At 71.2% G+C, this 227,159-nt stretch carries 196 protein-coding genes and 16 pseudogenes; 97 read left to right on the plus strand and 115 right to left on the minus strand.

Translation table 11 applies throughout. The annotated features are described in order from the left end of the window. Positions 1–1,716, minus strand: a 1,716-nt coding sequence (locus ACFYX4_RS14040; RefSeq protein WP_389331149.1) for an NAD(P)/FAD-dependent oxidoreductase, incomplete at its 3' end; no start/stop codon positions are given. A 185-nt stretch (positions 1,717–1,901) separates the two neighbouring features. Here ACFYX4_RS14040 and ACFYX4_RS14045 point away from each other — a divergent pair. Then, the gene (locus ACFYX4_RS14045) at positions 1,902–2,855 is read left to right on the plus strand and encodes an LLM class F420-dependent oxidoreductase (protein ID WP_389331152.1); all 954 of its coding nucleotides are present in this window, start codon (positions 1,902–1,904) and stop codon (positions 2,853–2,855) included. 45 nt (positions 2,856–2,900) lie between these two features. Here ACFYX4_RS14045 and ACFYX4_RS14050 read toward each other — a convergent pair whose 3' ends face one another. Continuing rightward, a complete protein-coding gene (locus tag ACFYX4_RS14050) occupies positions 2,901–3,353 on the minus strand; it encodes a phage holin family protein (protein ID WP_389331155.1) in 453 nt (150 codons plus the stop codon). Between the two features lie 83 nt (positions 3,354–3,436). Between ACFYX4_RS14050 and ACFYX4_RS14055 the strand changes: the two genes are divergently transcribed. After that, positions 3,437–3,787: a VOC family protein gene (locus tag ACFYX4_RS14055; protein ID WP_389331158.1), complete on the plus strand. Its 351-nt coding sequence runs from the start codon at positions 3,437–3,439 to the stop codon at positions 3,785–3,787. A gap of 46 nt (positions 3,788–3,833) precedes the next feature. Here ACFYX4_RS14055 and ACFYX4_RS14060 read toward each other — a convergent pair whose 3' ends face one another. The 6 genes from ACFYX4_RS14060 to ACFYX4_RS14085 form a co-directional block, all read right to left on the minus strand. After that, positions 3,834–4,739, minus strand: a complete 906-nt coding sequence (locus tag ACFYX4_RS14060; RefSeq protein ID WP_389331161.1) for an arginase family protein — start codon at positions 4,737–4,739, stop codon at positions 3,834–3,836. 33 nt (positions 4,740–4,772) lie between these two features. Further along, a complete protein-coding gene (locus ACFYX4_RS14065) occupies positions 4,773–5,330 on the minus strand; it encodes a GNAT family N-acetyltransferase (protein ID WP_389331164.1) in 558 nt (185 codons plus the stop codon). 72 nt (positions 5,331–5,402) lie between these two features. Beyond that, on the minus strand, positions 5,403–6,344 hold the full coding sequence (locus ACFYX4_RS14070; protein ID WP_389331168.1) for an LD-carboxypeptidase: 942 nt from the start codon (positions 6,342–6,344) through the stop codon (positions 5,403–5,405). After that, positions 6,341–8,293: a S9 family peptidase gene (locus ACFYX4_RS14075; RefSeq protein WP_389331172.1), complete on the minus strand. Its 1,953-nt coding sequence runs from the start codon at positions 8,291–8,293 to the stop codon at positions 6,341–6,343. The genes ACFYX4_RS14070 and ACFYX4_RS14075 overlap by 4 nt, the downstream gene beginning before the upstream one ends. A 16-nt stretch (positions 8,294–8,309) precedes the next feature. Continuing rightward, a complete protein-coding gene (locus ACFYX4_RS14080) occupies positions 8,310–9,614 on the minus strand; it encodes a M20/M25/M40 family metallo-hydrolase (protein WP_389331174.1) in 1,305 nt (434 codons plus the stop codon). Positions 9,615–9,622: 8 nt separating this feature from the next. Further along, positions 9,623–10,456: a M55 family metallopeptidase gene (locus ACFYX4_RS14085; protein ID WP_389331177.1), complete on the minus strand. Its 834-nt coding sequence runs from the start codon at positions 10,454–10,456 to the stop codon at positions 9,623–9,625. Between the two features lie 169 nt (positions 10,457–10,625). On the opposite strand from ACFYX4_RS14085, the gene ACFYX4_RS14090 reads away from it, so the two are divergent. Further along, a complete protein-coding gene (locus ACFYX4_RS14090) occupies positions 10,626–11,513 on the plus strand; it encodes a sigma factor (protein WP_389331180.1) in 888 nt (295 codons plus the stop codon). Between the two features lie 615 nt (positions 11,514–12,128). Here ACFYX4_RS14090 and ACFYX4_RS14095 read toward each other — a convergent pair. The 4 genes from ACFYX4_RS14095 to ACFYX4_RS14110 form a co-directional block, all read right to left on the minus strand. Beyond that, a complete protein-coding gene (locus tag ACFYX4_RS14095) occupies positions 12,129–12,470 on the minus strand; it encodes a DoxX family protein (protein ID WP_389331183.1) in 342 nt (113 codons plus the stop codon). A gap of 102 nt (positions 12,471–12,572) precedes the next feature. Then, positions 12,573–13,298: a methyltransferase domain-containing protein gene (locus ACFYX4_RS14100; protein WP_389331186.1), complete on the minus strand. Its 726-nt coding sequence runs from the start codon at positions 13,296–13,298 to the stop codon at positions 12,573–12,575. Between the two features lie 76 nt (positions 13,299–13,374). Beyond that, positions 13,375–15,966 (minus strand): SpoIIE family protein phosphatase, encoded by a 2,592-nt coding sequence (locus ACFYX4_RS14105; RefSeq protein ID WP_389331189.1) that lies wholly within the window; start codon positions 15,964–15,966, stop codon positions 13,375–13,377. A 293-nt stretch (positions 15,967–16,259) separates the two neighbouring features. Further along, complete coding sequence (locus ACFYX4_RS14110; RefSeq protein WP_389331192.1) at positions 16,260–16,703, minus strand: SRPBCC family protein; 444 nt, start codon at positions 16,701–16,703, stop codon at positions 16,260–16,262. 170 nt (positions 16,704–16,873) lie between these two features. Here ACFYX4_RS14110 and ACFYX4_RS14115 point away from each other — a divergent pair, with 170 nt between their 5' ends. The 4 genes from ACFYX4_RS14115 (at position 16,874) to ACFYX4_RS14130 (ending at position 20,717) form a co-directional block, all read left to right on the plus strand. Continuing rightward, the gene (locus ACFYX4_RS14115; protein WP_389331195.1) at positions 16,874–17,917 is read left to right on the plus strand and encodes an Rv2578c family radical SAM protein; all 1,044 of its coding nucleotides are present in this window, start codon (positions 16,874–16,876) and stop codon (positions 17,915–17,917) included. Positions 17,918–18,050: 133 nt separating this feature from the next. Further along, positions 18,051–19,664, plus strand: a complete 1,614-nt coding sequence (locus ACFYX4_RS14120) for an alpha/beta hydrolase (RefSeq protein WP_389331198.1) — start codon at positions 18,051–18,053, stop codon at positions 19,662–19,664. Between the two features lie 130 nt (positions 19,665–19,794). Then, complete coding sequence (locus tag ACFYX4_RS14125) at positions 19,795–20,193, plus strand: RidA family protein (protein ID WP_389331201.1); 399 nt, start codon at positions 19,795–19,797, stop codon at positions 20,191–20,193. Then, positions 20,190–20,717: a GNAT family N-acetyltransferase gene (locus ACFYX4_RS14130; RefSeq protein WP_389331204.1), complete on the plus strand. Its 528-nt coding sequence runs from the start codon at positions 20,190–20,192 to the stop codon at positions 20,715–20,717. The genes ACFYX4_RS14125 and ACFYX4_RS14130 overlap by 4 nt, the downstream gene beginning before the upstream one ends. Before the next feature lie 19 nt (positions 20,718–20,736). Here ACFYX4_RS14130 and ACFYX4_RS14135 read toward each other — a convergent pair whose 3' ends face one another. Beyond that, positions 20,737–21,360 (minus strand): adenylosuccinate lyase, encoded by a 624-nt coding sequence (locus tag ACFYX4_RS14135; protein ID WP_389331207.1) that lies wholly within the window; start codon positions 21,358–21,360, stop codon positions 20,737–20,739. A gap of 402 nt (positions 21,361–21,762) precedes the next feature. Here ACFYX4_RS14135 and ACFYX4_RS14140 point away from each other — a divergent pair, with 402 nt between their 5' ends. The 9 genes from ACFYX4_RS14140 to pssA all read left to right on the plus strand — a co-directional run bounded on the left by ACFYX4_RS14140 (position 21,763) and on the right by pssA (position 32,699). Next, entirely contained in the window at positions 21,763–23,568 is a 1,806-nt protein-coding gene (locus ACFYX4_RS14140) for a 3-hydroxyacyl-CoA dehydrogenase family protein (RefSeq protein WP_389331210.1), read from the plus strand. A 145-nt stretch (positions 23,569–23,713) separates the two neighbouring features. Further along, positions 23,714–24,529 carry a TetR family transcriptional regulator gene (locus ACFYX4_RS14145; RefSeq protein WP_389331213.1) on the plus strand — a complete coding sequence of 272 codons (816 nt, stop codon included), beginning with the start codon at positions 23,714–23,716 and terminating at the stop codon, positions 24,527–24,529. 427 nt (positions 24,530–24,956) lie between these two features. Then, entirely contained in the window at positions 24,957–26,294 is a 1,338-nt protein-coding gene (gene ccrA, locus ACFYX4_RS14150) for a crotonyl-CoA carboxylase/reductase (RefSeq protein ID WP_389331734.1), read from the plus strand. 17 nt (positions 26,295–26,311) lie between these two features. Then, the gene (locus ACFYX4_RS14155) at positions 26,312–28,339 is read left to right on the plus strand and encodes a protein meaA (RefSeq protein WP_389331216.1); all 2,028 of its coding nucleotides are present in this window, start codon (positions 26,312–26,314) and stop codon (positions 28,337–28,339) included. Further along, on the plus strand, positions 28,336–29,298 hold the full coding sequence (locus tag ACFYX4_RS14160) for an HpcH/HpaI aldolase/citrate lyase family protein (RefSeq protein ID WP_389331219.1): 963 nt from the start codon (positions 28,336–28,338) through the stop codon (positions 29,296–29,298). The genes ACFYX4_RS14155 and ACFYX4_RS14160 overlap by 4 nt, the downstream gene beginning before the upstream one ends. Before the next feature lie 15 nt (positions 29,299–29,313). Next, entirely contained in the window at positions 29,314–29,826 is a 513-nt protein-coding gene (locus tag ACFYX4_RS14165) for a MaoC family dehydratase (RefSeq protein ID WP_389331222.1), read from the plus strand. A gap of 2 nt (positions 29,827–29,828) precedes the next feature. Continuing rightward, a complete protein-coding gene (locus tag ACFYX4_RS14170; protein ID WP_389331225.1) occupies positions 29,829–31,034 on the plus strand; it encodes an acyl-CoA dehydrogenase family protein in 1,206 nt (401 codons plus the stop codon). Between the two features lie 170 nt (positions 31,035–31,204). After that, positions 31,205–31,861 (plus strand): phosphatidylserine decarboxylase, encoded by a 657-nt coding sequence (locus ACFYX4_RS14175; protein WP_389331228.1) that lies wholly within the window; start codon positions 31,205–31,207, stop codon positions 31,859–31,861. After that, positions 31,848–32,699, plus strand: coding sequence for a CDP-diacylglycerol--serine O-phosphatidyltransferase (gene pssA / locus ACFYX4_RS14180; RefSeq protein WP_389331231.1), 852 nt, complete (start codon positions 31,848–31,850; stop codon positions 32,697–32,699). Before ACFYX4_RS14175 ends, pssA begins: the two co-directional genes overlap by 14 nt. A gap of 213 nt (positions 32,700–32,912) precedes the next feature. Here pssA and ACFYX4_RS14185 read toward each other — a convergent pair whose 3' ends face one another. Next, positions 32,913–34,031 (minus strand): glycerate kinase, encoded by a 1,119-nt coding sequence (locus tag ACFYX4_RS14185; protein WP_389331737.1) that lies wholly within the window; start codon positions 34,029–34,031, stop codon positions 32,913–32,915. A 169-nt stretch (positions 34,032–34,200) separates the two neighbouring features. Here ACFYX4_RS14185 and ACFYX4_RS14190 point away from each other — a divergent pair, with 169 nt between their 5' ends. The 3 genes from ACFYX4_RS14190 (at position 34,201) to ACFYX4_RS14200 (ending at position 36,654) form a co-directional block, all read left to right on the plus strand. Continuing rightward, positions 34,201–35,310, plus strand: a complete 1,110-nt coding sequence (locus ACFYX4_RS14190) for an ADP-ribosylglycohydrolase family protein (protein WP_389331234.1) — start codon at positions 34,201–34,203, stop codon at positions 35,308–35,310. A 47-nt stretch (positions 35,311–35,357) separates the two neighbouring features. After that, positions 35,358–35,849, plus strand: a complete 492-nt coding sequence (locus tag ACFYX4_RS14195) for an NUDIX domain-containing protein (RefSeq protein ID WP_389331237.1) — start codon at positions 35,358–35,360, stop codon at positions 35,847–35,849. Between the two features lie 73 nt (positions 35,850–35,922). Next, positions 35,923–36,654 carry an NAD-dependent deacetylase gene (locus tag ACFYX4_RS14200; RefSeq protein WP_389331240.1) on the plus strand — a complete coding sequence of 244 codons (732 nt, stop codon included), beginning with the start codon at positions 35,923–35,925 and terminating at the stop codon, positions 36,652–36,654. Positions 36,655–36,705: 51 nt separating this feature from the next. Here ACFYX4_RS14200 and ACFYX4_RS14205 read toward each other — a convergent pair whose 3' ends face one another. From ACFYX4_RS14205 to ACFYX4_RS14250, 10 genes are all read right to left on the minus strand, one after another. Continuing rightward, on the minus strand, positions 36,706–37,188 hold the full coding sequence (locus ACFYX4_RS14205) for a methylated-DNA--[protein]-cysteine S-methyltransferase (RefSeq protein ID WP_389331740.1): 483 nt from the start codon (positions 37,186–37,188) through the stop codon (positions 36,706–36,708). Between the two features lie 40 nt (positions 37,189–37,228). Beyond that, a complete protein-coding gene (locus ACFYX4_RS14210; RefSeq protein WP_389331743.1) occupies positions 37,229–38,731 on the minus strand; it encodes an AlkA N-terminal domain-containing protein in 1,503 nt (500 codons plus the stop codon). Positions 38,732–38,830: 99 nt separating this feature from the next. Then, complete coding sequence (locus tag ACFYX4_RS14215) at positions 38,831–40,267, minus strand: hypothetical protein (protein WP_389331243.1); 1,437 nt, start codon at positions 40,265–40,267, stop codon at positions 38,831–38,833. Between the two features lie 187 nt (positions 40,268–40,454). Further along, the gene (gene lpdA, locus ACFYX4_RS14220) at positions 40,455–41,867 is read right to left on the minus strand and encodes a dihydrolipoyl dehydrogenase (RefSeq protein WP_389331246.1); all 1,413 of its coding nucleotides are present in this window, start codon (positions 41,865–41,867) and stop codon (positions 40,455–40,457) included. 152 nt (positions 41,868–42,019) lie between these two features. Next, the gene (locus tag ACFYX4_RS14225; protein WP_389331249.1) at positions 42,020–45,949 is read right to left on the minus strand and encodes a glycoside hydrolase family 2 TIM barrel-domain containing protein; all 3,930 of its coding nucleotides are present in this window, start codon (positions 45,947–45,949) and stop codon (positions 42,020–42,022) included. 192 nt (positions 45,950–46,141) lie between these two features. Continuing rightward, complete coding sequence (locus ACFYX4_RS14230; RefSeq protein WP_389331746.1) at positions 46,142–50,281, minus strand: molybdopterin-dependent oxidoreductase; 4,140 nt, start codon at positions 50,279–50,281, stop codon at positions 46,142–46,144. Positions 50,282–50,564: 283 nt separating this feature from the next. After that, complete coding sequence (locus ACFYX4_RS14235) at positions 50,565–51,083, minus strand: O-acetyl-ADP-ribose deacetylase (protein ID WP_389331252.1); 519 nt, start codon at positions 51,081–51,083, stop codon at positions 50,565–50,567. A 35-nt stretch (positions 51,084–51,118) separates the two neighbouring features. Continuing rightward, positions 51,119–52,531, minus strand: coding sequence for a phytoene desaturase family protein (locus ACFYX4_RS14240; protein WP_389331750.1), 1,413 nt, complete (start codon positions 52,529–52,531; stop codon positions 51,119–51,121). Positions 52,532–53,033: 502 nt separating this feature from the next. After that, complete coding sequence (locus tag ACFYX4_RS14245; protein ID WP_389331255.1) at positions 53,034–53,906, minus strand: inositol monophosphatase family protein; 873 nt, start codon at positions 53,904–53,906, stop codon at positions 53,034–53,036. Between the two features lie 111 nt (positions 53,907–54,017). Next, entirely contained in the window at positions 54,018–55,844 is a 1,827-nt protein-coding gene (locus ACFYX4_RS14250; RefSeq protein ID WP_389331258.1) for a gamma-glutamyltransferase family protein, read from the minus strand. A gap of 404 nt (positions 55,845–56,248) precedes the next feature. Between ACFYX4_RS14250 and ACFYX4_RS14255 the strand changes: the two genes are divergently transcribed. Beyond that, complete coding sequence (locus tag ACFYX4_RS14255; protein WP_389331261.1) at positions 56,249–56,917, plus strand: hypothetical protein; 669 nt, start codon at positions 56,249–56,251, stop codon at positions 56,915–56,917. Positions 56,918–56,961: 44 nt separating this feature from the next. Here ACFYX4_RS14255 and ACFYX4_RS14260 read toward each other — a convergent pair whose 3' ends face one another. The 9 genes from ACFYX4_RS14260 to ACFYX4_RS14300 form a co-directional block, all read right to left on the minus strand. After that, the gene (locus ACFYX4_RS14260; protein WP_389331264.1) at positions 56,962–58,506 is read right to left on the minus strand and encodes an NCS1 family nucleobase:cation symporter-1; all 1,545 of its coding nucleotides are present in this window, start codon (positions 58,504–58,506) and stop codon (positions 56,962–56,964) included. 126 nt (positions 58,507–58,632) lie between these two features. Continuing rightward, positions 58,633–59,652: a TIGR03842 family LLM class F420-dependent oxidoreductase gene (locus ACFYX4_RS14265; RefSeq protein WP_389331267.1), complete on the minus strand. Its 1,020-nt coding sequence runs from the start codon at positions 59,650–59,652 to the stop codon at positions 58,633–58,635. Positions 59,653–59,663: 11 nt separating this feature from the next. After that, positions 59,664–61,067, minus strand: coding sequence for a dihydropyrimidinase (gene hydA, locus ACFYX4_RS14270; RefSeq protein WP_389331270.1), 1,404 nt, complete (start codon positions 61,065–61,067; stop codon positions 59,664–59,666). 96 nt (positions 61,068–61,163) lie between these two features. Further along, positions 61,164–62,006 carry a nitrilase-related carbon-nitrogen hydrolase gene (locus tag ACFYX4_RS14275; RefSeq protein WP_389331273.1) on the minus strand — a complete coding sequence of 281 codons (843 nt, stop codon included), beginning with the start codon at positions 62,004–62,006 and terminating at the stop codon, positions 61,164–61,166. 332 nt (positions 62,007–62,338) lie between these two features. Further along, on the minus strand, positions 62,339–63,949 hold the full coding sequence (locus ACFYX4_RS14280) for a PucR family transcriptional regulator (protein ID WP_389331276.1): 1,611 nt from the start codon (positions 63,947–63,949) through the stop codon (positions 62,339–62,341). Positions 63,950–63,985: 36 nt separating this feature from the next. After that, positions 63,986–65,272, minus strand: coding sequence for an aspartate aminotransferase family protein (locus ACFYX4_RS14285; RefSeq protein ID WP_389331279.1), 1,287 nt, complete (start codon positions 65,270–65,272; stop codon positions 63,986–63,988). Continuing rightward, complete coding sequence (locus ACFYX4_RS14290; protein WP_389331282.1) at positions 65,269–66,111, minus strand: nitrilase-related carbon-nitrogen hydrolase; 843 nt, start codon at positions 66,109–66,111, stop codon at positions 65,269–65,271. Before ACFYX4_RS14290 ends, ACFYX4_RS14285 begins: the two co-directional genes overlap by 4 nt. 186 nt (positions 66,112–66,297) lie before the next feature. Further along, positions 66,298–68,202: a hypothetical protein gene (locus ACFYX4_RS14295; RefSeq protein ID WP_389331285.1), complete on the minus strand. Its 1,905-nt coding sequence runs from the start codon at positions 68,200–68,202 to the stop codon at positions 66,298–66,300. Positions 68,203–68,369: 167 nt separating this feature from the next. Then, the gene (locus tag ACFYX4_RS14300) at positions 68,370–68,633 is read right to left on the minus strand and encodes a helix-turn-helix domain-containing protein (protein WP_389331287.1); all 264 of its coding nucleotides are present in this window, start codon (positions 68,631–68,633) and stop codon (positions 68,370–68,372) included. Between the two features lie 32 nt (positions 68,634–68,665). On the opposite strand from ACFYX4_RS14300, the gene map reads away from it, so the two are divergent. Both map and ACFYX4_RS14310 read left to right on the plus strand, forming a co-directional pair. Further along, complete coding sequence (map, locus tag ACFYX4_RS14305; protein WP_389331290.1) at positions 68,666–69,445, plus strand: type I methionyl aminopeptidase; 780 nt, start codon at positions 68,666–68,668, stop codon at positions 69,443–69,445. Positions 69,446–69,753: 308 nt separating this feature from the next. Further along, on the plus strand, positions 69,754–72,312 hold the full coding sequence (locus ACFYX4_RS14310) for an ATP-dependent Clp protease ATP-binding subunit (RefSeq protein ID WP_389331293.1): 2,559 nt from the start codon (positions 69,754–69,756) through the stop codon (positions 72,310–72,312). Positions 72,313–72,353: 41 nt separating this feature from the next. Here the strand turns inward: ACFYX4_RS14310 and ggt are convergent, their stop codons facing one another. Next, complete coding sequence (gene ggt, locus ACFYX4_RS14315; protein ID WP_389331296.1) at positions 72,354–74,153, minus strand: gamma-glutamyltransferase; 1,800 nt, start codon at positions 74,151–74,153, stop codon at positions 72,354–72,356. A 143-nt stretch (positions 74,154–74,296) separates the two neighbouring features. On the opposite strand from ggt, the gene ACFYX4_RS14320 reads away from it, so the two are divergent. Further along, on the plus strand, positions 74,297–75,058 hold the full coding sequence (locus tag ACFYX4_RS14320) for a hypothetical protein (RefSeq protein WP_389331299.1): 762 nt from the start codon (positions 74,297–74,299) through the stop codon (positions 75,056–75,058). Between the two features lie 269 nt (positions 75,059–75,327). Here ACFYX4_RS14320 and ACFYX4_RS14325 read toward each other — a convergent pair whose 3' ends face one another. Further along, positions 75,328–75,747 carry a DUF6278 family protein gene (locus ACFYX4_RS14325; protein WP_389331302.1) on the minus strand — a complete coding sequence of 140 codons (420 nt, stop codon included), beginning with the start codon at positions 75,745–75,747 and terminating at the stop codon, positions 75,328–75,330. A 169-nt stretch (positions 75,748–75,916) separates the two neighbouring features. On the opposite strand from ACFYX4_RS14325, the gene ACFYX4_RS14330 reads away from it, so the two are divergent. Then, the gene (locus ACFYX4_RS14330) at positions 75,917–77,686 is read left to right on the plus strand and encodes an SGNH/GDSL hydrolase family protein (protein WP_389331305.1); all 1,770 of its coding nucleotides are present in this window, start codon (positions 75,917–75,919) and stop codon (positions 77,684–77,686) included. Between the two features lie 10 nt (positions 77,687–77,696). On the opposite strand, the gene ACFYX4_RS14335 is transcribed toward ACFYX4_RS14330, so the two are convergent. The 3 genes from ACFYX4_RS14335 to pcaC are packed head-to-tail and all read right to left on the minus strand — an operon-like array spanning position 77,697 to position 80,488. Continuing rightward, the gene (locus ACFYX4_RS14335) at positions 77,697–78,476 is read right to left on the minus strand and encodes an exodeoxyribonuclease III (protein WP_389331308.1); all 780 of its coding nucleotides are present in this window, start codon (positions 78,474–78,476) and stop codon (positions 77,697–77,699) included. 30 nt (positions 78,477–78,506) lie between these two features. Then, entirely contained in the window at positions 78,507–79,151 is a 645-nt protein-coding gene (locus tag ACFYX4_RS14340) for an MBL fold metallo-hydrolase (protein WP_389331311.1), read from the minus strand. 35 nt (positions 79,152–79,186) lie between these two features. After that, a complete protein-coding gene (gene pcaC / locus ACFYX4_RS14345; RefSeq protein ID WP_389331314.1) occupies positions 79,187–80,488 on the minus strand; it encodes a 4-carboxymuconolactone decarboxylase in 1,302 nt (433 codons plus the stop codon). Positions 80,489–80,546: 58 nt separating this feature from the next. On the opposite strand from pcaC, the gene ACFYX4_RS14350 reads away from it, so the two are divergent. Then, positions 80,547–80,774 (plus strand): hypothetical protein, encoded by a 228-nt coding sequence (locus ACFYX4_RS14350; protein WP_389331317.1) that lies wholly within the window; start codon positions 80,547–80,549, stop codon positions 80,772–80,774. Between the two features lie 233 nt (positions 80,775–81,007). Here the strand turns inward: ACFYX4_RS14350 and ACFYX4_RS14355 are convergent, their stop codons facing one another. From ACFYX4_RS14355 to ACFYX4_RS14390, 8 genes are all read right to left on the minus strand, one after another. Further along, entirely contained in the window at positions 81,008–81,823 is an 816-nt protein-coding gene (locus ACFYX4_RS14355; RefSeq protein WP_389331320.1) for an ABC transporter ATP-binding protein, read from the minus strand. After that, entirely contained in the window at positions 81,823–82,851 is a 1,029-nt protein-coding gene (locus tag ACFYX4_RS14360) for a FecCD family ABC transporter permease (RefSeq protein ID WP_389331323.1), read from the minus strand. The genes ACFYX4_RS14355 and ACFYX4_RS14360 overlap by 1 nt, the downstream gene beginning before the upstream one ends. An 82-nt stretch (positions 82,852–82,933) precedes the next feature. Further along, the gene (locus ACFYX4_RS14365) at positions 82,934–83,947 is read right to left on the minus strand and encodes an ABC transporter substrate-binding protein (RefSeq protein WP_389331326.1); all 1,014 of its coding nucleotides are present in this window, start codon (positions 83,945–83,947) and stop codon (positions 82,934–82,936) included. A gap of 84 nt (positions 83,948–84,031) precedes the next feature. Further along, entirely contained in the window at positions 84,032–85,015 is a 984-nt protein-coding gene (locus tag ACFYX4_RS14370) for a PLP-dependent cysteine synthase family protein (RefSeq protein WP_389331329.1), read from the minus strand. Continuing rightward, positions 85,012–86,154 carry a histidinol-phosphate transaminase gene (gene hisC, locus ACFYX4_RS14375; RefSeq protein ID WP_389331332.1) on the minus strand — a complete coding sequence of 381 codons (1,143 nt, stop codon included), beginning with the start codon at positions 86,152–86,154 and terminating at the stop codon, positions 85,012–85,014. Before hisC ends, ACFYX4_RS14370 begins: the two co-directional genes overlap by 4 nt. Further along, the gene (locus ACFYX4_RS14380; protein ID WP_389331335.1) at positions 86,151–87,587 is read right to left on the minus strand and encodes an MATE family efflux transporter; all 1,437 of its coding nucleotides are present in this window, start codon (positions 87,585–87,587) and stop codon (positions 86,151–86,153) included. Before ACFYX4_RS14380 ends, hisC begins: the two co-directional genes overlap by 4 nt. Continuing rightward, entirely contained in the window at positions 87,584–88,564 is a 981-nt protein-coding gene (locus ACFYX4_RS14385) for an ornithine cyclodeaminase (protein ID WP_389331338.1), read from the minus strand. Before ACFYX4_RS14385 ends, ACFYX4_RS14380 begins: the two co-directional genes overlap by 4 nt. Before the next feature lie 59 nt (positions 88,565–88,623). Further along, complete coding sequence (locus ACFYX4_RS14390) at positions 88,624–89,985, minus strand: alanine racemase (RefSeq protein WP_389331341.1); 1,362 nt, start codon at positions 89,983–89,985, stop codon at positions 88,624–88,626. Positions 89,986–90,746: 761 nt separating this feature from the next. Here ACFYX4_RS14390 and ACFYX4_RS14395 point away from each other — a divergent pair. Together ACFYX4_RS14395 and ACFYX4_RS14400 are read left to right on the plus strand one after the other, a co-directional pair. Further along, positions 90,747–91,763 carry a DNA-directed RNA polymerase subunit alpha gene (locus tag ACFYX4_RS14395; protein ID WP_389331344.1) on the plus strand — a complete coding sequence of 339 codons (1,017 nt, stop codon included), beginning with the start codon at positions 90,747–90,749 and terminating at the stop codon, positions 91,761–91,763. A 207-nt stretch (positions 91,764–91,970) separates the two neighbouring features. Further along, positions 91,971–92,822, plus strand: coding sequence for a YihY/virulence factor BrkB family protein (locus ACFYX4_RS14400; protein ID WP_389331347.1), 852 nt, complete (start codon positions 91,971–91,973; stop codon positions 92,820–92,822). A gap of 404 nt (positions 92,823–93,226) precedes the next feature. Here ACFYX4_RS14400 and ACFYX4_RS14405 read toward each other — a convergent pair whose 3' ends face one another. From ACFYX4_RS14405 to ACFYX4_RS14415, 3 genes and pseudogenes are all read right to left on the minus strand, one after another. After that, a complete protein-coding gene (locus ACFYX4_RS14405) occupies positions 93,227–94,012 on the minus strand; it encodes a hemolysin III family protein (RefSeq protein ID WP_389331753.1) in 786 nt (261 codons plus the stop codon). 461 nt (positions 94,013–94,473) lie between these two features. Further along, positions 94,474–94,677 (minus strand): cold-shock protein, encoded by a 204-nt coding sequence (locus ACFYX4_RS14410; protein ID WP_031104458.1) that lies wholly within the window; start codon positions 94,675–94,677, stop codon positions 94,474–94,476. A 245-nt stretch (positions 94,678–94,922) separates the two neighbouring features. Then, a pseudogene (locus ACFYX4_RS14415) lies at positions 94,923–95,009 on the minus strand (MerR family transcriptional regulator); the annotation flags it as partial. A gap of 209 nt (positions 95,010–95,218) precedes the next feature. On the opposite strand from ACFYX4_RS14415, the pseudogene ACFYX4_RS14420 reads away from it, so the two are divergent. Both ACFYX4_RS14420 and ACFYX4_RS14425 read left to right on the plus strand, forming a co-directional pair. Further along, positions 95,219–95,589 (plus strand): annotated as a pseudogene (locus ACFYX4_RS14420) (ATP-binding protein). 34 nt (positions 95,590–95,623) lie between these two features. Further along, a pseudogene (locus ACFYX4_RS14425) lies at positions 95,624–95,981 on the plus strand (hypothetical protein); the annotation flags it as partial. A 96-nt stretch (positions 95,982–96,077) separates the two neighbouring features. Here the strand turns inward: ACFYX4_RS14425 and ACFYX4_RS14430 are convergent. From ACFYX4_RS14430 to ACFYX4_RS14485, 12 genes are all read right to left on the minus strand, one after another. Continuing rightward, positions 96,078–96,395, minus strand: coding sequence for an SCO5918 family protein (locus tag ACFYX4_RS14430; RefSeq protein WP_389331351.1), 318 nt, complete (start codon positions 96,393–96,395; stop codon positions 96,078–96,080). Between the two features lie 51 nt (positions 96,396–96,446). Further along, positions 96,447–96,848: a CBS domain-containing protein gene (locus tag ACFYX4_RS14435; RefSeq protein ID WP_389331354.1), complete on the minus strand. Its 402-nt coding sequence runs from the start codon at positions 96,846–96,848 to the stop codon at positions 96,447–96,449. Positions 96,849–96,894: 46 nt separating this feature from the next. Then, entirely contained in the window at positions 96,895–98,388 is a 1,494-nt protein-coding gene (locus tag ACFYX4_RS14440) for a DEAD/DEAH box helicase (RefSeq protein WP_389331357.1), read from the minus strand. 344 nt (positions 98,389–98,732) lie between these two features. Beyond that, on the minus strand, positions 98,733–98,936 hold the full coding sequence (locus tag ACFYX4_RS14445) for a cold-shock protein (RefSeq protein WP_023586116.1): 204 nt from the start codon (positions 98,934–98,936) through the stop codon (positions 98,733–98,735). 584 nt (positions 98,937–99,520) lie between these two features. Then, positions 99,521–99,784, minus strand: coding sequence for a hypothetical protein (locus ACFYX4_RS14450; RefSeq protein ID WP_389331360.1), 264 nt, complete (start codon positions 99,782–99,784; stop codon positions 99,521–99,523). Between the two features lie 401 nt (positions 99,785–100,185). Beyond that, on the minus strand, positions 100,186–100,680 hold the full coding sequence (locus ACFYX4_RS14455) for an ATP-binding protein (protein WP_389331363.1): 495 nt from the start codon (positions 100,678–100,680) through the stop codon (positions 100,186–100,188). A gap of 20 nt (positions 100,681–100,700) precedes the next feature. After that, on the minus strand, positions 100,701–100,994 hold the full coding sequence (locus tag ACFYX4_RS14460) for an STAS domain-containing protein (RefSeq protein WP_389331366.1): 294 nt from the start codon (positions 100,992–100,994) through the stop codon (positions 100,701–100,703). 135 nt (positions 100,995–101,129) lie between these two features. Next, entirely contained in the window at positions 101,130–101,267 is a 138-nt protein-coding gene (locus ACFYX4_RS14465; RefSeq protein ID WP_389331369.1) for a hypothetical protein, read from the minus strand. A 230-nt stretch (positions 101,268–101,497) separates the two neighbouring features. Further along, a complete protein-coding gene (locus ACFYX4_RS14470) occupies positions 101,498–101,866 on the minus strand; it encodes an STAS domain-containing protein (RefSeq protein WP_389331372.1) in 369 nt (122 codons plus the stop codon). Next, positions 101,863–103,431 (minus strand): PP2C family protein-serine/threonine phosphatase, encoded by a 1,569-nt coding sequence (locus ACFYX4_RS14475; protein WP_389331374.1) that lies wholly within the window; start codon positions 103,429–103,431, stop codon positions 101,863–101,865. The genes ACFYX4_RS14470 and ACFYX4_RS14475 overlap by 4 nt, the downstream gene beginning before the upstream one ends. A 108-nt stretch (positions 103,432–103,539) precedes the next feature. Next, entirely contained in the window at positions 103,540–104,169 is a 630-nt protein-coding gene (locus tag ACFYX4_RS14480; protein WP_389331377.1) for a transposase, read from the minus strand. A 161-nt stretch (positions 104,170–104,330) separates the two neighbouring features. Continuing rightward, entirely contained in the window at positions 104,331–104,486 is a 156-nt protein-coding gene (locus ACFYX4_RS14485; protein WP_010059700.1) for a hypothetical protein, read from the minus strand. Positions 104,487–104,629: 143 nt separating this feature from the next. Between ACFYX4_RS14485 and ACFYX4_RS14490 the strand changes: the two genes are divergently transcribed. The 3 genes and pseudogenes from ACFYX4_RS14490 to ACFYX4_RS14500 all read left to right on the plus strand — a co-directional run. Further along, a complete protein-coding gene (locus tag ACFYX4_RS14490) occupies positions 104,630–104,950 on the plus strand; it encodes a hypothetical protein (RefSeq protein ID WP_389331756.1) in 321 nt (106 codons plus the stop codon). Next, positions 104,845–105,115 (plus strand): annotated as a pseudogene (locus ACFYX4_RS14495) (NADPH:quinone reductase); the annotation flags it as partial. The gene ACFYX4_RS14490 and the pseudogene ACFYX4_RS14495, both read left to right, overlap by 106 nt. 94 nt (positions 105,116–105,209) lie before the next feature. Beyond that, a pseudogene (locus ACFYX4_RS14500) lies at positions 105,210–105,521 on the plus strand (MarR family winged helix-turn-helix transcriptional regulator); the annotation flags it as partial. 223 nt (positions 105,522–105,744) lie between these two features. Here the strand turns inward: ACFYX4_RS14500 and ACFYX4_RS14505 are convergent. The 9 genes and pseudogenes from ACFYX4_RS14505 to ACFYX4_RS14545 form a co-directional block, all read right to left on the minus strand. Next, on the minus strand, positions 105,745–108,006 hold the full coding sequence (locus ACFYX4_RS14505) for a GDSL-type esterase/lipase family protein (protein ID WP_389331381.1): 2,262 nt from the start codon (positions 108,004–108,006) through the stop codon (positions 105,745–105,747). A 342-nt stretch (positions 108,007–108,348) separates the two neighbouring features. Next, positions 108,349–108,609, minus strand: a pseudogene (locus tag ACFYX4_RS14510) (helix-turn-helix domain-containing protein); the annotation flags it as partial. Positions 108,610–109,273: 664 nt separating this feature from the next. Beyond that, positions 109,274–109,762: a GNAT family N-acetyltransferase gene (locus ACFYX4_RS14515; RefSeq protein ID WP_389331384.1), complete on the minus strand. Its 489-nt coding sequence runs from the start codon at positions 109,760–109,762 to the stop codon at positions 109,274–109,276. An 83-nt stretch (positions 109,763–109,845) separates the two neighbouring features. Next, a complete protein-coding gene (locus ACFYX4_RS14520; protein ID WP_389331387.1) occupies positions 109,846–110,415 on the minus strand; it encodes a hypothetical protein in 570 nt (189 codons plus the stop codon). A gap of 100 nt (positions 110,416–110,515) precedes the next feature. Continuing rightward, positions 110,516–112,657: an SWIM zinc finger family protein gene (locus ACFYX4_RS14525; RefSeq protein WP_389331759.1), complete on the minus strand. Its 2,142-nt coding sequence runs from the start codon at positions 112,655–112,657 to the stop codon at positions 110,516–110,518. Positions 112,658–112,758: 101 nt separating this feature from the next. Continuing rightward, entirely contained in the window at positions 112,759–115,602 is a 2,844-nt protein-coding gene (locus tag ACFYX4_RS14530; RefSeq protein ID WP_389331390.1) for a DEAD/DEAH box helicase, read from the minus strand. 139 nt (positions 115,603–115,741) lie between these two features. Next, positions 115,742–116,338, minus strand: a complete 597-nt coding sequence (locus ACFYX4_RS14535; protein WP_389331393.1) for a sugar kinase — start codon at positions 116,336–116,338, stop codon at positions 115,742–115,744. Then, a complete protein-coding gene (locus ACFYX4_RS14540; RefSeq protein WP_389331395.1) occupies positions 116,335–117,483 on the minus strand; it encodes an ROK family glucokinase in 1,149 nt (382 codons plus the stop codon). Before ACFYX4_RS14540 ends, ACFYX4_RS14535 begins: the two co-directional genes overlap by 4 nt. A 313-nt stretch (positions 117,484–117,796) precedes the next feature. Further along, the gene (locus tag ACFYX4_RS14545; protein ID WP_389331762.1) at positions 117,797–118,534 is read right to left on the minus strand and encodes a GntR family transcriptional regulator; all 738 of its coding nucleotides are present in this window, start codon (positions 118,532–118,534) and stop codon (positions 117,797–117,799) included. 130 nt (positions 118,535–118,664) lie between these two features. Between ACFYX4_RS14545 and ACFYX4_RS14550 the strand changes: the two are divergent. Further along, positions 118,665–119,663: pseudogene (locus tag ACFYX4_RS14550) on the plus strand (Gfo/Idh/MocA family oxidoreductase); the annotation flags it as partial. 258 nt (positions 119,664–119,921) lie between these two features. Here the strand turns inward: ACFYX4_RS14550 and ACFYX4_RS14555 are convergent. The 3 genes from ACFYX4_RS14555 to ACFYX4_RS14565 form a co-directional block, all read right to left on the minus strand. Then, entirely contained in the window at positions 119,922–121,106 is a 1,185-nt protein-coding gene (locus ACFYX4_RS14555) for a cytochrome P450 (RefSeq protein WP_389331398.1), read from the minus strand. Between the two features lie 102 nt (positions 121,107–121,208). Then, positions 121,209–121,871 carry a response regulator gene (locus ACFYX4_RS14560; RefSeq protein WP_389331401.1) on the minus strand — a complete coding sequence of 221 codons (663 nt, stop codon included), beginning with the start codon at positions 121,869–121,871 and terminating at the stop codon, positions 121,209–121,211. 62 nt (positions 121,872–121,933) lie between these two features. Next, positions 121,934–123,226: a sensor histidine kinase gene (locus tag ACFYX4_RS14565; RefSeq protein ID WP_389331404.1), complete on the minus strand. Its 1,293-nt coding sequence runs from the start codon at positions 123,224–123,226 to the stop codon at positions 121,934–121,936. A 223-nt stretch (positions 123,227–123,449) separates the two neighbouring features. Here ACFYX4_RS14565 and ACFYX4_RS14570 point away from each other — a divergent pair, with 223 nt between their 5' ends. Further along, positions 123,450–123,650, plus strand: coding sequence for a hypothetical protein (locus ACFYX4_RS14570; protein ID WP_389331407.1), 201 nt, complete (start codon positions 123,450–123,452; stop codon positions 123,648–123,650). Between the two features lie 93 nt (positions 123,651–123,743). After that, on the plus strand, positions 123,744–124,490 hold the full coding sequence (locus ACFYX4_RS14575) for an SDR family oxidoreductase (protein WP_389331410.1): 747 nt from the start codon (positions 123,744–123,746) through the stop codon (positions 124,488–124,490). 4 nt (positions 124,491–124,494) lie between these two features. Here the strand turns inward: ACFYX4_RS14575 and alc are convergent, their stop codons facing one another. Both alc and allB read right to left on the minus strand, forming a co-directional pair. Then, positions 124,495–125,685 carry an allantoicase gene (gene alc / locus ACFYX4_RS14580; RefSeq protein ID WP_389331412.1) on the minus strand — a complete coding sequence of 397 codons (1,191 nt, stop codon included), beginning with the start codon at positions 125,683–125,685 and terminating at the stop codon, positions 124,495–124,497. Further along, entirely contained in the window at positions 125,682–127,043 is a 1,362-nt protein-coding gene (allB, locus tag ACFYX4_RS14585) for an allantoinase AllB (protein WP_389331415.1), read from the minus strand. The genes alc and allB overlap by 4 nt, the downstream gene beginning before the upstream one ends. 252 nt (positions 127,044–127,295) lie before the next feature. On the opposite strand from allB, the gene ACFYX4_RS14590 reads away from it, so the two are divergent. Then, a complete protein-coding gene (locus tag ACFYX4_RS14590) occupies positions 127,296–128,090 on the plus strand; it encodes an IclR family transcriptional regulator (RefSeq protein WP_389331418.1) in 795 nt (264 codons plus the stop codon). A gap of 43 nt (positions 128,091–128,133) precedes the next feature. Here ACFYX4_RS14590 and ACFYX4_RS14595 read toward each other — a convergent pair whose 3' ends face one another. Beyond that, positions 128,134–128,427, minus strand: coding sequence for a DUF5955 family protein (locus tag ACFYX4_RS14595; protein WP_389331421.1), 294 nt, complete (start codon positions 128,425–128,427; stop codon positions 128,134–128,136). 187 nt (positions 128,428–128,614) lie between these two features. On the opposite strand from ACFYX4_RS14595, the gene ACFYX4_RS14600 reads away from it, so the two are divergent. Together ACFYX4_RS14600 and aceB are read left to right on the plus strand one after the other, a co-directional pair. Beyond that, the gene (locus ACFYX4_RS14600; protein WP_389331423.1) at positions 128,615–129,220 is read left to right on the plus strand and encodes an NTP transferase domain-containing protein; all 606 of its coding nucleotides are present in this window, start codon (positions 128,615–128,617) and stop codon (positions 129,218–129,220) included. Between the two features lie 90 nt (positions 129,221–129,310). Continuing rightward, the gene (gene aceB, locus ACFYX4_RS14605) at positions 129,311–130,945 is read left to right on the plus strand and encodes a malate synthase A (protein ID WP_389331426.1); all 1,635 of its coding nucleotides are present in this window, start codon (positions 129,311–129,313) and stop codon (positions 130,943–130,945) included. 19 nt (positions 130,946–130,964) lie between these two features. On the opposite strand, the gene ACFYX4_RS14610 is transcribed toward aceB, so the two are convergent. From ACFYX4_RS14610 to ACFYX4_RS14620, 3 genes are all read right to left on the minus strand, one after another. Continuing rightward, a complete protein-coding gene (locus tag ACFYX4_RS14610; protein ID WP_389331429.1) occupies positions 130,965–131,258 on the minus strand; it encodes a SelT/SelW/SelH family protein in 294 nt (97 codons plus the stop codon). Further along, positions 131,255–132,169, minus strand: coding sequence for a HipA family kinase (locus ACFYX4_RS14615; RefSeq protein WP_389331432.1), 915 nt, complete (start codon positions 132,167–132,169; stop codon positions 131,255–131,257). Before ACFYX4_RS14615 ends, ACFYX4_RS14610 begins: the two co-directional genes overlap by 4 nt. Before the next feature lie 75 nt (positions 132,170–132,244). Then, positions 132,245–133,351 carry a tyrosine-type recombinase/integrase gene (locus ACFYX4_RS14620; RefSeq protein WP_389331435.1) on the minus strand — a complete coding sequence of 369 codons (1,107 nt, stop codon included), beginning with the start codon at positions 133,349–133,351 and terminating at the stop codon, positions 132,245–132,247. Here ACFYX4_RS14620 and ACFYX4_RS14625 point away from each other — a divergent pair. Both ACFYX4_RS14625 and ACFYX4_RS14630 read left to right on the plus strand, forming a co-directional pair. After that, the gene (locus ACFYX4_RS14625; RefSeq protein WP_389331765.1) at positions 133,287–133,652 is read left to right on the plus strand and encodes a luciferase family protein; all 366 of its coding nucleotides are present in this window, start codon (positions 133,287–133,289) and stop codon (positions 133,650–133,652) included. The two genes, ACFYX4_RS14620 and ACFYX4_RS14625, sit on opposite strands and share 65 nt — an antisense overlap. Before the next feature lie 27 nt (positions 133,653–133,679). Continuing rightward, on the plus strand, positions 133,680–133,895 hold the full coding sequence (locus ACFYX4_RS14630) for a three-helix bundle dimerization domain-containing protein (protein ID WP_389331438.1): 216 nt from the start codon (positions 133,680–133,682) through the stop codon (positions 133,893–133,895). 51 nt (positions 133,896–133,946) lie between these two features. Here the strand turns inward: ACFYX4_RS14630 and ACFYX4_RS14635 are convergent, their stop codons facing one another. Continuing rightward, positions 133,947–134,879 (minus strand): anti-sigma factor RsbA family regulatory protein, encoded by a 933-nt coding sequence (locus ACFYX4_RS14635; RefSeq protein WP_389331441.1) that lies wholly within the window; start codon positions 134,877–134,879, stop codon positions 133,947–133,949. Further along, on the minus strand, positions 134,879–135,229 hold the full coding sequence (locus tag ACFYX4_RS14640) for an STAS domain-containing protein (RefSeq protein ID WP_389331444.1): 351 nt from the start codon (positions 135,227–135,229) through the stop codon (positions 134,879–134,881). The genes ACFYX4_RS14635 and ACFYX4_RS14640 overlap by 1 nt, the downstream gene beginning before the upstream one ends. 155 nt (positions 135,230–135,384) lie before the next feature. On the opposite strand from ACFYX4_RS14640, the pseudogene ACFYX4_RS14645 reads away from it, so the two are divergent. The 3 genes and pseudogenes from ACFYX4_RS14645 to ACFYX4_RS14655 all read left to right on the plus strand — a co-directional run. Further along, a pseudogene (locus tag ACFYX4_RS14645) lies at positions 135,385–135,966 on the plus strand (transposase); the annotation flags it as partial. Continuing rightward, on the plus strand, positions 135,963–136,355 hold the full coding sequence (locus ACFYX4_RS14650; RefSeq protein WP_389331447.1) for a hypothetical protein: 393 nt from the start codon (positions 135,963–135,965) through the stop codon (positions 136,353–136,355). The pseudogene ACFYX4_RS14645 and the gene ACFYX4_RS14650, both read left to right, overlap by 4 nt. 403 nt (positions 136,356–136,758) lie before the next feature. Continuing rightward, entirely contained in the window at positions 136,759–137,046 is a 288-nt protein-coding gene (locus ACFYX4_RS14655) for an ANTAR domain-containing protein (protein ID WP_389331449.1), read from the plus strand. Between the two features lie 21 nt (positions 137,047–137,067). Here the strand turns inward: ACFYX4_RS14655 and ACFYX4_RS14660 are convergent, their stop codons facing one another. Then, the gene (locus tag ACFYX4_RS14660) at positions 137,068–137,463 is read right to left on the minus strand and encodes an ATP-binding protein (protein WP_389331452.1); all 396 of its coding nucleotides are present in this window, start codon (positions 137,461–137,463) and stop codon (positions 137,068–137,070) included. Positions 137,464–137,807: 344 nt separating this feature from the next. On the opposite strand from ACFYX4_RS14660, the pseudogene ACFYX4_RS14665 reads away from it, so the two are divergent. Next, positions 137,808–138,031: pseudogene (locus ACFYX4_RS14665) on the plus strand (integrase core domain-containing protein); the annotation flags it as partial. Positions 138,032–138,078: 47 nt separating this feature from the next. Here ACFYX4_RS14665 and ACFYX4_RS14670 read toward each other — a convergent pair. Further along, complete coding sequence (locus tag ACFYX4_RS14670; RefSeq protein WP_389331455.1) at positions 138,079–139,323, minus strand: SGNH/GDSL hydrolase family protein; 1,245 nt, start codon at positions 139,321–139,323, stop codon at positions 138,079–138,081. 1,316 nt (positions 139,324–140,639) lie between these two features. Here ACFYX4_RS14670 and ACFYX4_RS14675 point away from each other — a divergent pair. From ACFYX4_RS14675 to ACFYX4_RS14695, 5 genes are all read left to right on the plus strand, one after another. Further along, the gene (locus ACFYX4_RS14675) at positions 140,640–141,599 is read left to right on the plus strand and encodes an alpha/beta hydrolase (RefSeq protein WP_389331768.1); all 960 of its coding nucleotides are present in this window, start codon (positions 140,640–140,642) and stop codon (positions 141,597–141,599) included. Positions 141,600–141,762: 163 nt separating this feature from the next. Next, positions 141,763–142,362 carry a flavodoxin family protein gene (locus tag ACFYX4_RS14680; protein WP_389331458.1) on the plus strand — a complete coding sequence of 200 codons (600 nt, stop codon included), beginning with the start codon at positions 141,763–141,765 and terminating at the stop codon, positions 142,360–142,362. Positions 142,363–142,410: 48 nt separating this feature from the next. Continuing rightward, positions 142,411–142,803, plus strand: coding sequence for a nuclear transport factor 2 family protein (locus ACFYX4_RS14685; RefSeq protein WP_389331461.1), 393 nt, complete (start codon positions 142,411–142,413; stop codon positions 142,801–142,803). 22 nt (positions 142,804–142,825) lie between these two features. Beyond that, the gene (locus ACFYX4_RS14690) at positions 142,826–143,524 is read left to right on the plus strand and encodes a type 1 glutamine amidotransferase domain-containing protein (RefSeq protein ID WP_389331464.1); all 699 of its coding nucleotides are present in this window, start codon (positions 142,826–142,828) and stop codon (positions 143,522–143,524) included. 177 nt (positions 143,525–143,701) lie between these two features. Next, the gene (locus tag ACFYX4_RS14695) at positions 143,702–144,571 is read left to right on the plus strand and encodes a helix-turn-helix domain-containing protein (protein WP_389331467.1); all 870 of its coding nucleotides are present in this window, start codon (positions 143,702–143,704) and stop codon (positions 144,569–144,571) included. 116 nt (positions 144,572–144,687) lie between these two features. Here the strand turns inward: ACFYX4_RS14695 and ACFYX4_RS14700 are convergent, their stop codons facing one another. Further along, the gene (locus ACFYX4_RS14700) at positions 144,688–147,984 is read right to left on the minus strand and encodes a S8 family serine peptidase (RefSeq protein WP_389331470.1); all 3,297 of its coding nucleotides are present in this window, start codon (positions 147,982–147,984) and stop codon (positions 144,688–144,690) included. Positions 147,985–148,214: 230 nt separating this feature from the next. Here ACFYX4_RS14700 and ACFYX4_RS14705 point away from each other — a divergent pair, with 230 nt between their 5' ends. Further along, entirely contained in the window at positions 148,215–149,147 is a 933-nt protein-coding gene (locus ACFYX4_RS14705) for an NADP-dependent oxidoreductase (protein ID WP_389331473.1), read from the plus strand. Positions 149,148–149,364: 217 nt separating this feature from the next. Here the strand turns inward: ACFYX4_RS14705 and ACFYX4_RS14710 are convergent, their stop codons facing one another. The 4 genes from ACFYX4_RS14710 to ACFYX4_RS14725 all read right to left on the minus strand — a co-directional run bounded on the left by ACFYX4_RS14710 (position 149,365) and on the right by ACFYX4_RS14725 (position 154,474). After that, positions 149,365–150,327, minus strand: a complete 963-nt coding sequence (locus ACFYX4_RS14710) for an SDR family NAD(P)-dependent oxidoreductase (RefSeq protein ID WP_389331476.1) — start codon at positions 150,325–150,327, stop codon at positions 149,365–149,367. Positions 150,328–150,411: 84 nt separating this feature from the next. Next, entirely contained in the window at positions 150,412–151,650 is a 1,239-nt protein-coding gene (locus ACFYX4_RS14715; protein WP_389331479.1) for an MFS transporter, read from the minus strand. Positions 151,651–151,766: 116 nt separating this feature from the next. Then, positions 151,767–153,158, minus strand: a complete 1,392-nt coding sequence (gene zwf / locus ACFYX4_RS14720) for a glucose-6-phosphate dehydrogenase (RefSeq protein WP_389331482.1) — start codon at positions 153,156–153,158, stop codon at positions 151,767–151,769. 47 nt (positions 153,159–153,205) lie between these two features. Beyond that, positions 153,206–154,474 carry an MFS transporter gene (locus ACFYX4_RS14725; RefSeq protein WP_389331485.1) on the minus strand — a complete coding sequence of 423 codons (1,269 nt, stop codon included), beginning with the start codon at positions 154,472–154,474 and terminating at the stop codon, positions 153,206–153,208. Between the two features lie 260 nt (positions 154,475–154,734). Between ACFYX4_RS14725 and ACFYX4_RS14730 the strand changes: the two genes are divergently transcribed. Together ACFYX4_RS14730 and ACFYX4_RS14735 are read left to right on the plus strand one after the other, a co-directional pair. After that, complete coding sequence (locus ACFYX4_RS14730; RefSeq protein ID WP_389331488.1) at positions 154,735–156,738, plus strand: DHA2 family efflux MFS transporter permease subunit; 2,004 nt, start codon at positions 154,735–154,737, stop codon at positions 156,736–156,738. A gap of 384 nt (positions 156,739–157,122) precedes the next feature. Further along, on the plus strand, positions 157,123–159,396 hold the full coding sequence (locus ACFYX4_RS14735; protein ID WP_389331491.1) for an ATP-binding protein: 2,274 nt from the start codon (positions 157,123–157,125) through the stop codon (positions 159,394–159,396). A gap of 325 nt (positions 159,397–159,721) precedes the next feature. On the opposite strand, the gene ACFYX4_RS14740 is transcribed toward ACFYX4_RS14735, so the two are convergent. Both ACFYX4_RS14740 and ACFYX4_RS14745 read right to left on the minus strand, forming a co-directional pair. Next, entirely contained in the window at positions 159,722–160,591 is an 870-nt protein-coding gene (locus ACFYX4_RS14740; protein WP_389331494.1) for a helix-turn-helix transcriptional regulator, read from the minus strand. Positions 160,592–160,717: 126 nt separating this feature from the next. Next, positions 160,718–161,557 carry a helix-turn-helix transcriptional regulator gene (locus ACFYX4_RS14745; RefSeq protein ID WP_389331497.1) on the minus strand — a complete coding sequence of 280 codons (840 nt, stop codon included), beginning with the start codon at positions 161,555–161,557 and terminating at the stop codon, positions 160,718–160,720. A 446-nt stretch (positions 161,558–162,003) separates the two neighbouring features. Between ACFYX4_RS14745 and ACFYX4_RS14750 the strand changes: the two genes are divergently transcribed. The 8 genes from ACFYX4_RS14750 to ACFYX4_RS14785 all read left to right on the plus strand — a co-directional run bounded on the left by ACFYX4_RS14750 (position 162,004) and on the right by ACFYX4_RS14785 (position 168,976). Further along, positions 162,004–162,336: a carboxymuconolactone decarboxylase family protein gene (locus ACFYX4_RS14750; protein WP_389331500.1), complete on the plus strand. Its 333-nt coding sequence runs from the start codon at positions 162,004–162,006 to the stop codon at positions 162,334–162,336. Positions 162,337–162,428: 92 nt separating this feature from the next. Continuing rightward, positions 162,429–162,836 carry a cupin domain-containing protein gene (locus ACFYX4_RS14755; RefSeq protein ID WP_389331503.1) on the plus strand — a complete coding sequence of 136 codons (408 nt, stop codon included), beginning with the start codon at positions 162,429–162,431 and terminating at the stop codon, positions 162,834–162,836. A 36-nt stretch (positions 162,837–162,872) separates the two neighbouring features. Continuing rightward, positions 162,873–163,889 (plus strand): zinc-dependent alcohol dehydrogenase family protein, encoded by a 1,017-nt coding sequence (locus tag ACFYX4_RS14760; RefSeq protein ID WP_389331506.1) that lies wholly within the window; start codon positions 162,873–162,875, stop codon positions 163,887–163,889. Positions 163,890–164,002: 113 nt separating this feature from the next. Then, positions 164,003–164,428 carry a nuclear transport factor 2 family protein gene (locus tag ACFYX4_RS14765; RefSeq protein WP_389331509.1) on the plus strand — a complete coding sequence of 142 codons (426 nt, stop codon included), beginning with the start codon at positions 164,003–164,005 and terminating at the stop codon, positions 164,426–164,428. 72 nt (positions 164,429–164,500) lie between these two features. Then, entirely contained in the window at positions 164,501–165,892 is a 1,392-nt protein-coding gene (locus ACFYX4_RS14770) for an MFS transporter (RefSeq protein ID WP_389331512.1), read from the plus strand. A 48-nt stretch (positions 165,893–165,940) separates the two neighbouring features. Then, complete coding sequence (locus ACFYX4_RS14775; RefSeq protein ID WP_389331515.1) at positions 165,941–166,312, plus strand: DUF2255 family protein; 372 nt, start codon at positions 165,941–165,943, stop codon at positions 166,310–166,312. Positions 166,313–166,379: 67 nt separating this feature from the next. After that, positions 166,380–167,966 (plus strand): Na+/H+ antiporter, encoded by a 1,587-nt coding sequence (locus ACFYX4_RS14780; RefSeq protein ID WP_389331518.1) that lies wholly within the window; start codon positions 166,380–166,382, stop codon positions 167,964–167,966. A 56-nt stretch (positions 167,967–168,022) separates the two neighbouring features. Then, a complete protein-coding gene (locus ACFYX4_RS14785; RefSeq protein ID WP_389331521.1) occupies positions 168,023–168,976 on the plus strand; it encodes an amidohydrolase family protein in 954 nt (317 codons plus the stop codon). Positions 168,977–169,015: 39 nt separating this feature from the next. Here ACFYX4_RS14785 and ACFYX4_RS14790 read toward each other — a convergent pair whose 3' ends face one another. The 4 genes from ACFYX4_RS14790 to ACFYX4_RS14805 form a co-directional block, all read right to left on the minus strand. After that, positions 169,016–169,885 (minus strand): helix-turn-helix domain-containing protein, encoded by an 870-nt coding sequence (locus ACFYX4_RS14790; protein WP_389331524.1) that lies wholly within the window; start codon positions 169,883–169,885, stop codon positions 169,016–169,018. A gap of 56 nt (positions 169,886–169,941) precedes the next feature. Beyond that, complete coding sequence (locus ACFYX4_RS14795; protein WP_389331527.1) at positions 169,942–170,943, minus strand: aldo/keto reductase; 1,002 nt, start codon at positions 170,941–170,943, stop codon at positions 169,942–169,944. A 140-nt stretch (positions 170,944–171,083) separates the two neighbouring features. Further along, the gene (locus ACFYX4_RS14800; protein WP_389331771.1) at positions 171,084–172,073 is read right to left on the minus strand and encodes an aldo/keto reductase; all 990 of its coding nucleotides are present in this window, start codon (positions 172,071–172,073) and stop codon (positions 171,084–171,086) included. 55 nt (positions 172,074–172,128) lie between these two features. Beyond that, the gene (locus ACFYX4_RS14805; RefSeq protein ID WP_389331530.1) at positions 172,129–173,172 is read right to left on the minus strand and encodes an NAD(P)-dependent alcohol dehydrogenase; all 1,044 of its coding nucleotides are present in this window, start codon (positions 173,170–173,172) and stop codon (positions 172,129–172,131) included. Positions 173,173–173,694: 522 nt separating this feature from the next. Between ACFYX4_RS14805 and ACFYX4_RS14810 the strand changes: the two genes are divergently transcribed. Further along, positions 173,695–174,681, plus strand: coding sequence for an aldo/keto reductase (locus tag ACFYX4_RS14810; RefSeq protein ID WP_389331533.1), 987 nt, complete (start codon positions 173,695–173,697; stop codon positions 174,679–174,681). A 28-nt stretch (positions 174,682–174,709) separates the two neighbouring features. On the opposite strand, the pseudogene ACFYX4_RS14815 reads toward ACFYX4_RS14810, so the two are convergent. Continuing rightward, positions 174,710–175,425, minus strand: a pseudogene (locus ACFYX4_RS14815) (sensor histidine kinase); the annotation flags it as partial. Here ACFYX4_RS14815 and ACFYX4_RS14820 point away from each other — a divergent pair. From ACFYX4_RS14820 to ACFYX4_RS14835, 4 genes are all read left to right on the plus strand, one after another. Next, positions 175,327–175,674, plus strand: coding sequence for a hypothetical protein (locus tag ACFYX4_RS14820; protein WP_389331777.1), 348 nt, complete (start codon positions 175,327–175,329; stop codon positions 175,672–175,674). The pseudogene ACFYX4_RS14815 and the gene ACFYX4_RS14820 overlap by 99 nt on opposite strands. 148 nt (positions 175,675–175,822) lie before the next feature. Further along, entirely contained in the window at positions 175,823–176,503 is a 681-nt protein-coding gene (locus ACFYX4_RS14825) for a response regulator (RefSeq protein ID WP_389331536.1), read from the plus strand. A gap of 739 nt (positions 176,504–177,242) precedes the next feature. Beyond that, on the plus strand, positions 177,243–179,072 hold the full coding sequence (locus ACFYX4_RS14830; RefSeq protein WP_389331539.1) for a LamG domain-containing protein: 1,830 nt from the start codon (positions 177,243–177,245) through the stop codon (positions 179,070–179,072). A gap of 79 nt (positions 179,073–179,151) precedes the next feature. After that, entirely contained in the window at positions 179,152–181,485 is a 2,334-nt protein-coding gene (locus ACFYX4_RS14835; protein ID WP_389331542.1) for a pectinesterase family protein, read from the plus strand. 212 nt (positions 181,486–181,697) lie between these two features. On the opposite strand, the pseudogene ACFYX4_RS14840 reads toward ACFYX4_RS14835, so the two are convergent. Next, positions 181,698–181,868 (minus strand): annotated as a pseudogene (locus ACFYX4_RS14840) (IS1380 family transposase); the annotation flags it as partial. Positions 181,869–181,991: 123 nt separating this feature from the next. On the opposite strand from ACFYX4_RS14840, the gene ACFYX4_RS14845 reads away from it, so the two are divergent. The 9 genes and pseudogenes from ACFYX4_RS14845 to ACFYX4_RS14885 all read left to right on the plus strand — a co-directional run bounded on the left by ACFYX4_RS14845 (position 181,992) and on the right by ACFYX4_RS14885 (position 189,503). After that, complete coding sequence (locus ACFYX4_RS14845; RefSeq protein ID WP_389331545.1) at positions 181,992–182,975, plus strand: DeoR/GlpR family DNA-binding transcription regulator; 984 nt, start codon at positions 181,992–181,994, stop codon at positions 182,973–182,975. A gap of 53 nt (positions 182,976–183,028) precedes the next feature. Further along, positions 183,029–184,015, plus strand: a complete 987-nt coding sequence (locus ACFYX4_RS14850; RefSeq protein WP_389331548.1) for an aldo/keto reductase — start codon at positions 183,029–183,031, stop codon at positions 184,013–184,015. A gap of 258 nt (positions 184,016–184,273) precedes the next feature. Further along, complete coding sequence (locus ACFYX4_RS14855) at positions 184,274–184,630, plus strand: hypothetical protein (protein WP_389331551.1); 357 nt, start codon at positions 184,274–184,276, stop codon at positions 184,628–184,630. A 123-nt stretch (positions 184,631–184,753) separates the two neighbouring features. Next, positions 184,754–185,134: pseudogene (locus tag ACFYX4_RS14860) on the plus strand (family 43 glycosylhydrolase); the annotation flags it as partial. A gap of 79 nt (positions 185,135–185,213) precedes the next feature. Next, entirely contained in the window at positions 185,214–185,780 is a 567-nt protein-coding gene (locus ACFYX4_RS14865) for a family 43 glycosylhydrolase (RefSeq protein ID WP_389331554.1), read from the plus strand. Positions 185,781–185,987: 207 nt separating this feature from the next. Beyond that, positions 185,988–186,098 (plus strand): annotated as a pseudogene (locus ACFYX4_RS14870) (RICIN domain-containing protein); the annotation flags it as partial. 46 nt (positions 186,099–186,144) lie between these two features. Then, a pseudogene (locus tag ACFYX4_RS14875) lies at positions 186,145–186,750 on the plus strand (glycoside hydrolase family 43 protein); the annotation flags it as partial. A gap of 266 nt (positions 186,751–187,016) precedes the next feature. After that, a complete protein-coding gene (locus tag ACFYX4_RS14880) occupies positions 187,017–188,564 on the plus strand; it encodes an alpha/beta hydrolase (RefSeq protein WP_389331557.1) in 1,548 nt (515 codons plus the stop codon). Between the two features lie 108 nt (positions 188,565–188,672). Continuing rightward, the gene (locus tag ACFYX4_RS14885; RefSeq protein WP_389331560.1) at positions 188,673–189,503 is read left to right on the plus strand and encodes an SDR family NAD(P)-dependent oxidoreductase; all 831 of its coding nucleotides are present in this window, start codon (positions 188,673–188,675) and stop codon (positions 189,501–189,503) included. Positions 189,504–189,651: 148 nt separating this feature from the next. On the opposite strand, the gene ACFYX4_RS14890 is transcribed toward ACFYX4_RS14885, so the two are convergent. Beyond that, positions 189,652–190,257: an ester cyclase gene (locus ACFYX4_RS14890; protein ID WP_389331563.1), complete on the minus strand. Its 606-nt coding sequence runs from the start codon at positions 190,255–190,257 to the stop codon at positions 189,652–189,654. Between the two features lie 117 nt (positions 190,258–190,374). On the opposite strand from ACFYX4_RS14890, the gene ACFYX4_RS14895 reads away from it, so the two are divergent. After that, a complete protein-coding gene (locus ACFYX4_RS14895) occupies positions 190,375–190,839 on the plus strand; it encodes a MarR family winged helix-turn-helix transcriptional regulator (protein WP_389331566.1) in 465 nt (154 codons plus the stop codon). A 59-nt stretch (positions 190,840–190,898) separates the two neighbouring features. Here ACFYX4_RS14895 and ACFYX4_RS14900 read toward each other — a convergent pair whose 3' ends face one another. After that, positions 190,899–191,558, minus strand: a complete 660-nt coding sequence (locus tag ACFYX4_RS14900; RefSeq protein WP_389331570.1) for a hypothetical protein — start codon at positions 191,556–191,558, stop codon at positions 190,899–190,901. Between the two features lie 195 nt (positions 191,559–191,753). On the opposite strand from ACFYX4_RS14900, the gene ribA reads away from it, so the two are divergent. Together ribA and ACFYX4_RS14910 are read left to right on the plus strand one after the other, a co-directional pair. Beyond that, complete coding sequence (ribA, locus tag ACFYX4_RS14905) at positions 191,754–192,398, plus strand: GTP cyclohydrolase II (protein ID WP_389331573.1); 645 nt, start codon at positions 191,754–191,756, stop codon at positions 192,396–192,398. A gap of 359 nt (positions 192,399–192,757) precedes the next feature. Further along, positions 192,758–193,111, plus strand: coding sequence for a transposase (locus ACFYX4_RS14910; protein WP_389331576.1), 354 nt, complete (start codon positions 192,758–192,760; stop codon positions 193,109–193,111). Positions 193,112–193,269: 158 nt separating this feature from the next. Here ACFYX4_RS14910 and ACFYX4_RS14915 read toward each other — a convergent pair whose 3' ends face one another. Beyond that, complete coding sequence (locus tag ACFYX4_RS14915) at positions 193,270–193,737, minus strand: ArsI/CadI family heavy metal resistance metalloenzyme (protein ID WP_389331579.1); 468 nt, start codon at positions 193,735–193,737, stop codon at positions 193,270–193,272. 28 nt (positions 193,738–193,765) lie between these two features. After that, on the minus strand, positions 193,766–195,133 hold the full coding sequence (locus tag ACFYX4_RS14920) for an FAD-dependent oxidoreductase (RefSeq protein ID WP_389331582.1): 1,368 nt from the start codon (positions 195,131–195,133) through the stop codon (positions 193,766–193,768). 128 nt (positions 195,134–195,261) lie between these two features. Here ACFYX4_RS14920 and ACFYX4_RS14925 point away from each other — a divergent pair, with 128 nt between their 5' ends. Both ACFYX4_RS14925 and ACFYX4_RS14930 read left to right on the plus strand, forming a co-directional pair. After that, entirely contained in the window at positions 195,262–196,296 is a 1,035-nt protein-coding gene (locus tag ACFYX4_RS14925; protein WP_389331585.1) for a flavin-containing monooxygenase, read from the plus strand. A gap of 49 nt (positions 196,297–196,345) precedes the next feature. After that, positions 196,346–196,723, plus strand: coding sequence for an ArsR/SmtB family transcription factor (locus ACFYX4_RS14930; RefSeq protein WP_389331588.1), 378 nt, complete (start codon positions 196,346–196,348; stop codon positions 196,721–196,723). A gap of 45 nt (positions 196,724–196,768) precedes the next feature. Here ACFYX4_RS14930 and ACFYX4_RS14935 read toward each other — a convergent pair. From ACFYX4_RS14935 to ACFYX4_RS14945, 3 genes and pseudogenes are all read right to left on the minus strand, one after another. After that, positions 196,769–197,822, minus strand: a pseudogene (locus tag ACFYX4_RS14935) (ArsO family NAD(P)H-dependent flavin-containing monooxygenase). Continuing rightward, positions 197,819–198,598: an aquaporin gene (locus tag ACFYX4_RS14940; protein ID WP_389331591.1), complete on the minus strand. Its 780-nt coding sequence runs from the start codon at positions 198,596–198,598 to the stop codon at positions 197,819–197,821. Before ACFYX4_RS14940 ends, ACFYX4_RS14935 begins: the two are co-directional and overlap by 4 nt. After that, positions 198,595–198,903 (minus strand): helix-turn-helix transcriptional regulator, encoded by a 309-nt coding sequence (locus tag ACFYX4_RS14945; protein WP_200402173.1) that lies wholly within the window; start codon positions 198,901–198,903, stop codon positions 198,595–198,597. Before ACFYX4_RS14945 ends, ACFYX4_RS14940 begins: the two co-directional genes overlap by 4 nt. A 91-nt stretch (positions 198,904–198,994) precedes the next feature. Here ACFYX4_RS14945 and ACFYX4_RS14950 point away from each other — a divergent pair, with 91 nt between their 5' ends. Together ACFYX4_RS14950 and ACFYX4_RS14955 are read left to right on the plus strand one after the other, a co-directional pair. After that, on the plus strand, positions 198,995–199,408 hold the full coding sequence (locus ACFYX4_RS14950) for an arsenate reductase ArsC (RefSeq protein ID WP_389331596.1): 414 nt from the start codon (positions 198,995–198,997) through the stop codon (positions 199,406–199,408). Further along, positions 199,405–199,647 (plus strand): annotated as a pseudogene (locus ACFYX4_RS14955) (NAD(P)/FAD-dependent oxidoreductase); the annotation flags it as partial. The gene ACFYX4_RS14950 and the pseudogene ACFYX4_RS14955, both read left to right, overlap by 4 nt. 396 nt (positions 199,648–200,043) lie before the next feature. Here the strand turns inward: ACFYX4_RS14955 and ACFYX4_RS14960 are convergent. After that, the gene (locus tag ACFYX4_RS14960) at positions 200,044–201,555 is read right to left on the minus strand and encodes an IucA/IucC family protein (protein ID WP_389331774.1); all 1,512 of its coding nucleotides are present in this window, start codon (positions 201,553–201,555) and stop codon (positions 200,044–200,046) included. 133 nt (positions 201,556–201,688) lie between these two features. Between ACFYX4_RS14960 and ACFYX4_RS14965 the strand changes: the two genes are divergently transcribed. Genes ACFYX4_RS14965 through ACFYX4_RS14975 form a run of 3 tightly spaced genes read left to right on the plus strand, consistent with a single transcriptional unit; the run spans position 201,689 to position 205,321 of the window. Continuing rightward, the gene (locus tag ACFYX4_RS14965) at positions 201,689–203,215 is read left to right on the plus strand and encodes an IucA/IucC family protein (RefSeq protein WP_389331599.1); all 1,527 of its coding nucleotides are present in this window, start codon (positions 201,689–201,691) and stop codon (positions 203,213–203,215) included. A gap of 43 nt (positions 203,216–203,258) precedes the next feature. Then, on the plus strand, positions 203,259–204,521 hold the full coding sequence (locus tag ACFYX4_RS14970) for a VWA domain-containing protein (protein WP_389331602.1): 1,263 nt from the start codon (positions 203,259–203,261) through the stop codon (positions 204,519–204,521). Continuing rightward, positions 204,521–205,321 carry a hypothetical protein gene (locus ACFYX4_RS14975; protein ID WP_389331605.1) on the plus strand — a complete coding sequence of 267 codons (801 nt, stop codon included), beginning with the start codon at positions 204,521–204,523 and terminating at the stop codon, positions 205,319–205,321. The genes ACFYX4_RS14970 and ACFYX4_RS14975 overlap by 1 nt, the downstream gene beginning before the upstream one ends. Positions 205,322–205,406: 85 nt before the next feature. Here ACFYX4_RS14975 and ACFYX4_RS14980 read toward each other — a convergent pair whose 3' ends face one another. Next, on the minus strand, positions 205,407–206,057 hold the full coding sequence (locus tag ACFYX4_RS14980; RefSeq protein ID WP_389331608.1) for a winged helix-turn-helix transcriptional regulator: 651 nt from the start codon (positions 206,055–206,057) through the stop codon (positions 205,407–205,409). 87 nt (positions 206,058–206,144) lie between these two features. Between ACFYX4_RS14980 and ACFYX4_RS14985 the strand changes: the two genes are divergently transcribed. Next, positions 206,145–207,353, plus strand: a complete 1,209-nt coding sequence (locus ACFYX4_RS14985) for a pyridoxal phosphate-dependent aminotransferase (RefSeq protein ID WP_389331611.1) — start codon at positions 206,145–206,147, stop codon at positions 207,351–207,353. A gap of 13 nt (positions 207,354–207,366) precedes the next feature. Here the strand turns inward: ACFYX4_RS14985 and ACFYX4_RS14990 are convergent, their stop codons facing one another. Continuing rightward, positions 207,367–207,813, minus strand: coding sequence for an ATP-binding protein (locus ACFYX4_RS14990; protein WP_389331614.1), 447 nt, complete (start codon positions 207,811–207,813; stop codon positions 207,367–207,369). Positions 207,814–207,920: 107 nt separating this feature from the next. On the opposite strand from ACFYX4_RS14990, the gene ACFYX4_RS14995 reads away from it, so the two are divergent. The 5 genes from ACFYX4_RS14995 (at position 207,921) to ACFYX4_RS15015 (ending at position 210,505) form a co-directional block, all read left to right on the plus strand. Next, on the plus strand, positions 207,921–208,376 hold the full coding sequence (locus ACFYX4_RS14995; RefSeq protein WP_389331617.1) for a Scr1 family TA system antitoxin-like transcriptional regulator: 456 nt from the start codon (positions 207,921–207,923) through the stop codon (positions 208,374–208,376). Beyond that, the gene (locus ACFYX4_RS15000) at positions 208,373–208,579 is read left to right on the plus strand and encodes a DUF397 domain-containing protein (RefSeq protein WP_389331620.1); all 207 of its coding nucleotides are present in this window, start codon (positions 208,373–208,375) and stop codon (positions 208,577–208,579) included. The genes ACFYX4_RS14995 and ACFYX4_RS15000 overlap by 4 nt, the downstream gene beginning before the upstream one ends. 51 nt (positions 208,580–208,630) lie before the next feature. Next, positions 208,631–209,236 carry a histidine phosphatase family protein gene (locus tag ACFYX4_RS15005; protein ID WP_389331623.1) on the plus strand — a complete coding sequence of 202 codons (606 nt, stop codon included), beginning with the start codon at positions 208,631–208,633 and terminating at the stop codon, positions 209,234–209,236. Positions 209,237–209,358: 122 nt separating this feature from the next. Next, positions 209,359–210,027, plus strand: coding sequence for a hypothetical protein (locus tag ACFYX4_RS15010; protein WP_389331626.1), 669 nt, complete (start codon positions 209,359–209,361; stop codon positions 210,025–210,027). A 55-nt stretch (positions 210,028–210,082) separates the two neighbouring features. After that, positions 210,083–210,505 carry an acyl-CoA thioesterase gene (locus ACFYX4_RS15015; protein WP_389331629.1) on the plus strand — a complete coding sequence of 141 codons (423 nt, stop codon included), beginning with the start codon at positions 210,083–210,085 and terminating at the stop codon, positions 210,503–210,505. Positions 210,506–210,523: 18 nt separating this feature from the next. Here ACFYX4_RS15015 and ACFYX4_RS15020 read toward each other — a convergent pair whose 3' ends face one another. Continuing rightward, complete coding sequence (locus ACFYX4_RS15020; RefSeq protein WP_389331632.1) at positions 210,524–211,381, minus strand: NAD(P)H-binding protein; 858 nt, start codon at positions 211,379–211,381, stop codon at positions 210,524–210,526. 87 nt (positions 211,382–211,468) lie between these two features. Between ACFYX4_RS15020 and ACFYX4_RS15025 the strand changes: the two genes are divergently transcribed. Both ACFYX4_RS15025 and ACFYX4_RS15030 read left to right on the plus strand, forming a co-directional pair. Next, on the plus strand, positions 211,469–212,260 hold the full coding sequence (locus ACFYX4_RS15025) for a helix-turn-helix domain-containing protein (protein WP_389331635.1): 792 nt from the start codon (positions 211,469–211,471) through the stop codon (positions 212,258–212,260). Positions 212,261–212,322: 62 nt separating this feature from the next. Next, positions 212,323–212,922 carry a 3'-5' exoribonuclease domain-containing protein gene (locus tag ACFYX4_RS15030; RefSeq protein ID WP_389331638.1) on the plus strand — a complete coding sequence of 200 codons (600 nt, stop codon included), beginning with the start codon at positions 212,323–212,325 and terminating at the stop codon, positions 212,920–212,922. Positions 212,923–212,983: 61 nt separating this feature from the next. Here ACFYX4_RS15030 and ACFYX4_RS15035 read toward each other — a convergent pair whose 3' ends face one another. The 6 genes from ACFYX4_RS15035 to ACFYX4_RS15060 form a co-directional block, all read right to left on the minus strand. Further along, the gene (locus ACFYX4_RS15035; protein WP_389331641.1) at positions 212,984–214,357 is read right to left on the minus strand and encodes an 8-oxoguanine deaminase; all 1,374 of its coding nucleotides are present in this window, start codon (positions 214,355–214,357) and stop codon (positions 212,984–212,986) included. Between the two features lie 11 nt (positions 214,358–214,368). Next, positions 214,369–215,286: a factor-independent urate hydroxylase gene (gene pucL, locus ACFYX4_RS15040; RefSeq protein WP_389331644.1), complete on the minus strand. Its 918-nt coding sequence runs from the start codon at positions 215,284–215,286 to the stop codon at positions 214,369–214,371. Positions 215,287–215,288: 2 nt separating this feature from the next. Continuing rightward, a complete protein-coding gene (gene uraH, locus ACFYX4_RS15045) occupies positions 215,289–215,684 on the minus strand; it encodes a hydroxyisourate hydrolase (RefSeq protein WP_389331647.1) in 396 nt (131 codons plus the stop codon). A 7-nt stretch (positions 215,685–215,691) separates the two neighbouring features. Further along, positions 215,692–216,243 (minus strand): 2-oxo-4-hydroxy-4-carboxy-5-ureidoimidazoline decarboxylase, encoded by a 552-nt coding sequence (uraD, locus tag ACFYX4_RS15050; protein ID WP_389331650.1) that lies wholly within the window; start codon positions 216,241–216,243, stop codon positions 215,692–215,694. 166 nt (positions 216,244–216,409) lie between these two features. Next, positions 216,410–216,775 (minus strand): helix-turn-helix domain-containing protein, encoded by a 366-nt coding sequence (locus ACFYX4_RS15055; protein ID WP_389331653.1) that lies wholly within the window; start codon positions 216,773–216,775, stop codon positions 216,410–216,412. After that, positions 216,772–217,023, minus strand: a complete 252-nt coding sequence (locus ACFYX4_RS15060) for a thiamine-binding protein (protein ID WP_389331656.1) — start codon at positions 217,021–217,023, stop codon at positions 216,772–216,774. Before ACFYX4_RS15060 ends, ACFYX4_RS15055 begins: the two co-directional genes overlap by 4 nt. Before the next feature lie 97 nt (positions 217,024–217,120). On the opposite strand from ACFYX4_RS15060, the gene ACFYX4_RS15065 reads away from it, so the two are divergent. Both ACFYX4_RS15065 and ACFYX4_RS15070 read left to right on the plus strand, forming a co-directional pair. After that, entirely contained in the window at positions 217,121–217,393 is a 273-nt protein-coding gene (locus ACFYX4_RS15065; protein WP_389331659.1) for a hypothetical protein, read from the plus strand. A 239-nt stretch (positions 217,394–217,632) separates the two neighbouring features. Then, positions 217,633–218,334 (plus strand): hypothetical protein, encoded by a 702-nt coding sequence (locus ACFYX4_RS15070; RefSeq protein ID WP_389331662.1) that lies wholly within the window; start codon positions 217,633–217,635, stop codon positions 218,332–218,334. Positions 218,335–218,372: 38 nt separating this feature from the next. On the opposite strand, the gene ACFYX4_RS15075 is transcribed toward ACFYX4_RS15070, so the two are convergent. After that, entirely contained in the window at positions 218,373–220,022 is a 1,650-nt protein-coding gene (locus ACFYX4_RS15075) for an AMP-binding protein (protein WP_389331665.1), read from the minus strand. After that, positions 220,019–221,689, minus strand: a complete 1,671-nt coding sequence (locus ACFYX4_RS15080; RefSeq protein ID WP_389331668.1) for an AMP-binding protein — start codon at positions 221,687–221,689, stop codon at positions 220,019–220,021. The genes ACFYX4_RS15075 and ACFYX4_RS15080 overlap by 4 nt, the downstream gene beginning before the upstream one ends. 157 nt (positions 221,690–221,846) lie before the next feature. Here ACFYX4_RS15080 and ACFYX4_RS15085 point away from each other — a divergent pair, with 157 nt between their 5' ends. The 3 genes from ACFYX4_RS15085 (at position 221,847) to ACFYX4_RS15095 (ending at position 227,028) form a co-directional block, all read left to right on the plus strand. Next, the gene (locus tag ACFYX4_RS15085) at positions 221,847–222,680 is read left to right on the plus strand and encodes a LuxR C-terminal-related transcriptional regulator (RefSeq protein WP_389331670.1); all 834 of its coding nucleotides are present in this window, start codon (positions 221,847–221,849) and stop codon (positions 222,678–222,680) included. A 478-nt stretch (positions 222,681–223,158) separates the two neighbouring features. Further along, entirely contained in the window at positions 223,159–225,975 is a 2,817-nt protein-coding gene (locus ACFYX4_RS15090) for an ATP-binding protein (RefSeq protein WP_389331673.1), read from the plus strand. Positions 225,976–226,236: 261 nt separating this feature from the next. Continuing rightward, a complete protein-coding gene (locus tag ACFYX4_RS15095) occupies positions 226,237–227,028 on the plus strand; it encodes a S1 family peptidase (RefSeq protein WP_389331676.1) in 792 nt (263 codons plus the stop codon). The last annotated feature ends 131 nt before the right edge of the window (positions 227,029–227,159 follow it).

Genomic DNA, 227,159 nt, shown 5'->3' on the forward strand with positions numbered 1-227,159 from the left:
CGGCGTCGGAGACGTGATCGTCCGGGACGTGTCCTCGCCCCCGCCGCCGCCCACGGCGCTCTCGACAGCCGACCCGCCAGCCGCGTCAGGCTCCGGATCCACGCCGTGCCGCGCACGCTCACTCCGCACCGGCTCCGGCGTCGGAGACGTGATCGTCCGGGACGTGTCCTCACCGCCGCCCCCGCCCGCGGCGCTCTCGACGGCCGACCCGTCAGCCGGATCCGGCTCCGGATCCACGCGACGCCGCGCGGGCTCGGTCCGCACCGGTTCCGGCGTCGGAGACGTGATCGTCCGGGAGGTGTCCTCGCCCCCGCCGCCGCCCCTGGCCCGTTGGCCGCCGCCGTACGCGGGGTCGCCGGGGGCTGCCGGGCCGTGCTCGGAGCCCGACGTGGCCGCTCGGTGCCGTCCGGTGCCGTCGGGCGCCCGGACCAGTTCCGGCGAAGCCGCGTCCAGGGGCACGGCCCAGGAGCGGACCAGGCCCAACTGGACTCCCTGGCGCGGCAGTACGGCGTCCAGCAGCCAGTCGGCGGCGACCCGGACGCGGTTGCCGGGCATCGCGGCGAGGTGGTAGCCGCGGGTGACCAGGCCGGCCGGCAGCCCGGAGAGATGGACGCCGAGCGGATTGGCGGCGGCCTTGACCCCGCCGAGGTCGACGACGAAGCCCATGTCCTTGTGCCGGTAGGGCCGCAGCTCGCCGCCGGTCAGCGAGGCGGCGATGTTGTGCGCGGCGACCCTGCCCTGCCGCCAGGCGTGCTGCGCGGTCATCGGCGTGTACTGGCCGGGCTTCTCCAGATCGGGCACGGCGGCCGCGTCACCGCACGCGAACACCTCGGGCCGGCCCGGGACTTGGAGACTGGGCTCGACGAGGAGCCGGCCGCGCTCCAGGGGCAGTCCGAGGGACTCGGCGAGCGGGTCGGGCCGTACGCCCACGCACCACACCAGGGTGCGGGTGTCGACGGTCTCGCCGTCGGTCAGCAGGACCCCGTCCCGGGTGGCCTCCTTCACGGAGGCGCCCATCCGGACCTCGACGCCCCGCTGTCGCAGCACGCTGTCGGCGGTGCGCGAGAGCCGCTCGTCCAGTTCGGGCAGGACGCGGTCGGCGATGTCGAGGAGCAGCCAGCGTGGCCGCATGCCCTCGCGCAGAGGGTGGGAGCGCACCAGCGCGTCGGTGAACAGCTGCCCCTGCGCGGCGACTTCGGTGCCGGTGTAGCCGGCGCCGACCACCACGAACGTGCAGCGCGCGGCGCACTCCTCGGGGTCGTCGGCGTTGGCGGCCAGCTCCACCTGGCGGGTGACGTGGTCGCGCAGGTAGAGCGCCTCGGGCAGGCCGCGGAAGCCGTGCGCGTGCTCGGCGACCCCGGGGATGGGCAGCAGCTTGTTGACGCTGCCGGCGGCGAGCACCAGCCGGTCGTAGGAGAGCGTGCCCGGCTCGCCCTCCGGGTCGGTGTAGTGGACGGCGCGTCCGTCGAGGTCGACGCGGCCGGCCTCGCCGAGCACCAGCCGTACGTCCGGCAGGGTGCCGGTCAGGGAGACGGTCACCCGGCGCGGTTCGAGGATGCCGGCGGCCACCTGCGGCAGCAGCGGCAGGTAGAGGAAGTAGTCGGTCGGGTTGAGCAGGGTGATGTCGGCCCGGCCCCGGGCGGCCCGCGCCAGGGTGCGGGCCGTCCGGTATCCGGCGAAACCGGCTCCGACGATCACGATGCGGGGTCGACTCACGGTTCGCCTCCGGCGGTATGTGTCGTGCGAGGGTTTCCGCGTCCCCCTGGGCAGGGCGGTCAAACACCGGCCGGGCGCGGCGCACGCCCGCCGGCCGGTGCGGGCGGGCCGCGGTTTCCCGGTCGGGCGCCGGGTACCCGGACGGGCGACCCACCCGCCCGCGGCACACCAGCGGAGGTACCCCCATGCCCGAGTACGGCTATTTCCTGGCCACCGAGGAGCACAGTCCCGCCGAGCTGATCGAGCAAGCGCGCATGGCCGAGCAGGCCGGATTCCAGGCACTGTGGATCTCCGACCACTACCACCCGTGGAACGACGCGCAGGGCCAGAGCGCGTTCGTCTGGTCGGTGATCGGCGCGCTGTCGGAGGCGGTGTCGCTGCCCATCGAGACGGCTGTCACCTGTCCGACGGTGCGGATGCACCCGGCGGTGGTGGCGCAGGCCGCCGCGACGAGCGCGGTGCTGACGAACGGTCGTTTCCGGCTGGGCGTCGGCTCGGGCGAGGCGCTCAACGAGCACATCCTCGGGGACGCCTGGCCGCCCACGCAGGTGCGTCTGGAGATGCTGGAGGAGGCGATCCAGATCATGCGCCGGCTGTTCACCGGCGAGGAGGTCAGCCACCACGGCACCCACTACACGGTGGAGAACGCCCGCCTCTACACCGTCCCCGACGAGCCGGTGCCGATCGACATCTCCGGCTTCGGCCCGAAGGCGACGGCGCTCGCCTCGCGTGTCGGCGACGGCTACATCACGATGATGCCGGAGGAGCCGATGGTGGAGCAGTTCCGCAAGGGCGGGGGCGGCGGGAAGCTCGTCAGCGGCGGCACGAAGGTCTGCTACGGCACGGACCGCGACGAGGCGGTGCGTACGGCGCACCGGCTATGGGCGAACGAGCTGCTGCCCGGCGAGATGGGCCAGATCCTGCCCACGCCTAGCCACTTCGAGCAGTTGCAGCCGCTGGTCACCGAGGACATGGTGCGCGAGAGCCGGGTGTGCGGCGACGACGTCGACGAACACGTCTCGGCGCTCAAGGAGTTCGCCGACGCCGGCTTCGACCGGGTCTACGTCAACCAGATCGGCCCGGACCAGCGGGGCTTCTTCGACTTCTACCGCACGAAGGTGCTGCCGCAACTGCCGTGAGGGCGCGGGTTCAGCCGCGGGTGCGGCGTCACAACCGGTGTGGCGTCACGCCCGGTGCGGCGAGGCGTCGGGGCTCGCGCCGTCCTGCCGCGGGACCTCGGGCGGGGTGGACGGCATCGGCGGGACGGACATGCCCAGACCGCCGGCGGGCGTGCTCACGGGCGGGGCGGAGAGCCCGGCCCCGGCGTGGTCCGGGTGGCCGGGGCGGTGCGGGCGGGCGGCGCCGCGCAGCACGTACGCCAGCACGCCGAGCACGGCCGCGGTGATCAGCGCGGCGGCCCAGTCGGGCAGCACGATGGCGAGCGCCAGCCCCGCGGCGAGTGCGACGGCCGCGCCCGCGTACAGGGCGAGCGCCCCGGACGCGGCGTACAGCACGGCCGTACGGCGCTGCTTGCGGGTCTGCTCGCGCACCTCCTCGCGGATGGTCTCGCGGGCCACCTGCGCCAGTTCGTCGACGAGGTGCTTGTCCAGATGCTCCAGATGCTCCAAGCGCTCCATCCCGTTCGGGTACCCGGGGTGACGGGGGCGTAACGCCCCGCCCGGACTCCCCCGGTCCGCTCGCCCCAACTAGGCTCGTCCGCATGGAGATTCTCGCTACCACACTGCGTGTCTGCGTCGACGACCTGGAGGCCGCCGTCCCCTTCTACGAGCGGCTCGCGGGCGCCCCGGCGCTGCGTTTCGAGCGCGCCGGGGTGCAGGTCGCGGCGGTCGGCTGCTTCCTGCTGATGAGCGGGCCCGAGGCCGAGTTGGAGGTGCTGCGCAAGGTGGCGGCGACGATCGCCGTCTCGGACGTCGACGAGGCGTACAAGACCCTCACGGAGCTGGGCGCGGACGTCCTGGCGGGCCCGGTGGCGACGCCGGTGGGCCGCAACCTGGTCGCGCGGCACCCGGACGGCGTGGTGTACGAGTACGTCGACCGCCGCCAGGCCTGACGACCGACGCAAGGTTGACGGCCAACGCGGGGGCTGACGACCGCCGTCAGCGTTCACGGTCGCCGCAGGCGGCGACGACGATGTCGGTGAGGAGTGCGCCCGCCGTGCCCTCAGGGTCCAGATCGGGGTCGTAGATGGTGACGTTGAGGCCGGCGCAGCCGGGAGAGGCGACCAACGGCCGCAGCAGCTCGACGAGTTCGTCCGGGAGCAGTCCGTCGGGGTCGGGGCTGTCGACGGCGGGCATCACGCTCGGGTCCAGCACGTCGGCGTCCAAGTGCACCCAGAAGCCGTCCAGTTGGGGGATCTCGAAGGCCTCGGCGGTGGCCCGGCCGAGCGCCTCCGCGCCCCACTCGCGCAGTTCGCCGACGGTGACCACGGGCATCTTCAGCGCGACGAGTTCGGCGCGGTCGTCGGCGAACTCGTCGCGGATGCCGAAGAACCGCACGTCCTCGTCGCGCAGATAGGGGCCGAGGCCCTCCAGGTCGGTCAGGTCGTCCTGGCCACGCCCGGTGGCGAGCGCCACCTCCTCGCCGCCGGCCGCGCCGACCCCGTCGGAGTTCCCCGGGTGCCGGAAGTCGGGCGAGGCGTCGACGGCGGCCAGCCCGTAGCGGCCGATGCGGCGCAGCGCGAGGGAGGAGCCGAGGCCGATCGAGCAGTCGCCGCCGAGGACGACGGGGAAGTCACCTGCGCGCACATGCCGTTCGATCCGGTCGGCGAGGCGGCGGGTGTAGGCGGCGAGGGCGGTCGCGTTGAAGACGCCGTCCCCTTCCCGCCAGTCGCCGCGGTCGTAGCGTGGCGGGACGACGACCCCGCCCTCCAGGGCGCCCAGCCGCTGGACGATCCGGTGTTCACGGAGCGCGCCGGCGAGTTTGTAGCAGCCGGGGACGGTTCCCGGGGCGGGCGGGCGCAGGCCCAGGTTGGAAGGGGCGTCGAGCACGACGAGATTACGCATGCGAGGCATCCTCGCCGACGGCGGGCCGGGGCTTCAACGGCTTTGCGGCGTCCGCATCTCGGCGGTGAGCGCCCAGCGTTGGTGGTCCCGCCAGTCGCCGTCGATGTAGATCATCTTCGGGGAGAAGCCCTCCAGGCGGAAGCCGCAGCTTTGGGCGAGGGCGATCGAGGCGGCGTTGCCGGGCTGCACGTTGATCTCCAGCCGGTGCAGTCGCATCGGCCCGAAGGCGTGCCCCACGACGAGGTCGAGCCCCTCGCGCATCAGCCCGCGCCCGGCCGCGTGCGCGAAGGCGCCGTAGCCCAGCGCCCCGTTCCGGAACGCGCCCTCGACGATGTTGTTGATGTTGATGAACCCGGCGATGGCCCCGTCGTCCTTGGCGCACACGAGGAAGCCGGCCTTCGTCGGGTCCTGGATGAGCAGTCCCGCGTACGCGGTGTACGCCTCGGGGGTGGCCGGCGGGAACAGCCAGGGGTGGTGCAGGTCCTTGCTCTCGCGGACCCGGGCGGTGAACTCGGCCCCGTCCGCGTAGGTGAAGTGGCGTATGCCCACGCGGGGGCCCTCGGCGAGGTAGCGCGATGCGGTGTGCGGCATCCGGCCAGGGTACGCAGACGGCGGGGGCGGTCGACCGCGAGCGGTCAGCGCAGAGCGGTCAGCGCAGGGCGTTCAGCGCAGGGCGGGCTCGTCCAGGGTCAGGGTGCCGGCGTCCGCGTCCAGCTCGGCGCGCACGCCGAACGGCACGGTCAGCGCCCCCTCGCAGTGCCCGAAGCCCAGCTCCTCGACGACGGGCACCCCGAGCCCGCCGAGCCGGTCGGCGAAGACCGGGCGCAGCTCCTCGTACGGCCCGCAGGACTCCCAGGAGCCGAGCGCGACGCCGGCGACGCCGTCGAGCCAGCCGGTGCGCAGCAGCTGGGTGAGGGCGCGGTCCACGCCGTAGGGCCGCTCCCCCACGTCCTCCAGCAGGAGCAGCCCGCCGCGCGCGCCGGCCCGGGTGTGCGGGGTGCCGTAGCCGGTGGCGAGCAGGGTGAGGCAGCCGCCGAGGGTGACGCCGCGGGCCCGGCCGGGGGCGAGGGCGGTGCCGGCGGAGGTGAGGCTGCGGACGGTCTCCGGGGCGAACAGGGTGGCCCTGAGGTGGTCCTGCGCGCGGGCGTTCTTGATGAGGTCGACGCCGGCGGCGACGGGCCCGTACAGGGTGACCAGGCCCAGGCGGACGGCGAACGCCTCGTGCAGGGCGGTGCTGTCGCTGAAGCCGACGAACACCTTCGGCCCGGCCGCCCGCATCGCGTCCCAGTCGAGCAGGTCGACCACACGCTGCGCGCCGTAGCCGCCGCGGGCGCACAGCACGGCGTCGACGGTCGGGTCGCACCAGGCGCGCTGGAGGTCGGCGGCCCGGTCGGCGTCGTCGCCCGCGAGATGGCCGAGCGTGGCATGCCGGTCGAGCACATGGGGTGCGGGGACGGGGTCGAGGTCCCAGCCGCGCAGGACGTCGAGCCCGGCTTGCAGCCGCTCCTCCGCGACGGGTCCGCTGGGGGCGACGACCGCCACCCGGGCGCCGGGGGCGAGCCGGGCGGGCCGTACGAGGTCCGTCGCGGAGGCGGCGTCGTTCACTTCCTGAGCTCCAGTCGCGGAATGCCGGGCGGGCGCAGCCCGAACACCTGAGCGTACAGGGAGAGCTCGGCCTCCAGCGCGCGCACCATCGTCTCCGCCCGCCGGAACCCGTGCCCCTCCCCCTCGAAGGCGAGGTAGGCGTGCGGCACCCGGCGGCCGGCGATGCGCTCCAGGAGGCGTTCGGCCTGGGCGGGCGGGCAGATCACGTCGTCCAGGCCCTGGAGCAGCAGGAACGGCACGGTGATCCGGTCGGCGTGCTCGACGGGCGAGCGTTCGGCGTACCGGGCGGGCACGTCGGCGAGCGGGCCGACGAGGGTGTCGAGGTAGCGGGACTCGAAGTCGTGGGTCTCGCCGGTCGCCCAGGCCGCGAGGTCGAGGACGGGGTAGACGATCGTGCCGCAGGCGTAGACGTCGGTCCCGGTGAGGGAGGCGGCGGCGGTCCAGCCGCCCGCGCTGCCGCCGCGGATCGCCAGCCGGTCCCGGTCGGCGGTGCCCTCGGCGGCGAGGGCGAGGGCGACGGCCGCGCAGTCCTCGACGTCGACCACGCCCCACTGCTCGCGCAGCCGGTCGCGGTACTCCCGCCCGTAGCCGGTCGACCCGCCGTAGTCGACCTCGGCGACGCCGATGCCGCGGGAGGTGAAGTAGGCGATCTCCAGGTCCAGCACGAGCGGGGAGCGGTCGGTGGGCCCGCCGTGCGCACTGATGACGTACGGCGGCAGCTCCGCGCCCGGGGCGACGCACCCGGGGTTGTGGGGCGGGTACACGTGCGCGTGGACGTCGCGGCCGTCGGGGCCGGTGAAGGTGCGGAGCTGCGGTTCGGGGTAGTAGGCGGGGTCCACGGTGTCGTCGTGCGGGGCGCCGATCACCCGGGCCCGGCCGGTCCGGGTGTCGAGCTCCACCACCTCGTAGGCGCTGCGCGGGCTGGCGCCGACGGCGACGACGCGTTCGCCGTGCACGGCGAGGGTGGACGCGAACTCCGTCCACGGGCCGGCCACGTCGACGACCTCCCCGCTCTCCGGGTCGAGGACGCCGAGCGCGGCGGCGCCCCGGCCGTGCACGACGGCGACGAGGCCGCCCTCCAGCGGGGCGAACCAGCGGTGGCCGAGCTTCCACAGGGGCCCGGCGAACTCCTCCTCGCGCGGGCAGACGGGCCGGTGGTCGCGGTGGACGTTCCACCAGCCGGAGCGGTCGCTGGTGTAGAGCAGGGAGCCGTCCGAGGCCCAGTCGACCTGGGCGATCGACTCCTCCGGCCCGCCGGCGACCACCCGGCCGCCGCCGAGCCCGCCGTCCGGCCCGATCTCCGCGACGACGACGTCCGTGCCGTCCCACGGCATCCGCGGGTGGTCCCATGCGAGCCACGCGGCCCGCCGCCCGTCCGGCGAGATACGCGCCCCGGTGACGAACCGCCGCCGGTCGTCGGTGAGTTCGCGTACGGCGGCCCGGTCCTCGGCGGCCGAGCCGTCCAGCGGGACGGCGGCCAGGACGCGGCGCACGTCGGTGGGCCCGTCGCCGGTGAACTCCTCCAGCACGCACCACACTTCACCCCGGTCGCAGAGCAACTTCGGCTCGGCCCAGCGCAGTCCGCCGCCCACCGGCGACAGCGGGGTCAGCGGCCGGGGTTCGCCGCCCGGCTCCCACGCGTACAGCCGCTGGTCGGCGAAGTGCGCGAACACGATCAGGGGCCGGCCCTCGCGGAGCACGCCGGCCCAGGGCTGCCCGCCGTACTCCATCACCCGGCTGCGCACGTTCCACGGCGCGGGCAGCACGGACTCCTCCGTGCCGTCCGCGCGCAGCCGCACCAGGGTGCGCCGGCCGCCCTCGGCGGGGCGGGGCGCGGTCCACCACACCTCGTCGCCGACGAAGCCGACGTACTCGGGCCGCCCGTCGTGCGAGGCGGCGAGCCGCGCGTCGAGCGGCGAGGGCCAGGAACCGTACGGCAGGATCTGCACGTTCTCCCCCGCTCGCCTAGGCCGTGCGCAGGAAGCGGTCGAGGACGTCGACGCCGAAGTGGAGCGCGTCGACGGGCACCCGCTCGTCGACGCCGTGGAAGAGGGCCTGGTAGTCCAGCCCCTCCGGCAGCCGCAGCGGCGCGAAGCCGTAGCCGGTGATCCCGAGCCGCGAGAACTGCTTGGCGTCCGTGCCGCCGGACATGCAGTACGGCACCACATGCCCCTCGGGCGCGAACTCCTCGACGGCGGCCCGCATCCGCGCGTACGTCGGCGAGTCGACCGGCGCCTGGAGGGCGACCTCGCGGTGCTGGAACTCCCAGTCCACGTCGGGGCCGGTCAGTCGGTCGAGGGTGGTGCGGAACTCGTCCTCGCCGCCGGGGAGATACCGTCCGTCGACGTAGGCGACGGCCTCGCCCGGAATCACGTTGATCTTGTAACCGGCGTCCAGCATGGTCGGGTTGGCGCTGTTGCGGACGGTCGCCTCCACGAGCTTGGCGGCCGGGCCGAGCTTTTCCAGCAGGGCGTCCACGTCGTCGAGGCGGGCCTCGACGCCGTACACGGCGGCGAGTTCGGTGAGCGCGGCCCGCACGGTCGGGGTCAGCCGCAGCGGCCACTCGTGCTCGCCGATCCGGGTGATCGCGGCGGCGAGCCGGGTCACCGCGTTCTCCCGGTTGACCTTGGAGCCGTGCCCGGCCCGTCCGCGCGCGGTCAGCTTCAGCCAGCCGGTGCCGCGCTCGCCCGCCGCGATCGGGTAGATCTCCCGGCCGCCGCCGTCGTGGAAGGTGAACGCGCCGGACTCGCCGACGCCCTCCGTACAGCCCTCGAAGAGATGGGGGTGCTCGTCAGCGAGGAAGCCCGAGCCGTCCTCCGCGCTGGCCTCCTCGTCGGCGGTGAAGGCGATCACCACGTCACGCCGGGGCCGTACGCCCTCGCGGGCCCAGGCGCGGACCACGGCGAGGATCATCGCGTCCATGTTCTTCATGTCGACCGCGCCGCGCCCCCACACCACGCCGTCGCGCACCTCCCCGGAGAAGGGGTGCACGCTCCAGTCCGCGGCCTCGGCGGGCACGACGTCGAGATGACCGTGGACCAGCAGCGCGTCCGCGGACGGGTCGGAGCCCTCGATGCGGGCGACGACGTTGGTCCGGCCCGGGGTGCGCTCCAGCAGGGTCGGTTCCAGACCCGTCTCGGCGAGCAGCGCGGCGGCGTACTCGGCGGCGGGCCGCTCCCGGCAGTCCCCTCCCCCCCGGTTGGTGGTGTCGATGCGGATGAGGTCGGACGTGAACCGCACGACCTCGTCCCTCGCCTGCCCGTCAGCCATGCTGCTCCTCAGCCGTATTGTTCCTCGACCGCCGCCGAGACGACCGTCGTGACCGCCTTGAACGTGCGGATGCCCTCGTACATGGTGCCGCTGGTGTACGCGACCTTGCGCTCCCCGATCCGCGCCACGCCCGGCACCACGGTGGCGGCCATCGCCAGGTGCTCGGCGTCGAACTCCACGGCGACGGTGAACGGCCCCGCCTGCGCCGGTTCCTGACGGACCGCCAGCCGCGCCGCCTCCTTCGCGGCGGCCCGGATGTCGGCGGCGGTGCGGGCCGGGGTCCGGCACACGGCCGCGTAGCGCGACACATGGTCCTTGACCGCCACCTTCAGCGCCTCCGGCGCGTATCCGAGCGCGTCCTCGCAGGCGACGTCGTCGCCCGTCACCAGCACGACGGGTACCCCGTACTCGGCGACCACGTGCGCGTTGAGGAGACCTTCGCTGGCGCGTACGTCGTTCAGCCACACCCCGGTGATGGAGTTGGCGAGGTAGGTGTGGGCGAGGACGCCCTCCGCGCCGGCGCCGGCGTGGTAGCCGACGAAGGCGATGCCGTCGACGTCGCCGTGCTGGACGCCCTCCACCATGGACAGCGACTTGTGCCGTCCGGTGAGCATCTCGGCCCGCTCGTCGAGCTGTTCGAGGAGCAGGTTGCGCATGGTCCAGTGGGCCTCGTTGATCAGGACCTCGTCGGCGCCGCCGTCGAAGAAGCCGCGGACGGCCGCGTCGACGTCCGAGGTGAACAGCGCGCGGCAGCGCTCCCACTGCGGGGTCCCCGGCAGCACGTCGGCCGGCCAGGTGACGCCGGTGGCGCCCTCCATGTCGGCGCTGATCAGGATCTTCACGCTCGGTCCCGTCCTCTCCTGAAAGCCCCCTGAGCTTAACGGTCCGCCTCCCCCGCCACCGGGGGCGGCTCGGGGCGGTGGTGATCCGGGCGGGAATCTCTGCTCTGATCTTCACCGCGGCCCGCGTCCCGCAGGCTGCGGGGCACTCACCACGAACGGGGATCCGACCATGACCACGCTCACCCTCCCGCCCGAACGCTTCGAGGCCGACCGGCCGCGTCTGCGGGCCGTCGCCCACCGCATGCTGGGCTCGCTCGCCGAGGCCGACGACGCCGTCCAGGAGACCTGGCTGCGGGCGTCCGGGGCCGACATCGCCGAGGTGCGGAACGTCACCGCCTGGCTGACCACGGTGGTGGGCCGGGTCAGCCTGAACATGCTGCGCTCGCGCCGGACGCGGCGCGAGGAGCCGCTGGACGCGTACGACGCCGGGGCGGGGGCGGGCGGCGACCCCGCGGAGGAGGCGCTGCTGGCCGACTCCGTCGGCGTGGCGCTGCTGGTCGTCCTGGACACGCTGGGGCCGGACGAGCGGCTGGCGTTCGTCCTGCACGACCTGTTCGCGGTGCCGTTCGACGCCATCGCCCCGCTGGTCGAGCGCACCCCGGCCGCGACCCGGCAGCTCGCCGGCCGCGCCCGTCGGCGGGTCAGGGGCACGGCCCCGGCGCCGCCCGGCGACACGGCCCGGCAGCGGCAGGTCGTGGACGCGTTCCTCGCCGCGACGCGCGGCGGCGACTTCGACGCGCTGCTCGCGCTGCTGCATCCGGACGTGGTCCTCACCGCCGACCGTTTCGTCGTCCCGACGCCGCATCCGATCGAGGTCAACGGCGCCCGCCCGGTCGCGGAGGGCGCGATGGCGGCGACCGCCCGCGCCGCCTTCACCGGCCCCGCCCTGCTGGACGGCCACCCCGGCCTGGTGATGGCCCCCCACGGCCGACTCCGCCTGGCCCTCCTCTTCACGATCACGACCGACGGAATCACCCACATCGAGATCATCGCCGACCACGACCGCCTGACCGGGCTCGAGGTGACGGTCCTGGACGGGGCGGTGTCCGACGAGTAGGTGGCTGACGGGGCGGTGCCCGCCGGGGGGTGCCTGACGGGGCGGTGCCCGGCGGGGGGTGCCTGACGGGGCGGTGCCCGGCGGGCAGGTGGCTGACGGGGCAGCGCCCGGCGGGCAGGTGGCTGACGGGGCAGCGCCCGGCGGGCAGGTGGCTGACGGGGCAGCGCCCGGCGGGCAGGTGCTCGACACGGAGGCACCCGGCGGGAGACGCGCGGCTGGAAGGTCCCCGGCACCTGAGGGGCGGCCGGGGAGGGGGCCACGCAGGGCCGCCAGGCCGCCAGGCCGCCAGGCCGCAGGGCCGCAGGGCCGCCAGGCCGCCAGGCCGCCAGGCCGCAGGGCCGCAGGGCCGCCAGGCCGCCAGGCCGCCAGGCCGCAGGGCCGCCAGGCCGCCAGGCCGCCAGGCCGCCAGGCCGCAGGGCCGCCAGGCCGCCAGGCCGCCAGGCCGCAGGGCCGCCAGGCCGCAGGGCCGCCAGGCCGCCAGGCCGCCAGGCCGCCAGGCCGCCAGGCCGCCAGGCCGCCAGGGCCGCAGGGCCGCGAGGCCGCAGTGACCGGGGGCCCGGTCACTGCGGTCTCGTGGGGCCGTGGGGCCGTGGGGCCGGGTCGGGGGCGTGGGGGTCAGGACCACAGGATGAGCGATGCCGCCGCCGGTGCTCCGTAGATCAGCGGGAACGGTACGTGGGAGAACCAGCGGGCCCGCAGTACGGTGATCGCGGCGCCGAGGAAGTACAGGACCAGGCCGGCCGCGGCCAGCACGCCGAGTACGGGCACGAGCAGGCCGGCCAGCAGGCCGACCGCGCCGGCGGCCTTCGCCGCGCCGAGCCACGGCCACCAGGCGCGCGGCACGCCGTAGTCGGCGAGCGGCTTCACGGTCCACTCGGCGGACAGGAGCAGCGATCCGGCCGAGAACCCGGCCATGACGGCTCCCAGGACGGTGACGACGACGTAGGCAGTGGACATGTCGGTGCTCCTCATCGGGGTGGGCCTGCTTGCTTCCACCCCCCTGACACGGCGCGCCACGCGCGTGTGACAGGTCCGGGCCGATCTGCGGTGTGACCGTGCTCACACCGCGCGGCCCGCCAGCAGCCATCTGGACGGCAGCTCGATCCGGGTGCCGTCGGGCGCGAACTCGGTGGTGACGAGCGGGAGTTCGCCCGAGGCGAGGACCGTGAGTCCGGCGACCGCGAGATACACGGGCACGGCGTCGTCGGCGACCTCGCCGGGGGCGATGCCGTGGCTCAGGACGGGCGCGAGCTTCGGGGGCGGCCCCCCGGGACCGCCGGCCAGACCGGCGAGGACGGGCCGGGCGGCCTCCGACAGCTCGACGAGGAAGGCCCGGCCCCGGTCACCGAGGAGAGCGGCGATGCCGTCCACGAGCGGCTGCCGGTCGTCGGGCTCGCACTGGTGCAGCACGCCCCTCATGTACACGTTGGCGTCGCCGAGTTCGGCGTGCAGCGCCTCGGCCTCGCCCGCGGTCGCCGCGTCCAGCCGCCGGTACGCCGCCCGCCCGGCGGGATCGGCGTGCCGGGCGTGGTCGAGGGCGGCGGCGGCCAGGTCGACGCCGATCACCTGCGGGAAGCGGTCGGCGAGGAAACGGGTCTGGGTGCCGTTGCCGCAGCCGAGGTCCACCAACGGCAGCCCCGCGTCGAGGAGTCGGGGCTCGAAGAAGGCGAGGTGATGGGCGGCGGTCACCGCCGGGTCCGCGTCCCAGAACACACCGCCCGGCGTCCGCGGCGCCTCCCGCCAGAAGCCCTCCCAGGCGTCGCGGTACCGACTCGTCACGCTCATCCCCAACTCCCCTTTGTGCGACGGCGTACGGAACGCGCCGCTGATCAACGCCCCGGCGGCTCGAAGGCCCCGCGGCTCAACGCCCCGGCAGCGTCAGCTCGAACCGGACGGACTTCCCGGCGGCCGTACGGCTGGAGCCCCACTCCCGGGCCAGCGCGCTCACCACGCGCAGCCCGCGCCCGAACTCGTCGCCGGGGCCCGCGCTGAGCAGCGTCGGCAGTTCGTGGTCGTCGTCGTCCACCTCGCACAGCAGAGTGTCGCCGCGCACCAGACGAAGCGTGACGGGCCGGCTGTGCGAGTGCCGCAGGGCGTTGGAGACCAGCTCCGAGGCCATCAGCTCGGCGGAGTCGGCCAGTTGGGGCAGACCCCAGGCGTGGAGCCGCTCGCGGACAGCGGCGCGGGCCCGGCCGGCCTCGGCCGGGTCGAGCGCGAGGCGCCACTCGGCGACGTCGGAGGGCGCGATGCCGTTGAGGCGGGCCATGAGCAGCGCCACGTCGTCCTTGCGGCCGCCGCGGCCCGCCGCCGAGAAGCTCGCGGCCAGAGCCCGGATCACGGTGTCGCAGGCGTCGTCCATGGAGGCGGCCGGGTGGGCGGCGGACTCGCACAGCGTGGCCAGCCCCGCACCGATGTCCGCGCCGCGCACCTCGACCAGCCCGTCGGTGCACATCACGAGCCGGTCGCCGGGCTCCACGCGCACGCGTACGGCCTCGAAGGGCACCCCGCCGACGCCGATCGGCGCGCCCGTGGGCAGGTCTAGCAGCTCGCTGCGGCCGTCGGCGGCCCTGACCAGCACCGGCGGGATGTGGCCCGCGTTGGCGAGGTGCAGTTCGTTCGCGATCGGGTCGTAGACGGCGTACAGGCAGGTGGCGAGATAGGTGTCGCCGAGGCGCTGGGCGAGGTCGTCGAGGTTGCGCAGGAGCTGGGCGGGCGGCAGGTCGAGGGCGGCCATGGTCTGCACCGCCGTCCGTAACTGGCCCATCATGGCTGCCGAGTTGAGGCCGTGGCCCATGACGTCGCCGACGACGAGGGCGGTGCGGGCGCCGGGCAGCTTCACCGAGTCGAACCAGTCGCCGCCGACGCGTCCGAGCAGCGTGCCGGGCAGATAGCGGGTGGCGATGTCGCAGCCCGCCATCCGCGGCGGGATCTGCGGCAGCATGCTGTCCTGGAGCGTCTCGGCGACGTTCTCCTGGTACGTGTACATGCGCGCGTTGTCGAGCACGAGCCCGGCGCGCGCGGCGAGTTCGGCCCCGGTGACCCGGTCCATGTCGTTGAACTCGGCGCGCTCGGGATGCCGCAGCAGGATGATGAAGCCGAGGACGACGTCACGGGCCTTGAGCGGGACGACGAGCATCGAGCGGCCGGTGATGAGCGGCCGGATGTCGCGCTTGTCGAACTGGGAGGCGATGGCGTGGCCCGCCTGCTCGCTGATGCGCGGCACGAGGACGGGCTCGCCGGTGGTCATGCACTGGAAGAACGGCGTGTGCGCCGGGAAGGGCATGGCCTCGCCGACGGGCACGACGTCGTCCCAGCGGCCGGGTTCGTCGGTGTGCTCGACGGCCACCCGGTGCCACATGGTCGTCGTGTCGGGCACGCCCTCGGGGAACCCCTCCCCCGCGACGACCTGTTCGCGCAGATAGGTGCCGGCGACGTCGGTGAAGCGGGGCACGACGGCCTTGCTGACCTCGACGACGGTGCGGGAGAGATCGAGGGAGGTGCCGATCCTGCCGCTGACCTCGTTGAGGAATTCGAGCCGTTCGCGGACGGCGGCGTACTCCAGGTCCTCGCCCTCGTCGTCGGGGTCGGCCGGTAAGGAGCGGCCGACGGCGGCGGCGCGGGCGGCCCGCTCCCGGCGCGCCCTGCGCTCCACGCGCCGGGCCACGCCCCAGTCCGGGGTGACCGGAACCCGGTCGTTCTGGCTGAACTCGATGACGGGATAGCCGAGTTCGAGGACCTGGGAGACGATCCGGGCGCTCTCGCCGACGCTCATGCTGGGCAGGATGTCGGGGAGCCGGCGGGCGAGTTCCTCGGCGCCGGGAAAGTCGGTGTGGAGCGCGAAGGCGGGCGCGATGCGCTCGACACCCCGCCGCTCCGACCGCCACCGCCCCTCCAGCGACCCGTCCTCCTCCGGCATTCCCAGCCGGTGCAGGGCCTCCGCGTCGGCGGCCAGTACCAGCAGCCGCTCGCGCCCCGGGCCGACGAGCGGGTACGCCCACCACAGGACGTCGACCCGGTGACTCCCCCACTCCGCGGGCCGCGGGACCCCCGGCTCGCTGCTCACGGGCACGGTCAGCCGGGCCCGTCCGGCGGCCGGGTAGCTCAGACCGGCGTCGAGGGAGGCGTCCAGCCCGGGACCGAGCCCGTCGGCGTCCGTGTAGTCGGCGTAGTCGGCGTAGTCGGCACAGGTTGCGTGGCCCGCGTACGGCAGGTCCTCGTCCACCTCGGGGAGGGCGCCGGAGACGGGGAGCAGGTCGATCGCGGGCCGGCCGATCGCCTCGTCCTTCGCGACGCCGAAGAGCCGGCGGGCGCCGGTGCTCCAGTGGGAGACGAGACCGCCGCGGTCGACGACGACCACGGCGAGCGGGACGCGTCCGGCGTCCGAGGGACCGGCCGGTGGACCGGTGTCGGCTCCGCGGCCGGGAGGTGCGTCCCACTCGGTGCCATGGTCCATGGCCCAGGCCCTCTCTCCCCCGGAGCTGCGCAAGATCTGTTCCGAAGCCACCACCGTACGGCGCACTCCGCTCGGGATGTGCGGCATTTCTGGAATTGGTTTCACTCCGGCGCGGCCAGGGAACGCCCCCGCCCGGCCCGACGCCGGATCCGGTGCGACGCCGCAGGTCACGCGCGCGATGGCGGGGGCGCGGGAAACGACGGCGACGGCCGAGAACCACCGGGTCCTCGGCCGTCGCCGACGTACGTCGCTGCCGTACGGCGCCCTGCCTCGCGGCGCCTACTTCGCCATGTCTACTTCTCGACCTCGGCGGCGAGGTTGGCGAGGATCGCGTCGTAGATCCGGCCGAGGCCCTTGGGCGCGAAGGTCTTCTCGAAGAAGCCGCCGATGCCGCCGGCGCCGGTCCAGGTGGTGGTCACGACGACGCGGGACTTGCCCTCGCCGGCCGGGGTGACGCGCCAGACGGTGACCATCGAGGAGTTGCGGTCCTTCTCGACGAGCTCGCCGTCGGTGGGCTCGGTGACCTCCAGGAGGCAGTCACGGACGCGCTTGCTGGTGGCCTGGAGCTTCCAGTGCACGAGGGTGCCCTCGCCGTCGCCGCCCTCGCGCACCTCGTACTCGCTGAAGTGCTCGGGCAGCAGCTTCCCGCGGCTGCCGCTGTAGTCGGCGATCGTGTCGAACACCGTCTCCGGGTCCGCGGCGACGACCCGCTCCGTGGTGGCTTCGACCTGCGCCATGGGTTCCTCCAGGTCCTTGTTGCTCAGGGCTGAACAGGGGTTCCTCAGCTTCGGGGCAAAGCCAACCACCCCCGTCCCCGGCCGCCAAATCGGGGCCGCGGAGGCGGTCCCGGAGCACGATCATGGGAACACATGTTCTATTGTGGGGGCAGTGCTACCGAGGAGGCGTCATGCGCTGGGAGAACCTCACCGTGGAGTCCCGCCACGACCGCACGGCGGACGCCGCCCTGTTCGGCGCGGACGCGGTCACGACCAGGACGTTCGACACGCCGGAGTTCCGCGGGATCACCTTCCACGAGATCCGCGCCCGTTCGATCCTCAACCGGGTGCCGGGCGCGTCCCGCATGCCGTTCGAATGGACGGTGAACCCCTACCGGGGCTGCACGCACGCGTGCGTGTACTGCTTCGCCCGCAAGACGCACAGCTATCTGGACCTGGACACCGGGATCGGTTTCGACACGCAGATCGTCGTCAAGGTGAACGCGCCGGATCTGCTGCGCCGCCAACTGGCCTCGCCGCGCTGGCACGGCGACCACGTCGCGATGGGCACCAACGTCGACTGCTACCAGCGCGCGGAGGGCCGCTACCGGCTGATGCCGGGCATCCTCTCCGCGCTGCGCGACCACGCGAACCCCTTCTCGATCCTGACCAAGGGCACGCTGATCCTGCGCGACCTCGACCTGCTGCGGCAGGCGGCGGACGTGACCGACGTCGGCGTCTCCGTCTCGGTCGGCTTCGTCGACACCGAGCTGTGGCGCACCGTCGAGCCGGGCACACCGGCCCCGGAACGGCGTCTGGACGTCGTACGGACCCTCGCCGAGCACGGCATCGGCTGCGGGGTGCTGATGGCGCCGGTGATCCCGTTCCTGGGCGACGAACCGGCCCAACTGCGGGCCACCGTACGGGCGATCGCCGAGGCCGGCGCGACCTCCGTCACCCCGCTGGCGCTGCATCTGCGCCCCGGCGCCCGTGAGTGGTTCATGGCCTGGCTCGGCCGGCACCACCCGCACCTGGTGCGCCGCTACGAGCGGCTGTACGCGGACGGGGCGTACGCGCCGAAGTGGTACCAGCGGCGGATCACCCGTCAGGTCCACGATCTGGCGGAGGAGTACGGCATCGGCCCCGCGCGCGCGGGCATGCCGCGCCGGCTCCGCCCGCCGGAGCCCGCGGAGGAGCCGGAGCGGTCAGGACCCACTCAACTCACCCTGATCTGAGCGCGTTCGAGGGCATCCGGCGACCCGATCGGGTCAAGAATCGCCGGAACGGGTTCCCGTGATCTCCCTTTCCGGGACGATGCGCCGAAGGCCGTGACCCACGCGGCCGTCGACCTCCGTCCTGGGAGGACCCATGAGAAAACGCGCAGCCGTGCTGTGCGGCGCCGCCGCCGTGGTGGCCGGGACGATCACCGCCGTGCCCGCCGACGCCAGCCCCTCACCCACCGTGCGGGCCGCCCCGGCCGCGCAGGCCGCCCCCGCCGCGCACGCCGCCCCCACCGCGAGGCTCGGCTGGGAGAAGTGCGGCACCACCGACTACCCGACGCTCCAGTGCGCGTCCCTCAAGGTGCCGCTCGACCACGCGAGACCGCAGGGCGAGCAGATCACGATCGCGCTGTCCCGCGTCCCGCACACCGCGCGGAAGTACCAGGGCCCGCTGCTGGTCAACCCGGGCGGCCCCGGCGGCAGCGGACTGACCCTCGCCGGGTTCGTCGCGTCCTCGCTGCCGAAGGCGGTGGCCGCGCAGTACGACGTCATCGGCTTCGACCCGCGCGGGGTGGGCAAGAGCACGCCCGCGCTGAACTGCCGGCCGGGCCACTTCGGCCCGGTCCGCCCGGACCCGGTGCCCACGACGGCCGCGATCGAGAGCGCCAACCTCAAACGCGCCAAGGACTTCGCCACGGCCTGCGGGAAGAAGTACGCGCGCGTGCTGCCGTACATCAACACGCTCAGCTCCGTACGGGACATGGAGGCGATCCGCCGCGCTCTCGGCGCGCCGAAGCTGAACTACTTCGGGTACTCGTACGGCACCTACCTGGGCGCGGTCTACGGCAAGCTCTACCCGCAGCGGGTGCGGCGCCTCGTACTCGACTCGATCGTCGACCCCACCGGCGTCTGGTACGGGGACAACCTCGCGCAGGACCACGCCTTCGAGGACCGCCACCGCGCCCTGATGGCCTGGATCGCCAAGTACGACGCCACCTACAAGCTCGGCACCGATCCCGCGAGGATCGAGGCCGAGTGGTACGCGATGCGGGCGGAGTTGGCGAAGAAGCCGGCCGGCGGCAAGGTGGGCGCCGCGGAGTTGGAGGACACGTTCCTGCCCGGCGGCTACTACAACGGCTACTGGCCCTATCTCGCCGAGGCGTTCGCCGCGTACGTCAACGGCAAGGACGCCGATCCGCTGGTCGAGGCGTACGAGAACTTCGCCGCGGTCGACGCCTCGGGCGACAACGGGTACAGCGTCTACACCTCGGTGCAGTGCCGTGACGCGTCCTGGCCGCGCCACTGGAGCCGGTGGCGCGCGGACCACTGGGCGGCCTACGGCAAGGCGCCGTTCATGACCTGGAACAACGCCTGGTACAACGCACCGTGCGCGTTCTGGCCGACCCGCTCGCTGGGTCCGGTGAACATCATGAACGGCGAGCTGCCGCCGGTCCTGCTGTTCCAGGCGACGGGCGACGCGGCGACGCCGTACGAGGGCGGCGCGACGGTCCACGCGCTGCTGCGCGGGTCGAGCTTCGTCGTGGAGGAGGGCGGCGGCAACCACGGCGTCACGCTGAGCGGCAACACCTGCCTGGACAAGCACCTCGCGGCCTATCTGACCGACGGCACCGTGCCGCGCGGCACCGGAAGCGTCGACGCGGCGTGCGAGGCGCTGCCCGACCCCGAGCCGCTGAACTCGAAGGCGGCGTCGCGCACGGCCCGCGGCTCGACGCTGCACGGGCTGCTCGGCTTCCGCGGCTGACCGCACCGGGCCGCCCCGGCCGCCCCGGCCGGCGCGGCCGGCGCGGCCGGCGCGGCCGGCGCGGCCCGGTGCGGCCCAATGCGGCGGCCCCGTCGGGGGCGTTGTCAGACCCATGGTCCAGGATGGACGCATGAGTGAGCTGACCAGGATTCCCGCCCCCGACGGCGTCGCCGCCGCCGCGCAGTACTCGCATGTGGTGCTGGGCACCGGCCGGTTCGTGGCCGTCTCCGGTCAGCTGCCCCTCGACGAGGACCGGCGGCTGGTCGGCGAGGGAGACCCGGCGGCCCAGGCCCGGCAGGTCTTCGAGAACCTGCGGCGCTGCCTGGCCGCCGCCGGCGCGGGCTTCGACGACGTCGTCAAACTCACCTATTTCGTCACGGACATGGCGCACATGCCGGCGATCCGCGCGGCCCGCGCCGCGCACATACCCGACGACCGACTGCCGGCCGCGTCCGCCGTGCAGATCGCCGCGCTGGTCCGCCCCGAGTTCCTGATGGAGATCGAGGCCTTCGCGGTGGTGCCCGAGTGACCTCCGCCCGGGTGCGCGTGATGGCGCTCGACGACTGCGAGCGCGTCTCCGAGATCCGGGTGCGCGGCTGGCAGTCCGCCTACCGGGGGCTGATGCCGCAGCCCTTCCTCGACGCGCTCGACGTGGCCGAGGACGCCGAGCGGCGTCGCGGCTGGTTCACGCGCGGCGACGGCAGCGTGCGGAACCTGGTCGCCGAGCGGAACGGCCGGGTCCTCGGCTGGGCCGCCTACGGCCCGTACCGGGACGGTGAAGTGCGCACGGACGACGGCGAGTTGTACGCGATCTACGTGGACGGCGCACACCACGGCGAGGGCCTGGGCCGCACGCTGCTGGAGGCGTCCCTGCGCGGCTGCGCCGCCGCCGGCCACCCGCGCGTGTTCCTGTGGGTGCTGAAGGAGAACGCCCCCGCCCGCCGCTTCTACGAACGTGCGGGCTTCCGCGCGGACGGCGCCGAGGAGCCCTTCGATGTGGACGGCGTGCGGGTGCCGGAGGTGCGGTACGTGAAGGACGCCGCGGGCGGCTGACCCCGGTCCGTCGGCGAGGTCAGCGCTGCTGCGGGATCCGCGCCAGCGCGCCCACCGCCGCCTCCGCGAGGGCCGGGTGCGCGAGGGCGCCGTTCAGGACCGGGCGGGCCCGGACGTCGCCGAGCGCGCCGAGGCCCTCCACGCAGGCGAGGGCGACCCGGCGGTACGGGTCGTGCGGGCGCAGCCGGCGCTCCAGGGTGGTGATCAGCGCCGGCACGGACTCCGGGGCGCGCAACTCCGCCAGCAGCCGCACCGGTTGCAGCGCGTAGGCGACCCGCAGCTCGTTGGTGGCGAGGGCCGCCGCCGCGCGGGCGGTGCGGGGGTCGCCGAGGCGGGCGAGGGCGTGCGCGGCGGAGGCGCAGCGCGGCGGGTCCCGATGGTTGAGCAGGAGGACGAGCGCCTCGAAGGCCCGCCGGTCGCCCGCGAGCCCGAGCCGGAACGCGGCCAGCTCCCTGGCCCACAACGGCTGGCCCGCCGCGGTCAGCACGGCGGCGAGCTCGTCGTGGTCATCGGTCGCGACGAGCCGCTCGAAGGCGACCGGGCCGCCCGCGACCCCGCCCTCGGCACCGGCAGCCGAGCCGCCCGCCGTGCCGTCCGACTCCCGCCGTAAGCGCTCCGTGAGCGTTCGCAACTCCCCGTCCATGAAGGCGAGCTTAGAGCGACTTCGCCCGCGCGTCGGGACCTACGTCACAAACGCGAGGTCTGGCGCGCTCGTTACCCACCGGTTAAGCTCATACGAGCGAGTCACCCACTCGCACCCCGCTCACGGCGGCCTGGTGACGCAGCCTCCGTGAGAGCAGTCGGTTCGGTACTCACGTACCTCTCGTACGACCCGGTCCCGGGACAGGGCCGGTCGGTCATCACCGTTCCTCGGACGTGTGCGCGTCCGCAGCGACGGCACCGGGCGTGTGCGCTCGCAGCCCGGCAACACCCGCACCGAGCACCCCTGTTCACGCACCCGGTGCGCCATGGCCCGGCTTCGGCCGGCTCCCTCGGCGCACCCGGTCGCGCTTCCAGTCGTCACCCTCATTTCTGGAGTCCCGCGATGGCCACTCCCCTGTCCCACACCCCTCAGCCCTCCCTCCGCACGATCGCCGTGGTCGGTCTCGGCACCATGGGCATCGGCATCGCCGAGGTCCTCGCCAAGGCCGGGCGCGAGGTCATCGGCATCGACGTCGGCGAGGCCCAGACGTCGCACGCGGTCGCCGCCCTGGAGTCCGCCACCGCCCGCGCCGTGGAGCGCGGCCGGCTGACCGCGCAGGAGCGCGAGGACGCCCTGGCCCGGGTCCGCACCTCCACCGATCTGCGCGCCGCGGCCGACGCCGACCTGGTCATCGAGGTGGCGCCGGAGTCGTACGAGATCAAGCAGCAGATCTTCCGGGAGCTGGACGGGATCGTGCGGCCGGAGACGATCCTCGCGACCGGCACCAACGCGCTGTCCGTCACCCGGCTCGCCGCCGACTCCGCCCGCCCCGAGCGCGTGCTCGGCCTGCACTTCTTCAACCCGGCGCCGGCGATGAAGCTCGTCGAGATCGTCTCCTCGGTGCTGACCGCGCCGGCCGCCGTCACCGCCGTCACCAACCTCGCCCTCGACCTGGGCAAGGAGCCGGTCGCGGTCGGCGACCGCCCCGGGTTCGTCGCCGACGGGCTGCTGTTCGGCTACCTCAACCAGGCCGCCGCGATGTACGAGGCGCGGTACGCCTCCCGTGAGGACATCGACGCCGCGATGCGGCTGGGCTGCGGCCTGCCGATGGGCCCGCTCGCACTGCTGGACCTGATCGGCGTCGACACCGCGCGCACGGTCCTGGAGGCCATGTACGCCGCCTCCCACGACCGGCTGCACGCCCCCGCGCCCATCCTCAAGCAGCTCAGCGAGGCCGGCCTGACCGGCCGCAAGTCGGGCCGCGGCTTCTACACCTACGACGCTCCCGGCAGCGCGACGGTCCTCCCGGACGCCCTCACGCCCGCCGTCGGCGGGACCGGCACCGCGGGCCGTGAGGTGCGCGCCGTCGGCGTCGCCGGGTCCGGCACGATGGCGTCCGGCATCGCCGAGGTGTTCGCCAAGGCGGGCTACGACGTCGTCCTCGCCGCCCGCACCGAGGAGAAGGCGCAGGTCGCCAAGGCCCGGATCGGCAAGTCCCTCTCCCGTTCCGTCGACAAGGGCCGGCTGACGGCCGAGGCCGCGGCGCAGACCCTGGACCGGATCACCCCGGCCGGCTCCTACGACGCCTTCGCCGACGTCGACCTGGCCGTCGAGGCGATCGCCGAGGACCTGGAGGTCAAGCGCCAGCTGTTCGCGACGCTGGACAAGGTGTGCAAGCCGGGCGCCGTCCTCGCCACGACGACGTCCTCGCTGCCGGTCGTCGCGCTGGCCCGCGCCACCTCGCGTCCGCAGGACGTGATCGGCATGCACTTCTTCAACCCGGCGCCGGCGATGAAGCTCGTCGAGGTCGTCCGCACGGTGCTGACCGGCGAGGACGTCCACGCGACGGTCCACGAGGTCTGCGGCCGGATCCGGAAGCACGCCGTCGACTGCGGCGACCGGGCCGGGTTCATCGTGAACGCCCTGCTGTTCCCGTACCTCAACAACGCGATCAAGATGGTCCAGGAGCACTACGCGACCCTCGACGACATCGACGCCGCGATGAAGCTGGGCGGCGGCTACCCGATGGGTCCCTTCGAACTGCTCGACGTCGTCGGCCTGGACGTCTCCCTGGCCATCGAGAAGGTCCTGCACCGCGAGTTCCGCGACCCGGGGCTGGCCCCGGCGCCGCTCCTGGAGCACCTGGTGGCCGCGGGCTGCCTCGGCCGCAAGACCGGCCGCGGCTTCCGCGAATATGCCCGCCGCTGACGGCGTCGGCGACCGGTTCCGAGCCGGAGAGGACTGGGGCGGGCTGCTGGACCCGGCGGCCCCCCTCCCGCCCGCGTGGGGCGGGGGAACCCGCGAAGACTCTGGACAGGCGCACCGAGCTGCGCACATGCAGTACGTTCGGGGCATGTCCCAGCCCGCCAGGTCCTCTCGTACATCCGCCACGACCGACGCCTCGGAAAGCGCCGCAGGCAGTCGCGCGGCGGCCCAGCGTCTCAAGATGCGCCGGGAACTGGCGGCAGCGGCCATGGAGTTGTTCGCGACCAAGGGGTACGAGGCGACCACGGTCGACGAGATCGCGGCCCAGGCCGGCGTCGCGCGCCGCACCTTCTTCCGTCACTTCCGCTCCAAGGAAGAGGCGATCTTCCCCGATCACGACGACACCCTGATCCGCGCCGAGGCGGTGCTGAACGCGGCGCCCGCGCACGAGCATCCGCTCGACACCGTGTGCCGCGGGATCAAGGAGGTCATGAAGATGTACGCGGCGCGGCCGGAGATCTCGGTCGCCCGCTACAAGCTGACGCGCGAGGTGCCCACCCTGCGCGAGGCCGAGATCGCCTCGGTGGCCCGCTACGAGCGGCTCTTCACCCGTTATCTGCTGGGGCACTTCGACGAGCACGCGCACGACGACGACGCCAACGACGACCCGCTGCTGGCGGAGGTCGCCGCGTCGGCGGTGGTCACCGCGCACAACCATGTGCTGCGGCGCTGGCTCAGAGCCGGCGGCCAGGGCGAGGTCGAGTCGCAGCTCGACCACGCCTTCGCCATCGTCCGCAAGACGTTCGGGACGGGCATCGGGGCCGGGCGCGGCAGTGCCGCGTCGGCCGCCACCGCGCAGACGACGGTCTCCGCGCACGGCGAGGTGCTGGTGACGGTGGCGCGGACCGACGCCCCGCTCGACGAGGTGATGCGGACCATCGAGCAGGCGCTCAAGGAACGCTGAGCCCCCGCTCCCGCCCCCTTCGCGCTGTGATGACGGCCACCCGACCGGGTGGCCGTTTTGACATGTCAGAGGGCGTTTTCACGCGGATTTCAGCGCGCTTTCGATCGATCATCGCTCATTTGTTACGTAAAGATTTCAGCTGAGAGGAAGTTCTGGCACTCAGTGCCTTGCGGGGTGACACGCGGTGTCATACGTTGAAGGAGTCCGGGCGGCCGGCGTGCAGAGACCTTTCGTACGCCGGCTGTCCCCGCAACCGCATGGATTGCGCGCCCGGACGCCTGCGTCACAGGCAACCTCCCGCGCCACAAAGCGCTGCCGAAGCACCACCGAGCCGAACCGACGGCACACCCTCATCCCTCAGCAGCACCGACGTAACCATCGGCGCCCCTCCCTCAGGGCGCTCATCGCCGGAGGCAACACCGTGACCATGAAGGACATCCTGGCCGCGATCCAGTCGCCCGACTCGACATCGGCCGACTTCGCCGCCCTGCCGCTCCCCGAGTCGTACCGCGCGATCACCGTGCACAAGGACGAGACCGAGATCTTCGCGGGCCTCGAGACCCGTGACAAGGACCCGCGCAAGTCGATCCACCTCGACGAGGTGGCCCTGCCCGAGCTCGGCCCGGGCGAGGCCCTGGTGGCCGTCATGGCCTCCTCGGTCAACTACAACTCCGTGTGGACCTCGATCTTCGAGCCGGTGTCGACGTTCTCGTTCCTGGAGCGCTACGGCAGGCTCAGCGAGCTCACCAAGCGGCACGACCTGCCGTACCATGTCATCGGCTCCGACCTCGCGGGCGTCGTGCTGCGCACCGGCCCCGGCGTCAACGCCTGGAAGCCCGGCGACGAGGTCGTCGCGCACTGTCTCTCCGTCGAGCTGGAGTCCTCGGACGGCCACAACGACACGATGCTCGACCCCGAGCAGCGCATCTGGGGCTTCGAGACCAACTTCGGCGGCCTCGCTGAGGTCGCGCTCGTCAAGTCCAACCAGCTGATGCCCAAGCCGGACCACCTCAGCTGGGAGGAGGCCGCCGCCCCGGGCCTGGTCAACTCCACCGCCTACCGCCAGCTGGTCTCCCGCAACGGCGCCGGCATGAAGCAGGGCGACAACGTCCTGATCTGGGGCGCGAGCGGCGGACTCGGCTCGTACGCCACGCAGTTCGCCCTCGCCGGCGGCGCCAACCCGATCTGTGTCGTGTCCTCCCCCGAGAAGGCCGACATCTGCCGGTCCATGGGAGCCGACGCGGTCATCGACCGCAACGCCGAGGGCTACCGGTTCTGGAAGGACGAGCAGACCCAGGACCCGAAGGAGTGGAAGCGCTTCGGCAAGCGCATCCGCGAACTCACCGGCGGCGAGGACATCGACATCGTCTTCGAGCACCCCGGCCGCGAGACCTTCGGCGCGTCCGTCTACGTCACCCGCAAGGGCGGCACCATCACCACCTGCGCCTCGACCTCGGGCTACATGCACGAGTACGACAACCGCTACCTGTGGATGTCGCTGAAGCGGATCATCGGCTCGCACTTCGCGAACTACCGCGAGGCCTGGGAGGCCAACCGGCTCATCGCCAAGGGCAAGATCCACCCGACGCTGTCGAAGGTGTACGCCCTGGAGGAGACCGGCCAGGCCGCCTACGACGTGCACCGCAACCTCCACCAGGGCAAGGTCGGCGTGCTCTGCCTGGCCCCCGAGGAGGGACTCGGCGTGCGCGACGAGGAGAAGCGCGCGCAGCACGTCGACGCGATCAACCGCTTCCGGAACATCTGAGACATCCGAGGTCATAGATGACTGAGCGTCAGAAGGACCGGCCGTGGCTGATGCGCACGTACGCCGGTCACTCCACGGCCGAAGCGTCAAACGAGCTGTACCGGCGCAACCTCGCCAAGGGGCAGACGGGTCTGTCGGTGGCGTTCGACCTGCCGACCCAGACCGGCTACGACTCCGACCACATCCTCGCCCGCGGCGAGGTCGGCCGGGTCGGCGTGCCGATCGCCCACCTCGGTGACATGCGCCGGCTGTTCCAGGACATCCCCCTGGAGCAGATGAACACCTCGATGACGATCAACGCCACCGCCATGTGGCTGCTGGCGCTCTACCAGGTCGTCGCCGAGGAGCAGGGCGCGGACATCACCCAGCTCCAGGGCACGACCCAGAACGACATCGTCAAGGAGTACCTGTCCCGCGGCACCCATGTGTTCCCGCCCGGGCCCTCGCTCCGCCTGACGACGGACATGATCGCGTACACGGTCTCCCACATCCCCAAGTGGAACCCGATCAACATCTGTAGCTACCACCTCCAGGAGGCCGGGGCCACGCCGGTGCAGGAGATCGCGTACGCGATGTCCACCGCCATCGCCGTCCTCGACGCCGTGCGCGACAGCGGCCAGGTGCCGCAGGAGCGCATGGGCGACGTCGTCGGCCGTATCTCCTTCTTCGTCAACGCGGGCGTCCGCTTCGTCGAGGAGATGTGCAAGATGCGCGCATTCGGCCGCATCTGGGAGCGGATCACGCAGGAGCGGTACGGCATCGAGAACCCCAAGCACCGCCGCTTCCGCTACGGCGTCCAGGTCAACTCCCTCGGACTGACCGAGGCGCAGCCGGAGAACAACGTCCAGCGGATCGTGCTGGAGATGCTGGCCGTGACCCTCTCCAAGGACGCACGCGCACGTGCCGTGCAGCTGCCGGCCTGGAACGAGGCGCTGGGCCTGCCCCGGCCCTGGGACCAGCAGTGGTCGCTGCGCATCCAGCAGGTCCTGGCGCACGAGAGCGACCTGCTGGAGTACGAGGACATCTTCGAGGGCTCGCACGTCGTCGAGGCGAAGGTGGCGAAGCTGGTCGAGGAGTCCTTCGCGGAGATCGAGCGGATCCAGGAGATGGGCGGCGCGATGGCCGCCGTCGAGTCGGGCTACCTCAAGTCGCAGCTCGTCTCCTCGCACGCCGAGCGCCGGGGCCGGATCGAGTCCGGTCAGGAGAAGATCGTCGGCGTCAACATCTTCGAGACGACCGAGCCGAACCCCCTGACGGCCGACCTGGACACGGCGATCCAGACGGTCGACCCGGCCGTCGAGGCCCGGGTGATCTCCTCGCTCCGCAACTGGCGCGACACCCGCTACCAGCCGCCCTTCAACCACCCGCGCCCCTGCAAGGCGCTGGAGAAGCTGAAGGAGGCCGCGAAGGGGACCGCCAACCTCATGGAGGCCACCCTGGAGTGCGCCCGCGCCGGGGTCACGACCGGCGAGTGGGCCGGGGCCCTGCGCGAGGTGTTCGGGGAGTTCCGGGCGCCCACCGGGGTCTCCTCGGCCCCCGTGGCGGTCCCCGCGGAGGAGGGCTCGGCGATGGCCGAGGTGCGCCGCAAGGTGGACCTGACGGCGAAGGACCTCGGCGTGGGCAAGCTGCGCTTCCTGGTCGGCAAGCCGGGTCTGGACGGGCACTCCAACGGCGCCGAGCAGATCGCCGTGCGGGCGCGGGACGCCGGCTTCGAGGTGGTCTACCAGGGCATCCGGCTCACCCCCGAGCAGATCGTGGACGCGTCCCTCGCCGAGGACGTGCACGCGGTCGGCCTGTCGATCCTGTCCGGCTCGCACGCCCAACTGGTCCCGGACGTGCTCGAACGGCTGCGTGTGGCCGGTGCCACAGACATCCCGGTGATCGCCGGTGGCATCATCCCGAACGGGGACGCCGAGCAACTCAGGGCAGCCGGAGTGGCCGCGGTGTTCACCCCGAAGGACTTCGACATCACCGGAATCATCGGCCGCATCGTCGACGAGATCCGGAAAGCGAACAAGCTCGACCCACTGGAGGTTCCCGCATGACGACCGTCAACCGCCTTCGCCCCCGGCGTTCCTGTCTGGCCGTACCGGGTTCGAACCCCCGCTTCCTGGAGAAGGCGCAGGGTCTCCCGGCGGACCAGGTCTTCCTCGACCTGGAGGACGCGTGCGCGCCGCTCGCCAAGCCCGAGGCGCGGCACACCATCGTCAAGTTCCTCAACGAGGGCGACTGGACGGGCAAGACGAGGGTCGTGCGCGTCAACGACTGGACCACCGAGTGGACGTACCGCGACGTCGTCACGGTCGTCGAGGGCGCGGGCCCGAACCTGGACTGCATCATGCTGCCGAAGGTGCAGACGGCCCAGCAGGTCGTCGCCCTCGACCTGCTGCTGACGCAGATCGAGAAGACGATGGGCTTCGAGGTCGGCCGGATCGGCATCGAGGCGCAGATCGAGAACGCCCAGGGCCTCAACAACGTCAACGAGATCGCGCAGGCCTCCCCGCGCGTCGAGACGATCATCTTCGGCCCGGCCGACTTCATGGCGTCGATCAACATGAAGTCGCTGGTCGTGGGCGAGCAGCCGCCGGGCTACCCGGCGGACGCCTACCACTACATCCTGATGAAGATCCTGATGGCCGCCCGCGCGAACGACCTCCAGGCGATCGACGGCCCCTACCTCCAGATCCGCAACGTGGACGGCTACCGCGAGGTCGCCGGACGCGCCGCGGCCCTCGGCTTCGACGGCAAGTGGGTGCTGCACCCGGGCCAGGTCGAGGCGTCCAACGAGATCTTCTCGCCGTCGCAGGAGGACTTCGACCACGCCGAGCTGATCCTCGACGCCTACGACTACTACACGTCCGAGGCGGGCGGGAAGAAGGGCTCCGCGATGCTCGGCGACGAGATGATCGACGAGGCCAGCCGCAAGATGGCCCTGGTCATCTCCGGCAAGGGACGCGCCGCCGGCATGCAGCGGACGTCCAAGTTCGAGATCCCCGCCGGTTAAGGAGCCCTGAGCGCGATGCAGTTCGGACGCACCTACGAGGAGTTCGAGGTCGGGGCGACGTACAAGCACTGGCCGGGCAAGACGGTCACCGAGTACGACGACCACCTGTTCTGTCTCCTCACCATGAACCACCACCCGCTCCACATGGACGCCAACTACGCCGAGAACACGACGGACTTCGGCAAGAACGTGGTGGTCGGCAACTACATCTACTCGCTGCTGCTCGGCATGTCCGTCCCGGACGTGTCCGGCAAGGCGATCGCCAACCTGGAGATCGAGTCGCTCAAGCACGTGGCGCCGACCTTCCACGGCGACACGATCTACGGCGAGACGACCGTCCTCGACAAGTGGCCGTCGAAGTCGAAGAACGACCGCGGGATCGTGCACGTCGAGACCAAGGGCTACAAGCAGGACGGCACGCTCGTGTGCGTGTTCCGCCGCAAGGTGATGGTGCCGACCGAGACGTACATCAAGGAGCGCGGCGGCGAACAGCCGGGCCGCCCCCAGCTCAAGGAGCAGGAGAAGTAGCCATGGCGCGACTCGCCCAGACCGCCGGTCTGACGGACATCCAGCAGGAGATCCTCTCCACCGTCCGCGACTTCGTGGACAAGGAGATCATCCCGGTCGCCACCGAGCTGGAGCACCGCGACGAGTACCCGCAGCAGATCGTCGACGGCCTCAAGGAGTTGGGCCTGTTCGGCCTGATGATCCCCGAGGAGTACGGCGGTCTGGGCGAGTCGCTCCTGACGTACGCGCTCTGCGTCGAGGAGATCGCCCGCGGCTGGATGTCGGTCTCCGGCATCATCAACACCCACTTCATCGTGGCGTACATGCTCAAGCAGCACGGGACGCGGGAGCAGAAGGAGCACTTCCTGCCGAGGATGGCGGCCGGCGACATCCGCGGCGCGTTCTCGATGTCGGAGCCGGGCCTCGGCTCGGACGTGTCGGCGATCACCTCGAAGGCGGTGAAGGACGGCGAGGAGTACGTCCTGAACGGCCAGAAGATGTGGCTGACGAACGGCGGAACATCGTCCCTCGTGGCCGTTCTGGTGCGAAGTGACGAAGGACACCCCGAGGGGACCGCGCCGCACAAGTCGATGACGACCTTCCTCGTCGAGAAGGAGCCCGGCTTCGGAGAGGTCCGCCCCGGCCTCACCATCCCGGGCAAGATCGACAAGATGGGCTACAAGGGTGTCGACACCACCGAGCTCATCATGGACGACCTGCGGATTCCCGCCGACCGCGTGCTCGGCGGCGTCACCGGACGCGGCTTCTACCACATGATGGACGGCGTGGAAGTCGGGCGGGTCAACGTCGCGGCGCGTGGCTGCGGCGTCGCCCAGCGTGCGTTCGAGCTCGGCGTCCGGTACGCCCAGCAGCGCCACACCTTCGGCAAGCCGATCGCCCAGCACCAGGCCATCCAGTTCAAGCTGGCCGAGATGGCTACCAAGGTCGAGGCCGCTCATGCCATGATGGTGAACGCGGCACGCAAAAAGGATTCCGGAGAACGAAACGACCTTGAGGCCGGGATGGCGAAGTATCTCGCCTCCGAGTACTGCAAGGAGGTCGTGGAGGACGCCTTCCGGATCCACGGCGGCTACGGCTTCTCCAAGGAGTACGAGATCGAGCGCCTCTACCGTGAGGCTCCGATGCTGCTGATCGGTGAAGGTACCGCCGAGATCCAGAAAATGATCATCGGCCGCAGGTTGCTCGAGGAGTACCGGTTCCAGGGTTAGATGTCAGGGTTGGGGGTGTTTTCTTCGAGAAGAAGATCACACCCCGTCGACCCGTCTCAGCCGCCGACTCGGCTTCTTGGCTTACCCAGTTGCGGCCTCGAACCGCTACCATCGCGGAAAGCCGCCGTCCCCCTGTCGAAGCGCGGCATCATCCGCTACGAAGGTCATCCATGCCCCACAGCCAAACCTCTGCACCTCGCGACAGCCTGGCCGGCGTACGCCTTGCGCGCGGAGCATCGCCGTGGCTTCTCCCGACCGTCGCCACCGCAGCCGTCAGCCTTCTGCGTGCCCGCCGCTCCGGCGCGGCCAAGGCCGTCGCCGTGCCCGCCACCGCTCTGGCGGCGGGCATGCTGTGGTTCTTCCGCGACCCCGAGCGTGAGATCGCTCAGGGCCGGGTCATCTCCCCCGCCGACGGTGTGGTGCAGAGCATCATGCCGTGGAAGGACGGACGGACCCGGGTCGCGATCTTCATGAGCCCGCTCAACGTCCACGTCAACCGCGCGCCGCTCTCCGGCACGGTCACGTCGGTCGAGCACATCCCCGGCGGGTTCGTACCGGCGTTCAACAAGGAGAGCGAGAACAACGAGCGCGTTGTCTGGCACTTCGACACCGAGCTCGGTGACATCGAGATGATCCAGATCGCCGGCGCCGTCGCCCGCCGCATCGTTCCCTACATCCCGGAGGGCACGAAGGTCGAGCAGGGCGAGCGCATCGGTCTGATCCGCTTCGGCTCGCGCGTCGACATCTACCTGCCCGAGGGTGTGGAGGTCGCGGTCGAGGTCGGGCAGAAGACCGTGGCAGGGGTGACTCGCATTGACCGTGATTGACCCGCAGACCCAGGCAGGCTGGGTTCCCGACGCCGACGAGGCGGACGAAGAGGAGGAGATGCCCCTCTCTCTGCGCCTGTCGATAGCGGACACGCTCACGCTCGGCAACGCGACGTGCGGCTTCATGGCGGTGTACTTCACCACCACGGGCATTCTGATCCCGCATCTCACGGGGGACGACTCGGGGATGGCCCGCAACAGCGCGGCCACGGCCGTGATACTGATGCTGTGCGCGGCGGTCTTCGACCTGTTCGACGGCCTCGTCGCCCGCAAGCTGCGGTCGTCGCCGATGGGTGCGGAGCTGGACAACCTCTCCGACCTGATCAGCTTCGGCCTGGCGCCGGCGTACTTCGTGCTCGTGTACGGCATGGTCGCGAGAGACGCGCATGAGCGGGTCGCGGCGGTGGGCGCGATCGTCGTGCTGCTGGCGGTGGTGCTGCGGCTCGCCCGCTTCTCGTGCGTCACCGTGAAGGACGGCACCTTCCAGGGCATGCCCTCGCCGTTCGGCGCGCTCACGGTCGTCTCGATCGTGCTGCTCGAGCTGCCGTTCGAGGCGACGCTGCTGGCGGTCGTCGGCACCGCGTGGCTGATGGTGAGCCGGGTGGAGTACCCGAAGCCGCGGGGCGTCCTCGCGGTGGCGATGCTCGCCTGGATCGTCTCGGCCATGGGCATGCTGGCGGCGTGGGCGTTCGACGCGCCGGGCGGACAGCTGCTCCTCCAGACGGGCTGTGCGCTTCAGCTGGTGATGGGCGCGGTGATCCCCCTGTTCGCCACGGCACGCCGGGTGAACAACTTCCGCGACAACCGACGAGAGGCGCGGGCGGCGCAGCTGCCGTAGCGCTCTGTTGGATGGGCCCCGGACCTGAACAGGTCCGGGGCCCTTCGCATACCCGGCACCCGGTACTGGGCCCTGGGGGCTCCGCCCCCCAGACCCCCGACCTGTGCCCACCCACCACCCGACTCGCTTGGAAGCAAGGGTGAGGGCACCCAGCCCGTCCGGCGTTTGAGGACGAGGTTTGAGGACGAGGCCCGTTCAGGGCCGATACGAGGGTCAGGACAGGAAGTCTCGCCCGATCCGCTCCGCGACCCGCTCAAGGATCGGGCCGGCCTCGGTGATGCAGCGGGCCACGTCCGGCTCGGCCTCGGTCAGTGCGTACACCCGCCGAATACCCGCCCGGCCCAACGCCTCCGGCGCCAACGCGACCCGCCCGCACACGGCGACGACGTCCTTGCCCGCCGAACGAGCCGCCGCGGCCACCCCGGCGGGAGCCTTCCCGTGCAGGGTCTGCTCATCGAGCGACCCCTCCCCCGTGATCACCAGCTCCGCCCACTCCAGTGCCGGCGCGAACCCCAGCACCTCGAGCATCACGTCGATCCCGGCCCGGAACCGCGCACCGAGCAGCAGCGCCGCGTATCCGACACCCCCCGCGGCCCCCGCCCCCGGCGAGGCCGCGTACGCGGCGGCCTGGGCCCCCGCCTCCGCCTCCAGCACCTTCGCGTACCGCACGAGCGCCGCGTCGAGCGCCGCCACGTCGTCCGGGGAGGCCCCCTTCTGCGGCCCGTACACCGCGGGCGCGCCCTTCGGCCCGGTCAGCGGATTGTCGACGTCGCTGGCGAGGATCAGCTCCACGGAGGACAGCCGGGGATCGAGCCCCGAGAGATCCGCGCGCGCGACGTCCGCGAGACCGCCGCCGCCCGGGGCGACCGGCTCACCGTCCGCGTCGAGGAAGCGCGCGCCGAGCGCCGCCAGCAGGCCCGCGCCGCCGTCCGTGCCGGCGCTGCCGCCGACCCCGAACACGATCGTGCGCACACCCGCGTCCAGCGCGGCGCGCAGCAGCTCGCCGGAGCCGTAGGTGGAAGCGGTGAGCGGCGCGAACACCCCGGCCGGAAGGCGCTGGAGTCCGCTGGCCTCGGCCATCTCCACCACCGCGGTCTCGCCGCGCACCGCGAACGCGGCGGTGACCTCGTGGCCGAGGGGCCCGGCGACCCGTACCTCCCGGCGTTCGAAACCGGCCGCGACCGCCGCGTCGACGGTGCCGTCGCCGCCGTCGGCGACCGGCAGGGCCTCGACCTCGACCCCGGGCACGGCCCGGCGCAGCCCGGCCGTCACCCGCTCGGCGACCTCCACGGCCGTCAACGACCCCTTGAACTTGTCCGCGGCCACGAGCACCCGCCGGATGCCGCCCCGCGCCGAAGCGTCCGCCACCTTGCCATCCCCTTGCTCTCCGGGCCCCGAGCAGGTCGAGGCCGGTCGCGCCGCAGCGACCCTATCCGGCGAACGGCCCCGCCGTCATGCGCCGCCCGCACCATGGACGCCCGCGATCGGGTAGACCGGAACCATGACCCCAGTGGGCATTCAGACAGAACTCGCCGACCGCGTACTCGGGGGCTGGCTGGGCCGGATCGCGGGCAACATGCTCGGGAAGCCGGTCGAGCAGGGCGACCTGTGGACGCGTGACCGCATCGACCGCTACCTGCGCCGGGCCGACGCCCTGCCGCTCACCGACTACCTCCCCGAACCCCCCGCCGGAACCAGTGGGGCCGACGGGGCCGGTGGGACCTCCGGTGACGACGGCCCGCCGCTGCGCCCCGAATGGCGCCAGTGCGTGCGCGGCCGCATCCACGGCAGCTGCCGCGACGACGACGTCGACTACGCCATCCTCGGACTCGACCTGCTGGAGACCCACGGCTTCGGCTTCAGCACCGAGCAGGTCGGCGACCTGTGGCTGCTGCGGCTGCCGTATCTCCAGACGTTCACGGCGGAGCGCGCCGCGTACCGCAACCTCGCCAACGGGCTCAAGCCGCCGCTGACGGCGACGTACGACAATCCGTACCAGGAGTGGATCGGCGCGCTGATCCGCGCCGACGTCTTCGGCTGGACCTGCCCCGGCGCGCCGCGCCGCGCCGCCGCCCTGGCCCGCCGGGACGCGGTGCTCTCCCACACCGGCAACGGCGTGTACGGCGCGATGTGGGCGGCCGCGCTGATCTCGGCGGCGTTCACCGCGCCGACGGTGCGGCACGCCGTGGACGAGGCGCTGGCGGTGATCCCGGCGAGCAGCCGCCTCGCCCGCGCCGTACGCCGGGTCGCCACCCTCCACGAGGCCGGCGTGAGCTGGGAGGACACGCTCACCACGATGGCCGAGGAGACGGCGGGCCTGGGCTGGATCCACACGGTTCCGAACGCCGCCGTCCTGACCGCCGGGCTGCTCCACGGCGACGGCGACTTCACCCGGACCATCGCCCTCACCGTGCGCGGCGGCCTCGACACCGACTCCAACGGAGCGACGGCCGGCTCCGTGGCCGGCGTCCTCACCGGGGCCGACGCCATCCCCGGCCAGTGGACGCGGCCCCTGGAGGACACCGTGCGCAGCGCGGTGTTCGGCTTCGACGGGGCGCGGATCAGCGAGCTGGCGGAGCGGACGGTGCGCCTGGTGGGCACGGACGTGTGACCAGCCGTGACCGGCGCTCACCCCCGCCCGCTGACTACGCTGCTGCCATGACCGCTGCTGACTTCGCCACGTACATCGCCTCCCTGCCCCGTGTCCTTGCCGGTGCGGCCGCCCTCTTCCGCGACGCGGAGGGACGGGTGCTGCTCGTCGAGCCCAACTACCGCGAGGGGTGGGCGCTGCCCGGCGGCACGATCGAGTCCGACGACGGCGAGACCCCGCGCCAGGGCGCGAACCGGGAGACGCTGGAGGAGATCGGCCTCGACCGCGAGCTCGGCCGGCTGCTCGCGGTGGACTGGGTGCACGGCGCGCACCGGCCGCCGCTGGTGGCGTACGTGTACGACGGCGGGGTCCTCTCCGAGGAGGACCTCAAGGCGATCCGTCTCCAGGAGGAGGAGCTGCTGTCCTGGCGCATGGTCCCCCGCGAGGAGATCCCCCAGCACCTGCTCGGCGAGCTGGCCCTGCGCGTGGCGGCGGCCCTCGACGCGCTGGACGCGGGCACGGGGACGGCGGAGCTGGAGAACGGCATCCGCGTGAGCTGACCTTCTCCCGGCCGCGTCGCGCGCGCCGGAAACCGTTCGCGGCCGGCTCGTCGCGCGATCTACCCTCGGTGACATGACCAGGCCCCTCGTCGCCGTCCTCAGTGGCGCTGGCATCTCCACCGACTCCGGGATCCCCGACTACCGCGGGCCGAACGGGCTGTGGCGGCGGGATCCCGAGGCGGAGAAGCTAGTCACCTACAAGTACTACATGGGCGATCCGGAGATCCGGCGGCGGTCCTGGCAGATGCGGCGCAAGAACCGCACCCTCCAGGCCGAGCCGAACGCGGCGCACCGCGCGGTGGCCGAGCTGGAGCGGTCCGGGGCGCCGGTGCGGGTGATCACGCAGAACGTGGACGGGCTGCACCAGCTCGCCGGGATGCCCGCCCGCAAGGTGCTCGAACTGCACGGCACCGCGCGCCGCGTGGTGTGCACGAAGTGCCATGCGCGCGGGCCGATGGAGGACGCGCTCGCCCGCGTCGAGGCCGGTGAGGAGGATCCGCCGTGCCTGGAGTGCGGCGGCATCCTGAAGTCGGCGACGGTGATGTTCGGCGAGCGGCTCGATCCGGTGGTGCTCGGTGAGGCGGTCGCCATCACCAAGGCCTGCCAGGTGTTCCTGGCCGTGGGCACCAGTCTCAAGGTCCAGCCGGCCGCGGGCCTCGCTGGTGTCGCCGCCGACCACGGGGCCCGCCTGGTCATCGTCAACGCCGAGCCGACGCCGTACGACGAGATCGCCGACGAGGTGGTGCGGGAACCGATCGGCACGGCGCTGCCGCGGCTGCTGCGGGAGTTGGCCGCGCAGGGGTAGCGGGCTCCGGGGCCGGAGGGCGCGGGGCCGGAGGATGCAGGGGGCGTGGGACTAGAAGAGGGCGGGTGCGCTTTCGAAGTGCAGCAGCCGCCGCTTGCGGTCCAGGCCGCCGCCGTAGCCGGTGAGGCTGCCGTCGGCGCCGACGACGCGGTGGCAGGGGACGATGATCCCGATGGGGTTCCTGCCGTTGGCGAGGCCCACCGCGCGGGAGGCGGCCGGGGCGCCGAGGGCCTGGGCGAGTTCGCCGTAGGTGCGGGTCTCGCCGTAGGGGATCTTCCGCAGTTCGGCCCAGACGGTGCGCTGGAACGGGGTGCCGTGCAGGTGCAGCGGGAGGGTGAACTCCTTCAACTCGGCCGCGAAATAGGCCTTGAGCTGCTCCTCGGTCTCGGCGAAGAGGGTGTCGTCGCGGGGGCCGAAGGTCAGCTCCGCGGGGCGGTGGCGCTGCTCGTGCATGTAGAGGCCGCAGAGGACGCCGTCGTCGGCGACGAGGGTGAGCGGGCCGTAGGGGCTGTCGATGACGGTGTGCTGCTTCATGGCGCGTCCGTTCTCGGAGTGCTTCGGCACGTGAACGTGCCTAGACCGGGAGGAAGTTGATCGGGTGGCTGTCCGTCGCCCACAGGTACTGGACCGCGTACGCCCGCCAGGGCCGCCAGGCCGCCGCGCGGGCGGTGAGCGCCGCCGGGGTGGAGGGCAGGCCCAACTCCTGTGCGGCGCGCCGGATTCCGAGGTCGGTGGGGAGGAACGCGTCGGGGTCGCCGAGGGCGCGCATCCCGATGACGTCCACGGTCCACGGTCCGAAGCCGGGCAGCTCGAGGAGGCGGGCCCGTGCCTGCGCCCAGTCGCTGTCCACGCCCAAGCGCAGGGAGCCGTCGGCGAGTTGGCCGACGAGGGTGGTGAAGGTGGTGCGGCGGGTGCGGGGCATCGCCAGGGACTCGGGGTCGAGGGCGGCGAGCGCCTCCGGGGTGGGGAAGAGGTGGGTGAGTCCGCCCTCCGGGTCCTCGACCGGGTCGCCGTGGGCGGTGACCAGGCGGGCCGCGTGCGTGCGGGCGGCGGCCGTGGACACCTGCTGGCCGAGCACCGCGCGCACGGCGAACTCCGCCTCGTCGACCGTGCGCGGGACCCGGCGGCCGGGGGCCTTGTCCACCAGCGGCGCGAGCTGCGGATCGGTGCGCAGCTGGTCGTCGACGGCGACGGGGTCGGCGTCCAGGTCGAGCATGCGCCGGCAGCGGCTGATCGCGACGGTGAGGTCGCGCAGGTCGCTGAGGGTGAGGCGGCAGCCGATGTGGTCGGGGTTCGGGGTGAGCGCCACGATGCCGTGCCCGTAGGGCAGACGGAGCGTGCGTCGCAGGGCACCGTCGCGCCACTCCTCGACCCCGGGCACGCCGGTCGCCGCGAGGTGGCCGAACAGGTTGTCCGGGTTGAGCGGGGCACGGAACGGCAGCCGCAGCTGGAGGGTGCCGGGGGTGACGGCGGCCGTTCCGTTCTTCCTGGACGGCGGGGACAGCGGGGACGGACGGGGCAGCCGGGCGCGCAGTTCGCTCGGGGAGAGGGCGAAGACCTCGCGCACGGTGTCGTTGAAGGTGCGGACGGAGGCGAAGCCGGCGGCGAACGCGACGTCTGCCATGAGGAGTTCGGTGGTCTCGATGAGGAGCCGGGCGGTCTGGGCGCGCTGGGCGCGCGCCAACGCCAGCGGTCCCGCGCCGAGTTCGGCGAGGAGTTGGCGTTCCACCTGGCGGGTGCTGTAGCCGAGGCGGGCGGCGAGGCCGGGCACGCCCTCGCGGTCGACCACGCCGTCGGCGATGAGCCGCATGGCGCGGGCGACGAGGTCGGCGCGCTGGTTCCACTCCGGGGACCCCGGGCTGGTGTCGGGGCGGCAGCGCTTGCAGGCCCGGAACCCGGCCTGCTGGCAGGCGGCGGCGCTCGGGTGGAAAACCATGTTCTCCGGCTTGGGCGCCACCACGGGGCAGCTGGGCCGGCAGTAGATGCCGGTGGTCAGGACCGCCGTGAAGAACCAGCCGTCGAACCGCGCGTCCTTGGACTGCACGGCTCGTACACAGCGCTCCCGGTCGGTGTGCATCGCGTTCCGCATAGGTTCAGCATCGGCTACCCGGGGTCGCGGCGCTGGCGAGAATGCGACATGGACCTCGCACGACCGGCACCACCGCCGATCGCCCCACTAGCCGGGCGGCCTGCCGGGCGGCCTGCCGGGCGGGGCGCGACTCAGGGAGGCGGGGGGCGGATCGGGCGCGCCCGGTGACTTTCGCGGGACCGCCGGCGCGGGCGGCGTCTGCGGGACCGGCGCCAGGAAGTCCACCACGCTCAGCGCGAAGAGCAGGGCCAGGGCCAGGCCGACGACGACCCAGCCGGTCGGGTAGGACCACAGCAGGTAGGTCAGGGCCGCGGCGGCGACCAGGATCCAGGTGATCCAGGTGCGGTAGCGGTCGACGAAGGGGCCGACGGGGCCGGTGCGCAGTCCCGCGTGGTCGGCCGTCGTACGGACGGCGCCGATGCCCGAATGCCACATGCCCCGGACGAGGCCCGCCCGCCGGCCCGGTCCGGTCAGCCAGGCGGCGAGGGCGACCACGATGCCGAGGGCGACCACCACGCGCACGCCGGTGCGCAGGAACCGGGTCAGGGTGTCGTACACGGTTCCGGCGGCGGCCTGGGAGACGTTCGCGGGGAGGGCGTCCAGGTAGACGACGCGGAAGACGGTCAGGGCGACGCCGAGCAGGAGGGTGGCGAAGGCGAAGCAGAGGGCGGAGACGATCAGGGTGCGGCGGCGGTGGGCGGAGAGCAGCACGCCGGCGACGACCAGCAGGAAGGCCACGACGGGCAGCCACACGCCCGCCAGTTGCAGCAGCCGGAAGTAGGTCTGCGCCTCGCCGATCTTCTCCGACCTGAGGACGGTGAAGCTGGTGTGCACCTCGGGGATCTTCTCGGCGACCGTGAGGCCGTCGTCGATCAGGCGCTGTTTGACCTCCTCGACCACGGGGGCGAGGTCGATCGTCACGGTGTCGTTCTCCACCTTGACGGCCCCGCCGCCGCTGCCGGTGAGGGCCTTGTCCACGGCGGCGTGGACGCGCCGGTTGGCGTCGACCCAGATCCGTTGGAAGGCGTCGGAGGCGACGACGGCCTGTGTCTTGTCGTCGACGAAGCTGCGGACGGCGTCCTCCAGGGAGTTGCCGAGCTTCCCCAACGCCTTCTGGAGCAGCGGCCGTTGCTCGGGAGCCACGCCTTCGAGGAGGTCGGTGAGGTCGAGGTGGCCCATGACGGCGTCGGTGACCCGGACCGCGACGGCTTTCTGGATGTCCTGGTCGGCGGCGAGCGGGCGGACGGTCTGCACATAGCGGTCGGTGTCGCCGACGGTGTCCGCGGTCCAGGCGGCGACGACGCCCAGCGGGGCCAGGAGGCAGCCGAGGACGATGAGGACGACGGCGAGGACGGAGCGCACCCGGTGCCGGGGAGGGCGGCTCTCGCGTCGTTCCGCCTCGCGGGCGCTCCGGTCGCTCTCCAAGGCGGCGATGCGGGCCCGCAGCTCCTCCAGCTCGTGCTGCGCGGCGTCCGCGCCGTCGGAGGGCGGACCGCCGGCCGGCTTGTCCGGTGTGTCCGGCATGGCTGGGGCTCCCTCGTCCGTCGGTTCGGTCCGATGGACGTCAGGAGATCGCGAGGGAGCGGCGACCGCGAGCGCGGCGGGTCCGTTCGGGTGAGCGGGCCCGCCGGGGACTCGGCGGGGGTAGGGCGGCGGGTCGGGCGAGGGCTCGGCAGGTCGGGCGGGGGCTCGGCGGGTCAGGCGGCCGGGCTCACATGTTGATCATGTGGCCCGCGAGGCCGTGCACCGCCTCCTTGACGGCCTCGCCGAGGGTGGGGTGGGCGTGCACGTTGCGGGCGACCTCGTGGACGGTGAGGTCCCACTGCTGGGCCAGGGTGAGCTCGGGAAGCAGCTCGGTGACGTCGGGGCCGATGAGGTGGCCGCCGATGAGTTCGCCGTACTTTGCGTCGCTGATCAGCTTCACGAAGCCGGTCGCGTCGCCCAGGCCGTGGGCCTTGGCGTTCGCGGTGAAGGGGAACTTGGCGACCTTGACGTCGTAGCCCTTCTCCCGGGCCTGTTCCTCGGTGTAGCCGAAGCTGGCGATCTGGGGCTGGCAGTAGGTGGCGCGCGGGATCATCGCGTAGTCCAGCTCCATGGTCTCCGCGTCGGCGAGGGTCTCGGCGGCGATGATGCCCATGGCCTCGGCGGCGTGGGCGAGCATGAGCTTCGCGGTGACGTCGCCGATCGCGTAGATGTGCGGGACGGAGGTGCGGCAACGGCCGTCGACGTCGATCGCGCCGCGCTCGGTGACGGTGACGCCGGTGTTCTCCAAGCCGTAGCCGGTGACGTTCGGGGCGAAGCCGATGGCCTGGAGGACCTTGTCGGCCTCCAGGACCTGCTGCGCCCCGTCCTTGCCGGTGACGGTGACACGGACCCGAGGACCGGACTCGTCGATGGACTCCACGCGGGTGGAGGTGAGCACGTCGATGCCCAACTTGCGGTACTGCTTGGCCAGTTCGGCGGAGACCTCGGAATCCTCCAGCGGGGCGAGCCGGTCGAGGAACTCGACGATCGTGACCTTCACGCCGTAGTTGTGCAGGACGTAGGCGAACTCGACGCCGATGGCGCCGGCGCCCGCGATGACGATCGACTCCGGGAGGTCCTCGGCGAGGATCTGCTCCTCGTAGGTCACCACTCGCGCGCTGCGCTTGGTGCCGGGGAGGAGCTTGGGGGTGGCGCCGGTGGCGATGACGCAGTGCTCGAAGCCGAGGGTGCGGGTGGTGCCCTCGTAGTCGGTGACCTGGAGGGTGTGCGGGTCGAGGAAGACGCCACGGCCGTCGAACTCGGTGATCTTGTTCTTCTTCATCAGGTAGTGGACGCCCTTGACGCGCCCGTCGGCGACCTTGCGGCTGCGCCGGAACGCCTCGCCGTAGTCGAAGGAGACCTCGCCCTCGACCTTGATCCCGAAGGTCTTCGCCTCCCGCAGCACGATGTGCGCCAGCTCGGCGTTGCGCAGCAGCGCCTTGGTGGGAATGCACCCCACGTTCAGACACACCCCGCCCCAGTACTTCTCCTCGACGACGGCGACCCGCTGACCCAGCTGAGCGGCCCGCACGGCCGCGACATAGCCACCGGGTCCGGCGCCGAGTACGACGACGTCGAACCGCTCGTCCTGCTCCACCATGGGACGTTCCTCTTCCTCTGTCAGGCGTTTCCCGTTCCGTGGTGGATTGTTCCGCGCCGCCACCCCGCCCGCCACGGAGATCGTCGCGGTGTGGCGGGGATCGCCGGGGCGGTGGGCCCGCCGGGACTGCGTCGGCGGGCCCACCGGTACGGCTACTGCGTCGCCGTCGGCTTCCGCGAGGCCCGCATCGCCTCCCCGGTCCGGCTCAGGGGGCGCAGGCGATAGGTGTACGTGTAGTCGCGGTTCGCGAAGAGCTTGTACTCGTCGTGGGTGTGGGCGCCCCAGCTGTTGTCGCCGCCGACGCCCATCTGGCGGTGGTTCAGGCGCAGGACGATCTCCTTGCGCGGGGTGAGCTGGTAGTCGTGGCGGGCGCCGACGGACAGGTCCTCGGGGGTGAAGTGGGAGGCGTTGGCCTCCAGGAGGGGTTCGCCGGAGACGAGCAGGCCGGCGCCGTCGCGGTCGGTGAGGGCGATCCAGCGGACGTCGGTCTTGTTGCCGTTCTCCTGCGGGCGCAGGTAGGAGGTCCACTGTCCGGAGACGGTACCGGAGTACACCCCCACGTCGGTGGCGTTGTTGCGGTCCCAGTGGTTCTCCTCGGGGCCGCGGCCGTAGTAGTGCAGCCGCTCCAGGCGGGCCGGCAGGAACAGCAGGGTGCCGACCTCGGGGATGTACGGCAGCGAGGCCGCGCCCGGGTGCAGGGTGTTGTCGACCTTGATCTCGCCGTTCCCGAAGACGGTGTAGGTGGTGGTGTACGTCGACCGGGTCGTCGTGGGCAGGGTGCCGGCGACCTTGATCTCGACGGCCCGGTCGCGCAGCGCCCGCACGCTCACCTCGGTCACCTCGCGCCGCGCGCCGGCGTCGCGCCAGGTCTGGTTGCGGATGTGGTGGCCGTTGCCCCGGTCGTTGTCGGTGGGGGCCCGCCAGAAGTTGGGGACGGGCCCGGAGGAGATCAGCCGGTCGCCGCCGGCCCGGTACGACGTGATGAGGCCGCTCTCCTTGTCGACGGTGACCGAGAAGTCCTCGCCTCTGACGGTGACCGACGTCGCGCCGTCCTCGTGGCGGAGCGCCGGGACGCGGTCGAGCGGCACGGGGGTGACGGCGGGGCTGCCGGCGTCGACGGCGAGCTGCTGCCGGGCCACCTCGAAGCCCGACTTCGCCCACTTGGTGGACTCCCGGGTGGTGAAGGACAGTTGCAGGAAGTACTCCGCGCCGGGCGCCGGGTCGGCCGGCGGTTCGAAGGGCACGGTGACGTCCTTGCTCGACAGCGGTGCGACATCCAGCTGGGCACGGCTCAGCTTGCCGCGCTGCACCACCTTCCCGTCGCCGACGAGCTCCCAACGCCCGTCGAACTCGCGGAGGTTGGTGAACAGGTACTCGTTGACGAGGGTGACCGCCGCTCCCGGCGCGAGCCGGTCCCCGGCGGCCGGTGCGGCGTTGACGGCCTGGTAGATCCGTTTCACCTCGGCGGACTTGCCGGTGAGCCCGCGGTCGGCGGTGACGATGCCGTCCCCGGAGAACGCCCCGTCGTTGGGGTTGTCGCCCCAGTCGCCGCCGTAGGCGTAGAACGTCTTGTCGCGGGGCCGCTTCTCGACGAGGCCGACGGTGGCCGCGTCGAACCAGAACCGTACGCCGTCGTCGCCGGGTCCGCGCCCGTCGGAGGCCAGCTCGGCGGCGCTCAGCGGGCGGGCGTAGACGCGGGCGCGGCGGACGGTGCCGCTGAACTCCCGGGTGGGGTTGTCGACATCGGTGGCCAGGGAGAGCGAGGCGGTGTTGTTCTCGGGACGCCGGGTGGTGGTCCGGGTGGCCCGCGCCACGCCGTCGACGTAGAGGGTCAGGCTGCCCGTCGCCGCGTCGAAGACGCCCGCGACATGGTGTTCGCGGCCGGTCCAGTCGTCCGGGAGCGCCCAGCTCGCGGTGACCCACTGGCCGCCGCCGTGGATGAAGAACTCCAGGGTCCGGTTGGTCTGCTTCAGCGCGTACTGGGTGTCGCCCTTGGCGAGGATCGGCTGGTGGTAGCCGGTCACGTGCGGGGTGATCCAGGCCTCCAGGGTGAGGGACCCGGTGAGGTCGAGTCCACTGTCCCGGGCGAAGACGGTGCCGCCGGCGACGCCCTTCTCGCGGCTGAACGAGCCGCCGGGGGCGATGACTTCGCCGCGCAGCGCGGCGGGCCCGGACTCGGTGAGCAACTGGCGCGTCGGAGTGGGCCAGTCGAGGGCCTGGTCGACGAAGTCCCAGATCCAGCCGCCCTGGAGGACGGGGTAACGGCGCACCAGGTCCCAGTACTTCTTGAAGTTGCCGTTGGAGTTCCCCATCCCGTGGGAGTACTCGATCATCACGTACGGCCGGGTGTCGTTCGTGTCCTTGGCCCGTGCCTCGACGCGGGAGGGACTGTCGTACATCTCGGAGCGGATGTCGCTGATCCCCGGGCGGTCGTCGCCCTCGTACTGGATGACGCGGGTGGTGTCGTAGGAGCGGATCCAGTCGTACATGGCGTTGAACGTGGTGCCACCGCCCGCCTCGTTGCCGAGCGACCAGATGACGACCGAGGCGTGGTTCTTGTCGCGGTGGACCATGTTCTGCGCGCGGGCCACGCACGCCGTCGTCCACTCGGGGTGGTTGCCGGGGTACTCGCCGCGGATGCCGTGGGTCTCGAGGTTGGTCTCGTCGACGAGGTACAGGCCGTACTCGTCGGCGAGTTCGTACCACAGCGGGTTGTTGGGGTAGTGCGAGGTGCGGACGGTGTTGATGTTCAGCCGCTTGATGATCTCGATGTCCTGGACCATGTCGGCGCGGGTGAGGGCCGAGCCGTGGACCGGGTGCATCTCGTGCCGGTTGGTGCCCCGCAGGGAGACCGGCTGGCCGTTGATGCGCATCAGCCCGTCCCTGAGCGCGAACTCGCGCAGGCCCACCCGGTGGGAGAGGGTCTCGATCACCTTTCCCGCGGGGTCGCGCAGTTGGAGGACCGCGGTGTAGAGGTTCGGGTGCTCGGCGGACCACAGGCGCGGCCGGGGCACGGCCCTCGCGGCCTGGACGGTCGTCTCCCCGGCGGCGTCGAGCTCGACGGCCTGCTGCAACGGCCGGGACCAGACCGGGTGTCCGCCCTCGTCGTACAGCTGGGTCTCCACGGAGTACCGGCCGGCGCCCCCGCCGCCGTAGTCCCGCACGCTGGCCGTGACCGAGAGCTCGGCGGCCCGGTGATCGTCGCTGAGCGGGGTGTCCAGCCGGAAGTCGCGCAGGTGCACGGCCGGTGTGGAGTAGAGGTAGACCGAGCGGAAGATGCCGCTCAGCCGGATCATGTCCTGGTCCTCCAGCCAGTCGCCGTCGGAGTAGCGGTAGACCTCGACGGCGATCTGGTTGGCGCCCGGCTTGAGGTGCGGGGTGATGTCGTACTCGGCGGGGTCGTAGGAGTCCTCGTGGTAGCCGACCAGCTCCCCGTTGATCCAGACGTAGTGGGCGGACTTGACGCCCTCGAAGTGGAGGAAGGTGCGCCGCCCCGTGGTCCAGTCGCGCGGGACGGTGAAGGTGCGGCGGTACTGGCCGACGGGGTTGAAGCGGGTCGGCGCGACCGGCGGCTGCGCCTCCTCGCCCAGGCCGTTGGGACCCCACCACGGGTAGGTGATGTTGATGTAGATGGGCCGGTCGTAGCCGTGCAGCTGCCAGGCGGAGGGCACGGGGATCGTGTCCCAGTCGCTGTCGTCGAGGTCGGTGCGGAAGAAGTCGGCGTCCCGGTCGTCGGGGCGGTCGGCGTGGGCGAACTTCCACTTGCCGTCGAGGCTCAGCCGGTGGGGGGACCGGGTGCGGTCGGCGGCCAGGGCCTGGGGGACGGTGGCGTACGGCATGAGCGTGGTGTGCGCGGGCTCGGTGCCGAGGCGGAAGACGTCGATGTGACCGTTCCACTCGGGGGTCGCCGCGCTCGTGGCGGTGGCGTCCGCCGCCTCGGCGACCCGGTGGCCGACGGCCGATCCGGACAGGGCGAACGCGCCGAGGACGGCGGCCGACCCTTCGAGGAGACGACGACGGCTGACGACCGGCCGCTGGGGCCGGTCCTGCCGGTCCATGGACGACACGTGCGGGTGCGACATGACCATGACCTTCCTCGGGGCGAACCGTGCGGCTGCACGGAACGGAGGTGCGTCAGATCTTGTCCGCTCCTGTTGAAAAACCGAACAGAGGCACGCCGTGTTGGCCGATTATCAACTTAACTCGGCGCAACAAGCCTTGACACCCGTCACGGCGGGTCCGGCTTGCCCCTCCCGCCCCACACGCAGTCTTTCTCAGTAGACGTCCCGTAGATACCGTTTGTCGGCGGCGAGCTGTTTGACGTACGCCGCCGCCTCGTCCTCCCCCAGACCGCCGTGCACCACGGCGATGTCGTGCAGGGCCCGGTCGACGTCCTTGGCCATGCGGGAGGCGTCGCCGCACACGTAGAAGTGGGCGCCGTCCCGCAGCCAGGACCACAGCTGGGAGCCGTGCTCACGCATCCGGTCCTGGACGTAGACCTTGGCGCGCTGGTCGCGGGAGAAGGCGGTGTCCAGACGGCTGAGGACGCCGTCGGCCCGGAGCGCGGCCAGCTCCTCCTCGTAGTAGAAGTCCGTCGCCCGGTGCTGCTCGCCGAAGAACAGCCAGTTGGGGGCCCGGTGGCCGCGCGCGCGGCGCTCCTCCAGGAAGCCCACGAAGGGTGCGACGCCGGTACCGGGACCGACCATCACCATCGGCGTGGCGGGGTCGGCGGGCGGCCGGAAGTGCGGGGTGCGCTGGACGTGCACCGGCACCTGGGCGCCCGGCGCGGCGTCGGCGAGGAACGGCGAGCAGACGCCCTGCCGGGGGCGGCCGGCCAGGTTCTCGTAGCGCACCACGGAGACCGTGAGGGAGACCAGGTGCGGATCGGCCGACGGGCTGGAGGATATGGAGTACAGGCGCGGCTGGAGACGCCCCAGCACCTCCGCCCACTCCTGCGGACCGGCCCGCACGCCGAACTCGGCGACCACGTCGACGGCCTGCCGGCCCCAGGACCACTTCGCCAACTCCCCCTTGTTGTCCGGGCGCAGCAGCTTGCGCAGCTCGCGCGGGTCCCGGGCGCGGTCGGCGGTGAACCGCAGCAGGGCCGGGGTGACGCGGGTGATGTCGAGATGGCGCAGCAGCGCCTCTTCGAGGGCGGCCTCACCGGCCCCGCCGACCTGGACGGGCGCGTGCGGGTCGAGGCCCGTCACCGCCAGCCACTCCGCCACCAGCTCCGGGGAGTTGAGGGGCCGTACGCCGAGGGCGTCGCCCACCTCGTAGCGGAGCGGGGTCTCGCTGTCGCGGGTGTCGAAGGTGAAGCGGCGCACCTCCTTGCCGGAACCGGGCAGGCTCAGCAGCCGGTTGCCGGTGAGGCGGGCGATGACGGGGGCGGGGCGTTTCGGGCGGGAGGGGGCGACCGCCGTCGGCGCGGTCACCTCCACGGCGGGGGCGGCGGGGGCGGTGGCGGTGGTCGCGGGGGCCGTCCGCGCCGTCGGTGCTGGCGGCGGTTCCGTCGCCTCCTTCAGCGCCGTGAGCACCTGGTCGAGCCAGGCCTCCGCCTCGGCCTCGTAGTCGGGTTCGCAGTCGGTGCGAGGGGCCAGCCGGCTGGCGCCCAGTTCGTCCAGCCGGTCGTCGAGCCGGCGGCCGTGCCCGCAGAAGTCGTCGTACGCGGAGTCCCCGAAGGCGAGGACCGCGTAGCGCCGGCCCTCCAGGCGTCCCGCGTCGGGCGCGGCGAGGCCGTCCCAGAAACCGGTGCCGTTGTCGGGGGCGTCGCCGTCGCCGAACGTGCTGGTGATCAGCAGGAGATCGGCGTCGGTGGGCAGCGCGGCGGGGTCGGCCTCGTCCATGGAGAGGAGGGAGGCCGCGTGGCCGCCGTCGTTGAGCCGCCGGGCGGTGGCGGCGGCGAAGTCCTCGGCGTTGCCGGTCTGCGAGGCCCACAGGATCACGATCTGGCGGCTCGGCTCCGGTGGGGGCTGCGCGCTGGCGCTGCGCGAGTACAGGCCGGCGAGGGTGCCGTTGACCCACAGGGCGTGCTCGGGGCTGAAGGGGGCGTCCGGGGGCAGGACGGGCACGCCGGGGGCTCCGGCCGGGATCCCGGCGAGGAAGCCCACGAGGTACTGCCGTTCACGGACCGACAGGACCGGGGGCGGGCTGGGCTCCAGGCCGAACACGGCGGCGGCCGACGGCTGCACGGCGGTCGGGACGACCAGCGCGCCGTTCGCCGCCGGGGTCCGCGCGGGCGCGGGCGTGCCCGGCGAGAACCCCGAGGCGTGTGTGCTTCCCGAGGCGTCTGTGCCTCCCGAGGCCTGCGCGTCCCCGGGGGTCTGCACGCTCACCGGCGTCGACACCTTCGTCAGCGCCACCGCGCACACCTTCAGCTCGGGCTGGAAGGACAGCGGGTCCACGGCGTCGCTGGTCACCGCGTTGACGCTGAGGTACTCGCCGAACAGGTCGTTCCAGTGGAACGGCGCGAAGCAGGAGCCGGGCAGCACCCGGTCGGTGACGACGGCGGGCAGCACGGCCCGCCCGCGCCGCGAGGCGACCTCGACCGAGTCGCCGTCGGCGACGCCCAGCCCGGCCGCGTCCTCCGGGTGCACCTCGACGAACGGGCCCGGATCGAGCTTGTTGAGCTTGGCGACCTTGGCGGTCTTGGTCAGGGTGTGCCACTGGTGCTGGAGACGGCCGGTGTTCAGCACGAACGGGTAGTCCTCGTCCGGCATCTCGGCCGGCGGGACGTGCGGACGGGCGTGGAAGACGGCACGGCCGCTCGGGGTCGCGAAGGTGAGGGAGCCGTCGTCGCCGACGTACCGGATCGGGTTGCGGTCGGGGCCCTCGGGGGCGGCGGGCCACTGCACGGGGCCGGCGCGCAGCCGGTCGTAGGAGACTCCGCGCAGGTCATAGCCGGTCTGCGGGTTGTGGAACCGCTTGATCTCCTCGAAGACCTCCTCCGCGCTGTCGTGGCGGAAGCCGTCCTCGTACCCCATCGCGCGGGCGACGGCGGCGATGAGACGCCAGTCGGCGGTCGCCTCGCCGGGCGGGTCGACGGCGGGCCGGGCGAGGGTGAGGGTGCGCTCGCTGTTGATGAGGACGCCCTCGGACTCGGTCCACAGCGCGCCCGGCAGGACGACGTCGGCGTAGGCGTTGGTCTCGGTGTCGGCGAAGACGTCCTGGGCGACGACGAACTCGGCGGCCTCCAGGCCCTCGATGACCGTCTTGCGGTGGGCGACGGAGGCGACCGGGTTGGTGCAGATGATCCAGCAGGCCTTGATCTCGCCGTCGGCCATCTTCCGGAACATCTCGACGGTGCCCTTGCCGACACCGTCGGCCCGGATCGCGCCCGGCTCCAGCCCCCACCGCTCCTCGACGAAGGCGCGATCGGCGTCGACGAGGACGGACCGCTGCCCGGGGAGGCCGGGGCCCATGTAGCCCATCTCGCGCCCGCCCATCGCGTTGGGCTGCCCGGTGAGGGAGAAGGGGCCACTGCCGGGACGGCAGATCTTGCCCGTGGCGAGGTGCAGGTTGACCAGGGCGTTGGTGTTCCAGGTGCCGTGCGTGGACTGGTTGAGGCCCATGGTCCAGCAGCTGGTGAACTCCCCCGCCTCACCGATCAGCCGCGCGGCCTCGCGCAGGTCGGCCTCCGGGATGCCGGTGATCTCGGCGACGGCGGCGGGCGGGTAGTCGGCGAGGAACTCCGGCAGGGCGTCCCAGCCCTCGGTGTGGGCGGCGATGAACCCGGGGTCGGTGTGACCGTTCTCGTGCAGCAGGTGCAGCAGGCCGTTCAGGAGGGCGAGGTCGGCGCCCGGCTCGACCTGGAGGAACAGGTCGGCCTTCTCGGCGGTCGCGGTGCGGCGCGGGTCGACGACGATGAGCTTGGCGCCCGCCTTCACCCGGTCCATCAGCCGCAGGAACAGGATGGGGTGGCAGTCGGCCATGTTGGAGCCGATGACGAGGAAGACGTCCGCCTTGTCCAGGTCCTCGTACGAACCGGGCGGCCCGTCGGCGCCGAGGGACAGTTTGTAGCCGGTGCCGGCGCTCGCCATGCACAGCCGGGAGTTCGACTCGATCTGGTTACTGCGCAGATAGCCCTTGACCAGCTTGTTCGCCAGATACTGCGCTTCGAGGCTCATCTGCCCGGAGACATAGAGGGCGACCGCGTCGGGGCCGTGCTCGTCGACGATCGCGCGCAGCCGCCGGGCCGTCTCGGCGACGGCCGCGTCCACCCGGGCGGGCTCGGGCTCCGCCCCGCGGTCGGAGCGGACGAGGGCGGTGGTGAGCCGGCCCGGGGCGGCGAGCATGTCGGCGGTGGTCGCGCCCTTGGTGCACAGACGGCCGCGGTTGGCGGGGTGCTCCTTGTCGCCGGACGCCTTCAGGACCGTACGGCGTCCGTCCGGGCCGCGGCCGATGTCGAGGACCATGCCGCAGCCGACACCGCAGTACGAGCAGACCGTGCGCACCTTCGTCGCGCTGTCGGTCCGCGGGTCCGGCACGGCCACGGGCGCCCCCTTCTGTCTGACGATCGGCCTGGTGAGAGCCGCTGCGAGCCTTCAGCGACCGTACGAACCGCGCATTACGCAGGTGTCTCCCGGACCGGTCACCAGGGGTTAAGCCCGACGCACACCAGGGGGTGGGCGGGTGTGAGCGAGGCGTCCGGCCAGGGTACCGGGCACGCCCGCGGGGCGGAGGGAATCGTTCCGATCGTCAGTCGCCCTGGGCGGAGAACGCGGCGAACGCCGTGTACGCGCGGTCGTCGAAGAGGACGAACCTCGCTTCCTCGACCGACGTCTGCGTGGCCCGGACGGTTTCGACGGCGATGCGGGCGGCGTCGTCCATCGGCCAGCCGTAGATGCCCGCGGACACGGCGGGGAACGCCACCGTGCGCGCGCCCAGCTCGTCGGCGACCCGCAGTGACTCGCGGTAGCAGGAGGCCAGCAGGGCGGAGCGGTCCTCGGTCGGGCTGTACACCGGGCCGACGGTGTGGATCACCCAGCGGGCGTCCAGCGCGCCGGCGGTGGTGGCGACCGCGCGGCCGGTCGGCAGGCCCTTGCCGTACTGGGAGGCGCGGAGCTTGCGGCAGTCTTCGAGGACGGCGGGGCCGCCGCGCCGGTGGATGGCGCCGTCGACGCCTCCGCCGCCGAGCAGCGAGGAGTTGGCCGCGTTGACGACGGCGTCCACGGACTGCTGTGTGATGTCGCCCCGCACGAACGTGATGGTGGTCATGGCTCCCACTCTTCCCCCTCTTCCCCGTCCGCGTGTCACGGTTCCTGTCGCAGCCTCCGCCAGACCGCCTTCGCGGCGTTGTGCCCGGACATGCCGTGGACGCCCGGTCCGGGCGGGGTGGCCGAGGAGCAGATGAAGACGGCCGGGTGCGGCGTGGAGTACGGGTGCAGGGACAGCCGGGGGCGCAGCAGGAGTTGCAGGCCGGAGGCCGCGCCCGAACCGATGTCTCCGCCCACGTAGTTGGCGTTGCGGGCGGCGAGTTCCGCCGGGCCCGCGATCGCGCGGGCGAGGACACGGTCGCGGAACCCCGGGGCGAAGCGCTCCAGTTGACGTTCCATCACGTCCGTGAGGTCGCCCTTCCAGCCGTTGGGCACATGGGCGTACGCCCAGAAGACCTGCTTCCCGGCCGGGGCGCGGGTGGGGTCGACGATGCCGGGCTGGACGGTGATCATGAAGGGTCTCGTGGGCGGGCGGCCCTCGCGGGAGGCGGCGCGCAGGGCTGCGCCGATCTCCGCGCTGTCCGCGCCGATCTGGACCGTCGTCGCGGCCCGGGCCTCCTTCGCGGTCCAGGGGACCGGCCCGTCGAGCGCGTAGTCGATCTTGAAGACGCCGGCGCCGTACCGGTAGCGGTCGTAGAAGCGGCCGAGGCCGGCGATGCGGGCGAGGGCGGTGGGCGAGGTGTCGAAGACGTAGGCGCGGGCCGGGGGCAGGTCGTCGAGGCGCTTGACCTCGTAGTCGGTGTGGATCGCGCCGCCGAGGTCGGTCAGATAGGCGGCGAGGGCGTCGGAGAGGGCCTGGGAGCCGCCGCGGGCCACCGGCCAGCCGCGGGCGTGCGCGGCGAGGGCGAAGACCAGGCCGACCGCGCCGGTGGCGAAGCCGCCCAGCGGGGCCATGATGTGGGCGACCAGACCGGCGAAGAGCGTCTTGGCGGGCTCGTCGCGGAAGCGGCGGGCCAGCCAGGTGGACGGGGGCAGACCGGCCAGCCCGAACCGGGCCAGGGTCACCGGGTCGCGGGGCAGGGCGGTCAGCGGCAGGGACATGAAGTCCCGGGCGAGCGTGTCCCACTGGGGCAGGAACGGCTCGACGAGCCTGCGGTACGCGCCCGCGTCGCGCGGCCCGAACGAGGCGGCGGTCTCGGCGACCGAGCGGGACAGCACGGCGGCCGAGCCGTCCGGGAAGGGGTGCGCCATGGCCAGCTCGGAGTGCAGCCACTCGAGGCCGTAACGCTCCAGGGGCAGGGCGCGGAAGGCGGGCGAGTTGATGGCGAGGGGGTGCGCGGCAGAGCACGGGTCGTGACGGAACCCGGGGAGGGTGAGCTCCTCGGTGCGAGCGCCTCCGCCCACCGTGTCCCGGGCTTCGAAGAGAGCCACGGAGAAGCCGCGTCTGGCCAGCTCCACGGCGGCGGTCAGCCCGTTCGGCCCCGCCCCTACCACGACCACGTCCAGCATCGGCACTTCGGACCCCTTCGTCAGCCGGTGGCCACCGCGTTCAGGATATGCCGGGGGTCCGACACCGCCGACGGGACGGTGCCCTGCGACGCCCCGACACCGACGGCTTCCGGCCTGTAGGTACGCGGCGGAACGGCCGAGGACTCAGCGCCCGCTCACGCGGAGAGCCGCCGGGGGTGGCCGCCGACTGTCACGCGGGAACCGCCGGGGGAATTCGGCGCCGGTCATGCGGGAGGCCCGCCGGGGGTGGTCAGCGACTGCCACGCGGGAGCCGCCGGAGGACCCGGTGCCGGTCATGCGGGAGACCCGCCGGGGGTGGTCAGCGACTGCCACGCGGGAGCCGCCGGAGGACCCGGTGCCGGTGATGCGGGAGGCCCGCCGGGGGTGGTCAGCGACTGCCACGCGGGAGCCGCCGGGAGTGGCCGGCGTCTGTCCCGCGAGAGCCACCGGAGGACTCGGTGCCGGTCATGCGGGAGACCCGCCGGGGGTGGTCGGTGTCTGCTTATGCGGGGGAGTCGCCGGGGGGCTCGGTGGCGCCTCCCGTGAGCAGTCCCGTCACCCGTCGCGCCGTCGCCGCGTCCCGGGCCGCCGTGAACGGCAGGCTGTTGCCGCCGATGACGCGGAACGGCTCGCCGGTGAGCGTGAGATGGGCGCCGCCGGCCTCCTCGACGAGCAGCAGGCCCGCCGCGTGGTCCCAGGCGGCCTCCCAGGAGAAGGCGGTGGCGTCCAACTCGCCCCGGGCGACGGCGAGGTACTCCAGGCCGGCCGACCCGCACGCGCGGGGGGCGACGCCGTCCGTCCACAGCCCCAGCAGGGCGTGCTTCTGCTCGTCGGTGGTGTAGTCGGGGTGGGAGGTGGCGACGACCAGGTCACGGCCGGGCGCGGGCGGCCCCGCGAACAGGCGCTCGCCGTCGAGGAACGCCCCGCCGCCGCGGACGGCGGTGGCCAGCCGGTCCAGGGCGGGGGCGTACGTCCAGGAGGCGAGCACGACGCCGTGGCGGGCGAGGGCGACCAGCGTGCAGAAGCCCTCGTCGCCGTGCACGAACTGCCGTGTCCCGTCGACCGGGTCGACTATCCAGACGGGGGCGTCGCCGCGTATCGCCTCGTACGTCGCAGGATTGGCGTGCACCGCCTCCTCGCCGACGACGACCGAGCCGGGCAGCAGGGCGCCGAGCGCGTCGGTGAGGAACAGCTCGGCGTTGCGGTCGGCGTCCGTGACCAGGTCGTGCGGGCCGCTCTTCTGGTCGACCTCGTGCGCGGCGAGCTGCCGGAAGCGCGGCATGATCTCGGCCGCGGCGGCCTTGCGGACGGCTTCCTCCACGTCGGCCGAGTGACGGGCGAGAAACTCGTCGATGGTTTCCATGTCTTCGATCATGCCTCCATGAGAGCACGCCCCACTGACAATCCCCGCCCGGCCGGTGCACTCCGGGTGGAATCGGGATGAAGAAGGGGATCGGGAGGAAGGAGGCGGGGATCGGGAGGAAGTTCAGCGGCCCACCGCGTAGCCCTGCATCCCGCGCGGGTTAGACGCCGCCGACAGAATTCCGGTTTCCGGGTCGCGGGCGACCGCGCAGAGGCGGCCCTCGGACCAGGCGGGGCCGACGGTCACGTCGTGGCCGCGGCGGCGCAGCTCCTCCACGACCCCGGCGGGCATACGGGACTCGACGGTGACGCTGCCGGGACGCATGCCGCGCGGATAGAAGGAGCCGGGGAAGGCGTCGTTGTGCCAGTTCGGGGCGTCGATCGCGCCCTGGAGGTCGTAGCCGCCCCGCACGCGCGCGCGGAGGGCGACGGCCAGGAAGAAGTGCAGCTGCCACTGGTCCTGCTGGTCGCCGCCGGGCGTGCCGAACGCCAGCACGGGGACGCCGTCGCGCAGGGCGATCGACGGGGTGAGGGTGGTGCGGGGGCGGCGGCCGGGCGTGAGCGTGTTCGGCAGGCCCTCGGTCAGCCACGTCATCTGGAGCCGGGTGCCCAGCGGGAAGCCCAGCTCGGGCACGACCGGGTTGGACTGGAGCCAGCCCCCGCTGGGCGTGGCCGCGACCATGTTGCCCCAGCGGTCGACGACGTCCAGATGGCAGGTGTCGCCGCGGGTGAGCCCCTCGGCGGTGACCTCGGGCTCCCCCGGCACGGGCGATACGGGCGGCTTCGCGACCGTCGGCTCGCCGACGCCCATGGGGTTGAAGCCGGGCTCGTCGGCGACGACCACGCGCGCGTGCTCGCTGAGCCGGGGGGTGCGCCCGCCCGGACTGCCGGGCCGCAGCTCGTACGACGCCTTGTCGCCGATGAGGGCGCGGCGTCCGGCGTTGTAGGGGTCCGAGAGCAGGTCGGCGAGCGGGACCTCGGCGGCGTCGCCGTACCAGGCCTCCCGGTCGGCCATGGCCAGCTTGCAGCCCTCGACGAGCAGGTGGACGTAGTCGGCGGAGCCGTGAACCGGCAGTTCGGGCGGGAGCAGGGCGAGCTGCTGGAGGAGGACGGGGCCCTGGCTCCAGGGGCCGGCCTTGCACAGCGTCCAGCCGTTCCAGTCGTACGTCGCCGGGGCCTCGTACGTCGCGGACCAGCCGGCGAGGTCGGCGGCGGTGAGCGTGCCGGTGTGGTGCTCGCCGCTGGTGTCCAGGGTGGGTCGTCGCGCCTGGCGGACCAGCGCGTCGGCGACGAACCCCGTGCGCCACACCTGCCGCGCGGCCTCGATCCGCGCCTCCCGGTCCCCCGCCCCGGCGGTCTCGGCGAGCAGCCGACGCCAGGTCGCGGCGAGGGCGGGATTGCGGAACAGCCGCCCGGGGCGCGGGGCCTCGCCGCCGGGCAGGTACACCTCGGCGGACGAGGTCCACTCGGTCTCGAACAGCTCCCGTACGGTCTCCACGGTCGCGCCGACGTTCTCCACGGGCGCGTGGCCGTGCTCGGCGTATCCGATGGCGTACTTCAGGACGTCGTCGAGGGACCTGGTGCCGTGGTCGCGCAGGAGGAGCATCCAGGCGTCGAACGCGCCGGGGACGGCGGCGGCGAGGGGGCCGGTGCCGGGGACGAGGTCCAGGCCGAGCGACCGGTAGTGCGCGGCGGTCGCCCCGGCCGGGGCGACGCCCTGCCCGCACAGCACGCGGACCTCGCCGTCGGCCGGCGCGAGCAGGATGGGCGCCTCGCCGGCGGGGCCGTTGAGGTGCGGCTCGACGACGTGCAGCACGAAGGCGGCGGCCACGGCGGCGTCGTAGGCGTTGCCGCCGTCCTCCAGGACGGCCATCGCCGACTGGGAGGCGAGCCAGTGGGTGGAGGACGCCATGCCGAAGGTGCCCTGGAGGGTGGGGCGGGTGGTGAACACGGGGGCTCCTCGCTGTGCGGCGACCGGTTCAGGTGATCGTACGGACCTGGGGCGTGGGTTCGGGGCTGGGGCCGGGGGGACAGTGACCGGCGGTGCCGGGTGCCGCCTGCGCCCACCCGTGCCGCCCCAGCGGCACGACTGCCCGCAGGCTCACGGCGTGGCACGACTGCCTGTGGGCTCACGGCGTGACACGGCTGCCCGCAGGCTCAGGGGGTGGGACGGCTGCCCGCAGGCTCAGCCGGGGCGCAGGCTCAGCCGGGGCACTGCGGTGGCTGGTGTGAGTGGTGTGTTACCGGGTCTGTACGGAGCGAGTTCGGGGTTTCGTCGTCGTGGGAGTCATGTGACACTGGCGTACCCGTCCGCATCGCGGACCCCGTCCGCGTCGTCCCCCACGAAAGAGCGCCGTGCGTTCTCTCCCCCTGCCGCTCGCCCTCACCGCGCGCATCTCCCCCGTGGCCGTACTCGCCTGTGCCGGCTGGGCGTTGACCTCCGGGCCGCTCACCTCGACGCAGAGCACCGAGCCCGTCAGGACGCAGAAGTCCCCGGCCCCTTCGGAGAGCGCGCCGTCCTCGACGGCGGTGTCGAAGACGTACGCCGCCGCGCCCGCGCCCTGCACGAGCGTGGCCGCGAAGACCGTCACCTCGCTGGTGCCGGGGGCGAAGGCGGCGGGCAAGGAGATCCCGTCCACGGACACCACGCTGCGCCGCACCTGCTCGTGGAACGCCCTGAAGGGCTACGACTACCGCTGGCTCGACGTCTCCTACGAGCTGATGGACTCCGACGAGGCGGCGCAGGCCTCGTACAAGGAGCGCGTCAGCGACAAGAGCGGCGGCGGGGCGGTTCCGGGGCTCGGGAACGAGGGCTACTCGATGGTCGACCTCACCACCGAGGACAAGCAACAGACCCGTGAGGGCACGGTGTTCGCGCGCGTGGCCAACGCGTTGGTGGTCGTGACCTACAACGGCAGCGACTTCGAGACGAAGAAGGCGCCCAGCACGGACGAGATCAACAAGGGCGCGATCAAGGCGGCGAAGGAAGCGGTGGCCGCGTTGCAGAACGGCCGGAAGAGCTGAGCTGGCTCCTCCGGCCGTCCGCCCGTCCCCCGGTCCATCAGGTGTCAGTCCGCCGGCTGCCCGACGGCGTCCTCCTCGCGGCGTCCGCGCAGCAGCATCAGGACGACGTACAGCGCCATCGAGGTGCCGAGGCCCACCGCCCAGCCGTAGTCGGCGAGCGGCTCCAGCGCCGGGACGGGCCGGCCGTCGATCAGCGGCTTGAAGCTGGCGCCGCCGACGGCGAGGACACCGCCGACGACGAAGGCGACGACGGCCCGCCAGTTCCAGCCGCCGTCGTACCAGTAGCGGCCGCCCGTGCGGTACAGGTCGGACAGGTGGAGCCTGCCGCGGCGCAGGATCCAGTAGTCGGCGATGAGGATGCCGGCGACCGTGCCGAGCAGACCGCCGACCAGGCCGAGCCAGGTGAAGATGTAGCCCTGCGGGTCGGAGTACAGCTTCCAGGGGAAGATCAGCACGCCGAGGACGCAGGTGGCGAGGGCGCCGGTGCGGAAACTGATCTTGCGGGGCGCGATGTTGGAGAAGTCGAACGCCGGTGAGACCAGGTTGGCGGCGATGTTGACCGACAGGGTCGCCACCAGCACCGTCACCAGGGCGAACAGCAGGCCCACCACGTTGTCCGTCTTGGCGGCGAGCTGTACCGGGTCCCAGATCGTCTCGCCGTAGACGGCCTGCGAACCGGAGGTGACCATCACCGACAGCAGCGCGAAGAGCGTCATGGTGGTGGGCAGGCCGAGGGCCTGGCCCCAGGTCTGCGCCTTCTGGCTCTTGCCGTAGCGGGTGAAGTCGGGGATGTTCAGCGACAGCGTCGACCAGAAGCCGATCATGCCCATGAGGGACGGCCAGAACAGCTTCCAGAAGTCGGCGCCCCAGCCGAGCTGGGAGGGCTGGTCGAGCAGCGGGCCGAAGCCGCCGGCCTTGTCGCTCATCCAGAACAGCATCACGAACGCGCCGACGAGCACGAAGGGCGCCGCCCAGTTCTCGAAGCGCCGGATCGTCTCCATGCCCCGGTAGATGATGGCGACCTGGATCGCCCAGAAGATCGCGAACGACAGCCACATGGTCCAGGCGTAGCCGCCGATCTTCCCGGCGTCGGTCCAGCCGTTCCCGATCAGTTTCCCGGCGAGGAAGTAGATCGCCTCGCCGCCGATCCAGGTCTGGATGCCGAACCAGCCGCACGCCACCAACGCCCGTACGACGGCGGGGAGGTTGGCGCCGCGGACGCCGAAGGAGGCGCGGGCGAAGACCGGGAAGGGGATGCCGTACTTCGGTCCCGCGTGCCCGGTGAGCAGCATCGGGACCAGCACGATCACGTTGGCCAGCGCGATGGTGAGCACCGCCTGCTTCCAGTCCATGCCCACGGCGATCAGACCGGAAGCGAGCGTCCACGACGCCGTGTTGTGGGCCATGCCGACCCACAGCGCGGAGAAGTTGTACGTGGTCCAGGTGCGCTTCTCGACGGGGACCGGCAGCAGGTCCTCGTTGGCGTAGGGGCCGCTGGGCTGCGGCGAACCAGGAGCGATCTCCACCCGGCCGTCGGCGAGGGTGACTTGGGAGGTCGGCGGTATGGCGGTGGGAGCGGTGTCGGTCATGGGCAGGCCAATCAAACGAGAGGTGGGTCCGGAAAGGCCGTGCGGGTCTCCGGCCCCCTCCCCCGGGACGGCGGGAGAGGGGAGAACTGGAGTGGGGGGTTGGGGAGTTGATCCCGGGGGCGCGGGTCAGGCGTTGATCGCGGGGATGACCGTGGCGCCGTACGCGTCGATGACCTTCTCCTGCGCGTCGTGCATGTCGTAGACGGCGAACTGGTCGACGCCGAGCTCGCGCAGGGCGTCGAGCTTCTCGATGTGCTTCTCGACGGGGCCGATGAGGCAGAACCGGTCGACGATCTCGTCGGGGACGAACTGGGTGTCGGGGTTGCCGCTGCGCCCGTGGTGGGAGTAGTCATACCCCTGGCGGGCCTTGATGTAGTCGGTGAGTTCCTCGGGGACCTGGGAGGAGTGCTCGCCGTACTTGGACACCAGGTCGGCGACGTGGTTGCCGACCATGCCGCCGAACCAGCGGCACTGGTCGCGGGCGTGGGCGAGGGCCTCGGGCGAGTCGTCGTCGGTGACGTAGGCCGGGGCGGCGACGCAGATCTTCACCTCGGACGGGTCGCGGCCGACGGCGACGGCGGCGTCCTTGACGGCCTTCACCATGTACTCGGTGAGGTAGAGGTCGGCGAGCTGGAGGATGAAGCCGTCGGCCTCCTCGCCGGTCATCTTCAGCGCCTTGGGGCCGTACGCGGCCATCCAGACGGGGAGTTGGGCGCCTTCCTTGATCCAGGGGAACTTGACGACGGTCCCCCCGAGGTCGGCCTCCTGGCCCGAGCCGAGGGCGCGGATGACCTTCATGGCGTCACTGATCCGGGCGAGGGTGTTCGGGGTGCGGCCGGCGACGCGCATGGCGGAGTCGCCGCGGCCGATGCCGCACACGGTGCGGTTGCCGAACATGTCGTTGAGGGTGGCGAAGGTGGAGGCGGTGACCTCCCAGGTGCGGGTGCCCGGGTTGGTGACCATCGGGCCGACCGTCAACTTGCTGGTGTTGGAGAGGATCTGACTGTAGATCACGAACGGTTCCTGCCAGAGCACGGCTGAGTCGAAGGTCCAGCCATAGGTGAAGCCGTTGTGCTCGGCCCGGCGCATCAGGTCGATGACCTTCGAGGCCGGCGGGTCCGTCTGGAGGACGAGTCCGAAGTCCATTGCGCCGCTCCCTAGTTGAGGTACTGACAGGTGGAGCGCGGGGTGTAGACGCCGTGACCGGCGCGTCCGGTGAACTCGCGCTCGGTGATAACGGGTTCGCCCCGCGACAGGACCGTCTCGACGCGGCCGGTGATCCGCTTGCCCTCGTACGCCGAGTAGTCGACGTTCATGTGGTGCGTCTCGGCGGAGAGGGTCTGCTCGGCGTGCGGGTCGTAGACGACTACGTCGGCGTCCGCGCCCGGGGCGATGGTGCCCTTCTTCGGGTACATGCCGAACATGCGGGCCGGGGTGGCGCAGGCGATCTCGATCCAGCGGCGGCGCGAGATGTGCCCGTCGACGACGGCCTGGTGGAGCAGGTCCATACGGTTCTCGACGCCCGGGAGACCGTTGGGGATCTTGGAGAAGTCGCCGCGGCCGAGCTCTTTCTGGCCCACGAAGCAGAAGGGGCAGTGGTCGGTGGAGACCACCTGGAGGTCGTTCGTCCTGAGGCCCTGCCACAGCTTGGCCTGGTGCTGCCGGGGGCGCAGGGGCGTGGAGCAGACGTACTTGGCGCCCTCGAAGTCGGGTTCGGCGAGGTTGTCCGTCGACAGGAACAGGTACTGCGGGCACGTCTCGCCGAAGACGTTCAGGCCTTCGTCGCGGGCCCTGGCCAGTTCGGCGACGGCCTCCATCGCCGAGACGTGCACGACGTACAGCGGCGCGCCCGCGACCTGGGCGAGTTTGATGGCGCGGTGGGTGGCCTCGGCCTCCAGGAGGGCCTTGCGGACCTCGCCGTGGTAGCGCGGGTCGGTCTCGCCGCGGGCGAGGGCCTGCTCCACCAGGACGTCGATGGCGATGCCGTTCTCGGCGTGCATCATGATCAGACCGCCGTTCTCGGCGGAGCGCTGCATGGCGCGCAGGATCTGGCCGTCGTCGCTGTAGAAGACGCCGGGGTACGCCATGAACTGCTTGAAGGAGGTGACGCCCTCCTCCACCAGCAGGTCCATCTCCTTCAGCGTCTCCTGGTGCACATCGGAGACGATCATGTGGAAGCCGTAGTCGATCGCGCAGTTGCCCTCGGCCTTGGCGTGCCAGGCGTCCAGGCCCTCGCGCAGGGTGTGGCCCACGCTCTGCACGGCGAAGTCGACGATGGTCGTCGTGCCGCCCCAGGCCGCGGCGCGGGTGCCGGTCTCGAAGGTGTCGGAGGCGAAGGTGCCGCCGAAGGGAAGCTCCATGTGCGTGTGGACGTCGACCCCGCCCGGGATCACGTACTTCCCGGTCGCGTCGATGGTCCGTTCGGCGGTCCAGGCCTCGGCGGCCGGGGAGCCGCCGGCGGCGAGGGCGGCGATCCGGCCGTCCTCGATCAGGACGTCGGCGTGGATCTCGTCGGCCGCGGTGATGACGAGTCCGCCGCGGATGAGAGTACGGCTGCTCATGGCTTGACTCCGCTGGGTCGTGGTCGGGTGCGGGTCGTGGGTGGCTGGACGCTGCCCCGCGCCCCTGGGCGGCCAGGGGCGCGGGGTACTACGGGGTCACGGCGCGGTCAGCGGGCCGTAGGCGTCGGGGCGGCGGTCGCGGAAGAACTGCCAGCGGTCGCGGACCTCGCGCAGCTTGGCCATGTCCAGGTCGCGGACGACGAGTTCGGGCTCCTTGTCGCTCGCCACCTCGCCCACGAACTGGGCCTCGGGGTCCACGAAGTAGGAGGTCCCGTAGAAGTCGTTGTCGCCGAGTTCCTCGACGCCGACGCGGTTGATCGCGCCGACGAAGTACTCGTTGGCCACGGCCGACGCCGGCTGCTCCAGCTGCCACAGGTAGGCGGACAGGCCGCGCGAGGTCGCCGACGGGTTGAAGACGATCTCGGCGCCCGCCAGCCCCAGGGCGCGCCAGCCCTCCGGGAAGTGGCGGTCGTAGCAGATGTAGACGCCGATCTTGCCGACGGCGGTGTCGAAGACGGGCCAGCCGACGTTGCCGGGACGGAAGTAGAACTTCTCCCAGAAGCCCTTGACCTGCGGGATGTGGTGCTTGCGGTACTTGCCGAGGTAGGAGCCGTCCGCGTCGATCACGGCGGCCGTGTTGTAGAGGACGCCGGGCTGCTCCTCCTCGTACATGGGCAGCACCAGGACGATGCCGTGCTCGCGGGCGAGCGCCTGGAAACGCTGGACGATCGGGCCGTCCGGGATCCGCTCGGCGTACTCGTAGAACGCCGGGTCCTGGACCTGGCAGAAGTACGGCCCGTAGAACAGCTCCTGGAAGCACAGGACCTGGGCGCCCTGGGCGGCCGCGTCGCGCACCGCCTGCTCGTGCACCTGGATCATCGACTCCTTGTCGCCGGTCCACGCGGTCTGGAAGACGGCGGCGCGGATCACTCTGCTCATCGGGACCTCCGGTCGCTCGGTGTGCTGGGGCGGGCGTCGGAAATGGCGTCGTCCGTCCGGCGGACGGGCCCTGCGGCGTCGGGTGCGTGCTCTCGGCGTGCCGGGCGCAAGTCCTTGTACTGGATGTACTCGGGCTTGTGCCCGGTGCGGCGAGAGTGCGTGCCGGGCGTCGCAGGGCAGACGGCACTTCCGACGCCCGCCCCAGGAGACTATGAAGTGAGCGTCCGGGCTTTGAGTTGCAGCGTGTCACGTCTGCGGGGGTGCGGCGTGCCACCGTGTCACGTCTTCCTCGGCGCATGTTTCACCACCGTTTTCGCAGGTCGTCGCGGGTTTCAGGCTTGTTGCGCGTCGTGCGCGAGGAGCGCGATGTGCACCGACGCCGCCTGTTCGAAGTCGTCGAGGTCCACGCCGAGCCGCGCCTCTATCGCCTCCAGCCGGCGGTACAGCGCGGGCCGGGAGACGTGGTGGAGCTGGGCGGTGCGGGACTTGTTGCGGCCGGTGGCCAGATACGTGCGCAGCACGGCGAGCAGGTCCTCGCCGGCCGCGCACAGCAGCCCGTCCAGCTCGCGTTCGGCGAACGACTGCACATGGGGGTCGTCGCGCAGCAGCCGTATCAGTCCGCGCAGGTGGACGTCCTTGAGCCGGACGACGGCCGGGAGGTCGAGGGCGGCCGAGGAGTCGGCGACGGCGTCCGCGACGTGCTGGGCCTCGCGCAGCCCGGCGGGCACGTCGTCCCAGGCCGCGCGGGGGTCGGCCGCGGCGACGACGGTGCGGGTCTCCCCCGACTCGGTGCGCAGCCGCGCCGCGAAGTGGGCGGCGAGCGCCTCGGCGTCCTGGTCGCGGGCGAGGCTGAGCAGGACGGCGATGGCCCCCTCGGCGAGCTCCGCGACCAGTCCGGACAGGCCCAGCAGGCGCAACAGCCGTTCAAGTGGGGCGGGTTCGGCGTCGCGGACGACGAGCGGGACGAAAGTGCGCCGGTTGACGGGCAGTCCGGCGGCGCGGGCGCGGGGCAGCAGCTGGCGGGCGGGGACGACGCCGGAGACCAGGTCGGTGAGCAGGCCCTGCGCGGACTGCTCCTCCCAGGTGTGGGCGGCGCCGCCGCCGAGCATGCGGTGCAGGACGAGGGCCTCGGCGGCCCGGTCGGCGAGGAGCCGTCCGCCCGCGGTGTCGCCGCGGTAGCCGCACAGCATGATCTGTCCCCAGCGTTCGCCGCGTCCGCCGAGTTCGGCGCGGATCCAGCCGTCGCCCTCGGTGCCGCCGGCCTGGCGGGCGACGCGTTCCCAGTCGCGCAGCACGTCGTCGACCGCGGACCGCTCCCCCGCGGTCGCCAGGACGCGGTGGGCGAGGTTGGTGACGACGACGGGGCAGCCGGTGTGGTGGACGATCTCGTCGAGGAGGCGTTGCAGGGGCGCGCCGGCGGTGATGAGGCCGGTGAGGGCGGTGCGCACCGCCTCCGACAGGCTCACGGCGGCGAACTTGCGCCGGACGAGCCGGGATTGGACCTCCTCGGTGAGTTCGGCGAAGGGGAAGGGCCGGTGCAGAACGACCATCGGCAGCCCGCACCGCTCGGCCGCGCGCCGCATGGCGTCCGGGGTCGTCGGGAAGGCCCGTCCCAGGCCGAGGACGACGGCGGCGGCCTCCGCGCGGTACAGGGACTGCACGTACTCGGCCTGCTTGCCCTCGTCCCCGGCGAGCAGCACGCCGGTGGTGAGCACCATCTCGCCGCCGCTGAGCATCACGCCGACGTCGGCCGCCTCGGCGACGTGCACCCAGCGCACGGGCCGGTCGAGCTGGGCCGCGCCGGCCACCACCTCCGGTTCACCGGCCGACACCCGCTCCAGCGACAGGACCTGACGGACCGACAGGGCCGGCTTCAGGGGTTCCGGGGACTTCGGCGGCTCCAGGGGCTCCATGGGCCCCCAGTACTCCGAGACGGTGGTCATGACGGTGTTCCCTTGCTCGTTGCCTCGTGCGGGCTGCTACTGCGTGCTCCTCAACGCGTTCTCGAGGATCGCGGCGCCCTCCTCGGCCTCCGCGACGGTCAGGGACAGCGGCGGAGCGACGCGCAGGGCGCTGGTGTCGTGCCCGCCGCCCTTGCCGATGAGCAGGCCGTCCGCGCGGGCCGCCGCCAGGACCGCCGCGGCCCGGTCCGGGTCGGCGCGGTCGGTGCCGGGCCTGGTCAGCTCGACGCCGATCATCAGTCCGCGTCCGCGGACCTCCCGCACGCCCGGGTCCTGCGCGGCGACGGCCCGCAGCCGTTCGATGAGCAGCCCGCCGACCCGCCGGGCGTTGCCCTGGAGGTCGTGCTCCAGCAGATGGGCGAGGTTGGCGAGGCCGGCCGCCATGGTGACCTGGGTGCCGCCGAAGGTGGAGATGCTGTTGGCGTCGAGGCAGTTCATGATCTCGGCGCGGGCGACGACCCCGCCGACGGACATGCCGTTGCCGATGCCCTTGGCGAAGGTCACGATGTCCGGCGGGCCGCTGGCGGCGTGTGCCTGCCAGCCCCAGAAGTGGTCGCCGGTGCGGCCCCAGCCGGTCTGCACCTCGTCGGCGATCCACAGGATCCCGTGCGCGTCGAGCACTTCGCGGAACGCCGCGTACAGTCCGTCCGGCGGGGAGGTGAAGCCGCCGACGCCCTGGATCGGCTCGGCGATCAGCGCGGCGGGCGAACGGGTGTGGCCGAGCAGGTCCTTGAGGTCGTCGACGCAGGCCGCGATGAAGTCGGCGTCGCTCAGGGAGGCGTACGGGCCGCGGGTGCGCACGCCACCGTGGACGTACAGCGTCTGGAGCGGGGACAGCGAGGTCGGGGACCAGCCGCGGTTGCCGGTGATGCCGACCGCGCTGAAGGAACGGCCGTGGTAGCTGTTGCGCATCGCCAGGACGGTGTTGCTGCGCCGGTACGTCGTCGCCAGCAGCAGGGCGGTGTCGTTGGCCTCGGTGCCGGAGGTGGTGAAGAAGACGCGGGCGTCCGGGATGCCGCTCAACTGGGCGATGCGCTCGGCGAGTTCGACCATGGGGCGGTTGAGGTAGAGGGTGGAGGAGTGGATGATCCGTCCGGCCTGCTCGCTCACCGCCTTGGTCACCTCGGGCAAGGCGTGCGCGGTCATCGTCGTGAGGATGCCGCCGAAGAAGTCGAGGTACTTGTTCCCTTCGGCGTCCCAGACGTGGCGGCCCTCGCCGTGCGTGATCTCCAGCGGGTCGTCGTAGTAGAGGGCGAGCCAGTCGGGCAGCACCTTGCGGTGGCGGGCGTACAGAGCGTCGCTCATGGCCGCACCAGCCCGTCGTAGGCGTCGGGGCGGCGGTCGCGGTAGAAGGCCCACGTCTGCCGCACCCGCTCGATCAGGTCGAAGTCCAGGTCGCGGACGAGGAGTTCCTCGTCCTTGTCGCCGGCGACCTCGCCGACGAACTGTCCGCGCGGGTCGACGAAGTACGACGTCCCGTAGAAGTCGTTCTCCCCGTACTCCTCGACGCCGACGCGGTTGATCGCGGCGACGAAGTACTCGTTGGCGACGGCCGCGGCGGGCTGCTCCAGCTGCCAGAGGTGGGACGACAGGCCGCGGTGGGTGGCCGACGGGTTGTAGACCAACTGGGCTCCGTTGAGGCCGAGTTGACGCCAGCCTTCCGGGAAGTGGCGGTCGTAGCAGATGTAGACGCCGACCTTGCCGACGGCGGTGTCGAAGACGGGCCAGCCGACGTTGCCCGGTTTGAAGTAGTACTTCTCCCAGAAGCCCTTGACCTGCGGGATGTGGTGCTTGCGGTACTTGCCGAGGTAGGAGCCGTCGGCGTCGATCACGGCCGCGGTGTTGTAGTAGAAACCGGACTGCTCGATCTCGAAGACGGGGACGACGATCACCATGCCCGTCTCGCGCGCGAGCTCCCGCATCCGGCGCACGGTCGGGCCGTCGGGGACGGGCTCGGCCCAGCGGTAGTGCTCCGGTTCCTGGACCTGGCAGAAGTAGGGGGCGTTGAAGACCTCCTGGAAGCCGATGATCTTCGCGCCCTGCCGGGCCGCCTCACGGGCGTGCTCCTCGTGTTTCGCCACCATGGACTCGGTGTCGCCGGTCCAGGTGGCCTGGACCAGAGCGGCACGTACGACGTTGGCCATGAGCTGCTCCTTCGACGGGGAACGTCAGAGCCTCTACACCCGTAGACGATGGCCGTAGAGGGACGAACGTAAGCCTCCGGGACAGGCTTGCCAAGACCATCGTCGTTAACCCGCGGAGTCGATCGCGTTTCACCCCCCTGTGGGTGAGTCGGGGGGCGTTCGGCGTAGGGGGCGGCGGGGATCGGCTCAGGTCGGGTGTCCGGCCACCCGGAGGGCGTGGACGAGGTCGCGGTGGCGGTCCTTCGAGACGCCCCGGGCCGCCTCCAGCAGCAGCGGCACCAGGACGTGCGGCTCCGGCTCCGCGCCGAGGGCCACGTCCTCGGGGGTGCGGACCCTGACGAACGCGTCGAGCAGCGCGCTTACCTCGCGGCGGCGGCCCTGCGCCGTCAGCGCGGCGGCGGCCTTCCCGATCTCCTCGGCCGACCGTACGACGCCCTGCCGCAGGACCTGCTCGCCGTCGGCCGTGCGGCCCGCCTCGGTCAAGGCGTCCGCCACGGCCACCAGCCGGTCGGCGGGCAGTGAGGCCGCCTCCCAGAGGAGGGTCGCCCAGTCGGCGTTCAGCCCGGCGCGCTGGAGGCCCGCCGCGAGCAGCGGGATGCGGGCGGCGGGCCAGTACGCCAGCTCCACGAGCAGCGCGTGCGCCTCGCCGCTGCGGCCCTCGCCGCGCAGCCGCACCAGCCGCTCGACCGCCTCGACGGTCCCGGGCCCGGCGCTCCGCTCGCCGTCCGCCGCCGGCTCGGCGGGCGCCGCCTGCTGCGTCTCCGCGGCGGCCCCGGCGAAGCGGGCTCCTCGCAGCGTGCGACGCGAGGCCGTCACGGGCGCGGGCGCCACCGGCTCGGCGACCGGCGGCACGACGACGGGGCCGGCCCCCTCCGCCTCCCCCATCCCGGCGAACCGAGCCCCACCCCGTCGCCGCTTCCGCTGTTTGGGAAGGGGGGCGCCTTCGGCGGGAACGGGGGTGGGGTCAGGTTCGGGGGCGGGGGCGACCGGGGCGTCGGCGGCGGGGACGGGTGCGGGCTCGGCGTGGGACGACTGAGTACCGTAGCCGCCCTCGGGCGTGTAGCCACGCTGAGGCGCGTGGCCGGCATCGGCGGAGGCCGGCGCACGATGTCCCGAGTCAGCGGAGGCACCGGCCGGGGCGTACCCGGCAGCGCCGTCATACCCGGGCCCCGCGGGAGCCGGCGCACGATGACCCGGATCAGCGGAGGCACCGGCCGGGGCGTACCCGGCAGCGCCGTCGTACCCGGGCCCCGCGGGAGCCGGCGCACGATGACCCGGACCAGCAGAGGCACCGGCCGGGGCGTACCCGGCAGCACGGTCGTAACGACCTGGGTCAGCGGAGGCACCGGCCGGGGCGTACCCGGCAGCGCCGTCGTACCCGGGCCCCGGGTCGGCAGGGCCCCCGGCGTGGTCGTACCCGGAGACGTGGTCGTACCCGGGCTCGGCCGGAGTCGTCGCGCGACCGTAGCGTGGGTCCGTGGCGGCCCCGCCGCCCTGATACGCGGCCCCCGCCGTCCCCCTCCCGCTCCCGCCCGCCCGTGGGCGGATCAGTCGGGCGCCCTGGGGCTGGGGCTCGGTCGGCGGGCGGCGGTCCAGTTCTGCCAGGCGGTGGGTGATCTCGGCGCAGCGGGCGGTGGCTCGTTCGTGGTCGTCGTGGGCCCAGGCGAGGTCGAGACGGAGGGCGTCGGCCTCCGCCTGGGTAGTCGCGGCGGCGAGGAGGCGGCCGAGTTCGGCCTGCCGCTCGACGGCGTGGCGCTGCTCGCGGAGCATGACGTCGAGCCGGTCCCCGAGGGCGTCCCGGCCGCCGGGCCGGGCGTCGTGGGCGGCGAGGGCGGCGGCGTGCAGCGGCCGGGCCCGGTCCGCGTCCCGCGCGGCCACGGGCGTGCCGTACTCCGCCGCGAGATCCTGGAGCAGGGCCTCGACGACGTCCCACGGAGGCACCTCGCGCGCGTCCAGGCAGGCCCGCATACCGTCGGGGTCGCGCTGCCAGAAGACGGCGCACCAGCCCGAGCCCTGGTCGAGGCGCGCCAGCAGCCCGTCCAGATAGTTCGCGAACTCCCGCACCTGGGCCGGGAGATGATCCACAGCCATCGCTCGACTCCCGCCCGACCGGAGAACTCCGGTCCGTAGAAAACACCAGTTGTGTTACGGCGTGGCTACGGTGACTTTTCCATGTGGGCGCGGCGGCCTTATTGCCCGATCTTGACCGAATGGCGTCCGGTCGACGACCGGAATCACACCACCGGCCCACGCCCGAATCACACCACCGGCCCCACACCCGCCAGTACACACCGCACCGCCAGCTCGTCCATGGACAAGCCGAGCGCGTGCGCGATCGCGGCGACCGTGAAGAAGGCCGGCGTCGGGGCGCGGCCGGTCTCGATCTTGCGGAGGGTCTCGGCGGAGATGCCCGCGTTCGCGGCGACGTCGGTCATGCTCCGGCCGCCACGGGCCTCACGGAGCAACTTGCCCAGCCGCTCGCCGCGTTCGCGTTCTTCCGGGGTCAGTGGGGTGCGCACCATACCGGCATTCTAATACCGGTATAGTAATTGGCATGGTGGAACTGAAGACAGACGCGTCGATCGACGCCATGTACGAGGCCGGCCAGGTCGTCGCCCGCGCCCTGACGGCCGTGCGGAAGGCGGCCGGCGTCGGCGTCTCCCTGCTGGAACTGGACGAGCTGGCGCACGGCGTGCTGCGCGAGGCGGGCGCGACCTCGCCCTTCCTCGGCTACCGCCCGTCCTTCGCGCCGACCGCCTTCCCGGCGGTGATCTGCGCGTCCGTCAACGACGCGATCGTGCATGGCATCCCCACCCGCTACCGGCTCCGCGACGGCGACCTGGTCTCGATCGACTTCGGCGCCCAACTGAACGGCTGGGCGGGCGACTCGGCGATCAGTTTCACCGTGGGCGCCGCGCGGCCGGCGGACCTGCGTCTGATCGAGACCGCCGAGCGCGCCCTCGCCGCCGGCATCGAGGCGGCCGTCGTCGGCAACCGAGTCGGCGACATCGCGCACGCGATCGGCAGCGTGTGCCGCGCGGCCGGCTACGGCATCCCGGACGGCTTCGGCGGCCACGGGATCGGCCGTCACATGCACGAGGACCCCGGGGTCCCCAACGAGGGCCGCCCCGGTCGGGGTCTGCGGCTGCGCCGCGGCATGGTCCTGGCGATCGAGCCCATGCTGATCGCCGGCGGCACCGACGGCTACCACGCGGACCCCGACGGCTGGACCCTCAGGACGAACGACGGCTCGCGGGCGGCCCACGCGGAGCACACGGTCGCGATCACGGACAGCGGCCCCCGGATCCTCACCGAGCGGGGCGCTCCGCTGTAGGCGGCGTGACGCGTGTGTGGGCAGCGTGACGCGTCCGTGGGCAGCGTGGTGCGTCGCCGGTCGACCGCGGCGCCGTCGTAACCGTTCGCGCAGTTCCCCGCGCCCCTGACCGGCACTGCCGCACCCCGCGTCACGACAACAGCCAGTCCCACGGCCTACGGCACCCGGCCCCCGACCCTCACGACATGCCGCCCCTCCCCGCCCGTGACAAAGTGGACACGGTGCCCTCACCCGCCCCACAGGTGTAGCGCCGCACGGCATGGGCACCCGTCCGCACCGACAACCGCACGTCGATCGAACGGAACGCCATGACCAGCGGCTTCAACAGCCCGGAGGGCTACGGCGACCCCTTCGGTGAATTCCTGGCCCGCTTCTTCGGCGGGCCCCGCCCCGGCCCCCGCCAGATCAACATCGGCCAGCTCCTCAGTCAGCCGGCCAGGGAGCTGGTCCGCGGCGCGGCCCAGTACGCCGCCGAGCACGGCAGCCGTGACCTGGACACCGAGCACCTCCTGCGCGCGGCTCTCTCGGCGGAGCCGACCCGTACCCTGCTCAGCCGGGCCGGCGCGGACCCCGACTCGCTCGCGACGGAGATCGACGAGCGCTCGGGCCCCGCCCAGCACCCGCCGGGCGAGGTCCCGCCGCCGACCTCGCTGTCGCTCACCCCGGCCGCCAAGCGCGCCCTGCTGGACGCACACGACCTGGCCCGTTCGCGCGGCGCCGGATACATCGGCCCGGAGCACGTGCTCAGCGCCCTCGCGGCGAACCCGGACTCCGCCGCCGGGCACATCCTGAACGCGGCCCGCTTCGCCCCGGCGGCGGGCGGCCCGCCCGAGCCCCCGGACGCCGCGCAGCCGCGTCCGGAGCGGCCGTGGCCCACCTCCACGCCCACCCTCGACAAGTTCGGCCGCGATCTCACCGACCTGGCCCGCCAGGGCCGTGTCGACCCGGTGATCGGCCGGGACGACGAGATCGAGCAGACCATCGAGGTGCTCTCCCGGCGCGGCAAGAACAACCCGGTGCTGATCGGGGACGCGGGCGTCGGCAAGACGGCCATCGTGGAGGGCCTCGCACAGCGCATCGCCGACGGCGACGTGCCGGACGTGCTCTCCGGCCGCCGCGTCGTCGCGCTGGACCTGCCCGGCGTGGTCGCCGGCACCCGCTACCGGGGCGACTTCGAGGAACGCCTCAACAGCATCGTCGGCGAGATCCGCGCCCACTCCGACCAGTTGATCGTCTTCATCGACGAGCTGCACACGGTCGTCGGCGCGGGCGGGGGCGGCGAGGGCGGCTCCATGGACGCCGGCAACATCCTCAAGCCGGCCCTGGCCCGCGGCGAGCTGCACATCGTCGGCGCGACGACGCTGGAGGAGTTCCGGCGGATCGAGAAGGACGCGGCGCTGGCCCGGCGGTTCCAGCCGATCCTGGTGCCGGAGCCGTCCGTCGCCGACGCGATCGAGATCCTGCGCGGGCTGCGGGACCGTTACGAGGCCCACCACCAGGTCCGCTACACCGACCAGGCGCTGCTGGCGGCCGTGGAGCTGTCCGACCGGTATCTCACCGACCGGCGGCTGCCGGACAAGGCGATCGACCTGATCGACCAGGCCGGCGCCCGGGTGCGGCTCGGCGCCCGCACCAAGGGCACGGACGTGCGCGCCATGGAGCGCGAGGCCGAGCAACTGGCCCGGGACAAGGACCAGGCCGTCGCCGACGAACAGTACGAGGAGGCCACCCGGCTGCGGGACCGCATCGTCGAACTGAGGCGGCGGATCACGGAGGAGAGCCACGGCGACGAGGCGGTCGAAGGACAGCATCTGGAGGTCACGGCCGAGGCCGTGGCGGAGGTCGTGTCCCGGCAGACCGGGATCCCGGTGGCGAGCCTCACCCAGGAGGAGAAGGACCGGCTGCTCGCCCTGGAGGAGCACCTGCACGAGCGGGTCATCGGCCAGGACGAGGCGGTACGGGTCGTCGCGGACGCGGTGCTGCGCTCGCGCGCCGGGCTCGCGAGCCCGGACCGGCCGATCGGCAGCTTCCTCTTCCTCGGCCCGACCGGCGTCGGCAAGACGGAGCTGGCCCGCGCGCTCGCCGAGGCGCTGTTCGGCAGCGAGGAGCGGATGGTCCGCCTCGACATGAGCGAGTACCAGGAACGGCACACCGTCAGCCGGCTGGTGGGCGCACCGCCCGGCTACGTGGGCCACGAGGAGGCCGGGCAGCTCACCGAGGTGGTGCGCCGGCACCCGTACTCGCTGCTCCTGCTCGACGAGGTGGAGAAGGCGCACCCGGACGTCTTCAACATCCTGCTCCAGGTCCTCGACGACGGCCGGCTCACCGACTCCCAGGGCCGCACGGTCGACTTCACCAACACGGTCATCGTGATGACGAGCAACCTGGGTTCGGAGGCGATCACCCGGCGCGGCGCGGGGATCGGCTTCGGGCCGGGCGGCGCCGACGCCGACGAGGAGGCCCGGCGGGAGCGCATCCTGCGGCCGCTGCGCGAGCACTTCCGGCCGGAGTTCCTCAACCGCATCGACGAGATCGTCGTCTTCCGTCAGCTGACCGGTGAGCAACTGCGGCGGATCACCGACCTGTTGCTGGAGCGGACCCGCCGACTGCTCAACTCGCAGGACATCACGGTCGAGTTCAGCGGCGCGGCCGTCGACTGGCTCGCCGAACGCGGCTACCAGCCGGAGTACGGCGCCCGCCCGCTGCGCCGCACCATCCAGCGCGAGGTCGACAACCAGTTGTCCCGGCTGCTGCTCGACGGGCGGGTCGAGGAGGGCGACCGGCTGACGGTGGAGGTCGAGGACGGGCGGCTCGCGTTCCGTACGGCCGCGGCGACCGCAGGCGAGCCGCCCGCTCCCGAACTGTGAGCCCGGCCGCGCTGTGAGCTCTGCTTGCCGCGCTGTGAGCCCTACTTCTCCGGGCGCACCACCTGCGCCGAACCGCCCCCCCGCCGTGTCGTCTCGGCGGCTGCCAGCCACTTGCCGTCGGGCAGCCGCTGGACGCCGGTGGCCGCGCCGATCTCCGGGTTGAGCCGGAAGGAGTGCCCGATGGCCTCCAGCCGCTTGGCCGAGTCGGTTCCGTACAGGCCGGGTTCGAGCTCGGTCTGGGCGGCGTTGCGCTGGCTGGCGCGCGGTGCGGCGATGGCGTCGACGAGGGGCAGCCCCCGGTCGAGGAAGCCGGTGAGGGTCTGGAGCACGGTGGTGACGATGGTCGCGCCGCCGGGCGAACCGAGGGCCACCACCGGCTTGTCGTGCCGGTCGAGGACGATCGTCGGCGAGATCGAGGAGCGCGGGCGCTTGCCCGGTCCGGGCAGGTTCGGGTCGTGCACGGCCGGGTTGGCCGGGGCGAAGGAGAAGTCCGTCAGCTCGTTGTTGAGGATGAACCCGCGGCCGGGGACGGTGATGCCGCTGCCGCCGGTCTGCTCGATGGTGAGCGTGTAGGCGACGACGTTGCCCCACTTGTCGGCCACCGTCAGATGCGTGGTGTTCTCGCCCTCGTACGTGGTCGGCGCGGCCGTGCCGCCGGCGGCGCAGTCCGCCGGGCGGCGCGGGTCGCCGGGGGCGAGGGGGCTGGTGAGGACCGCGTCGTCCTTGATGAGGCAGGCGCGCGAGTCGGCGTACCGCTGCGAGAGCAGTTCCTTCGTCGGCACGTCCTCGAAGGCGGGGTCGCCGACCCAGCGTCCGCGGTCGGCGAAGGCGATGCGGCTGGCCTCGATGAAGCGGTGCAGGTACTGGTCCTGGCTCGCCTCGGAGAGGTCGGTCCGCTCCAGGATGTTCAGCGCCTCGCCCACGGTGGTGCCGCCGGAGGAGGAGGGCGCGATGGAGTACACGCCGAGGCCCCGGTACGAAGTCCGCGTCGGTGCCTGGACTTTGGCGCGATAGGAGGAGAGGTCCTTCGCCGTCAGCTTGCCGGGGCGGGCGTTCCACCCCGAAGCCGGGTCCACGGGCGGGTGGTTGACGGTGTCGACGATGTCCTCGGCGATGTCGCCGCGGTAGAGCGCGCGGACGCCCTTCTTGCCCAACTCCTTGTAGGTGCGGGCGAGATCGGGGTTCTTGAAGGTCGAGCCGACGACCGGGAGGCTTCCGCCGGGCAGGAACAGCCCGGCGGTGTCCGGGAAGTAGCGGAAGCGGGTCTCGTTGGCGGCGGTCTGGCTACGGAAGGTGGCGTCGACGGTGAAGCCGTCGCGGGCGAGGCGTTCGGCGGGCTTGAGCAGCGTGCCGAGGTCTTCGCTGCCCCACTTGTCGAGTGCGGTCGCCCAGGTGGCGGGCGTGCCCGGGGTGCCGACGGCGAGGCCGCTGGTGACGGCGTCGGCGAAGGCGAGCGGTTTGCCGTTCTCCTGGAAGAGTCCGGCGTCGGCGGTGAGCGGGGCGGTCTCGCGTCCGTCGATGGTGCGCACGGTACGGGACTTGGCGTCGTAGTAGACGAAGTAGCCGCCTCCGCCGATGCCGGCGGAGTAGGGCTCGGTGACGCCGAGCGCGGCGGCGGTGGCGACGGCCGCGTCGACGGCGTTGCCGCCCTTCCGCAGCACCTCGATGCCGGCGGCGGAGGCGTCGGCGTCGACGCTGGACACCGCGCCGCCGTAGCCGACGGCGACCGGGACCTTCTCGGGGGCCGTTCTCCCGGCGGCGGGTGGGGCCGCGGCTCCCACCGAGACGACGGCGGCAGAGACCGCCAGGACCGACAGTTTCCGCGCGGCAGGGCGACGCATCCGTACCTCCAGTCGGGGACCGTCCGCGCAGCGTAACCACATTGCGGGGGCCTCGACAGACCGCCTCGGCACGGTGTCGCACGACTGACACACATCGAACACGGGTACGTTCCCGCCGTGTCGGCCCGCTAGCATGCGCGCCCATGAACGACGACGTGCGCAACATCGTCCTGGGCGTGGTCGCGGCCGGCATCAGTGCCGCGCTCGGCTGGGTGGCCCGCACCTATCTGTGGAAGCGCCGACTCCGGCGCAAGCAGGCGTTCTTCGGGCTGCCGGACAACTCGGAGTCGCTGCTCGTGGTGAACCGCGGTGCGAGCGGCCCGGAGCTGACCGTGATGCGCTACGACGTGTTCGCGCTGCTCGAACTGGCCGCGCTGATCAAGGACTGCGGGGCGCAGGCGCAGGTCGTCGCGCACGACGCGGCCCGTCAGGGGTTCGGTGAGCGCACCGAGTTCTGCGTCGGCGGGCCGGCCTCCAACCGCCGTATGACGGCCCACCTCGCGTCGCTGCTGCCCGGGGTGCGGGTGAACGTCGACGCCGAACCCACGCCCGACCGCGGGGCGTTCCAGATCGGTTCCGAGCGCTACCGGCTGGAGGGGGGCGTGGCCGAGTACGTGCTCCTCGCGCGGCTCACCGTCGACGCGAGCCCGCACAACCGGCCCGTGTTCCTCTTCTGCGGCCAGACCGCCATCACCAACCAGGCCGCGACGCGCTATCTCGCCCGCCACCACGAGCGGTTGCGGCGCAAGCACGGCAACGGCTCCTTCGTGGTGCTGTTGAAGGTCGTCAACTCGCACGCGTACGGGCCGGATGTCGTCGAGGAGGTGGCGGAGGTGACGCGGGCGGCGCGGGCGCCGCTGCCCGCGCAGGCGACCGCGCCACGCTCCTCCCACCGCGCGACCTGAATTCCACGCGGTCCTGCCTGCCCCGGTCGTCGGCACGATCGGCCCGCTCCCCGGCGAGCACAACCCGTCCGGCGCACGGCTGACCTTCTCCTCGCCGGCGAACGACCCGTCGTACGGGGCGCTCCCGCGCGCGAACAGTGATCTCCGGCCGTGGCCGGGCGGGTGGGGCTCTGTGGGTGGACTGCTGCCTCTGGGTCCTGCGGACCGGATGAACGGCACATCGTAGTCGAGTCGGCGGTCCCTCAGGGCACGGTCGGACCGGTCGGGGGTCAGGCCTCCGCGACCTCGCCGTACACCTGGGACAGTTCGGGAACCCCGTTCGCCGCCCATTCGTGTCCGGACGCCACCACGTCGAACTCCCGCCCGGACGCCAGCCGTACGACGGGCCGGCCGCCCGGCCAGACCTGCCACTGGGCGCCGGGGACGGTGCGCACGATGACCGTGCCGAGGTAGAGCCCGGCGTCGTTGCCGAGCCACGGCAGGATCTCCTCGTCGTCGCGCCAGCCCGGCAGCAGCTGGTCCAGGGCCTCCAAGGAGTGCACCGAGTCGTCGAGTACGACGCCCTCCTGGACCGTCAGGGAGCGCAGCAGATCGCATTCGGAGAGCAGTTCGGCGACCCCTTCGGGGTCCGCCGCCAGCGTCGTCTCACCCTGCTTCTTGCGCCTGATGCCCAGGAAAGGGATGTTCATACGCCCAGCGTGACATTCACACCGGTGTGGGCACCACAGGGCGCGCGGACGGCGTCTTCCCGCCGAATCACCGTCGCTCCGCGCATGGCGGGTTGACCGGTGCGCGACCTCTCCCTAGCGTCGCCCTGCCAAGATCGTCCGGATCCGGATCCGCGGGAGGAGTCGGTACGTGCGCCGACACGTGCGGGGGTACCCCGTGGTGCCCCTCGTCCTGTTCGTCCTGTTCTCGCTGTTCGCGCTGCCGGCCCCGCCCGTGCGGGCCGCCCGGGTGCCGCCGCTCCCCCTGGAGCGGCTCTACGACAACACGGCGGTCTCCGACGACGCCCGCCCGGACTCGGCGGACCTCGACGGCCGCGGCGCCTCGCTGTCGGCGGGCGACCTGGCCGCCGCGGGCTGGACTCCGGGGCGGGCGCTGACCGTCCAGGGCGCGCGGCTGACGTGGCCGCGCCGGGCGGCGGGCGCCCCCGACAACGTGCGCGCCCAGGGGCAGGCCGTACGCCTCACCGGCCGCGGCGACGCCCTGGCCTTCCTGGCCACCGGCACGGGCGGGGACGCGGCGGGCGGCGCGGGGACCGTCGGGTACGCCGACGGCTCCCGCTCGTCCTACCGGCTGGCGGTGCCCGACTGGCGGCAGGGCTCCCTCGCCGCCAAGGCGGTCGCCCTGCCGCATGTGAACACCCGCGACGGTCAACTCGCCGAGAAGGCCCGGCTGTACGTGACGACGGTCCCGCTCGACCGGGGGCGCGAGGTCGCGTGGGTGGAGCTACCGGTCGATCCGGAACTGCATGTGTTCGCGCTGACGGTGCGGGCGGCCCGGCCGGGCTGGACGGGCAGTTGGGCGACGGCGACGTCCGGGCTGCGGACGGTGGGGCCGTGGACGGACCGGACGCTGCGGCTGGTGGTGCACACTTCGGCGGGCGGGCCGCGCGTGCGGCTGCGCTTCGACAACACGTTCGCGTCCCTGCCGGTGCGTCTGGGCGGCGCGACGGTGGCGGTGCGGGCGGAGGGCGCGACGGCGGCCGAGCGGCCGGCGCGGTTGTCGTTCGACGGCGCGCCGGGCGTCGAACTGCCCGCGGGGGCGCAGGCGGTGAGCGATCCGCTGGCCTTCCCGGTGCCCGCGGGCGCCGATCTGCTGGTGAGCGTGCATCTGCCGGGCCCGGTGACCGCGGCGCCCCTGCACGGGTTCGCGCTCCAGCGGTCCTACCTCAGCGGCCCTGGCGACCACACGGCCGACGCGGCCGGCACGGCGTACGCGCCGACGCTGACCACGTGGCCGCTGCTGACCGGGGTGGACGTGGGCGGCGGGCCCGGAACGGTGGTGCTGTTCGGGGACTCGATCACCGACGGCGACGGGTCGACGGTGGACGCCGACCGGCGGTGGCCGGACGCGCTGGCCGACCGGCTGCGCCGCCAGGACGCGGTGCCGCGCTACGGCGTCCTCAACCAGGGCATCGCGGGCAACCGCGTGCTCGTCGACCGCTATCCGGGCGACGGGGCGCTGCCGACGGTCGGGGCCGGGGTGAGCGCGCTGAGCCGGCTCGACCGGGACGTGTTCGCGCAGACCTCGGTGCGGACCGTCGTCGTCCTCGAAGGCATCAACGACCTGCTGCTCGGCGCGAGCGGGGAACAGGTGATCGAGGGGCTGCGGGAGATCGCCGAGCGGGCGCGGCTGCGCGGGGTGCGGGTGCTCGGGGCGACGCTGCTGCCGTGCGGGGGCACCGCGCGCTGCACACCGGCGGTGGACGCCGAGCGGGCCGCGGTCAACGTCTGGATCCGGCAGGCGGGCGCGTTCGACGGCGTACTGGACGCCGACCGCGCCCTGCGCGACCCTTTCGCCCCCACCCGCATGCTCCCCGCCTACGACAGCGGCGACCACCTGCACCCGGGCGACGCGGGGTACGCGGCGCTGGCGGAGGCGGTGGACCTGCGGCTGCTGTGAGCGCGGGGGCTCAGAGTTCCAGGTCGACGACGACCGGGGCGTGGTCCGAGGCGCCCTTGCCCTTGCGTTCCTCGCGGTCGACGTAGGAGTCCTTGACGGCCTTGGCGAACGGCTCGTTGCCGTAGACCAGGTCGATGCGCATGCCGCGGTTCTTGGGGAAGCAGAGCTGGCGGTAGTCCCAGTACGTGAAGGGGTGCTCGTACTTCAGGGGGCGCGGCACGACGTCGGAGAGGCCGGACTCGCGCAGGGAGGCGAGGGCGGCGCGCTCGGCGGCCGTCACATGCGTGGAGCCCTCGAAGGCGGCCGGGTCGAACACGTCGTCGTCCGTCGGCGCCACGTTGTAGTCGCCCATCACGGCGAAGGGGCGGCCCCCGGCCGCGTCCCCCGCGACGGCGGCCTTCAGCGCCTCGAACCACTGGAGCTTGTAGGCGTAGTGGGGGTGGTCCACCTCGCGGCCGTTGGGCACGTACACCGACCAGACGCGGACCGGGCCGCAGGTCGCGGAGATGGCGCGCGGCTCGGGGGCGCCGTCGTAGCCGGGGTCGCCGGGCAGGCCCTTGACGACGTCCTCGACACCGACCCGGGAGATCACCGCCACGCCGTTCCACCGGCCGGTCGCGTGGACCGCCGCCTCGTAGCCCAGCTCGCGCAGCTGCTCGAACGGGAACTGCGCCTCGGCGACCTTGGCCTCCTGGAGGCAGAGCACGTCCGTGCTGCTGCTCTCCAGCCAGGCCAGGAGCCTCGGCAGGCGGGCGGTGATCGAGTTCACGTTCCAGGTCGCGATGCGCATGCCCCACAACCTACCCGGCGGCTCTGACACTCACAGCGCCGTGCTCTCCCCCGGCGCCAGCCGCAGGTGCTCGGCGCCGCCGAGAGCGCCGATCTGGTGGTCGTAGATGGGGCGGGCGAGGTCGGTCAGGAGGGCGTCGTGGATGTCGTAGGCGCGCTGCGGCTTCACCTCGCGGACGTAGTCGATGACCTCGGAGATCTTGCTCCAGGGAGCCATGACGGGAAGCATCAGCGTCTCGACGGCGTGATCGGGGACGGTGAGGGCGTCGCCGGGGTGGAAGACCCGGCCGCCGTCGATCAGGAAGCCGACGTTGGTGATGCGCGGGATGTCGGGGTGGATGACGGCGTGCAGCTCGCCGTGGACCTGGACGTCGAAGCCGGCCGCGGTGAAGGCGTCGCCGTGGCCGACGGTGTGGACGCGGCCCGGGAAGGCGGCGGAGAGCTTCTCCGCGACCGACCGCAGGGTCCAGATCTCGGCGGCCGGGTCGGCCTCCAGCGCGGCCCGCAGCCGCTCCTCGTCGAAGTGGTCGGGGTGTTCGTGCGTGACCAGGATCGCGTCGGCGCCGACGGCCGCGTCCCGCTCGCTGAACCCGCCCGGGTCGAGGACGAGCGTGCGCCCGTCCTTCTCGAGACGGACGCAGGCGTGCGACTTCTTCGTGAGCTTCGTGGTCGTCATGGGATCCATCCTGCCCCCGGCGCGCGGGCGGGCGCTCACTCGGTCGGCGTGGTCTCCTCACGGATGACCTGCTGCGCCACCCGGAAGGCGCTGCTCGCCGCCGGGACGCCGCAGTAGACCGCGGCCTGGAGCAGGACCTCCTTGATCTCGTCCGGGGTGAGGCCGTTGCGCAGCGCCGCGCGCGTGTGGAACGCGAGCTCCTCCAGATGGCCCCCGGCGACGAGCGCGGTGAGGGTGACGCAGGAGCGGGAGCGCCGGTCGAGTCCGGGCCGGTCCCAGATCTCGCCCCAGGCGTAACGGGTGACGAACTCCTGGAAGTCGCCGGAGAAGTCGTCGGCCTGCGACAGCGCCCGGTCGACGTGAGCGTCGCCGAGGACCTCGCGGCGCACCTTCAGCCCCGCGTCGTACGGGTCGGGCCGGCCCATGACCTGCGGCGGCTCGACGAGGGCGGGGGGCGCGATCTCGGCGACGGGCGCGGCCTGCGGGGGCGGGGCGACGACCGGCTTGAGGGAGACGCCCGGGACGGCGGTCTGGCCGGTGCTGTGGTCGTAGGCAGGCTGCCACGCGGTGGAGAAGTGCCTGACCAGCAGGTCGGTGACGGCCGCGGGCTGCTCCACCGGCACCAGGTGGGACGCGCCGGGGACGACGGCGAGCCGGGCGTCCGGGATGCCGGCGACCAGCGTGCGGGCCTCGGCGGGGCCGGTGACCTGGTCGTCCGAGCCGACGAGGACCAGCGTCGGCACGCCGACCAGTCCGAGTTCGGCGCGGACGTCGAACGCGGCGAGCGCCTCGCAGGCGGCGATGTAGCAGCCGGGGTCGGTGGTGCGCACCATCTGCACCGCCCAGTCGGTGATGGCGGGCTGCGCGGCCGCGAAGCCGCTGGTGAACCAGCGGTCGGGCGAGGTGCGCGCGATGGGGTCGAGGCCGTTCGTCCGGACGATCACGCCCCGCTGCCGGAACTCGTCCGCCGTGCCGAAGCGCGGCGAGGCCGCGATCAGCGCGAGCGAGGCGACGCGTTCGGGGTGGCGCAGGGCCAGCTCGACGCCGATCGCGCCGCCGAGCGCGCAGCCCGCGTAGCCGAAGCGCTGCACGCCGAGCGCGTCGAGCGTGGCGAGCACCCGCGCGGCGAGCTCGGCGACGGAACCCGCCGGGTGGGCCGGGGCGCCGCCGTGGCCGGGCAGGTCGTAGCGGAAGATCCGCCACTGCCTGGCCAGCTCGGGGACCTGCCGGTCCCACATGTGCCATGTGGTACCCAGGGAGGGGCCCAAGATCAGGACGGGAGCCTCTTCTGGCCCGTCAAAGCGGTATTGCAGGGTGTTCGACGGTGTCTCACTCACGCCTCAGACCCTCTCACGTATCACGAAATCTCACAGAGCCCGGGGAACCCGACGGCTCTTGACCCTCTCGGCGCGGCGCGTCCGGGACTGCCGGAACCCTCGGGAATCCAGATACATCGGCAGCGGCCTGCGCGCGGACCCGCTGCTTGCAGCCCTGACCGACTGCCTGATGCGGGAAGGCGAGCGACCGCCCGCCTCCGACCCCTTCCCCGCCTGGGACACCTACGGCATCGACGAGAGCTGCGCGCACGAGCACGATCTCCTCACCGCTGTGACGGAGCACTGAGACTCCGGGCCGGACGGTGGTCGCAGCCACGGCACCGTCCGGCCCGGTTCCCGACGAGATCGTCGCGTTGATCGACTGTGACCCGGGGCACTTCGACGGTTCGAAGCGCCCCGGGTCGTTGGTCTCCTGACAGACCGCTCACCTCGCGACGCGGACACGGCCAGGATCTTGCTCCGCCGCACCGAACCCGCCGACGACAGCCCGAAGTCGTGGTGGTCGGCAGCTGATGAGCCCTACTGGGGATCGAGTTGCATCGCTTTCGTGGCAGTCGTTCGTGTGGCGGTGGCGGCCAGGTAGGTGATGCGGAGGGTTCCGGTGGTGTGTTCGTGGTCGACGAGGACATCGACGCCGTACACCGACTTGACCAGGTCCGGGGTCAGCACGGCCTCCGGGTCCCCGGCCGCGGCGACCTGCCCGTGGTCGAGGACGACGATGCGGTCGCAGTACCGGGCGGCGAGGTTCAGGTCGTGCAGGGCGACGACGCAGGTGACGTCCAGTGATGTCAGCAGGTCGAGGAGTTCGAGCTGGTGGCGGATGTCGAGGTGGTTGGTGGGTTCGTCGAGCAGGATCTCCTGCGGTTCCTGGGCGAGGGCGCGGGCCAGTTGGGCGCGCTGCCTCTCCCCTCCCGAGAGGGTGTGCCAGCCCTGGTGTTGCTTGCCGGTGATGTCGGTCCGTTCCAGCGCCGCGTCGACGACCCGCCGATCGTGCTCGGTCAGCGCGTCGAAGCGGCCGCGGAACGGTGTACGGCCGAGTTCCACGACCTGACGGACGTTGACGTGGTTGTGGGCGGACACGTCCTGTTCGACGACGGCGAGCCGTCGGGCCCGCACCCGGCGGCTGAGGTCGTGCAGGCTGACGTCGTCGAGGTGGATGGTTCCGGTGTCGGGGCGGCGAAGTCCGGCGAGCAGGCGCAGCAGTGTCGACTTGCCCGAGCCGTTGGGGCCGAGGAGGCCGACGATCTTCCCGTCGTGGGCCGCCATCTCGATGCTGTCCAGCAGCCGATGGCCCTTGACCGACCAGGAGAGTTGGGTGGTGGTGATGCGGCCCATCAGGACTCCAGACGCTTCAGGACCAGCGCGAAGGCGGGCGCGCCGAGAAGCGCGGTGATGACGCCGGCGGGCAGTTCGTGGGGCGAGAACGCTGTCCGCGCGAACACGTCCACCCAGATGAGGAAGATGGCGCCGACGATCGCGGACAGAGGTAGCAGGGAGCGGTGCATCGGGCCCGCGAGGATGCGGACGGCATGCGGAATGAGCAGCCCGATGAAGCCGATCGCGCCGGAGGCCGCCACGGCGGCCGCTGTCATGACCGAGGTCAGCACCATCAGCCAGATGCGAGCAGCGGTGACGTCGATCCCCAGGGCTTCGGCGGAGTCCCACCCGAACGTGAAGGCGTCGAGGGCGGGCGCGAAGAAATGGACGGCGACCACACCGATCAGGATGATCAGGACCGTGACGGTCACCCCCTCCCACCGGGCGCCTCCGAGGGTGCCGAGCAGCCAGTAGGTGAAGCCGCGGGTGGAGTTCGCGTCCCCGCTGACCATGAGGATCACCGAGGTGATCGCGGCGAAGAACTGGGACACGAGCACGCCGGTCAGCACCACACGGGAAGGGCTGGCGACGCGCCCCCCGCCGAGCAGGACCAGCAGCAGGGCGAAGGAGACCAGACCGCCGACGAAAGCTCCGGTCGACAGGGAAATGCTTCCGCCGATGCCGAGCAGGAGCACGGCGACCGCGCCGGTCGAGGCGCCGGAGGAGACTCCCAGCAGGTAGGGGTCGGCAAGGGGATTCCTGGTGACCGCCTGCAGGACCGCTCCCGAGACCGCCAGGGCCATGCCGACGGCGCAGGCCAGCAGCACCCGCGGGAAGCGCGACTCCCAGATAAGCGCGTCCAGCAGCCCCGGCAGTGGCGGGGTGGGGGCGATACTGCCCAGGCCGATGTGCCGGAGGATCGTGGAGACGACGTCCAGGGGCTGGATGTTCGCGCTCCCGAAGAGCGACGCGGCGACGACCGACACCAGCAGCCCGGCCACGGCCAGGACGAAGAGTGCCACCATCGAGGCGCGCCGCGCGCCCACCGGAACCTTTTCGTCACTGGTGACCGGAGTCCCGGTGGGCGCGGCAGTTGTTTGTGAACTCGTGGTCATGGTGGTTGACAGCTCAGCCGAGCTTGTTCAGGCCGTCGACCAGCGCGGGGACCGCGGACGCGCTGCCGTGGCTGGGATCCATGTGGGTGCCGGGGATGGTGATGAACCGGTCGCCCTTCACGGCGGCGAGCTTGCGGGTGAGGGGGTCCTTCTTGAGCAGCTCGCTCTTCTCCTTGGCGGTGTCGTTGGGTTCGCCTCGGTTCAGGTCGGCCAGGATGATGACGTCGGGATTCCGGGCGGCGACCTCGTCCCAGCTCACCTCGGCCCACTTGGTCTTGGCGTCTTCGAAGATGTTCTCGACCCCGACGCGCTCGGAGATGTGCTGCGGCAGACCACCGGGGCCGGCGGCCCACGGGGTGCCGTCGTAGGTGGAGTAGAACCACATCACCTTCAGCGGCTTGTCCGGCTTCTTGTAGCCGTTCAGCGCCTTGTCCACCACGGCCTTCTGCTCGGTCGCCAGTTTCTCGCCGGCGTCGGGCACGCCCATGATCTTGCCCAGGCGGCGGTACTCCTCGTACATCATCTCGAAGTCCGCGTCGGCCACGCTCTCGTGGTACGAGCAGTCGAACTCGGTCAGGTAGGTCGGCACGCCCAGGTCGTGCAGGTCCTTGCGGTCACCGGCCTCCTCCTTGGTGAGGAAGCTCGCGAAAGAGCTGTAGACGAAGTCCGGCTGGGCTTCCAGCAGCTTCTCGTGCTTGATCGTCTCGCCGTCCCCGGACAGGATCGGAATCTTCTTGTACTGCGCGGCGATCGCGTCCGGAGCCTTCTCGACCTCATAGCCCGATCCGACGATCCGGTCACCCACCCCCAGGTGGATGAGGATCTCGGCGGCGGTCTGGTTCAGCGTGACGACCCTTTTCGGCGCGGCCTTGTAGGTCACGTCGGTGCCGCAGTTCTTCAGGGTGAACGGGTAGGCCGTCGCGCCCTTCGCCGCCGTCGTCGCCTTCCCTGCTGCATCGGAGGCCGAGTCACCGCCACACCCGGCGACCGCGAACATCGCCGCGGCAGTAACTATTGTGATAATCATTTTCGTTTTCATCGGCAGCAGAGTACCAATCTGTATGTAGTGGCAGAGGGCGTTGCGTCGCAGCGATCGGCTGGTCAGTACGGGCTACCGCAGCATTGCGGCGAGCCGGTGGACGACCTGCTCGTCGAACAGGCCGTTGGCCGCCATCCAGTCGTCGTTGAACACGGTGTCCAGGTACTTGTCGCCGCCGTCGCAGACCAGCACGACGATGGTGGCCCCGGGCCCCGCGCTCTGCGCCTGCTCCAGGGCCTTGTAGACCACGCCTCCGGCCGAACCGCCGATCAGGATGCCGAAGTTCCGTGCCAGGTAGCGGCAGGTCTCGAAGGCTTCCGAGTCGCTGGCCTTGACCCCCTCGTCGATCACCTCGTAGTCGACGACGCCACCGATCTCCGAGCCTTCGGGCGTACCGGTGCCGGACTGGTGGTAGGGCGCGCCCGGCCCGCCGAAGACGACCGACCCCACCGGCTCGACGCCGATGACCTTCAGGTCCGGGATGCGTTCCCGCAGGACGCGGCCGGTGCCGCAGAGCGAACCACCGGTGCCGACGGCCCCGTACAGGTAGTCGATGTCATCGCCAAGGTCGTCGAGCAGTTCGCGGGCGAGCGGCCGGTAGCCGTTCGGGTTCCCCTGATTGCGGTGTTGCGCGGTCCAGTACGCGCCCTGCTCGGCCGCGAGTCGCTCGGCCACGGTGTCGCGTTCGGCGGTGGCGAGGCCCTCCTCGTCCTCGGCGACATTGAGTATGTCGGCCCCGTAGGCGAGCATGCCGCGCAACTTGTCCGTGCTGGAGTGGTTGTCCACCACGGCGGTGAACTTGTATCCGCGTTCGGCGGCGATGAGCGCCAGGCCGAGCCCGGTGTTGCCGGAGGTGGACTCGACCAGCCACCCGCCGGGGGTGAGCAGCCCCGCTTCCTCCGCCTCGTCCACCATGTTCCTGGCCATCCGGATCTTGGCGGTGCCGGTGGGGTTGAACTGCTCCAACTTCAGCAGGACGGTCGCCGAACCGTCCGCAACCGACAATTTGAGCAGGGGTGTTCGGCCTATCAGGTCGGATACCTTGCTCTTGATCACAGCTTTCCCTTCGCGCGGATCTCCGTCAGACACCGCACGAAGACGTCGTTCTCCTCGGGCGTCGAGAGGGAGGCTCGGATGTAGGTCTCGTATCCCGGCTCGCGCCACGCCTTGACGATGATTCCGGCGCGGTGCAGCTCCTGAGCGACTCCGTCGGAGCGGCAGCCGGTGTCGATGAAAAGGAAGTTGGTAGAGGACGGGACCACGCGCAGTCCCGCGCCGCGCAGCCGGTCGGTGACCCTGGCGGTCTCCAGACCGGTCCGGCGTACCGTGTTCGCCAGGTGCTCGTGGTCGCCCAGCGCGGCGACGGCGGCGTCCTGGGCCGGCTGGTTGACGTTGTACGGAGTACGGACCCGGTCCAGCGCCTGGATCAGGGTGGCGTCGGAGGCGATGCCGTACCCCACCCGGAAGGCCGCCAGGCCGTGGGCCTTGGAGAAGGTGCGCAGTACGATCCACGGTCGGTCCTGGCAGCGCAGAGCCTCCAGCCCGTCGGGGTACTCGGGGTTGGGCCGGGCGAACTCGCCGTACGCCTCGTCGAGCACCAGCAGGGCCGACTCCGGGGTGGCGGCCACGACCTGCTCCAGTTCGCCGGCGCTGAGCATCGCACCGGTGGGGTTGCACGGGTTGGCGAGGAAGACGAGTTTCGGGCCCGCGGCCAGCGCGTCGCGCCAGGCGGCGGCGTCGAACCCGAACTCGGCGGTGACCGGGACCTTGGCGACCCGGGCGCCCATGACGCGGGGGAAGATCTCGTGCAGGGCGAACCCGGGCGCCTGGGTGACCACCAGGTCACCGGGATCGAGTACGGCCTGGCACAGCAACTCCAGAATGTTCTCCGAACCGTTGCCCAGCACGACGTGCTCGGCAGGCACGTCCAGGCTCTTCCCGATGGCCTCGGCCAGCCGCTTGCCGCTGGGATCGGGGTAACGGGAGACTCCGCCGGCCAGGCTGAGGCGTACGGCTTCGGCGACCGCGGGAGAGATGCCGTACGGGTTCTCGTTGTTGGAGAGTTTGATCACGTGGCGGGAGCCGCTGAGGACGGCCACGTCGTCCGGGTCGGCGCCGGGATCGTAGAGGGGCAGGCCCGCCACTTCCCTGCGTATCAAGGACGCCGAAGTGGCTGGTGCGAGGACGGGATTCATGACGGCTCCGGTTCCGGGACGGGTGCGCCTGACGTCTCCCGGTGGAGCCGGTCGACGCGGCGCAGGAACGCGACCAGCAGGATGGCGGCGGTGGCCGCGAGGCCGATGGTCTGGCCGATCCAGACGCCCTCGACACCCCAGTCGGCGGTCACTCCGAGCAGGTAGCCGGCGGGCAGCCCGATCAGCCAGTAGCCGACCAGGGAGATCCGGAAGGGTCCGGCGGTGTCGCCGATGCCGCGCAGGATGCCGTTTCCGATGTTCTGCGTGGCGTCGAAGACCTGCATGAGGGCGGCGATCAGCAGTCCGGTCACGGTGAGCGCGACGATGTCCGAGTTGTCGGCATGCCCGGCCGAGATGAACAGGGACACGATCGGGTTCGGGATCGCCAGGTACAGGGCGGCGATCACCAGCGTCGCGATCACTCCCCAGGCGGTGCCGAGGAGGCCCATTCGGCGAGCAAGTGTGTAGTCGTTGAGGCCGTCGGCCTCGCTGATGTGGATCGACGCCGCGTGGGACAGGCCGGCGGAGATCATGAAGACGATGTAGACAATCTGGTTCAGCACCGTCTGCGCTGCCAGCGCGTTGACGCCCAGGGAGCCGATGATCAGGGTGAGCACGCTGAAGAACCCGGCCTCCGAGGCGTAGGTTCCCGAGATCGGCAGGCCGAGCCGCCAGACGGACCGGACCGCGTCCCCGTTCCAGCGCCGCGCGTCGGGCGAGGTGAGGTATGGGCGCAGGACGCCGTCGCGCAGGATCACCGCGATGAACGCCAGGAAGGACAGCAGGAACACTGTGACGGTGGCGATCGCGACGCCGACGAATCCGAATTCCGGCAGGCCGAACTTGCCGTGGATCAATGCGTAGTTCAGGCCGATGGTCACGCCGACCGAGGCCAGTGTGATGGCCAGCAGCGGGCCGGGGCGCTTGAGACCGGTGGTGAAGTGCCGCAGGTTCTGGAACCACAGGCAGGGCAGCATGCCCGGGGCCAGGACCACCAGGGAGTCGCCTGCCTTGTCGACCACCTTCGGGTCCTGCCCCAGCAGGATGAGCAGCGGGCCGATCAGCAGCAGCACCGCGCAGGACACCACACCGCAGACGGTCGCCCAGAAGAAGCCCGCGAACAGCAGCGCCCCGATCCGTTCCCGGTCGTCCCGCACCCTCGCCTCGGCCACCAGGTTGCTGACCCCGGTGACCAAGCCGGTCCCGGTGGTACGCAACTGGTTGAACAGCGCGATGGCCAGACCGGCGGCGGCGATCTCGACCGCCCCGAGCCTGCCCAGCATCACGATGTCCACGGTGGTCAGGGCGACATAGGCGAAGTTGGTCAGGATCAGCGGAAACGCCAGCTTGAGCAGCGCCCGCGAGTTCTTGACCCACCAGCCGACGCCGACCTCTGTCGCGTCGGTCGTGCCGGTTGTCCGGGTACTACTCACCAGAAGTTGACCTTTTCCCCGCGCCCGCTCGCCTGCGCGAGATCGGCTATGTACCGGCCCAGCGCGGCGTCAGTGACCGCCATGCCGCTGTTGTAGGCGAAGACCACGTCGTCGGGATGGCGTCGAGCAGGTGCCCGGCCGAGCAGGACGTCCGGCAGCTGGGCGTCGACCGACGGCAGGCTGCCGTCCTCGCCACGCAGGTCGTCGCAGGTGGCGTGCATCTGGGCAGTGTCTGTGGCGATCCGGTAGTCCGCGCCATGGCATACGTCGGCGTGCACGCCGTACCCGAGGAGTACGGCGACCGAGCCCGGCTTCATCCAGTCACGCCGGACCTCGTCCGTGGCGGACAGGCCGGCGGCGCCGATCACGATGTCGGCCTCACCGGCGGCCTCCCGGAGATCCTTGACGATCTCGACCTCGCGGCCGTCCACGCTGTCCTGGACCGCGCGCAGACCGTCGGGGTAGGTGCCGAACACCTGCGGGCGCTCCAGCTTCGGCAGGGCCGCTACCAGCATCGGCAGGGCGGCCTGTCCCTGGACACCGGTGCCGACGACCAGCGCGCTTCGTGCGTCGGGGCAGGCCGCGCGGGCGAACAGCGCGGTGGTGGCCGAGGACCGCAAGGGTCCGAGCTTCACCACGTCCATCAGCGCGATGGGCGCCCCGGTGGTGTCGTCGACGAGGAAGACGAACGAGTGGAACCGGTAACTGTCCCGGGTACGGCGCGGGTCGAACTCGTAGACGGCCTTGAAGCAGACGGTGCCGCTGCCAGCGTCCCTGGCCACCATCGAATAGCTCAGCGAGTGGTGGTCGGGACCGTCGATGATCGTCTTGACCGGGTTGTTCGAGCCGCCTTCGCGCAATGCGCGGTAGGCCCGCTCGACGACCTCGATCACCTGGCGGTGGTCGAGGTCAAGACCTTCTTGCTCGGACTGCGGCAGGAGCCACAACTGCCCGGGCGGGGCGTAGCTCTGTGACATGCGGGGCTTCTCCTTCATTCGAGGCGCGTCGGGTCAGTTCGGTTCGGTTCGAGGTCGCATCAGATTCCGTCCAGGTGCCAGCGCGGCCGGGCCCCGCCGTCGCCGAGCCGGAGGACGGCTTTCAAGGGCAACGCGGCGTCATGGAACGGTGATTCGTTGGAGTCCATCTGGTAGCCCGCGGTGTTGAGGTAGACCAGGTGGTCACCGCGCCGGACAGGGCGCGGGAAGCCGATCTTCCGCCAGGTCACCAGGTCGCTTTCCAGACAGGTCGAGCCCGCAACGCAGGACGGGAACATCCCGTCGGCGGTGGACTGGGCGGACACCAGCAGCGGGTCGGGGAGGTAGTCACTGTTGAACCACTGCTCGGAGAGACTGAAACTGCTGCCGGCGACCGTGACGATCGCGTACCCGTCGGTCTCCCGCCGGTCGTCCACCTGCTGTACGCGGTACATGGTGAATCCGGCCTGGTCGAGCAGGGCCCGGCCGGGCTCTACGACAAACCGGGTGCCGGTGCGTTCCGCCTTCGCCGACAGGCTCTCGTCGCCGTCGACCGGGTGCGCCATGATCGCGCGCACTGCCTGAGCGGCCGTCTGCCCGCCGTACGGATAGAAGTCCTTGAAGGTCTTGGCCGCGTGGTAGTGGGCCGGCTCGTTCTGCTCGATGAACTCGTCCCAGAGCCGCGGCTCGACGTAGCGGACCGGCAACCCGCCGCCGATGTCTACCAGTTCGGCGGAGTGCGAGCCGCGCCGCCTGGCGTCGAGGCAGTGCTCGATCATCTCGTTCGCCGCCGTGGCGCGTTCGGCGGTGGAGTAGCCGTTCAGGTGGAAGGAGAATCCGCGAAGGCTGATGTGGTCGGCGAGTTCCGCGCACAGACCGACCGCGGCCTCACGCTCGGCGACTGACAGCCCGAAGCGGCTTCCCGGTTGACCGGCCGTCCGGGACCTCAGCAGGACACTGGCCTGCCGTCGCGCAAGCCGCGCGGTTGCGGCGAGCCGACGGAGTTCACTGATCGAGTCGACGGCGACCAGGCAGCCGTGCTGAACGGCGAGAGCGTGCAGGGTGTCGTCCTTCTCCGGGCCGGAGATGCCGATCCGGTGTCCGGGCACCCCGCCGGCCAGGGCCTTGACCAGTTCGGGGGTGCTGGCGGCGTCGATCCCGACACCGAGGGCAGCGGCCGACGTGACGTAGCAGTCGGCCTTGTTCGCCTTCTTGGCGAACAGGATGTCGGCGGTGGCCCCCGCCTGGGCGAACGCCTGCCGGAGTTCGGTGACGTTCTCCTCGAAGATCTCGGGCAGTACGACGTGCAGCGGTGATCCCAGGCCGTCCAGAAGGTCGGCGAGCAGGGCGCGGTGATCCGCCAGGAGGGTGGAGACGGCGGGATGCCGGAGTGCGGTGAGCGCGAAGGGCCGCACTCCCGCCATCAGGGGCGCAGGCGCCGACGCCTGCGGTGAGATAAACACACCAGATTCTTACACGAGTATGACACTCATTTTCAATAAGACTCAGTGGGGCGTCGCGCCCGCCGGCAGCATCCCGCAACGACAGTCGACAGGTCCGTGACTGGACACTTCGGTCAAAGATCTCAGGAGTCAGACCCCGGCCGGGATGGCACTGCACAACCGTCCCATCGATCCCGGTACAGCGGCATGACTCGATCGTTGCCAGGGCCGCGGTGATGAGCGTGAGGGTGAGGTGCAGCCCTAGCCACGTGCCGAGGCCGCCGGCGGCGAGGGCGGCGAAGGGTCTCAGGCTGAAGGCGAGCCACGCTCCGGTGGCCTGGGCCCGTCCTTGGAGTTCGTCGGGGGCTAGTTCCTGGCGGACCGCCCTCTGGAGTCCGCTGCGGCACACCGCAGCGCCGGTTCGGATGACCATGCCGATGCCGATGTCCCGGTCGGCATGTATTCGGACGGTTCTGCCCCACCGCCACGCGGGGGGATGCACCCAGGTGCTTATGCCGAACGACGCCCCTGGTGACATGCACGGTGCCATCGCGGCTATGGGTCGCGCTACACGCTGAGGCCCTGAGGGCCGCCGTCGCCGTGTCGATCTTGGCCGTGGTCGTCACTGTGGCTGATGGACCACTCCAGGTGCTGTTTCCCAGAGTTGCATCCGTATCGCTCGTACTCTTCGTGTGTCGACGGCGTCACAAAGCGGGCGCCAAAACCACTGGAGGCAACACCCCGTGCTGATTGCTCAGCGTCCGTCTTTGACCGAAGAGGTCGTCGACGAGTTCCGCTCCCGGTTCGTGATCGAGCCGCTGGAGCCGGGCTTCGGCTACACCCTCGGCAACTCCCTGCGCCGGACCCTCCTGTCCTCGATCCCGGGTGCGGCGGTCACGTCCATCCGCATCGACGGCGTCCTGCACGAGTTCACCACCGTGCCGGGCGTCAAGGAGGACGTCACCGACCTGATCCTCAACATCAAGCAGCTGGTCGTCTCCTCGGAGCACGACGAGCCCGTCGTGATGTACCTGCGCAAGCAGGGCCCGGGTCTGGTCACCGCCGCCGACATCGCGCCCCCGGCCGGTGTCGAGGTGCACAACCCCGACCTCGTCCTCGCCACGCTCAACGGCAAGGGCAAGCTGGAGGTGGAGCTGACGGTCGAGCGTGGCCGCGGTTACGTCTCCGCCGTGCAGAACAAGCAGGTCGGCCAGGAGATCGGCCGCATCCCGGTCGACTCGATCTACTCGCCGGTCCTCAAGGTCACGTACAAGGTCGAGGCCACGCGTGTCGAGCAGCGGACCGACTTCGACAAGCTGATCGTGGACGTCGAGACGAAGCAGGCCATGCGCCCGCGTGACGCCATGGCGTCGGCCGGCAAGACCCTGGTCGAGCTGTTCGGTCTGGCCCGCGAGCTGAACATCGACGCCGAGGGCATCGACATGGGCCCGTCCCCCACGGACGCCGCCCTGGCCGCCGACCTCGCCCTGCCGATCGAGGAGCTCGAGCTCACCGTCCGGTCTTACAACTGCCTCAAGCGTGAAGGCGTCCACTCCGTCGGCGAGCTCCTCGCGCGCTCCGAGGCCGACCTCATGGACATCCGCAATTTCGGCGCCAAGTCCATCGACGAGGTCAAGGCGAAGCTGGCCGGCCTGGGCCTGGGCCTCAAGGACAGCCCGCCCGGATTCAACCCGACCGCCGCCGCACTCGGTGCGGACGACGACTCGGACGGGGGTTTCGTGGAGACCGAACAATACTGAAGGCTGCGCCGCGCCGGTCATAGAGACACCTCGCGCACAGGGACAGGAGAATCTCCACGCTCTGTTCACCGCGCGGTGCCAAGGGACCGTGGCCCCGTGACCGTCCCGCCTTCCCAAGCACGTCGGGTAACCCGGCACACGTGCCGGGTCCTGCCGCCCCCAGTGCTGGATGGTGGCCCGAGGACGAAGAGTGAGAGCATCCGCGTCATGGATGATGCAGACGGTCACGCGGCTCGGTGGTGGGTGGCGTTGCGCCGGACGCCGGTGGCCGTCTGGGACGACGACGTCACGGACTGGGCCGCTGCGCTGACCTACTATGCGGTTCTGGCCCTGTTCCCGTTGCTGCTGGTGATCCTCTCGACCCTGGGTCTGACCATGCCCACCGCCGAGCCGGAGGTCATCGACCGCATGACGCAGGCGGCCCCGGCCGAGTCCCGCGCTCTGCTGCGCAGCACCCTGCGGCAGATGGTCGCCCAGCCGACGGCGGCATGGACGCTGATCTTCGTCGGAGGGGCGGGGGCCCTGTGGTCGGGATGCAGCTATCTGAGCGTCTTCCGCCGGGCGTTGTACTCCATGCATCGGACCAGCGCGGACCGGCCGGTCTGGCGTACCGCTCCGCGCATCATCGCCACAGCACTCGTCCTGAGCTCCCTGCTTCTGACGTCGACCCTGGCGTTGTTGCTCACCGGCGGCCTGGCCCGGCGTCTGGGTCAGGCTCTGAGTCTGGGTACCGGGCCCCAGGCCACCTGGGACACGCTGCGGTGGCCGGTCGTGGCCGCCGTAGCCGTCGCCTTGGTGCTCGTCCTGTACCGGTCAGGACCGGCGTCCTCCCGCCCTGTCCGGAGGATGGCGCCCGGCGGCACACTTGCGGTGGCGCTCCTGCTGACCGTCTCACTCGGATTCGCCGTCTACACCTCCCTGGTCAGCACCTATGACCGTCTGTACGGTTCACTGGCAGGCGTCGTGGTGTTCCTGGTCTGGCTGTGGCTCTCCAATCTGTCGCTGCTGATCGGCGCTCAGTTCAACGCAGAGCTGACGAAGCCTGCGCACGAGGAATGAGCCGGTCTTCTCGGACCTGCGGCTGACCGCCCGTACCCTCGGGGCCCGTTTGCCGCGGCCGCGTGGGCAGTGGCGGCCTCTGGCCTCGCGCGGCGCGCCGTCGCTGGGCCGGACAGGGCACCGCACAAGGTCAGCGCGATCAGGGCCAGGGTGGCACGGGAAGACCACAGGCCGGCCGCGAGCGCGGCGATGCCAACTTTCAGGGCAAACGGCGGCGAGTACAACCTCGTATCCCTGGTCCCTCCACCGGCGTACGCGTGATGCGCCACAGCGAACCATCCCCCTGATGTCTTCCGCCTCGACTTTCACGCGCGGGGCGATGCCTCGGCGACCGCCCGGTCCGCCGCGGGTCCAGCGCGCGGCGACGTGGGCGATGAGCGGCGGACCGGAACACTGTCGCGGGGTCAGTAGGTAGCGAGGGAGATGGCGGTGTAGTGCGCGGTGAAGGCCACCACGGTCAGCGCATGGAAGACCTCGTGGAAGCCGAACCAGCGGGGTGCGGGGTCGGGCCGCTGGAGGGCGTAGACCACCGCGCCCGCACTGTAGAGGAGACCGCCGGCCACGATCAGGACCACTACGGCCGCTCCGCCGGTGTGCAGGAAGTCGGGCAGGTAGCTCACCGGTGCCCACCCCAGCGCCAGGTAGCACGGGGTGTACAGCCAACGCGGAGCTCCGACCCACAGGACCCGGAACGCGATGCCGGCCAACGCTCCCGTCCAGACGACCCACAGCAGCACGGACCGCTGATCCGGCGGGAGGAGGCTCACGGCCAGGGGGGTGCAGGTGCCGGCGATGATCAGGAAGATGTTGGCGTGGTCGAGGCGTCGCAGAAGAGCCTCGCCGAGCGGTCCCCAGGTGCCGCGGTGGTAGATGGCGCTGGTCGCGAACAGCAGCCAGGCGGTGGCCGCATACACGGCGCAGGCCACGACCGCCTGCGGAGTAGGGGCCAGGCAGATGAGCACGACGCCTGCGATCAGTGCGGCGGGGACCATTCCGGCATGGAGCCAGCCACGCAACCTCGGCTTGATCGGCTCGGCCAGGTCAGACACCCGCTCCACCAGAGCAGCAACCGAGTGAGCCCCCTCTCCCGCATGGTCGCCCTGTGATGGGTCGGGCGGCCCGTCTGCCCCGCGCTCTCCACGCGCTGACACGACGTGACCACAATCGACTTCAGCGGCGTCGCGGGACACAGCTTCTCGTCCTCCCCCGGGCTCCTGGGCGTCACTGGCAACCATGCGGTCATGCTAGGAAACCTCACCGGACACATGACGGGAGGTCGGTCCAGAACCCCAGAGCCACGTCGCCAGGGCCCGGGCCGGTTCGCCGCCGTGTGAACCCCAGTCCCCTTGAGGCTTCCGCCGATCGGGCGTGCCGAAGCCGAGCAGAACGGCTGGTCATGGGAACGATCTGGGCTTCCGAACGGGCATCTCCGCTCGCCTACGCGCAAGGATCGCCGATGCAGACCACCGAAGTCGCACCGGCCCGGGGCCCTGCACAGATCAGGGGCCGCGCAGCCATTGCTGCGCGGCCCCTGATCCTGCCGGCCCGGCACGAGAGCAGGCGCCTTCGTCCGGGTGGGTGGCAGGGCCCGCAGGGGCGGCGGCCGCCACCTGGACGCGGCGTGCGCGATCTCTCGGACCGGTCTGCGAGGTCAGGCCACGTTGATGTTCTCGGCCTGCGGACCCTTCTGGCCCTGGGTGACGTCGAACGTCACGGCCTGGCCCTCCTGGAGCTCACGAAAGCCGGTGGAGTTGATCGCGGAGTAGTGCGCGAAGACATCCGGGCCGCCGCCGTCCTGGGCGATGAAGCCGAAGCCCTTCTCCGCGTTGAACCACTTCACAGTTCCCGTAGCCATGTCTCATGCCTTCCAGTCGATGGACGCCTCCCACTTCATGTGGCAGACGGAGGTGATCGCCCTGGTCCCTGCGGCACAGCACAGCAAAACGCCCACACCATAGGCGTGGGCAAGAGGGAATTCCGAACCACGACAGCTGACGCAGACGTTACACGCCCACACGCCGCGTCACCATAGGAAATGATCACAACCGCGCACCGAGACCGTGCGCGCGGTGCCCGCCGACGCTGACGGGCACGCTCATCTCACGCGGCTGCCGTCGGGTTCGCTGATTCGGCGGCGCGGCGATATTCGGCGTTGATGCGCTGGGCTTCCTCGAGCTGGTCTTCGAGGTCCAGCCGTGACGCCCCCGCAGGTCGGCCGCTGACGAGCGGGGCAGGAGGCCCCGAGCCGCCCTCGACGATCCCGGGATGATCGAGCAGCTCGCGGCGAACCGGCACGGCCCCTGACTCGAGCAGACCGCGGGCTGCTGAGACACGGGCTCACGGCAGCAGGTGCCGCCATGCATCGACTGTGGTCCTCCGTCCCCTTCAGGCAAGCACTGTGGCTCTGCGGGGTTGGCGGGTGGAGGGGCGGGGCACCGAGGCTGGGTAGGCCCTTCCTCGAAGGTTTGCAGCAGCCGGCCGTTGCCCCTGACGCGGGGCCACCGTGGTCCTGGTCGTGTCCGAGCTCGTCACCAATGCCCTGCGCTACGGTGGGGGCCGCTGCACACTGGAACTGACTGCGCACCCCGACACCATCGAGGTCGCCGTTCACGATCCCAGCCGACATGTGCCGCGCATGCGCACCCCTGACCTGAACGGCGGCACCGTGGGTTTCGGCTGGCCCATGGTCACCCGCCTCGCCCACGCCACGGCGGTCACCCGCCGGGCCTCCGGCGGCAAGACCGTGAGCGCCTTCCTTGCTCGGTAGCGTCACCGCTCAAGCAGCCGGATGGCCGGCGAATATGGTCCGCCTCACGCCGCCTGACGAGTTGCTGGTTGACGTTGCCGCCCCGGTGGAGTCTGGCCAGAGCAACCAGATGCGTGGCCACCGGTGGCGCTGACATCACCGGTCGGTTGGCTGCCGAAGCGGTGTGGAGGCAGAGGGTGTCGGATGTGCTGAGGGAAGCCGCCCGCTTGGGCGAGTTCGCCGCCGTCTTCGACGCCCCCGCGAAGGACGACGAGCAGCCGACGCATCTGCACTTTCATGTCGCCCGGATCCTCCAGGGCACGGTGGGAATCCCGGAGACGGGCGGGATGTACCGGGTTGCGATCGAGGACGCCGGCGCCTGGACCGTGGGCGCCTTCAGCTGTTCCGACCACCGAGCGACGGCGACGGGAGCCGGCTGCACGCAGTGTGGGCCCGACGGGTGTACCGGTCGGGCCCACACTGCTGGTCAGGTGTCGGCTCGTGTCTGTTTACCGGGTCAGACCGTGAGGGGGGGTGCCGAGCATCGCGGAGGCGTGCTGCATCGGGCTGAGAATGCCCAGGGGCGCTGCCTCGGGGACGGCGCGGCAGGTGAAGCCGAGCCGAGTCATGGCCCGCAGGACTTCGGCGGCGCTGAAGTCACGGCGGTCCTGGCGGGTGATGACCTGGCCGACCTGCTTGACGGGGTAGTGGCGGCGGCCGATGATCACCGATTCGCCGGTGACCGGTTCGGGCTTGACGCCCTTCATCGCTTCCAGCACACCGCCCTTGGTGAGCTCGAAGGGGAAGCGGGCGATGACGCAGCGCATGTGGCCTCACAGAGAGAAGGGAAGGAGCGGTCCGACCAGGGGCGAGGTGTTTCAGCGGGAGAGGGCGAGGATGCCCAGGGCGCTGCCTTGCTCGTCGGCCACCGGCAGGACACCGAGCCGACGGGCGCGCATCGCGTGGTCGGCTTCGGCCATCGTGGTCACGGGTGAGGTGAACGAGCCGTGGTCGCCGAGGATGTCGCGCAGGCGGACACGGTCGGTGTAGTCGGAGCTGTCGCGGACGGCGGCGAGTTCGGTACGGGTGACCAGGCCGGTGCGCTGGTCGTCCTGGTCGCAGACGACCAGCCGGCCCGTACGTGCGGCGGCCATGACGGCCAGCGCCACCTCGACGCTCATGTCGTCACAGACCTGCGGTCCGGCCGCGTCCATGACCTCCACCGCAGTGTGCACGGGGTTGGCGTCCGCCGGGCGGGGCTGCGTCTGAACCAGCGTCAAAGGGTGCCTCCTGCAGAGATGGGCCGGCTTCTTGATCACGTAAGTTCTAGGCCGCCGCGTCGAGGACGGGCTTGCGTACGGGGGTGCGCCTGGTCGCCGAGGCGGGGCGGCGTCGGCCTCGGGAGGTGGTGCTGCGCTTGGGGCGTTCGGCCACCGGTGCGGTGATGACGACCGGGATGCCGGACGGGGCCTGGGCGCCGGTGATCTGGCTCAGGACCTCGTCGCCCGAGCGGATCTGGGTGGTCTGCGGCCGGATTCCGGCGTCCGACATCAGACGGACCATGCCTCGGCGCTGGTTCGGCGTGACGAGCGTGACGACGCTGCCGGACTCGCCGGCGCGGGCGGTACGGCCGCCGCGGTGCAGGTAGTCCTTGTGGTCGGTCGGCGGATCGACGTTGACAACGAGGTCGAGGTTGTCGACGTGGATGCCGCGCGCCGCGACGTTGGTCGCCACCAGCACGGTGACGTGCCCCGTCTTGAACTGCGCCAGCGTGCGGGTGCGCTGCGGCTGCGACTTGCCGCCGTGCAGCGCGGCGGCCCGTACCCCGCTGTTGAGCAGGTCCTGGGTCAGCCGGTCGACGGCGTGCTTGGTGTCCAGGAACATGATCACGCGGCCGTCGCGGGCGGCGATCTCGATCGTGGCGGCGTGCTTGTCGGCGCCGTGGACGTGCAGGACGTGGTGCTCCATCGTCGTGACCGCACCTGCCGACGGGTCGACCGAATGCACGACGGGGTCGGTCAGAAAGCGGCGCACCAGCAGGTCGACGTTACGGTCAAGGGTGGCGGAGAACAGCATCCGCTGCCCCTCCGGACGCACCTGGTCGAGCAGCGCGGTGACCTGGGGCATGAAGCCCATGTCGGCCATCTGGTCGGCCTCGTCCAGCACCGTGATGCCCACGTGGTTGAGTCGGCAGTCGCCGCGGTCGATGAGGTCCGTGAGCCGCCCCGGTGTCGCGACGACGACCTCGGCTCCGCCGCGCAGCGCGCCGACCTGCTTGCCGATCGACATGCCGCCCACCACCGTGGCCAGCCGCAGCTTGACGGAGCGGGCGTACGGGGTGAGCGCGTCGGTCACCTGCTGTGCCAGTTCACGCGTGGGTACGAGGATCAGCCCCAGTGGCTGACGGGGTTCGGCACGCTGTCCGGCGGTGCGGGCGAGCAGGGCGAGGCCGAAGGCCAGGGTCTTGCCGGAACCCGTGCGTCCGCGGCCCAGCACGTCACGGCCCGCCAGCGAGTTCGGCAGCGTCGCGCCCTGGATCGGGAACGGCACGGTCACCCCCTGCCTGCCGAGTTCGGCCAGCAGCTGCTCGGGCATGTCGAGATCGGCGAAGCCCTCGACGGCGGGCAAGGCAGGGGTGATCGTCCTGGGCAGGGTGAACTCACCCTGCGCCGCTGCGGGCCGACGGCCGTAACCGCCGGAGCGGATGGGCCTCCCAGTACGGCGCGGTGCCTGCGAGCCGTAGCCGCTGCCGCCCCTTCCGGCGTCGGCACGGCCGTCACGGGTGCGGGCGGGACGGTCATTCGTGTACGTGCGGTTCATGCGGAACCTTCCTCGATGTGGCACATATCAAGGAATTCCCGCTGCGATGAATGGCACGGAGAATTACCAGTATGGACCGGTGGCAAAAGAAAGCAGATCTGGCCGGCGAAAACATCCGTGGGCACAGGTGCTGAAATGGGTGACGCGATAGGGACCTTGCGATCCGGGCGCCGGCTGCGGTGCAGCGCTTCAGGATGCGCCTGCGTCCTGTGGGAGGAACCGCTTACGGTGGTACTGCGGATTCCTCCGGATCGTCCCGCGGGTGAAACCGCTGCGGGATACGCGTGCAGCTGGGGCCCGCACCCCGAAGGATGCGGGCCCCAGCTGCAGTCTGTGCGTGAGCGTCAGGCCGGAACGATGTTCTCGGCCGTCGGGCCCTTCTGGCCCTGCGCGATGTCGAAGGTCACCTTCTGGCCCTCGAGCAGCTCACGGAAGCCCTGCGCGGCAATGTTCGAGTAGTGGGCGAACACGTCGGCGCCGCCACCGTCCTGCTCGATGAAGCCGAAGCCCTTTTCCGCGTTGAACCACTTCACGGTACCAGCAGCCATGTCACATCTCCTTTGGGGCAGTGCATCGGCATCCGCACTGCGCGGACGCCGTGTCGCCGCGATGATCACCCCGCCCGGAAATGACCGGAAATACAAAAGTGCTCCCGCCCGGCAGAAGTCTGGCGGGGGCACTTGAAGTTTCGGGAACCACAACTGCAACTGAGAACGACAGTAGCACGCCGGGGCGGCCCGTGTGCGGTGGATAATTCCACGCCGCTCCTCGCGGCAAAAACTCCCGCCGCACGGCCCCCAAAAATCTGATCCCTCGGGAACAGATTTTGATTCACCCGGAGTTTAACGTCTCAGGAAGAGTTGCCGACCGGCACACTGCGCGACGGCTGGGGAAAAGCCGCTGCCACCCAGAAAAACGCAGCTGCGAGACTGTGGGATGACCATGCCGCAGCGGCTGCCGTTCCGGGTCGTGGGTGAGCGAGCCCACCTCTTCAGTGCACTACTCCGACCGAGCAACCAGGCAGTTCGACGGTGCGACGTGTGCTGGTGACCGTCGGCTGAAGCGCCGGTGTAGCGGCTGCCCCAGCGATGGGTCAGCTGCGCCACCAGGAACAGACCACGGTTTCATCCGTCTACCGGGTACGTCGCAGATGCGGCTGCGTCTGGCTGGGATCGGAGTCCGCGCAGAGCAGACGTTGATCTCGAATCAGCCGCAGGCCCACTGGGGCACCGCCGTAGCGGATGGCGTTGGTGACCAGCTCCCAGGTGGCAGTGGCATCTTCGGGAAGTCGGCGCACCTGGGTCACCAGAAGTGCCAGATCGTCGTCCAAGGGCTTCTGCAGAAGTTTTTCCAGAATGCGGCCACCGATTTTCGTGACGTCGCCGGGATGCCCCAAACGCGGAAGCCGGGTAGAAACGCGGTGGTCGGGAACGGTGCGGGTCAGGCGGTCAGGGCCCGGTCGACGGTGGGATGGCAGCCGATGACCTTGTCCAGGCCGACGATCTCAAGGAGCCGTAGCACCGATTCCTGGGCGCCGGCGATACGCAGCCATCCCGGTTCTCACGGGACATGTGAGGCAGAGTGCCGGGTACGCGCAGGACGTGTGAAGGGGGAACGAGGGTGGACCCGGCAGAATCGGCCCCCGAGGGTGAGGGCACCGTGATGCCGGACGCCCCTCAGATACAGGCCACCGTCGCGCTGGACCCAACTGGTGGTCGCAGCGAGCTCGTCACCAACGCCCGCAAGTACGCCCCTGAGTCCGTTGTCTTCGCTGTTACGGACCGAAGACGCTGACGTTCAGCCCGGGAGCGCGATTCCGCGGACACCGATGGTGCTCTGCTTCGGTGTCAGGGACAGATGGGCGGTGATCCGCTTTCCCGTTTCACGCAGCGCGACGACAACCCTGTCGCTGACCGTGTGCACCAGGTGCAGCCCATGACCGCCGATGCGCCGCGGGTCGGCCTTCTTCACCGCCGGCTTCTCGGTGGAGCTGTCCCATACGGTGATCGTCAACTGGTCGCCGGACAACTGCAGGGTCATCCCGCAGGGGCCCGGAGCATGCCGGACGGCGTTGGTGACCAGCTCACTGGCGGCGAGTTCGGCGTCGACGGCCAGGGCCGCCGGCACTGCTGCGCGGCCGGTTCGAGGGGCGTGGCCGAGCAAGGCGCGCAGGGCGTGGCGAGCGTCTGCGGCACGAGCCGCGCCTTCCTCCCAGGTCGCGCCGTAGCGCAGCGGGGCGCCCTCATCCCCACCCTGCTTGTCGGCCGTCTGTTTCCTCAGCGTGATGACCATATGGCACCCTTTCGTCCCGCTCACCGCTCTTCGGTGCTTTTCGCCGCCCTGTTCTCTCGCGTACCCGGGTGCCCACCACACACACCGTGGGGAGCGCCCGATGCCGCCTCCCCGGTCAGGGCCGGGTAGCGGCGTCGCTGCCGGGGTTGAAGGAGAAGATCTGTCGAGGCCGACGATGCGCAGAACGCGCAGGGTGTGGGCAGGACTGCGGCAAGGACGATATCGGCCTCGGCGGCACCGGCGAGATAACGGGCGGCGATCAGGGCGCTGACCCCGCTGGAGTCGCAGAACTCCAAGCCGGCCAGGTCCAGCACGACGCGCTGTCCTGGCTGGAGGGGGGATCGTGGTGAGCAGGTCCGGCAGCTCGGTGGCGTTGGTGTAGTCGAGTTCGCCGACGATCTCCAGAACGGGACCTGTCGGGGCGTCTCGGGTGGTGATCTTCAGCGCACCTATGCGGTGTCTTCGGTCCTCGAGTCGGGGGTGAGGGCGGGGATACCGACGGCGAGGAGGGCGGTCGTCGTCGAGACGTCTCCGAAGTCGTCCAGCATGCCCGTCAGAGCCTGGATCCTGCGGGGCCTTGCCGGCATGGTCCGCGACGAAGGCGCGCAGGGCCTCGTCCCCGTACAGCCTGAGCGTGCGCCGACAGCTCGGGCTCGCGTGTCCCACGGTCGTCGACGAGACCATGGCCGATCTGGCGGAACTCACACCCCCGAACCCATCGCATGAGCGTCAACAACGTCATGACCCGCAACACCTAGCTGTAGGGCTGGGCTGCGCCAGGCAAGCCCGCTGATGCCTCTCCTGCGAGCGAGGGTGTTCAGGCGGTGGTCCGATTGCCCTGACGGGCGGCGAGCGCGGCCTCGGCGCTGGGGTAGGCGGGCAGGAAGGTGTCCATCCCGGTGACGTCGAGCAGGCGGCTCAGCCGGTCGGGGATGGCCGCCAGGGTCAGGGAGCCGTCGGCGTCCTTGGCGCAGCGCCAGATGCCGACGAGGGCTCCCAGCCCTGAGGAGTCGCAGAACGTGACCCCCGACAGGTCTGCGACCAGGTCTGCGTGTCCGGCCGCGACGAGTTCCAGGGCGCGGGCCCGCACGGCGGGTGCGGCGGCGATGTCGAATTCACCGGACAGTGTGATCACGGCCAGGGCGCCGTCGGTGTGCGGGACGTCGATGTGGAATGCGTCGGTCACGGGCGTCGGATCTCCAGCCCGACGGAGGCGTCGGCGGGTGCGGTCGGGGCGGCGGCGCTGTGAGCTGTGGTGGTGATGCCGGCGGGAGCGGCGTCCGCGGTGGGGACGGACAGGGCCAGCAGCGCCACGTCGTCGCGTTCGGTGTCGGGGAGTGTGTCCAGGAGCGCGACGGTGTCGTCGATCAGGGCGCCGGCACTGACTGGCGCTTCTCGCTGGGCAAGGAAGTCGGTAAGGCCGGTATCGGCGAGCATGTGGCCATCGGCGGTGCGGGCCTCGGTCAGCCCGTCGGTGTACAGCAGCAAGCCCTGGCCGGGCGCCAGGTGCAGCGTGAGTGAGGCGAAGGCGGCCTCGGCGAACGCGCCGACCAGCATGCCGCCCTTGGCGCGGGCCGCCTCGACCCGTACCCCGCCGCCCTCCGCAGAGCTGAGGTGATAGGCGGGCGGGTGACCGCCAGTGGCCAGCGTGACAGTGAAACCGCCGTCCCGGGCCGGATCGAGCAGGCCGAAGACGGCGGTGCAAAAGCGGGTGCCAACCGCCGCGTCGAGCAGCAGCGCGGTGTTCAGGGCTTTGAGCGCGGCCGTGGGGTCCGCGTCGACGAGGGCTGCGGCCCGCAGCGTGTAGCGGGTCAGTGAGGTGACCGAGGCGGCTTCGGCGCCCTTGCCGCACACATCGCCCAGGAAGAACGCCCACCGGCCTCCGTCGACGGGGAAGACGTCGTAGAAGTCGCCGCCCACTTCCTGCGGGGAGGCGGTCTTGTAGTGGCAGGCCAGCTCAAGCCCGGGTACCGCGGGCAGCGCGGGAGGCACCAGGGTGCGCTGCAGGGTGGAGGCAAACGCGGCGATGGCCGCCTTGTCCCGCTCCGCACGCCGGCGGGCCTCTTCCTCCGCCTGACGCTTTTCCCGCTCGACCTGGCGGCGCTCCTGCTCGGCGCGTATCACGTGCAACGCCGACAGTCGCAGTTCCAGCTGATCACGCACCACCGCGGCCAGGTCTGTGAGGGTGGTGGCATCGGCCTCGCTGATCTCGCGGGGGCGGGTGTCAAGGACGTTGACCGTGCCCAGGCGGTGCCCGTCGGCGGTGATGATCGGAGCGGCGGCGTAGAACCGCACCCCCATCGGGCCGGCGACCAGCGGGTTGGAGCAGGCGACCGGGTCCAGCAGCGTATCGGGGATGACGGTGGTGTCATCACGCAGCACCGCCGAGGCGCACAGGCCCGGATCCCGGCCGATCTCGCTGACGCCTTCCAGCCCGTGCGCGGCCTTGAACCAGATCCGGTCCTCGTCCACGATCGTCACCGTCGCCACCGGCACCTCGAACAGCCGCGCGGCCAGCGCCGCGACTCGGTCGTAGGCGCCGTCCGGCGGAGTGTCGAGAATGTCGTAACGGCGTACCGCCGCCATCCGCGCCGCCTCGACCGACACGGCCAAAGGCTCGCTCGGTGGTGTGGCAGGCAGGATCGCTTGTTCCGGCATGTCCCTCGTCTCGCTCATCCCCCCAGGGAAGGCACCGACCAGACAGCCAGCACACCGGAACCCTACCGAACGCGGCCGGCGACCCGACGCCACGGCGAGCTTCGTAGCACACCGGCATCGTGGAGCGGCCGCCCAAGCACCCACCGTAGTGATCGGCAAAAGGCGGACGTGACGGCGTTCGTGGTCCGGACCACAAGCTGTTCACCGGCCTGAGCACAAACTCCGACGGGCGTTGCCCCCGGCCAGGTCGACCAGGTTCTCCGCCGCGAGGACCTGGCGGACCCGGTCACCGCTCGCGCGCGCCACCGAGGAACCGAGCAGCCGCCTGGGGCGCACCCAGACCGTGGCCGAGCTGATCATGACCATCGGGGTGGCGAAGCGTGGTGTGCGCTGCTGGGCCTGCCGACGGGACTTGCGGCGGGGCCCGACCGGTGCGCAGGGGGCTGGCGAGTTCCCGGCGCGCCCGCCGCGGCCCTGGACGTAGAGGGCCTGATGGAGCGTCTCGTGGGCCACGCGCATGTCCGGCCGACCGGGAAACTGGGTCCGCAGAGCCTGACAGATCTGCTCGGGGCTCCACCGTAGGTCCAGACGCCGCTGGATGAAGGAGCTCAGTTCGGGGTTCTCGCCCATCTTCCCCAGCTTGGGCCGGGGCCGGCGGACGTCTGCGCGTGCCTGGGCGGCGTGCGGCCGGTACTGCCCGTCGGCCGGGTGCAGGTTGCGGCGTATCTCCCGGCTGATGGTGGACGGGATGCGGCCCAGCTCGGCCACTGTCTGCCGACCGGTGGCCTTGTCCCGCAGCCGGTCGGAGATGTGGATGCGGCTCCCGCTCACGGACCAGGACCTTGCGGCCCCTGTATTGAGCGGCAGCATCCGCCTCACCCCGCAGCCAGGCTCTGCGCTCAAGCTCCAGCTCCTCACGGTGTGGAGTTTCCGACGCGGAGGGAGTCATGGACACGTTACTCGTCACAGAGAGTTGGTGAGGCGCCCTGACTTTAGAAGAAGTGCTTGCGTCCACCGACCGCGCGACCGGTCGCACCCAGGATCCACAGGATGGCGCCGACCAGAATGAGGATGCCACCGATCGTCGTCAGCAGACCCATGCCGACAAGCAGGCCGATGATCAGCAGAATAAGCCCAAGAATGATCATTTTTAAACCCCATCGTCAATTCCGGCTCAGGCGCGTGTGCGTATGAGCTTCACAAGGGCCTGAGTTCGTCCCTTGGTGGGTAGATCCCGACCAGCTCCGAATGCCAGGACCTCGGTGCGATAACCCTTGTGCCCGGCGACACGGTGTTCACTCCCTCCTTCGAAACTTCGGCCCAGCTCTTCGACGCGACACTCGCCGTCGATCTGCGACTGCCGGACCTCACGGACGTTCCTGCCGACGAGCTGGCGCAGACCCTTGTAGGGCACTTCCTCGAACGCCGGGAAGGCGACCCGGCCGACGACGCGCTGCTGGTCCTGCTGCGCTCGGCGGTCACCAATGAGCGGGCCGCGGCGCGGATGCGGTCCTGCCGGACACCTTCGGATGCGTGCGGGTGCACGGCACCGTCTGCTTCACCGGCGCCCTGGCGGGCGGCTGGTCCATCCCCGACTTCACCCCCTTCATGATCCCCAGTGGGGTGCGGCCGACCAGCTACGCGGGCGAGGCAACCGACCTGCCGACCGACGTCTTCGCCCGCCGGCTCCAGGCCATCGCCGAAGGGCGCCTCAAAGTCCCGGTCGCTCGAGTCCGGCACCACCCCGGGCAAGCACGTCGTCGTCCTGGACGACTGAAGCCCCTGGGGCGACGGTCCATTCTGAGGGGAATGATTCCGATATGGGTCAACGCCGATGGACAGGGAAGCCGCGGAGCGGAATGGTGCCACGACAGGCGGAACACGAGCTGAGCGTTGGCGAGTTCTCTGTACTGGACGTGCTCAGCGGCCAAGTGTCCGGGTACGGCGGCCACCACCTGCGGATGAGCCAGCGCGCCACCACTCGGCTTGTCACCCGCCTCGAGGACCGCGGCCTGCTGGCGCGCTTCCTCTGCCGCGGCGACCGGCGCGGCACCTACGACGAAGTCACCGACGCCGGCCGCCGACTGCTCGACAAGGCACGCCCGACCAACGACACCGCACTGCTGGAGGCCCTGGCCGAGGCCGAGAAGCGCCCCGAACTCGCCCCCTTCGTCACCGCGGTACGCCCTCGCCCCGGGCTGACCGAAGCGGTCCGGGACGACGAGGCCGCCGTCTTGCCGGGATGGCCGACACCCACGTCGCCAAAAGATCTTCTGAGGCGCGAGTTTTCCTACAGGCTTCCGGCAGGCGGGACCCAAGATGGCGGCCTCCGGCCACGACCGGCGAACGCATCACCGCGACGGGGCCCTTCGTTCCACGCGGGACGGCGCACGGGAACGATCCAGACTAGTTGCCGCCGCGGTTCAGCCAGGCGCGGACTGCGCCGCCGTCGTAGACGACCAGATAGTCGGCCTTGCCGTCGCCGCTGATGTCAGCGAACCGGACGTACTTGCGCGGGTACCTGGAGGCGTTGGCCCAGTCGTAGCGGGCCTGGAAGCTGCCGTTGCCCCCGCCACCGCGGTTGAGGAAGGCGTGCACCGCGCCCTCTGATCCGACCTGGAGGTAGTCGGCCAGGCCGTCACCGTCGGCATCCGCGAACCGGACGGCCTCCAGCGATGAACCCCGGGTGCCACCCGCCCAGTTGAGCCACAGTCGCCAGTCCGGCGACTGTGGCTCGCTGCTGACCTGCCCGCTGTTGGGATCCCACATGTTCCGGTACACGTGGACCGCCCCCTCCGCGCCGACCCGCAGGATGTCGTCGCGCCCGTCCCCGGTGATGTCCGCGAACCGGAGGTTGTCCCGGTCGAACGACTCCTCGTCGAAGACGGTCCCCCAGTATTCGAATCTGAGCTTGTCGCCCGGCCCGCGGAAGTTGATGTAGGCCCGTACCTCGCTGTCGGAACTGACGACGAGGTAGTCGTCCCGTCCGTCCCCGTTGAGGTCCGCGAATCGCACTTGATCGGCGTGGACACCGTCGCCCGGGGCGTACTCTCCCACGTCCATCCAGTGGGGATGCCCGGGTGTGCCGACGGTGTTCACCGACGCGCGGAAGCTGCCGTCCTCGCGGACCTGAAGGTAGTCGGCCCGCTGGTCGCCATTGAGCTCGGTGATGACCGTGCGGCCTATGTTGTCGCCGTATCCGGGGGCGATCACGCCCAGCCTGCGCCATCCCGCGCCGAGGACCGTCTCGCCGGACTCGATGGGAGAATCTCCCGGATCCGACGAACCGATGGGAGAGTCCCCCGGGTCCGACGACCCGACGGGAGAGTCCGAGGGATCGCAGTCGTCAGGTGCCTTCTCGGGCAGCGGAGTCTGAAGCCAGCCCTTTGCGCTCGCCAGCAGTACGCTGCCGTACCAGGCATGGGCCATCTTGGCGTACCCGGCGTCCGTCGGGTGTGCGTCGTTCTCCAGTCCGTCGCTGACCAGCACCCGCCTCATGTCCACGAGAAGCACGTGCTTGCCCTCACGCTGCAGGTCCCGCACCATGCCGGGCAGCGCCGCGTTGTACGCGTCGATGCGTGGCTGCAGCCCGGCCTTGCCGGTCGGGATGAGCTGTGCGACCAGCACCGTGGCACGTGGCGAGTGCGTCAACGCCTGGTTGATCAGCCTCTTGAGCCGGGCGGGGGCGGACGCCAGCTCGTGGTTCCTGTTCATGTCGTTGGTGCCGGCGTGCAGGGTGATCACGTTCGGCTGATAGCGCGGGACGCTGCAATAGGCGAAGGACGCGATCTCGTCGATCAAGTCGCCCGGGTGGCCCTCGTTGTCACGGTCGCTCATGGAGCCGGCCTTCACCGTCCCGACGAAGTCGACGCTGCTCGCACTGCCCTTCAGGTAGTCGTACAACTCATCGCGGTAGCCGTTCCCGTCGGAGCTCTCCACGCCGTAGGTGATCGAGTCTCCGAGCGGCATCACGCGCAGCGGGGTGCGCAGCCCGCCCCAGTCCCTCATCGCTTCGTTGAGGAGATCTTCCAGTTCCTCGAGCTGGTGGCCGAGCCCGTCCGCCTCGTCGGCGATCCCGTTGCCGAACCAGGAGTTGAGCCAGGGCACTCTGCCCCTGATCCAGGTGCCGACCTTCTTGATGGCTTCGGCGAGGTTCGCCTTCGCCCACGGCGCGATCCACTTCTCCCACACGACGCCGCCGGCCAGTCCGATCAGCCCGGCGATGATGATCTCGCTGGTCGCCTTGGGGGTGCCCAGGGTTCCGTTGAACACGTTCGTCATGAGTGCCCCCATGACGCCGGTGATCACCCCCTGGATGGGGGTGCAGACGACCGGGATAGTGGCGGCGCCCACCCCGGTGGCGGTCAGGATCGAGATGCACATCGTCCTGACGCCGTATCCCGTGGTCCAGGCGATCAGCCCGGCGGCGATGGTCTTCCATGACCAGGAAGTGGTGACCTCCCCGGCCGGAACGCTGACGACCAGACCGGCGTCGTTGGAGGCCAGGTCCACCGTGCCGTCGAAGTTCGGCCACTGCGAGGTGTCGAAGGCGGCTCCGCTCACCTGACCGTCCACAAGCGCCTGCTTGACCGCGGGGCCCAGTCCGCCGTGCTCCCTGATGTCCGCCTGCATCTCCGGCACCATGTCCCGCAGCAAGGCTGGCTTCACGCCGAGGTCCGACGCGTTCAGGGTGAGAGTCAGGTCCCGGTCCGCCGCTTTCGCCGGGGACGTCAGGCCTGGTAAGAGCGTCACCACCACCGACATGATCAAGACCAACAGGCCAGTCGTTCTTCGCGTGTTCAAGCACACCTCCAGATGTGGAGGTTGATCGTTTCCGGCTCAGATGAGTCCGGCATGAACCGCGCGTAAACACTCGCGCGTGGCGAAGCGGCCCGACCATGGCCGGGGTTGAGCGCTGATCAGATCGACGTTCGGGCTCTGGCCGCGGCCGAAAGCCCCTCCGTTACTGACACCGGGGCAGAGGCGAGCCATCGGGGCGCCGCGCTGCGCTCACGGACCGGCGTCTGTGGCTTCGCGGGCCGCGAACGCGGCCGGCGTGAGACCGGTGCGGTCGCGGAAGAAGCGGCCGAAGTTCGCGGGATCGGTGAAGCCGAGGTGGGCGGCCACAGTCCGGGCCTCCCACTGCGCGCTACCCAGCAGGCGCCGCGCTTCGAGCAGCCGCCGCTCGTGGATGAGCTCCCGCACCCCCTGGCCGGTGGCGTACCGGGCAGCGCGGCTGAGGGTGCGGACCGAGCAGCCGAGCAGCTCGGCGCCACTGGGCCGCCCTGCGGGCTCGCAGACAACGCGGCTGACCCGCCGACGCCCGCGAAGAATCCGCCGTCCGGATCCTCACTGGTTCTGCGACATGCCAGAGCTCGCCGAACCGGCCGCCGCCGTCGAACAGTTCGACTGCCCCACATGTGAGGTGCCCGCCGGAAGCACCTGCCGCACCCGCGGCGGCAAAGTCGCCCCGAAGTACCACACCCCCCGCTTCATGATCGTCCCCCAGCTCCGCGCCGAGCTCGAAGTCCGCACCCCCGCCGACCGCGGCCCCGGCCACGCGTGGGAGATGGGCACGGCCATCGACGCCGCCGTGCCCGAGGCCACGACAAAGCCCACGAGGGTGGGGTACTCCCGTTGCAGTACCGCCCAGCAAGAGCTCCAGAGCCAACTCGACGCCCTCACTCGGGCAAGAACAAGGGCCAGCGCCCCTCGGTCGCCACCGTCTAGCGCATCCTCACCGAGGAAGCCCACGGCGCGGAGTGAGCCCGGACGCCCACCAGAGGCTTCAAGATCAACTCATTGCCCCTTTGACCCGTATCTCGGCGATACCCCATGGAGGCGACGGCACACGCGGAGCGCGCGGCGTCCGGCGGCTCCTGCGTGGCGGCCACCATGCGGGCGAAGCCGGTGCCCCGGCGACCGGCGCACCGCGTCATTCCGGAGGAATGCGAAACTCGAATTCGGGACGGTCCCACGGCACGGCGGGCGGATTCGCGAACGCGGTCCCGGTCCGCACCGCACCCACGCGGTGGTAGAAGTCCTCGGCGGGAAGATGCGACACGACCTTGAGACGGTCGAGCCCGGCGGCACGGGCCTCGGACTTCATGTGCTCCACGAGCAGCCGTCCGATACCCCGTCCCTGCGCTTCGTCGGCGACGAACAGCAGGTCGAGCTCCGGTGGCGCGAGGACGAGCGAGTAGAACCCGAGGACCCGGCCTCCCTGCTCGTCCGCGCCGACGGCCACGAAGGTGCGGTGGGCCTCGATGTAATCAGGACCGACCCGGTAGCCCTCCACCGCGGCCGCGTACTTGCCCTCGTAGGCGCTTGAGCCACGCACCAGCCGCGTGAGCCGCTTGGCGTCCCGCGCGACGGCCCTCCGTATCGTGATCGGCCGGCCGGTCGGCGAATTGCGTGAACTCATCGGGAGAGTATTTCGCACCGGGGCGTACCGTCCTGCGGCGGGTCGAGGTCTGCTCGCCCCGCGACGCCCCGACCTGGACGACGTCAATCCCAGCAGCCGGTCTTCGCTCCGTCCGTCTCGGAGCCGACCTTCATCTCGAATCCGGAGCCCGAGTCGAACTCCGGGCCGGCGTCGTAGTCGTGCTCGATCTTCAGATCGCCGGCCGTGGTGAACCGAAGGGTCAGCATGAGGGCGTCGCCGTCCCCGCCTCTGGTGAAGCACAACCCCGCCGCTGTTTCGGGGGTGCCCAAGGCGGGAGGGGCGGGCGGCAGGTACCAGCCGTCCGCCTTGGCGGCGGTGCGGTAGAAGTCGACGACCTCCTGCCGGGAACCGGGGAACGCGTAGACGCGCTCGGCGTAGAGCCAGGCGTCGCCGGTGTCGTCGATGCAGCGCGCGTCGACCGAGTCGAGCCCCTTCGAGGCGGTCGCGCCCTCGGGGGTGGAGTTCAGGATCGGCTGGGAGCGCAGGTCCTTTAGCCGCGCCTCGGTGTCGTCACAGGTGTTGAACGGGGACAGCGCGGAGCAGCCGGTCAGGCCTGCGGTCATCAGGGCGGTGGCCAGGAGCAGTGCCACGGGTAACGCCGTCGGCCGGGCGGGGCGCGTCGGCAGCGGCATGGGGTCTCCGCAAGTTGTTGGGTGGCCCGGGAGGGCCGGGTGTGGCTGGGCGGACGGGCGGAGGCTGGGTGGGTGGCGGGTCCGGAGGTGGATCAGGTCCTCAGAGGTCTCCTGCGCCGTCCAGGCCCGTCAGGGCTCCCACCGGGTCGGCGTCGGGGGTGCCGCGCGGCCACCAGTCTTCGTGGCCCGGCTCGGACTCGTATGCGTACCACAAACCGTCGCGGCCATAGCGGAGTTGGACGTGGCCGCGTGGGTGGGTGAGGTGGTTGCGCCAGGGGCGGAAGGCGGGGAGGTCGGCGGCGAGGAGGAGGGGGCGGGCCCGGTCGAAGCGGCCGGCCGGCGGGTCCCAGGTGTCCTCCAGGACGGTGAGACCGTCGGGGCCGCCCTGACGCCAGGCGGCGACCGCGCGGGACAGCTCGGCCGGGGTCCGCCCTGCGGCGGAGGCCAGGGCGGAGTACAGGGAGCGGGTGGCGGCGGTGAGGCCGGAGCCGGGGCGGGCGGCGGCGAGCCGTACGGCGTCCTCCCAGAGAGTCAGTTCGCCGATCTCGTCGCGGCCGGTGGTGAGCAGGGCGTGCGCGCGGGCAGCCGCGTCGGTGGCGAGCTGGTCCAGGGCGAAGGAGTCGGGGCCGCCGTGCGGGAGCGACGGGTACGCCGGGGGCTGTTCGGGGTGCGGCGGCGCGGGCAAGGGGGGTGGCAGCGGCGGGAGTTGCCGTGCGGACGCCAGGGCGTCCGTGGCTCGGACGCCGGGCAGGGGTTCGGGCTCCCGCTCCTGTGCGGCGCGAGCCGCGCGGGTGGCGTTGCGGCGGGACAGCGCGTCGAGCAGCTCGCGCTCTCCCCGGCCGCGCAGCAGGAGCAGGACGAACGGGTCGGCGTCGAGCAGGCGTGCCGTCTGGTAGCAGAGGGCGGCGGCGTGCTTGCAGGGGTGACCGCGGTCGGGGCAGCTGCACTGCGGGGCGAGGTCGCCGGGCTCCGGCAGCAGCGGCACCCCGCACTCGGCGAGGGACTCGGGCATCTCCTTGTCCAGCAACGCGGCGATGTGCCCCGGGCGCTCCACGGCGGCGTCCAGGAACCGCTCCCAGTCCTCGTCACCGAGGGTGCGCAGCCTGACCTGCACACGGTACGGGCGGGGGCGGCTGCCCTGCACGTAGGCGAGGACGAGCCCCGGCGTGACGGTGATGGCGTCCACGTTCCCCTGCTCGGCGTAACTCCGCCCACGGGCGAGCCGCTTGACGTCCAGCGCGCCTTCTTCGAGGGCGGTGATCCAGGCGTTGCCCCACCAGGTGTCGGCGAAGGGGGTGTGTTCGGTGACGGCGGGCCGGGGCGAGAAGGCAGGGAAGGTGCGGCGGTGGTCGCCGTCGCGGGAGGGGGCGGACATGGAGCGGGGGGTGGGGGCGGACGGGGTGACGGCCGCCTGGGGCGGGGTGTCCTCGCCGGTGGCGGGAGTGGTGGACGGCTCGTCCGTGGGCATCCGGAAGGCGTCGGCGAGCAGGTTACGGACCTCGCGCGCCCGTTCGTCGGCGACAGCGCTCCGGCCCGGTCGGTCACCGGCGCGGGCGGCACCGGGGGCGGCTTCACCGCGCGCAGGCCTGCGGCCGTGCCCGCGACCCCGCCCAGCGGCGTCGGCCGCGTCCTGCCGCGACTTCGCACGCGCCGCCCGAAGGGCCTCCCGCGCGACGTCCCCGGGGCGTACGTCGGCTGCCTGTGAGTCATCCGCCGCACGGGAGGCGGCCGTTGAGGCATCGGCGTCCGCTGAGGGGCCTGTCTCTGCTGAGGGAGGTGTTTGCGCTGAGGGAGGTGTTTCCGCTGCACGGGCGGAGCCGGTCGAGGGCGTGCCGCCCGTGGCGGCAGAGGAGCCCTCTCGCGCCTCCGGAGCCCCTGTCCACGCCGAGCCCGTCGGCGGTGCAGCCGAGCCTGCCGCAGGAGCGGCGTCCGGCCTCGAAGCCGAACCCCCGGCACGGTCAGAGCCCACGACGGAGGCGGAGCCCGTCGCCGGGTCCGAGCCCACCGCCGGGTCCGAGCCGACCGCCGGGTCCGAGCCCGCCACGGAAGGCGGGACCGCTCGCTGGGCGGTGCCCGGCCTGCGCAGTGCCGCTCGCGCGGCGTCGGCGGGACGCTCGCCGGCCGGGCGCTCGCCGGCCGGGCCGCGCAGTTCGCGTGGCTCGCGTGACTCGCGCGGCTCCTCGGACGCCTCCGTCCCGGTGGAGTCCGTCACCGGTGTCGCCCGTGCTCGTGCGGCTCGCAGGGCGCGGCGGGCCTCGTCGGCGGGGCGGGGGGCGTCCTGCCGCTGCGGAGGGGCGGCGTCGGCAGACTGCTGGGCGGCGTCGGCAGTCGAGTCGTTCTCGTTCACTGCGCCTCCCTCCTCAGTCGCACCAGGTCCGACAGTTCACGGTCGGTCAGTTCGGTGAGGGCGGACTCGCCCGCGCCCAGGACGGCGTCGGCCAGGGCTCGTTTGGCCTGGAGCATCTCGGCGATGCGGTCTTCGACCGTGCCCTCGGTGATGAGGCGGTGGACCTGGACGGGCTGGGTCTGGCCGATGCGGTAGGCGCGGTCGGTGGCCTGTTCCTCCACCGCCGGGTTCCACCAGCGGTCGAAGTGGACGACGTGGCCCGCGCGGGTGAGGTTCAGGCCGGTGCCGGCGGCCTTGAGGGAGAGGACCAGGACAGGGGTCGCGCCGCTCTGGAAGCGGTCGACCATGCGCTCGCGTTCGGGCACCGGGGTGCCGCCGTGCAGGAGGTCCACGGGGACCGCGCGGTCGGCCAGGTGGGCGGTGATCAGGCGGGCCATGCCGACGTACTGGGTGAAGACGAGGGCGGAGCCGTCCTCGGCCAGCAGGGTGTCGAGCAGCTCGTCCAGGAGGGCGAGTTTGCCGGAGCGGGAGGCGAGGGCGTCTCCGGTGCCGGGGGTCGTCTCCTTGAGGTAGAGCGCGGGGTGGTCGCAGATCTGCTTGAGCGCGCCGAGGAGTTTCAGGACGAGGCCGCGCCGCGCGATGCCGTCCGACGTCTCGATGGCGAGCATCGACTCGCGCACCACCGCCTCGTACAGCGCGGCCTGTTCGCGGGTGAGCGGGACGGGGTGGTCGGTCTCGGTCTTGGGCGGCAGCTCGGGCACGATGCCGGGGTCGGACTTCTTGCGGCGCAGGAGGAACGGGCGGACCAAGCGGGACAGCCGCTCCACCGCCTCCTCGTCCTCGCCGTTCTCCACCGCGCGCGCGTGCCGGGCCCGGAAGGACTTCAGGGGGCCGAGGAGTCCGGGGGTCGTCCAGTCGAGGAGGGCCCACAGCTCGGAGAGGTTGTTCTCGACGGGCGTGCCGGTGAGCGCCACGCGCGCGGGGGACGCGATGGTGCGCAGGGCCTTCGCCGTCGCCGAGTAGGGGTTCTTGACGTGCTGGGCCTCGTCCGCGACGACCATGCCCCAGGGCTGCCCGCCCAGGGTGGCCGCCGCCGAGCGCATGGTGCCGTACGTGGTGAGGACGAAGCCGCCGGCCACGTCGTCCAGGGTGCGGTCGGCGCCGTGGAAGCGGCGGACGGGGACGCCGGGGGCGAAGCGGGTGATCTCGCGCTGCCAGTTGCCCAGGAGGGAGGCCGGGCACACCACCAGGGTGGGTTCGCTGCGGGCCCGCTTGAGGTGAAGGGCGATGACGGTGATCGTCTTGCCGAGGCCCATGTCGTCGGCGAGGCAGCCGCCGAGGCCGAGCGAGGTCATGAGGTCGAGCCAGGCCAGGCCGCGGAGTTGGTAGTCGCGCAGGGTTGCGTGCAGGCCGGCGGGCGGTTCGGCGGGCCGTACGCCGGTGGTGAGGCGGTCGCGCAGGGCGGCCAGGGCACCGACGGGGACGGCCTCGACGCTCTCCCCGTCGACGTCGGCGGTGCCGGTGAGGGCGACGGACAGGGCGTCCACCGGGTCCAGCAGGCCCAGTTCGCGTTTGCGGGCCTTGCGGACGAGGGCGGGGTCGACGAGGACCCACTGGTCGCGCAGCCGGACGACGGGCCGGTGGGCCTCGGCCAGCGCGTCCATCTCGGCCTCGCTGAGCGGATCGCCGCCGATCGCCAACTGCCAGCGGAACTGGAGCAGTTCCTCGCTCTCGAAGAAGCCCGTGCCGTCGGTCGCGGAGCCCGGCGCGGGCCGTACCACCGCCGTCGCGCTCAGGTCGTGGGCGAGGTCCCTGGGCCAGTGCACGGCCACCCCGGCGGCCGCGAGGCGGGTCGCGGCCACGCCGAGCAGGTCGCCCACCTCGTCCTCGGACAGCGCCAGGACGTCGGGCGCCTCCTGGTCGGCGAGCCGGGCGAGCGGCGGCCACACGCGGGCGGCGCGGCGCACGGCGAGCGCCGCGTCCACGCGTGCGCGTGCCCCGAACGCGGCGTCCGCCTCGCCCGCCCACAGGGCCGCCGCGTCCGTCACCAGCGTGGGGTCGGCGAGGCTGTGCACCTGGACGACGGCGGCTCCCGCGCGGCGCGCGCTCTCGCCGTCGTCGAACAGGTCGTACGCCGACAGGTCCAGCCGGAGTGAGATCCGCACGCCCGCGTCCATGCCGGCGGCGACCTCGGCGGCCCACTCGTGGGCGTCGGACAGCCGCTGCGGCCGGCGGTCCGCGAAGGGCCGCCCGCAGTCGTGGGGCGCGGCGGGCGTGCGGGGCAGGGTGTCCGCGACGGCGTCCAGGAAGGACCGCATCAGGGCCTCGGGGAGCGGCAGCCGCAGCGGGCCGGGGCCGGGCAGCGGGACGGCGTGGCCCTCGTACGGGAGGGCCGCGGCGACGGCGCGCAGGTGGGCGACGTCCTCCGGGTCGAGGGGGCCGGCGCGCCAGGCGTCGTGGCCGGCGGGCGTCAGGCCGGGCAGCAGACGGCCGCGGGCGGCGAGCCGCAGCGCGTGCAGCGCCGCCGCGCCCCAGCAGGCCGTCGCCGGGTGGGCGGCGGGGTCGCGGCGGGCCCGCACCAGGAGCGGGAGCGCGGCGTCGAGGGGAAGCGTCAGCGCGGGGACCTGCCGACGGCGGACGGAGGCCCCGTGCCGGCGTACGACGGTCAACTCGGTGGGACCGGTCCGCTCGGCCCGCGCGGAGGCGGGCAGTGGGCCGTCGTCCGGATCCCAGAAGGCCATGCGGCCGTCGCGTGGGAGGGGCGCGGGCAGGAAGACGGCGGCGAGGCGCACGCCGGGCGGCTCCCCGGGCGGTCCGGCAGCCCTCGTCGTGTCGCCCATCCCGTGTGTTCACCTCCCGCCCGTGCGAAGAAACCAGTGGTCGACCGGTCGTCGATCAGTCGTCTTCGACTCTACGGGCGGGGTCTGACAATCGGCTCCGGCGGCCGTCGGGCGCGGGAGCGGCGCGGTCGGGACGGGCCTAGGGAACCGTGCGGGAGACGACGTACACCAGGGGGTAGGCGGGGTTGCCGGTGTTGACGACGACGTCCAGCGTGGGCCGCGGGTTCTTCTGTTCGTGGACGAAGCCGAAGTTGTCACCGGGGCGGGCGCCGGGCCCGGAGAACTTCCAGCCGCTGACGCTCTGATCCCGCTCGCTTATCGTGATCTTGTCCTTGACCAGGGTGGACCGGTCGAGGCCGAGTTCGGTCAGGAAGGCGTCCAGACCGGCCTGGGTGGTCTGGAACTGCACGTAGAGACGGCTGGTCTTCCAGTTGTTCGTCTCGTAGTACGCGACGTTGTTCGAGGGGTCCGGGACCGGCACCTGGTACAGCCGGCGCTGGACCCTGGACGGCCAGCCCTTGGTCAGGCCGGTCGCCGAGTACTTGGCTTCCTTGTCCTTGCCGCTGTCGCGGCTCTGGTTGGCGGAGATCACCAGGTAGCCGGCGGGTACGCCGATGAGCAGCACGATGATCAGCAGGGTGAGCGCCCTGCGCCGGATCATGTGCCCCCGGGTCTCCGGCGGACGGGAGGGCGGTTCCTCGGCCGGCGGGGCCTGGTGGGGCAGGGAGGCCGTCATGCGGTGTCCCGGGCCCTGCGGGCCGCCTCCGCGAACCGCTCGAAGCGCTCGTAGCGCTCCACCCGGCGGCGCTTGGCGCGCCGGAAGCGGCGGGCGACCAGCCGGGCGAGGTCGGCGGCGCCGACCATGCCGGCCTCGGGGCCGAGCTGGGCGCGCACGATGCGGGCCTCGGGGCGGTAGCCGCGGCCGGTGAGGTGGCGCTTGAAGGCGTCGCGCGCGGGGGCGATCAGCAGGTCGTCGGCGGCCGAGACGCCGCCGCCGATCACGAAGCAGGACGGGTCGAGCGCGGCGGCGAGGTTGGCGATGCCGACGCCGAGCCACTGGCCGATGTCCTGGAGCAGCTCGATGCACATCGCGTCGCCCTCGCGGGCCAGCTCGGTGATCATCGGGCCGGTGATGTCGCCGATGCTGCCCTTGACGTGCTCGATGATCCCGTACGCCACCGGCGAGTCGGCAGCCGCCAGCTCCCGGGCCTCCCTGACCAGCGCGTTGCCGGAGCTGTACTGCTCCCAGCAGCCGCGGTTGCCGCACGGGCAGCGGTGGCCGCCGGGCACGACCTGCATATGGCCGAACTCGCCGGCGACGCCGTACTTGCCGCGCTTGACCTGGCCGTCCTCCAGGATCGCGCCGCCGATGCCGGTGCCGAGGGTGATCATGACGAGGTGGTCCTCGCCGCGGCCGGCGCCGAAGCGCCACTCGGCCCAGGCGGCGGTGTTGGCGTCGTTGTCGACGAGGACGGGGACCGACAGCCGGCCGGAGAGGCGGTCGCGCAGCGGCTCGTTGCGCCAGGACAGGTGGGGCGCGAACAGGACGCGGTTGCGGTCGGCGTCGACCCAGCCGGCCGCGCCGATGCCGACCGCGTGCACGTCGTGCCGGTCGGACAGGTCCAGGACCAGTTCGGCGATGGTGTCCTCGACGACCTTCGGGCTCTTGGACTTGTCCGGCGTCTCCGTGCGGATCGTCTCCAGGATATTGCCGTCGGCGTCGACGACGCCCGCCATCACCTTGGTGCCGCCGATGTCGATGCCCACCGTGGGCACGCGGGGCGCGGTCAGGTGCGAGCGGCGCTCGCGGGTGCCCACGGTGCGCAGGGCGGGGGCGCGACGGGAGCCGATGGGGGCGGTGAAGGTGCCGTAGGTGCTCATCGTCGCCGATTCTGCCTCACGCGCACGTGGGGTGCCGTACGGGGGAGCGAGGGCGTCGCGCGCCGTTCACCGCCGCGGGCGCGTCGTGGCTGGTGGGGCCAGGTGGGGGTCCGGTGGAGCGTCTCGGGGTCGGCCGGTGAAGCCTGTGAGGGGCGGTCGGCGGGGCCGGCGCGGGCCCCGCGCGCGGGCCGTCCTCCCCGGGGCGGACCGGACCCTGAGCCGTCGCATTGTCCGGACATTGCGACCACTGCGGGCCGTCACGGGCCGGACCCACCAGCGACCCGCGGTGCGGCCGGCATGGGCGAGAGGCGGCTCAGGGTCTCACGAGGAGCTGGAACTCGAAGGAGTAGCGGCTCGGGCGGTAGATGTGGTCGCCGAACTCCACCGCGCGGCCGGTGTCGTCGAAGGTCGTGCGCTGCATGGTGAGCAGCGGGGCGCCCTCCTCCTCGGCGAGCCTCTCGGCCTCGTCGGCGGTGGCGGCGCGGGCTCCGATGGACTGGCGGGCGCTGTGCAGGGTGATCCCGGCGGCCCGCATCAGCCGGTACAGGCCGGTGGCCTCCAGCTGCGCCGTGTCCGGGTCGAGCAGCCCCGAGGGGAGGTGGTTGCACAGGTACGCCATGGGCTCCCCGTGCGCCAGCCGCAGCCGCTCCACCCGCTGGACGTCGCCGCCCTCGGGGACGCCGAGCGCGGCGGCGACCTCGGCGGACGCGGGCACAACGGTGTTGACGAGGACCGTGGTCGCGGGGCGCTGCCCGGCGGCCTCCAGGTCGTCGTAGAGGCTGCTCAGCTCCAGGGGGCGCTTGACCTGGCTGTGCACGACCTGGGTGCCGACGCCCCGGCGGCGCACCAGCAGACCCTTGTCGACGAGGGACTGGATCGCCTGGCGCACCGTCGGCCGGGACAGACCGAGCCGGGCGGCGAGCTCGATCTCGTTGCCGAGCAGGCTGCCGGGCGTGAGCGATCCGTGCTCGATGGCGGCTTCCAGCTGCTGCGACAGCTGGAAGTACAACGGCACCGGGGAGCTGCGGTCCACACGGAGTTCCAGCTGCACGGTCGGGTCCACTTCTGGTTTCGGCACGGGCCCGAGCGTAGCTCCGTGGCCGGTTGACGGGAAGTCGTGTAGTTCGGTTGTCCGGACATACGCATTGACACGGCGCGGACTCCGACGTCACCTTGAACACATGCGCATCGGGGTCATCGGGACGGGCCGCATCGGCACCATTCATGCGAACACACTCAGCCGTCACCGTGAGGTCGGATCCCTCATCCTGACGGACACGGAGCCCGCGCGGGCGCAGGAGTTGGCGCTTCGGCTGGGCGAGACGGCCGCGCCGGGAGTCGACGAGATCTTCCGGTGGGGCGTGGACGCCGTGGTCATCACGACGGCGACCTCCGCCCACGCCGAACTGATCGGCCGGGCGGCGCGGTCGGGGCTCCCCGTCTTCTGCGAGAAACCGATCGCCCTGGACCTGGCGGGCACCTTAGCGGCGATCGCCGAGGTCGAGGCTGCCGGAACGATCCTTCAGATGGGGTTCCAGCGCCGCTTCGACGCGGGGTACACGGGGGCGCGGGACGCGGTGCGCTCGGGACGGCTCGGGCGGCTGCACACCGTGCGCGCGGTGACCTCGGACCAGTCGCCGCCGCCCGCCGACTGGCTGCCGGTGTCCGGCGGGCTGTTCCGGGACGCGCTGATCCACGACTTCGACGTGCTGCGCTGGGTGACCGAGCGCGAGGTGACCGACGTGTACGCCGCCGGGTCGGACGCGGGGCCGGCGATGTTCCGCGCGGCCGGTGACGTGGACACGGCCGCGGCGATCCTCACCCTCGACGACGGCACCCTCGCCACCGCGACGGCGACCCGGATGAACGGGGCCGGCTACGACGTCCGCATGGAGCTCGCCGGTGAGCTGGACCAGATCGTGGTGGGTCTGGACGACCGCACCCCGATCGCGTCCACGGAGCCGACCGGCCCCCCGGCGGCGGACAAGCCGTGGACCGGCTTCCTGGAGCGCTTCGGCCCCGCGTACGAGGCCGAGCTGACGGCGTTCGTGGACGTCGTCCGGGGCGGACGCGCCAACCCCTGCGACGGCCGTGAGGCCCTCCAGGCGCTGCGCATCGCCGAGGCCTGCGAGGTGTCACGGCGTGAGCGGAGGGCGGTTCCGCTGTCGGAGATCCCGGGGGCGGGCGGGGGCGCCGAAGCGGTGTTGTCCTCGGGGCCCGTACCTGAGGGTCAGGGGCCGTCTACGGACGACGGGGCGGGGGGCGGACAGGGAGGAGCGGCCGCGGCGCAGATGCAGGACTTCTACGGGACGCCCGGGATCTACAGCGGCCCTCAGGCGTACGGCGGTCCCGAACCCGGAACATACGGCGTCGGCTACCGGTGAGCGGGGTGCGCGGCCCGCGGCTCGGGCCGACGGCCCGCAGTTCGGGCCGGCGGATCACCAGCGCACTCGGAGGCTCCGCACGCCGCGTATCAGGGTGCCCGGGAGCCACTCGCCGGGCGGGCCGTCCAGGGTGAGGGCCGGGGCGCGGTCCAGGAGGGCGCGCAGGGCCGTGCGGGCCTCCAGGCGGGCCAGGGGCGCGCCCAGGCAGTAGTGGATGCCGTGGCCGAAGGCGAGGTGGCCTCGGGTGTCGCGGCGGATGTCGAAGCGGTCGGGGTCGGGAAAGCGCCCGGCGTCCCGGTCGGCGGCGGTGAGGCCGATCATCACCGCGTCGCCGGACGCGATGGACGTGCCGGCGATCTCCAGCGGCTCGGCCGCGAAGCGGAACGTGGCGTTCTCCACCGGGCCCTCGTAGCGCAGGGCCTCCTCGACCGCACCGTCGAGGAGCGTCATGTCGGCGCGCAGGGCGGCGAGTTGCTCCGGGTGCGTGAGCAGGGCGTGGACGGCGTTGGTGATGAGGTTGACCGTCGTCTCGTGGCCGGCGATGAGGAGGAGGAACGCCATCCCCCGCAGCTCGCCCGGTGAGAGCCGGTCGCCGTCCTCGGCCGTGGTGCGGATGAGGTCGCTCAGCAGGTCGCCGCTGTGGCCCGCGCGCCGCTTGTCCCGGATCAGCTCGGTGAGGTACTCCGCGAGGCGGACGAACGCGTCGTACCCGCTCTCGGCGCTGGTGGGCGCGACGACCTCCGTCGACAGCTTGCGGAACTCGGTGCGGTCCAACTCGGGGACGCCCAGCAGTTCGCAGATGACGGTGATGGGCAGGGGGTAGGCGAGCGACTCCACGAGGTCGGCGCTGCCGTGCGGCATCATCACGTCGAGGAGGTCGTCGGTGATCCGCTCGATCCTCGGCCGCAGTTCCTCCACTCGGCGCATGGTGAAGGCGCGGGTGATCAGGCCACGCAGGCGCGTGTGCTGCGGCGGGTCGGTCACCAGCAGGTGCCTGCCGATCATCTCCTCGTCGAGGAAGGTGACGCCGATCCGGCTGCCGTCCTTGGCCAGCCGGGGGTCGGCGAGCGCGGCGCGCGCCTCGTCGTACCCCACGACCAGCCAGGTGTCGTAGTGCCCGTCGGACGCGGGCAGTCGCACCCGGTGGACCGGGCCGTGTTCGCGCAGCCGCGCGTACAGCGGGTGCGGGTCGCGCCGGAACTCCTCGCCGCACTCCTCCAGGTCGATCACGTCGGTCATGCCGCTCCCCCTCGGTCCCACGGTCACCACGCCCCGTCACTGCCTCCCGTCACCGCTCCAACGAACGGGCGGGCCGATCCGTGCCCGCCGTCAGGCCCGGGTTCATTCGTCCAACAGGCCCGCGTCGTAAGCCAGCAGGGCGATCTGCACCCGGTTGTTGAGGTCGAGTTTGGCGAGGACGCGGGAGACGTGCGTCTTCACGGTGGCGACGCTCATGAACAGTTCGGCGGCGATGTCCGCGTTGGACAGGCCGCGGCCGACGGCGACGGCCACCTCGCGTTCGCGTTCACCCAGGATCGCGACGCGCTCACACGCGCGGGAGCGCCGGGTGTCGGCGGACGCGCCGGCCGCGTGCTCCATCAACTGGCGGGTGACGGCGGGCGAGAGCACGGGGTCGCCGGCCGCGACCCGGCGCACCGCGTCGAGGATGTCGGCGGGCGGGGTGTCCTTGAGGACGAACCCGGCGGCGCCCGCGCGCAGCGCCCGCAGCACCTGCTCGTCGGCGTGGAAGGTGGTGAGGACGACGACCTGCGGGGCTTCCTTGCGGGCGCGCAGCCGTTCGGTGGCGGTCAGACCGTCCACCGACGGCATCCGGATGTCCATCAGGACGACGTGCGGGCGCGTCCGGTCGACGAGCGCCTCGACCTCGCCGCCGTCACCGGCCTCGCCGACGATCTCGATGTCGTCGGCGCCGCCCATCATGAAGGACAGTCCCGCGCGCACCAAGGGGTCGTCGTCGACGAGGAGGAGTCTGATCGCAGTCATGGTGCTTACGTAATCACGCCCGCGCGGGGCGAGTTGACGCCGTCGGGGCGACGGGCGGACCTCTACGTCGCCGCGGGCCACGGCAGCCACGCGCGTACCTCGAAGCCGCCGCCGTCGCGCGGCCCGTGCTCCAGGCGGCCGCCGGTCAGGGTGGCTCGTTCGGCGAGGCCGATCAGGCCCTGGCCGGAACCGGGGACGGGCGGTACGTCGCCGTCGGGGGCGGGGTTGCGCACGGTCACGGCGAGGCCCTCGCCGGGGCCGCCGGCGACGGTGACGGCGGCCTCCGCGCCGGGGGCGTGCTTGCGGGCGTTGGTGAGGCACTCCTGGGCGATGCGGTAGGCGGTGCGGCCGACGGAGGCCGGGACGGCGCCCGCCTCGGTGACGCGCTGGTCGAGGGTGACCTTCATGCCCGCCTCGCGGGACTCCGCGACCAGCGCGTCCAGGGCGGCCAGCGTCGGCTGCGGACGGCCGCCGTCGTCGGGCGCGCCGGCCCGCAGGACGCCGATGATCTCCCGCAGGTCCTGGAGGGCCTCGTGGGCGCTCTCGCGGATCACTCCGGCGGCCCGCACGATCTCCGCGCGCGGCGCGTCCGGACGGAACTCCAACGCGCCCGCGTGCACGCTGAGCAGGGTCAGCCGGTGGGCGAGCACGTCGTGCATCTCGCGGGCGATGGCCTCGCGGGCCAGCCGCTGCGCCTGATCGGCGCGCAGCCGCGCCTCCGTCTCGGCGCGCCGGGCCCGGTCGCGCAGGCTCAGCATGAGCTGCCGCTTGGAGCGCACGAACATGCCCCAGCCGATCACCATGACGGTGAACAGCACCGTCCACACCACCGCCGGCCCGTACTCCAGCTCCGGGTCGGGGCGCGCCCAGAGCGCCACCGGGATCAGCGCGAGGTGGCCGAAGCCGATCCAGGCCACGTACCGGAAGGGCCGGTGGACGGCGAGGGTGAACAGGGCGATCGCGCCGGCGCCGCCCGAGGTGGTCGACAGGAAGCCGAGGGGGATCGCCGCGAGCGCGAGGGCGACGGGCCAGCGGCGGCGCAGCCAGAGCGCGGCGCAGGCGAGTGCGCCCAGGAGCTGGTCGGCGACGAGGACGGAGTGCGGCAGCCCCTCCTCACCGGGGAACGTGTCCACCACCGCCAGCCCCACGGCGACCGCCGCAAGGAAGCAGGTGAAGTCGACCACCCAGTCGCGCACGGTACGCCGGGGCCGGGGCCGTGACCGAGTCGGCGGCTGGGACACGGCCCCGTCGGCCCGTCCCTCCGGATACAGCTCGGCGGCCACCGCGGACGGCAGCAGCCATCGGCGTGCCGTGAAGGCGGGCGCGGTCGGCGCGGATTGGTCGTCACCCCTCATGGGCGACGAATCTACGCAGCCGGGAGCCTTCGCACCGCTCCCCCGACGGGATCGACGACCAAAGCGGGCCGGGCCGAGACGGAAGCCGGAACGGGATACGACCAAAGGTTGACCGGCCGCCGACTTTAGGCGCGGGCGGCCGGCAGCGGAGCGAGTCTTCGGTCGGACGCTCCGCGCCCCGCGGCCGATGTGCGCGGAGGGTCCGCGGGGCGAGGATCCGACCATGAGGAAACTGCTGGAAGTACTCGGCTTCATCGCTCTGTTGCAGGGCGTCGCCGGCCTGGTGCACGAGTTCACCGACTGGAACTGGGGGCTCGTGCACCGGTTCGGCGTCCTGGACGGCTACGAGGTCTACGCGAGCGTGGCGCTCCTGGTGTTCGCGTTCGCCCTGTTCGGCGTCGCGGAGGCCCAGAGACCCCGTTGAGCCGGCCGGCGCGGCGGTGGTGGTCGCGGTTCGTTCGAGGTCGGTGTCCGTTCGCCGCCAGCGCTTCGCGGCGGCGGCCGGTGGGATGGACGCATGACGACGACACACGGAACTCTGAACGGCAAGGTGGCCCTCGTGACCGGCGGGAGCCGCGGTATCGGGGCGGCCACGGCGGTGCGACTGGCGCGGGAGGGCGCGGACGTGGCCGTCACCTATGTGAGCGGCGAGGGGGCGGCCAAGGACGTGGTGCGCGAGATCGAGTCGCTGGGGCGTCGGGCGACGGCCCTGCGCGCGGACGTCGCGGACCCCGGGGAGGCGGCCGGCGCGGTGGAGCGCACGGTGCGCGCGTGGGGCCGGCTCGACGTGCTGGTGAACAACGCGGGGATCGGCGTCCTCGGCCTGCTGGAGGGCCTGGCCCTCTCCGACGTCGACCGGGTGCTGGCCGTGAACGTGCGCGGGGTGTTCCTGACGTCGCAGGCGGCCGCCGCCCGGATGACCTCGGGGAGCCGGATCGTCACGATCGGGACCTGTATGACGCAGCGGGTCCCGGGGCCCGGCGGAACGCTGTACGCGATGAGCAAGTCGGCCCTGGTCGGTCTCACCAAGGCCCTCGCCAGGGAGCTGGGCCCGCGCGGGATCACCGCCAACCTCGTCCATCCCGGCCCGATCGACACCGACCTGAACCCGGCGGACGGCCCGTACGCGGCCGGTCAGGCCGCGATGACCGCACTGGGCCGCTTCGGGACGGCCGACGAGGTCGCCGCGACCGTCGCCCACCTGGCGGCCTCGCCGTACGTCACGGGCGCCGAGTTCGCCGTGGACGGCGGACACGCGGCGTGACGCCTCAGCCGCCCAGCTCCTGGTGTCGTGCCGACAGCTTGGCTGCGCCCTCGTCCGTGAGGGAGCCGAAGAGGCGTAGACGGGAAATGCCGCCGTCGGGGTAGATGTCCACGCGTGCGTGCGTGCCCAGCGCCTCGGTCGGCAGGACGAAGCGGTGGTTGGTGTCGGGCTGGAGGCGGGTGCGCGGGAGGATCTCCTGCCAGCCGTCGCCGCCCACGCCACCCGCACCGGACCCACCGACGACGCCCGCCGCGCCGGACCTATCGCCTTCGCCGCCCTCGCGGCCCTCGCCGTTCCTGACCGACACCGCCGCCCAGCCCGCGCTGTTGCCCTTCAGGTACGCCGTGTCGATCTCCAGGGCGCGGATCCGGGCCTGTGCGGCCAGCCGGTAGTGGATCCAGTCGTGGCCGTGGTCGCGGCGGCGGCGGGTCTCCCAGCCGTCGTCCATCTTGCGGGAGCGGCCCGGCTGGATGGTGTTGGTGGCCGGCGAGTAGAAGCGGTCGGAGGCGTCCTCGACCAGGCCGCCGTTCTCCAGGGCGACCACGTCGAAGGCGCCGAGGGCGGTGAGCCACGCGGGGTCGGGGACGACCTCGCCGTACACGCGCAGGCGTGCGATGCCGCCGTCGGGGTGCTGGTTGACCCGGAGGTGAGTGAAGCACTGCTCCAGCGACACGGTGAAACCGTTCGCCGCGTGGCCGCCCACCGGGGTGCGCGGCACGAGCGTCGTCCACTTCACGTCGTCCCCGAGGAGACGCTCCGGGGAGGGGGAGCCGGGCACGGAGGTGCCCTCGATCGACACCGCCTGCGGGTAGTTGCCCCGGAAGTGGGCCGTGTCGACGACGACGCCCCGGACGACGCCGGGCGCGCCGAGCCGGACCAGGGCCCAGTCGTGGTCGTCGGCGGTGGGCCAGGGATGGTCGGCGGACGCGCCGCGCCTGCGGCGGGTCTCCCAGCCGTCCATGATCTTGCCCTTGTGGCCGAAGCGCTCCGGGTCGAACTCGGCGGGCCCGGGCAGCAGCAGGTTCTCCCGTTCGGCGAAGAACTCGTCGTTCGCGGCGACGACGCCCGCGCCGAGCCCCCGGGCGGCGAGGTCGACGTGCCGGGCGAAGGGGAAGTCGGCGGTGCGGTAGTCCGCGTACGGGTCGCCGCCGCCGTAGGGGTTCGCGTCGCCGGTGAAGCTCGGTATCGCCGTCACGGGAGGGGTGCCTTTCGGTCGTCGGCCGCGCGGGTGAGGAGTCGGCCCTTCGGTGCGGTGAACTCGCCGTCGGCGAGGATGCGTTCGCCGCGCAGCCAGGTGGACTTCACGACGCCGTGCAGGGTTTTGCCGGCGTACGCCGTGACGCGGTTGCGGTGCTGGAGGGCCACCGGGTCCACGGTGAAGGTCTCGTCGGGGGCGAGGACGGCGAAGTCGGCGTCGCGGCCCGCCTCGATGGCGCCCTTGCGGTCGAGTCCCACGAGCGCCGCCGTGCGCGTGGACATCCAGCGCACGACGTCCTCCAGGGAGTGGCCCCGCCTGCGTGCCTCCGTCCACACCGCCGGCAGGCTCAGCTGGAGTCCGGAGATGCCGCCCCACGCGGTGGCGAAGTCGCCGGTCTTGAGGTCGGCCGTGGACGGGGAGTGGTCGGTGACCACGCAGTCGACGGTGCCGTCGGCCAGCGCCTGCCACAGCAGGTCCTGGTTGGCGGCCTCGCGGATGGGCGGGCAGCACTTGAACTCGCTGGCGCCGTCCGGGACTTCCTCGGCCGTGAGCGTCAGATAGTGCGGGCAGGTCTCCACCGTGAGGCGGACGCCCTCCGCCCTGGCGGCGGCGATCAGCGGCAGGGCGTCGCTCGACGACAGGTGCAGGACGTGCACGCGCGCGTGGAGGCGTTTCGCCTGGGCGACGAGGCCGGCGATCGCGGTGTCCTCGGCGTGGCGCGGCCGGGAGGCGAGGAAGTCGGCGTAGCGGGGGCCGCCCCGCTGCGGTGCGGCGTCGAGGCGGTGGGGGTCCTCGGCGTGGACGATCAGCAGGCCGTCGAAGCCGGCGATCTCCGCCATGGACCGGGCCAGCGCCTCCTGGTCGAGGTGGGGGAACTCGTCGACGCCGGAGGGCGAGAGGAAGGCCTTGAAGCCGAAGACGCCGGCCTCGTGCAGGGGGCGCAGGTCCTTGACGTTGCCGGGCAGGGCGCCGCCCCAGAAGCCGACGTCGACATGGGCCTTGTCGGCGGCGACCTGACGTTTGGTGCGGAGGTGGTCGACCGTCGTCGTGGGCGGGAGGGAGTTGAGGGGCATGTCGACGAGGGTGGTGATGCCGCCGGCCGCCGCCGCGCGCGTGGCGGTCCAGAAGCCCTCCCACTCGGTGCGGCCCGGGTCGTTGACGTGCACGTGCGTGTCGACCAGGCCGGGCAGCAGGACGTGGTCGCCGAGATCCTCCACGCGTGCGTGCGCGGGTGCTTGCGCGTCGTGCGGGAGGACGGCCGTGATGGTGCCGGCGGAGACCGCGACGGAGGCGGCCCGGGTCCCTTCCGGGGTGATGACGCGCGTCGAGCGCAGCACCAGTTCAGCGTCGGACACCCGGACCCCTCTCTGCCGCGGTTGACTTCCGCGCGCACGGAATTCAACGTTCTGTTGAAGGAGTCTTCCCTTCCGTCTTCAAGACCGTCAAGAGTGCTCCTCTTCAGAGTGCATCACTGTGGCCGCTCCGCATGTTTCCATCAGGTGAAACCACGATTCCGGCAAGCAGAACTCGGTGACGCGCCAACGGGGAGTCGACCGACCGCCGGGTAGGCTTCAGATCTTCCCGCCAGTCTCGAAAGGAACGCGCCCGTGCCGACGTCCAGCGCCAGCGCCAGCGACTCCACCAGGTCCGCCGGCGGCGGAGTCCAGTCCCTCGAGCGCGCCTTCGACCTGCTGGAGCGGATGGCGGACGCGGGCGGCGAGGTCGGCCTGAGCGAACTGTCGGCGAGCAGCGGGCTCCCCCTGCCGACCATCCACCGCCTGATGCGCACCCTGGTGGTCTGCGGTTACGTCCGCCAGCAGCCCAACCGCCGGTACGCGCTGGGCCCGCGGCTGATCCGCCTCGGCGAGTCCGCGTCCCGGCTGCTCGGCACCTGGGCCCGCCCCTACCTCGCCCGCCTGGTCGAGGAGACCGGCGAGACGGCGAACATGGCGCTGCTCGACGGGGACGAGATCGTGTACGTGGCGCAGGTGCCGTCGAAGCACTCGATGCGGATGTTCACCGAGGTCGGCCGCCGTGTCCTGCCGCACTCCACGGGCGTCGGCAAGGCGCTCCTCGCGGGCTTCCCGGACGACGAGGTGCGCGCCCTGCTGGCCCGCACCGGCATGCCCGCCGCGACCGAGAAGACCATCACCACCCCGGACGGCTTCCTGGCGGCGCTGGAGGACGTCCGGCGGACCGGTTACGCGGTCGACGACAACGAGCAGGAGATCGGCGTCCGCTGCCTCGCCGTCCCGGTGCCGGACTCCCCCACTCCGGCGGCCGTCTCCATCTCGGGCCCGGCGGGCCGCGTCACGGAAACGGCCACGGAGAGGATCGTGCCGGTGCTCCAGCAGGTCGCGGGAGCCCTGTCCGAGGCGCTGGCCTCGCAGAGCCACGCCTGACGGCCTCACAGCCCGCCCTTCGGTGATCCGCGGGACGGACGCCTCAGCCCCGCCCCCGCGGCGGCTCCCCGAACAGCTCCACCGCGCGGCGCACCTCGGACAGGCCGCGGGACAGGGCGCTCATCGAGCCGATCGCGCCGGCGATCAGCAGTAACGACCGGCGCAGACGCGGGACTTCGGGTGTGCCGTGGACCGCCATCGCGGCGAGGGCGGCGAGTTCGTCCTCGGCGATGGCGCGGTCCGGGAACTCGGCCGGGTGCGTGGCGAGTTCGCGGCGCAGCCGGGACACCGCGGTCCGCAGTTCCGCCACCCTGGGATCCTCGTCACGCCCGGTCACTGGCCTCTGCCCCAAGCTCCGCAACACAGCTCTCCCCCCCTCGCACACCCGCGTGCGCGAGTACGTGGTGCCCCGCGAGCATCCCGGGGCGGTGGTCGGTCGCCGAGGGACGCGGGTCAGTAAACGCCACCCGATGCCGGATCGCCACCACGCGGACCGAATTTCAGCCTGCGGGTATGCAGAACGTATGACGCACACGGAAACGGAAGACCAGGTCGCCGGGCTGCTGCTCGCGGCGGGCGGGGGACGCCGGCTCGGGGGACGCCCCAAGGCACTGCTGACGCACCGGGGACGCCCGCTCGTCGAGCACGCGGCGCAGGCGCTGCGCACGGCGGGCTGCGGGCGCGTCCACGTGGTCCTCGGGGCCTCCGCCGACGCCGTACGCGAGCGGGCGCGGCTGGAGGGATGCGTGCTGGTCGCCAACCCGCTGTGGGAGCAGGGCATGGGCGTCTCGCTGCGGGCCGGGCTGGAGTCGCTGGCCGGGACGGGTGCGCGGGCCGCGCTGGTGAGCCTGGTCGACCAGCCCGGGATCGGTCCCGAGGCGATGGCCCGGGTGCTCGCCGGGTACGCGTCGGAGGACTCGCTCGTGGCGGCCTCGTACGACGGGCGGCGCGGGCACCCGGTGCTGCTCGGGGCCCGGCACTGGGCGGGCGTCGCCGCCGCCGCGACCGGCGACCGGGGGGCCCGCGCCTATCTGAAGGCCCACGAGGACGAGGTGACGCTGGTGGAGTGCGGGGACGTGGCGCAGCCGTACGACATCGACACGGAGGGCGACCTGAGTCGCCTGGAGTGACCATTGAACTTCCACGATGAGGAAACTACTATCCACTGGCACGCGGCGCCTCGCACGCCGTCTCCCGCCCGCCGAAGGAAGTGACCGCTCATGTCAGCCCCAGCGCCCTCCCCGCTGGCCATCGTCGACGCCGAGCCCCTGCCGCGGCAGGAGGAGGTCCTCACGGACGCGGCCCTCGCCTTCGTGGCCGAACTGCACCGCCGGTTCACACCGCGCCGCGACGAACTGCTCGCCCGCCGGGCGGAGCGCCGCGCCGAGATCGCCCGCACCTCCACGCTCGACTTCCTCCCCGAGACCGCCGCGATCCGCGCCGACGACTCCTGGAAGGTGGCCCCCTCCCCCGCGGCCCTGGAGGACCGCCGGGTCGAGATCACCGGCCCCACCGACCGCAAGATGACCGTCAACGCCCTCAACTCGGGCGCCCGGGTGTGGCTCGCGGACTTCGAGGACGCCTCCGCGCCCACCTGGGAGAACGTGGTCCTCGGGCAGATCAACCTGGTCGACGCCTACACCCGCGCCATCGACTTCACCGACCCGAACTCCGGCAAGTCGTACGCCCTGCGCCCCGACGCCGAGTTGGCCACCGTCGTGATGCGCCCGCGCGGCTGGCACCTGAACGAGCGTCACCTCGTCGACGCCGACGGCGTCCCGGTGCCGGGTGCGCTCGTCGACTTCGGCCTGTACTTCTTCCACAACGCCCAGCGCCTCCTGGACCTCGGCAAGGGCCCGTACTTCTACCTCCCCAAGACCGAGTCGCACCTCGAAGCCCGCCTGTGGAACGAGGTGTTCGTGTTCGCGCAGGACCACGTCGGCATCCCGCAGGGCACCGTCCGCGCCACCGTCCTCATCGAGACGATCACGGCGGCGTACGAGATGGAGGAGATCCTCTACGAACTCCGCGACCACGCCTCCGGGTTGAACGCGGGCCGCTGGGACTACCTGTTCTCCATCGTGAAGAACTTCCGTGACGGCGGGCCCCGGTTCGTCCTCCCGGACCGCAACGCCGTGACGATGACCGCCCCGTTCATGCGCGCGTACACCGAACTCCTCGTCCGCACCTGCCACAAGCGCGGCGCGCACGCGATCGGCGGCATGGCGGCCTTCATCCCGTCCCGCCGCGACGCCGAGGTCAACAAGGTCGCCTTCGAGAAAGTCCGCGCCGACAAGGACCGTGAGGCCGGGGACGGCTTCGACGGCTCGTGGGTCGCCCACCCCGACCTCGTCCCGCTCGCCATGGAGTCCTTCGACAAGGTGCTCGGCGACCGGCCGAACCAGAAGGACCGGCTGCGCGAGGACGTCGACGTCAAGGCCGCCGACCTGATCGCGATCGACTCGCTGGAGGCGAGGCCGACGTACGACGGGTTCGTCAACGCGGTGCAGGTCGGCGTCCGTTACATCGAGGCCTGGCTGCGCGGGCTCGGCGCGGTGGCCATCTTCAACCTGATGGAGGACGCGGCCACCGCCGAGATCTCACGCTCGCAGATCTGGCAATGGATCAACGCGGGCGTCGAGTTCGAGCGCGAGGGGCGGACCGTGAAGGTCACCCCGGAGCTGGCCCGCGAGGTCGCCGCCGCCGAACTGGCCGCCGTCCGCGCGGAGATCGGCGACGAGGCCTTCGCCGCCGGACACTGGCAGCAGGCCCACGACCTGCTGCTCCAGGTCTCCCTGGACGAGGACTACGCGGACTTCCTCACGCTGCCGGCCTACGAGCAGCTCAAGGGCTGAGCCCCGCGCACGGGCCGCCTCAGGGTGCGGGCGTGTCCGAGTGGCCCAGGGGCTTCCCCGGGGCCACGAGGTCGCGCACGGCCCGCTTGACCGCCGTGGGCTCCGGGAAGCCCTGCTCACGGCGGTCCCACACCACCTCGTCGTTCACCCGGACGACGAAGACGCCGCCCGTGCCGGGCCGCAGCGCCAGCTCGGTGAGCTCGGCCTCGAACGTCGTCAGCAGCTCCTGCGCCAGCCAGGCGGCCCGGGGCAGCCAGCGGCACTGGGTGCAGTACTCGATCTCCACGCGCCGGACGTCACTGACGTCGCTCATCCCAGATGCACCGACCAATCCTGTTCCGCGGCCGGCTTGCCGTGCAGGTCGGGGACCCGCTTGAGCCAGTTCGGCCGTCCCTGCTGGGTCTTCGCCGCGCGCAGCGCCTCCTCGGCGGCGAGCTCCTCCCGGGTGGGGAAGTCGGTGGGCAGCCAGGCCGCGGAGGCCCTTACGCGCGCGTGAAGGTGGTCCACGTACGCCGTCCGGGCGTCGTCGGCCGTGGCGAAGGCCGGGTCGTCCGCGAGCCAGGCGTCGGGGACCTCGGCGACGATCTCCCGGAGCAGTTCCTCGGTGACCCTGGGCGCCAGCTCGGCGTCGGCGGCGCGCACGTCGGGCGCGTAGTGGCCGAGGGCGTGGTGGCGGAAGTCGTAGGCCTTGGCGGGGTCGGCGCCGTCCCAGCGGTGGTGGAAGACGAGCGCCGCGCCGTGGTCGATCAGCCACAGACGCGGGGGCGCGGTCCCGAACGTGGGCCACACCATCAGGTTGGAACTGTGCACCGTGCGGTCGACGTTGGCGGTGAGGGCGTCCAGCCAGACGACCCGGCCCGCCTCCAGCGGATCCACGCGGAAGGTCTTGGCGACCTCCGGGGTGAAGTCGCGCGCGCCGGGCAGGTAGTCCATGCCGAGGTTGAGGCCCGCGCTCGCGCCGTGCAGGTCCCGCACCTCCTGGTGGGGTTCGCCGTCGGCGATCGCCGGGTCGAAGCGGACCATGACCAGCTCGGGGAAGCGCAGCCCGAGGGCGCGCGCCAGCTCGCCCACGACGATCTCGGCGACCAGCGCCTTGCGGCCCTGGGCCGAACCGGTGAACTTCACGACGTAGGTGCCCAGGTCGTCGGCCTCGACGACACCGGGGACGGAGCCGCCGGAGCGCAGGGGTTCGACGTAGCGGGTCGCAGTGACATATCTCAACATTTCCTCAGGCCACCCGCCTCTTCAGCCTTGCAATCCACGGCCAACCTTGGGGCCTCAAACAGCGGAAATTGCCCGTCAGCAGTTCTGGGGAGAATCTGGGGAGTTTCGAATGGCATGCAGATCTCCCTGCCTCCCCAGCAGTCCGTCGATGGCCGTCCGCCCCTTGCTTCCGGCCTCCGGCATGAAGTGAGCATAGTAACCGAGGGTGATCGCTGGCGAGGAGTGCCCGAGCCACCGCGCCAGGGTCACGACGGATTCTCCGGCCTCCAGCATGATGGAGGCGTATGTGTGCCGCAGCGCGTGGAAGCCGTCCTTCGGCGCAGCCTCCCATTGCCAGTCCTTTGTCCCCTTGGCGCGCGGCGGGATGATTCCGGCCTTGGCCAACGCGGGCTTCCAGGTGTATGTGTTCCACGTGTTCACCGCGATGGCGTTGCCGAATCGCGTAGTGAGCAGCAGCGAGAACTTCCTTCGCGGTCCTTCCGGCTTCTCCCACGGGAGCTCAACCTCGACCGGCGGGAACACTGCGACGTGGCGCTTGAGCTCCTCGGCAACCGTGGAGGGCATGTCGACGACACGGGTCTTCTTCCCTTTCGGCAGGGCGAAGTACAGCCTCCCCTTGATCGCTTGGACCTGGCGGCGGACATGAAGCACGCCTCTCGCGTAGTCGATGTCCTCCGGGCTCAGTCCGAACACCTCGCCCTGGCGAAGTCCGCACCCCAGGCCGAGGACGACAGTGATCCGATTGCGCGGGTTGATGACGTCGAGGACTCGCAGCGCCGTCTCCAACGACCAAGCCTCGCGGCGCTCCTGTGGCGCCTTGGGCCACCGCACGGACTTCGCGTGCATGGGGTTGCTGGCGATCCGCTTGTCATCGACGGCCGCCTCGATAATGGAGGACACCGCCGACAGAATGCCGCGCTGGTAGTCAACCGAGGACACCGTTGACCCCAGCTTGGCTGTGTACGCGCGCAGATCCGCCGCCGTGATGTTCTTGAGGGGCAGTTGCCCCAGGTGCGGAATGATGTGCAGGCGCGCTCGTCGCTCCTGGTTGTCCTGGGTCTTCGGAACACCGCCTCTGCCCGGCGCCCAGTGCATCGCGATGTAGTCGGCCAGCGTGATGGATCCGTCGCGCGGGTCTACGAACTCGCCGCGCTCCTCGTCCGTGGCCGCCGCCGGAGCCACGCCTTGGCGTCTTCCAGGACGTCGAAGGATCGATCCCGCACCCCAGGTATGCCGACGACCTTGTACCGTTTCCCCTTGCCGTAGCGGGCGGTTTTCTCCCTCCGCCGTCCGGCTCGTGCCTGGCTCGCAATGGGTGACGCTCCACCTGGACGGCACCGCAGACATCGACCTGCTCATGACCTTGGTCAGCCTTGCCCTGCAGGCACACCAGGCATGGCCGGATCCCAGCGACAGCTCACGCGCGCGGTGCAATGATCAACACAGTGGGACCCTTCCGCATGAGAATCTCAGCGGAGGCTAAGCAGCACCCTTCCAGGCAGGTGGCACAGTGGCGGACAAGGCACGCGAAGAAGACGCCATCCGCGGAGTTGTGGAGCGTCTTAAGAACGCCTTCAGCACGACACACAGCCCGCCCGAGGTTGAAGCAGCCGTAGCCAGAGCTCATGCGTCGTTCACCGACCGGCCTGTACGCGAATTCGTCCCCATGCTGGTCGAACGCAAGGCACGGAGCATCCTCAACAACCATCCAGCTGACGACGCATAGCCAGAAGCGGGGCGGGCGGCCACCCGGACAGGTGGCCGCCCACGCGCGCTGTCACAAGCTGAGGTAGAAGCGCACGGTCGTGCCGTCGTCGCCGGTGTGCAACCGCACCAGGTCGGCCACGTAGTGGACCAGCATCAGGCCCCGGCCGCCCAGTTGGCCGCGCTCCGGCGGGCGGCGGCCGGCCAGCGGATCGGTCAGCCGGCCCGCATCGCGGACCTCACACACCAGCTGCCCCTGCTCGGCCCAGACGGCGAGCGTCCCGCGGCCTCCGCCGTGGACCACGCTATTGGTCGTCAGCTCCGCGACCGCCAGCTCCACATCCATCAGCCGCTCCCCCACCAGGCCAAGCCGCATCGCCTGAGCGAGAGCGAACTGGCGGACCGCCGGAAGGTCCTCACCACCGTAGGAGAAGACCGCGGCGTCCGGTGCAGGCGCAAGCTCTTGGTTGTACCGATCGACGACCGCCTGCCAGTCGTAGGCGTCGCTGACCGACTCACGTCCATCCCCGCTGATGACGGTCGGGTGCGTAACCCGCGCATCGGCGAGAACCTCCGGGTCCAGCCGCACCTCGTCATAGGGGCACAGGATCGTCACCGCCCGGCCCTCGAACGCGGCGTTGATCAGCGCCTCGTGCTGCGCGCACGCCGGGTACTCCACCGCGCTGCGCCCGGCCCAGATCGGCTCGCCGATGATCCGCACACGCCCCTTCGGGTGGGCGTCGGCGAATCCGCGCAGCACCTTGGGGATGATCCGCCCCGGGTTGCGGCCGGCCTCGGTCATGTCCAGGAACAGGATGCCCTCGGCGTCCCCGCCCAGACCTGCCTTGATCAGCTCCAGGTTGGGGCCGGGCACCGCCACGGCCATCGGCTCGCCGTTGCTCAGGCCCTCGCGCAGGAAGGCCACCGTCTGCCGCGTGTACTCCTGCTCGGTGCGGTAGAAAAGGGCAGGGTGCACGAACGCCTCGTGGGTGGTCACCGTGCTCATCACAGAGCCACCTCGAGCCGGTCCAGGCCCGGCCAGAACATCTCCAACACCCGCGGCAGCTGCGGCGGGGGATTCTCGACCACAACCCTCCCGTCGGGCAGGTTCATTGCCGTGACCGCCAGCGCACTCACCCCGGCCACGTCGACGAACGCCACATCCGACAACTCCACGTACGACACGCCCGCGTGCCGGCGGGCCAGCTCGGACAGGGCCTGCTCCCACGACGGGCGGGTGAGGGCGCTGATCTCACCGCGGGCACGTATCCCGGTACGACCGGGCAACGGGCTCACCTCCAACGCGGCCCTCCCGGGCGCCACCCGGGGGCCGCCCACCGCATGTGGGGCATCCACGCTCGGACTCCTTCACATCAGGCCGCCTGCCACCGTCCCAGCACGGGCAGGGGAAAGTCCCACCCGACGGGGCAGTGTAACCAGGCGGCAGACCCGCCTGCCTGTTTAGCAGGAGCGAGCAACGTCTATCGACGGTTTCGGATAGTGCTCGGGGACTCCTGCGCTGCCAGGTACGGGAGAGAGCCCGCCGATTAGAGGACCCGTCCCTCGTGATCATCGACACCCAGTCCGTCCGCGCGGCCGCCGGTGTCCCGAAGACCACGACGGGGCTGGACGCTGACAAGAAGGTGTCGGGCCGCAAGCGGGGCCTGGCCGTGGATGTGATGGGGCTGATCATCGGGGTGGTCGTGCTGGCCGCATCCGTGCACGACAACACCGCCGGCACCGTCTTGCTCGACCAGGCCGCCGAGCGGTGCGGCATGCGCCTGGAGAAGGCCCTGGTGGACCGGGGCTTCAAGGACGAAGTCGTCATCCATGGCGCCCTGCTGGACATCGACGTCGAGGTCGTCCGCCGCAACCCGGCCGACCAGGGCAAAGGCTTCGTCCCGCAGCCGAAGCGGTGGGTGGTGGAACAAACGAACGGCACGCTGATGCTGCACCGGCGCCTCGCCCGTGAGTACGACCACCGGCCCGACACCTCCGCCTCACGCGTCTACTGGGCCTCCACCGCGAACATGACCCGCCGCCTCACCACACCGAGTCCGGCCTGGCGTGACTCCCTCGGACTGGCCGCGTGAACATCACCGAACTCCTCACCTGTCTCCAGATCCAGCACGACGAGGCCGCCGCCCAAGCCGGGGACTTACGCAGCCAGATCGAACACCTCACTGCCGCCCTGGCCGAGGCCCGACTCGCGGAGCTGGCCACCGCCCGAAAGGTCATCTCGGAGGCCGCACCAGCAGGAATTGAACCGGCCCCGCCCGAGACGAGCACCGCCTACCAGGCCATCGTGAACGCCTTCAACCAGCACCCCGGCCGGGCATTCAGGGCCCGTGAGCTGCACGAACTCCTCGGCATGCCCACCGACGAAGCGACCGTCAACATCACCCGCAGCCGCCTCGGACGCCTCACCCGCCAAGGCTTCCTCACCCAGCCCGGACGAGGCCGCTACCAGAAACGGACTTAACGTCCACTCAGGCGCAACTTGGCGCGGTTCGGGCTCGAGGGCTGGAAGGCCGCGCGGCGGCACGGTCATCGATGCCGTGCCGCCGCGTGACTCGCCCCAGCGCCACCCGCCACGCCGCACCAAATGTGCCCGGATCGAGCTGATCTACATCGTCGGCGCGGGAATGTCCTGGAAGCAGGTGGTGACTCGTCCCCGGTGGGGTTGGGAAGCGAGCCCTTCGCGGGTGCCCTCCGGAAGCTACTGCCGGGGGACTCACGCGTAGTGACGCGCTGGAACGGATGGATGCTGACGGGGAACCAGGGCAGGCGTATGAGGGTGCCCCTGTCCGCTGTCTTTCTCGGTGATTGCCTTGACCTCATCCGTCCATCCCCGTCCGCAGTCCGCATCGGCGTCGGCCGATGAGGTGGCGGAAGAGCTGGAACGATTGCGGGTGGAGAACCGGCAGCTGCAGCAGGCCCTCGCCTCGCACGCCGTCGTCGACCAGGCCATCGGCGTCCTGACCGTCCTGGGACAGATGCCCCCGTGTGACGGCTTCACGGTGCTGCGGGAGGTCTCCCAGCACACCAACCTCAAGCTGACCCACGTCGCTGAACAGGTCCTCAAACACGGTCAGGGCGCAGCGCTGCCCGATGTCCTTCTCGGGGAGCTGCACGCAGCGCTGGCCCGCCACGCCGCCTCACGCCCCGTCTGACTGGGAGCGGCCCGCGTCGTCCTACAGAGGCCGGTGTCCGGCGATGGGGCCGCCGGGGTCGTCCAGGAGGGCGATGCGGGCGGTGATGCCTTTGCCGACCGGCTCCCGCTGCGCTTCGAAGCCCTGGGCGACGGCCATGACGATCTCCAGGCCGTGCTGGCCCACCCGGCCGGCGTCGGTGGCCCGGGCCACCGGCAGTACCGGATCGCAGTCCCACACCACCACCTCGACCGCGTCGCTGACGATGCGCAGGTCCATCAGCACCGGGCCCGGCGCGTACTTGCGGGCATTGGTGACCAGCTCGCTGACCACCAGCTGGGTGAGGTCCATGGCGCGCTGCGAGACCGGCAGGCCGTGCTCGACCTGGACGCGCATGAGGAAGCCGGCGGCGATGTGGCGGGCCCGTGCGATGCACACACCGTCGCCCTCCAGGGCCACTGTGGTCTGTATGGCCTGCTCATCCGGTACCGCGCGGCCACCGTGCCGGGTCCGCGGATCGCGGAAGCCGATCACGGTCAACCAGCCGCACCGGACTGTCACGTAGGACCGTGACGGCGGCCCCCGCTGAATGTCCTGGGTCAAGGGCGCGGGAAGAGAAACGGCGCTCGGGTAACGGAGAAGGTACTCGGGAGGGTGAGCATTGGAGTTCCAGAGCCATATTCAGGTTGACCTGCCCGTACGGGCGCACATGAGACCAGAACAGCGGCGTCAGGCCGCGCGGGTCGGCGGGGGTGAGCAGATCTGCCCACTCAGGTCGCCGCAAGCGCACCCGGCCCTACCGGCCGCAGACCAACAGCGAAGTCGAACGCGTCACCGCACCCTGCTGGACGAGTGGGCCTATGCCTGTCCCTACCGCTCAGAAGCCGAACGACGCGACGCGTTCCCCGGCTGGCTGCACACCTACAATCACCACCGCGGGCACACCGCGCTGAAAGGCCAACCACCCGCCAGCCGCGTCCCCAACCTCTCAGGGCAATACACCTAGCGCACGACGGAGCCGGCCGGAAGCCCGGCGGCACCGCAGCGTGCGGGTCAGCGGAGCTGCGCGAGATCGATGGCATTCGCCATGGCCTGGTCGCCCGCGGAGTTCGGGTGCAGGTGGTCTCCGCTGTCGTAGGCAGGTCGGAGCTTCAGCGGGTCGGACGGGTCGGCCATCGTCTTGGCGAAGTCGATGGTGCCGTCGAAGGCATGACTGGTGAGGATCCAGTGGTTGACCTTCTGGCGGATCGCGTCGCCGGCGGCGGTGTAGTAGGGGCCGCCCTTGGTGTTGGTGTAGGCGGCGTCCTTGTAGGGGAGGAGGGTGCCGCCGTAGATGCGGACGTGGGCGGCGTGCGCCTTGGCGATCAGGGCGCGGTAGCCGTCGATCAGGTCCCGGGCCGTGAGTGCCTTGCCGTCGGGGCCGGCGTTGTTGCCGATGTCGTTGATGCCTTCGAGCAGGATCACGCTGCGGACCCGGGGTTCGCCGAGGGCGTCGTGGGTGAAGCGGTCGAGTCCGCTGACGCCGAGTTCGGGCTCGGCGGCCGGTGCGTCGGTCAGGAGCCGGTTGCCGCTGATACCTGCGTCCACCACGCCCAGGCGGCTGCCACCCGGCTGCGCGGCGAGGCGGCGGGCGAGGTCGTCCGGCCAGCGGGTGTCGGTACCCGGTGAAGAGCCGAATCCGTCGGTGATGGAGTCGCCGAAGGCGACCAGGGTGCCGCGTGCGCGGGGATTGAGAACGTCCAGGCCGTCCAGGAAATACCAGGAGCTGGTGGTCCTGGGGTAGTTCGCGGTGCCGGTGTCCGCAGTCCGGTCGCCCCTCCTGGAGACGTAGCTGGTGTCCCGGGCGAGGGAGTGGAAGGTGGCGGGGCCGGTCGTCTTCGGGAGGTAGACGCTGACCAGCAGATCCTCGTCGGCGGCGGTGGTGAAGTCGACGGCGTCACTGCGGAGTTCGCCCCCCGCCGGGATCACCGCTCCGGCGGCGCCGTGGAATGTGACCTTGTGTCGCGTGCGGGCGGCGACGCTCCCGCCCGAGGTGCGTACGGCGACGTTCACGGCGCCGATCACCAGCGGTGCGCTGCCGTACTTGTTGCTCAGCCGCAGCCGCACCTGCTGCCCCTCGGCGTTGGTATGCACCACCATCCGCACCGTCTGGTCGGAGAAACTCGGCCCGCCGGCCGTCATGCCGGCTTCCCAACCGCCGGTCCACGGCTGCCCTGCGACGTCGGCCGCCGCCGTCCCGGAAGCGGCGAGTATCCCGGCCACCAGCAGTGTCAACGTGACCCTGCGGGTGCGTCGCATGCCGAATTTCATCTTCATCCACTCCACCGATAAAGTCGCTGCAGGCGCTCACCCAGCCGTCGTAGACGCCGCCGTACGGGAAGACGCGCTGTTACGCCGTCCACCCTTGCACGGCAGCTGAGCGATGTGAGGGGGGAGAAATCTTCCCCGTTTGCTTTCTTCCGAGGGGGTATGGGTCTCCTCCTTGACGCGCGCCGCCGTGGACTTGGCGGTGGATCACGGGCCGGTGAGTAGAGGGCGCAGCACCACTCGCGTCTCTGCGTCCTCACCCACGACGCCAAGTCCACCAACGGGGCGATTGAACTGCCTCTGTCTCTGCACACCGGCCCCATCCACCGTGCCACTGCCGGGATACTGCCGGGCGCAAGCACCTTGATCGAATGATTCCGTAACACGTACGCTGACGGCCGTTACTGTGTGTGGCGCAGGGTGAACAGCCCGCTGAACGCGGTTCGTTCGGCTTGCCTGCGGATGCGGGGGTGCAGCTTGGACAACTCCATGCCGGTGGCAGCTGGTGTCTGACCTGCAAGGTCGCCTACCTTGACATGCCCTCGCACGCGCTGGCCAGTCTTTCCGCGATCTTTCCTGTCTGCCCGGGCGAACTGCCCCCTCACCGCCTCGGACAAGCGTCGAAGGATGACCGGATCAACCTCGCCGCGGCTCCACAGATGGCTCGATACGCGGTGCCGGGAGCCGCCTGGGCCCGTGCCAGAATGATCCGCATGATCCCGCACACGTCCCCGACGAACCGCGGCTGACCTACGCCGACAGCTACGACATACCGGCCTTGTTCCGTAATGGGCCCGCGAAGAAGTCCCTGCGTCAGTGGCGGACGGCCAAGCACGAGGCGTGGACCTGATCGGACGGATTCCCAGCCGCCGACGGCTGGTACGTGCCGACCACCACGTGGCGGGGGATCATCAAGGCCGCCGAAGTCGGGCGCGACGTCACCCCGCACCTGCAGAATCAGCCGCGCTACGCACACGGGGAACTCGTCGCCCGGATCTCCCCGCTAAACACCGCGCCCTTGCCGGTCCAGGGCCGCACCCTCTCCGTCCGGCACAACGACGTAGCTCAGCGCTCCTGCCCCTGGCGTTGGGCATCGGCTCCGGAGAGCGCGGCGTCGCAGGGGGCTGAAGTCATCGGCGTCGGTGGCCGGTGGTGATCCATTATTTAAAGTGCAGGCCCCACGCATTTCTCGGCGACGTTAACACCTGACCTCGGAAGGGCAATCGCTGGCCCGGAGAGTCGTATCCAGGGGAAAGTTTCCTCCCCCCTTCACGAGTGGACACCATCTCGACCGCGGCGAAAAATGGCTGAGGGCCGTCTGTCGGCGGGCCGAGGCCGAGAAAGGGGCAGGCGCCATGGTCAAAACTGTTTCGTTCAGGAACAAGGCAGTGGAAATCGCGGGACATCTCCATCTGCCGAAAAACTTCAGCGAAGACAAGAAGTATCCGGCGCTCGTCGGAATTCATCCGGCGGGCGGCGTAAAGGAACAGACCATCGGCCAGTACGCCGAGAGGCTCGCTGAGCACGGGTTCGTCACCGTCGTCTACGACTCCTCCTATCAGGGTGCGAGCGGCGGCGAACCCCGCCTGCTGGAAGACCCGACGACCCGGGTGGAAGACGCTCGCTGTGCGGCCGACTTCCTCACCACGCTTCCCTACGTCGACTCCGAGCGAATGGGTGTCTTCGGGATCTGCGCCGGCGGCGGCTACGCCATCAGCGTGGCCCAGACCGAGCGTCGCTTCAAGGCGGTGGCCACGGTCAGCGCAGCTCCCATGGGTGAGGGTTCCAGGGGCTTTCTGGGGCATCTGTCCCCGGTTGCCGAGCAGATCGGAACGCTGGAGATGGTCGCCAACCAGCGCACGGCCGAAGCGCGAGGAGCGGAACCCCTCTACGCCCCGTTCGTCCCTGAGACGCTGGACGAGATCGACGAGAACACGCCGGATCTCCTGCGCGAGGGGTACGACTACTACCGGACGCCGCGAGGTCAGCATCCCAATTCGAAGGGCCGTTTCCTGCTGACCAGCATGGACAAGATGTTCGCTTTCTCGGCGTTCGACCAGATCCCGGAACTGCTGACCCAGCCGATGCTCCTCATTGCCGGGAGCAAGGCGGACACCAAGGTGTTCAGCGACCAGGCCTACGAGCTTTCCAAGGGGCCGAAGGAGTTGTTCGTCGTCGACGGCGCAACTCATATCGCCTTGTACGACGTGCCCGAGTACGTGAACCAGGCGATCCCCAAGATGGTGGAGTTCTTCGCCGTTCTCTAGCAGTCCGCAGCGCGAGCCGCTCTGCCTGGTACGGCCGTCGGGTCGGGGATCGCGTACCTGGGGAACGGTAGACAGGGGAAGATTTCCTACCCCTCACAGCGCGCTCTTCAGGTGCAATGCTCGGGCACATACCGAACAAGGACTTTCGAGGAGCCCGATCGCCATGTCCCATTCCAGCCGCACCACGACCGCCATTGCCTTTCATTCGGGCTACGGCCACACGGCCGTCGTCGCCGAAGCCGTGGCGCGTGGCGCGGCGGGAGCCGGCGCCGACGTGGTCCTGATCCCCGTCGACACCATCACCGACGAGCAGTGGGCGCAGCTGGACGCCGCTGACGCGATCATCTTCGGTGCCCCCACCTACATGGGCACCGCATCTGCCGCGTTCCACGCGTTCGCAGAGGCCAGCAGCAAGCGCTGGTTCTCCCAAGCCTGGGTGGACAAGCTCGCCGCGGGCTTCACCAACTCCGGTGCCAAGAACGGCGACAAGTCGTCGACCCTCGGCTACTTCTCCACCATGGCCGCCCAGCACGGTATGCACTGGGTCAGCCTGGGCCTGATGCCGGGCTGGGATTCCACCAAGGGCAGCGAGGACGACATCAACCGGCTGGGCTTCTTCATGGGCGCCGGCGCCCAGAGCCCGACCGACGCCGGTCCGGAAGCGGTCCACAAGTCGGACATCGCCACCGCCGAGCACCTGGGTGCGCGCGTCGCGCGCCAGGCCGCGATCTTCCGCGCCGGGCGGGCCGCCCTCGCCGCCTGATCACACCACCTTCTTTCCCCGTATCCGAACCCCCCGCAAGGAGCAACCATGTCCGACTCCCCGAGCCTCGCCCTCATCCGCCGGGTCTACGAATCCGGAATGGCGCCCGAAGTCACCAGTGAGGTCATGGCCCCGGACCTCATCTGGGACATCACCCCCGGCTTCCCGTACAGCGGCGTCTACCACGGCTGGGACAACGCGGCGAAGGACTTCTTCGGCAACATGATGCCGAACTACGAGTCCTTCGGCGCGGTGCCCGAGGAGTTCTACGCGGACGACGAGGGCCATGTCTTCGTGTTCGGGCACTACCACGCCGAGACCAAGACCGGGAACAAGGCCGACATCCGGTTCATCCACCTGTGGACCGTCCGTGACGGCAAGGCCGTCAGCATGCGGCAGGCCGCCGACAGCCACATCCTCCAGGAAGCCCTCAAGGGCTGAGACCCCCCAAGGAGACCCACCCATGGCGAAGATCCTTTTCGTGATCACCGCTTCCGACCACTGGACGCTGGCCGACGGAACCCGGCAGCCGGCCGGCTTCTGGGCCGAGGAGGCCATCGGCCCGTACCAGGTCTTCAAGGAGGCCGGATACGAGATCGCGGCGGCGACGCCGGGCGGTGTGCCGCCCACGGCGGACGCGCTCAGCCTCACCGCGGACTTCAACGGCGGCGAGGAAGGCGCCGAGCGCATGCGCACCGCGCTGCGCGAGGCGACCGAGCTGGCGCACCCCATGCGCATCGAGGACGTGAACATCGACGACTACGTAGCCGTCTTCTACCCCGGCGGCTGGGGCCCGATGGAGGACCTTCCCGACAACGCCGCCTCCGGCAAGCTGCTCACCGAGTGGCTCGCCTCGGGCAAGGTGGTGTCCCTGGTGTGCCACGGACCCGCGGCGCTGCTCGCCACCATCGGCCCGGACGGGACGTCCCCGTTCTCCGGCTACCGCCTGACCGGCCTCTCCAACGCCGAGGAGAAGCTGAACGGTCTCGCGGACCGCGCGAAGTGGCTGTTGCAGGACCGCCTCGTGGGCGAGCTCGGCGTGGACTACCGCGAGACCGAGCCGTTCGCCCCGCACGTCGAGGTGGACCGCACCCTGATCACCGGCCAGAACCCCGGCTCGGCGGTCCCGCTGGCCCAGGAAGTGCTCAAGGCGCTGAGCTGACGACCGCGCTGTGTGTCCTCTCGGCGGCCCGGGTACGCACCCCGGGCCGCCGCGTCCTGTTCTTCCGCTGGTTGCCATACGGCCGGAGTCGGTAGCATTTGCACGTGCGGGTGATGTCCAACATGGGCAGAATCCTTCCCCCTCACAGCGCCGGGCATTTGTGCGAGGCTGCGCATCATGAACCGCAACCCTCATCTGAACGAGTTGGGTGAGTTTCTCAAGGCCCGTCGTGGCGAGCTGAGCCCCACCGAGGTCGGTCTGCGCGGTGGGCAGCGGCGCCGGGTGAGCGGTCTGCGCCGTGAGGAGGTGGCCCTTCTCGCCGCGATCAGTACCGAGTACTACACGCGGATCGAGCAGGGCCGGCTGCAAGCGTCCGCTCCCCTGCTCGACGAGATCGCCCAGGCGCTCCGGCTGAACGACGACCAGCGCACCTACCTCTTCGACCTCGCGGCGAAGCAGACGGCGCGTCCGTCCGCCTCGGGGGATCGTCAACAGGTGGACACGCAGTTGCAGCGCATGCTGGACGATCTCACCGCCTCCCCGGCCTTCGTCATCGGCCGGCGCACCGACATCCTGGGCTGGAACCGGCTCGCCGCCGCCCTGTGGACCGATTTCGGGCGCTACCCGGAGGAGGAGCGCGTGTTCCTCCGGCTGTTGATCACCGAACCCTGGATGCGCACGCTGTACGCCGACTGGGAAGAGGTCACCCGGCTGGCCATCGCGCAGTTGCGCATGGAGAGCGCCCGCTACCCCGGCGAACCGCGGCTCGCCGCTCTGGTCGAGGAGCTTTCCGCCCGCGACGCACAGTTCCGGCAGTGGTGGACCGCGCATGACGTCGCGATGCGCGGCAAGGGCGTCAAGAAACTTCGGCACCCGGTGGTGGGCGAGCTGACGCTGGACTGGAACACGCTCACCTGCGGCACGGACCCCGACCAGCACATCATCGTGTGGAACGCCGAACCCGGCTCCCCGTCCGACGTCGGGCTGCGCCTCCTGGCCTCCTGGGCCGCGGACCAGGAGCCGACCACGTCGAACACCGCCACGTGAGCCTGTCCCCCGTGCCACGCCGCCTCGGCGGCCGGCAACCGACCAACCGTGTGAACCGCCGGCTCCGCCACCGGGACATCTCGCGTAGTCGAGTCCCGGGGCGGAGCCTCGTCGTATCAGCTCACGGTGTAGGTGTACGGGATTCCGGTGAGCTCGGATCCGATGAGCTCCGATCCGAGGAAGTTCGGGAAGCCGGTGTGCGTGTCGACGTACAGCGTTCCGCGCACCACGGTTCCGACGGGTGCGGTCGGTGTCAGGGTGATGGTCATCGTTGCGGTTGTGCCCGGGGCGACGGACACGGGTTTCCAGTCGGGGCCGTTGTCCCAGGGGTCACCGGTCGACGCCTTCGCCGAGCTGTCGATCGTCTGGGTCGTGGCGTCGAGCGAGACGTGCGCCGTGTCCTCGTCCGCCGGTCGGCCGGTGAACGGGGCGCTGACCTCGGTGACCCAGGCGCCGGCAGCCAGTTGGTCGGCGGTGGTCGTGGCGGCCGTGGTGTTGCTGAGACCGCCCTGCGTGTACACCTCGGGCGACCAGGTCAGAGGGAACACGCCCACGTCCACCGGGCGGTCGGCGGTGGCCGTGGCGACGAGCCTGGTGGTGTGCGTGGGCACGATCCAGGCCAGGCCGCCGCCGTTGATCGGGGCCGTTCCTCCAGTCGGCTCACCCAGCTCTGGGACGGGGACCTCGCTCATCGTGTCCAGCCGGGGGTCGAGGAAGAGGGACTGTTGTGCGGGGCCGGGGTTGGGGACCTTCACGGAGACGGTGAGGTGGCTGCCCCGCCTGATCGTCCGAGTGGGGCTGTTGGGCAGCCCCGGCGCGCTCGCGGTGATGGCTTCGAAGTGGACCTTGCCGGTGACCTGCTGGCTGAATTCCCTGCCGCTGACCGCGTCGGGCAGCTGCACGACGAGTGTCCAGCGTCCGGCGGCGGGGCGGTTGGCGGTGAGGCCGGCGTACGCGGTCGGGACGCTGTTCTCGTCGGCGGTCCGGTCGGTGTCCTTGGCGAGGACCTGGCCGTCGGGGCTGATGAGATAGTACAGCAGCTGTGTGGCGGAGTCCTCGGCGGTGAGGTCGATGGTCAGGTTCTTCCGCCCGGGCGGCACGTCGAGGTAGTAGCTGTTCGTCTGGCCCACGTCCCGGCCGACGCCACCGGTGATGGTGACGGCGAAGGAGGTGCTGTGGCCGGGTGCCGGATCGGTCGGGATCAGTGACCGGCATGCGACCGGCAGTGACAGGTGTGTGCCCGTGTCCGAGGCGAACTGGAGCGAGAAGGGCGCGTCACCGGCCTTCTGGGGCATCGGGACCTTCACGGGGAACGTCGCGGTGGCGCCGGCCGGTATCACCCTGGTCTGCCCGGGTACCCCTGCGGAGGCGTAACGGTGGCCGGTGAGACGGATCTTGACGGGGCCTCGGTAGCTGCCGGGTTCCGACGGCGGGTTCTGCAGGTAGAGTCGGCCGTTGTTCCAGAGCACCTTGACCGTCCAGGTGCCGGGACGCGGGTCGTGAACGTCGACGTGCTGGTAGTTGGTGTGCCGTCCGTAGCCGTCATAGTCGTAACTGAGCTGCGTCAGCCGGCCGGCCGGATCGACCAGGGCGAGGGCGAGCTTGCCGGAGTCCGACGTGCCGGGCCACACCATCTCCGCGTCCAGCAGCGGTGTGCCGCCCGGCACCCTGAACGTGAACGGCTTGGCGGCGAGCCGCCCTTCCCGATCGTCACCAGCGAGCGGGGCGCCCACGGTGGCTGTGTGCTGGGTGCGGAAAATCCGGCTGCCCATGGTGCGGGAGGTCATGGTGACCCGCTGCGGCCGGTCGGCGGTGTTGGTGAGGGCGACATCGGCGTGCTGGGTGCTGCCCGGTCGCCCGATGACGCCGAGCTGGCCGGCGGAGGGAACCAAGCCCGTGCTCTGCGCTCGGCCACCGGGGTGTCCGATGGCGCGCGCGGCTTGGACGGCGGCGTCGGTGTTCACCAGCCCGGCACCCTGCTCGTCGGCGGGTGTGCGCAGGTCGGTGGCCGTGCCGGTCAGGATCCGCTTGACCAGGTCGGGTGCGGGCCGGGTCCCGCCGTGGGTTTCCTTGTACTCCTGGATGACGTCGGCCGCCGCGCCCGCGACGAACGGCGCCGACTGGCTGCTTCCGCCGAACACCTGCGTCGGAAGTGTGCACCCCTTCCAGTGCGGGTCGACGGTGCAGGCGGCCATGCCGACCATGCCCGGCGCCACCAGGTCGACGACCTTGTCGCCCTGCGTCGTACCGCCGGAGGACAGCGCGGAGACGTTGTCGCTCGCCCACCGCGGATAGCCGTAGGCCTGCGCCGCCAGCCGGAACGACGTACTGGCGCCGACGCCGATCACCGCCGGGTCGCTGGCTGGCGCGCCGACGGTGCCCGATGTTCCCGAGTCGCCGCTGGCGGCCACCACCGTCACTCCGGCGGCCACGGCCGCCTGGTCCGCCAGCCGGATCGGGTTGGTCGCCGCGTCGGGGTAGAGGTAGCTCATGAACGACTGGCTGAGGACGTCCGCATGGTGCTCTACCGCGTACTGGATGCCCCGCACCAGACTGGAGATGGAGCCGCCGCCGTTCTCCCCGTAGGCCTTGATGCTCATCAACTCCGCGCCGGGCGCGAGGCCCCGGATGCGGAAGGTGCATCCCTTGGGCAGCTGGGCATGGGGCAGTTGCGTGGACAGGTCGTACGTACGGCTGCCCTGGGCCGCGATGGCGCTGGCGTCACCGAACGCCTCGCCGCCGTCGCTGTGGTCGTTCGTGCCGTCGCCGCTGAAATCCTGGTAGTCGGTGATGACATGGCTGCCGTCGGGACGGATGAACTCCGGGTTGTTCACATCGATTCCGTCGGCGAAGAAGGCGATTTTCACACCTCTGCCCGTCGCCGTCCGCTGGGCTGCGTCCGTCTTCGTCAGGTGCAGCGCCTCGGGTTCCGCCAGCGGCTTGGCCGGGTCCCTGGGGCAGTTCGTGGCGTCCGTGGTCCCGGCAGCGGCGGTGACGGCCGTCCTGGCGGCGGTGTCCGCGGAGGGCAGCCGGATCGGCAAGTCCGGTACCACAGCCGCCACTTGCGGGTCGTTGCGCATCCGGCCCAGCACGGTGGGATTCACCGTGGCCGCGATGGCGTTGACGAGACTCAGCCCGCTGACATGGGTGGCACCGCCGCGCTTCAGCTGCTCCACGAGCGGTGCCTGATCGTCGGTCACCGCCCGGCGGCGTTGGACGGACCTGGTGTGCATCGGCAGACCGACGCGCTGGTCGCGCAGCACGACGATGACACGTTGCGAGCTACTCTCAGCGGGCCTCCCGATCATCGCCGACGCCGCCGCAGCGGCGGCGGGCGGCGTCACCGGCACGGCCAACGAGAAGGCGCTCACGAGGATCGTGCCTCTGAGCGCCCCTCCTATTCTGATGTTCATTCAGTTCTCCGCCAGTGTGGGGTGCGGCACGGCCTGGGGCCGTAAGTCGAGGTGCATTCAATCCTGGGCCTGCCCATGACGTCTCTCGCCGGCGCCGCTTTTATGGGGGGAGGAATTCGTCCCCCTATGGCCGCATCCCAGCCAAGAACCTTCCCCTTTTACGGGCGCACGCGAGGCGGAAAGGTCGGGAATCTCAACGACCGCAGGCACCGAGCAATGGGGTGATTCGAATGAAGGCCGTAGGTTTCAGGGAATTCGGTGGGCCGGAGGTCCTTCAGGTTCTGGAGCTGCCAGCCCCCGATGCCGGTCCGGGCGAGGTGCGCATCCGGGTGCACGCCGCGACCGTCAACGCGGTCGACGCCCTGCAGCGTGGCGGGCCTTCCGGAGCACCGGACGCTCAGCCGCCGTTCGTTGTCGGCATGGAGGCGGCGGGCGTCGTGGACCAGATAGGCGCGGGCACCGACACGGACCTCAGGGTCGGCGACCGCGTGATGGCGATCGTGCTCCCCAACGGCTCGCATGGCGCGTACGCCGAGCAGGTCGTCGTACCGGCGGAGTCGGTCGTCCGCGCTCCTGACAGCGCGAGCCATGTGCAGGCGGCGGCCCTTCCGATGAACGGCCTGACCGCGCGTCTGGCCCTGGACACGCTCGACCTGGAGCCCGGCCAAACCGTCGCGATCACCGGATCGGCGGGCGCGGTGGGTGGATACGCCGTCCAGCTGGCCAAGGCGGACAGACTGCGGGTGGTGGCCGACGCCTCGGAGCAGGACGAGGCCCTGATCAAGGAACTGGGTGCCGACGTCGTACTGCGGCGCGGCGCCGAATACTCGGACCGGGTGCGTGCGGAGATCCCCGGGGGCGTCGACGGACTCGTCGACGGCGCGTCGCTCGGCGCTCTCACCGCTCGGGCGGTCCGCGACGGCGGCCGGGTGGTGACCCTGCGCGGTTACGACGGCCCGGGCGAGCGAGACATCGTCTTCGAGCCGATCGTCGTATTCCGGTACGCCCGGGAGCACGCCAAGCTCGACGGGCTCCGGCAGCTGGCGAAGGAGGGCCTCATCACGCCCCGGGTCGCCAGGACCTTCCCGGCGGAACAGGCCGTCGAGGCGCACCGGCTCCTCGCTGCGGGCGGCGTACGAGGACGGCTTGTCCTGACGTTCTGAACATCGGCTGAAGGAGCAGGGACGCGGACGGGGATGGCCGTCATCGAACGGTTTTCCGGTGCGGACCACTGGGCGACGCGGCTGAGGCGATTCGTTTCCCCGCAGGTCTCCTCTTATTGAAAAAGCTTCCACTCGCGGACGCTCACCCGGTTCCGGGGGTGAGGAGGATGGAGCGTGCGGGTGCCTGCCGACGGTACTCGCACGCTCCGGACACGCACTACGCGGCGAACGCGTTCACGCCGGTCAGTCCCGCCGACAGCTCCCACAGACGCGCTGCCTGCTCGGGGTCGATCGCCCAGTCCTTCACCCCGCGCATCTCACCGTCGGCGGGAGCGGGCTCGGCGACGTCGCAGTCCTCGAGGTAGAGACCGCCCAGGTCGGCCAGTTGAGGTGAGGTCGCCGCCCACACCTGCGTGGCCGCGCCCTGCTGCGGGGTCTTGAAGAACTCGGGGTTGCGCAGGTTGCCGACCTCGTCGAACCACCCGAACTCCGCCCTCTCCTCGTCGGGCACGTGCCGCAGGAGCGGCGTGATGATGACGCCGGGGTGCAGGGCGAAGGCGCGGACGCCGGAGTCCTTCGCGAGCCTGTCGAGGTGCACGGCGAAGAGCACGTTCGCGGTCTTGGCCTGCCCGTATGCCTGCCACTTGTCGTAGCCCTGCTCCCAGTGGAGGTCGTCCCAGCGGATGCCGGACATGTGGTGGCCGCCGGAGGAGATGGAGACGACACGTGCGCCGCCGGGTTCGAGGGCCGGCCACAGACGGTTGACGAGGGCGAAGTGGCCGAGGTGGTTGATCGCGAACTGGGCCTCCCAGCCGGGCCCGACCCGCGTTTCGGGGCAGGCCATGATCCCGGCGCTGTCGATGACGAAGTCGACGCTCCTGCCCGAGGCGAGGAAGCGCTCCGCGAAGCCGCGCACGCTCTCCAGGTCGCCGAGGTCCAGCTCGTCCACCTCGACGCCGGGGATCTCGCCCAGTGCCTCGCGCGCGCCCGCCGGCCGCCGCGCGGGGACGACGACGCGGGCACCGGCCCCGGTGAGCGCACGGGTGGTCTCCAGGCCGATGCCCGAGTAGCCGCCGGTGACGATCGCGAGCTTCCCGCGCAGGTCGATGCCCTGGAGGACATCCTCGGCGGTGCTCGTGGCGCCGAAACCGGAGCCGATCTTGTGCTGTGCAGTGGTCATGTCCAAAACGCTCCAAACTTGAACAGCGGAAAATACTGACGTTCGATGTCTGCGGCCCCCAACTGCCGCCGCCTGGCCAGGCCTTCAGCCGCTTCGCTCGCTGAGGAGCGGGCCGCGGCGGCCGAAGGCCCACACGAGGAGTGCGACGCAGCCGAGGCCGGCGCCGGTCAGGGAGACGGCCCTCCAGCCGCCGGTGGACCACAGGACGGAGGCGGTGGCGGAGCCGACCGCGCCGCCGATGAAGTTGCAGGTGACAAAGGCCGTGTTGAGGCGGCTTCGGGCCTGCGGGGCGACCGCGAACAGCCGTGTCTGGTTGAGGATGTTCACACCCTGTACGGCGATGTCGAGCAGCACGACGGCCACGATGATCCCCGCGACGGAACGGTCGGCGAACGCCGCGACGACGAAGGAGACCACGATCGCGGCCCATCCCCATCCGGTCGCCGGCAGGGACCGGCCCCGGTCGTGGAGCCGCCCCGCACGCTGGGCTGCCAGCGCCCCGGCCAGGCCGATGAGGCCGAACAGGCCGATGACGGAGACCGAGTAGGAGAACGGCTCCGCGCTGAGCAGAAAGGTCAGGGCGGTCCAGAACATGGTGAAGACGCCGAAGGCGATGGCGCCGAGGAACAGGGTCCAGCGCACCGCGCGCACCTGCCGGATCACGTGCCAGACCGAGAGAAGCAGCTGCGGGTAGGACAGGTGGGCCTTGGCGGGGAGCGGCGGGATCGCGCGGCGAAGTAGCAACGCGAAGACGACGGCGGCCGCTGCGGCGACGAAGTAGATGGTGCGCCATCCGGCGGCATCCGCGATGAGTCCGCTGATGGTGCGGGAGGTGAGGATGCCGATGAGCAGCCCGGAGACCACCGTCCCCACCACCTGCCCGCGGTTGGTGTCGTCGGCGAGGTCACCGGCGAGTGGGGTGAGCAGCTGGCCGCTGACCGTGGTCAGGCCCAGGAGGGTGACCGCGACCAGGAGCGCGCCGATGGACGGAGCGAGCGCGCAGGCGATGAGGGCGAGGGCCGAGCAGAGCATCATCCCGGGAATGAACCGGCGCCGGTCGAGAACATCGCCGAGTGGCACCAGAAGCAGGGCTCCGGCCGCGTAGCCGATCTGCGTGGCTGTCACGAGCCAGCCTGCCAGCGAGGTGGAGGCGTGCAGGTCGCGGGCGACGAGGTCGAGGAGTGGTTGTGCCCAGTAGAGGTTGGCGACCGCGGTGCCGCCGGCGATCGCGAACAGCAGAGTCAGGCCGCGGCTCATTCTGTCTTTGCCCGCTGCGGCGGGGACGCTCGCGGTGGGCGGCGTGGGGGTGTCGGGCGTAGCCATGGGTGGGTGTCCAGGTGAGTGGGGCAGCTGACGGCATCGCCAGGGTGTGCGGGTCTCTTCAACAGCGCGATGAAGACTTTCGTGGGCCTTGGCCGGCTCTTCGGAGTAGGGCCGGGCTAGACCTGTTCCAGAGGCAGCCAGCGGCTGTCGGTAGCGAGGTGGTCGGCTTCCGCCGGGCCCCAACTGCCGACGTCGTAGCGGTAGGGCGAGCCGGGCGGGTCGAGGACGGGGCCGACGACGCGCCAGAGCTCCTCGACCATGTCCATGGTGGTGAAGCGGCGCGGGTCGCCGGTGATCGCGTCGGCCAGGACGTGGGTGTAGGCGACGGAGTTGCTTCCGGTGAGGTGGGCGAAGTCGACCGTCGCGGCTGTCGCGTCGACCTCGGTGGCCTCTCCTTCGTGCTGGGCGAGGAGATCGAAGGTGACACCCGCACGAGGGCTGACGCGGAACCGCAGCAGGTTCGGGGGAGCCTGCTGGGCGCCCGCGGAGTGGTAGTAGCCCTCGACGGGCCGGTGCAGTTCTACGACGATCTCGATGGCGGTGGCGGCCATCGCCTTGCCCGCCCGGATGGTGAAGGGGACTCCGGCCCAGCGATCGAGGTTCACCCAGGTGCGCAGGGCGCAGTACGTGTCGGTGGTCGACCCCTCCTTGACGCCCTGGACGTCGAGATAGCCGTCGTACTGGCCGCGTACGTAGTTCTCGGGCCGGATGGTACGCACGGCGCGGAGGGCACGGATGCGTTCGTCGAGGACGTCGGCGGCCGAGCCGGTGCGCGGTGCCTCCATGACGAAGTAGGCGAGCATCTGCAGCAGGTGGTTCTGGACCACGTCCCGCAGGCAGCCGGTCGCGTCGTAGCCTCCGCGGTCGGCGACGTCGAAGTCCTCGGCCATGGTGATCTGCACGCTGCGCACGAAGCGGCGGTCCAGGACGGCGTTGACGGAGGTGTTGGCGAAGCGGAAGGTCAGCAGGTCCTCGATGACGTCCTTGGCGAGGAAGTGGTCGACGCGGCGCAGGCGTTCCTCGGGAAAGTACCGGGTCAGTTCGCTCTGCAGGGCGCGGGCGGAGGGCAGGTCGCTGCCGAAGGGCTTCTCGACGACGAGCCGGGCGTTGTCGGCCAGACCGGCTTCGGCCAGCCGCTGGGCGATGACGGGATAGGTGGACGGCGGCAGGGCGACGTAGTGGGTCAGGCAGCTGTGGGACCGGACCCGGTCGGCCAGTGCGGTGAAGGTCGCGGGGTCGTCGTAGTCGACACGGGCGTAGCCCAGCAGCGCGGCGAACTTGTCGAACACGTCATCGTCCAGGGGGACCGCAGCGGATTTCAGCACATCACGGGCGTGCCTGCGCAGGCGTTCGTCGTCCCAGTCGCTGCGGCCCACGCCGATGACGGGCACGTCGAGAACGCCCTGGCGGGTCAGGTCGTACAGGGCGGGCAGCAGCATCTTCTTGGCGAGGTCGCCGGTGACACCGAAGAGGATGAGGGCATCCGCGCGGGGGGTGGGGGTGGTCATGGTCTCTCCACAGGGCGTGAGGGTCATGGGCGGGATGTCGCGGCGGGTCACCTGACGCCGCGTACGCCCGCGAGCGTGGCCATGGCGAGGGCCGAGCAGGCGGCGCCGACGACGAACAAGGGCGGGTAGTTGTCGTCGGCTCCGACGATGAGTGAGCCGTACAGCGGGATGAGCATCTGCGGGATGACGAGGGCCAGGTTGTAGACGCCCAGTTCCTGCGCGGCGTGCTCGGGGTCGGGCAGAACGCGGCTGACCATGGGCAGGTCCACGGAGAGGTAGCCGCCCTGGGCGACGCCGATCAGCACCATGCCCGTCAGGAAGGTGCCGAAGGAGCTGTCGACGCTCATGACCAGTAGTCCGGCCGCCGACGCGACGGCCGCCAGACGCAGCCACGGTTTGAGGCGGCCTGTGCGGTCGTCGAGTATGCCGAACAGCAGTGAGGCCGCGATGGATCCGGCACCGAGCAGCAGGGTGGACTGGAAGACCTTGCCGGCGGTGCTGTCGCCGCCGTATCCGATGCGGTCCGAGACGATGTACGTCTGGTACGTGAGGATGATGAAGACGCCGGAGAACATCAGGAACCGGCTGGCGAAGGCCCAGGCGTAGGCGGGGTAGCGGCGCGGGTTCACGTAGAAGCTGGAGAAGAACTCGCGGGGACCGAAGGGCGGGAGGGCGGTCTTGTCGGCGGGCGCGTCCGGGACGACGGCGACGAGCAGTGCCGCACCGGCCACTCCGATCAGGCCGGGGACGAGCAGCATCAGTGCGGGGCTGGAGTCCAGCAGGCTGACCAGCAGGGTTGCGGCGACCATCCCGACAGGCATGGCCGGACCCATCAGGCCGCTGACCCGGCCCCGCATCCCTGGCTCGATGCGCTCGGTCAGCACGGCCTGAGCGGCCATCAGCGTGCCCGACCAGCCCGCCTGTGCGAGCACCCAGCCCACGACCAGCAGCCACACCGCGCCGCCGAGGCCGATGCAGGCCAGGCCGGCGAGCCCGACGAGCGGGCCGATCACCAGCCAGGTCCGGCGCTTCCCGAAGCGCAGGGTGGTGCGGTCGGACAGTGCGCCCAGGAGCGGGGAGGCGATCGCGGCGGCGAAGGCACCGACGGACAGCACCGTGCTCAACGTAGAGACCCGTTGGCCCTCGTCGACCACCTGCCGCACGCGCAGCGCCATGCTGACGGTGGCCGGGGACATCACCGCGATGTAGGCGCCGTAGTAGGCGGCTACCAGCGCCGCGGGAAGCAGTACGCCGGCCCGTGCCGTGGCTGCCGGAGGACTGACGGCACTACTCGCCGGGGGTGTGGCTCTGGTCATCCGTGACTCGCTCCCTCGGCCCGAGACCGACCTGCGTAGTTCTGCGGTTGGACAATAAATTTCCCGTTGTCGAGGAGAAAGTGAAGAGAGGTTTTCCCTCCCCGGTACGCGTTATCCAGGGGATGGATCCCTCCCCCTCTTGCGGCGATGTGCATTTCCTGCCGCGTAGCTATCGTCAGTCGTCCCGGCACAGTTATGCGAATTCCGACGTAATGCCGCGTCCGGCAAGGTCACGAAGAATTCGACTTCAGGAGGCGGCAATGGCCCAGGACGTGGGCGAACATGCGGTGGACCCGCAGTCGGCGGGGCACCGGTTGCGCGTTTCCATCGGCGCGCTGCTGCTCGGCATGCTCATCTCGGCACTCGACCAGACGATCGTCTCCACCGCGCTGCCGACGATCGTCAGCGACCTCGGCGGGATGAGCCATCTGTCCTGGGTCGTCACGGCCTACCTGCTCGCCTCGACCGCCGCGACGCCACTATGGGGCAAGCTCGGCGACCAGTACGGGCGCAAGAAGCTCTTCCAGGCCGCGATCGTGATCTTCCTGATCGGATCGGCGCTGTGCGGTCTGGCGCAGGACATGCCCCAGCTGATCGCGTTCCGTGCGCTGCAGGGCCTCGGCGGCGGTGGCCTGATGGTCCTGTCGATGGCGATCGTGGGCGACATCGTGCCGCCCCGGGACCGGGGCCGCTACCAGGGCCTGTTCGGTGCCGTCTTCGGCGCGACCAGCGTCCTCGGCCCGCTGCTCGGCGGGCTGTTCGTGGACCAGCTGAGCTGGCGCTGGGTCTTCTACATCAACCTGCCCGTCGGTGCCGTGGCCCTGCTCGTGATCGCCGCCGCACTGAGGATCCCGGTCCGGGCCGAGAAGCACCGGATCGACTACCTCGGCACGCTCCTGATCGCGGCCGTGGCCACCTGCCTGATCCTGGTGACCTCGCTCGGCGGCAGGACCTGGGGATGGACGTCGGCCCCGCTGACCGGGACCGCCGTCCTGGGCGCCGTACTGCTCGTGTGGTTCCTGTTCGTCGAGCGCGGGGCCGCCGAGCCGGTGCTTCCGCTGAAGTTGTTCCGGATCCGTACGTTCACGCTCTCCTCGGCGATCAGCTTCGTGATCGGCTTCGCCATGTTCGGCGCGATGACCTACCTGCCGACGTTCCTGCAGGTCGTGCGCGGGGTGTCGCCCACCATGTCGGGTGTGCACATGCTGCCGATGGTGCTCGGACTGCTGCTGACGTCAACACTGTCGGGCCAGATCGTTTCGCGTACCGGGCGCTGGAAGGTGTTCCCGGTGCTCGGCACCGCCGTCACCGCCGTGGGGCTGTTGCTCCTGCATCGCCTCAAGGAGACCTCCAGCGACATCGAGATGAGCCTGTGCTTCTTCGTCTTCGGCCTCGGGCTCGGCCTGGTCATGCAGGTGCTCGTCTTGATCGTGCAGAACGCGGTGTCGTACGAGGACCTGGGCGTCGCCACCTCGGGGGTTACCTTCTTCCGGTCGATCGGATCCGCGTTCGGCGTCGCCGTCTTCGGCACGATCTTCACCGGCCGGCTCGACGACAAGCTGCGCGGCGCCTTCACCGGCGCGACGCCGCCCGAGACGACCGCAGCGCTCGAAGCCGACCCCCGCGCCATCGCCGGACTCCCGCCCGCGCTGCGCCCGCCCGCCTTGCACGCGTACGCCACCTCGATCACCGACGTGTTCCTCTACGCCGCTCCAATCGTCCTGCTCGCCTTCGCGCTGGCCTGGCTGCTCAAGGAGGACACGCTGCGCGGTTCGGTCACCGCGCCCGACCTCGCACAGACCCTCAGCGCCCACCCAGTGCACCGCTCCTCCCGCGAAGAGGTGCAGCGGGCCCTTTCCGTACTCGGGTCACGGGAGGGACGGCGCGGCATCTACGAGAAGATCACCGCCAGGGCCGGATACGACCTGCTGCCCGCCTCCAGCTGGCTGCTGCTGCGAGCACTGCGACCGGAACGATCACTGCCGCCGACGCGACTCGCCGAGTACAGCCAGGTGCCGCTGCCGGTGATCCAGACCGCCCTGGAGCAGATCGAGCAGCAGCATCTGGCCACACGCGAGGGCATGGAGCTGCTTCTCACCGACGCCGGGCGCGAGGCCGCGGCGAAACTGTCGGCGGCGCGCGAGGAGGCCTTCGCCGAACTGCTTGGTGACTGGTGGGGTCCCGACCGGCCGACGGACCTGATCGAACTGGTCGAGGACCTGACGTCACAGCTGCCGGGCTCGACCGCGGGGCGGGCCGGCTGATCGCTGCAGGTGGGCCTCACGCGCACCGTATCGAGCGGCGAACAAGCGCTGAGGTTCCCGCCAGTGCCCTTCGGTTCGAACAGGCCTTCGTCGTACTGCCGGTACAGGCAGATATGCCGTCGGTCGGGGCTCGCTGTGAGGGGGGAGGAAATGTTCCCCTCCCTATCGTCCGCCGGGTGGGCGATTCTGCCCTTCGGGGCCGACGGAGAAGCGCGTTTCACGGCAATTGCCGTTCGGCCTGTTACGGGGGCGGGTTACGGCGGCCGGTGTACGGCGACACGACCGGACTCGTCCCATGCGCTCGCAACAAAGCGTGCTGCCACTGCCGACAGGCGTCCGTGGTGTTCCGGGACGACTGCGAGCCGTTGGAAGGCGACAACGAACATGATCATTCAGACTCCCGGCGTGGGCAATCTGCCCGCTGCCCTGACCGCGTTCGTGGGCAGGCACCACGACCTCGCTGAAATCCGCCGGCGTCTGGGCACGACCCGCCTCCTCACGCTCACCGGCGCGGGCGGAGTGGGCAAGACACGGCTCGCGCTTCAGGCCGCCACGGTCTCGACGGAGCCCTTCCCCGACGGGACGTGGCTGGTGGACCTGGCCCCCGTACGGGAACCGGCGGCGGTGGCGGGGGTGGCCGCGACCACGCTGGGCATGCCGGACCTGGGCACACGGCCCGTCCTGGAACAGCTCGCGGGATATCTGGCCGAGCGGCGCGCGCTCATGGTGCTGGACAACTGCGAACACCTGGCCGGTGCCTGCGCCGAACTGGCGACGGTGCTGCTCTCCGCCGCCCCCGGGCTGCGCATTCTGGCGACGAGCCGCCACACGCTGGGCGTCACGGGCGAGCACGTCTTCACCGTGCCGCCCATGTCCGAGCAGGACGCGGCCGACCTGTTGGTGGACCGTGCAACCGCCGTCCGGTCCGACTTCGAGGTAGGCGAGAGAAAGCGGGCCGCGGTCACCCGGCTGTGCGCGGATCTGGACAGGCTGCCGCTGGCGATCGAACTGGCCGCGTCCCGGCTGCGCACCCTCACCGTCGAACAGGTCGTGGACCGGCTGGAGGACCGCTTCGCACTGCTCACCAGCGGCTGTTCGACGGCGCGGCCGCACCAGCGCACGCTGCGTGGGGCGATCGACTGGAGCTACGAGTTGTGCGGCCCGGCCGAGCGGGTGCTGTGGGGCCGGTTGTCGGTCTTCGCGGGCGGATTCGACCTGGAGGCGGCCGAAGAGGTCTGCGCGGGGGACGGCATCGACAGGCAGGAGGTTCTGGACCTCCTGCACGGGCTGGTCGTCCAGTCCATCGTGCTGCCCTGTGAAACCGAGGGTCTCCCGCACTACCGGCTGCTGAACACCGTCCAGCGGTACGGGAGGGAGAGGCTTGCACAGTCCGGGGAGCAGGAGAGGCTGCTGGTCCGGCACCGCGACTTCTTCCTCGCCGTCGCCCAGCGCGTCGACAGGGACTGGTACGGCTCCGGCCAGGTAGAGGCGCTGGCCCGGCTGCGGGCCGCTCACACCAACCTGCTGGCGGCCCTGGACCACGCGGACCCCGAGTCCAGGCTCGCGTTGGCCGCGGCGCTCGGCCTTCACTGGTGCGCCGGAGGCTTCCTCAGCGAAGGGCGCCGTCAGCTGGAACGGGCGCTCGCGGGCGCACCCGAGCCCTCACCGGAGCGGGCATGGGCTCTCTTCGCCGCCGTCTGGGTGGCACAGACGCAGGGCGATCCGGCGGCTGCCGACCGGTGGCTGGACGAGGCGGATGTCCTGGCCGAGCAACTGGGTGACCCGGTGCTGCGCGCCCAGGTGCGCGGCTTCCGCGGTGTTTCGGCGCACTACCGGGGGCAGCCGGAGGAGAGCATCTCCCGGTACGAGGAAGCGTGGGCCGCTCTGTCGGCGAGGGGTGAGGACCGTGAAGCGACCTCGTGGCTGCTCTCGCTGGCCTGCGTCCAGGCCTACGCCGGCGATCCGCGCGCGGCGGAGACGGGTAGAGAGGTGATCGCCGCCTTCGAGGCCGCCGGGGAGCGGTGGGGGCGCGCGCAACTGCTGATGGCGCTGGGCCACGAGGCCTGGGCTCGTGGTGACCGGGAGGCGGCCAAAGCGCTGACCCGGTCCGCGCTGGAGAGTATGCGCGGCTTCACCGACCATGCGATGGTCGCGCGGATGCTGGAACTGCTGGCCTGGACCACGGCCTCCGGCGGCGATCATGTGCGGGCGACCCGGCTGCTGGGCACCGCCGCTGCCCTGTGGAGGAACGTCGGCAGCTCCATCGCGGCGTTCGGCCCGCACCTTGCCGAGCAGCACGCGTACTGCGAAAAGGCGGCCACGGGTGCCCTGGGTCTGGCCGCGTACGTGAAGGCACTCGCGGACGGCGCCGATCACGACACCCCCGCCAAGGCCATCGACTTCGCTCTGAGCGGGGGTGCCGACGTATCGGCCGCTTCGGCAACCGTCCGGAGCCCGCTGACCCGCCGGGAGCGGGAAGTGGCGGCGCTCGTCGCCAAGGGCATGAGCAATCGGAAGATCGCCGACGAGCTCGTGGTCTCGCCGCGCACGGTCGAAAACCACGTCGACAACATCCGGGCCAAGCTCGGCTTCAGCGGCCGGGCGCAACTCGCCGTCTGGTGGGCTGCGCAAGAGCCACGTATGTCGTCATACCCGTAGAAACGCGCATGGCCCGGGGCGGTATCCCCGGGCCATGCGTTGTGCCAGGTCAGGCCAGGTCATGGCGGGTCGGAGCTCGGCCACATGGACCCGTCCGGCAAGGCCACCCAGCCGCCCGCAGATGGATGTACAGCCGCTTCGGACGTGGGTTACTCGGGTGACGCGGTGAACGCAACGCGCCCGCCCGGCGGCCGTACGGAAGGCACACACGCCACCGGTCGGTGCCACGAATCGCTCGAGCAGGAAGGCGATCCGGTCAGCGCCTTGACGGGATCGCCAGCTCCGCTCCGGGCACGACGGCGTAAGCCGCCTTCCCCCGTCCCGGTCAGGCTGTCGCGTCCCGGGTCGACAGGTGCGGGTCCGCGGTCCACGACGCCAGGAAGAGCAGTCCGTCATGCGACGGGGTCCCCGGAGCGGCGGTCGAGACCACGAGCTTCTGTGTGGGGTCGGCGGTGCAGGTCACGCTGTCCCAATCGAGGGTGAGATCGCCTACGAGCGGGTGGCGCAGCCTCTTGGTGCCCATCCGCAGGCCGGTCATCTGCCGGCCTGCCCACCACTGCCGGAAGTCGTCGTCGGCCACCGAAAGCTCGCCGACGAGTGCGGCCAGACCAGGGTCGCCAGGGTGTCTGGCGGCCTCCAGTCGCAGGTGGGCGACGCAGACCCGAGCGTTCGTCCGCCAGTCGAGGTACAGCTCCCGAAAGGCGGGGTCGGTGAAGAGCAGCCGTGCGTAGTTGCGCTTCTTCTCGGGAACCTGGTCGAAGTCGGTGAGCAGAGCGGCTGCCAACGCGTTCCAGGCCAGGATGTCCAGGTGGCGGCCCAGGACGAGCGCAGGAGTCGATGTCAGCTCGTCCAGGATGCGCCTGAGCCGCGGGTGGACCTTCTGCGCCGGTCGGCTGCGCGGTGCTCGCTCGCCGATCGCGACCAGCTCGAACAGGTGGTCACGCTGGTCGTCGTCCAGGTGCAGGACACGGACGAGAGCGGTGAGCACCGACCTCGACACAGGGGCACGCCCCTGCTCCAGCCGGGCGTAGGAGCGGGTGCTGATGCCCGCGAGTCGGGCGACCTCCTCACGGCGCAGCCCCGGCACACGCCGGGGTGCCCCGGACTCGGGCAGACCCACGGTCCGCGGGCTGAGTTGGGCTCGGCACTCCTTGAGGAATTCCCCCAGTTCACTCACATGTTCCTTGCTGTACATAGCAGCCAGTGTCGCAGCATTCACCCGAAGATTGAGGGGGAGATTTTTCTCCCCTGGTCCGCAGGGTTCGGTGGTCACCCCGTCTATTTTCGAGTCGGGGCGGATCAGACCGTCAGGTCAGTCGACCTACCCGGCGGCCCGTGCGGCGAGGTCGCGCAGCCCGTCGTACGACGGCGTGCCGGGCTCCGCCGTCCAGACGACGAGTTCCTGATCGGGAGCGCCACCGCACGTCAAGGTGTCCCAGTCGAGGACGAGTTCACCGACGACGGGATGGTGGAACCTCTTCACGCCCAACCTGCGCGACGGCACCTGACGGCTTCCCCACCACTTCCCGAAGTCCCTGTCCTCCACGGAGAGTTCGCCGACCAGACTGGCCAGCCGCGGATCGTCCGGGTGCTTGGCGGCCGTCATGCGCAGATGGGACACGCAGCCACGGGCGACCGCACGCCAGTCCGCGTACAGCGTCCGCATGGCTGGATCGGTGAACAGGATACGGACGCAGTTCCGCTGGTCTTCCGGCACCTTCGCGAAGTCGGTGAGCAGGGCGGCGGCGAGCGGATTCCACGCCAGGATGTCCATACGGCGGCCGATCACCACGCCGGGACTCGCGGTGAGATCGTCGAGCAGGCGGCGCAACTGCGGGTGCGCCTTCTGCGCGGCCGGGCGGCGGTGCCGTGCTCTCTGCCGGCCGGCCAGCTCGAACAGGTGGTCACGCTGGCGATCATCCAGATGTAGGACATGAGCGAGAGCGGCCAGCACTGACGGGTCCGGCGGTTGGATGCGGCCCTGCTCCAGCCGGGTGTAGTAGTCGGAGCTGATGGCGGCGAGCAGGGCGACCTCTTCCCTGCGCAGGCCGGGCACCCGTCGGCCTCCAGTGTCGGGCAGGCCGACGGTGCGCGGGCTCAACTCGGCCCTCCGCGCCTTGAGGAATTCTCCCAGCTCGTTCCGATGCGCGTCGCTGGTCATGACAGCCAGTGTTGCATCGCTCGGTCTCCGGCAGGGGGGTAAGGATTCCTCCCCTGGATAAGGGATTCCCAGGATGGAATTCTCCCCTTTGCGGGTTCCTGGGAAGGTGGCAAGGTCGGCGAAGTGTTCGGCGACCGGAATCTGCCTACCGAGAGCATTCGCTCGAACAAGCGGAAAGTCCAACCCCCTGGAAGCAATTTTTTTCTGAATGTCACCAGTATTCCGTATTTCCCTGTGACAGGCGGGGAGGCGAGTGATCGACGAGAGTGTGCCGGACCGACTTCGGCAGGGGCCACGAGTACCACGGCAGTGCGCGAGGCGCGGGCGAGCACGCCTCCCCGCCCTCGCCGAGCTCATCTCGCTCTTCGGTGCACACCCCGCCCAATCCCCGGTCGAAGGCCGGGCAGCCTGAATCCCCCCACAACGCACGCAAGGAGCACCACCGCATGTCCGAACGGAAGAAGTTCGCGCCGCCGGCCATCCAGGAGTTCGCCCCCAAGCTCGCGGAGGTGACCGACACCGTCCTGTTCGGCGACATCTGGGAGCGCCCGGGTCTGTCCCCGCGCGACCGCAGCCTGGTCACCGTCACCGCTCTCGTCGCTCTGTACCGGACCGACCAGCTCGGCTTCCACCTCGGCAAGGCACTGGAGAACGGCGTGACCAAGGACGAGCTGGTCGAAGTCCTCACCCATCTGGCCTTCTACGCCGGATGGCCCAACGCCATGACCGCGATGACCCAGCTCAAGGAGATCGTCGAGAAGGCCGACCAGTCCGGCTGACGCCTCTGCGCCCGCATCCCACAGCGCGGGCTCTCCCCACACACCGCCGTCGCACGCCCGGCGGCAGCACCACACCTGAGGGACGACGCACCATGGAACTGCTGAAGCAGCCTCCCACCGTGAAGCTTCCCGCCGAGTGGTTCACCGGCGACGCCTACGCCGACGTGATCCACCGCGGCAAGGAACCCTCCCGAATGCGGGCCAACATGGTCCGGTTCACTCCCGGCGCCCGCACCGCCTGGCACTCCCACGCCCTGGGCCAGACCCTCTACATCGTCGAGGGCATCGCCCTGGTGCAGTCCCGTGGCGGCGACATCATCGAGGCTCACCCCGGCGACGTCATCCACACACCTCCGGGCGAGGAGCACTGGCACGGTGCCGCGCCCGACCACTTCATGATCCATCTCGCCCTGTGGGAGACGGACGACGCCACCTGGCTCGAACACGTCTCGGACGATGACTACAACGGCCCGCGCGTCAGCACCCGCACCCGTCCCTGACGCCACGACAGACCCGACAGGAGCTGAGAAGGCATCATGCGAGCAACCATTCTTCACGCGCCCGGTGACATCCGGGTGGAGAACGCCCCTGAGCCGAAGATCACGGCACCGACGGACGCGGTCATCCGCACCGTCGCCGCCTGTGTGTGCGGCTCCGACCTATGGAGCTACCGGGGCGTCCTGCCGGTCACCGAGCCGCAGCCGATCGGCCACGAGTACGTCGGCATCGTCGAGGAGGTCGGCAGCAAGGTGTCGAGCGTCAGGCCGGGCCAGTTCGTCATCGGCTCCTTCGTCGCCTCCGACAACACCTGCCCTATCTGCCAGGCCGGTTACCAGACCTCCTGCCAGCACGCGCAGTGGGTGAACGGCGCCCAGGCCGAGTACCTCCGCGTCCCCCTCGCCGACGGCACCCTGGTCACAACCCCGGAGCAGCCTGCCGACGAGCTGATCCCGGACCTGCTGACCCTCTCCGACGTCATGGGCACCGGCTGGTACGCCGCCAAGGCCGCCGAGGTGAAGCCCGGTTCGACCGCCGTGGTCGTCGGTGACGGCGCGGTCGGCCTGTCCGGCGTCATCGCCGCCAAGGAGCTGGGCGCCGAGCGGATCATCGCCATGAGCCGGCACGCCTCCCGGCAGAAGCTGGCCCTGGAGTTCGGCGCCACCGACATCGTCACCGAGCGCGGCGAGGCAGGCGTCGCCCGCGTCAAGGAACTGACGAACGGCATCGGCGCCGACTCGGTCCTTGAATGCGTCGGCACGCAGGAGTCGATGCACCAGGGCCTGCAGTCCGCCCGCCCGGGTGGCAACGTCGGCTTCGTCGGCTTCCCCCACGGCACGCAGATCGACGGCCAGCAGCTCTTCTTCTCCCACGTCGGTCTGCGCGGTGGCCCCGCCCCCGTGCGCGCCTACCTGCCCGACCTGATCGACCGCGTCTTCAGCGGCCGTATCAACCCGGGCAAGGTCTTCGACCTCACCCTGCCCCTCGACGAGGCCGCCGAAGGCTACAAGGCCATGGCCGATCGCCGCGCCATCAAGACGTTGCTGCGGCCCTGACCTGAAGCCCCGGTGGTGGTGGGGGCCGGCGGCGGCGCCCACCACCACCGGTACCAACCAGTCGCAGCGGCACCTGCCCATCGCAGCCACCGAGCAGAAACGGACCGACCGTCATGACCAGCGAGGCGATCGCCACCGTCGAGGCGTACTTCGAGGCCTTCGGCACGCGCGACATGGAGCGCATCCTCTCCCACTTCACACCCGGCGTGACCTGGACGATTCCGGGCGATCCGGCCCTGACCCCCTGGGCCGGGAACCGCACGGGACCGGAGGGGGTCCGGCAGTCCCTCGCCGCGTTCTTCGCCGCCGTCGAGCCACTCACCTTCGAGTTGGGGACCTTGGTGGAGACCGACGGGCGGGTCCTGGCGCCGGGCCGGTACGCCTCCCGGTTCCATCCCTCGGGGCAGGTGCTCGAAAGCGAGATGATCCTGCGCTTCACCGTCGCCGACGGTCTGATCACCGACTACCGCGTCTTCGAGGACTCGCTCGGCATCACCCGTACCCACCTCGGTGAACCGCTCACCACCACTCCCGCCTGACCACGGGTCTTCCGGCACCGTCCACGACAGCGGCGCCCGCCCCACGCCCTGCCCGGCCCCAGGAGTTCCCGCATGTCCGCCCCGCCCGCCGCCTCCTCACCGACCGTCGACGGCGCCCCGCGCCGCGGGCCCGCCCCCGTCTTCGCGCTCTCTGCCGCTCTGCTCGGCTTCTTCGTCATCACCCTGGACGCCTCGGTCGTCAACGTGGCTCTGCCTGACATCCGCGGCGATCTCGGCGGTGACATGAGCGGCCTGCAGTGGGTGATGGATGGCTACACGCTGATGTTCGCGGCGCTGCTGCTGTCCGCGGGGTCCCTGAGCGACCGGGCCGGCGCACGGCGTGCCTTCGGGATCGGTCTGGCGGTGTTCGTGGCCTCCTCGACGGCCTGCGGCCTGGCACCCGACCTGGTGACGCTGGTCGTCGCCCGTATGGTGCAGGGACTGGGGGCGGCGATGATGACGCCGTCGTCCCTGGCGCTGATCCGCGAGGCCTACGACGACCCGGTCAAGCGGGGCCGGGCGATCGCGCTGTGGACCATTGGCGGCGCCGTGGCCGCGGCCGCCGGCCCCGTCACGGGCGGTGCGCTGGCCCTGATCAGCTGGCGCATGATCTTCTTCGTCAACCTGCCGGTCGGCCTGGTCGCGCTGTTGCTGCTGCTGCGCGTGGCGCACTCGCCGCGACGTGACGTGCCGTTCGACTGGATCGGCCAGATCGCGGCGGTGCTGGCCATGGGCGCGCTGACCTTCGGGGTGATCGAGGCCGGCGCCGAGGGTCTCGGCGGGCCCCGGGTGCTCGTGTCACTCGCGGTCACCGTCCTGGCGCTGGTCGTCTTCGTCGCCGCTCAGGCTCGCGGAAAGCAGCCGATGGTTCCGCTGGACCTGTTCCGCTCCCGCACCGTGGTGATCGCCTCGGGTACCGGCTTCGCGTTCATAGGCGGCTTCCAGGGAATGGTGTTCGTCTACAGCCTCTACTACCAGCAGCAGCGCGGGCTGTCCTCCTTCGCCACGGGCCTGGCCTTCGTACCGATGACCATCCTGTCCGCCTTCGTCAGCGTGCTCGCCGCCAGGCTGGCCGAGAGGTTCGGCCCGCGCGTGCCCATCGTCGGCGGCATGCTCCTCATGGGCGCCGGCACGACGATGCTGACCTTTCTTCCCTCCTCCACTCCCGTGTGGGCGCTGTCCCTCGTGATGATCCCGGTGGGCATCTGCGGCCCGCTGGCCATGGCTCCGACGACTGCGGTCCTCCTGGAGAGCGTTCCCGCCCACCGCGCAGGCGTGGCCAGCGGCGTGTTCAACACCAGCCGCCAACTGGGCGGAGCGCTGGCCGTCGCCGTGTTCGGCGCCCTGCTGGCGGGCCGCGACGGCATGCTCCACGGCCTGCGCGCAAGCCTGGCCATCACCGCGGTGATGGCCTTCGCCGGCGCCGCCGCGAATCTCTTCCTGCGACCGGCCCGACAGCCTTGACGCGGTTCCGTCCTCCCTCACTGGACCTAGAAGAACGGAGAAACACCGATGACGACATGGACGAGCGACGAACTCGACCGCATCGCCAAGGCCGACGAGTTGGAGATGGCGCCGCTCCGGAACAACGGCACCCTCCGCAAGCCGGTACCGATCTGGGTCGTCCGCGACGGCGACGACCTGTACGTCCGGTCCTTCCGCGGTACGGACGGCGGCTGGTGGCGCACCGCGCGGGCCAGCCACGCGGGACACGTCCGCTCCGGCGGGGTGGACAAGGACGTCACCTTCGTCGAGGTTCCGGACCCCGCGACCAACGACCGCGTCGATGCCCTGTACCGCAGCAAGTACGGCCGTTTCGGCGGAGCGTACGTCGATCCGATGGTGGCGGCACGTTCCACGACCCTGCGGCTGGTACCCAGATGACCATGACGATCCCGGTGGAAGCCGCTGAGCCACCGCCGTCAGCCAGTCCCGCACAGGAGCAAGTGTCATGATCGGTCTCGAACTCGTCGTCGTCCTGGGTGCGGCCGTGCTGGCGGGGAACTTCCTGGGACAGCGCTTCCGCGTCGCGCCACCCGTCGTACTCCTGGTCCTGGGCGCCCTCATCGGCCTCGTCCCCGCCGTCCGCCAGACCCAACTCCCGCCCGAAGTCGTCCTGTTGCTCTTCCTTCCGGTGCTGCTGTACTGGGAGAGCCTGACCACGTCGATGCGGGAGATCCGCTCGAACCTGCGCGGCATCGTCCTGCTCAGCACGGTCCTGGTGATCCTCACCGCGGGCGCCGTGGCGGTCGCCGGGCACGCGCTCGGACTGCCGTGGGGACCGGCGTGGGCCCTGGGCGCGGCCGTGGCTCCCACGGACGCCACAGCGGTGAGCGCCCTGGCCGGCTCCCTGCCGCGCCGGCAGATCACGGTCCTGCGCGCGGAAAGCCTCGTCAACGACGGCACCGCACTGGTCATCTACGGCCTGGCGGTCGGGATCACCGTCGGCGAGGAGCACCTCACCCTCCCGCACGTCGGAGGGCTGTTCCTGCTGGCGTACGGCGGCGGGGCGGCGGTCGGCGTGGCGGTCGCCTGGGTCAACATGAATCTGCGGCGTCGGCTGGACGATCCCCTGCTGGGCAATCTCGTCATGATCCTGGCGCCGTTCACGGCGTACTTGCTGGCCGAGATGATCCACGCCTCCGGCGTCCTCGCGGTCGTCGTGAGCGGCCTCATCATGGCCCAGGTGGCTCCCAGCCTCATCCGCGCCGAGCACCGCCGCCAGGCACTGGCCTTCTGGCCGCTGGCCACCTTCATCATCAACGGCGCGCTGTTCGTCCTGGTCGGAGTGGAACTCCAGTACGCGCTGCGCCAACTGAGCCGCTCCGATCTCCGAGACGCCCTGATCGCGATCGCGGCGGTCAGCGCGGTCCTCGTCGCGGTCCGGTTCGCGTTCCTCTTCTCCTCCGCCTATCTGATCCGCGCGATCGACCGGCGCCCCGAGCAGCGACAGCGGAGAATGAGCGACCGGGCACGTGTCGTCAGCGGCTTCGCGGGCTTTCGCGGCGCGGTGTCGCTCGCCGTGGCACTGTCCGTGCCGGAGACCCTGGACTCGGGTGCCCCGTTCCCCGGCCGAGCCTTCATCGTCTTCGTCACCTCCGGCGTCATCGTGATGACCCTTGTGGTGCAGGGCCTGCTGCTGCCGGGCGTGGTGCGCTGGGCCCGGCTGCCCCGCGACACCTCCGTCGACGAGGAAGAGGTTCTCGCCGAGACCAAGGCAACCGAGGAAGCCATCAAGGCGCTGCCCCGCCTCGCGACCGAACTGGGCACCACCGAGAAGGTCATGGAGTGGCTGCGCCAGGAGTACGAGGCCCACCTCGCGACCGTACGAGCGAGGGGCGCGGGCACCGACGACGATCCCGCCCTGCTCCACAACCGCCACTACACCGACCTCCGCCTCGCCCTCATCGCCACGAAGCGGGCGACGGTCGTCCGCCTGAGGGACGAGTCGCAGATCGACGACACCGTGCTCCGCCGGCTCCAGGCCGCCCTGGACAACGAAGAGGTCCGGCTGGCCGGAGGCGAGCAGGTGGAGTAGGCCGAGCGCTGTACCTGACCTTGACGACCCAAGCCACCAGAAGGAATCCCGCTGCCATGTCCTCCGGCCTCATCGACGTCCACGCCCACCTCCTCCCCGACTTCTACGTCCAGCAGGCGACAGCGGCGGGCCACGCCCACCCCGACGGCATGGGCGGCTGGCCCGCGTGGTCCGTGCAGGCCCACCTCGACCTGATGGACCGCAACGGCATCGAGACCGCGATGCTCTCCATCTCGTCCCCCGGCGTGCACTTCGGCGACGACAAGGCGGCCCGTCTCCTCGCCCGGCGCGTCAACGAGTACACCGCCGAGGTGACGCGGGACCACCCGGGCCGCTTCGGCAACTTCGCCTCCCTTCCGCTGCCGGACGTGGACGGCGCGTTGGAGGAGGCCGCCTTCGCCTTCGACGAACTGGACGCCGACGGCGTGGCGTTGCTGACCCACACTCACGGTGTGTACCTGGGCGACGAGCGCCTCGACCCGGTGTTCGCCGAGCTGGACCGCCGCGGGGCCGTGGTCTTCCTGCACCCCACGTCCCCCGTGTGCTGGGAGCAGTCCGCTCTCGGCAGGCCGCGCCCGATGGTCGAGTACATCTTCGACACGGCCCGCACCGTCACGGACCTGGTGATGGCGGGCGTCCTGACACGGCACCCGAACATGCGGGTGATCGTCCCGCACTGCGGTGGCGCGATCCCGGTCCTGACCGACCGCATCAACGAGTTCATGAAGCTCTTCGTGCCGTCGGAGAAGGCACCTTCCCTCGACGCCGTGCAGCAACTGCGCGCCCTGTACTACGACATGGCGGGCACAGCCTTCCCACGCCAGGTTCCCGCGCTGCTGAAGCTGGTCGACCCTGACCGCGTGCTCTTCGGCAGCGACTACTGCTGGACGCCCTCGCCGCTGGCCGACGCCCACATCGCGGCCATCGACGCGGCCGAGCCGCCGGTGGAGGGGGCCACGTGGCGATCACTCACCACGACGAACGCTCAGCGCCTGTTCCCGCAAACCTGACGCCTCCGCGTAGCTCACGCTTGCGTTCTTCCTACGGCGTCACGCGGCACCGTGAACCGCCTCCGGCGCTGCCTCGATGGTGGACGCGAGGGAGAGCAGGGCGTCGTGGGTCCGGCTGCCGGGTTTCGCCGTCCACACGACGAGTTGCTGCTCTGGGTCCTCGGCGCACGTGAAGGTGGAGCGTTCGAGGGCCAGGTCGCCTACCACGGGATGGCGGAGCAGTCTGGTGCCGCCGGCCCGCGCGGCGACATCGTGCGAGGTCCACCACAGCCGGAACTGCGGATCCAGCGTGGAGAGTTCCTCGACGAGCGCCGTCAGCCGGGGGTCACGGGGATTGCGCCTGCTGTCCATGCGCAGGTGGGACACAGCCAGACGGGCCATGGCCTCCCAGTCCCTGTACAGCACGCGGATGGCGGGCTCGGTGAACACCAGGCGCACGTAGTTGCGCTCTTCCTCGGGGACACGTCCGAAGTCCATCACCAGAGCCGCGGCCATGGTATTCCACGCCAGGAGATCAGTGTTGTGTCCGATGACGAACCCCGCGGTCAGGGTGAGGTCGTCGAGCAGGTGCCGCATCTGCGGCTGGACCTCCTGCCGGGCACTCCGACCGGCCGCGGGCGGGGCGCTCTTCCCCGCCAGGGTCAGGAGGTACTCGCGCTGGTCACCGTCGAGGCGGAGCACTCGCGCGAGCACGTCGAGGACGGCCTCCGACGCCTGGACACGGCCCTGTTCGAGCCGGGTGTAGTAGTCGGTGCTGATCGCGGTCAGCCGGGCGACTTCCTCACGGCGCAGACCGGGAACGCGCCGGGGCGTGGCGTCGTCGGGCAACCCGGCCGTGCCTGAGCTCAATTGCGCCCGGCGAGCCTTGAGGAAGGCCCCCAGTTCCTCCAGACCCGGCTCGCGTCGCACGTCCACAGCTTCGCACGTCGCCGCGATCCCGAGCACCCGACGCCCGCAGGGAGTTGTCAGCGGGCCGGCGGCCGGTCGGCGGCGCTCATGCCGGTCGCGTTCCGAGGCGTGTAGTGCTCCTCGAGCGCGGCGATCTCCTCGTCCGTCAAGGTGATGTCGAGGGCCGCTGCGGCGTCCGCCAGGTGCCGCGGCTTGGAGGCCCCGACGATCGGGGCACTGACGACCGGATTCGCCAGGACCCACGCGAGCGCGATCGTCGCCATGGACACCCCGCGCGCCTGGGCCACCGACTGCACCGCGTCGACGATCTTCCGGTTCGACTCCTCCTCGACGAACAGGCGCCCGTACGCGGGGTCGGTCTCGGATCGAGCGGTCGCCTCGCCCCAGGGCCGGGTGAGCCGGCCGCGCGCCAGCGGGCTCCAGGGAACGCTCCCGACACCCTGATCGGCGAGGAGGCCGAACATCTCCCGTTCCTCCTCACGCATGAGGAGGTTGTACTGGTCCTGCATGGACACGAACCGGGTCCACCCGTGCAGGTCAGCGGTGTACTGCAGCTTCGCGAACTCCCACGCCAGCATCGACGACGCGCCGATGTAGCGCACCTTGCCCGCCTTCACGACGTCGTGAAGGGCCTCCATCGTCTCCTCGGCGGGCGTGTCGTAGTCGAGGCGATGGATCTGGTAGAGATCCACGTAGTCGGTGCCGAGCCGGGTCAGTGACGCGTCGATCTGCTCCATGATCGCCTTACGGGACGTCCCGGAGCCGCCCGGACCGCTGTGCATCGGGTAGAAGACCTTGGTGGCCAGCACGATGTCCTCGCGGCGCGAGTACTTCTTGATCGCGCGCCCGACGATCTCCTCCGAGCTGCCGAAGCTGTAGGCGTTGGCGGTGTCCCAGAACGTGATGCCCAGCTCGACGGCCTGCCGGAAGAGCGGCTCGGACTCCTCCTCGCCCAGTGCCCATTTACTGAAACCACTCGCGGTGTCCCCGAAGGTCATACAGCCGAGCGCGAGACGGCTGACAACGAGCCCCGAGGTTCCCAGTCGTGTGTAGTGCATGCGTACTCCAGTTGACGAAGACTGCCGTTGCCGCCGGCGGACTTACGGCCGGGCCGACGGCCGGCCTCCGGATGAACGGGTGAGGTCCCGGCGTCGCGATACCCGGCCGATCGGCCGCGCTCGACGCCTTGCCGACCGAGCTACCAGGCATACGCTTCCGGAGCCTCGCCGCCGGGGCCCGGCCAGATCTCGTCGAGCTCTCGAAGAGTCTCCGGGGACAGGGCCAGGTGCGGGGCCCGGAGTGTCTGGTGCAACTGCTCGGGGGTTCGCGGCCCGACGATGGTGGTCGCGACCGCCGGGTTGTGCAGCAGCCAGGCGAGGGCGACGTCCGCCGGCTGCTCGCCGAGATCCGCGCACAGGGCCTCGTACCGTTCGAGCTGCGTCCGGTGCCGCTCGACAGCGGCCAGGAAGTCGGGCGACGAGCGTCGACCGCTGTCGGCCTTCTGCAGGGCGCCGCCGAGCAGGCCGCCGCCCAGCGGGCTCCACGGGATCAGTCCGAGGCCGTAGTGGCGCAGTGCGGGGATCAGTTCGAGTTCGACCGTGCGGGCGTTGAGGTTGTAGAGGCTCTGTTCGGAGACGAGGCCGAGGAAGTTGCGCTTGCCCGCTTCCTGCTGGGCGGTGGCGATGTGCCAGCCGGCGAAGTTGCTGCTGCCGACGTAGGTGACCTTGCCCTCCCGGACGAGCTGCTCCATGGCCTGCCAGATCTCGTCCCACGGTGTCGAGCGGTCGACGTGGTGCATCTGGTACAGGTCGATGTGGTCGGTGCCCAGCCGCCGGAGGCTGGCCTCGGCAGCCTTGCGGATCTTGTACGCGGAGAGGTACTTGTCGTTCGGCCCGGGCCCCATGGGCTGGTAGAGCTTGGTCGCCAGCACGATCTGGTCGCGTCGGCCACCGCCCTGGGCCAGCCACCGCCCGATGATCTCTTCGGAGAGGCCGTAGCCCGCCTCCATGTCGGGTGACTGCGGGCCGCCGTACACGTCGGCGGTGTCGACGAAGTTGATGCCTTCCTCAACTGCCCGGTCGAGTATGGCGAAAGCGTCGGCCTCGTCGGTGACCCAGCCGAAGTTCATGGTTCCCAGGCCGAGCTTGCTCACCTTCAGGCCGGTGCGGCCGAGGTGGTTGTACGTCATCGTCATCGGTGGTTCTTCCCTTGGGTGGCGGCAGTACGTCGTGTCGCGGTCCAGGTCAGGCCAGCGTCGCGATGTCGATCACGAACCGGTAGCGCACGTCGGAGGACAGGACCCGCTCATACGCCTCGTTGATCTTCTCGACCGGGATGGTCTCGATCTCCGCCCCGATCCCGTGCTCGCCACAGAAGTCCAGCATTTCCTGGGTCTCGCGGATGCCGCCGATCGACGAACCGGCATACGAACGGCCACGCGCGAGGAGGGAGAACACGTGCAGCGACAGCGGTTCCGCCGGGGCGCCGACATTGACCATGGTGCCGCCCACGCCCAGCAGGGAGAGGTAGGCGTCGACGTCGAGCTTGGCGCTCACCGTGTTGACGATGAGGTCGAAGGTGCCCGCCAGTTCGTCGAACGTGGCCGGGTCGCTCGTGGCGTAGTAGTGGTCGGCGCCCAGGCGCAGACCGTCGTCCATCTTCTTCAAGGACTGCGACAGGACGGTGACCTCCGCGCCCATCGCATGCGCGAACTTGACACCCATGTGCCCGAGCCCGCCGAGTCCGACGATGGCCACCTTCTTGCCGGGGCCGGCACCCCAGCGGTGCAGCGGCGAGTACGTGGTGATGCCCGCGCACAGCAGCGGGGCGGCTTCGTCGAGGGTGACGCGGTCGGGGATGCGGACGACGAAGTCCTCGTCGACGACGATGTGGGTGGTGTATCCACCCTGAGTGGGTGTGCCGTCGCGGTCCACCGAGCCGTAGGTGAGTGTGGAGCCGTTGAGGCAGTACTGCTCCTCGCCCTTGAGGCAGGAGTCGCAGGTACGGCAGGAGTTGACCATGCAGCCCACTCCGACACGGTCGTCGACAGCGTGCTTGCTGACCTCGGAGCCGACTTGGGTGACGACTCCGGCGATCTCGTGTCCGGGGGCCACCGGGTAGTGCACGGACCCCCAGTCCCCGCGAACGTGGTGGATGTCCGAGTGACAGATGCCGGCGTAATTGATCTCGATGAGGACATCGTGCGGGCCGACCTCGCGGCGCTCGACGGTGGTCTGAATGAGCGGTTCGGTCGCGGACGTAGCGGCATACGCGTTGACGGTGAACACGTTTCTCCCAACGAGGTGGATCTGATCTCTGTTGCGGCAACAGCTGTCGTGGGCGTCCGTGAGGCACTCCGCGCCGTCACAATTCCTTCACAGAAAGTGCTGTTTGTTCACTGCAGCCATGAATTCAGCGTTCATCAGGCCACGGAATCTCTTGGCCAGAAACCCAGTCGCCGACTGTCGCGCCTTGAACGCTGGCACGGTCGGCCAATCCTGTGAAGGGGAGGAATTTATCCGGGGAAAAATCCTTACCCCCTTGAGCGAACGAGTGCGGGGTACGGTACTCGGCGCGCGAATAAAAGTAACGCGCGGCTCCACACGACCGCAGTACGGCGAACCGAAATGCGGGAATCGAAGAACGAAGCCGGGTGAGAGTCATCTGACGCCCGGACCAGGCCTGGGCAGACGTACTGCGGTACGGATCTTGCGCTGGCTCGACCGCGACTCACTGGGGTCCCGCTCATCCGCAACCACGCGGCCTGCAGCCCGGCCCACCCGGAACCGAAAGCAACGAGGAGGAAAGAAATGCATACCCGAACGCTCGGCCGCGACCTGCGTGTCTCCGCCATCGGTCTCGGCGTGATGGGGATGTCCCAGAGTTACGGCCCCAATCCCGGCGATCGCACCGACATGATCGCCGTGCTCCGTGACGCCGTAGACCGCGGAGTGACGTTCTTCGACACCGCGGAGGTGTACGGCCCCTACGTCAACGAAGAACTCCTCGGAGAGGCCCTGGCCCCGGTGCGGGAACAAGCGGTGATCGCCACGAAGTTCGGATTCCGCATCGAGAACGGCGCCCCCGCCGGACTGAACAGCCGGCCCGAGCAGATCCGCGCCGTCGCCGCGGCCTCACTCAAGCGGCTCAGGGTCGACACGCTCGACCTGTTCTACCAGCACCGCGTCGATCCGCAGGTGCCGATCGAAGACGTCGCCGGCGCGGTGGGCGAACTCGTGCAGGAAGGCAAGGTCCGCTGCTTCGGACTCTCGGAGGCCAGTGCGCAGACCATCCGCCGCGCGCACTCGGTCCACCCGGTGACGGCTGTGCAGAGCGAATACTCCCTGTGGACCCGAGATCCTGAACCGGAGATCCTGCCGACCTGCACGGAGCTCGGCATCGGATTCGTTCCCTTCAGCCCACTCGGCAAGGGATTCCTGACCGGCACGGTGGACGCGTCGACGTCTTTCGCGGCCGACGACGTCCGCACGAACATTCCGCGGTTCACGGCCGAGAACCGGGCGGCGAACCAGGCACTCGTCGAGCACGTCACAAGGCTCGCGCAGGCCAAGGACGCCACACCGGGGCAGGTCGCGCTCGCCTGGCTGCTCGCGCAGCATCCGTCGATCGTGCCGATCCCCGGAACCCGGCGCACCGCCCGCATCGAGGAGAACATCGGCGCCACCCAACTGCCGCTCTCCGCCGATGAATTGGCCGACCTCAACGAACTCGCCGGACGGGTTGGGGTACAGGGAAACCGGTACAACGAGCACCACATGTCGCTGGTCGACAAGTAGCAGCTGACGTTCCTGAGGGCGGGCTACCTCAGAGGGCGGGTCGCCTCGCGTCCGTCCTCGCCACGGGGAGCAGGGCCATGACCTCCCAGCCGGCGTCCGGGCGCGGGCCGGTGCGTAGTTCGCCGCCGAGGGCGGTGACGCGTTCGGTGAGACCCACGATGCCGAAGCCACCGCCACGGGTGGCATGCGGCATTTGCGTGCCGCCGCGGCCGTCGTCCCGTACCAACACCCGCAGCATGCCGCCCTCGTACGTCAGGCCGACGGTGACCTCAGTGGCGTCGCCCGCGTGACGGCGTACGTTCGTCAGGGCCTCCTGGACCACACGATGCGCGGCGGCCTGCACCTCGTGCGGCAGATCCGCGGGCACCGACGCAGCGCGGTGCAGCACGGCCTTCGGACCGACCACTCCGCCGAACCCCGCGACCAGGTCCGCGAGCGACGACAGGTCGGCCGCCGGGTGCTGGTCGGCGGGCTCCGGACTGGCCAGGTCCTGCGGGCCCTCGCGCAGGATGCCGACCGTACGGCGCATCGAGGAGAGAGCCTCGGTGGCCGCGTTCTGGATGGCCGCAAGGACCGGATCCAGGTTCTCGGGTTCGGCAGCGGCCATCATGCGGGCCATCTGCGTCTGGACCGGATGCCGGTGACATGGTGTGCGACGAAGTCGTGCAGATCGGCGGCCATGGCGAGCCGCTCGGAGCGGCGGGTCTCGGTGACCGCGACACGGCGCCGGTGGTCCAGAACGCGCTACTGGACCGGGCCCGGGTCCGTGAGACGGTGGTCCCGCTGGTCCTCCTCGCCGGGACCATGACGGGGTGCGGTGTCTACGGTGCGATGCAGCTGAACAAGGCGGGGGGCACCACGATCGGCACGTCGGGTGCGCTGCAACTTGCTGTGTGCGTGGTGCTTGGCGCGGGGGCGATGTTCGCAGCGATCGGGGCCAGTCGGCCGCTGTTGCGGGCCGTCACTGTCGATCCGGCTCAACTGCCGGACTGACAGTGACGGCCGCGACGTGGGGCAAGCAGCTGGGTCGCGGTCTGGCTGCGGGCCGCCCGTGGTGGTCGCGCCGCGGCGGAGCCGCACATGCCGCAGCCCGCGCTCTTCAGTGGCGCGCCCTGTCTCCTACCTCAGGCATGATGCGCCCATGAACGACCGTGACCGTTCCCCGATCCGTGTTCTGATCGCCGACGACCAGGACATGGTCCGTACGGGATTCCGTTTCTTCCTCGACGCGCAGCCGGACATCACGGTGGTGGCCGAGGCCTGCGACGGGGAGGAGGCCGTGACGCTGGCCAGGCAGCTGCGGCCCGACGTGTGCCTGCTGGACATCCGGATGCCGAAGCTGGACGGGCTGGAGGCCACCCGAATGCTGGCCGGACCGGATGTCGCCGACCCTTTGCGGGTCGTCGTGGTGACCACGTTCGACTTCGACGAGTACGTCTACGGCGCCCTGAAGGCCGGTGCCTGCGGCTTTCTGCTCAAGGACTCCGGGCCGACACTGCTCGCCGAGGCCGTCCGCTCTGCGGCGGTCGGCGACTCCCTCGTCTCCCCCTCGGTCACCGTCCGCCTGCTCAGACACCTCACCGGTGCGACGCACCAGACTGCGGCGCCGCTGTTGCGGGAACCACTCACCGATCGTGAGGTCGATGTCGTCCGCCTCGTCGCTCTCGGACGCACCAACGCCGAGATCGCTGCCGAGCTCTACGTCTCCCTCTCCACGGTCAAGACCCATCTCTCCAGCGTCCAGCTCAAACTCGGTGCCCGGAACCGCGTCGAGGTCGCCGCCTGGGCCTGGCAGCACGGCCAGGTCCGACCCGGCCCTTGACCACCGGACGACCCGTCACGCGAGGTACCCGAATTCCGCGGCCTTCTCCACCTGGGGTACGAAGTCGTCAGCGTTAACGTCGACTAACTGATCGTTTCACTACGAGCTGGCCGCCACGAGTGGTCACCGACCGGTGAAGCGACCTCCTGGCTGCTTCAGCAGCCGAGCGCAGTCGCCGGTTGGTGGGCCGCGCAAGCACCACCCATCTCGGATATCCGTATAAACACGCATGGTCCGGGGGTCATCCCCCGGACCATGCTTTGTGCCGGGCCAAGTCAGAGCAGGCAGAGCTCGGCGCGTGGCAGCACCGCGCGCGGCGGGTTCCGGGCTGCCAGGATCGCCGGCCCGGTGCAGTACCGGTGAGCTCGCCCTGAAGAGGCGACCCCGTCACGCCCGAAGAAGCGGTCGGCCGTGACCCGGCACAACGCGAGCCCTGGAGGACGCAGAGGCTATGACCTAACCCGTCATCATCCAGGCCGCTGTGCAGGTTGTAGCAGCCAACGACGGCCGCGCCGCAAGCAGATCCGAGGCTTCGGGCGCGATCGGGCGATGTCCTTGTTGTAGTGATTTGCCAGTTTGGTGTGGGCCTGGGAACCGTGGCAGGCAGGGGCTTCCAGGATCACGGTGGTTCTTCACGCCCCGTAAGCCCGGTGGAAGCCCATGCCTGCTGACGCACCGGGGACCCCAGGCCCGCAGTCGTGGGACCACGCGGCTGTGTACCGCTGTGAAAGGAAAAAGCATGCGAGGAAGGAACGTGGCCGGGGCCGTACGGGCCCGTGCGACAGCCGCGCTCGGGCGTGGCCCTGCACGGTCGGGCGGCTCGCCGCGCCGGCGGCGGGTCGTCGCCGGAGTCGTCGCCGCCCTGTCGGTGGTGGCGGCGGCCGTCGGGCTGACGCTCAGCGCCACCGCGCCGGCCCAGGCCGGCGTCACCGATGGCCTGCTGCTGTGGTACAAGCTGAACGCGACGACGGCCGCCAACGCGGCCGACTCCTCGGGCCACAACAACAACGGCTGGATCTACGGTTCTGTGGACTGGCGAGGCGACGAGGGCCTGGCCTTCGACGGCTCCAGCACCTACATCAAGATGCCCGACAACCTCATGGCCGGGCTGAGCTCGATCACGGTCGCGTTCGACGTGTGGATCGATCCGGCCATGGGCAGCCCCTACTTCCTGTATGGGCTGGGCAGCAGCAGCGGCACCTCCGGCAACGGCTACCTGTTCTCCACCGGCAATCAGTTCCACACCGCCGTCACGCTCAGCGACTGGCACGCCGAGCAGAACACCAAGCCGAATCACTCGTACCAGCTGGACCGCGGCATGTGGAAGCACGTCGCCTACACCCAGACCGGCACCACCGGCATCTTGTACGAAAACGGCGCCGAGATGGCCCGCAACACAGGCGTGACCATCACCCCGGGCGCTATCGGCAACGGGACGACCACCGCGGACTACATCGGACGGTCGCTGTACTCCTCGGACAAGTACTTCAAGGGCCGGATGCGCGACTTCCGCATCTACAACCGGGCCCTGGCCCAGAACGAGGTCGCCGAGCTGGCCAACTACCGGGAAGTGCAGTGGGAGCAGTTGCAGGCCCTCGCCGACAACAACGGCGCACTGTCCCTGTTCAGAGCTGACGTCAGTTCACCGGGTCAGAGCGGGGCGCAGATGGTCTTCCCTGCGGACGTCCCCAGCGCCAAGTTCTGTCCCAGCTGCCTGGCGCCCCCCACGGGGTGGAAGTCCGACTACGGGATCACCCCCACGACGTGGCCACAGCCGGAGATCATGCAGCGCAGCCAGTTCACCCAGCAGCAGATCAACGACATCGAGGACGCCATCGTCGCCCAGGTGCAGCCCTCCTCGGACACGCTGGTCCGTGACACCACGTACCAGCTGACCTACTTCTACGACGGCAAGAGCGACCGCATCGTGGCGCAGACCGACGCCCCCGCGTCGGTCACCGATTCGCTGAAGACGGCCTACCCCGGCAAGGTGACGATCCAGGCGCTGCCGAGCACCGCTCCGGTGGACAAGTGCACCGACCAGACCCGGACCGCAGGCCAGGCGTCGGAGCTCACCCCCGTCCCGGCGGCAGGCCTGACCGACGACCGCACGGACCAGCAGTGGCAGCAGGTGGAGGCCCTGCGCGACTACAACTGCGCCCTGGCCGCGTACGACGACCCCACCACCGGGCCGGTCCTGGTCTTCCCCTCGGACCGCACCAACCTCACCGTGGCCAACCCGTCGGACTGGACCTCCCCCTTCGGGCAGAAGCCCACGGGCTGGCCGGTGCCGACCGCCAGGAAGAGTGCTCGGTTCACCCTCGCCCAGATCAAGGACATCCAGGCCGCGGCCGTTCGCCGGCTGTCGCGCGACGGCGTGCCCGACGGTGCCGCGTCATACAGCCTGTCGGTCTACTACGACGGCCAGTCCGACCGGGTGGTGGTGGAGACCGACGCGCCGTCCTCGGCCACGGATCCGCTGGTGACCGCCTACCCCAACCAGATCACCATCACGCCGTACACGCCGCCCACACCCGCCCCTGCGGCGGCCGAACAGACCGTGAACTAGGGACATTCATGCCCCACCACGGGTCGATGACGATCAGAACATCCGCGCCGCCCGGCAGCGGGGCAGGAAAGGACAAGCGATGAGACGTCGCCTCTTCAGGGCGAGCCGCAGCACGCATCGGAAGAACAAGAGAATTCCCAGCATCATGGTTGCCCTCGCCATGGTCGCCGGCACTCTCAGTGCGTTCTTCTTCTGGACGGCGCCACCGGCCTCCGCCCTGGTCGATGACTTCAACCCCGCCAACTGGAACATGCAGGGTGCCCAGAACGCACAGGACAACAAGTGGCAGTCCGGCGTCCGCGCCCTGATCAACCGCGGTCACGACGTGATCGCTCTACAGGAAGCCGGCCAAGTACCCGCCTCCGCAGGGCACTTCGACGCTCAGGGCAACTGGGTGACGGGACCGGATCAGACCTTCGGCCCGTTCTTCACCAACCTGCGCAACGGCAACGGCTATACGGTGCAGGAGTACGAGTGGCGACCCAACGGGACCCGTGGCGACGTCCGGTACATCTACTTCATGCAAACCGACTTCACTGCCAACCGGGTCAACCTCGCCATGGTCACCGCCCGTAGGGCGAACGGGATCAACGTCGCCTACCCCGGTCGTGTCAACGCCAACGGATCGACCACCCGGCCGGCTCTGGGCATCAGAATCGACAACACGTATTTCTGGACCGTTCACGCATCGGCCAGTGGGGGATTCGAAGCCACTGATCTGCTCAACAACATCGCCGCCTCTTCGGGTACCCGCCCGTGGGCTGCCATGGGCGACTTCAACCGCGAGCCCAGAAGCCTGCAAACGCACGTCGGCAACAACCATTTGTTCATCTACAACACCGGCCAGGCCACCCACTACGGGGGGAACGGAAACAACCGCGAGCTCGACTACATGGTCACGAACGATCTGCTCCCAAGTTTCGTTCCCGGCAGCACAGACCTCGGCTCCGACCACCGCGCCGTCTTCTACTACACCCTGCGCGCCAACGCGGACGTGCAGTTCACCCTGCCCAGCTATGACAACGCGACGTTCGCCGGCGAGTCATCAGACTCTGTAGCGGCCTTCGACCGAGATACACGACTGTGGACCGACGTGAGCTGGAAACTCCGGCCGACCACCCTCCCCAGCGTGTACACCATCCAGAACAACGAGACGGAGGAATGCCTGGACATCAACGACGGCACCGGCAGCAATCTACTGTTGTCCAAGACCTGCGACGGCAACAGCTGGCAGAGGTTCTACGTCGACATGACAGGCAGCGGAGCGTTCAATCTGAACCCGTTCCTGACTCCCGGCAGCTGCGTGGGGGCGAAGGGCAAGACTCCGGGGTTGGACGAGATTCTTCTGACGACCAAGAGCAGCTGCGGCGACAGCGGGTCCCTGATCAAGATCCGGTACGACTACGACCCGGGGCCCGACGCGGCGCGCGTAGTCTTCGGCCATCTGCAGATTCCGCCCATCACGGTCGCGGCCGATGGCTCCGCCCAGTACCGCACCGTGCAGGCCGCGATCAACGCCGTCCCCGCGGACGGGAACCCGCACACCATCGTCATCAGGCAGGGCACCTACAACGAGGTCATCAGCGTCCCGAGCAACCTGACCAACCTCACCATCAAGGGCGCCACCGGCAAACCCGAGGACGTCAACATCACCCACGGCAACGCCCACGGGATGACCAACCCCGCGACCGGCCAGCCGTACGGCACCGAGGGCAGCGCCACCGCCACCTTCAAACCGGCCAACCTGAGGGTCCAGGACCTCACGATCACCAACTCCTTCAACCCCAGCCAGCACCCGGAGATCGACCAGTACTCGACCCAGGCCGTCGCGCTGGTCGCCAGGGGTGACCGGCAGGTGTACACCAACGTCCGGCTCATCGGCCGCCAGGACACCGTGCTCTGCAAGTCTCCCGTCGCCACCGATCAGACCCGGCAATACTTCCGCAATGTCTTCATCCAGGGCTCGGTCGACTTCATCTTCGGCAACGCCACCGCGGTGTTCGACCGTGCCAACATCGCGATGGCCACCTGGCCCGGCGGCACGATGCTGGCGCCCAACACGGAGCAGAGCAAGAAGTACGGGATCCTCGTCACCCACAGCGCCATCATCTCCAACGGCACGACGCCACTCAACTCGATGTATCTCGGCCGGCCGTGGCACAACACCACAACCGCCCGGCCCCAGGCCGTGGTCCGCGACACCGTGGTGTACCCCCACATCAATCACCAGCAGCCCTGGACCAACATGGACACCACCTACACCTGGCAGCAGGCCCGGTTCTTCGAGTACAACAACTCCGGCCTAGGAAAGGGCGTCGGCGCGAACGCGCCGCAGCTGACCGACGCCCAGGCCGGCGATTACACCGCTCAGAAGTATCTGGCCGGCACCGACGGATGGAACCCGGTCTGGTGACCGCAACCGCGGTAAACCCCGGCGGGGCCGATACGGGTGTGCCGATCTGACCTCGATCTCTCGCGAAGGTCCACCGACGGAGTCGGTGGACCTTTTCGCTTCTCAGAGCTGACAGTGGGCAGGCCGGCGGCCCGGTTGTCACATCGGGTGGGTGCCGGGTTCCACTGCCCGGGCGGGTGATGTTGTCGTCGGGACGGTGGAAAGGTTGCTGGTCAGCCAGGGGTAGGCAGGGGCGCGAGCCGCTCGAGGACGTCTGTGATCTCGCCGGTCCAGGGCCAGTGCTGGGTGAGGCGGAGAATTCTGCGTCGGCTGATGGTGACGAGTTGGGCGGCCGCGGAGAACAGGCGGAATCGCAGGCGGCGGGGTCCCCAGAGTCGGGACCGCGTGCGGTGTGGTGGTCACCCACACCCCTGACGTGGTTGCCGACACCACGGCGGACGTGGCGATGGCGCTGATCCTGATGGCCAGGCGGTCTGCTGCCCCCCTCGCCGACCAGGCCCGCCGCATTGCCGGAAACCCTCGACCGCCGCCGCATTGCCGACGACGGCCGTCAGCGCCAGATCCTCATCCACCAGCCCGAACAGGCTCGCGAACCGAAAGTGTGCGGGCATCTTTCGAAACCGTTGTGGGGGCGACTTCGTTTCCGTCTGTTGACGCCTTTGTTGCGATCGACTTTCGTGGTTGATCACATGGGCTGCGCTGGAGGAACGGTGGCGGGGACAGCGGCGTACGAGCGTGAGATGGAGATCCTCCGTCTGCTTGACGTCGAATCGCGGGTTTCGGTGGCGGAACTCAGTTCCCGTTTCGCCATCTCACCCGTGACGATCCGCAAGGATCTCGAACTGCTGGAACGGCGCCGCCTCCTGCGCCGGGTCCGCGGTGGCGCGGTCCGGACCGAGTACAGCGACGAGGGCGCCTTCGAACTGCGTCTGCTGCATCGGGCCGAGGTGAAACGGGCGATCGCCCGGGAGGCGGCGCGGCTGGTCCGGGACGGTGACGCGATCGCCCTGGACTGCAGCACCACCTGCTACTACCTCGCCGAGCAACTGCGTGACCGGCAGGGCCTGGTGGTGGTGACCAACGGACTGCGCGCCGCCGAACTCCTCGGCTCGTCGGCGACAGTCGTGCTGACCGGCGGCACGCTGCGGACATCGTCGTGGTCCCTGGTCGGCGACGACACCGACTTCCCTGTGCGCGGGGGCCCGTTGACGCGCGGCTTCTTCGGGGTGCGTTCGGTGTCGCCGAAGCACGGGCTGCTGGAACTCAGCAGTGAGGAGGGTGCGGCCAAGCGCCGGCTCGGGGCGGCGTGCCGGGAGGTGTACGCGTTGTTCGACTCGTCGAAGGTGAGTCGGTTCGCGCTGTATCCGTTCGTGCCGGTGGACCGGATCTTCGGGCTGATCACCGATGCCGGGTTCCCTGACGAGGTGGTGGCCGCGTGGAGCGCGGCGCGCGTGACCGTGCACCGCGTCACGGCCGTACCGCAGGACTGACCACGGTGTCGCCGCACGGCTGACACCGATCACAGACAAGAAGGGCTTTCACGGTGGAAGAGCGAATCCTCGGCCGCACCGGTCGACAGGTCGGCGTGGTGGGGCTGGGCGCCTGGCAGTTGGGCGCCGACTGGGGGGATGTCAACGAGGACCAGGCCCTGGCCGTGCTGTCCGCGGCCGCCGACGCCGGCGTGACGTTCATCGACACGGCGGACGCGTACGGCGACGGGCGCAGTGAGCAGGTGATCGGCCGGTTCCTCAAGGCGCGCGGGGACGACAGGATCACGGTGGCCACCAAGATGGGCCGCCGGGTCATGCCGCAGGACCCGGCGATCTACACACTGGACAACTTCCGGGCGTGGACCGACCGTTCCCGGTCCAACCTGGGTGTCGACACCCTGGACCTGGTGCAACTGCACTGCCCACCCACCGTCGTGTACTCCACCGACGAGGTCTTCGACGCCCTGGACACGCTGGTGGAGGAAGGACGTATCGCTGCTTACGGAGTGAGCGTGGAGACCCGGGCCGAGGCCCTGGCAGCCATTGCGCGCCCCGGTGTCGCGAGCGTCCAGCTCATCCTGAACATGCTGCGGCTCGGTCCCCTGGACGAGGTGCTTCCCGCGGCCCGGGAAGCGGGCGTCGGCATCATCGCACGTGTGCCGCTGGCCAGCGGCCTGCTGTCCGGCCGCTACGACGAGAACACCACATTCGCCACCGACGACCACCGCACGTACAACCGGCACGGTGAGGCCTTCGACATCGGCGAGACCTTCTCCGGCGTGGACTTCGCCACCGGTCTGGAAGCGGTCAGGCGGCTGGCTCCCCTGGTGCCGCCCGGGGCCGCCATGGCTCAGTTCGCCCTGCGCTGGATCGTCGACCAGCCTGGCGTGAGCGTCGTCATCCCGGGCGCCCGCACCCCCGAACAGGCACACGGCAACGCGGCCGCCGCCGACCTGGCGCCGCTGTCCGACGACGCCCTGCGGACGGTGCACGAGGTGTACGAGGAGCTCATCGCGCCGCAGGTGGCCCACCGATGGTGAACGAGGGGGTCTCACGGGAGGGCTTGCGCGTCCGCGTCGGCCATCACCACAACCCCTACCGATATCTACTGACCGACGGTGAACTCGACGCCATGCTCCTGGACTTGGGTCTGCGGCGGGCGGCGAGCATCTGGGCCGGCCACGAGGCGGCCGAGGAGAGCGCGCCGCGCGGTGTCTACGGGCGGCCCTGCATGGCGTTCGTCCTGATGGATCCGACCGCCGGACCATGGTGCCGAATGAGCAGGCGGTCATGGCGCCGTGGTGGTCGGCGACGACGGTGCCCGGTTCCTGCCCAACGCGGCGGCCAAGGCCGGCGGCCACCGACGCCTCGGGCGCAACTACGGCGAGGCGGTGCTCGTCGACACCCATCTCTGCGGCACGGGCCACTTCCGGTACGGGCACTCCGCCGAGGTGCGAGGACTCATCGTCGGCTCCAGCGCGCAGACCACGGACCAGGACCTGTTCGAAGCGGGCGCCCTCGCCAAGGACTTCGTCGACGCCATCACCGAACGCCACCACATCTGGCAGGTGAAGACCGGGCCGGGAGAGTGGCTCAACTCCGACGACGTTCCCGGCGACGAGCACCGCGCACTGGTGAGCTGGTTCATGGACTGACATGCCCCTGCCCAAAGCATGATCGCCGTCGAACCGATCCGCTGAGGAGGAGAAGTGAACCGTCGAGATCTGATCAAGGCCGCGATCGCCACGGGAGCCGCGAGCATACCGGCGGCTCTTGTCATGGGGTCTCTGCCCGCTCGCGCGGCGGACGTGCCCTGGAATGCCACCGGAGCCGGAAATCCCGTCGTGCCGGGGTTCTTCGCCGACCCGAGCATCTATGTGATCAACGGGGTCTACCACCTGTACTGCACCACCGACGGCTACGGCTGGGACAGCCCCGCGCCCACTGTGTGGACGTCGACGGACCTGGTGCGCTGGTCCAACGCGCCGCTGCCGCTGAGCCCCACCCCCAACGTGTTCTGGGCGCCGAGCCTGGCCACGAAGAACGGCAAGTACTACCTGTACTACGCCAAAGGCCTGGCGGGCTCGTTCGTGGCCGTGGCGGACCGGCCGACCGGCCCGTTCAACGAGGTGGCCCAGCTCGGCGGCAACAAGCTCATCGACCCGCAGACCTTCGTGGACGACGACGGCACCATCTACCTCTACTACGGAGGCGGCGGCAGGCCGCGGGTACTACCTGATGAGCTCGCTGGGGAACACCTCGAAGACCAACTACCGTGTGGTGTACAGCCGGAGCAGCTCGCCCCTCGGTCCGTTCACCAAACCGGCCAACAGCCTCATCCTCAACGGCGCGGCGGGAGCCCCCGTCGAGTCTCCCGGGCACAACTCCGTGCTGGTACGCGGCAGAGACCACTACATCGTCTACCACCGGCACGACAACCCGCACAGTGCCGACGGGCTGCACCGGCAGATCTGTGTGGACCGCATGACGTTCAACTCCGACGGCACCATCAACCCGATCAACCCGACCAACACCGGCGTGGGCGCGCTGCCGCTGGGCTCCCCACCGCCGGTGGAACAGGACCTCGCCGCCGGGCGGCCGGTCACCGCCTCGTCGTCGCTGTCCGGCTTCCCGGCGAGCTACGCGTGCGACGGCAACAACGGCACCCGGTGGGCCGCAGCGAACAGGAGCCTGCCGCAATGGATCCGGGTGGACCTCGGCGGTACGTACGACATCGGGCGGTGCGAGACGACGATGGAGTACGTCCCGCAAGAAGATCGCTTACCGGATCGAGTACTCCACTGACGGCTCGGCCTGGTCTCTCTACGCCGACCGCACCGCCGGCGGTGGAGCGGCGGGCAGCCCCCTCATCGACATCAGGTCCGGGGTCAGGGCGCGCTACATCCGCCTGACTGTCACCGGCAGGGAGGACCCGGCCAACTTCGCCTGCGTCCACAACCTCAGGGTGTACCGGCCCGGCGGTCACCTGCGCCTGGTCAACCGCACAGCGGCCTGGTCCTCGGCGTCGCCGGCGGCTCGACCGCAGACGGTGGCGGCGTCGTCCAGACCCCCTACCAGGGGGACCCGGGCCAGCAGTGGACGCTGTCCGACCGCGGCGACGGGCACTTCAAGATCGCCAACCGGGCCAGCGGCAGGACTCTCGACGTGGCTGGCCAAGGTGGCGCCGGACACCGCGGGCAACACCTGGGCCCCGGAGGCCACGTACGACGAGACGCAGGGCAAGTACGTCGTCTACTGGGCCTCGAAGGTCTACGCCGCGAACGACCCGAACCACACGGGCGACACCTACAACCGCATGCTGTACGCGACCACCGCCGACTTCAGGACCTTCAGCGCGCCGAAGACATGGTTCGACCCGGGCCACTCGGTCCTCGACTCCACGGTGATCAAGAACAACGGCACGTACTACCGCCTCAACAAGGACGCGCGCGACGGTCGCACCTGCAGCAACTTCATCACCGAGGACAAGTGCACCACGCTCCTGAACACCAGGTACGCCGTCGTCGCCGACTGCATCGGCAGAGGCGCGATCAGCCGGGGCGAGGGCCCACTGGTGTTCAAGTCGAACACCGAGAACAAGTGGTACCAGTTCATCGACGAGTACGGCGTCCGCGGCTACGTACCCTTCGAGACCACCGACCTCAACTCCGGCAAGTGGACTCCGTCGCCCAACTACGCGCTCCCTGCCAGGCCCCGTCACGGCACCGTACTGCCGGTCACCCAGGCCGAGTACGACCGGCTGAAGAGCCGGTTCCGCTGACCGTCGTGACAGGCCGGCAGGCACACTGACCGGCCCAAGCGGCTGTGCCACCGCAGGGACCGTAATAGCGGTGGTTGGGCGGTGCTCAGTCGTCGCGCGTCCGGGCGTCGACGGGGATGAGGTCGGCCGTTCGGCCGAGGGTGGTGCTGGGGTTCTGGCCGTTCGGCCGAGGCGTCGTCGGCCCGGGTGATCGGAGAGTGGGGCAGGGCGCCGTCGCGGCCCCTCACCCCAGCGGTCCGTGGCCGAGAAGGACGTTTCCCATGCCCCCTGCCATTCGCACAGCCGCTCTGGCCGTCGCCGGAGTGCTCGCCGCCCTCGCCCTGCCCAGCGCCCACGGAGCGACCGCGCCCATCGCCAAGCCCGCGGCCCCGGACCGCCTTTCCCGCCTCGACCGGTACTACGGCCAGCACCCGACCTGGCGCCGGTGCGATACCGACGCCCCCGCCTCCTACCAGTGCGCCACCCTCACCGTCCCCCTCGACTACGCGCACCCCGACGGCCGGACCCTGCGCCTGCAGATCTCCCGGCTGCGCACCAGCACGCCCGGCAAGCGGCACGGGGTCCTGCTGTCCAACCCCGGCGGCCCGGGAAACTCCGGCCTGGGCGACCCCGTGCAGCTGAAGACCGCCCTGGCCAAGGACGTCCTTCAGCGGTACGACCTGATCGGCTTCGACCCGCGCGGCCTCGGCGCCAGCAGCCCCCTGCGCTGCGGACTGACCCAGGACGAGGCACCGACGACAGAGCCCTACCGCCCCTACCGCGACGTCACCTTCGGCAAGGACACCGCGCGCGCCCGTGACATCGCCGCCAAGTGCACCACCCGCAACGGAAGCCGGCTCCTGCCGTACATCAACACCCGCAACACCGCCCGGGACATGGACGTCATCCGCGGAGTACTGGGCGAACGAAGGATCTCCTATATCGGCTGGTCCTACGGAAGCTATCTCGGCGCCGTCTACACCCAGCTCTTCCCCCGGCACAGCGACCGCATGGTCCTCGACAGCCCGCCCGACCCCAACCGGTTCGGCAGAGGCACCGTCCTGGCCATGGCTGCCGGGGCCGAGCCCGCCTTCAAGGACTGGAGCCGGCTGATCGCCCGCCGCGACCGCACCTACCACCTCGGCGACACGCCCGCGAAGGTCCGCGCCGCGTTCTGGCAGCTGATCGCCCGCGCCGACCGCACACCGCTGCTCTACCAGGGCGACGACCCCGAGCACCAGGACGCGGCCCTCACCGGCGCCGACATCCGCTCGTGGCTGCGCGGATCCTTCGCCGCCGAGCCCTACCAGGCCGCCCGCGAAGTCGTCACGCTCCGAAAGTCCCGCCCCACCAACCTCACCACCCGCCCGGACACCAGCCCCGCAGACCCGACGGACGACAACAGCGCCGGCCTCAACTGGGCCATCACCTGCGCTGACAACACCGCGTCCTGGCCTCGCGACCCGGCCCGCTACCGGCAGGACGCCCACCGCGAGAGCGCCCGCCACCCCCTTTACGGAGACTTCGCCGCCAACATCACCCCGTGCGCCTTCTGGCCCCGCGGCGCCGAACCGGCCACCCGCGTCGACAACACGGTCGGCGCCCTCGTCGTACAGAACCAGTGGGACCCCCAGACCCCGCTGCCCGGCGGCCGCGCCATGCACCACGCTCTGTACGGCTCCCGCCTGGTCTACGTCCGCGGCGGCCGCGGCCACTCCGTGTACGCCTTCCCTGGCGTCCCCGCCTGCGTCACCCGCACCGTCGACGCCTACCTCACGGACGGGCGTCTGCCGACGGCCGACGTCACCTGCGATGCGCCGGCCCGGTGAGCGGACCGCGCGCTCACCGAGCCGAGGCTCCAGCATTTCGACCACTTGAGTTCGCGCACCCGGTCCACTCGCTCTTGCTCGTTCACGGACAAACCAAAGGAGCGGTTCATGTCTGACTTCGCTGGCAAGGTGGTTCTGGTAACTGGTGCCGCGGGCGGTATCGGCTCGGTCAGCGCCGATAGGTTCGCCGATGCCGGTGCGACGCTCGTGGTGACCGACAGGAAGGGTTCGCAGCTGGGTTCGGCGGCTGAGGCGCTGCGCCGTCGGGGGGTACAGGTCTCCAGCTTCGAATGCGATCTCGCCGATGAGGGCGCTGCTGTGGATCTGGTGGAGATGATCAGGGTCACCCATGGGCGTCTTGACGTCATCGATCACGTGATCGGTGCGACGACGGGGCTGGGGCAGGACGGGATCGTCACGGAGCTCGACGCCGACCTGTGGGACTCCTTCTTGGCGATCAACGCCCGCGGTGCGATGCTGCTCGCGAAGCACAGCATCCCTCTTCTGTTCGCCGCAGGCGGCGGCGCAATCGTGTTCACCTCCGCCGGCCTCCCCGGCTTCGGGGATGATCAGGCCCCGGCGCACAGCGCCGGCAAGGTTGCGCTCGAAACACTCGCCCGCTCCATCGCCACACCATTCAGAAAGCAGGGCATTCGCTGTAATTGTGTTGCGCCGGGGCTGGTCCAGACTGACGCCGTCAGCAAGGCGGTTCCCGATACCAGGAAGAGTGTGACGTCCGCCCAGACGATGTCGTACCGGCTCGGGCTTCCGGAGGACATCGCCCGTGCAGCGCTGTTCTTGGCGTCGGAGAAGGCGGCGTTCATCAACGGAGCCGTTCTGCTGGTCGAGGGCGGCAATCTCATTCATGAGTCCCACACCGCGGCGATCCACGAGCTTCGAAATGCCGGCCTGGGCTGCCAGGACAAGGGCAAGAGTTGACTTGCCTGTGGACCGACGCACGGCCTGGCTCGTGAATCTGCACGACGCACCCGCCATCGTCCCCTGCTGGCCCAGCCGGGATGCCGATACCGGCTGGGCGCCGTCGTAAGAGCACGTCGAGTTCGGAGCGGGATCGCGTCCTGGTGTGTCAGGCGAGCCCGAGCTGCCTCATGAACGTCAGCTGGTCGTACATGACGAATTCCTCGTCCATCACACCGCGGCGGTTCCAGATGCCGACAGTGACCATGTTGATGGCGTACTTCTTGCCTGTGGGCCGGATAAAGCCACCGTTGCCGTCAGCCATGGGGCGGGTGAAGGTGCCGGTGGCGACCCCGGTCACGGCGGTCAGGTTGCCCTTGGCAAGCCGGACCGGGTGATCGACGACGCGGGTGTCCGGGGCGAAGCTGAACTGGAACTTCATGTCTTCGATATGGCGGGCCAGGCCGTCGGTGTAGTGGCCGTCGGGCCAGTGCGCCCGGACGTTCTTCGCGTGGCTCTCGCCAAGCCTGTCCCACTTCTGACCTGAGAAGACGACGAAGTCCAGTTCGTCGAAGGTCTCCAGATTGCGCCGCTCCTCGTGGGTCAGGTGCTTGGGGTATGGCAGCGATCCGCCGGTCTCGGCCGGGTTGCCGAACAGGGCGGGCTTGGTGTCCGCCCAAGCGATGCCGGTTCCGCTCTCCACCGCGGTGATGGCGAGCGCGCTCAGGGCGGCGGCGCCGGTCGTGCCCCGCAACACCGCTCGACGATCGATCATGTCTCCTCCTGGTGCAGGAAGGGGCGGAGGCCGCCAACCCGAAGATGTTCCAATTCGAACTATGTAGGGACGCTAGCGGTTAGTTCAAATTTGAGCAACCTGCTAGGGTCCAGAGATATGGATGAAGTCAGGTGGCTGAACGAGCAGGAGCAACAGGCGTGGATCACGCTCAGCACCGCCAGCGCTCTCCTAGACCGGGTACTCGACCAGCAACTACGCGCCGATTCCGGGCTGTCCCAGATTCAGTACGGCGTCCTGGCGCGCCTGTCGCAGTCGCCCGACGGCGAGCTGCGGATGCTCGCGCTCGCCGAGGCCATGGCCGTCTCCAAGAGCGGCTTGAGTTACCAGATCACTCAACTGGAGAAGCAGGGCCTGGTCAGTCGCCGGTCCTGCGAGAGTGACGACCGGGGTGTGGTCGCCGCCATCACCCCAGAGGGCATGGAGAAGCTGCGGCACGCGGCTCCTGGCCACGTCACTCTCGTACGCGAGCTGGTCTTTGACGCACTCACGCCGCAGCAGCTCAAGGTCTTGGCCGACAGTCTGGCCGAAGTCCAGCGCCGGATCATCGAGCGCGGGATCTAGCCGGCGCGAACCGGCTGACGATTTGGCGGACCGCGTCGGGGGCGAGGTCGGCCCGCGCATCAGCAGAACCTGATGCGTTTGCCCGGCCGGCGGTGTGGTGCGTGGCCCTGAGTGTCACCGTGCGTCGGCCACACCCCGGCCGCTGTCACCGCGCAGCGGCCTGTGTCGCAGAAGGCCGGCCCCCATCGCTCGCGCCACCTCCCAGTCGATCTCATCCCAGCTCGGGCTTCCGGCATTTTCCGATTCCCACTCGCCGACGAGGCCTCCTGTCGGGTGTGGCGGGGCGGTAGAACCAGATCCCCAACCAAGCCCGTGCCTTCGCCCTTCAGGGCCGAGGTCGGCAGTCGCCGCACACCTTTTCCACGTCTCGACGTCAGCAGTATCAGAGTCGGCGCCTGAGCATGTGGGCTCGTCGACCCGGGAGGATCAGCCGAACCAGGGGCGGCGGCCATACGGCGGCTCGCTTCACCAAGACGGAAGGCGAGTGCCCGCACCTGGTCCGGCGCAAGCGCATCGGAGAGAAGCTCCTCGACCGTGATCACGTGGTCGGGCGCAGCCCGCTCCAGCAGGGCCATGCCCTGCTCGCTGAGTACGGCGAAGATCGCGCGCTCGTCACTGGGACAGGCGCGTCGGCGCACCAGCCTGGACTTCTCCAGCTGCCCTATCCGATAGGTCAGCCCGCTCTTGGAGTTGACCAGGGCAAAGGCCAGTTCAGCCATCCGCAGCCCCCGGTCCGGCGCCTCGCCGAGCGGATCTCGTAGTGCAGGCCGGACAGGCCGAAGTCACGCCCCTCCTCCCCGTTCAGCCATCTTGTATGACCCACGTCACACTTCTTTATGTTGTTCAAATTGGAACTTCATCCTATCGTCATTCACAAGTTCAAATTCGAACGGACCGATCTCGCGGGAGACACCATGACCACCAGCACCGCAGCCAGCGCCACCGTCCGTACTCGGGTTCAGGTTCCGCTGAGCTTCTCCGACGGCTACCAGGTGACCGCAGAGGTGATCACCTTCCACGGGCTGGCCGACGGTGCCGAGCACGTGGCTGTGGTCCTGGGAGATCCGGTTATGGCTGCCACCCCGCTGGTGCGCCTACACTCCGAGTGCCTCACCGGGGACGTCTTCGGCTCGGCCCGCTGCGACTGCGGCCCCCAGCTGCGCGAGGCCGTCGAGAGCATCGCGGCCACCAGCGGCGTCCTGCTCTACCTCCGCCAGGAAGGCCGCGGCATCGGCCTGTACAACAAGCTCGACGCCTACGCTCTGCAGGATGCCGGCCTCGACACCTACGAGGCCAACCTCGCCCTCGGCCTGCCCGAGGACGCCCGCGACTACACGGCCGCCGCCCAGATGCTCACCACCCTCGGCATCACCGAGTTGAACCTGCTCACCAACAACCCCGACAAGGCAAGGCAGTTGCACGACCTCGGCATCTCGGTCGCCCGGACCGTCCCCACCGGCGTGCACAGCACCCCCAGCAACCTGCGCTACCTGCACGCCAAGGTCCAACACACCCACCACACCATCGACCTCGCGCCGATGCCGAGCCTGGCCGGCTGACCCTCGCGCCGGATACCGCGACAGAAGCTTCCTTGACCAGCCCGCGCGAGTCGTCCTGGACCTCGTTACTTCGCGACGGGCGGCGACATCAGCCCCATGGCCGGTCTGCTCCGCGCCGGCCCGGCCCGGTCAACACCGACTACGCCACGGATCCCGACGCGCTGGCCGTCCGCGACATTCTCGGCGTCCACCTCGGCAACCGGCCCACCACCGAGACTGAGGTTCCCCCGAGATGCGGGGAAAGCTGACAGCAGGTCAGATGGGTCTCATGAGAGGAGCCCAGACGATGCCTGCCCCGAGGAAGTACCCGCTGGAGTTGCGTGAGCGTGCGGTGCGGATGTACCGGACCGCCGAGGCCCGTGATCCGCCGCATGGCCGAGGAACTCGGCGTGCATCACGAAGCCCTGCGGAACTGGATCCGGCAGGCCGAGGCCGACGCCGACGCCGGCGAGCGGGATGACCTGCTCACCACCGAAGAGAAGAACGAGCTCGCCCAGCTGCGGCGCGAGGTGCGGGACCTGCGCCGGGCAAATGAGGTCCTGCGGACGGCCTCGGCTTTTTTCGCCGCGCAGCTCGACCCGACCCGGCCCAGGTCAGAGCGCTCCTCGACGAGCACCCGCGCCTGGGGGTCGAGCGCGCACCGGACAGGCGCGTGCAGTGCTCGCACGAGCACAATTCCCTGTCAAGTCTTTGTGTTCAGCGCGGCGGGCTGACTGCGAGTCGGCTGCGCTGCTGTTCGGGCGTCCGCAAGCAGGCGATTCCCCAGCGAGTGATCTGGGTGGCGCACAGGGCGGGCAACGCGGCGCGGGGCCGTGACCGGACCCCCGTCCCGGTCACGGCCCCTCTGGTGTCGAGGTCGGTCATCGCCGGATCAGCGGCAGCCGCCCGCGGCGACCGGTTCCTTCGCGCCGGTGTCGGCCTCGGCCGTGCCGGTGCAGCAGGTGCTGTCCTGCTGTTTGGCGAGGGAGTCGGCGTCGGCCTTGACGACGTACACCTCCCAGGGTTCCTGGCCGGGGCCGTGGACCCAGACCTTGTCCTGGAGGGCGTAGCAGCAGGTGGTGTCGTTCTCCACGTCGGTGGTCAGGCCGGCCTCGCCCAGGCGGGCGGTGGCGGCGTGGACCGCTTCGGTCGTCTCGACCTCCACCCCGAGGTGGTCCATGCGGGTCGCCTCGCCTGCGGTGCCTTCGATGAGGACGAGCTTGAGCGGGGGGTCGGTGATGGCGAAGTTGGCGTAGCCGTCGCGGAGTTTGGCGGGCTCGGTGCCGAAGAGCTTCGTGTAGAAGGCGATGGACGCGTCGAGGTCGGGGACGCGCAGGGCGAGCTGTACGCGGGATGTCATGGCGAACCTCCTGGGGTGGGTGGAGTGTTCAGCAGCCGCCGGAGATTGCGGCCGGGGCGCCGATGCCGATCTGAAGGATGGCGGGGGTCGCGCAGCATCCGCCGCCCTCGCTGCCCTGTGTCGCGTCGGGCTCGTCGAACAGGCCCGCGCCGCCGCAGACTCCGGTCTCGGGGAGGGTGAGTTCGACGCGCTCGGCGGCTTCCTGGTCGCCGGCGAGGGCGGCGGTGATGGAGCGGACCTGTTCGTAGCCGGTCATGGCGAGGAAGGTGGGGGCGCGGCCGTAGGACTTCATGCCGACCAGGTAGACGCCCTGCTCGGGGTGGGCCAGCTCGTTCACGCCGTGCGGGTAGACCGTGCCGCATGAGTGGACGTTCGGGTCGATCAGCGGGGCGAGCGCGGTCGGGGCCTGGAGGCGCTCGTCGAGGCCGAGCCGGAGCTCGGAGAGGAAGGACAGGTCGGGCCGGAAGCCGGTCAGGACGATCACCTCGTCGACCGGGTCCAGGCGACGGCCGTCCTCCGCGACGAGGACGAGCAGGTCGCCGTCGCGTTCCACAGCCTGTGCACGGAAGCCGGTGACCGCGCTCGCATGACCGGCCTCGACGGCCGCCTTGGCTCGCAGGCCAAGCGCACCGCGGGCGGGAAGCTCGTCGGCCTCGCCGCCGCCGTACGTGTTCGAGCCGATGCCGCGGCGCAGGATCCACACCGCGTGGGTGCCATCCTCCTCCTTGGCCAGGTCGGAGAGGTAGGCGAGGGCGGTGAAGGCGGAGGCGCCGGAGCCGATGACTGCAGTGCGCTTGCCCGCGTACCGGGCGCGTACGGCCAGGTCGCCCAGGTCGGGGACCTGGTAGGAGATGCGCTCGGCGGCGGTCTTCTCGCCGAGGGCGGGCAGGCCGTCGGCGCCCATCGGGCTGGGGGTGGACCAGGTGCCGGAGGCGTCGATGACGGCGCGGGCGGTGATCCGTTCCTCGCGGCCGTCGGCGAGCTGGATGTGGACGGTGAAGGGCTGCTCGTCTCGGCCGGAGTCGACGATGCGGTCCCGGCCCGCGCGGGCTACACCGGTGACCGTGGCGCCGTAGCGGACCTCGTCGCCGAGGACGTCAGCGAGCGGCTGCAGGTACTTCCCGGCCCAGTCGCCGCCAGTGGGGTAGACGGTGCCGTCCGGGCGGACCCAGCCGGTCGGGGCGAGGAGCTTCTCGGCGGCCGGGTCAGTGACCTCGGCCCAGGGGGAGAACAGCCGCACGTGCGACCAGGCCCGTACGGCGGTGCCGGCGGACGGCCCGGCCTCCAGGACGAGCGGTTCGATGCCGCGCTCGATGAGGTGGGCGGCGGCGGCCAGGCCGATGGGGCCGGCTCCGATGACCACGACGGGCAGTTGGTCGGTGGTGGGCGCGTTCACGAGATTCCCCTTTGCTTCGACATTCGTCGATGGCTTGCGCGGCCCAGCATGACACCTGTATTGATGAGCGTCAACATAGACATTCATCAAATCCAGGGGTGGGGATCGTGGAATGAGTCGACGTCGCGGTGATCGGGGGTGGCCAGTCCGGGCCGGCCGCAGCGCACGCTCTGCGTGGGCAGGGGCTTCAGCCGGTGGTGCTGGAGGCATCCGAGCAGGCGGCAGGGTCGTGGCCGCGCTACTACGACCACCTCACCCTCTTCTCCCCGGCGCGGTACAGCTCGCTGCCCGGCCTGCCGTTCGGCGGCGATCCGGACCGCTACCCGCACCGGGACGAGGTCGTCGCCCATCTGCTGCGCTGCGCCGACCGGCTGGACGCCGAGATCCGCACCCGGACCCGGGTACGTGACGTCCGCCCCGAAGACGGCGCGTTCGCGCTGGGTCTGGAAGGCGGCGGGCGGCTCGTGGCGCGCGCTGTGATCGCGGCGACCGGCACCTTCGGCCGACCCCACCGGCCAGACCTTCCGGGACTGGCGGCCTACACGGGAACGCTGCTGCACGCCGCCGACTACCGCGCACCCGAGCCGTTCGACGGGCGGCGGGTCGTGGTGGTCGGCGCAGGGAACTCCGCGGTGCAGATCGCCGCCGAGCTCGGTGGGCGGGCGCGGGTGACGCTCGCGGCGCGGCATCCGGTGCGGTTCGCCCGCCAGCGGACCCTGGGCCGGGACCTGCACTGGTGGCTGGCCCGCACCGGGCTCGACACGCTGCCCGTCGGCCGCTTCCTTTCCGCGCCGCCGACCCAGCCTGTCATCGACGACGGCCGCTACCGGGCCGCCGTCGCCTCCGGGCGGCCGGACCGGCGCCCGGTGTTCGCCGGCGTCAGCGGCACGAAGGTCACCTGGGCCGACGGAAGCGCGGAGGAGGTGGACGCGATCGTGCCGGCCACCGGCTACCGCCCCGACCTGGACTACCTCACCCCGCTCGGCGCCCTCGACGCCACCGGGCACCCTCGCCACCGTGAAGGGATGTCGCTGACGCGTCCGGGGCTGGCGCACGTCGGGCTGGAGTGGCAGCGCAGCCTGTCGTCGAACTCCCTGCGCGGGGTCGGGCGGGATGCCGCCCGGGCCGCGCGGCACATCGCCGCCCACCTGTCCCGCGCCTGAGGCGGTCCGGCCCTCGCCCGACTGGTTCGACATGTGTCAACATAGATGCATGTCGAACACGAAGGTGCTGCCGCTGCTGGATGCCGCCATGGGCGATGAGGTGGCGCCGTGCTGCCCGCCGCTGACGGAACGCCCCTTCACCGCGGAGGAGGCAGAGACGGCCGCGCGGATGTTCAAGGCGCTCGGCGACCCGGTACGGCTGCGGCTGTTCTCCGCCGTGGCCTCGCACGAGGGCGGCGAGGCGTGCGTGTGCGACATCTCCGACGTCGGAGTCTCCCAGCCGACCGTCTCCCACCACTTGAAGAAGCTCAAGGAGGCCGGCCTGCTCACCTCCGAGCGGCGCGGCACCTGGGTCTACTATCGGGTGGAGCCGACGGTGCTGGCCGCGATGGGCAAGCTGCTGACCATAGCCCCGGCCGCGGCCTGACCCGAAGCGCGCCCTGCGCCGAAGGGTCCTCGACCGCTCGAGGTCCTACCCGAGCAGGTCGGCGATCTCACGGGCAGTCTCCCGCGCGGGGCGTCCGACGCCGATGAGGGTGGCGGAGGCGGGGCCGGTCCAGTCGCCGTAGCCCAGCAGGTGCAGGCGCGGCTCGCCGACCGCGGGGGTGCCGGTCGTGGCGATATGGCCGCGCGGGCCGCGGAGTTGGAGCGGGGCCAGGTGGGACAAGCCGGGCCGGAAGCCGGTGCACCAGATGATCGCGTCGGCCTCGGCACGGGTACCGTCGGCCCACTCGACGCCGCCGGAGTGGAGCCGGGTGAACATCGGGCGCGCGATGAGCAGGCCGCGGTCGCGGGCTTCGCGTACGGGCGGGACTGCGACGATGTCCCCGAGCGAGGCGACCCCGCCCGTGTCCGTGCTCCCTTGATCGAGGGCGCGGCGGCGGGCGGTGGCCGTGTCGAACAGGGCGCGGCCGTCGATGTCGTCGGCGAGGAAGCGAGGCGGGCGCTGGGTGACCCAGGTCAGCTGGGTGTCGTGCGCGAGGTCGGCGGCGATCTGGGCGCCGGAGTTGCCGCCCCCGACGACGATCACGCGGCGTCCGGAGAAGTCTTGCGGCCGCGTGTACTGACCGTGTGCAGTTGGCGGCCTTCGAAAGCCGCGCGCCAGGGACGGCTGACAGGAAGGGCCGCCACCAGGTACCCGTCGCGCTGATCACGGCGCGGGCCTGCCACGTGCCCGAGTCGGTCTCCACGCACAGGAACGCGCCGTCCTGGTGGACGCCGTTCGCGCGGACAGGCCGCTCGACGGGGAGTTCGTACCGCTTCTCGTATTCGGTCAGGTACTCCACCACGTGCCGGGCGTCGGGGTAGGTCTGGCCGGTCTGCGGCGGCATGAGGCGGCCGGGCAGCGAGGAGTACGCGGCCGGTGAGAACAGATGCAGCGAGTCCCAGGCGTGCTGCCAGGCGCCGCCCGGCGTGGTCTGGGCGTCGAGGATGACGAACTCCAGGCCGAGGCGGCGCAGGTGGTAACCGGCGGCGAGCCCGGCCTGGCCGCCGCCGATCACCACCACCTGCGTTCTGTTGGTCACTCGGCCGATCGTCCGCGCATAAAGATGAGGGCCACCAGTGCCAATCCGACCACGCCGCCGACGAGTTGCATGCCGATGAAGCCCAGAAGCGAACCCGGTGCGATGCCCGCGAAGGTGTCGGTGAAGGCGCGGCCGATGGACACCGCCGGGTTGGCGAAGGACGTCGAGGAGGTGAACCAGTACGCCGCGCCGATGTACGAGGCGACGGCCACCGGCGCGAAGCGCAGCTGGTCGGTACGGGCCAGGCCGAAGATCAGGAGGATCAGGCCGGCCGTGGCGACGACCTCACCGAGCAGCAGGTGCCCCGCCGACCGGTCGTGCGTGGACCACTCCACCAGCGGCTTGCCGAACATCGCGTCCGCCAGGATGGCGCCCGCGATCGCGCCGACGATCTGTGCAGGCAGATACACAGCCACCTCGCGCGGGGTGACACCGGGGCCGCCGCGTCGGGCGGTCCACCACTCGGCGAGCGTGACGACCGGGTTGAAATGGGCACCGGAGACCGGTCCGAGCAGGAGGATCAGGATGCCGAGGCCGAAGACGGTGGCCGTGGAGTTGGCGAGCAGTTGCAGGCCGACGTCCTTGGTGAGTTCGGTGGCCTGGATGCCGGAGCCGACCACGACCGCCACCAGCAGGGCGGTGCCTATGAGTTCGGCGGCGGCCCGGGCGACCAGCGGGGTGCGCGGCGGGGTGGCGCCCGGCGCGGGAGCCACGGACTCAGGCGCAGGCCCGGCTGGCGCGGAGGCCGCGGTCGGGGCGGCTTCGGCGGCGGTCATGGGCAGGCCCTCTTGTTCTCGGCGGCGGTGCGAGCGGACTCGGCCAGGTCGGCGAACTGACTGGCGAGTTGGGCGATGACGTCGGGCTTGAGCCGGTAGTAGATGTACCGGCCGCACGGCTCCGTTTCGACGACCCCGGCCTCGCGCAACACCTTCATGTGGTTGGAGAGGTTGGTCTGCTTGGCACCGGTCTCCTCCACGAGGTGGGTGGTGCACAGGGTCTCTTTGGCGAGGAGGGTCACGATCTGGAGCCTGAGCGGGTCGGCCAGAACCCGGATCAGATCAGTGTCGACTGACGTCATCATGGGCTGATACTGTCACATCAGTGGTGGCTGACACCACCGGGTGCTGACATCATTTGCACCTGATCCGGTCGTGAGACAAGAGAGACCTCTGATGTCCGACAAGCCCTCCGTGCTGTTCGTCTGTGTCCACAACGCCGGCCGTTCCCAGATGGCCGCCGCGTGGCTGACCCACCTGGCCGGGGACCGCGTCGAGGTCCGTTCCGCCGGCTCCAACCCGGGCGCGGGCGTCAACCCGGCCGCCGTCGAGGCCATGGCCGAGGTCGGCATCGACATCTCCGCCGAGGTCCCGAAGATGCTCACCGTGGACGCGGTGAAGGAGTCGGACGTCTGCATCACCATGGGCTGCGGCGACACCTGCCCGGTCTTCCCCGGCAAGCGGTACCTGGACTGGGATCTGGAGGACCCGGCGGGCCAGGGCGTCGAGGCCGTGCGTCCGATCCGGGATGAGATCAAGGTGCTGGTCGAGGGCCTGATCAAGGAGATCGCCCCGGAGCCCCAGGCATGAGCACGGCGGCGGACATACGCAACGTCATCGTCATCGGCTCCGGTCCCGCCGGATACACCGCCGCCCTCTACACCGCTCGCGCCTCGCTGAAGCCGCTGGTCTTCGAGGGCGCGGTCAAGGCGGGCGGCGCGCTGGTGCAGACGACCGAGGTGGAGAACTTCCCCGGCTTCCGCGACGGCATCATGGGCCCGGACCTGATGGACAACATGCGCGCTCAGGCCGAACGCTTCGGCGCCGAGCCTCACCTGAGGTCACTCAGCGTGTTCCGGGCAGCGGTGACTCCGACTATCACCACTCCACGGAACTAGGCACCCCTGGGGAGATTCTGGGGAGTATCCGCGCTGCTGGGGAGCGCGTGGGGAGGATCGAGCGCATAAGACTGCACGCGCGTTAAAGACGCTGAAAGAGGTAACACCGCAGGTCAGCCACGAGGGCAACGGCATCACCACAGGTCAGCGCTCCTACGTGGACAACTTCACGACGTACGTGCCCAGGTCGTCGGCCTCCACGACGCCGGGGACGGAGCCCCCGGACCGCAGCGGGGTCACGTATCGAACAGCAGTCACATCGCGCAGCACACCGGCCAGCCTGGTGCAGCCCGTCGCCCGGCCCGGTTGAGTTTTCGTGCGCGGGGATCACGCGTCGGCCAGGGGGTTGGGCAGGGGCAGATAGCGGGCGTCGGCGCCGTCCGCGCCGGTCCAGCGCAGCAGGAGGTTCGTCTTGCCGGGCAGGGTGGGCGCGGCGAGGAGGGCGCGGACCTCGGGGAGGTCGTGCCGGGCCAGCTCGCGGCGGACGGCTGGCCAGGGGTCCAGGCCGGGGCGGCGTTCGGCGAGGGCGGCGGCGACCTCGGTGAGGTGGTTGACGACCAGGCAGTACACGAGCCGCTCCCAGCCGGCGGCCCGCGGGACGTCCGTCAGTAGCTTGACGCCCTCCGCGTCGCGGAACAGGGCCTGCACCGGCGTCCCGTCGGCGTCGACCGCGACCAGGGTGTTCTGGAGGTGCGCCTCCAGGACGACGCCGTGGTAGGCGAAGGCGTCGAGCACCGGGGGGACGACGGCGGCGAGATACGCCTCCCACCAGGCCTCCGGATCCGCCGCGCCGTGCAACGGGCTGCCCGTGAAGCCCTCCACAAGGCCTGCGGCGAGCAGCGGGGTCGCGCCGGGCAGGACGTGCTCGCGCAGGCCGTCGCGGACCAGCACGGCCAGTTCCTCGAAGGCGAAGTCGGCGGTGCGGTAGCAGCGGTCGCTCAGCCAGGCGGCGGGGCCGCCCACCGCCTGGCCGCCGGCGGTGGAGAACGCGCGGGTGACGGCCGCGTCGGTCCGGCGGAGCCTGCGCAGGTCGTGCCGCCACAGCCGGCGGATGTCGTTGGTGATGCGCACGTCAAGGCTGAACTTCAGGAACAGGTCGGGCCCGGGTGCGTACAGGGTGCGGATCGCGGCCGTCGGCCAGGTGTCGAAGGCGGTGGCGCCGAGCCGGACCAGGCGGCCGTCGGCGAACGCGGGCGCGAGGGCGCGGCGCGCCAGGTCGAGCTGCCAGGGGTGGGTGGGCAGCAGCCGGTAGCCGGGCGGGGCCTCGCCGAGGGCGTCGAGCGCGGAGGTGTCGCCCTCCTCGACGACCGCGTCCTCGCGCAGCCCGAGCAGGACCAGCGGGAAGCGGGCGTGCGCCTCGGGCGCGTACGGCAGCCAGGCGGACGCGGGGCCGCCGCCGCGCGCCTTGGGGGCGGGGTGGTGGGGGTGGCCGGTGAGGAGGGACTGCTCGGAGCGCTGGTAGGGGTCGTCGGGCGGGGTGGCACGCGCGCGTGCGGTGAGCAGGGCGGCCACCGCGTCCCGGCTGTCGAGCATCTCGGCGGGCAGTTCGTCGTTGGCTAGGCCGGTGTGGCAGCGCAGTTCTTCGCAGACCAGCCGGACGAGACGGGCGTGGTCGAGGCGGTGCCAGGCGCCGGCCGTGTACGCCTCGGGTTCGGCGGGTCGCCGGGTGCCGCGCACCCGCAGCAGGCGGCCGGAGGGCAGCCGGTACACAGGGCGTCCGCCGCGCTCGGGAAGCGGTTCGGCCACCTCCCGCAGCAGGCAGTTCAGCAGTGGCGCGGCCGCGCAGGCTTCGGCGCGGGCGGCGAGGCCGTCCCGTCCGGCTCGGTCGGCGGGCGCCATGGCCTCGGCGGGTGGGGGGATGAGGTCCACGCGTTGTACTCGTTCCCTACGGTTCTTCTCGGGCGGAGACGATCAGTATCGCTGTCGTCACGAGCCGTCCGTGACGCCCTACCCGTACCCGAGGAGCCCGCCCGTGCACCGTCCCCCCACCGCCGAGGCCGAGGTGGCCGCCGAACTCGACGCCGTGCGCCCCGCGCTCGCGCCCCGGTTCGCGGCCGAGCTGCCGGGGGCCCGCGCGGCCGTGCTGACGCGCCTGTGGCGGGCGTTCGCCCATGAACCGCTGCCCTGGATCGAGCGCCGGGAGCCGGGACGGGACGGCCTCGCCCTGCGCCTTTCGGACGGCCGCCGTCTGCACGGCCCGCACGCGGATCCGTACGCGACGACCGGCTGTGTGACGGAGGTGCGGCTCGACGGAGTGGCGTACGACGATCCCGCGCGGCTGACGACGGAGCTGGCCGTTCCGTCCGGAGGCGGCTTCGCGGCCGAACTGGGGCACAGCGTGGCGTCGTTGGCGCTGTCGCGAGCCGATGCGGGCCAGGGGGAAGCGGGTGAAGCTCACTCGGACGAGTGGCCCGTGCACGACTGGGAGTGGGAGCAGCGGGTCGTGGACGGTCATCCGTACCACCCCAACTGCCGTTCCCGGCCGGGTTTCTCGGTGGCGGAGCAGCTGGCGTACGGTCCGGAGCACCGCCCGCCGCCGGTCCGGCTCGGGCTGCTGCCGGTGCCGGCCGGGGAGTGTCTGGTCGCGGGCGACTGGCCGACCGAACTGCGCGACGGGGACGACCTGTTGATCCCGGTGCATCCGTGGCAGGCGGCCCATGTCCTCAAGCGGTCCTGTGCGCCGGGTCCTGCCGCGCATCCGCTGATGTCGTTGCGCACGCTCGCGCTGCCGGACGGCCCGCATGTGAAGACGTCTCTCAGCGCCCGGCTGACGTCCTCGGTGCGGGACATCTCGGTCGGCTCGGTCGCCTCCTCCGCGGTGCTGTCGGCGTTCGCCGAGACGCTGGCGGCGCGCACGGACGGTCTGCTGCACACGACGCGGACGCTGGGCGCGGTCACCGCCGACTCCCCCGATCTGGCGGCGGTGTTGCGCGAGTCGCCGGCCGTGTACGCGGGGCCGGGCGAGCACGTGGTGCCGGTCGCCGCGCTCGCCACCACGGAACTGCCGTCCAGGCCGGGCTGGTTGGTGGAGTTCGCACGGCTGGCCCTGATCGTCGGGCTGCGGTTGCTGGAGCTGGGCGTGGCGTTGGAGGCGCACGGGCAGAATCTGCTGGTCGTGCTCTCGGCGTCGGGCGCGCCGCTGCGGCTGGTCTACCGCGATCTGGCCGACATCCGCGTCAGCCCCGCCCGGCTGGCGCGGCACGGCGTGCCGCTGCCGGAGCTGCCGGAGCGGATCCGCACGGACGACGAGGAGGCTCTGCGGCGCAAGCTGTTCGGCTCGCTCGTCGGCGGCGCGCTGGCGGGCACGGCGGGCGGCCGGGAGGCCCTGCGGGCGGCGCTGACGACGGCCGTACGGGGGCTGCCGCGCACCCCCGACCTCGACGCGCTGTGCGAACGGCCGCTGCCGGCCAAGGCGTTGACGCTGATGCGGCTGTCCCCCGGAGTGCCCGGTGACCAGTGGACGGTACTGCCCAATCCGCTGCGCCCGCAGGGGTTCTGAGGTCGTTTTGTGGCGGAGCGCCTCTGATCAATAGGATCCGCCGATGATCAGAACACAACGGCTGGCGGCCGGCGCGGGAGCTCTGCTCGCCGCGCTCGCGGCCGGGATCGCCTGCCCGTCGGGCGCGGTCGCCGACGAGACCACAGCCAACGCTCCGAAGGTCGACCTGGTCCTCGACGTCAGCGGTTCGATGCGGGCCAAGGACATCGACGGCGGGACGCGGATGGCCGCGGCCAAGCAGGCGTTCAACGAGGTGCTCGACGCCACCCCGAAGGAGGTGCAGCTCGGCATCCGCACCCTCGGGGCCAACTACCCCGGCGACGACCGGCAGACGGGCTGCAAGGACACCGCGCAGCTCTACCCGGTCGGCCCGCTGGACCGCACCGAGGCCAAGACGGCGGTGGCGACCCTCACGCCCACCGGCTGGACCCCGATCGGCCCCGCGCTGCTCGCGGCGGCCGGCGACCTCGACGGCGGTACCGGTTCGAAGCGCATCGTGCTGATCAGCGACGGCGAGGACACCTGCGCGCCGCTCGACCCGTGCGAGGTGGCCCGCGAGATAGCAGCCAAGGGCATCGGTCTGACCATCGACACGCTCGGCCTGGTCCCCAACGTCAAGATGCGCCAGCAGCTCAGCTGCATCGCCGAGGCCACCGGCGGCACCTACACCTCGGTGGAGCACACCGACGAACTCGCCGACAAGGTCAACCAGTTGGTGGACCGGGCGGCCGACCCCGTGGTGACGCCGGTCGCCGTCGGCGGCGCGGACTCGTGCACCAAGGCCCCGACGCTGAAGTCGGGCCTGTTCACCGACCGTGAGGAGTTCGGCCGGCAGCGCTGGTACCGGGTCGACGTCGAGCCGGGGCAGGAACTGCGCGCCTCGGTGAGCGTGTCGGCCGACCGGGCCGTGAACCCCGCCCACGGGGTGCTGCTGCGCGCGGTCACCGTGCCCGGCCGGGAGATCGTGCGGGGCGAGGCGGCGGGCAACGGCCGTACGGACGTCGTCTCGACCGGTCTGCGCTATCCGAAGGCGGAGAGCGACGACGAGGACGCGCCCGCCGAGACGGTGTGCCTCCAGGTCACCCACTCCTTCTCCCCGGCCGCCGGGGTGAAGACCACGCCCGGTCTGCCGCTGGAGCTGACCGTGGACGTGGTCGACGGCCCGTCGCGGGCGAGCGACGTGGCCTCCTTCGGTCTGGGCCGCGGCTGGTGGCTGCTCGGCGTACTGGTGCTGGCCGGCTTCCTCGCGGGCCTGCTGTGGGGCTGGGCGTCACGCTGGCGCATCGCGATCTGGAGGACCAACTGATGGGCATCACCCGTGTGTTGAGCGCGACGCTGCTGGCGCTGGGCCTGGCGGCGACGCCGGCCGCCGCCGACTCGACGCCCTCGGCGAGCCCCTCCGAGGACAGTTCGTCCCCCACCCAGGCGGGCACCTCCTTCCGTACGGCGACGGAGGTCGAGCAGGGGCAGAAGGCGACCGCGAGCGCGTCCACCGGCGACTACCTGTACTGGTCGTTCCCGGCCGACGCGGGCCAACGGCCCACCGTGAAGGCGACGGTGAAGCTCCCCGAGGGGCACACCGGCCAGACATGGCAGGTCGACGTCTACGACGGCCTGCGCCGCCGCCAGGCCTGCCAGTACGGCGCGCAGACGCGCACCGCCGCCGCGGGCGCGGCCTCGCTCGAACTGGCCTGCGTGCTGCGCACGGTCCGCGCCTGGTCCGAGCCGTGGGCCAACGACCCGCTGCCGGGCACGTATTACGTCCGTTTGACCGCCGTCGGCCTCAAGACGGCCGACCTCGGGCTGCCGGTCGACGCCGAACTGCGGGTGGACTCCAAGGACATGGGCGGCGCGGCGGCGGTGGACGGCAGTCTGGCCGAGCCGCTGGTGCCGGGCATCGCGGTCAAGCCCGAGGCGGAGAAGGAGGATTCGTCCTCCGCTGTGCTGTCGAGCATCGAGCCGGACGACGGCTGGTCGTCCGGCTGGTGGTCGGACCGCTGGGTGTGGACGGCGATCGGCGGCCTCCTGGCGGCGCTGGCCGGCATCGGCGGCTACACCCTGACGCGCGGCGCGGGCCGCCCGCCGAGGGTGCCGCCGACCGCCTGAACGCCTCCCTCCGGGAGGCCGCGCGCCGTTCAGGCCTCTCGGAGGGTCTCCCGGAGGGCCTCGGTTCAGGGGCTCCCGGAGGGCCTCAGCTCAGGGCCTCCCGAAGGGCCTTCGCGAGGGGGCCCTCGCCTTCCACCGCGACCCGCCCCGCCCGCACCGCGTCCAGCAGGGTCGACTCCCCCTGGGCCACGCCCGCGCAGGCGGCGGCGTCCAGGGTCAGGCGGGCGTCGGGTTCCACGGGCGCGGGCCCGTCGCCGTAGACAGGGCCCTCCCCGCCGGCCACGAACAGGTGGAACTCGCCTTCCTCCAGGCGGACTTCGACGGTTCCGCCGCCCACATCGCCGCCCACGCCCTCCAGTGAGCGCAGCAGCGGCAGCGCGAACCAGTGCGCGCGTACCGCGTCGGTGGGCCGCCGCTCCCCCAACTCCGCCTGGCCCCACTCCCCCAGCGCTTGAAGCACCGGCAGCAACTGCCGTCCGCGCGGGGTGAGTTCGTACACGTAGGCGGCGCCGGGCGGCGGCAGCCGGCGGCGGACGCAGATCCCGTCGCGTTCCATGTCCTTCAGCCGCGAGGCGAGTACGTCCGTGCTCACGCCCGGCAGGTCGGCGTGCAGATCGGTGTAGCGGCGCGGACCGGCGAGCAACTCCCGGACGATCAGCAGGGTCCAGCGGTCGCCGACGGCGTCGAGCGCGCGGGCGGCGGAACAGTACTGGTCGTAGCTTCGGCGACGAGACATGCGAGGCAGTCTAGACATGTCGTTGGACTTTCCAAGCGGGGACTTGGTAAAACCAAGTAACATCAGATACCGGAGGAGCGAGCGCGCATGGAGTTCCGGCAGTCGAACAAGCTCAGCGAGGTCTGCTACGAGATCCGCGGCCCGGTGGTCGAGCACGCCAACGCGCTCGAGGAGGCGGGCCACAGCGTGCTGCGCCTGAACACCGGCAACCCGGCGCTCTTCGGCTTCGAGGCGCCGGAGGAGATCCTCCAGGACATGATCCGGATGCTGCCGCAGGCGCACGGCTACACCGACTCGCGCGGTGTCCTCTCCGCCCGCCGGGCCGTGGCCCAGCGCTACCAGACCCTTGGCCTGGCGGTCGGCGTCGACGACGTCTTCCTCGGCAACGGCATCTCCGAGCTGATCTCGATGGCCGTGCAGGCGCTGGTCGAGGACGGCGACGAGATCCTGATCCCGGCCCCGGACTTCCCCCTGTGGACGGCGGTGACGACCCTCGCCGGCGGCAAGGCCGTGCACTACCTGTGCGACGAGCAGTCCGACTGGTACCCGGACCTGGACGACATGGCGTCGAAGATCACCGACCGGACCAAGGCGGTCGTGATCATCAACCCGAACAACCCGACCGGGGCCGTCTATCCGAAGGAGATCGTCGAGGGCATCCTCGACCTGGCCCGCCGCCACGGCCTGATGGTCTTCGCCGACGAGATCTACGACCAGATCCTCTACGACGACGCCGTCCACCACTCCGCCGCCGCGCTCGCCCCCGACCTGGTGGTCCTGACCTTCTGCGGGCTGTCGAAGACGTACCGGGTGGCGGGCTTCCGCTCGGGCTGGCTGGTGGTCACCGGTCCCAAGCAGCACGCGAAGGACTACCTGGAGGGCCTCACCATGCTGGCCTCCATGCGCCTGTGCGCCAACGCGCCCGCCCAGTACGCCATCCAGGCCGCGCTGGGCGGACGCCAGTCCATCCACGAACTCACCGCGCCCGGCGGCCGGTTGCGCGAACAGCGGGACGTCGTCTTCGAGAAGCTCAACGAGATCCCGGGCGTCTCCTGCGTGAAGCCCAAGGGTGCGCTGTACGCCTTCCCGCGCCTCGACCCCGCGGTGCACCGGATCCACGACGACGAGAAGTTCGTCCTGGACCTCCTCCTGCGCGAGAAGATCCAGGTGGTCCAGGGCACCGGCTTCAACTGGCCGACCCCGGACCACTTCCGCATCCTGACGCTTCCCCACGCGGAGGACCTGGAGGCGGCGATCGGCAGGATCGGCCGGTTCCTGAGCGGCTACCGGCAGTAGGTTCCCGCAACGCTCACCCGAGCGCGACCTCGCACCACACCGTCTTGGTGAAGCCGTCCCCCCACGTCACTCCCCAGTGGCTCGACAGGGCCTCGACGAGGAGCAGGCCACGGCCGGACTCGGCGTCGGGGGCGGGCGGTTGGAGGGTTCCGGGGGTGGGCGGGCGGCGGCCGGGGCGGGGGTCCGTCACCTCGATGCGGAGGGTGGTGTCCTCCGGGTAGAGCGTCAGGCGGAGCCGGAAGTCACGGCCCCGCTCCCTGCCGTGCCGTACGGCGTTCGTCGCGAGTTCGGCGACGAGGAGTGCGGCCGTGGCGTTCGCGTCCGTCGCGTAGGGCCGGCCCCAGGTGTCGAGTTGTTCGGCCGTCAGACGGCGGGCGAGCCGGGCTCCCCTGGGGGTGGCGGAGAGCCGGACCGCGAACTGACGCGCGGTGGGGGCGGGCTGGGCGATCTCCAAGTTCATGTCACTCAGCGTGGTCGGTCGACTCTACTCTGAACAGGAACATCGGCGGTACGCAGCGTCACTGTCCGGTCGCCGTCCGGGTCTGTCCGGGCGGCGACGCGTGACGCGTGGGACCGGTCATCAAGATGTTCCGGGAGCGGAAGGGCTGGACGCAGGCCGAGTTGGGGGCGGCGATCGGGTACAGCGAGGAACAGGTCTCCTCGGTGGAGCGGGGACGGCGCGCGCCGAAGCCGCAGTTCCTGGAGGCGGCGGACGAGGCGCTCGGGGCGGGCGGGCTGATCGCCGGGTTGCATAAGGACGTGGAGGAGGCCCGGTACCCGAAGAAGGTGCGGGATCTGAAGAAGCTGGAGGCGGAGGCGGTCGAGATCTGCGCCTACGACAACTCCGTCATCAACGGGTTGTTGCAGACGGAGGAGTATCTGCGGGCGGTGTTCCGCTCGCGGCGACCGGCGTTCTCCGAGGAGATGCAGATCCTTGAGCTGCGCTACGGCGTCATCCGGGCTCAGGCGCTTCCCCCACAGGAGTCGCTGGCCTTCATCGAGAAAGTTCTTGGAGAGACATGAGCGCAAAGTCCTCGGCGGATCCCAGCTCCGAGCTGAAGTGGTTCAAGAGCAGCCACAGCACGGACGACGGGCCCGCCTGCGTCGAGGTCGCCTTCGCCTCCAGCACCATCCACATACGGGACTCGAAGAACCAGCGAGGCCCACAACTCGCCGTCGGCGCAACCCAGTGGGCCGCCTTCCTCTCGTACGCCGCCGGTCGCTGACGGGGAGCGTGGCGTCGGCGTCGCAAGGTGCGTTGTGCGAGTCTGTGTCGTATGGGTGATCTTTTTCTCGTACGGCACGGGGAGACCGCGTGGTCGCGCTCCGGTCGGCACACCGGATCGACGGACGTCCCGCTCACCGAGCACGGCCGGGACGAGGCGCGGCGGCTGGTCCCGCTCATCCGCTCGCACCGGATCGGGGCCGCGTTCGTCAGCCCCGCGCAGCGGGCGCGGGAGACGGCCGAGCTGATCGGGCTCGACCCGCACGAGCCGCAGGTCGACGCGGACCTGCGGGAGTGGGACTACGGCGGCTACGAGGGCATCACCACCGTCGAGATCCAACGCGAGCGGCCCGGCTGGTTCCTGTTCACGGACGGGGTCGCGCCGGGGCCGCCCGAGCATCCCGGGGAGAGCCCGGAGCAGGTCGGGGAGCGGGCCGACCGGATGCTGGCCAAGGTGGACGCGGCGTTCGCGAACACCGAGGGGTGCGTGGTGCTGGTGGCGCACGGCCACTTCCTGCGGGTCCTCACCGCGCGCCGGCTCGGGCTGCCCCCGTCTGCGGGCGCGCTGTTCCAGCTGGCCACGGGCACGCTGTGCCGACTGGGGACGGAGCACGGCCGTCCGGTGATCGCGGGGTGGAACATCCGTCCGGGCGGCTGACGGACGCGCACGGTCGCCGTCTCGTCCCGGGAGGTCCGTGCGGTCCCCGTTGTCAGACCCTCGTCGTAGCCTTCGGAGCGGTGGGCGAAGTGTTCGTCCCCGCCGACCGGAGGGAGCACGCCGTGACACGACCGCCGACCGCCGCGCAGCGGCGTGTGATCGACGCCGCCGATCCCGTCACCGGGCGGCTGCGGGGTACGGAGGCGCAGCTCGCCGCGCTGGTCGGGCGGGGGCTCGCCTTCCGGCACCCGCGTCCGCCGCACGACTGTTTTCTGACGCCTGCCGGGCATCGGATACGGGAGTCGCCGCCCGAGCCCTCCGTGCCCGCCGCATCGTCCGCCGATCCGTCCGCCGCTTCCGATGCCGCCGCCCGTGAGTCGTCCGGCGCGGGCGGGGTGTTCGCCGCGCGGGTCGGCGGTGAGGAGGCGGCGGTGGCCGGGCCGTCCCGGGCCCGGGAGGTGCACAGCGCCTGGCAGGGGCTGCTGGAGCTGCGCCGGATGACCAATCCGGACGGCGCGGTGGACCGGCCGTGCGGGTGGGAGCGTACGCATCTGGTACGGGCCGCCGCGCTCGCCCTGGAGGCCGCCGGGCACCGCCCCGCCGGACCGGACGCCGACGGCTACCGGGTCCGCGCGACACCGCAGCCGGACGCCGTTGCGGTGCGCGGGCCGGACGAGAGGACGCGGCGGGCGTGCGCGGCGACACTGGAGGGGGCGGGCTGGCAGGTCGGCGAGCACACCGACCCCCGCACGAGAGACCGCTATCTGCTGGCGTCGCCCCGGCGTGTGTGAGGGACATGCCAAGATCAGGGGACGTGCCCAGAGACACGAGCAGGGGGAGCCAGCAGTGAGCGAGCCGTTTTCCGTCCGGATCACCGTCCGCGGCTATGAGACCGACATGCAGGGCCATGTGAACCAGAGCGTGTACATCAACTACGCGGAGCACGCGCGCTGGTCGTTGCTCCGGGCCGCCGGCGTCACCCAGGCCGCGCTGCTCGACCGGGGCGTCGGACCGGTCGCCCTGGAGACGACCATCCGCTACAAACGTGAGCTGCTCGCCGGCGACGAGGTCGACGTGACGTGCGTGTTCGCGTGGGGCGACGGCAAGACGTTCCGCATCGAGCAGGTCATGCGCAGGGCGGACGGCACGGTGGCGGCCGAACTGACGGCGGTGGGCGGGCTGTTGGACCTGAAGGAGCGGCGGATGGTGTCCGATCCGCAGAGCCACTTCAAGGAACTGGCGTCCGACCCGAGCCTGTTCGGGCTCTGACCGCTCTGACGGACGGCGTCACCCGAAGGCCGCTCGACGGTCCTGGGCCCACTCGCGGTAGGTCCGCGCCGGACGCCCAAGCAGTTCCGGCACGTCCTCGGTGACGACGGCGTTGCCGCCGCCGCGCACGAAGGCGTTGCCGGCCAGGACGCCGTCCGCCTCGGCCTCCTGAAGACCCCAGGCGAGCAGCCACTCACGCGCCTCCTCCGGACTGAGGTCCCGGGTGGCGACCGTCCTGCCGAGGACCTCGGCGAGCACGGCGGCCTGCCCCGGGACGCTGATCGTCTCCGGCCCGGTCAGCGTGTACGTCCGCCCGGCGAGCCGGCCGTCGAGGAGGACCCGCGCCGCCGCCTCGGCCACGTCACGCGGGTCGATCACTCCCTGCGCCCCGTCGCCGCTCATGTTCGGCACCGGCTCGCCCGCCCTGATCGGCTCCGCCCAGCTCAGCGTGTTCGAGGCGAACGACGAGGGCCGCAGGACGGCCCACTCGGCCCCGCTCTCGCGCACGGCCGACTCGCCGGGCAGATGCCAGGTGCCGAAGCTGCCCAGGCCGGGGTCGCCGGTCGCGATCGCGGAGAGCTTCACCAGCCGGGCGACCCGCGCCGACCGGGCCGCCGCCACCAGCGCCTCGTCGTGGTGGGTGTCCGGGCCCGGGACGCCCACCAGGAACGCGGCCTGCGCTCCGGCCGCCGCCGCCTCCAGGGAGCCGGGGTCGAGGTAGTCCCCACGCGCCACCTCCACCCCCGAGGGCAGCCCGGCCGCCTTCGCCGGGTCGCGGACCAGCGCGCGCACCTTCTCGCCGCGCGCCGCCAACTGTCGTACGAGTTCACTGCCGATGGTGCCCGTGGCACCGGTCACGAGGATCATGGCTCTCACAGTGCCGGGCGTCGGCAGCGCGTCTCTAGGAGATTCCGGCACGCTTGCGCCGCCCGCCGGGGCCTCCCCGGCGCTTACCGTGGAGCGGTGACGAACGCCCTCGCCGAGCACTCCCTGACCGTCCCCGAACGGGCGCGCCCCTGGATCGCCGGCCTCGGGACGGTGCGGGTCACGGGCCCCGTCGAGGACGCCTTCACCCACCCGCCGGACACCGCGACCCAGGTGGTCGTCCGCGTCCGGGACGACGGACGGCGCGACACGCTGGTCGTCGGACCGCGCACCCGGGCCACGTACCACGCGGACGCGGAGCAGCGGGTGGTGTCGTGCGTGCGCATGCGTCTGGGGCCGGGGGCGGCGCGCCCGCTGCTGGGCGTGCCGGCCGTGGACCTCGTCGGCCGGGTGGTGCCGCTGGGCGCCCTGCCGTCCGGCGCCGCCCGTGCGCTGGCGCGCGAACTGGCGTACCGGGAGCCAAGCGAGGCCGCGTCCGGCCTCGCGGATCTGATCCCGTCCCCCACCGACCGCTCCCGCGACCGCGAGCGGCTGCTGCGCGCCGCCGTCGCCGCCCTGTCGACCCGCCGGGACCGCGCGCCGGCCGCCGTACGGGACGTGGCGCGCGAACTGTCCGTCAGCGAAAGGCAGTTGCGCAACCTCTTCGCGGAGGGCGTCGGCCTCTCCCCCAAGCACTTCGCCCGCATCGACCGCGTACGGCACGTCCTCGACCACGCCCTGTCCGCCTCGTGGGCCGAACTCGCCGCCGTCACCGGCTATTACGACCAGTCGCACATGACGGCCGACTTCCGCACCCTGATGGGCGTGCCGCCGCGGGCGTTCTTCACGGGGCGGCTCCCACGGGCCACGCCCTGCCGAGCGGTCCCGTGAGCCGGCGGGTGACGCGGAATTCGCGTGCGCCGCACCCCGCGCACCTGCGATGCTCCCGTCCCATGCCCGCACGACGTGTCAAACCCAGCCTGTACATCTCCGTGGACGTCGAGGCCGACGGTCCCATCCCCGGCCCGTACTCGATGCTCAGCCTGGGGGCCGCGGTCGCCGGTGTGCAGGACGCGGACGGCTTCACCGCCGCCGATCCCGCCGCGCGGACCTTCTACCGCGAACTGCGGCCGATCAGCGAGGAGTTCGTGCCCGAGGCGCTGGCCGTGAGCGGGCTCGACCGGAAGCGGCTGGGCAGGGAGGGGCGCGAACCGGCGGCGGCGCTGCACGAGTTCGCCCGCTGGGTGCGCGGGGTGAGCGAGGGCGCGCAGCCTGTGATGTGCGGCTATCCGGCGTCGTACGACTGGACGTTCCTGTACTGGTATCTGATCCGGTTCACCGGGGCGAGCCCGTTCGGGCACTCCGGCTGTCTCGACATGAAGACGCTGTACGCCACCAAGGCGGGGCTTCCGCTGCGGGCGGTGGCGAAGGGCAACATGCCGCGTGAGCTGCTGTCGAAGCGCCGCCACACCCACCACGCCCTCGACGACGCGATCGAGCAGGCCGAGTTGTTCGCCAACCTGATGGCGTGGGCGGGGCCCGCGCCGTCTTGAAGCCGCCGCCCGGTGACCCGCCCCATGGGGCCGCCCGCCCCATGGGACCGCCCCGCCTCGCTCAGGACCCGGCGGCGATCCGTGCCAGCCGCTGGGCCTCCTCGCGGGTGGAGCGGGCGATCGCGTCCTCGTCGGCGGTCAGCAGCCGTCCGTCCTCGACGATCTGACGGCCGTTCACGAAGGAGGCGGTGACCGGGGCCGCCGCGCCGAAGACCAGCGCGGTCACCGGGTCGGCGATGGAGGCGTGGGCGAGGGTGTCCATCCGCCACAGCACCAGGTCGGCCAGCTTGCCCGGCTCCAGCGAGCCGATCTCCCCTGCCCGGCCCAGAACTTGGGCTCCGCCGTAGGTGCCGAGCCGCAGTGCCTGGCGGGCGTTCAGGGCGGCCTCGCGGTGAGCGCCGAGGCGGTTGACGAGGAGCGCGTTGCGCAGCTCGGTGTGCAGTTCGCCGGACTCGTTGGACGCCGTGCCGTCGACGCCGAGGCCGACCGGGACGCCGGCCGCGAGCAGGTCCGGGACCCGCGCGATCCCCGCCGCCAGACGGGCGTTGGAGGAGGGGCAGTGGGCGACGCCGGTCCTGGTGCGGGCGAAGGCGTCGATGTCGGAGTCGTTCATGTGGACGCAGTGCGCCATCCACACGTCCTCGCCCAGCCAGCCGGTGGACTCGAAGTAGTCGGTCGGGCCCATGCCGAACAGCTCGTGGCAGAACTTCTCCTCCTCGACCGTCTCCGAGCCGTGGGTGTGCAGCCGCACGCCGAGACGGCGGGCCAACTCCGCTCCCTGTCGCATCAGTTCGGTGGAGACGGAGAAGGGCGAGCAGGGTGCGACGGCCACCTGGGTCATCGCGTCGAAGGAGGAGTCGTGGTGCCGCTGTACCGTCTCCTCGGTGACGGCGAGGGCGTCCTCCAGGGACTCGACGGCGAAGTCGGGCGGCAGCCCGCCGTCCTTCTCGCCGCGGTCCATGGAGCCGCGCGCCAGGGTGAAGCGGACGCCCATGTCGCGGGCGACGCCGATGATCGCGCCGGCCAGGTCGCCGGAGCCGCGCGGGAAGACGTAGTGGTGGTCCATGGCGGTGGTGACGCCGCCGCGTGCCATCATCGCGAGCGAGCCCTGCGCGGCGGCGCGGACCATCGGCTCGTCGATGCGCGCCCAGGTCGGGTACAGCGCGACGAGCCAGTCGAAGAGGTTGTGGTCCGTGGCGAGGCCGCGGGTGATCCACTGGTAGAAGTGGTGGTGGGTGTTGACCAGGCCGGGAGTGACGAGGTGCCCGGTGGCGTCGACGCGGCGCACGACGTTCTCCAGGCCCTCGGGGGCCCGGCCCGCGCCGAGCGACTCGATCCGGTTGTCCGCCACGACCACGTGGCCCGAGGCGTGTTCGGTGTCGTTCGCGTCCACGGTCGCGATCGCCGCGTTCTCGATGACGATGCGCTGAGCCATCTTGTCCGTCCTCACAGGTTGGTCAGGTCGGCCGGGATCCGGGCCTCGCAGCCGTCCCGCAGGACGGTGGCCTCGATCAGGCCGTAGGGGCGGTCGGCGGCGAAGTAGACCTCGTTGTCGTTCTCCAGGCCGAACGGCGTGAGATCCACCAGGAAATGGTGCTTGTTGGGCAGGGAGAAGCGGACCTCGTCTATCTCCGGGCGGTGGTCGACGATCCGGGAGCCCATGGCGTACAGCGTCTGCTGGAGGGACAGCGAGTACGTCTCGGCGAAGGCCGACAGCAGGTGCTCCCGGGTTCGCGCGTAGGACTCGTCCCAGTCGGGCACGGGCTCGGCGTCGTCGGCCCAGTGGTAGCGCCAGCGGGCGGAGACGTCGGTGGCCAGGACGCGGTCGCGGGCCTCCGGGAGCGTCGTGTACTCGTCCCTGACGTAGCCCCAGAACTCGGAGTCGGTCGAGTTCAGCACGGTCAGGTCCTTGAGCCCGGAGACGACCTCCCAGCGCTCGCCGTCGTAGGCGATCTGGGCGAGCCGGGTCTCCTGGCCCTTGCGGACGAAGGAGTGCGCGCCCTCGCCGGGGGTCTCGACGCGCTCCCAGGCGTACTCCTCGATCCGGATCCGGGCCCGGTGGATGGGCTCCTGGGAGGTGACGAAGTGGCGGGCGAGGTGGATGCCGAACTGCTCGGCGGAGTCGATGCCGTGCTTCTTGGCGAACGCGTACACCGTGTTCTTGGTGGTGTCGGTCGGCAGGACGTTGGCGTTCGAGCCGGAGTAGTGGACCTCCTCCATGTCGCCGCTCAGCGACACGGAGACGTTGAGGTCCTTGATGTGGTGGGTGGCTCCGTCCCGCGTGATCTTGACGACCCGGTTCTCGGCCTTGCCGTACTGGTTCTGTCCCAGCACCGGGCGGCCGGGGCGGGAAGTGTCTGCCATAGCTAGCTCCCTCGGTATACGGAGTAGCCGAACGGGTTGAGCAGCAGCGGTACGTGGTAGTGCTCGCCGGGCACGACGGCGAACGTGATCGCCACCTCCGGGAAGAACACGCCGGGGCCGCTGTCCCGATCCGCGGGGGCGTCCTGCCGCGCCTCGGCTCGCTTGTCCTCGAAGTACGGTTCGACCGCGAAGTCGAGTCTCACATGGGTGATCCCTTCCGGCAGGGCCGGGAGGTCCTTGCAGCGGCCGTCCGCGTCGGTCGCGGAGCCGCCGAGCGCCCGCCAGTCGGCGTCGCGCCCCGCGCGGGCGGAGATCCGGACGGCGACTCCCCCGGCGGGGCGGCCGACGGAGGTGTCCAGGATGTGCGTGGACACCGAGGCGGTCGTGCTGGTGCTCATGCTGCTCTCAGTCCCCTTCGGCTTCGACGGCCTCGACGGCCTCGTCGGCTTCGGCGGCTTCGACGATGCGGGCGAGCCGGATGCGGTTGATCTTCCCCAGCTCGGTGCGGACGATCTCCCGCTCCCGCTCCGGAGTGTTGCCGATCCGTTCCCTCACGGCGTCGCGCATCTGCTCGCCGGTGCGGCCGGTGGCGCAGATCAGGAAGACGTGCCCGAACCTCTCCTGGTAGGCCAGGTTGAGGTCGAGCATCTCCGCCCTGAGCGCCTCGGAGGCGCCGGCCATGCCGCGCTGTTCGCGGGCCGAGGTGGGGTCGCCCGGGGCGGGGCGGCCGATCGGCGGGTGCCCGGCCATCGCCTCCTCCAGGTCCGCGGTCGTCAGCTCGGCCATGGCGGCGTCGCTCGCGGCGTAGACCTCGTCGGCGGTCGCGTAGGGGCGGGCGGCCAGCAGACGCCGGGCCCACGCCGTGGAGGCGCAGGCCTCGTGGAGCGCGGCGCGGGCCGTGGACTCCGCCAGGCCGTTGAACCGCACCAGGCCCGGGGGCGTGGAAGTCGACGTCACGGGAGCCTCCGTGGCCGCGAACGGCCGTCGTACGAACGGGCTGCGGTCAGCTAACGCCCCCGCACGTCACCACGTCAACAGTTTGTTGAAAATTCCGGGTTACGGAGGGTGACGAATGGATCGGCGACGGGCGGATCGGCGTCGAGCGGATCGGCGTCGGTCGCGCTCAGCCCTTGTCGCGGTTGAGGTAGTTGTAGACGGTGAAGCGGCTCACCCCGAGCGCGCTCGCCACGGTCTCCACGCCGTGCCGTACGGAGAAGGCGCCGCGCGCCTCGAGTATCCGGACGACCTCCTGCTTGGCCTTGCGGTCCAGATCAGCGAGGGGTTCGCCCTGCCGGCGCTCCATGGCGGCCAGAATGTGGTCCAGGGAGTCGGCGAGCTGCGGCAGCCGCACGGCGACGGCCGCCGCCCCCTCCCAGGAGAGCACGACGTCCTCGGGGCCGGCCTCGTCCGGCGGGAGCAGCTCCCCGCCCATCGCGTCGACCAGCGGCTTCACGGCCGCGATGAAGGCCTCGTCCCCGGCGCCGGTCACCTCCCGTCCTCCCCGACCACGTTGAGCTGGAGGGAGACGCGGGTGGCGCCGGACTGGAGGGTGCGGCGCAGCACGGCGTCCACGGCGGCGAGGACGGCGTCGGCGCGGCCCTCCACGGTGTTGCCGAACGGGCCGACGTCCACGGCGTCCAGGTCGGCCGCCTCGATCACCTCACGCGCGACCAGCGCGTGCGCGGGCGGCTCGTCGAGGTCGAACGGCTCGGTCGTGAACTCCACTCTCAATCGCACGCGCTCAACCTAACGCCCGGGATCACTCCGCGCCGCCGTGAACGGTGGAGCGCCTGTCCGGCGTGCGGATCGGTTCCGTCCGCAGGAGCCTGAGGGCATGGGCAATCCGACGCAGTACCCGCACATCGTGGTCCACGCCCCGGCCCTGGACGGCTCCCGCCGGGTCACCGCGGGGGACGACACCCTGGGCATCGCCACCCACCTCGACGACGTCGTCGAGATCCTCCGGCTGGCCGACCTCGACCGGATCGAGGTGGAGGAGAGCGACGTCGTCGAATGGCAGGGCGGCGGCCCGGACGACTGGCCGGGGCTTTCGGAACACCACGGAGAACATCACGGTGAACATCACCGTGAACACCACACGGCGTAGAGGGGGTACGCCAACCTCAAATCAACCTCTGAACATGGTTCAGCCGTCTTCAACCAAGCCTGGGTCAGGGCACATTGTGGTGACACGGGGCCCGCCGACACGGGGGAGGCGGGCTCCGCGCGCACAGACGAGGGGCGGCCCCACGGGCCGCCCCTCGGGCATGTGCGAGGGGCCCCGGCGACGTGAGCGGGTGGGCGAAGGTTCTCAAGGGACGGACAAGCGGGGGGCGAAGGAGGACGATGGGGGCCATGTTGGAGAGCGTGCCGGTGTGTTGCCCGGCCTGCCGACGTGAGCGTCTGTACTCCGCGCCGTCCTACCCGTGCGCGTGCGGCGCCGCCGTGACCCCGCGGCTCGACCGCCGGACCGCGCCCACGGCGGTCGTCCACCGCGCGTGGGAGGAGGAGTGGATCACCGTGCGCTGCCCGGCCTGCGGCCGCCACGACCAGTGGCCGCAGCCGGAGTTGGGCTGCGCCTGTGGAACGGTGATGCGCATACCGGTGACCGGGACGCCGGACGCACGCGAAGGGGCGACGTCCCCGCCCTCGCCCCGCCCCGCCCGCCGCCCGTTCCGCCCCATCGCCATCCGCACCGCCCGTGACGCGGTCACCGCGACCGCGGTGTATCTGGGCCGGCTCGGCCACCGGGACATCCGCCGCGCCGACCAGCGCCCCACCTCGGGCATCGGTCTCGCCGCCCGCGGGCTGCTGGCCCAGGTCGACCCCGGCGTCCGCCCGGCCTCGCTGCGGGACGTCGAGTGCCTGTGGCTGACCGCCATGGCGGAGTCCTCGGAGTGCGTGTACTTCTCCCTCTCCGGGTACGCCCCCGACGCCCGTGCCCGCGCCGACTCCCTCGCCGTCCCCCTCTTCGTCCTGGACCTCACGGGCGTACCCCGGCCGGTCAACGCGGCGGCCGGCGCGCTCGACGCCCGGGGCGGCGACTGAGCAGCCGGCCACCGCTGCGGCGGCCCCGCCCCGCCCCGCTACCGCCCGTACGTCTCCCGCAGCTCCACCTTCCGCACCTTCCCCGACACCGTCATCGGGAAGGCGTCCAGCACCTGGAGCCGGCTCGGGACCTTGTAGTGCGCCAGCCGCCCCGCGCAGAAGGCGCGCAGGTCCTCCAGGGTCGGCGGGTCGGCCGGATCGCGCGGGACGACGCAGGCGAGGACCTCCTCGCCGTACCTCTCGTCCGGCACTCCGACGACCTGGACGTCCTGGACGCCGGGGTGGCCGTAGAGGAACTCCTCGATCTCGCGCGGGTAGACGTTCTCACCGCCCCTGATGATCATGTCCTTGATGCGGCCGACGATCTCCAGGTATCCGTCCTCGCGCATCACGGCGAGGTCGCCGGTGTGCATCCAGCGGCCCGCATCGATCGCCTCGGCGGTCTTCTCCGGCTCGTTCCAGTAGCCGAGCATCACGCTGTAGCCGCGGGTGCACAACTCGCCTGCCGTGCCGCGTGGTTGAGTGACCCCGGTGACCGGGTCGACGACCTTGACCTCGATGTGCGGCAGGACCCGGCCGACGGTGCCGGTGCGGTGCTCCAGGTCGTCGTCGCGGCGGGTCTGGGTGGAGACCGGCGAGGTCTCCGTCATGCCGTAACAGATGGACACCTCCGCCATGTTCATCTCGGCGACCACCCGTTTCATCACCTCGACGGGGCAGGGCGAGCCCGCCATGATGCCGGTGCGCAGGGAGGAGAGGTCGTACGCGGCGAAGTCGGGGAGGTTCAACTCCGCGATGAACATGGTCGGAACGCCGTAGAGAGAAGTGCACCGCTCCCGCTGGACGGCCTCCAGGGTGGCCTTCGGATCGAAGGACGGGGCGGGGACGACGATGCACGCGCCGTGCGACGTCGCCGCGAGATTCCCCATCACCATGCCGAAGCAGTGATAGAAGGGGACGGGGACGCAGATCCGGTCCTGCTCGCTGTAGGCGACCAACTCGCCCACGAAGTAACCGTTGTTGAGGATGTTGTGATGGGAGAGGGTCGCCCCCTTGGGGAAGCCCGTCGTGCCCGAGGTGTACTGGATGTTGACCGGGTCGTCGCAGGACAACTCGGCTTCGCGCGCGGCGAGTTCCTCGCGCAGAGCGGGCGGCGTCGCGCGTCGCAGCAGCGCCTCCCAGCCGGGATCGCCGATGAAGACGGCCTCCCTCAACTGCGGGCATCTCTCCCGTACTTGCTCGATCATCGCCCGGTAGTCGCTCCCCTTGTGGCTGAGCGAGGCGAACAGCAGGGAGATTCCTGCCTGGTTGAGGACGTACTCGACCTCGTGCGTGCGGTACGCCGGGTTGATGTTGACCATGATCGCGCCGATCCGGGCGGTGGCGTACTGGACCAGCACCCACTCGGCGCAGTTGACCGCCCAGATGCCCACCCGGTCGCCCTTGGCGATCCCGCTCGCGAGCAGCGCGCACGCCAGCTCGTCGACGTCGGCGACGAACCGCGCGTAGGTCCAGCGGCGTCCGGAGGGCACGTCGACGAGCGCCTCGCGGTCCGGCCAGCGGTCGGCGGCGCGGTCCAGGTTCGCGCCGATCGTGTCGCCGAGCAGGGCGGTCCCGCCGGTGCCGTGCGCGTACGAGGTCGTCGAGGTCGTCGAGGTCGCGGAATCCACCGAGTTCACGGAGCTCACCGGAAGTCCTCCTCGCGGTACTCGTCGGCCGAGCCCGCAGCCGTGGCCTCGCGCAGCTCGACGCGGCGGATCTTGCCGGACACCGTCTTGGGCAGCGGCGCGAACTCCAGCCGGCGGACCCGCTTGTAGGGGGCGAGCACCTCACGGGAGTGCTCGAACAGCACCTTCGCGGTGTCGGGACCGGGCTCCCAGCCCTCCGCGAGGACGACGTACGCCTTGGGCACGGACAGCCGCACCGCGTCCGGCGCGGGAACCACGGCCGCCTCCGCGACGGCCTCGTGCTCCAGCAGGGCGCTCTCCAGCTCGAAGGGGCTGATCTTGTAGTCGGAGGACTTGAAGACGTCGTCGCCGCGGCCCACGTAGGTGATGTATCCGCTCTCGTCGCGTTCGCCGATGTCGCCGGTGCGGTAGTAGCCGTCGGCCATCGCCTCCGCCGTGCGGTCGGGGTCGCCGTGGTAGCCGGTCATCAGGCCGACCGGCCGCGCCGACAGGTCGAGCGCGATCTCGCCCTCCCGCGCGCCGGGCGCGCCGGTCACCGGATCGAGGAGTTCCACGCGGTAGCCGGGGCTGGGGCGGCCCATGGAGCCGGTCTTCAGGGGCTGGCCGGGGCTGTTGGCGATCTGCACGGCCGTCTCCGTCTGGCCGAAGCCGTCCCGGACGGTGACGCCCCAGGCCCGCCGGACCTGCTCGATCACCTCGGGGTTCAGCGGCTCCCCGGCGGCGACGATCTCGCGGGGCGGGGTGCGCAGCTGGGTCAGGTCGGCCTGGATGAGCATGCGCCACACGGTCGGCGGGGCGCAGAAGGTCGTCACGCCCGCGCGGTCCATCTCGGCCATCAGCCGGGCCGGGTCGAAGCGGGTGTAGTTGTGGATGAAGACGGTCGCCTCGGCGTTCCACGGGGCGAACAGGTTGGACCAGGCGTGCTTGGCCCAGCCGGGCGAGGAGATGTTGAGGTGCACGTCGCCCGGCTTCAGGCCGATCCAGTACATGGTGGCGAGGTGCCCGACCGGATAGGACACGTGCGTGTGCTCGACGAGCTTGGGGTGGGCGGTGGTGCCGGAGGTGAAGTACAGCATCAGGGGGTCGTCGGCCAGGGTGGGGCCGTCGGGCAGGAACTCGGGGGAAGCGGCGTAGGCGTCCTCGTAGGGCTGCCAGCCCTCGGGGACGCCGCCCACGGCGGTGCGCGTGTAGTCGCCGGGGACCTCGTCGAACCTGCCGGCGTCCTCCGCGCGGACCACGACGTGCCGGACCTGGCCGCGCTCGACGCGGTCGCGCAGGTCGGCGGGGCCCAGCAGCGGGGTCGCCGGGATGACGACGGCGCGCAGCTTCATCGCGGCGAGGGCGGTCTCCCACAGTTCGGCCTGGTTGCCGAGCATCACGAGGACGCGGTCCCCGGCCTCGACGCCCCGCTCGCGCAGCAGGTTGGCGAGGCGGTCGGAGCGCTCGGAGAGGTCGGCCCAGGAGAGGAGGACCTCGGAGCCGTCCTCCTCCACGATGTGCAGGGCGGTCCGGTCGTTGCCGTCGGCGACGACGTCGAACCAGTCGAGGGCCCAGTTGAAGTGCTCGGGCCGGGGCCACACGAAGCCCTCGTACGCCGTGGCGTAGTCCTCCCGGTGTCGCAGCAGGAAGTCCCGCGCGTCACGGAACCGCTCCGTCGCCGTCGTCATCCGTCCTCCGTCTCCCTGTGGCTCGCGTCCGTTTCCGCCGGACCATTGCCGGGCGGCTCCCTGCCATCGTGTAATCCGTGATGCGGGTCTCACCACCCCCGAACGGGGGGGCACCGCGGTGAGCGGGGCGTGAAGAGGCCTGAAGAAGGGCGGGCGGGTGACGGCGGCGGACGTGAGCGGAGCGCCGGCGCTGTGCGGTGCGCCGGTGCGGCTGCGGCGGGCGACGGGGCTGCCGGTCGCCTTCGGCGGGCTGGTGGAGCCGGGACGGCAGCGGATGCGGATCGGCGAACTGAGCGGCACGGCGACGGCGGCGCTGCGCGGGCTCATGGTGACCTCGGGGAACGGGCTCGGCGGCAAGGCCGTCGCGTTGGGCCGTCCGTGTGCCGTGAGCGACTACTCCCTCTCCCGGCGGATCAGCCACGAGTACGACGCGGCGGTGGCCGAGGAGGGCCTGCGGTCCGTGCTGGCGATCCCGGTCGTGGTGCGCCGCCGGGTGCGCGGAGTGCTGTACGGCGCGCTGCGCACGGCCCAGCCGCTGGGCGACCGCACGCTGGCGGCGGCCGTCGACGTGGCGCGGGACGTGGAGCAGTCGCTGGCGGTGGCGGACGAGGCGCGCGAGCTGCTGGACGCGGCGCGGCCCCCGGAGGCCGGTCCCGGGCCGGCCCCGGGTCTGGAGCGGATCCGTGAGGCCCATGCGGCGCTTCGGGCGCTGGCGCCCCGGATCGCGGACCCGGCGCTGCGCGCGGAACTGCTCGCGGCGTGCGGGCTGCTGACCGGCGACGCGCCCGCGCCCGCCGTGCCGCTGGCCCCGCGTGAGCTGGACGTCCTGGCGTGCGTGGCGGCGGGCGCGACCAACGCGGCGACCGCGGAGCGGCTGGGTCTGCGCCCGGAGACGGTCAAGGGCTACCTGAGATCGGCGATGCGCAAACTGGACGCCCACACCCGCGGGGAGGCGGTGGCAGCGGCCCGCAGAACGGGGTCCCTGCCATGAACCCCGGAGACGTCGAAACACCTCCCCGGAGAGCCCCGAGCCCGCCGACCCGGAGGGTCCAGACCGCTTCCCCCGAAGGGCCGAAGCACCTGCCCGGAGGGGACGGAACCCGCTTCCCCGGAAAGAAACGGAGCCCACCCGCCCAGAAGGGTTCGGGCCACCTGCCCGGAGGGGTTCGGGCCACCTGCCCGGAAGGGTTCTGGCCACCTGCCCGGAAGGGGCGGAGCCCGCCTCCCCCAAGGGGGCGAAGCGCCTCCCCGGAAGGGGCGTGACTCGCCTCTCCGGAGGGGGCGGGGGCCTTCAGGCAGGGCGGTGTGTTCGGGTCAGGGGTGGGGTGGGCGATGAGTGGTCATTCATTCGGGGGTTCGGTGAATTTCCCTATGCGTCCGGTTGTTATATCCCTCACCACGCCGTCCAGCCGGATTTCAACGGGAAGTTGCCTAGAATTTGGCCCGAACACGACACACGGAGGGGAGCGGTGACCGTGCGACGGGACTTCCAGGAGCCTGCCAGATGCCGCCCCGACCTGGTCATCGGCCGGGAGGAGCTGGTCACGGCCGCCCGGGACCACCTGACCGGCGGCGGCAGTGTGCTGCTCCACGGCCCCGCCGGAATAGGAAAGTCGACCGTGCTGCGGGCATTGGCCGCGGATTACGGCGAGGCGGCCCGCACCGTCCTGCGCTGCTCGGCGACCGAGTCCGAATCCCACCTCCCCTTCCTCGCCCTGGCCGACCTCTTCGGTCTGGTCCTCGACGAGGTGTCCGACAAGCTGCCCGCCGCCCAGCGCACCGCGCTGGAGTCGGCGCTCACCGGCCGTGGCGAGTCGACCCTGCAACGCGACGGCCTCGCCCTGCGCCTGGCCGTGCTCTCGGCGCTGCGCGCCCTCGCCGCCGCCGGCCCCGTGCTGCTTGTCGCCGACGACCTCCAGTGGCTGGACTCCGCCAGCGCCGAACTCCTCGGCTTCGCCGCCCGCCGCCTGGGCGACACCCCCGTCCAGCTGCTGTGCGCGGTGCGGACCGAGGGACAGGAGTACGACCGCCATCTACGCGCGTCCCCGCCCGACACCCTCGCCGTCCGGCTGAACCCGCTCTCCCGCGCCCAGGTCTCCGCCCTGCTCGACCACCGCGGCTACACCGACCTGCCCCGCTCCACGATGCGGGAGATCCACCGCACCAGCGGCGGCAACCCCCTGTTCGCCCTGGAGCTGGGCCGCGCCCTCGGCGAGAGCCCGACCCCGCCCCGCCCGGGCGAGGCCCTGCCCGTGCCGACCTCACTGCGCGCCCTGGTGCTCAGCCGGCTCGACATGCTGTCCGACGAGGCCCGCCGCACCCTGCTCGTCGCCAGCGCCGGCGCCCGCCCCACTCTGGCGCTGCTGCACGCGGCCGGCCGGGAGAACGCCGAGGCGGAGACCGCGCAGGCCGCCGCGCTCGGCCTGCTGGCCACGGAGCCCGAGGGGCCGGCCGTACGGTTCGCGCATCCGCTGATCTCGGCCGCGCTGTACGCGGAGGCGCCCGCGCTGGAGCGCCGGGCCGCGCACGCCGCGCTGTCCACCGCCGCCTCCGACCCGATCGAGCGGGCCCGCAACCTCGCCCTGGCGACCATCGGCACCGACCCGGAGGTGGCCGCCCGGCTCGCCGAGGCCGCCACCCTGGCCCGCGACCGGGGAGCGCCGTCGGTGGCCGCCTCCCTCGGGCTGCTCGCCGCCCGGCACACCCCGCCGGACGGCACGCCCGCACCGGACGAGCGCCGGCTCCAGGCCGCCGAGGACGCGATCACGGCCGGCGAGGTGGACCTCGCCCGGGACATCGCCCGCGAGGTGCTGACCCGGGCGACCGTGCCCGCCGAACGGGTCAAGGCCTGGATGGTGGTGATCGAGGCGGCCGGACAGGCCCTGGGCGACGTCGACGCCGTCTACCCGCAGGTCCTCGCCGACGCGGGCGACGACCCCGAGCTGCTCGCCCAGGTCCACTATCAGCTCGCCTGGCGCAAACTGGTCGTCGAGGGCGACTTCGCGCAGGCCCGCCAGGAGGCCGCGCACACCGCGGAGCTGGCCGCCCGCGGCGGCGACCGGCGCACCGAGCTGATGGCGCTGTCCTTCCAGGCCTCCACCGAGATCCTGATGGGCCATCCGCTCGCGCCCGTCACCATCAAACGGGCTCTGAAAGAGCCTCAGGACCCTTACGTGGCCTGCCATCACAACGGCGTCGGCATGGCCAGGTTCCGCTGGCTGCTGATGAGCGACCAGCTCCCCGAGGCGCGGGCGACGATCAGCGCGCTGCTGCGCGAGGTGCGCCGGCGCGGCATGGTCGAGAGCGAGGTGCACTTCCAGCGGTTCCTCGCCGACACCGAACTGCGCTCCGGGCACTGCGGGCGCGCCCTGGACCTGGCCCGCGAGAGCCTCAGGCTGGCCCGCGACTCCGGCATCGGCCTCGGCGCGTCGGCGATGCTGGCCTCCATGGCGGAGGCGTCCGGCGGTGACGTCGAACGGTCCCTGGCGCTGGCCCGGGAGGCCGTGGACCGGGCCGAGGAGGACGGCGACCAGATGTATCTGTCGCGGGCCCTGGCCGCCTTGGGCTACGCCCAGTTGGTCGCCGGGGACGCGGCGGGCGCGGTCGGCAGTCTGCGCCGGGTGCGCAAGCTGGAGCAGGGGCTCGGCATCACCGACCCGGCGCGCGGCCGCTGGCAGGGCGACCTGGCCGAGGCCCTGGTCCGCGTGGGCGAGCCGGGCGAGGCGCAGGACGTCATCGACGTCACCCGGGAGCACGCGCTGCGGCTCGGCCGGGAGAGCATCCTCGCGGTGCTGGACCGGGCGGAGGCGCTGGTGCGGGCGGCGCGGGGCGACCAGGAGAGCGCGGTCGCCCGGCTGACGTCCGTTCAGGACCGGCTCGCCAAGCTGGGCTACGGCCTGGAGGAGGCGCGCGCGGCGTTCGAGCTGGCCCGGCTGCGCACCGGGCGGCCGGGGCCGACGTCGTACGAGGAGGCGGCGCGGCTGTTCCGGCGGTGCCGGGCGCTGCCGTGGCTGCGGCAGGTCGAGGCGGCGACCGCGGAGGGGTCGGCCGAGCCGGCCGTCGTGCGCGCGCCGGCGCCCGCGTCGGACGCGCTGGAGGGGCTGGCCTCGATGGAGCGTCAGGTGGCCGCGCTGGTCATGGAGGGCGCCACCAACCGGGAGATCGCCGCGCGGCTGTTCATCAGCGTCAAGACGGTCGAGGCCACCCTGACCCGGGTCTACCGCAAGCTGGGGATCCGCTCGCGGGTGGACATCGTCCGGTTGGCGGCGGGGCACCACGCCAAGTAGGGGATCCGCGGGTTTTACTGCCTGCTGTCGAAGATCGGACCCGGTCCCCGTGATCTTCCGCGTGCGGTCCGCCGAGGGCGACCGAGGGTTTTCCCTGCCCCAACTCCCTTAGGGGGTTCCCTCATTGGGGAGGGAGAGCCCCGAGCCCTAGCGTAAGGGACGTGCCGCTCGCCCGGGCACACGGGGGTCGGTCCCGCGACCCCCGTGCACTCCCCCACACCCGCGCGTCCCCCACCGGCAACTCCCCACGCAAGGAGATCCATGTTCGGGCTCAACCGTGCCAAGAAGACCGCGGCCCTCGTCGCGGCCACCGCGGCGGCCGCCGCGACCGCGCTGATCGGCGCCCCCACCGCCGTCGCCGCGCCGCAGCCCATCGTCGGCGGCACGACCACCACCACGACGGCGTACCCGTTCATGATGCAGATCACGGACGCTTCGCAGAACCAGTTCTGCGGCGGCACGCTCGTCTCCCCGACCAAGGTGGTCACCGCCGCCCACTGTATGGTCGGCGAGACCACCAGCAGCGTGAGAGTGGTCGGCGGCCGCACGTACCTCAACGGCACCAACGGCACGGTCAGCCGGGTCAGCAAGATCTGGATCCACCCGAGCTACACGGACGCCACCAACGGCGACGACGTGGCCGTGCTGACCCTCTCGACGTCGATGCCGTACACCACGGCGTCGTACGTCTCCTCCTCCCAGACGGGCGTGTACGCGGCCGGCACCACGGCCCGCATCCTCGGCTGGGGCACCACCTCCTCGAACGGCAGCTCCTCCAACCAGCTTCGGACCGCGACCGTCCCGACGGTGTCCGACGCCAGCTGCCGCACTTCGTACGGCTCCGACTTCGTCGCGAGCGACATGGTTTGCGCCGGATACACCTCCGGCGGCGTAGACACCTGCCAGGGCGACAGCGGCGGTCCCCTGCTCATCGGGGGCGTCCTGGCAGGGATCACTTCTTGGGGCGAGGGCTGTGCGGCGGCCGGCTACCCGGGTGTCTACACCCGGCTGACCACCTTCTCCAGCCTGGTGACCACTCAGGTCAACTCGTAACCCAGGGATTCCCCGAGCATGTCTCGGGGACACGACCGGGGGGGGGGGGGGGGGGGGGGGGGGGGGGGGGGGGGGGGGGGGGGGGGGGGGGGGGGGGGGGGGGGGGGGGGGGGGGGGGGGGGGGGGGGGGG

Origin of the sequence: Streptomyces sp. NPDC002328, from assembly GCF_042890065.1 — a bacterium.
GTDB lineage: Bacteria > Actinomycetota > Actinomycetes > Streptomycetales > Streptomycetaceae > Streptomyces.

Excerpts from the sequence above, each read along its gene's own strand:
- ACFYX4_RS14045 (WP_389331152.1), top strand. The coding sequence starts at position 1,902 with ATGCCCGAGTACGGCTATTTCCTGGCCACCGAGGAGCACAGTCCCGCC.
- ACFYX4_RS14050 (WP_389331155.1), bottom strand. The coding sequence starts at position 3,353 with ATGGAGCGCTTGGAGCATCTGGAGCATCTGGACAAGCACCTCGTCGAC.
- ACFYX4_RS14055 (WP_389331158.1), top strand. The coding sequence starts at position 3,437 with ATGGAGATTCTCGCTACCACACTGCGTGTCTGCGTCGACGACCTGGAG.
- ACFYX4_RS14060 (WP_389331161.1), bottom strand. The coding sequence starts at position 4,739 with ATGCGTAATCTCGTCGTGCTCGACGCCCCTTCCAACCTGGGCCTGCGC.
- ACFYX4_RS14065 (WP_389331164.1), bottom strand. The coding sequence starts at position 5,330 with ATGCCGCACACCGCATCGCGCTACCTCGCCGAGGGCCCCCGCGTGGGC.
- ACFYX4_RS14080 (WP_389331174.1), bottom strand. The coding sequence starts at position 9,614 with ATGGCTGACGGGCAGGCGAGGGACGAGGTCGTGCGGTTCACGTCCGAC.
- ACFYX4_RS14090 (WP_389331180.1), top strand. The coding sequence starts at position 10,626 with ATGACCACGCTCACCCTCCCGCCCGAACGCTTCGAGGCCGACCGGCCG.
- ACFYX4_RS14095 (WP_389331183.1), bottom strand. The coding sequence starts at position 12,470 with ATGTCCACTGCCTACGTCGTCGTCACCGTCCTGGGAGCCGTCATGGCC.
- ACFYX4_RS14100 (WP_389331186.1), bottom strand. The coding sequence starts at position 13,298 with ATGAGCGTGACGAGTCGGTACCGCGACGCCTGGGAGGGCTTCTGGCGG.
- ACFYX4_RS14105 (WP_389331189.1), bottom strand. The coding sequence starts at position 15,966 with ATGGACCATGGCACCGAGTGGGACGCACCTCCCGGCCGCGGAGCCGAC.
- ACFYX4_RS14110 (WP_389331192.1), bottom strand. The coding sequence starts at position 16,703 with ATGGCGCAGGTCGAAGCCACCACGGAGCGGGTCGTCGCCGCGGACCCG.
- ACFYX4_RS14115 (WP_389331195.1), top strand. The coding sequence starts at position 16,874 with ATGCGCTGGGAGAACCTCACCGTGGAGTCCCGCCACGACCGCACGGCG.
- ACFYX4_RS14120 (WP_389331198.1), top strand. The coding sequence starts at position 18,051 with ATGAGAAAACGCGCAGCCGTGCTGTGCGGCGCCGCCGCCGTGGTGGCC.
- ACFYX4_RS14125 (WP_389331201.1), top strand. The coding sequence starts at position 19,795 with ATGAGTGAGCTGACCAGGATTCCCGCCCCCGACGGCGTCGCCGCCGCC.
- ACFYX4_RS14135 (WP_389331207.1), bottom strand. The coding sequence starts at position 21,360 with ATGGACGGGGAGTTGCGAACGCTCACGGAGCGCTTACGGCGGGAGTCG.
- ACFYX4_RS14140 (WP_389331210.1), top strand. The coding sequence starts at position 21,763 with ATGGCCACTCCCCTGTCCCACACCCCTCAGCCCTCCCTCCGCACGATC.
- ACFYX4_RS14145 (WP_389331213.1), top strand. The coding sequence starts at position 23,714 with ATGTCCCAGCCCGCCAGGTCCTCTCGTACATCCGCCACGACCGACGCC.
- ccrA (WP_389331734.1), top strand. The coding sequence starts at position 24,957 with ATGAAGGACATCCTGGCCGCGATCCAGTCGCCCGACTCGACATCGGCC.
- ACFYX4_RS14155 (WP_389331216.1), top strand. The coding sequence starts at position 26,312 with ATGACTGAGCGTCAGAAGGACCGGCCGTGGCTGATGCGCACGTACGCC.
- ACFYX4_RS14160 (WP_389331219.1), top strand. The coding sequence starts at position 28,336 with ATGACGACCGTCAACCGCCTTCGCCCCCGGCGTTCCTGTCTGGCCGTA.
- ACFYX4_RS14165 (WP_389331222.1), top strand. The coding sequence starts at position 29,314 with ATGCAGTTCGGACGCACCTACGAGGAGTTCGAGGTCGGGGCGACGTAC.
- ACFYX4_RS14170 (WP_389331225.1), top strand. The coding sequence starts at position 29,829 with ATGGCGCGACTCGCCCAGACCGCCGGTCTGACGGACATCCAGCAGGAG.
- ACFYX4_RS14175 (WP_389331228.1), top strand. The coding sequence starts at position 31,205 with ATGCCCCACAGCCAAACCTCTGCACCTCGCGACAGCCTGGCCGGCGTA.
- ACFYX4_RS14190 (WP_389331234.1), top strand. The coding sequence starts at position 34,201 with ATGACCCCAGTGGGCATTCAGACAGAACTCGCCGACCGCGTACTCGGG.
- ACFYX4_RS14195 (WP_389331237.1), top strand. The coding sequence starts at position 35,358 with ATGACCGCTGCTGACTTCGCCACGTACATCGCCTCCCTGCCCCGTGTC.
- ACFYX4_RS14200 (WP_389331240.1), top strand. The coding sequence starts at position 35,923 with ATGACCAGGCCCCTCGTCGCCGTCCTCAGTGGCGCTGGCATCTCCACC.
- ACFYX4_RS14205 (WP_389331740.1), bottom strand. The coding sequence starts at position 37,188 with ATGAAGCAGCACACCGTCATCGACAGCCCCTACGGCCCGCTCACCCTC.
- ACFYX4_RS14210 (WP_389331743.1), bottom strand. The coding sequence starts at position 38,731 with ATGCACACCGACCGGGAGCGCTGTGTACGAGCCGTGCAGTCCAAGGAC.
- ACFYX4_RS14215 (WP_389331243.1), bottom strand. The coding sequence starts at position 40,267 with ATGCCGGACACACCGGACAAGCCGGCCGGCGGTCCGCCCTCCGACGGC.
- lpdA (WP_389331246.1), bottom strand. The coding sequence starts at position 41,867 with ATGGTGGAGCAGGACGAGCGGTTCGACGTCGTCGTACTCGGCGCCGGA.
- ACFYX4_RS14225 (WP_389331249.1), bottom strand. The coding sequence starts at position 45,949 with ATGTCGCACCCGCACGTGTCGTCCATGGACCGGCAGGACCGGCCCCAG.
- ACFYX4_RS14230 (WP_389331746.1), bottom strand. The coding sequence starts at position 50,281 with ATGGTCCTCGACATCGGCCGCGGCCCGGACGGACGCCGTACGGTCCTG.
- ACFYX4_RS14235 (WP_389331252.1), bottom strand. The coding sequence starts at position 51,083 with ATGACCACCATCACGTTCGTGCGGGGCGACATCACACAGCAGTCCGTG.
- ACFYX4_RS14240 (WP_389331750.1), bottom strand. The coding sequence starts at position 52,531 with ATGCTGGACGTGGTCGTGGTAGGGGCGGGGCCGAACGGGCTGACCGCC.
- ACFYX4_RS14245 (WP_389331255.1), bottom strand. The coding sequence starts at position 53,906 with ATGATCGAAGACATGGAAACCATCGACGAGTTTCTCGCCCGTCACTCG.
- ACFYX4_RS14260 (WP_389331264.1), bottom strand. The coding sequence starts at position 58,506 with ATGACCGACACCGCTCCCACCGCCATACCGCCGACCTCCCAAGTCACC.
- ACFYX4_RS14265 (WP_389331267.1), bottom strand. The coding sequence starts at position 59,652 with ATGGACTTCGGACTCGTCCTCCAGACGGACCCGCCGGCCTCGAAGGTC.
- hydA (WP_389331270.1), bottom strand. The coding sequence starts at position 61,067 with ATGAGCAGCCGTACTCTCATCCGCGGCGGACTCGTCATCACCGCGGCC.
- ACFYX4_RS14275 (WP_389331273.1), bottom strand. The coding sequence starts at position 62,006 with ATGAGCAGAGTGATCCGCGCCGCCGTCTTCCAGACCGCGTGGACCGGC.
- ACFYX4_RS14280 (WP_389331276.1), bottom strand. The coding sequence starts at position 63,949 with ATGACCACCGTCTCGGAGTACTGGGGGCCCATGGAGCCCCTGGAGCCG.
- ACFYX4_RS14285 (WP_389331279.1), bottom strand. The coding sequence starts at position 65,272 with ATGAGCGACGCTCTGTACGCCCGCCACCGCAAGGTGCTGCCCGACTGG.
- ACFYX4_RS14290 (WP_389331282.1), bottom strand. The coding sequence starts at position 66,111 with ATGGCCAACGTCGTACGTGCCGCTCTGGTCCAGGCCACCTGGACCGGC.
- ACFYX4_RS14295 (WP_389331285.1), bottom strand. The coding sequence starts at position 68,202 with ATGGCTGTGGATCATCTCCCGGCCCAGGTGCGGGAGTTCGCGAACTAT.
- ACFYX4_RS14300 (WP_389331287.1), bottom strand. The coding sequence starts at position 68,633 with ATGGTGCGCACCCCACTGACCCCGGAAGAACGCGAACGCGGCGAGCGG.
- map (WP_389331290.1), top strand. The coding sequence starts at position 68,666 with ATGGTGGAACTGAAGACAGACGCGTCGATCGACGCCATGTACGAGGCC.
- ACFYX4_RS14310 (WP_389331293.1), top strand. The coding sequence starts at position 69,754 with ATGACCAGCGGCTTCAACAGCCCGGAGGGCTACGGCGACCCCTTCGGT.
- ggt (WP_389331296.1), bottom strand. The coding sequence starts at position 74,153 with ATGCGTCGCCCTGCCGCGCGGAAACTGTCGGTCCTGGCGGTCTCTGCC.
- ACFYX4_RS14320 (WP_389331299.1), top strand. The coding sequence starts at position 74,297 with ATGAACGACGACGTGCGCAACATCGTCCTGGGCGTGGTCGCGGCCGGC.
- ACFYX4_RS14325 (WP_389331302.1), bottom strand. The coding sequence starts at position 75,747 with ATGAACATCCCTTTCCTGGGCATCAGGCGCAAGAAGCAGGGTGAGACG.
- ACFYX4_RS14335 (WP_389331308.1), bottom strand. The coding sequence starts at position 78,476 with ATGCGCATCGCGACCTGGAACGTGAACTCGATCACCGCCCGCCTGCCG.
- ACFYX4_RS14340 (WP_389331311.1), bottom strand. The coding sequence starts at position 79,151 with ATGACGACCACGAAGCTCACGAAGAAGTCGCACGCCTGCGTCCGTCTC.
- ACFYX4_RS14355 (WP_389331320.1), bottom strand. The coding sequence starts at position 81,823 with ATGGGCCGCATCACCACCACCCAACTCTCCTGGTCGGTCAAGGGCCAT.
- ACFYX4_RS14365 (WP_389331326.1), bottom strand. The coding sequence starts at position 83,947 with ATGATTATCACAATAGTTACTGCCGCGGCGATGTTCGCGGTCGCCGGG.
- hisC (WP_389331332.1), bottom strand. The coding sequence starts at position 86,154 with ATGAATCCCGTCCTCGCACCAGCCACTTCGGCGTCCTTGATACGCAGG.
- ACFYX4_RS14385 (WP_389331338.1), bottom strand. The coding sequence starts at position 88,564 with ATGTCACAGAGCTACGCCCCGCCCGGGCAGTTGTGGCTCCTGCCGCAG.
- ACFYX4_RS14390 (WP_389331341.1), bottom strand. The coding sequence starts at position 89,985 with ATGGCGGGAGTGCGGCCCTTCGCGCTCACCGCACTCCGGCATCCCGCC.
- ACFYX4_RS14400 (WP_389331347.1), top strand. The coding sequence starts at position 91,971 with ATGGATGATGCAGACGGTCACGCGGCTCGGTGGTGGGTGGCGTTGCGC.
- ACFYX4_RS14410 (WP_031104458.1), bottom strand. The coding sequence starts at position 94,677 with ATGGCTACGGGAACTGTGAAGTGGTTCAACGCGGAGAAGGGCTTCGGC.
- ACFYX4_RS14430 (WP_389331351.1), bottom strand. The coding sequence starts at position 96,395 with ATGCGCTGCGTCATCGCCCGCTTCCCCTTCGAGCTCACCAAGGGCGGT.
- ACFYX4_RS14440 (WP_389331357.1), bottom strand. The coding sequence starts at position 98,388 with ATGAACCGCACGTACACGAATGACCGTCCCGCCCGCACCCGTGACGGC.
- ACFYX4_RS14445 (WP_023586116.1), bottom strand. The coding sequence starts at position 98,936 with ATGGCTGCTGGTACCGTGAAGTGGTTCAACGCGGAAAAGGGCTTCGGC.
- ACFYX4_RS14455 (WP_389331363.1), bottom strand. The coding sequence starts at position 100,680 with ATGGTCATCACGCTGAGGAAACAGACGGCCGACAAGCAGGGTGGGGAT.
- ACFYX4_RS14465 (WP_389331369.1), bottom strand. The coding sequence starts at position 101,267 with ATGCCGGCAAGGCCCCGCAGGATCCAGGCTCTGACGGGCATGCTGGAC.
- ACFYX4_RS14485 (WP_010059700.1), bottom strand. The coding sequence starts at position 104,486 with ATGATCATTCTTGGGCTTATTCTGCTGATCATCGGCCTGCTTGTCGGC.
- ACFYX4_RS14515 (WP_389331384.1), bottom strand. The coding sequence starts at position 109,762 with ATGAGTTCACGCAATTCGCCGACCGGCCGGCCGATCACGATACGGAGG.
- ACFYX4_RS14520 (WP_389331387.1), bottom strand. The coding sequence starts at position 110,415 with ATGCCGCTGCCGACGCGCCCCGCCCGGCCGACGGCGTTACCCGTGGCA.
- ACFYX4_RS14530 (WP_389331390.1), bottom strand. The coding sequence starts at position 115,602 with ATGGGCGACACGACGAGGGCTGCCGGACCGCCCGGGGAGCCGCCCGGC.
- ACFYX4_RS14535 (WP_389331393.1), bottom strand. The coding sequence starts at position 116,338 with ATGACGGCCTCCCTGCCCCACCAGGCCCCGCCGGCCGAGGAACCGCCC.
- ACFYX4_RS14540 (WP_389331395.1), bottom strand. The coding sequence starts at position 117,483 with ATGAGCACCTACGGCACCTTCACCGCCCCCATCGGCTCCCGTCGCGCC.
- ACFYX4_RS14555 (WP_389331398.1), bottom strand. The coding sequence starts at position 121,106 with ATGACCGACGTGATCGACCTGGAGGAGTGCGGCGAGGAGTTCCGGCGC.
- ACFYX4_RS14560 (WP_389331401.1), bottom strand. The coding sequence starts at position 121,871 with ATGACTGCGATCAGACTCCTCCTCGTCGACGACGACCCCTTGGTGCGC.
- ACFYX4_RS14565 (WP_389331404.1), bottom strand. The coding sequence starts at position 123,226 with ATGAGGGGTGACGACCAATCCGCGCCGACCGCGCCCGCCTTCACGGCA.
- ACFYX4_RS14570 (WP_389331407.1), top strand. The coding sequence starts at position 123,450 with ATGAGGAAACTGCTGGAAGTACTCGGCTTCATCGCTCTGTTGCAGGGC.
- ACFYX4_RS14575 (WP_389331410.1), top strand. The coding sequence starts at position 123,744 with ATGACGACGACACACGGAACTCTGAACGGCAAGGTGGCCCTCGTGACC.
- ACFYX4_RS14600 (WP_389331423.1), top strand. The coding sequence starts at position 128,615 with ATGACGCACACGGAAACGGAAGACCAGGTCGCCGGGCTGCTGCTCGCG.
- aceB (WP_389331426.1), top strand. The coding sequence starts at position 129,311 with ATGTCAGCCCCAGCGCCCTCCCCGCTGGCCATCGTCGACGCCGAGCCC.
- ACFYX4_RS14610 (WP_389331429.1), bottom strand. The coding sequence starts at position 131,258 with ATGAGCGACGTCAGTGACGTCCGGCGCGTGGAGATCGAGTACTGCACC.
- ACFYX4_RS14615 (WP_389331432.1), bottom strand. The coding sequence starts at position 132,169 with ATGTTGAGATATGTCACTGCGACCCGCTACGTCGAACCCCTGCGCTCC.
- ACFYX4_RS14625 (WP_389331765.1), top strand. The coding sequence starts at position 133,287 with ATGGATCCGTCGCGCGGGTCTACGAACTCGCCGCGCTCCTCGTCCGTG.
- ACFYX4_RS14635 (WP_389331441.1), bottom strand. The coding sequence starts at position 134,879 with ATGAGCACGGTGACCACCCACGAGGCGTTCGTGCACCCTGCCCTTTTC.
- ACFYX4_RS14670 (WP_389331455.1), bottom strand. The coding sequence starts at position 139,323 with ATGCGACGCACCCGCAGGGTCACGTTGACACTGCTGGTGGCCGGGATA.
- ACFYX4_RS14680 (WP_389331458.1), top strand. The coding sequence starts at position 141,763 with ATGTCCCATTCCAGCCGCACCACGACCGCCATTGCCTTTCATTCGGGC.
- ACFYX4_RS14685 (WP_389331461.1), top strand. The coding sequence starts at position 142,411 with ATGTCCGACTCCCCGAGCCTCGCCCTCATCCGCCGGGTCTACGAATCC.
- ACFYX4_RS14690 (WP_389331464.1), top strand. The coding sequence starts at position 142,826 with ATGGCGAAGATCCTTTTCGTGATCACCGCTTCCGACCACTGGACGCTG.
- ACFYX4_RS14695 (WP_389331467.1), top strand. The coding sequence starts at position 143,702 with ATGAACCGCAACCCTCATCTGAACGAGTTGGGTGAGTTTCTCAAGGCC.
- ACFYX4_RS14700 (WP_389331470.1), bottom strand. The coding sequence starts at position 147,984 with ATGAACATCAGAATAGGAGGGGCGCTCAGAGGCACGATCCTCGTGAGC.
- ACFYX4_RS14705 (WP_389331473.1), top strand. The coding sequence starts at position 148,215 with ATGAAGGCCGTAGGTTTCAGGGAATTCGGTGGGCCGGAGGTCCTTCAG.
- ACFYX4_RS14710 (WP_389331476.1), bottom strand. The coding sequence starts at position 150,327 with ATGACCACTGCACAGCACAAGATCGGCTCCGGTTTCGGCGCCACGAGC.
- ACFYX4_RS14715 (WP_389331479.1), bottom strand. The coding sequence starts at position 151,650 with ATGGCTACGCCCGACACCCCCACGCCGCCCACCGCGAGCGTCCCCGCC.
- zwf (WP_389331482.1), bottom strand. The coding sequence starts at position 153,158 with ATGACCACCCCCACCCCCCGCGCGGATGCCCTCATCCTCTTCGGTGTC.
- ACFYX4_RS14725 (WP_389331485.1), bottom strand. The coding sequence starts at position 154,474 with ATGACCAGAGCCACACCCCCGGCGAGTAGTGCCGTCAGTCCTCCGGCA.
- ACFYX4_RS14730 (WP_389331488.1), top strand. The coding sequence starts at position 154,735 with ATGGCCCAGGACGTGGGCGAACATGCGGTGGACCCGCAGTCGGCGGGG.
- ACFYX4_RS14735 (WP_389331491.1), top strand. The coding sequence starts at position 157,123 with ATGATCATTCAGACTCCCGGCGTGGGCAATCTGCCCGCTGCCCTGACC.
- ACFYX4_RS14740 (WP_389331494.1), bottom strand. The coding sequence starts at position 160,591 with ATGTACAGCAAGGAACATGTGAGTGAACTGGGGGAATTCCTCAAGGAG.
- ACFYX4_RS14745 (WP_389331497.1), bottom strand. The coding sequence starts at position 161,557 with ATGACCAGCGACGCGCATCGGAACGAGCTGGGAGAATTCCTCAAGGCG.
- ACFYX4_RS14750 (WP_389331500.1), top strand. The coding sequence starts at position 162,004 with ATGTCCGAACGGAAGAAGTTCGCGCCGCCGGCCATCCAGGAGTTCGCC.
- ACFYX4_RS14755 (WP_389331503.1), top strand. The coding sequence starts at position 162,429 with ATGGAACTGCTGAAGCAGCCTCCCACCGTGAAGCTTCCCGCCGAGTGG.
- ACFYX4_RS14760 (WP_389331506.1), top strand. The coding sequence starts at position 162,873 with ATGCGAGCAACCATTCTTCACGCGCCCGGTGACATCCGGGTGGAGAAC.
- ACFYX4_RS14765 (WP_389331509.1), top strand. The coding sequence starts at position 164,003 with ATGACCAGCGAGGCGATCGCCACCGTCGAGGCGTACTTCGAGGCCTTC.
- ACFYX4_RS14770 (WP_389331512.1), top strand. The coding sequence starts at position 164,501 with ATGTCCGCCCCGCCCGCCGCCTCCTCACCGACCGTCGACGGCGCCCCG.
- ACFYX4_RS14775 (WP_389331515.1), top strand. The coding sequence starts at position 165,941 with ATGACGACATGGACGAGCGACGAACTCGACCGCATCGCCAAGGCCGAC.
- ACFYX4_RS14780 (WP_389331518.1), top strand. The coding sequence starts at position 166,380 with ATGATCGGTCTCGAACTCGTCGTCGTCCTGGGTGCGGCCGTGCTGGCG.
- ACFYX4_RS14785 (WP_389331521.1), top strand. The coding sequence starts at position 168,023 with ATGTCCTCCGGCCTCATCGACGTCCACGCCCACCTCCTCCCCGACTTC.
- ACFYX4_RS14795 (WP_389331527.1), bottom strand. The coding sequence starts at position 170,943 with ATGCACTACACACGACTGGGAACCTCGGGGCTCGTTGTCAGCCGTCTC.
- ACFYX4_RS14800 (WP_389331771.1), bottom strand. The coding sequence starts at position 172,073 with ATGACGTACAACCACCTCGGCCGCACCGGCCTGAAGGTGAGCAAGCTC.
- ACFYX4_RS14810 (WP_389331533.1), top strand. The coding sequence starts at position 173,695 with ATGCATACCCGAACGCTCGGCCGCGACCTGCGTGTCTCCGCCATCGGT.
- ACFYX4_RS14820 (WP_389331777.1), top strand. The coding sequence starts at position 175,327 with ATGGTGTGCGACGAAGTCGTGCAGATCGGCGGCCATGGCGAGCCGCTC.
- ACFYX4_RS14825 (WP_389331536.1), top strand. The coding sequence starts at position 175,823 with ATGAACGACCGTGACCGTTCCCCGATCCGTGTTCTGATCGCCGACGAC.
- ACFYX4_RS14830 (WP_389331539.1), top strand. The coding sequence starts at position 177,243 with ATGCGAGGAAGGAACGTGGCCGGGGCCGTACGGGCCCGTGCGACAGCC.
- ACFYX4_RS14835 (WP_389331542.1), top strand. The coding sequence starts at position 179,152 with ATGAGACGTCGCCTCTTCAGGGCGAGCCGCAGCACGCATCGGAAGAAC.
- ACFYX4_RS14865 (WP_389331554.1), top strand. The coding sequence starts at position 185,214 with ATGAGCTCGCTGGGGAACACCTCGAAGACCAACTACCGTGTGGTGTAC.
- ACFYX4_RS14880 (WP_389331557.1), top strand. The coding sequence starts at position 187,017 with ATGCCCCCTGCCATTCGCACAGCCGCTCTGGCCGTCGCCGGAGTGCTC.
- ACFYX4_RS14885 (WP_389331560.1), top strand. The coding sequence starts at position 188,673 with ATGTCTGACTTCGCTGGCAAGGTGGTTCTGGTAACTGGTGCCGCGGGC.
- ACFYX4_RS14890 (WP_389331563.1), bottom strand. The coding sequence starts at position 190,257 with ATGATCGATCGTCGAGCGGTGTTGCGGGGCACGACCGGCGCCGCCGCC.
- ACFYX4_RS14895 (WP_389331566.1), top strand. The coding sequence starts at position 190,375 with ATGGATGAAGTCAGGTGGCTGAACGAGCAGGAGCAACAGGCGTGGATC.
- ACFYX4_RS14900 (WP_389331570.1), bottom strand. The coding sequence starts at position 191,558 with ATGGCTGAACTGGCCTTTGCCCTGGTCAACTCCAAGAGCGGGCTGACC.
- ribA (WP_389331573.1), top strand. The coding sequence starts at position 191,754 with ATGACCACCAGCACCGCAGCCAGCGCCACCGTCCGTACTCGGGTTCAG.
- ACFYX4_RS14915 (WP_389331579.1), bottom strand. The coding sequence starts at position 193,737 with ATGACATCCCGCGTACAGCTCGCCCTGCGCGTCCCCGACCTCGACGCG.
- ACFYX4_RS14930 (WP_389331588.1), top strand. The coding sequence starts at position 196,346 with ATGTCGAACACGAAGGTGCTGCCGCTGCTGGATGCCGCCATGGGCGAT.
- ACFYX4_RS14940 (WP_389331591.1), bottom strand. The coding sequence starts at position 198,598 with ATGACCGCCGCCGAAGCCGCCCCGACCGCGGCCTCCGCGCCAGCCGGG.
- ACFYX4_RS14945 (WP_200402173.1), bottom strand. The coding sequence starts at position 198,903 with ATGATGACGTCAGTCGACACTGATCTGATCCGGGTTCTGGCCGACCCG.
- ACFYX4_RS14950 (WP_389331596.1), top strand. The coding sequence starts at position 198,995 with ATGTCCGACAAGCCCTCCGTGCTGTTCGTCTGTGTCCACAACGCCGGC.
- ACFYX4_RS14960 (WP_389331774.1), bottom strand. The coding sequence starts at position 201,555 with ATGGCGCCCGCCGACCGAGCCGGACGGGACGGCCTCGCCGCCCGCGCC.
- ACFYX4_RS14970 (WP_389331602.1), top strand. The coding sequence starts at position 203,259 with ATGATCAGAACACAACGGCTGGCGGCCGGCGCGGGAGCTCTGCTCGCC.
- ACFYX4_RS14975 (WP_389331605.1), top strand. The coding sequence starts at position 204,521 with ATGGGCATCACCCGTGTGTTGAGCGCGACGCTGCTGGCGCTGGGCCTG.
- ACFYX4_RS14980 (WP_389331608.1), bottom strand. The coding sequence starts at position 206,057 with ATGTCTCGTCGCCGAAGCTACGACCAGTACTGTTCCGCCGCCCGCGCG.
- ACFYX4_RS14985 (WP_389331611.1), top strand. The coding sequence starts at position 206,145 with ATGGAGTTCCGGCAGTCGAACAAGCTCAGCGAGGTCTGCTACGAGATC.
- ACFYX4_RS14990 (WP_389331614.1), bottom strand. The coding sequence starts at position 207,813 with ATGAACTTGGAGATCGCCCAGCCCGCCCCCACCGCGCGTCAGTTCGCG.
- ACFYX4_RS15000 (WP_389331620.1), top strand. The coding sequence starts at position 208,373 with ATGAGCGCAAAGTCCTCGGCGGATCCCAGCTCCGAGCTGAAGTGGTTC.
- ACFYX4_RS15005 (WP_389331623.1), top strand. The coding sequence starts at position 208,631 with ATGGGTGATCTTTTTCTCGTACGGCACGGGGAGACCGCGTGGTCGCGC.
- ACFYX4_RS15030 (WP_389331638.1), top strand. The coding sequence starts at position 212,323 with ATGCCCGCACGACGTGTCAAACCCAGCCTGTACATCTCCGTGGACGTC.
- ACFYX4_RS15035 (WP_389331641.1), bottom strand. The coding sequence starts at position 214,357 with ATGGCTCAGCGCATCGTCATCGAGAACGCGGCGATCGCGACCGTGGAC.
- pucL (WP_389331644.1), bottom strand. The coding sequence starts at position 215,286 with ATGGCAGACACTTCCCGCCCCGGCCGCCCGGTGCTGGGACAGAACCAG.
- uraH (WP_389331647.1), bottom strand. The coding sequence starts at position 215,684 with ATGAGCACCAGCACGACCGCCTCGGTGTCCACGCACATCCTGGACACC.
- ACFYX4_RS15065 (WP_389331659.1), top strand. The coding sequence starts at position 217,121 with ATGGGCAATCCGACGCAGTACCCGCACATCGTGGTCCACGCCCCGGCC.
- ACFYX4_RS15070 (WP_389331662.1), top strand. The coding sequence starts at position 217,633 with ATGGGGGCCATGTTGGAGAGCGTGCCGGTGTGTTGCCCGGCCTGCCGA.
- ACFYX4_RS15080 (WP_389331668.1), bottom strand. The coding sequence starts at position 221,689 with ATGACGACGGCGACGGAGCGGTTCCGTGACGCGCGGGACTTCCTGCTG.
- ACFYX4_RS15095 (WP_389331676.1), top strand. The coding sequence starts at position 226,237 with ATGTTCGGGCTCAACCGTGCCAAGAAGACCGCGGCCCTCGTCGCGGCC.